Source organism: Brevibacterium casei CIP 102111 (genome assembly GCF_900169275.1).
In the GTDB taxonomy this organism is placed as follows: domain Bacteria; phylum Actinomycetota; class Actinomycetes; order Actinomycetales; family Brevibacteriaceae; genus Brevibacterium; species Brevibacterium casei.
Genome location: NZ_FXZC01000002.1, coordinates 115,344 through 346,029, shown reverse-complemented (window position 1 = coordinate 346,029; position 230,686 = coordinate 115,344). Strand labels below are relative to the sequence as shown.

The following is a 230,686-nucleotide window of genomic DNA, read 5'->3' as shown; positions in this document are numbered from 1 at the left end:
GGACTTCGAGACGATCGAGGACTGCGTGTGGGGGGCGGCGTGGACCATCTTCGCCCCGGTGTCCTGATGCTGTCCCTCACCGGCGAAGGCGACGGAGAGCGTCTCGCCGCGGGCGTGCTCGCCGGTCAGCCAGATCGCGGGGTACTTCATCGTCACCTTCGAGCCGATGTTGCCGTCGACCCATTCCATCGTCGCGCCCTCTTCGGCGATCGCGCGCTTGGTGACGAGGTTGTAGACGTTGTTCGACCAGTTCTGGATCGTCGTGTAGCGGACGCGGGCGTCCTTCTTCGCGATGATCTCGACGACCGCCGAGTGGAGGGAGTCCGTCTTGTAGATCGGGGCCGTGCAGCCTTCGACGTAGTGGACGTAGGAGCCCTCGTCGGCGATGATGAGCGTGCGCTCGAACTGGCCCATGTTCTCCGTGTTGATGCGGAAGTAGGCCTGCAGCGGGATCTCGACGTGGACGCCCTTGGGGACGTAGATGAAGGATCCGCCCGACCACACGGCGGTATTCAGCGCGGAGAACTTGTTGTCGCCGGCCGGGATGACCGAGCCGAAGTACTCCTCGAAGATCTCCGGGTGCTCCTTGAGACCGGTGTCGGTGTCGAGGAAGATCACGCCCTGGCTCTCGAGCTCCTCGTTGATCTTGTGGTAGACGACCTCGGACTCGTACTGCGCGGCGACGCCGGCGACGAGGCGCTGCTTCTCGGCTTCGGGGATGCCGAGGCGGTCGTAGGTGTTCTTGATGTCCTCGGGCAGGTCCTCCCACGACTGGGCCTGGCCCTCGGTGGAGCGGACGAAGTACTTGATATCGGCGAAGTCGATGCCCGAGAGGTCGGCGCCCCAGTTCGGCATCGGCTTCTTCTCGAAGAGCCCCAGCGCCTTGAGGCGGCGCTGGAGCATCCATTCCGGTTCGCCCTTGAGCGTCGAGATGTTGCGCACGACGGCTTCGGAGAGCCCGCGCTCCGCTGCGGCGCCTGCGTCGTTCTCGTCGTGCCAGCCGTACGCGTACTGCCCGAGGTCTTTGAGCTCGGGGTTCGCTTCGATGATCGGATTGCTGGTGTCAGTCATCGTGAACCTCCTTGAGGTCGATCGTTTGCGTGGATGGGTGGCCTGGTGAGTTCCGAGGTCGGGATGTGGGTGGTGCAGACATGGTCGCCGTGCGCCAGTGATGAGAGACGGCGGACGTCGACCCCCAGATACTCCGAGAACATCGCGAGCTCTGCTTCGCAGATCTCGGGGAACTCGGCCGCCACGGATTGGATCGGACAGTGCCCTTGGCACAGCTGCATCGCCTCGAGCGGGGTTCCGGCGGCCACCGGCGTCGCCGAGGCGGCGTAACCCTCCCGAGTCAGTGCTGAGGCCAGCGCGCGGGACCGGGAGGCGACGGAGCGTCCGCCCCGCTTCTCCAGCTCCCCGCCGAGCCGCTCGCGCAGCTTGGCGACGAAGTCGTCGGAGAAGGCGCCCACCGCGTCCGCTCCCATCCGGCCCTGGAAGAACCGGAGGATGTTCACCGCGAGCTCGTCGTAGGAGCGGCTGAGCTCGTCATGTCCGCGGGAGGTGACCACGTAGTGCCTGGCGGGTCGTCCCCGACCTGCCTGCTTTCCGGCGAAGCCGCGGACTTCGATGAGCCCCTCGGCTTCGAGCGCGTCGAGGTGACGACGGATCGCCGCCGGGGTGAGCTCAAGCCCTTTGGCCAGCGCCGAGGCGGTGATGGGTCCGTCGTCGAGCACGGATCGGAAGACCTTCTGCCGGGTCCGGCTGTCGTCCGCGTCGTTCGCACTCATGCTCCACCTCCTTGACTAACACAACACTATTGTTGCGTAAATTGTTTCGTAAAACTAGGTCAGCCTAACTCCCCCGCCCGTTTAGGCAGGACCATTCGACGGGTCGTAGAATGTACGGGTGGTTCAATCGGCTCTCACCATCCGTGGACTCCGCTATGCGTACGGGGCACACCAGGTCGTCGACGGCATCGACCTCGAGGCGAGCGTCGGGTCGGTGCTCGGCGTCCTCGGACCCAACGGTGCGGGCAAGTCGACGACGATCTCGCTCGCGGTGGGCACGAGGCGGCCCGATGCGGGAACCGTCGAGATCTTCGGTCTCGATCCCTACCGGCGCCACGAGGAGACGTCCCAGCTCGCCGGCGTCATGCTCCAGGACGGCGGACTGCCGATGAGCGCGAAGCCGATGGCCGTGCTGCGCCACCTCGCCTCCCTCTACGCCGATCCGCGTCCGCTGAGCGAACTCGCAGGCGTCCTCGGCATCCCGGAGTTCGCCGGGCGGTCGATCCGCCGCCTCTCGGGAGGGCAGAGGCAGCGGGTGGCACTCGCCGCAGCTCTCATCGGCCGTCCCCGCATCGTCTTCCTCGACGAGCCGAGCGCCGGTCTCGACCCGCAGGCCCGGGAGGTCGTCCACGACGTCATCAGGGATCTCGCCGCCTCCGGTGTCGCCGTCGTACTCACCACCCATGACCTCGCCGAGGCGGAGCTGCTTGCCGATGACATCGTCGTCATCGACCGCGGTCGGATCATCGCCCGCGGCGCCCCTGAGGAGCTGCGCAGCTCCTCGGGCGTCGGCCGCCGCCTCGTCATCACCGTCCCCGACGCCCCCGATCCGCTCTCCGAGGCGGGCAGGCACCTGTCCGAGTCGCTCAGCGCCGTCGCCCCGACCACCGTCCAGGGCACCCTCGTCATCGCCTCCGGCAGCCTCGACAGCACCCGCATCGCCGGCCTGTGCGCGGTCATCGCCGAGGCGGGACTGACGATCGGGGACATCGCGATGCAGTCGCAGTCGCTCTCCGACGTCTTCTTCGAACTCACCGGGAGGCCCCTGCGATGAGCACGCTCGAGATCCCCCGCGTCCGGGGCATGCGGGCACGCCGTGTGCTCTCCCAGGCCCGCTTCGAGACGGTCGCGGTGCTGCGCAACGGCGAACAGCTCCTCCTCGCCCTCATCCTTCCGCTCGGCCTGCTCGTCTTCCTCACGACGACCCCGCTGCTCGAGGCGCTCGGCGCGATCCCCGCGGGTGGGGACCGGCTGAGCATCGCCCTGCCGGGCACGCTCGGACTCTGCCTCGCCTCGACGGCGTTCACCGGGCAGGCCATCGCCACGGCCTTCGACCGCCGCTACGGAGTCCTCGCCCAGCTCGCGACGACGCCGCTGGGCACGACGGGCCTCATCCTCGGCAAGCTCGGAGCCGTCATCGTCGTCGTGCTCATCCAGTACGCCCTCGCCTTCGCCATCGCGTGCATGTTCGGCTTCACCGGCCCCGTCCACGTCCTCCCGCTCATCGTCGCCACCGTACTCGGCACGGCCACCCTGCTCGCGCTCGGACTGCTCATGGCCGGGACCCTGCGGGCGGAGGCGACGCTCGGGGCGGCCAACCTCGTGTGGGTGCTCATGGCCGGCGGCGGCGGGCTCGTCCTACCCGGGACCGGGGAATGGGGCACCGTCGTCGGCTACCTGCCCTCCGGGGCGCTCGGCGACGCGCTGCGGGCGAGCGTGGGCGGCGGCTGGGATGTCAAGGCATTGATCGTGCTCCTCGTCTGGGGCATCGTGGGAGCGCTTGCCGCACGCAGGTGGTTCCGTTTCGAATGAGGAGAGAAGTGAACAGGATCCGCATCGCCGCCTGGGCCATGCTCATCGCCCAGGCAGGCATCATCTTCACCGGCGGCATCGTCCGCCTCACCGGTTCGGGCCTCGGCTGCACCGACTGGCCGAAGTGCACCCCGGACTCGTTCGTGGCGACGAAGGCGATGGGCATCCACGGCGCCATCGAATTCGGCAACCGCACCCTCGCGGTTCTTCTCGCCCTCCTCGGCGTGGCCATCCTCGTCCTCCTCTGGAAGCACCGCAAGGCCCGCCCGGACCTCTTCTGGCTCAACATCGGACTCACTGCCATCGTCCCGGTCCAGGCGGTGATGGGCGGGATCACCGTGTGGACGAAGCTCAACCCGTGGGTCGTCGCCGGCCACTTCGTCCCCTCGGCCATCGCCGTCGGCGTCGCCGCCTACTTCGTCCGTCGCACGTACGACACCGGGGTGCGCACGGGTGAGAAGGCGCCGAACCCGCTTCCGGCGCTCGGCTGGATCATCCTCGTCCTCACCGCGGTCATCGTCCTCTTCGGCGTGCTCACCACGGGTGCCGGGCCGCACTCAGGATCGACGATCTCGACCCGCAACGGACTCGACAACGTCTGGGTCACGCGTCTGCACGCCCTGCCCGTGTGGCTGCTCGTCGCCGCGACGATCACGGCACTGCTCTATGCGCGCAGACGGTGGGCCCCGATGGTCGCCCCGCTCGTCGTCCTCCTCGTCGTCGAGATCGCCCAAGGCGTCATCGGCTATGCGCAGTACTTCCTCGGCGTCCCCATCGTCCTCGTGGCATTCCATATGATCGGACTCTCGGCTACGATCGCAGCCAGTGTCGCTGTGCTCGACAGCGCCTACCCGAGGAGAGTCCATGCCGACGCCGATCGTTCCGTGTCTCTGGTTCACTGACCGCGCCGAGGAGGCGATGGAGTTCTACTGCTCCGTCTTCCCGAACTCCCGCATCGTCTCGATCGAACGCTACCCGGACGAGAGCCTCGACGAGCACTTCGCCGGGATGCGCGGCAAGGTCATCACGGGGGTCTTCGAACTCGACGGCAACCGCTTCATCTGCCTCGACGGCGGACCCGCCTTCACCTTCAACGAGGCGATCTCGCTCACCGTCGAATGCGCGGACCAGGCGGAGATCGACCATTACTGGCAGGCGCTCTCGGCCGTCCCGGAGTCCGAGCAGTGCGGCTGGCTCAAGGATCGCTACGGGATCAGCTGGCAGATCGTGCCGAAGAACCTCGACGAGCTGATGACCGGCGACGCACAGGTGCGCGCCCTCATGGGGATGAAGAAGATCGTCATCGCCGACCTCGTCGCGGCCGGCTGAGGCCCATCACCGGAGGCTCACCCCCAGGCAGGGGTGGTCAGCGCGGCCCGCGGCCGGTCACCAGAGACTGGGCAGCAGCGGAGTGACGAACGGGTCGACGGCCACGGCGAGGAAGAGCAGCGAGAGGTACGTGATCGAGCCGTGGAAGACCTTCATCGCCCGCAGTGAGGTGCCGTAGAGGCCCTTCTTCGCCCGGGAGACGAGCGCGTAGCACGACCAGAGGAACCAGGCTCCGGCGAGGACGGCGACCGCGGCGTAGACCGGACCCATCGGGGCGACCGGGATGAGTGCGAGCGAGGTGAGGACCATCGCCCACGTGTAGAGGATCATCTGCCGGCCCACCGAGGTCGGCGGGACCTTCGAGGGCAGCATCGGCACCTCGGCGGCGTCATAGTCCGCTTTGTACTTGATCGCCAGCGGCCAGTAGTGCGGGGGCGTCCAGAAGAAGATGACGAGGAAGAGGATGAGCGGCTCCCACGACAGTCCCCCGGTGACCGCGGACCAGCCGATGAGCACGGGCATGCACCCGGCGGCACCGCCCCACACGATGTTCTGCGTGGTCCGGCGCTTGAGGATGAGTGTGTAGAAGACCGCGTAGAGGAAGATCGCACATGCGGTCAGGCCCGCGGCCATCCAGTTCGTGAAGCCGCCGAGCCAGAAGATCGAGCCGAGGCCGAGGACGACGGCGAAGATGAGCGCAGCCCTGGGTGAGATCTCCCCGGTGACGAGCGGTCGGTGCTTCGTCCGATCCATCTTCGCGTCGATGTCGCGGTCGACGTAGCAGTTGAACACCGACGCCGAGGCGGCCGCTGCGGCCCCGCCGATGAGGGTGTTGAGCACGAGCCAGAGATCCGGCATGCCGCGGGCGGCGAGGAACATCACCGGCGCGGTCGTGACGAGGAGGAGTTCGATGACCCGGGGCTTCGTCAGCGCGATGTAGGCGCCGATGATCGAGCGGGGTCGCTTCGAGTGTCGAGCTTCGTCGATGGTCCTCTGCAGGGGTCGTTCGCTCTGCGTGTCCGGGGTCTGACGAAGTTCACTCACTTGCCCGATTCTACCCTCTGTCGAACGAATTGCCAGTTGGGGTCCGGCGAGTCTCCCTGTCGTCCCGGAGGTCCCCGCGCTCGCGTCGACGACGGCGCACGCCGACGATGACTCCCATGATCAGCGCGGCGGGGAGGAGAACGGCCCACTGGTAGGCGGGCAGGAAGAAGAAGCCGAGTGCGGCGAGGGGATCGTCGAGTGTGAGCATGTCGACATCGACCCAGAGGCCGAACGCACCGGCGAGCACCGTGAAGACCACGCCCGACCACCAGATGAGCCCGGCCGGTCGGGCGAAGACGAGGACGACGAGGACGGCGACGAAGGGACTCGCCCCCGGCAGGACGACGGCGATCCAGCCGAGCACCGCGTCGGAGACGGCTACGGCATCGGACCACTCGGTGCCGAAGGGAGCGATGAACCAGCCGGCGACGACGATCTGCCCGAGCATGAAGAGCACGGGCAGTCCGGTGCCGATGATGCGGGCCGCGAGCGCAGTGCGGGGCCCGGGTCTGCGGGACCTGCGGGTATCGGGGTCGGTGGGGATGAGGTCTCCTTCTCGCCTCGCGGTGCCTCTCGTGCCGCACTGCGCATGTCGTGACCTCCAGGAATATCACAGGGTGGCGCAGGCCTGAGGACCGCGCCGGTGCGCGGTAGAGTTTGAGTGGACGCACCGCCCCGATGTGAAGGATCACTCGACGACATGACAACCCTGTCCTGGACAGACCTCGACTCCCGCGCAGTCGACACCGCCCGCCTCCTCGCCGCCGACGCCGTGCAGAAGGCCGGCAGCGGTCACCCCGGCACCGCGATGAGCCTCGCTCCCGTCGCCTACTACCTCTACCATCACGCGCTCACCCTCGATCCGGCCGATCCGTCGTGGGCCGGACGCGACCGCTTCGTCCTCTCCCTGGGACACAGCTCGCTCACCCAGTACGTCCAGCTCTACCTCGCCGGGTTCGGCCTCGAACTCGATGATCTCAAGGCGCTGCGCACATGGGGTTCGCTCACTCCCGGCCATCCCGAGGTCGGGCACACCCCGGGTGTCGAGATCACCACGGGACCGCTCGGCTCCGGTGTCGCCTCGGCGGTGGGCATGGCCATGGCCGCCCGTCGCGAACGCGGACTCTTCGACCCCGATGCGGCTCCCGGCACCTCGCCGTTCGACCACCAGATCGTCGTCCTCGCCTCAGACGGGGACATGGAGGAGGGCGTCTCCGGTGAGGCCTCGTCGCTGGCCGGCACCCAGGAGCTCTCGAACCTCCTCGTCATCTGGGACGACAACCGCATCTCCATCGAGGACGACACGGCCATCGCCTTCGGCGAGGACACCGCAGCCCGCTACGAGGCCTACGGCTGGCACGTCCAGCACGTCGACTTCACCGCCGGCGGTGAGTACACCGAGGACATCGACGCCCTCCACGCGGCCGTCGAGGCCGCGAAGGCCGATCCTCGCCCGTCCTTCATCCGCCTCTCGACGGTCATCGCGTGGCCGGCCCCGAACGCCCAGAACACTGGGGCCTCCCATGGCTCTGCCCTCGGCGAGGACGAGGTGCGGGCGACCAAGGAGGTCCTCGGCTTCGACCCCGATGAGAAGTTCGCGATCGCCCCCGAAGTGCTCGAGCACACGCGTGCCGCCCGGGAGCGCGGACGCGAGGCACACCTGGCCTGGAATAAGAAGTTCGAAGAGTGGAAGAACGCCAACGCCGAGCGCGCGCAGCTCTTCGAGCGCCTGTCCACCCGCAGCCTGCCCGAGGGCCTCGACGCGGACTTCCCCGTCTTCGACGCCGACGAGAAGGGGATCGCGACCCGCGCCGCCTCCGGCAAGGTCCTCAACGCGATCGCCGCACGGATGCCCGAACTCTGGGGCGGTTCGGCCGACCTCGCCGGATCGAACAACACCCTCATCAAGGACGATCCGAGCTTCCTGCCCGAGCACCGGTCGACCGACACCTTCACCGGCAACCCCTACGGACGCAACATCCACTTCGGCGTCCGCGAGTTCTCCGCCGGGCTCATCGGCAACGGCATCGCCCTCCACGGCGGCACCCGCCCGTACAACGGCACCTTCCTCGTCTTCAGCGACTACCAGCGACCAGCCGTGCGCCTGGCCGCGCTCCAGGAGCTGCCGAACATCTTCGTCTGGACGCACGACTCGATCGGGCTCGGCGAGGACGGGCCGACCCACCAGCCCATCGAGCACCTCTCGGCCCTGCGCGCGATCCCGGGACTCGACGTCGTCCGTCCCGCGGACGCCAACGAGACCTCCGTCGTGTGGCGGAAGATCCTCGAGCGCACCGACGGCCCCACGGGTCTCGTCCTCACCCGCCAGAACGTCCCCGTCCTCGACCGGACGAAGTACGCTCCGGCCTCCGAGGCGGCCCGCGGCGGCTACGTCCTCCACGACACCGCCGACGACCCGCAGGTCGCGATCATCGCCACCGGCTCCGAGGTCCAGCTCGCCCTCGCCGCGGCCGAGGAGCTGCAGAGCAGAGGCATCGCGACCAGGGTCGTCTCGATGCCGAGCCAGGAATGGTTCGACGCCCAGCCCGAGGACTACCGTGAGGCAGTCCTCCCCCGCGCCCTCAAGGCGCGCGTGAGCGTCGAGGCCGCCTCGGCGATGAGCTGGCACCGCTACCTCGGCGATGCCGGCCGCGCCGTGTCCATCGAGCACTTCGGAGCCTCGGCGGACTACCAGACGCTCTACGAGAAGTTCGGCATCACCGCCGACGCGGTCGTCACCGCGGCCGAGGAGTCCATCTCCGCAGCGAAGGGAGAAGCATGAGCGAGAACCTCACCCGCCTGTCCGAATCAGGGGTCTCCGTCTGGCTCGACGACCTGTCACGGACCCGGCTCGAGACCGGTGACCTCCAGGAGCTCGTCGAGACGAAGAACGTCGTCGGAGTGACGACGAACCCGACGATCTTCGCCACCGCGATCGCCGGCTCCGACTCCTACGACGGGGCGCTGCGCGAGCTCGCGGCCGCCGGAGCCGACGCCGAGGAGGCCATCGAGTCCCTGACGACCTCCGACGTCGCCGCTGCGGCCCGTCTGCTCCGCCCCGTCTATGACGCCACGGACGGCGCCGACGGCCGCGTCTCGATCGAGGTCCCTCCCCCGCTCGCCCGTGACACCGCGGGCACGGCGACGGCGGCGAAGATCATGTGGGAGCGCGTGGGCGAGCCCAACGCGATGATCAAGATCCCCGCGACCGAAGAGGGGCTGTCAGCGATCGCCGACACCATCGGTGCGGGCATCAGCGTCAACGTCACCCTCGTCTTCTCGCTCACCCGCTACCGGCACGTCGTCGAGGCCTACCTCCAGGGACTCGAGAAGGCGCGGGCGGCAGGCCACGACCTCTCGACCATCCGGTCGGTCGCCTCGATCTTCGTCTCCCGCGTCGATGCGGAGATCGATGCCCGGCTGGGCAAGCTCGACGATCCCGCCGCCGCGGAGCTCGCGGGCCGGGCGGGCATCGCCAACTGCATCCTCGCCCACGAGATCCACTCCCAGCTCTTCACCTCGGAGCGCTTCCGCGTGCTCGAACTCGCCGGAGCGAGGCCGCAGCGCCTGCTCTGGGCCTCGACCGGGGTGAAGAACCCCGACTACCCGGACACGATGTACGTCACCGGGCTCGTCGCGCCGGACACCGTGAACACGATGCCCGAGGCGACGCTGCGGGCCTTCGACGACCATGGCGAGGTCGGTGCCGCGATCTCCCCCGAGGACTACCGCGCCGCCGACGAGGTCTTCGATCAGCTCGCCCGCCTCGGCATCGACTACGCCGACGTGATGAGGGTGCTCGAGACCGAGGGGCTGGAGAAGTTCGACGTCAGCTGGAGCGAACTCCAGAACACCGTGAAGCGGGCATTGGAGCGCACATGAGAGTCGAGCTGAGCGTCCCCGTCTCCGCGGAGTTCGACGCCGAGATCGCCCGGCTGCTCGCCGATCGCGTGCCCTCGCGCATCGCCGACCGCGACGGGACGGTGTTCACCGACGCCGCCGTCGCCGGTGACCGCCTCGGCTGGGTGGATCTCCCCTCACGCGCCGAGGAGCTGCTCACCGAGATCGAGGAGCTGCGGGAGCGCCTCGCCGGTGCCGGGCTGCGTTCGATCAGCCTCACCGGCATGGGCGGGTCGTCGCTGGCCCCCGAGGTGATGGCCACGGCCGCCGGCGTCGACCTCGAGATCGTCGATTCGACCGATCCCAATCAGGTCGCCGAGGCGATCGGCACCGACCTCGACCACACCGTCCTCGTCATCGCCTCGAAGTCGGGGACGACGATCGAGACCGACGCGATCCGGCGGGCCTTCGCCGCGGCGTTCGAGGCCGTCGGCATCGACCCGGCCTCCCGGTTCATCGCGATCACGGATCCGGGCACCGAACTCGACGCCCTGGCGACCGAGCAGGGTTACCTCGCGACGTTCCACGGCGATCCTTCGGTCGGGGGCCGTTTCAGCGCCCTCTCCCCCTTCGGGCTCGTTCCCGCGGGTCTCGCCGGCGTCGATGTCCGGCAGATCGTCGCCTCCGCGGCCGCGATCTCCTCCGACCTCACCCTCGACAGCGAGGACAATCCGGCGCTGCGCTTCGGCACATGGCTCGGCATCGCCCACGCGCGGGCGACGGAGAAGCTCGTCCTCGCCGACACCTCACCTGCGCTGCGCGGGCTCGGGGCGTGGGTCGAACAGCTTGTCGCGGAGTCGCTCGGCAAGGACGGGCAGGGCATCCTCCCCGTCGTCGTCGACGGTCCCGGCGACATCGGCTTCGCCGACGCCCGTGCCGACGCGGTGCTCTGCACCCTCGGCTCGGATGCCGACTTCGGGGCGCCCTCGGGTTTCAACGCCGTCGTCGACGGCGACCTCGGTGAGCAGTTCCTCTTCTGGGAGTTCGCCACCGCGGTCGCCGGGTACAGCATCGGCGTCGACCCGTTCGACCAGCCCGACGTCGAGGCGGCGAAGGCGTTCGCCCGCGCGGCCCTCGACCAGGGTGCGCAGAATGACGAGTACCCCGTGTTCGCCGACGGCGATGTCGAGGTCTACGGCGACGTCGACGAGGCGACCGACCTCGTCGGCGCCCTGCGCGAGCTCTTCGACAGCGTCGACGAGTACGGCTACATCGGCGTCCAGGCCTACCTCGACCGTCTCGGCGACGCCGGGGCCGCCGATCTGCGCCCGCTCATCTCCCGGCACGCGGGAGTGCAGACGACGTTCGGCTTCGGCCCCCGCTACCTCCACTCGACGGGTCAGTACCACAAGGGCGGGCACCCGAACGGGGTGTTCCTCCAGATCACAGCCGACCCGCGGACGGAGCTGCTGGTACCGGGCCGAGGCTACGGCTTCGCAGAACTCCAGCGCGCCCAGGCGCTGGGGGACGCCGCGGCGCTGCGGGAGCGGGGACGTCCCGTCCTCCGGCTCCACCTCACGGACCGGGCCCGTGGCCTCGACCAGGTGCGGCAGGCGATCACAGCGATCGAGCCGCACCACCACTACGGCGTCGACTGAGCCGAACTCCCCCACCGGGGACGCAGACCCAGCGGAGACGCAGACGACGGCCCTCACCGATCACGGTGAGGGCCGTCGTCGTGACGCTGCTGATCAGCTGGAGAAGCGCGTGATGAGTCCGAGGAGGATGATCGAGGCGCCCCAGACGATCGCCATCAGCGCGGTGAAGCGGTTGAGGTTGCGCTCAGCCACACCGGAGGACCCGAGGGAGGACGACATGCCGCCGCCGAACATGTCGGACATGCCGCCGCCCTTGCCCTTGTGCATGAGGATGAGCAGGGTGAGGAAGATGCTCGTGAGGACGAGCACGCCGATGAGAACGAAGGTGAGGATTTCCACGTCGAGTTCAACCTGTGTTTCTGTCAGAGGATTTGCGGTTCAGTCTACTGGCCGACGGCGGCCTTGCACAAAGCGGCGAAGTCGGGCCCGCTCAGGCTCGCTCCCCCGACGAGGGCACCGTCGACGTCGTCGGAGACGAGGATGTCGGCGACGTTGTCGGTCTTCACGGATCCTCCGTAGAGGATCCGTGTCGATTCGGCGAGGCTGTCGCCGTAGATCTCCCGCAGCCACCCCCGGATGGCCGCAGCCATCTCTGCGGCGTCCTCGGCGGTCGCGGTCTTCCCCGTCCCGATCGCCCACACGGGTTCGTAGGCGATGACGAGTCCGGTCAGGTCCTCGGCGGAGAGTCCGGCCAGCGACTCCTCGAGCTGGGCGAGCGTGAACTCGACGTGTGTGCCGTCCTCCCGCTGGTCGAGGGACTCCCCGACGCAGAGGATGGGCACGAGGTCGTGGCCGAGAGCGGCCTTGACCTTGGCAGCGACGACGTCGTTCGTCTCGTGGTTGTCGGCGCGGCGCTCACTGTGGCCGACGACGACGTAGGTGCAGCCGAGCCGGCTGAGGAACGTCGCGGCGATCTCACCGGTGTGGGCGCCCGGCTCGTGGCGGGAGACGTCCTGGGCGCCGTAGCGCAGCCACAGCTTGTCGCCCTGGACGAGGGTCTGCACGGAGCGGATGTCGGTGAAGGGCGGGATGACGACGACTTCGCACTGCGAGTCGTCGAGCTTCGCGTCCTCGAGAGCCCATGCGAGCTTCTGCACGGTCGAGATCGCCTCGAGGTGGTCGTGGTTCATCTTCCAGTTGCCGGCGAGCAGCAGGGTGCGGTCAGTCATGGTGGTCGGTCCTCACGCGAGAGCGTCGATGCCGGGCAGGGTCTTGCCTTCGAGGTATTCGAGGCTGGCCCCGCCGCCGGTGGAGATGTGGCCGAATTCGTTGTCGGAGAAGCCGAGTGCGCGGACGGCGGCCGCGGAGTCCCCACCGCCGACGACGGTGAGCCGGTCGGCCGGAGCGCCGGGAGCCGAGGCGGTGAGCGCCGCCGCGACGGTCTTCGTGCCCTCGGCGAAGGCCGGGAACTCGAAGACGCCCATGGGACCGTTCCAGAACACGGTCTCCGACTCGGCGATGACCTTCGCGTACGCGGCCGCGGTGTCGGGTCCGATGTCGAGTCCGAGTCCCGAGTCTCCTGCCGGGGTGTCGACGAGGCGGTCGATGGGGCGGACCCAGTGCTCGGCTTCGGGGGCGAAGGATGCGGCCATGACGATGTCCGTGGGCAGCATGATCCGTGCCCCGCCGGCTTCGGCGCGCTCGAGGTAGCCCTTGACGTCGTCGATCTTCTCCTCTTCGACGAGGCTCGACCCGATGTCGTGGCCGAGCGCTGCGAGGAACGTGAAGACCATGCCGCCGCCGATGAGGAGGTTGTCCGCGCGGGCGATGAGGTTGTCGATGACACCGAGCTTGTCGGAGACCTTCGACCCGCCGAGGACGACGGTGAAGGGGCGCGCCGGATCGTTGAGGAGCCGGTCGCTCACCTCAACCTCGGCCTGGACGAGCGATCCCGCGTAGTGCGGGAGGAGCTCGGCGAGTTCGTACACCGACGCCTGCTTGCGGTGGACGACGCCGAAGCCGTCGGAGACGAAGTCGTCGGCGAAGGCGGCGAGCTGCCCGGCGAACTCGCGCCGCTCGGATTCGTCCTTCGACGTCTCCCCCGGGTTGAAGCGGAGGTTCTCCAGCAGAAGCACGTCGCCGTCGCCGAGCTCGGCGACCTTCGCCTTCGCATCCTCACCGACCGTGTCCGAGGCGAAGGCGACGTCGCGGCCGATCGCCTCGGCGAGCTCACCGGCGACCGGGGCGAGCGAGAAGTGCGGGTCGGGTTCGCCCTTGGGGCGCCCGAGGTGGGAGATGACGATCACTCGGGCTCCCGCCTCGGCGAGTGACCTGATCGTCGCGGCGGACGCGAGGATGCGCCCCCTGTCCGTGATCGTCGTCCCGTCCATGGGGACGTTGAGATCGCTGCGGACGAGCACCGTGCGGTGCGCGAAGATCGACGGGTCGGTGAATGTCCTCATTGGGGCCTTTCGCTGAGCAGGTAGCTGACCATGTCCTTGAGCCGGTTCGAGTATCCCCACTCGTTGTCGTACCACGCGACGACCTTGACCTGGTCGCCGAGGACCATCGTCAGCTCCGAGTCGGCGATCGCCGAGGCGGTGGTGCCGACGATGTCGGAGGACACGAGGGCGTCGGTGGTGTAGTCGAGGTAGGGCGAGTCCTCGGCGGCCTTCTCGAGGATCGCGTTGACCTCGTCGCGGGTCACCGGCTTCTTCGGGGTGAACGTGAAGTCGATGATCGACCCGGCGGGCACGGGCACGCGGATCGCGAAGCCGTCGAGCTTGCCCTCGAGGTGGGGCATGACCTTGCCGACGGTGCGGGCGGCGCCCGTCGTCGTCGGCACGATGTTCATCGCCGCCGCACGGGCACGGCGCAGATCCCGGTGGGGTCCGTCGACGAGCTTCTGATCGCCGGTGTAGGCGTGGACGGTGTTGAGGAGTCCGGATTCGACGCCGACGGCGTCGTCGAGGGCCTTGACGACGGTGGCCATGCAGTTCGTCGTGCACGAGGCGTTGGAGACGACTTCGTGCTTCTCCGGATCGTAGGTGTCCTCGTTGACGCCCATGACGAACGTCGCGTCGACGTCCTTGCCGGGGGCGGAGAGGACGACGGTCGTCACCGTCCCGCCGAGGTGGGCCTCGGCCTGATCACGACGGGTGAAGATGCCGGTGGATTCGACGACGAGTTCGACGTCCTTCGACGACCAGTCGATGGCGGCGGGGTCCTTCTCCGAGAAGACGGCGATCTCCCGCCCGTCGACGATGAGAGAGTCCTCCTCGGCCTCCACGGTGTGGTCGAAGCGCGGCCATACGGAGTCGAACTTCAGCAGGTGGGCGAGGGTCTCGGTGTCGGTGAGGTCGTTGATGGCGACGACCTCGAAATCGGCATCGGGTTCGAGGGACAGACGGAAGAGGGCACGACCGATACGGCCGAAGCCGTTGATAGCGATTCGTCTCATGCCCCGATCCTATCGGTCCTCGAGCATGTCGGGAGTGAGACTGGCTTCAGTCCCAGGAATTCCCAATTCTTCGGCTCGCTTGTCGGCCGTCGAGAGCAGGCGGCGGATCCGACCGGCCACTGCGTCCTTCGTCATCGGGGGGTCGGCGAGCTGACCGAGCTCCTCGAGGGAGGCCTGCTTGTGGGTGACACGCAGCTGTCCGGCATAGCGCAGATGCTCGGGAACGTCCTCGCCGAGGATCTCCAGCGCCCGCTCGACACGGGCACCGGCGGCCACGGCGGCACGGGCCGAGCGCCGCAGGTTGGCATCGTCGAAGTTCGCGAGCCGGTTGGCCGTGGCCCGCACCTCCCGGCGCATCCGCCGCTCCTCCCAGACGAGGACGGCGTTGTGGGAGCCCATCCGGGTGAGCAGGGCGGCGATGTCGTCGCCGTCGCGGATGACGACGCGGTCGACTCCGCGCACCTCGCGGGCCTTCGCGCTCAGTCCCAGTCGGCGGGCGGCGCCGACGAGAGCCAGCGCGGCTTCGGGTCCGGGGCAGGTGACCTCGAGGGCCGAGGAGCGGCCGGGCTCGGTGAGCGAGCCGTGGGAGAGGAAGGCCCCCCGCCACGCGGCTTCGGCGTCGGCGACCGAGCCGTTGACGATCGCCGAGGGCAGTCCGCGCACCGGACGGCCGCGGTTGTCGACGAGGCCGGTCTGGCGGGCCAGCGCCCCGCCGTCGCGGGTCACCCGCAGCAGATAGCGGTTGGAGCGGCGCAGTCCCGCGGCGTTGATGACGACGATGTCCGCGAACTGTCCGTAGAGCTCCTTGATCTCGCTGCGCAGGCGCTTGGCGGCCTGCGCGGTGTCGAGCTCTGCCTCGAGCACGATCGAGCCGTTGACGAGGTGGAGAGCGGAGGAGAAGCGGAAGATCGAGGACACTTCGGCCTTCCGAGCCGAGGTGCGGGTGATCTTCACCCTCGCCAGCTCGTCCTTGACCTGAGCGGTCAATGCCATTGTTCGTCCTCCTGCACGGATCCGTCCTACCACTGCTCTTCGACGCCGATCCCGGCGTCGATCAACATGTCACGGTAGCATGCCGCGAGCTTGAGGCTGTCATGTTGGCCTGCCCGCCGGGAGCTGAGCGGATGCACTCGGAGTTTCGCGTCGAACATGTCCCGCGCCCGCTGTTCGAGCTCGGGTTCGATGCCGATCGTCGCTTCGTCGACGAGCACGTAGTCGAGCCTGAGCGACGGGGCGTGACGGTGGAGGGAGACGAGGTGCTCGCCGAGGCTGAGGTCCCGGGTCTCACCGTCGCTGGCCGAGAGGTTGAGGGTGAGCGATTTCACCGCTCGGGAGCGCACGATCGCATCCGAGAGCGAGGGGACGAGAAGGTGCGGCATGACGGAGGTGTACCACGATCCGGGCCCGAGGTTGAGGACGTCGGCCTCGGCGACGGCCTCGACGGTCTCGTAGCGAGCGGGCGGGTCCGCGGGGTCGAGCCGCACGGATTCGACATGGCCGCGGGTCGAGGCGAGCACCGACTGGCCGCGGACGATCTGGAAGGAGCCGGGGAACTGGACGTCGGCCTCGATCGTCAGCGGCACCGACGACATCGGCAGCACCCGGCCGTGGGCGCGCAGGAGCTTGGCCATCCAGTCGAGTCCGGCGACGTGGTCGCCGTGGATCTGCCACAGGGCGGCGATGAGGAGGTTGCCGACGGCATGGCCGTTGAGTTCGCCGTCGGAATCGAAGCGGTGCTGGATGACGTCGCGCCAGGTCCGCCCCCAGTTGCCGTCGTCGCAGAGGGCGGCCAGAGCCATCCGCAGGTCGCCGGGCGGCAGACCCCCGAGCTCGTCGCGCAGGCGTCCCGAGGAGCCGCCGTCGTCGGCGACGGTGACGACGGCGGTGAGCGACTCCGTGAGCAGGCGGAAGGCGCGCAGGGCGGCGTAGAGGCCGTGTCCGCCGCCGAACGAGACGATCTTCGGTCCCTTGTTGATCACCGTCGGGGTGATCTGCGGGAGGTCCTCGGTCTCCATCTCACTCCCTCCCCAGGTCGCGGTGACGCACGGTGACGGGGATGCCGGTGCGCGCGGTGAGGCTCTTGGCGATGCGCTCGCTGATCGCCACCGACCGGTGCTTGCCGCCGGTGCAGCCGATGCCGATGAGCGCGTAGCCGCGGCCCTCGTGGAGGTAGCCCTGGGCGATCGTGTCCAAGGTCGCGGTGTAGCGTTCGATGAACTCCTCGGCGCCGTTCTGGCCGAGGACGAAGTCGGCGACGTCGGAGTCGAGGCCGTTGTGCCCGCGCAGGTGGGGGATCCAGTACGGGTTGGGCAGGAAACGGACGTCGGCGACGTTGTCGGCGTCCTTGGGCAGACCGTATTTGAACCCGAAGCTCATCACCGTCAGACGCAGCGGCGGTGCGTCGTCGGCGCTGAAGCGCTTGCGCACCTCGGAGCCGAGCTGGTGGACGTTGAGGTCGGAGGTGTCGATGATGATGTCGGCACGGTGTTTGAGGGATTCGAGGGCTTCGCGTTCGGCTTCGATGCCGTCGAGCAGGGTGCCTTCGCCCTGGAGCGGGTGAGGCCTGCGGGTCGATTCGAAACGGCGGACGAGGACTTCGTCGGCGGCGTCGAGGAAGAGGATCCGCAGAGACAGTCCCTGGTCGAGGAAGTCGGAGATCGTGTCCTCGACCTCGGCGTACTTCGCCCGGCCCTTCGAGTCGGTGACGATGGCGATCTTCGGCACCGCACCGTCGGCGCGGGCGACGAGCTCGACGAGCGGTCGCATCATCTGCGGGGGAAGGTTGTCGACGACGTACCAGTCGAGGTCCTCAAGGACGTTGGCCACCGTTGTCCGGCCGGCCCCGGACATGCCTGTGACGAGCACGACCTCGATGGGATGCTCGGCACCGTTCGCGTCGCCGTGTGTGCTCATGCGTCCTCCTCGTGTCCGCGGCCTGACTCGACACTACTGTAGAGCACGCGGGTCCGCGCTTGCGGTCGGTGCTCTCAGTCCCTGCCCAGAGGGGGCCTCAGTCCTCGCTCAGCGCCGCGGCGATCTTCTCGGCCAGCGCGGGACCGATTCCCCTGACCTCGCAGAGCTCCTCGACACTCGCGGCGCGGGCCTTCTTCACCGACCCGAAGTGCCCCAGCAGCGCCGTGCGCTTGGCTTCGCCGAGGCCGGGGATGTCGTCGAGGACGGAGCTCGTCATCGCCTTCGCCCGCTTCGAGCGGTGGTAGGTGATGGCGAACCGGTGGGCTTCGTCGCGGAGTCGCTGCATGAGGAAGAGTCCCTCGGAGTTGCGCGGGAGGATGACGGGGAACGGATCGTCGGGCACCCACACCTCCTCGAGGCGTTTGGCGAGTCCGACGACGGAGATGTCGACGATGCCGAGGTCGGACAGCGCCCGGGTGGCGGCGGCGACCTGAGGGCCTGCCCCGTCGACGACGAGGAGGCTCGGCCGGTACCCGAACCGGTCGTCGGGCTCGTCGGAGGCCATCTGCTCGAGGTACCGGCTGAACCGGCGGGAGACGACGTCGTACATCGAGGCCGTGTCGTCGGTCGCCGCCTCCCCGTGGATCGCGAAGTGCCGGTAGTCGCGCTTCTTCGCCAGGCCGTCCTCGAAGACGACGAGGCTCGCGACGACGTTCGAGCCCTGTGTGTGCGAGATGTCGATGCATTCGATGCGCAGCGGTGCCTCGGGCAGGCCGAGGTGGTCCTGGATCTCCTTGAGCGCGGCGCTGCGGGTGGTGAGGTCCGAGGAGCGTTTGAGCTTGTGCTGGACGAGCGCTTCCTTCGCGTTCTTCGTCACGGTCTCGAGCACGGCCTTCTTCTCCCCGCGTTCGGGGACCCGCACGCTCACCTTCGAGCCGCGCTGCCGGCTCAGCCAGCTCTCGAGGGAGTCGAGGTCGGCGGGGATCGTGTCGACGAGGATCTCCTTGGGGATCGCCTCCGCGTCGAGACCCGAGTAAGCCTGCCGGAGGTAGTCGGTGGTGAGCTCGGCCGGGCCGTGGTCATCGGAGCGTTCGATGATCCACCCCCGCTGGCCGCGGATCCGGCCCCCGCGGACATGGAAGACCTGGACGGAGGCTTCGAGCTCCTCGGTGACGAGGGCGAAGACGTCGCAGTCGGCGGAGACCGAGAGGACGACGGCGGACTTGTCGAGGACCTTCTGCAGGGCCGTGAGCTCGTCGCGCAGGCGCGCGGCCTGTTCGTAGTCGAGATCGGCTGCGGCAGCGGCCATCTCCTTCTTCCGCTCGCTGATGAAGCGTCCGGTGCTGCCGGACATGAAGTCGACGACGCCGCGGGCGAGCTCACGGTGGTCCTCGATGCTGATATTGCCCACACACGGGGCTGCGCACTTGTCGATGTAGCCGAGCAGGCAGGGGCGCCCGCTGCGCTCGGCCCGCCGGTAGACGCCGGGAGTGCACGTGCGCATCGGGAAGGCCTTGAGGAGGAGGTCGAGAGTGTCCCTGATCGCCCACACCTGCCCGAAGGGGCCGAAGTAGCGGACCCCCTTGCGCCGCTTGCCCCGGGTGATGAAGGCCCGGGGCACCTCGTCGTTCATCGTGATCGCGAGGTACGGGTAGGACTTGTCGTCGCGGAACATGACGTTGAACCGCGGGTTGAACTCGTTGATCCACGTCCACTCGAGCTGGAGGGCCTCGACCTCGGTGTCGACGACGGTCCATTCCACCGAGGCGGCGGTGTGGACCATCGTCGACGTCCGCGGGTGGAGGGCTGCGGGGTTGGAGAAGTACGAGTTGAGCCGGTTGCGCAGGTTCTTCGCCTTGCCGACGTAGATGACTCGCCGGTCGGGGTCGCGGAACTTGTAGACCCCGGCCGAGGTGGGAATGCTGCCCGTGGCCGGACGATAGCTCGCCGGGTCAGCCATCGAGCATCTCTGCCAGGAAGCGCCCGGTGTGGCTCTTCGGGTTCGCAGCGACCTCCTCCGGGGTGCCCTCGGCGACGACCTGCCCGCCGCCGCGTCCGCCCTCGGGTCCGAGGTCGATGACGTAGTCGGCGTTGGCGATGACGTCGAGGTTGTGTTCGATGACGATGACCGAGTTGCCCTTCTCGACGAGGCCCTGGAGGACGTGGAGGAGCTTCGAGATGTCTTCGAAGTGGAGACCGGTCGTCGGTTCGTCGAGCACGTAGACGGTGCGTCCGCGCGAGCGCTTCTGGAGCTCCGCGGCGAGTTTGACGCGCTGCGCCTCACCGCCGGACAGCGTCGTCGCCGGCTGACCGAGGCGGACGTAGCCGAGTCCGACGTCGACGAGGGTCTTCAGGTGCCGCGAGATCGCGGGGATCGCCGCGAAGAACTCGGCGGCCTCCTCGATGGGCATGTCGAGCACCTCGGCGATCGTCTTGCCCTTGAACGTCACCTCGAGGGTCTCCCGGTTGTACCGGGCGCCCCCGCATACCTCGCAGGGGACGTAGACGTCGGGGAGGAAGTTCATCTCGATCTTGATCGTCCCGTCGCCGCTGCAGTTCTCGCAGCGTCCGCCCTTGACGTTGAAGGAGAAGCGTCCCGGCTGGTAGCCGCGGACCTTCGCCGACTCGGTCTCCGCGAAGAGGCGGCGGATGTGGTCGAAGACGCCGGTGTACGTCGCCGGGTTCGACCGCGGGGTGCGCCCGATCGGCGACTGGTCGACGTGGACGACCTTGTCGAGGTTCTCCAGGCCGGTCACCCGCTTGTGCCGACCGGGCACCCTGGAGGCGCCGTTGAGGACGTTGGCCATCTGCGTGTAGAGGATCTCGTTGACGAGCGTCGACTTGCCGGACCCGGAGACGCCGGTGACGGCGGTGAGCACTCCGAGGGGGACGGAGACGGTGATGTCGCGGAGGTTGTTCTCACTCGCCTTCTCGACGGTGACCATCCGTTCGGGGTCGACCGGGCGGCGCGTCGACGGGATGGCGATCGCCTTCCGTCCGTCGAGGTAGGCCCCGGTGATCGAGCGCTCGGCGTCCTTGAGCCCGGGCACGGGACCGGAGTAGATGACCTCTCCCCCGTGCTCGCCGGCGCCGGGACCGATGTCGACGATCCAGTCGGCGGCGGCGATCGTGTCCTCATCGTGTTCGACGACGATGAGGGTGTTGCCGAGGTCCTTGAGCTTGATGAGCGTGTCGATGAGGCGCCGGTTGTCGCGCTGGTGGAGGCCGATCGAGGGTTCGTCGAGGACGTAGAGGACGCCGACGAGCCCGGACCCGATCTGTGTGGCGAGCCGGATCCGCTGCGCCTCTCCGCCCGAGAGCGTGCCCGCCGCCCGGTTGAGGCTGAGGTATTCGAGACCGACGTCGAGGAGGAAGCCGAGGCGGGCGTTGATCTCCTTCATCACCTGCGCGGCCACGGCGGCGTCGCGGCCGCTGAGTTCGAGACCGGAGAGGAAGTCGGCCGCTTCGTCGAGGGCGAGCTCGGCGACCTCGGCGATCGAGCGGTCCGCGATCTTCACAGCCAGGGCTTCGGGCTTGAGCCGGGTGCCATGGCAGCTCGCGCACGGGATCTCGCGCATGTACGACTCGTAGCGCTCCCTCGACCAGTCGGATTCGGTCTCGTCGTGCTTGCGCTGGATGTACTGGAAGACGCCTTCGAAGCCGGTCGAGTACGTCCGCTCGCGGCCGAACCGGTTCTTGTACTTGACGTGGACCTCGTAGTCCTTGCCGGTGAGGATCGCGGTGCGCTGGGCGGACGTGAGGTCCTTCCACGGAGTCTTCAGGGTGAAGCCGAGTTCGTTCCCGAGCCCGGTGAGCAGACGGTTGAAGTACTTCGTCACCTGCTTGCCGCCCGACCACGGGGCGATCGCGCCCGCGCCGAGGCTGAGGTCCTCGTCCGGGACGACGAGGCTCTCGTCGACCTGGAGGCGGGTGCCGATGCCGTCGCAGGTCGGGCACGCGCCGAACGGCGAGTTGAAGGAGAACGTGCGGGGTTCGATCTCGTCGATCGTCAGGGGGTGCTCGTTCGGGCACGACATGTGCTCGGAGAACGTGCGCGTGACGCCGTCGTCGACGAGGTCGACGTCGATGCGGCCATCGGCGAGGCCGAGCGCCGTCTCGACGGAGTCGGTCAGGCGCGGGCGCATCCCGTCCTTGGCGACGAGGCGGTCGACGACGACGGAGATCGTGTGCTTGTACCTCTTGTCCAGGGTCGGCGGGTCGCTCAGACTGATCTGCTCTCCGTCGACGATCGCGCGGGAGAATCCCTTCGTCTGCAGGTCGGTGAAGAGGTCGACGAACTCCCCCTTGCGCAGGCGCACGACGGGGGCGAGGACGAGGAACTTCGTCCGCTCCGGCAGTTCGAGGAGTTGGTCGACGATCTGCTGCGGGGTCTGCTTCGTGATGACCTCACCGCAGATCGGGCAGTGCGGCACCCCGATGCGGGCCCAGAGCAGGCGGAGGAAGTCATAGACCTCGGTGATCGTGCCCACCGTCGAACGGGGGTTGCGCGAGGTCGACTTCTGGTCGATCGACACGGCCGGGGACAGGCCCTCGATGAAGTCGACGTCGGGCTTGTCCATCTGGCCGAGGAACATCCGGGCGTACGAGGACAGGGACTCGACGTAGCGGCGCTGCCCCTCGGCGAAGATCGTGTCGAAGGCGAGCGAGGACTTCCCCGATCCGGAGAGTCCGGTGAAGACGACCATGGAGTCGCGCGGGAGCGCGATCTCGACGTTCTTGAGGTTGTGCGCGCGGGCACCCTTGACCCACAGCGTGTCGAGATGGGACACGCCGGAGGGAGACTGAGTCGCACTGTTCGTTTTCATCACCCGTCCACTGTATTACTCGGCACTGACACACGTCTGCTCACTGTTGCCGACGTTACCCGCCGGTCCCGACATGGGAGTCGGCGATCTCGCCGACCGCGACGATCCGCAGGACGATGTCGCCGCTGTCGTCGCTGGCGGCCACGTCCACCGAGGCGTCGATGGCCCAATCCCGGTTGCCCTCGGGATCGGAGAGGATCTGACGCACCGCCCAGACAGTCGAACCGGGAACGATGTCGATAAATTCCCGTCCTCGCGCGGTCTGGTCGATGAGCAGGTCTCCGTACTCGTCGTAGAAGTCCTCGATCGCCTCCTCCCAAGCCTGCTTGTCGAACCCGGACTCCGCGTCGAGCCGGCCGAGCTCGTCGTAGTCGGCGCGCTCGGCGAGCAGCACGCGGTGGAAGAGCGCATTGCGGATCTCAGCGGTGAAGGCCTTCGTGTTCTCCGAGAACCGACGCTCGAGGTCGGGCAGCTCCGCGAAGTCGGTCTCGGTCGGGCTGAGACCCTGCAGGGTGCGCCATTCGTCGATGAGCGAGGAGTCGGTGCGCGCCACCGTCTCCCCCAGCCAGCCGATGATCTCCTGCAGCTCCTCGCCGCGACGGTCGGCGGGAACGTTGTGGGTGAGCGCCCGGTAGACGTCGGTGAGGTACCGCAGCAGGCTGCCTTCGGCACGGGCGAGCCCGTAGTAGCCGACGAACTGGGTGAAGCCCATCGCCTGCTCGAGCATGTCGCGCACGATCGACTTCGGTTCGAAGTCGCCGGCCCGCAGCCACGGATGGGTGAGCGCGAAGTGCTCGAAGGCGGGCTCGAGGACGTCCGCGAGCGGCTTCGGGCCCTCGACCTCGTCGAGGATGGCCATCCGCTCGGGATAGTCGAGTCCCTCCGCCTTGAGTTCGGCCAGGGTCTCGCGCTTGATCCGGTCGAGCTGGCCCTTGAGGATCGTGAAGGGAACGGGGATCGTCGATTCGACGAGGGAGACGACGTCGAGCGCCCAGGACTCCGACTCCGGATCGAGAAGGTCGAGACCGGCGAGGACGAATGGGGCCAGCGGCTGGTTGAGGGCGAACTGGGGACCGAGGTCCGCGGTCGGGACGAGTTCGCTCCCCCGCTTCTCGATGAGGCCTGCGTCGATGAGGGAGCGTCCGATGCGCAGCGCCGTGAGCTTGAGGTCGAGGCGGCGTTCACGGCTCTCGTGGGTCGAGTCGATGAATCGGCTGATCGTTGCGACGTCCGAGCCCGGGCGGGCTGTGAGGTTGAGGATCGTCGAATGGTCGATGCGCATGCGCGAGCGCAGCGATTCCGGCTCGGATCCGATGAGCTTGGTCAGGGTCTCCTCGGACCAGCCGACGAACCCGGCCGGGGCGGCCTTCTTCTTGATCTTCTTCCGCTTCTTGTCGGCGTTCGCCGCCTTGGCCTCGGCGCGGAGATTCTCGATGACGTGCTCGGGTGCCTGGGCGACGACGTATCCGCGGGTGTCGAAGCCGGCGCGTCCGGCGCGACCGGCGAGCTGCTGGAACTCGCGCACGCTCAGGCGCCGCATCTTCGACCCGTCGAACTTCGTCAGGCCCGTGAGCAGGACGGTGCGGATGGGGACGTTGATGCCCACGCCGAGGGTGTCGGTTCCGGAGATGACGAGGAGGATGCCCTTGAGGGCGAGTCGTTCGACGAGGCGGCGGTACTTCGGCAGCATTCCCGCGTGGTGGACCCCGACCCCGTGGAGGAGGAGGCGGCGCAGCGTCTGACCGAAGCCCTTGGAGAAGGAGAACCCCTTGATCTCCTCGGCGATGCGCGCCTTCTGGTCCTTCGTCGCGAGGTCGACCGAGAGCAGTCCGGTGGCGAGTTCGATGGCCCCGTTCTGGGAGTAGGAGACGACGTAGACGGGGGCCTTGTCATGGCGGATGAGGGCCCGCAGCGTATCGGAGAGCGGTTCCGTCGAGTATTCGAAGTCGAGCGGCACGGGGCGGGTCGCCGAGGTGATCACCGCGGTATCGCGCCCGGTCGTGTCCGCCATCGTCCGCCGGATCTCGGTGGTGTCGCCGAGGGTCGCGGACATGAGGACGAACTGTGCCTGCGGCAGTTCGAGGAGCGGGATCTGCCAGGCCCAGCCTCGGGTGGGGTCGGCGAAGTAGTGGAACTCGTCCATGACGACCATGCCGACGTCGAGGACGCCGCCTTCGCGCAGCGCCTGGTTCGCGAGGATCTCCGCGGTCGCGCAGATGACCGGGGCGTCGCCGTTGACGGTCGTGTCCCCGGTGATCATGCCGACGTTCTCGGGTCCGAAGGCGTCGACGAGGGCGAAGAACTTCTCGCTCACGAGCGCCTTGAGCGGGGCGGTGTAGTAGGCCCGGATGCCGCGGGTGAACGCGGTGTAGAGCGCGAAGAGGGCGACGAGGGACTTCCCCGAGCCGGTCGGGGTCGCGACGATCGTGTTGTCTCCGGTGAGGACGGCGAGCATCGCATCCTCCTGCGCGGGATAGGGTTCGATCCCGAGCTGCCGACAGTAGTCGGCGAAGGACTCGAAGATCGTGTCCTCATCGGCGAACTCCGCCGGAATGTCCTGCAACCTCGTCACGACTCTGCACAGACCTTTCGCTCTAGACTGATGTCCATCCTATTCACCGACCCCAGGAGTGTGAGATGCCGGTATTCGCCGTCACCTATGTCTACGGCCCCGACACGGAGACGAGGATGGAGCACAGGCCCCGCCACCGGCAGTGGCAGGCCGCGCTCAACGAGGCGGGGACCATCCTCGCCTCGGGTCCCCTCGACGACTCCCCTGTGCCGGGTGGGCTGCTCATCCTCAGTGCGGCCGACGTCGCCGAGGTCGAGGCTCATCTGCGGGATGATCCGTATGCGGAGATCGGAGTCATCGACAGTGTGACGATCCGGCAGTGGACTCCGGTGTTCGGGCCCTTCGCCGAGGCGTGAGCCCAGGCTGCGGCTGCCGGCTTCGGCCTGAGTCCGCCCCCGAACCGACGTGCGCGGGAGGCTCCCGACGGAGCCTCCCGCGCACTGTCTCAGAGCGATCGTACGACCGGGTTCACTTCTCGGTGCCCTGGGAGGCCTCGGATTCCTGCGGGCCCTGATCGCGGAAGGACTTCCCGTCCCGCTTCATCTTGATGATCGAGGCGATCGTCGCCACGGCCATGGCCACGACGATGAACGTCAGCGACAGCCACGTCGGCACCTCGGGCACGACCTTGCCCCACTGCAGCCACGAGACGTCGGTCTCGTGGAGGGCGGTGATGAAGAGCTTGACGCCGATGAACGCGAGGATCGCGGCGATGCCGTAGTGGAGGTAGACGAGCTTGTCGACGAGCCCGCCGAGGAGGAAGTAGAGCTGGCGCAGACCCATGAGGGCGAACACGTTGGCGGCGAAGACGAGGAACGGGACCTGGGTGACGCCGAAGATCGCCGGGATCGAGTCGAGCGCGAACATCACGTCCGTCGAACCGATCGCGAGGAAGACGATGAACATGGGCGTCCAGTACTTCTTCCCGTCGATGTCGACGCGCAGCTTGTTGCCGTGGTACTCGTCGATGATGTTCATCCGCTTGCGGAGGAAGCGGATGAGGAAGTTCTCGCCGTCGCCCTCGTCCTCGCTCGCGAACGCCTGCCGGTAGGCGACGAAGAGGAGGAAGATGCCGAAGATGAAGAAGACCTCGACGAAGGCGCTGATGATCGCCGCGCCGGCGAGGATGAAGAGCCCGCGGAAGATGATGGCGATGATGATGCCCACCATGAGGACTTCCTGCTGGTACTTCCTCGGCACCTGGAAGCTGCCCATGATGATGATGAAGACGAAGAGGTTGTCGATGCTCAGGGAGTACTCGAGCAGCCAGCCGGTGAGGAACTCGCTGCCGTGTTGGGCATCGCCGATCCAGAACAGGGACCCGGCGAAGAGGAGGGCGAGCGAGACGTAGAAGACGACCCACAGGGTCGCCTCCCGCATCGAGGGCACGTGCGGGCGCTTGAAGACGAGGAGCACGTCGAAGATGAGGATCGCGACGATGATGATCCCCGAAGTGATCATGAACCACGGCGGGATGACGGCCCCGCTCGACGCTGCGGTGCTGCCGCCCGCGGCGAGGGTGGAGGACAGGATATCCATGGATGCCTTTCGTGATGACGGAGTGGTGTACCCGTGCCGAAAGTCTCTCCCACGCTAGGACCACACTGAGGTGGCGGCGTGCGCTCCGCGCCCGGACCCTGAAGGCGGATCGTGGTGACGAGCACGGATGGACGGGATACTCCCTTTCGCCAGCCACACCAGTATAGTCACCTTCCCACGGCCTCATGGTCAGGCGTGTCCGACCTCCTTCATCGCCCGCAGCTCCTTCTTGAGATCCGAGAGCTCATCGCGCAGGCGAGCGGCGAGTTCGAACTGGAGTTCGGCGGCGGCGGCGTGCATCTGCGTCGTCAGGGACTCGATGAGCTCAGTGAGGTCCGCAGCCGGCGGGCGCAGCGAGCTGCCGCCGGAGGCGGCCTGACGCTGCTCGTCGCTGAGCGTCGAATTGTAGCCGCGCTTGCCTTTGCCGTAGTCGAACTCCGTGAGCAGCTCACGGGTGTCGGCGTCCTCACGCTGAAGCCGCTCGGTGATGTCGGCGATCTTCTTCACCAGCGGCGCCGGATCGATGCCGTTCTCCTCGTTGTAGGCGATCTGGATCTCCCGCCTGCGGTTCGTCTCGTCGATCGCCTCCTGCATCGAGCGGGTGATCGAGTCGGCGTACATGTGGACCTGGCCGTGGACATTGCGGGCCGCGCGGCCGATCGTCTGGATGAGCGAGGTCGTCGACCGGAGGAAGCCCTCCTTGTCGGCGTCGAGGATCGCGACGAGGGAGACCTCGGGCAGGTCGAGGCCCTCCCGGAGCAGGTTGATGCCGACGAGGACGTCGAACTCCCCGGCCCGCAGCTCGGTGAGCAGCTCGACGCGGCGCAGCGTGTCGACATCCGAGTGGAGGTACTGGACGCGGACCTCGTGGTCGAGGAGGTAGTCGGTGAGGTCCTCGGCCATCTTCTTCGTCAGGGTGGTCACGAGCACCCGCTCGTTGCGCTCGACCCGGGTCCGGATCTCGTCGAGGAGGTCGTCGATCTGGCCCTTCGTCGGCTTGACAACGACCTCGGGGTCGACGAGGCCGGTGGGCCGGATGATCTGCTGGACGGTGCCGGAGGCGCGTTCGAGCTCGAAGTCGCCCGGGGTCGCCGAGAGGTAGACGGTCTGCCCCACGCGTTCGCGGAACTCGTCGAACTTCAGCGGTCGGTTGTCCATCGCGCTCGGCAGCCGGAAGCCGTGTTCGACGAGTGTGCGCTTGCGCGACATGTCGCCTTCATACATGCCGCCGATCTGGGGCACGGTGACATGGGACTCGTCGACGACGAGGAGGAAGTCCTCGGGGAAGTAGTCGAGCAGGCAGTTCGGCGCCGAGCCCGCGGGACGACCGTCGATGTGGCGGGAGTAGTTCTCGATCCCCGAAGTGAAGCCCATCGACTCCATCATCTCGAGGTCGTAGCTCGTGCGCATCTTCAGCCGCTGCGCCTCCAAGAGCTTGTTCTGGGCTTCGAACTCGCTCAGCCGGGACTGGAGCTCGTCCTCGATCTCGCTGATCGCCCGGCCCATCCTGTCCTCACCGGCGACGTAGTGGGAGGCCGGGAAGACATGGATGGTGTCCTCGTCGCGGATGATCTCCCCGGTGAGCGGGTGGAGGGTCTGCAGCGATTCGATCTCGTCGCCGAAGAACTCGATGCGCAGGGCGAGCTCCTCGTACTGCGGGATGATCTCGACGGTGTCGCCCCGGACCCGGAACGTGCCGCGGGTGAAGGCCATGTCGTTGCGCGTGTACTGCATCGAGACGAACCGCTTGAGGAGTTCGTCCCGGTCGCACTCCTGCCCCTTGTGGAGGGTGACCATGCGGTCGACGTACTCCTCGGGGGTGCCGAGACCGTAGATGCACGAGACGGTCGAGACGACGACGACGTCGCGGCGGGTGAGCAGCGAGTTCGTCGCCGAGTGCCGCAGCCGCTCGACCTCGTCGTTGATCGACGAGTCCTTCTCGATGAAGGTGTCGGTCTGCGGGACGTACGCTTCCGGCTGGTAGTAGTCGTAGTAGGAGACGAAGTACTCGACCGCGTTGTTGGGCAGGAGCTGGCGGAACTCGTTGGCCAGCTGGGCGGCGAGGGTCTTGTTCGGCGCCATGATGAGCGTGGGCCGCTGCACCTGTTCGATGAGCCACGCCGTCGTCGCCGACTTGCCGGTGCCGGTGGCGCCGAGGAGGACGATGTCGCGCTCACCGGAGTCGAGGCGCTCGGAGATCTCACGGATCGCGGTGGGCTGGTCGCCCGAGGGCGAGTATTCGGAGACGACCTCGAACGGTGCCACCGTGCGAGTGACGTCGGGTCGGTGCCCGATCGCGGGCAGGGGACGTGATGGGCTCATGGACCCAGCGTAGACCTCGGCCCTGACACGACACTGGGCAGGACCCACCCGACCGGGCCGACGCTGCCCTCACCCGGCGGGACGCACCTCGAGGTCGGCGGGCAGTCCGGGATCGGCGCTGGCCCGCAGGAGCTCGTCGTCGGAGGCCGCCGGGGGGAACCCGAGCGTCGTCAGCCGCGGTGAGAGCGCCTCTGCCGAGCCGGCGTCGGGCACCGCGAGCGCGAGGGCGATCGGCACCCCCGACGAGCCGTCGCCGGTCACGGCGATCGGGAACTCCTCGCCCGTGCCGTGGCGCAGCTTCGCGGCGAGGCGTTCGGCATCGCCCTCGCGCCGCTCAGCCACGACCCCGGCCTCACGCGCCGCGGGACGCCCCGCGGCGAGGTTCGCGGCGAACGGCGCCAACCGCTCTGTCCAGAGACGGTCGACGACCGCCTCGGCAGCGGTGGGGGTGCCGGAGTTGTCGATGAGGACGTCGCACGCGGCCCGCCGCTCCTCGTCGCTCGCCTGCCGGGCGATGCGCGCCTGCGCATCGTCGCGGTCCATCCCCCGGGACGCGACGAGGCGATCGAGCCGGACGTCGGCGGGGACGTCGACGAGGAGGGTGAGGTGGTAGCCGGTCTCCATGTGGTTCTCGACGAGGAGGGGGACGTCGTGGACGACGACCTCGGCGGTCGATGCGGCGAAGCGCTGCGCGGTCCGATCCCGGATGACCGGGTGCATGAGCGCGCCGAGGCGGGCCGTCGACTCGGGATCGGCGAAGGCGACGGCGGCGAGACGGGCCCGGTCGAGTCCGCCGTCGGCGGAGACGATGTCACGGCCGAACGCCTCGGCGAGGGTGTCGACGAGCGGTTCCCCGGGGGCGACGACCTCGCGGGCGATGACGTCGGCGTCGATGATCTCCGCGCCATGGGCGGCGAGCAGCCCGGCCACCGTCGATTTGCCCGCGCCGATCCCTCCGGTCAGTCCGATCCTCAGCATGGGGCCAGCCTATCCCCCGGCGAGGGCGCTGTGGCGGATCAGGAGCCGGACCCGCTCACCCGAAAGACGACGACTCCCTCGTCGGCGAACACGGGCTGTCCGAGATGCGCCGTAAGCAGTGCCTCGAGCTCACCGGTTCCCCCGGTCGCCAGCGGAGCCTCGGGAGCGATGACGACGAAGTCGACGCCCGCATTCCGCAGGGAGGCGATGCCGGCGGCGACGGCGGGGTCGTCGGCTGCGGGCATAGGGGCGCCGGCGAAGATCGTCGGGCGCAGGGCCGTATCGAGTCCGTCCTCGGGGGCGGCGTAGGTGACCGGGGAGTCGGGGCTCGAGCCGATGAAGTACCCGCCGGTCTCCCGGTACCGGAAGTCGGCAACGGACTGCCACACCATCGCCTCATCGGCGTGCGGTTCGGCCCACGCGAGCGGCCGCGGCAGGGTCTTGACGACGGATCCGGCAGGGATCACCTCGGCGATGGAGCTGCGGTAGAACTCGGGGACGTAGACCTCACGGGCGGGCTGGACACCGGGGAGGACGACGATGGCCGCAACGGCGAGCAGGCCGAGCATCGCGATCCCGCGGGGACGGCGGCGGGCCGTCAGCGCCCATTGGAGACCCCAGCCGAGGATCGCGAAGAGCGCGATCGTCGAATGGAGGACGAGGCGCATGGGCAGGACGTTGTTGAGCACGGGGATCGACTCGATGAGGGCGAAGGGACCCGTGGGGACGAGGACGGACCCGCCGAGGAGGACGGGCGATCCCAGCGAGAGGACGAAGACGAGCAGGCCGGTGACCGCGGCGACGCGCACGACAACCGAGCGGCGGGCGAAGGCGAGGACGATGATCGCCGCCGCGAGGAGGGCGGGGATGCCGACGTAGGCGCCGATCTCGGCGCCGTCGATGTCCATGACCCGTGGCAGCGGTGACTCACCCGCGCCGATGAGCGTCGGGGACGCGGGGACGACGGGATCGAGGAGGTCGGTGTTCCACACGCCGTGCGGGCGGATCGCCCCGGACGGGGCGTTGGGACCGGCCATCGTCAGCAGCAGCGGGAGCGCACAGATCAGGGCGATCCCGGCGCCGAGGAGGCCGCCGGCTCCCAGGCGCAGCCAGCCGATGCGGGTGAGCAGGGAACGGCCGCAGAGGACGAGGCCGAGCATGAGGCAGAGGAAGGCGATGAACGTCCCGGCGAGCACCTCGGTGGAGACGTAGAACTGGAAGCCGAGGACGGCGCCGAGCCCGAGCCCGAGCAGCCAGGTGCGGCAGCCGAGCACGCGGGCGTCCCCGGACCGTTCGACCCCGGCGGCGTCGGTCGGCTGGGCGCCCGCGTCCTGGCCGGGTCCCGGCCGCGGTCCGGCGAGGAGGGCGAGGACGAGTGCTGCGACGAGCGGCGGGGCGATCGCGAAGGCGAGGTTGGGGTGTCCGGAGAGCTGCGCGATCGTGTAACTCGAGAACCCGACGCCTGCGGCCGCGGCGAACGCGGGGCCGCGACGGAGGAAGCGGGTGAAGAGCACTGCCGTCGCAAGCGAGTTGAGGACGGGGATGGCGAGGATGAGGACGTTGTAGGCGATGATCGGCCCGGCCACCCAGGTGAGCGGCGCCAGCACGATCGCGATCCCGGTCAGGGAGGTGTTCCACGCGCCGTTGACTCCCCCGCCGAGCGCATTCATCGCGTCGGTGAAGAGGAAGCCCTCCCCGGCGGCGACGGATCCGTCACCGAAGCCGAGGAACCCGGCGAGCACCTCGGCGCCGTGGCCGAGCCACCAGATGAAGAGCGAGGAGTCGTCGTTGCCGGCGGACACCTGGCCGCCCGGGTCGGCGGCGACACCGCCGAACACGCAGATGCTCGCGAGGATGAGGATGAGCGTGTACCACGCCCATGGTCGCAGTCGCGCATATGCAAAGGGCTCCCGGCCTGTCGACCGGGAGCCCTTCACTGCGCTGATGTCAGCTGCCTGCAAGCTTCTCACGCAGAGCTGCGAGTGCTTCGTCGCTGGCGAGCGTGCCCTCGTCGCCCGACTCCTCGGAGGAGAAGGACCCGGTGGCGGGAGCGGCGTCGGAGCCCGAGTCCGCAGCGCCGGCTTCGGCGTCCGCGGCGATGGCCTTCGCGACCTGCTTCTTGTGCTCTTCCCAACGCGCCTGGGCGGCGGCGTACTGCTGCTCCCAGATCTCGCGCTGCGCCTCGAAGCCCTCGATCCACTCGTTGGTCTCGGGGTCGAAGCCTTCGGGGTACTTGTAGTTGCCGTCCTCGTCGTACTCCTGCGGCATGCCGTAGAGAGCCGGGTCGAGGAACTCCTCGGCCTCGGGGTCGACGCCTTCGTTCGCCTGCTTGAGCGAGAGCGAGATGCGGCGACGCTCGAGGTCGATGTCGATGACCTTGACGTAGATGGTCTCGTCGACGGAGACGACCTGCTCGGGCAGGTCGACGTGGCGCACGGCGAGCTCGGAGATGTGGACGAGGCCCTCGATGCCGTCCTCGACGCGGACGAACGCGCCGAACGGAACGAGCTTGGTGACCTTGCCGGGCACGATCTGGCCGATGACGTGGGTGCGCGCGAAGTGCTGCCACGGATCTTCCTGCGTCGCCTTAAGCGAGAGCGAGACGCGCTCACGGTCCATGTCGACGTCGAGGACCTCGACGGTGACCTCGTCACCGACGGTGACGACCTCACCCGGGTGATCGATGTGCTTCCAGGACAGCTCCGAGACGTGCACGAGTCCGTCGACACCACCGAGGTCGACGAAGGCACCGAAGTTGACGATCGAGGACACGACGCCGGGACGGACCTGGCCCTTCTGCAGGGTCTGGAGGAAGTCGTGGCGGACCTCGGACTGGGTCTGCTCGAGCCAGGCGCGGCGCGAGAGGACGACGTTGTTGCGGTTCTTGTCGAGTTCGATGATCTTCGCCTCGACCTGCTGCCCGATGTAGGGGGCGAGGTCGCGGACGCGACGCATCTCGACGAGCGAGGCGGGAAGGAAGCCGCGCAGGCCGATGTCGACGATCAGGCCGCCCTTGACGACCTCGATGACGGTGCCGGTGACGACGCCGTCCTCTTCCTTGATCTTCTCGATGTCGCCCCAGGCGCGCTCGTACTGCGCACGCTTCTTCGACAGCATGAGGCGGCCCTCTTTGTCCTCCTTCTGGAGAACGAGTGCCTCGATGGGGTCCCCGACCTCGACGACTTCGCCGGGATCGACATCGTGCTTGATGGACAGTTCACGCGAAAGGACGACGCCTTCCGTCTTGTATCCGATGTCGACGAGGACCTCGTCGCGGTCGACCTTGACGACGGTGCCTTCGACGATGTCGCCATCGTTGAAGTACTTGATCGTCTCGTCGACGGCGGCAAGGAAGTCCTCAGCGGTTCCGATGTCATTGACAGCGACCTGCTTCGGCTGCACCGATTCCGGCGTGGTGGTGGTCATATAGGTAGGGACTCCGATGGAATTGTGTCCCGGATCCGATACCCTTGGGGTGCTTGCACAGCCTGTGGGAGTCGCATCCGGTCTCGATTACGATTATGGACTCGTATGCATACGCACATACGGTTGTCAATACTAGCATCATTCAGGGCATGAATGCACCCTGGGATCTGCCCCTCGATTCGCGGAGGACTCATGAGCGACGGAAGCTATTCGACCGAGGTCATCAGCGGGGGGTATCTGCCGATCGACGAAGAGGCGTCGGTGCGCGCCAACCGCAGCTATTGGGACAATTCCGCCGAGGAGTACCTCGCCGAGCACGGCAGCTTCCTCGGCGCCTCGGACTTCATGTGGTGTCCCGAAGGAATTCACGAATCGGACGTCCACCTCCTCGGCACAGTCGCCCGGAAGCAGATCCTCGAGGTCGGGTGCGGGGCCGGGCAGTGCTCCCGCTGGCTCGCCGAGGAGGGCGCCATCGCCACGGGCATCGACCTCTCCGCGGGCATGCTCGAGCAGGCCTCGCGCCTGCAGCGGGAGAATCCGCTCAGCCCCGATGCCACTCCCCCGACCTTCGTCCGCGCCGACGCCCGCTCCCTGCCGTTCGCCTCGAACAGCTTCGACATCGCGTTCTCCGCGTACGGTGCCCTGCCCTTCGTCAAGGACGCCGAGGTGGTGCTGGCCGAGGTGGCCCGCGTCGTCCGCCCCGGCGGAAAGTGGGTCTTCTCGACGACGCACCCGATGCGCTGGATGTTCCCCGACGTGCCGGGCGAATCGGGGCTGACCGTCGAGTACTCGTACTTCGACCGGACGCCGTACGTCGAGATCGATGCCGACGGCCAGCCCGTCTACGCCGAGCACCACCGGACGATGGGCGACTGGGTGAGCCTGCTCGTGGGCGCCGGCTTCACGATCGACTCGGTGACCGAGCCCGAGTGGCCGGAGACGAACACGACCGCGTGGGGCGGCTGGTCTCCCCTGCGCGGCGCGCTCATGCCCGGGACTGTGATCTTCGCGACGACGCTGCCCGACGCCTGACGCGCGCGACCCGGTTCTCACTCAAGCCGGAGCGCACATTGCAAGTGTTCCTCCCTTGGCTGAGTGCTGGGCGCCTTGAGCGAGCGCGCTGCTCTCAGTGGGCGGCGGCGTGCCAGGAGATGCCGGTGCCGACGTTGACGTCGAGGGGGACGTCGAGTTCGAAGGCCGAGCCCATCTCCTCAGTGACGATCGCCTTGACCTCGTCCGCCTCCTCGGGGTGGAGGTCGACGATGATCTCGTCGTGGACCTGGAGCAGCATGCGGGAGCGGAAGCCCTCGAGCCGGTCGGCGACCTTGAGCATCGCGATCTTCATGATGTCGGCGGCCGAGCCCTGGATCGGGGCGTTGAGCGCGGCGCGCTCGGCCATCTCGCGGAGCTGCCTTCGGTCGCTGTGGAGTGCGGGCAGGTACCGCCGGCGTCCCATGATCGTCTCCGTGAAGCCCTTGTCTCGGGCCTGCTCGACGATCTCGTCGAGGTAGTCCTTGACCGCCCCGAAGCGCTCGAAGTACTGGGCCATGAGATCCCGGGCCTCCTCGACGCCGATCGCGAGCTGCCGGGAGAGCCCGTACGCGGAGAGCCCGTAGACGAGGCCGTACGACATCGCCTTGACCTTCGAGCGCATCGTCGCGTCCACCTCGTCGATGCCGACGGAGAAGACCTTCGACCCGACGTACGAGTGGAGGTCCTCGCCGTCCTTGAACGCCTGGATGAGCGCGGCATCGCCGGAGAGGTGCGCCATGATGCGCATCTCGATCTGCGAGTAGTCGGCGGTGAGGAGGAGCCCGCCCTCGACGGACGGATCGGCGACGAAGACCTCGCGGATGCGCCGCCCGGACTCGGTGCGCACGGGGATGTTCTGCAGGTTCGGATCGAGCGAGGACAGACGTCCGGTGGCCGCAACCGTCTGCTGATAGGTCGTATGGATCCGCCCGTCCTCGGCGACGGTCTTGCCGAGCCCGACGACGGTCTGCTTGAGCTTCGTCGCATCGCGGTGGGCGAGCAGGTGCTGGAGGAACGGGTGCTCGGTCTTGACGAAGAGCTCGGCCAGCGCATCGGCGTCGGTCGTGTACCCCGTCTTCGTCCGCTTCGTCTTCGGCATGTCGAGTTCGTCGAAGAGGACCGTCTGCAGCTGCTTCGGGGACCCGAGGTTGACCTCGTGGCCGATCGCCTCGTACGCGAGCTCGGCACTCGCCTGCGCCTGCTTCGTGAAGTCCTCGACGAGCGCGGTCAGGCCGTCCTCGTCGATGGCGATGCCGGCCATCTCCATGCCCGCGAGCACCGGGACGAGCGGCAGTTCGATGTCCCGGTAGACCTGGGTCATGTTCGCTTCGTCGATCGCCGTCGCAAGCACGTCATGGACCTCGATGAGCGCTGCCGCGTTGGTTCCGTGGGTGCGTGCGGTCGCGTCGGTGTCGAGGTCGAGGGAGAGCTGGCCGTCCTTCGCCGAGGCGGCGGCGAGTTCGATGCCGGCGCGTTCGGCGGCGATGTCGCGCAGCTCGTAGCTGCGCTGGTCGGGCACGAGAAGGTACGCGGCAAGCGCCGTGTCCCCGGCGACGTCCCCGATGTCGATGCCCACCGATCGCAGGGCCTTGAGCTGGAGCTTCGAGGAGTGGAAGATGAGCGCCGAAGCGCGCAGCGCCTCCCCCAGCGCCGTGAGTTCGTCCTCGCTCGCCTCCCCGAGGTCGACGACCTGGGCGGTGCCGGCTTCGGTGGAGACAGCGAGGAAGCGGACGTCGCCGTGACCGAGCTCGTACGTCGCGTCCGAGTCGAGGGCGAGGACATCCGCCTCGGCGATGGAGTCAAGCAGGATGGGCACGTCGACGGTCGTGACCTCGACCTCACGGGCCGGGGCGACCTCAGCACCGGCCGGGGTCGCAGCGTCCCCGAAGATCGCGGCCAGACGCTTGCCGAGCGCCTGGAACTCGAGCTGGTCGAACAGGCTGCTCAGCTCCGCCGGGTCGCCCTCGCCCCAGGTGAGGTCGGCATAGGCGAGGCCTAAGTCGACGTCGTCGACGAGGCGGTTGAGCCGATAGTTGCGTTCGACGTCGCCGAGGTGGTCGCGCAGCTTCTCGCCGACCTTCCCGCCGATCTCGTCGGCGTGCTCGAGGACGCCGGGGAGGTCGCCGTGGGCGGTCAGCCACTTCGCCGCGGTCTTGTCCCCGACCCCGGGGACGCCGGGGAGGTTGTCGGCCTTCTCCCCCACCAGGGCTGCGAGGCCGCGGTAGTTGGCCGGGGTGACCCCGTACTTCTCCTCGATCGCCTCCGGCGTCATCCGCACGAGGTCGCTCACGCCGCGCTTCGGGTAGAGGATCGTCACGGTGTCGGTGGCGAGCTGGAACGAGTCCTTGTCCCCGGTCATCACCTCGACGCTCGCGCCGGCCTCCCGCCCGAGGCGGGCCATCGTCGCGAGCGCATCGTCGGCCTCATAGCCCTCCTTCGTCACGACGCGGATGCCCATGGCAGTGACGATGTCCTTGATGAGGTCGATCTGCGGGTGGAACTCCGGCGGCGTCTTCGCCCGCCCGGCCTTGTACTCCGCGTACTCCTCGAGGCGGAAGGTCTCGCGTCCGAGGTCGAAGGCGACGGCGACGTGGCTCGGCGCCTCGTCGCGGAGCACATTGATGAGCATCGAGATGAACCCGAAGATCGCGTTCGTCGTCTGGCCGGTGCTCGTCGCGAAGTTCTCCGCCGGGAGGGCGTGGAAGGCCCGGTAGGCAAGGGAGTGACCGTCGATGAGCAGGAGGGATTCGTTAGCGTGACTCACATGCAATAGCCTAGCGTTCATCACGGACATGAAGGAGATCGATGGTGGTTCCGCACGCAAGCCTCACCGAGGACACGACCGAGGCCGAGGCTCTCGGCATGCTCGAGCAGATCAACTCAGGCGGCGCCGGGGGCGGCCTGGCGAACCGGATGGGCATCGAGTTCACCGGCATCGGCTTCGACTGGATGACCGCGACCGTGCCCGTCGAGGGCAACACCCAGCCGATGGGCCTCTTCCACGGCGGCGGTCACGTCGTCCTCGCCGAATCCCTGGCCTCGATGCACTCCTTCCTCACCAGCGGTGGGAAGAACGTCGTCGGCGTCGACCTCAACGCGACTCACCTGCGGGCGACGCGCGGTGGGATCGTCACCGGGCGCGCCGAGGTGCTCCACCGCGGCCGCACCCTCCTCTCCCACGAGGTGCGGATGACCGATGAGGAGGATCGCCTCCTCTCGATCGTGCGGATCACGAACATGGTCCTCGCGTCGAAGGCGTGAGCGTCCAGCAGACCTGAGCGTCAGGGCTCGCCGAGGCGGTGGGGCGGGCATGACTCCCCCGCCGAGGTGGTCCTCCCCCATGCGAAGAGCCCCGTCCCGGAATCCGGGGCGGGGCTCTCGTGTGCGGTCTCGACGCAGCTGTGTGGCAAGCCGGGCGCTCAGTCCTTCTTCGCGCCGATCTGCTTGAGGACGGTCTCGGCGACCTCGCGCATCGTCAGGCGACGGTCCATCGAGGTCTTCTGGATCCAGCGGAAGGCCTCGGGTTCGCTCAGGCCCATCGAGGTCTGGAGGAGGCTCTTGGCGCGTTCGACGAGCTTGCGGGTCTCGAAGCGCTCGGTGAGGTCGGAGATCTCCGATTCGAGCGAGCTGATCTCCGCGTGGCGCGAGAGTGCGATCTCGAGCGCGGGGATGAGGTCGGCGGAGGTGAAGGGCTTGACGACGTAGGCCATGGCACCGGCGTCGCGGGCGCGCTCGACGAGTTCCTTCTGCGAGAACGCGGTGAGGAGGACGACGGGGGCGATGCGGGCCTTGGCGATGCGCTCGGCGGCGGCGATGCCGTCGAGGATCGGCATCTTGATGTCCATGACGACGAGGTCGGGGCGCAGCTCTTCGGCGAGCCGGATGGCGGATTCGCCGTCCGCGGCTTCGCCGACGACGTCGTAGCCGACTTCGCGCAGCATCTCGACGATGTCGAGTCGGATCACGGCCTCGTCTTCGGCCACGACGACGCGGCGGACGGGCACGGATTCATCTGAGGTGGGTTGTTCGCTGTTGGAAAGCACGGCACCAGTCTAGACCAGGCCCGCACCGCCGACCGCAGGATTGCGCTGTGAGGAGAGCCACCAGGGTTCGGGCCCAGGGGGTGTCACCGATTGGGCACTCACGCGCGTGCTGTCGTAGAGTTGTCGATGTCGCGAGCACTGGTCGCGGCGAGCCGGATTGGCGGAATCGGTAGACGCGGCGCACTCAAAATGCGTTGTCGAAAGACGTGTGGGTTCGAGTCCCACATCCGGTACTCATTCCCAGCGCAGCACCCGTGGTGCTGCGCTTTCTGCGTCTCGGGGTGGTTCCGACAGGGGTGCACCGGGGGTGCGCACGAGATTCAGAGAACGGGCGCCTGCCCGGGCGTCGCCCCGCTGGTCCCCGGGTGATCCGGGGCCGGGGGCTCTGAGAGCGGGTGACGGGAGTCGAACCCGCCTCTCGACCTTGGGAAGGTAGCGTTCTACCGATGAACTACACCCGCGTGGCGTACCTCACCGAATCTACACCATGACCCGGCGGTTCGGTCAATCGGCCGCGCCGGGACGGTCATCGCGGGCAGTTCCTCTTGCCGAGGTGATCGCCCCCATCGTCACACGGGCGGCCTCCCGGTCACCGGCTTCGACAGCCTCGGCGAGGGTGCGCAGCATCGTCACGTGGGCACTCAGCGCCTCCGGCGAGGCAGGCACTCCGAGTCCGGCAAGCCGGGCGTGAGCGCACAGCCGTCGCATGGTGTCGGCGACGACGGGCAGGTTCGCGAGTTCGGCGACCTCGACGAGGAAGTCGTCGAAGCCGTCGACGGCGCCTTCGAAGCGTCCGGCCGTGATCTCTCGCTCGGTGCGGATGAGGATGAGGTGGAGGATGTCGGCGTCACCGTGTTCGAGGACCCTCGGCGACTCTCCGGCGACGAGGTCGCCGAGGGCGCCGAGCATGAGGGAGAGTTCGCGCGCCCGCTCGGGGGTGTGGGCGGTGACGATGTTCTGGCGTCGTCGGCCGACCTCGAGCAGGCCTTCGGTGATGAGCTCGCGGAGGACTTCGCGCACCGGGGTGCGGGAGACGGAGAACTCGGCAGCGAGTCCGTTCTCGCTGAGCGCTGCTCCCGCCGCCAGCTCACCGTGGACGATTCTCCGACGCAGTTCCGCGTGGACGCGTGCAGCTGTCGACTGCGTGTCGGTGCGCTCGGGCTTGGTGGGCCGGAATCCTCTCATCGGCTCTCTCCTCTCACATCGAGACTCAGTCGGCTCTTCTCGCCGAGGCGCACGCGGTAGGTCCGCCGCGCACCCGCGGTCGCCGTCCATGGATCCTCCGCGCTTCCGGGGTGGAGCAGGCGCCCGGGATAGCTGCTCGCGCTGAGCCTGAGGGCGAGGCGGTGTCCGGCGCTCACCTCCCACCCCAGAGCAGGAAGGTCGACCGCCGTCGGCTGGCCGATGTCGACGACCGCGACGGCGGCCTCGGCGATGCGGGCGGCTCTGCCATCCGGGGCGACGTCGAACAGTCCGACCATGAGGTGGCCGACGACGTGCGTTCCCTCCTCCGCGACGATATCGAAGTCACCGTCGATGTCGAGGTCGACGCTCACCGTCCCGGAGCCGAGGAGGACGAGGGGCTGCGTCACCGCCGTCGACGCGAAGACGAGGACATCGTCGCGGTCAAGGGAATCGGTGTCATCGCCGCGGTCGAGATTGGGGTGGAAGGGGTTGGCCGCACTCGGAACCGGATCGGACGGATCGTGGACGAACGACCGCACCGGAGGGCGCCCCGCCGGGTCGTCCTCGGCGGATCGTCCGCGGCCGACCGCGCTGCCCGCAGGTTCGAGCCCGTCGACGGTGAGCGTCCACTGTCGCCTGACGACGTCCGGCGGCGGCCACGTCCGGGCGGCGTGGAACCGGTCGTCGCCGATCCGCCACCGCACGGGTGGGATCTCGGTGGCGCTGCGCCGTCGGGAGTCGAGATCGAGTGACTGTCCGAGGTGGCGGTCGAAGAACCCCAGCAGCGGACTCAGGTACTCCTCGAGGAATGCCGGGCTCGGGTCACCGTCAGCCGACGCCGCACCTCCGGGAACGCCGGGATCCCGCGCAGTCCACCCGTGGTCGCGGGCGTCGACGAGGAGGAGCTGCTCCGCGGGTCCCTCGCTCGCCCGTCGCCACGCGTCGATCCCCGCTCCGGCGAGGAAGTCGTCGAGGCCGACGAGGTGGAGGGTGGGAATCCGCCCCTCAGCCTCGATCTCGGGTGCGTCGACCGCTCCCCCGACCCATCTGTCGAGGAGGTGGGGTCGGATCCCGTCGAGCACCTCGGCGGCGATGTCGGCGAGCGGATGGACCGTCCAGTCGATGGTGCCGATGCAGTCGAAGAGTCGTTCGTCGAGGAAGGTCTCGAGCACCCACGCGACAGCCATTTCGAGGCGGAAGACTCCATCGGTGAGCAGCCGTGGGGCATCGGGTGTCGTCACTCGTGGCGCCATCGCCGCCAGAGCCGGATGCCCGCTCGCCGCTGCCGCCCACTGGGTGTATCCGTAGTACGAATCGCCGAACATGCCGATCGGGCCGCTCGCCCAGTCCTGACCGGTGATCCACTCAAGGGTGTCGTACCCGTCGTCGACCTCGTGGACGAAGGGGGCGAGCTCTCCCCCTGATCGGCCCTTGCCGCGGACGTCCTGGACCACGACGACGTAGCCGCGCGCGCAGAGCCATCGCGCCACCGCCGGCATGAAGCACTCGTCCCCTGCTTTGTCATAGGGCAGCCGCGAGAGAAGAACGGGTCCGTGACCAGCCGGCGGCAGATAGACGTCGGTGGCGAGCAGGACCCCGTCGCGCATCCGCACGGCGAGCTGCCGCGCCTGCTCCGGGGGCGTGAACAGGGGCCGCGGAACGACTCGCGCGGATTCCCTCGCCTCTGGGCACATTCTGTCGACCTCCGAGCATTTACATACAGATGAAAGATATGTATACATATTAGAGCACCCGGCGTGATCTGCGCCACAGTGACGAACGGAGAACTCATGTCAGGGACGCGCCCGAATGAGGCAACGACGACCGGAGCGGTCGTCGAGAGCCGGTCGATCGACCACGTGCCGGTCGCGGAACGGCACGGACGGGTCTGGCACCTCGCGCCCGTGTGGATCGCGGGCAACGCGAACCTCGGCACCATCGCCGTCGGCTTCCTCGGCATCGCCGTCGGCGGTGATCTGTGGCCGACGATCGCCGCCACCGTGCTCGGCTCGGCGTTCGGCGCGATCTTCGCAGCCCTCCACTCGACACAGGGACCCCACCTGGGGCTGCCGCAGCTCATCCAGTCTCGGCCCCAGTTCGGCTACACAGGCTCCGCCCTCGTCTTCATCCTCGCCCTCATCAACTATGTCGGGTTCAATGTCTTCTGCTGCGTCCTGGCGGCGCAGAGCCTCGGGGTCGCGCTCGGCATCGGCACCGTACCCGCGGTTCTCCTCATCATCGGAGTAACCCTGACTCTCGCGATCTTCGGCTACACCTGGATCCACGTCATCACCCGGTGGGTGACACTCGCTTTCGTCATCGTCTTCGTCATCGTCACCATCGTCGCCGCACAGACACCTCAGACGGTGACGGCGCAGGCGGAGTTCTCGTGGACGCCGCTGCTCATTCAGTTCGGCATCGCGGCCGGGTACCAGATCAACTGGGCGATCTACGTCTCCGACTACACCCGCTACCTTCCGGCCACGGTGGATCCGAAGGCGATGTTCTGGTGCACCTACCTCGGCATGGCGGTGAGCTCCGCATGGCTGACCTCCCTCGGCGCGCTCCTCGCCGCGAACTTCGGCACACAGGACGCCGTCGCCGGTGTCGCAGCCGCTGGAGACGCGCTCGTCCCCGGGTTCGGACGGATCGCCGTCCTCATCTCCCTCGGCGGCCTCGTGTGTGTGATGACGATGAATACCTACGGGGGCGGACTCACGCTCATCAGTGTCATCGACACGTTCCGCTCCGTACGCCTGACCGCAGGGCTGCGGGTCGCCGCGGTGGTGATCATGGCCTGCGCGGCACTCCTGCTCACGGTCGTCATGCCGGAGGACTACATGCAGGCGATGTCGGTCTACCTCGCCTTCCTCCTCTACCTCTTCGCGCCGTGGACCGCGATCAACCTCGTCGACTACTTCCTCGTCCGCAGGGGACGGTATTCGCTCACCGGGATGTTCGACCGCAGCGGCGTCTACCGCGGATGGAATCGCAGCGGCGTGCTCGCCTACCTCTTGGGCCTGCTCGTCGAGATCCCTCTGATGTCGACGGGGATCTTCACCGGGCCGCTCGCCGCCGGCCTCGGCGGAGCGGACATCGCAGCCTTCGCCGGACTGTCCGTCGCCGGGGTCGCCTACTGGGCGCTCAACCGGGGCCTCGACGTCGACGGCGAGATCGGGAAGGCCGCTGCGACCGGGGATGCGGCGACCGCCCCACTGCGGTGACCGAGCCCGCTGCCGCGCAGTCCGAACGCGGACAGTCATGCGAGACGGCCGCCGGCACGAATGCCGGCGGCCGTCACTGATCTGGCTGGTTCAGCTGCCGATGCTCTCGCGAGCCGGGGCCGACTGCCCTCGGGTCGTGGAGCCGTCGGCGGGAACCGCATCAGCCGCGGCGCGGCCCTCAGCGGTGCCGCCCTCCGCGCCGGCACCCACACTGCCGTCCTCGTCGCTCGCCGTCAGCTCGGTGCCGCCCGCCGCCTCAACAGCGACCGGCACGTAGCCGTCGATGCGCTTGGCGTCGTAGCGGGGCTGATCGAGGATGCCGTGGCGCTTCGCGACGATCGCGGGGATGAGCGCCTGTCCGGAGACGTTGAGCGCGGTGCGGCCCATGTCGACGATCGGTTCGATCGCGAGCAGCAGTCCGACACCCTCGAGCGGCAGCCCGAGCGTCGACAGGGTGAGCGTGAGCATCACCGTCGCACCCGTCGTCCCAGCCGTCGCGGCGGAGCCGATGACGGAGACGAAGACGATGAGCAGGTACTGGATGGGTCCGAGCTCGATGCCGAAGAACTGCGCGACGAAGACCGCGGCGATCGCCGGGTAGATGGCCGCGCAGCCGTCCATCTTCGTCGTCGCGCCGAAGGGCACGGCGAAGGCCGCGTAGCCCTGCGGGACGCCGAAGTTGTCGGTCGCGACCTTCTGGGTCACGGGCATCGTGCCGATCGACGACCGGGAGACGAAGCCGAGCTGGGTGGCCGACCACACGCCGGAGAAGTACTGGCGCACGGAGAGGCCGTTGAGCTTGGCGATCGTCGGGTAGACGATGAGGAAGACGGCGGCGAGACCGATGTAGACGGCGACGACGAACCACAGCAGCGAACCCATCGTCGACCAGCCGTACGAGTTGACGGCGTTGCCGATGAGGCCGAGCGTGCCGATCGGGGCGATCCGCACGATCCACCACACGACCTTCTGGACGACGGCCAGTGCCGCCTCGGCGAACTCGAGGAACGGCTCAGCGGCCTTGCCGACCTTGACGGCGGCGATGCCGAGGGCACCGGAGACGATGATGAGCTGGAGGACGTTGAAGTCGACCTCGGAGACGAGCGCCCCGGTGTCACCGGGCGCCGTCGAGACCTCGAGGCCGAGGAAGTTGACCGGGATGAGTCCGGTGAGGAACCCGATCCAGCTGCCCTCGTGTTCGGGCGCCTGGCCCTGCAGGGAGCTCGCATCGGCGTGGACGCCCGGCTGCATGATGAGGGCGATGAGCAGGCCGATGACGACGGCGATGAAGGCGGTGAGCGCGAACCACAGCAGCGTCGAGACCGCGAGGCGGGCGGCGTTGGTCACCTTCCTCAGGTTGCCGATGCTCGCGATGATCGCGGTGATGATGAGCGGAACCACCGCCGCCTTGAGGAGGGTGACGTACGAGGACCCGATGGTCTCGAGAGTCTGCCCGAGCCAGTTGTCCTGGGCCTCGCTCACCGGTCCCCACGAGCGGGCGACGAGTCCGAGGACGACGCCGGCGACGAGGGCGATCGTCACCTGCACTCCGAAGGACTTCGACCATGCCGGCAGTCTCATATGCTTCCTTTCGACGGCGGTGCCGAGGTGCGCGGATGCCCTCGGCGAAGTACGACTCCTTGCACAACTGTTGAGCAATCTGTCGAATTCCGCAAACTGAGGTGACATGGATGACATTCTGAGACAACGCAGAGGGCCCGGCCGGAGTGTCCTCCGACCGGGCCCTCACCCGCTGCTGGCGACTCAGCTCCTGTCGCCGCCCACGATGGGGATGTCCCGGGTGATCGGCGCCTCCGGGACGACCCCGTATCCGGCGAGGGGATCCTCGTCGCTGTCCGAGTCGTCCGCGTACGCGGCGGCGACACCCTTGGCCGCATCGCCCATCGTGTGGATCCGCAGTGCGTTCGTCGAGCCCGGGATTCCGGGGGGCGAGCCGGCTACGAGGATCGACTGGTCGCCCTCGCGGGCGGTTCCGTCGGCGAGGAGCACCGCGTCGACCTGACGGGCCATCTGGTCGGTGTGACGCACCGACTTCACGAGGTAGGGACGCACACCCCAGGTGAGTGCCAGCTGGTGGCGGACCTGCGCATCGGGGGTGAAGCCGAGGATCGGCCACCGCGGACGCAGCCGCGACATCCGCCGCACCGAGTCACCGGTCTGCGAGAAGGTGCAGAGGAGATCGATGTCGAGCTGCTCAGCGATCCGGACGGCCGCGGCCGTGACGGCCCCGCCCTTCGTGTGCGGGACGGTGCCGAGCGGACGGATCCGATCGAGCCCGTGCTCCTCGGTCGAGGAGATGATCCGGCTCATCGTCCGGATCGCCTCGACCCAGTGCGCGCCCACCGAGGTCTCGCCGGAGAGCATGAGCGCATCGGCACCGTCGAGGACGGCGTTCGCGCAGTCGCTCGCCTCGGCGCGGGTGGGGCGCGAGGCCTCGATCATCGTCTCGAGCATCTGCGTGGCGACGATGACGGGCTTGGCCTGCTGACGGGCGATCTCGACCGCCCGCTTCTGAACGATGGGGACCTGTTCGAGCGGGAGTTCGACGCCGAGGTCGCCGCGGGCGACCATGATCCCGTCGAAGGCGTCGATGACCGCGTCGAGCTGCTCGACGGCCTGCGGCTTCTCGAGCTTCGCGATGACCGGGGCACGGACCCCGACCTCGTCCATGACGGCGTGGACGTCGTCGATGTCCTCGGGGCTGCGGACGAAGGAGAGCGCGACCCAGTCGAAGCCGAGCCCGAGACCCCACTTGAGGTCCTCGATGTCCTTCTCCGACAGCGCCGGAACGGAGACCGGGACGCCGGGGAGGTTGATGCCCTTGTGGTTGGAGATCGGACCGCCGATCTCGACCTCGGTGACGACGTCGGTCTCGGTCACCGCGGTCGCCCGCAGCCGCAGCCGGCCGTCGTCGACGAGAAGGGGATCGCCCACCGAGACGTCGGAGGGCAGGGTTTTCAGCGTCGTGCTTACGACCTCGGATGTCCCGGGGACGTCGCGGCTGGTGATCGTGAACGTCTGCCCGTCCTCGAGGATCTCCTTGCCGTTCTCGAAGGTCCCCACGCGGATCTTGGGACCCTGGAGATCGAGGAGGACGGCGACCGCCCGACCGGTGTCGAGGGCGGCCTGTCGGACCCAGGCGAACTTCTCCTCGTGCTCTTCGCGGCGACCGTGGCTGAGGTTGAACCTCGCGACGTCGACGCCCTCATCGACGAGTGTGCGGATGTCTTCGTAGGAATTCTGATTCGGACCCAGTGTTGCGACTATCTTTGCTCGCCTCATGCATTCCACCCTACCTGCACCGCGATGGACGATCGACCCTCCGCGGGCGGTCGATTCCGCCCGCGGAGGCCGCGCACACCGATGTGCTCGTTCTCAGTCTGTGACACAGATCATTCTAGCCTTTGAAACCGGTGTCGCGGGGACGGACCGGTTCCGGCAACCGCGTCGACCCCGTGAGGAACCGGTCGACCTCGGCGGCCGCGGCCCGCCCCTCGGCGATCGCCCAGACGATGAGCGACTGCCCGCGGCCGGCGTCTCCGGCGACGAAGACACCGGGCGCCGAGGCGGCATAGGAGTCGTCGCGGGCGAAGGCTCCCGTCTCGGCGACGTCGAGCCCGAGCACCTCGGCTTCGGGTCCGGAGAAGCCGAGCGCGAGGAGTACGAGGTCGGCGTCGAGACGATGCTCGGTGCCAGGCGTCGGGATGCGGCGACCGTCGACGAACTGGGTCTCAGCGACCGCGATCCCGTTGACCCGGCCCTCGGCGTCGCCGACGAATCCCGTCGTCGAGGCGAGGTACTTCCGCTCGCCGCCCTCCTCGTGGGAGGTCTGGACCTCGAAGATCCGCGGCACCGTCGGCCACGGGTCCCGTTCGCTGCGTTCGGCCGGCGGCTTCGCCCCGATCGCCAGCGTCGTCACCGAGGCGGCCTTCTGCCGCAGCGCGGTGCCGAGGCAGTCCGCACCGGTGTCGCCGCCGCCGATGATGATGACGTGCTTGCCCTCGGCGTCGATCGGGGTCGGCTCGTCCCCGGCCTGCGCCCGGTTCGAGGGCACAAGGTAGTCCATCGCGAACTCAACGCCGTCGAGCTCACGACCCTCGACGGGCATGTCCCGGGGCACGGTCGCACCCGTGCACACGATGACCGCGTCGAAGCGGGAGCGCAGCTCCTCGAGCGTGAGGTCGACGCCGATCTCGACGCCGGTCTCGAACCAGGTGCCCTCGGCCCGCATCTGGGACAGCCTGCGGTCGATGTGCTGCTTCTCGAGCTTGAAGTCGGGGATCCCGTACCGGAGCAGCCCGCCGAGGCGGTCGTCGCGTTCGTAGACGACGACCGTGTGCCCGGCGCGGGTGAGCTGCTGGGCTGCGGCGAGTCCCGCCGGGCCCGAGCCGATGACGGCGACGGTGTGCCCGGTGATCCGGTCGGGGATCTCGGGCTGGATGAGACCGGCGGCGAAGCCCTGGTCGACGATGCTCACCTCGACCTGCTTGATCGTCACAGCGGGCTGGTTGATGCTGAGCACGCACGCGTTCTCACACGGCGCCGGACACGCCCGGCCGGTGAATTCGGGGAAGTTGTTCGTCGCGTGGAGGAGGTCGACGGCGCGCGGCAGCTCCCCGCGGTACATCGCATCGTTGAACTCCGGGATGAGGTTGCCCAGCGGGCAGCCCTGATGGCAGAACGGCACCCCGCAGTCCATGCAGCGCGAGGCCTGCCGGCGCAGCTGGTCGGGATCGCCCGCCTCGTAGACCTCGCGGTAGTCGAGGAGGCGGATGGGCACCGGGCGGCGCTCGGGCAGCTCGCGGCGGGGAACGGTGAGGAATCCGTGCGGATCAGCCATGGGTGACCTCCAGAATCTTGTGCCAGGCGGCCTCGGAGTCGGGCAGCTCGCCCTCGGCGAGCAGCTCGGATTGGATGTCGCGCACCGCCTGGTAGGCGACGGGAATGATCTTCGTGAACCGCGAGAGGACGTCCTCCCCGCGGCGCAGACCCGCAAGCAGCTCGCCGGCCAGCGGGGAGCCGGTCCATTCGAGGTGCTCGCCGAGGAGGCGCTCGAGGACCTCCATGTCGTCGACGCCGACGCCGGTGAAGCGGAAGACGCCGGCGGCGCGCTCGTCGGGGTTGAGCCGGGCCGGGTTGAAGTCGAGGACGTACGCGGTGCCCCCGGACATGCCGGCGGCGAAGTTGCGTCCGGTGCCGCCGAGAATGACGGCGATCCCTCCGGTCATGTACTCGAGTCCGTGGTCGCCGATGCCCTCGACGACCGCCTCGGCGCCGGAGTTGCGGACCATGAACCGCTCCCCCACCTGGCCGGAGATGAAGAGCTTGCCCGCGGTCGCGCCGTAGCCGATGACGTTGCCGGCGATGACGTTGTGCTCGGGCCGGGTCCGGTTCTCCGGGTCCGGGTGGACGCTCACGGTGCCCCCGGACAGACCCTTGCCGACGTAGTCGTTGGCGTCGCCGGAGAGCTCGATGCTCACGCCCTGCGGGAGGTACGCGCCGAGGGACTGCCCCGCGGTGCCGTGGAGTTCAAGGCGGATCGTGTCCTCGGGCAGTCCCCGCTCCGCCCACGTCTTCGTCACGTGGTGGCCGAGCAGGGTGCCGACGCTGCGGTCGGTGTTGACGACCGAGGCGCTGATCGTCACCGGGGCCTTCGTCGCGATGGCGTCCTCCGCCTGCTCGAGGAAGGTGAGGTCGACTTCGCCTGCGAAGGTGCGGAAGACCTGGCCTGTGCTCTTCCGGTTGACCGACACGTCTCCGGAGAGGTCGCCGGGAACGGTGAGGATCTGGTCGAGGTGGAGGTTGAGCCCCGAGGCCTCGGCCCGCTCCTCATCGATGCGCAGCCGTTCGACGGCTCCGATCGCCTCATCGAGGGACCGGAAGCCGAGCTGGGCGAGGTAGCCGCGGACCTCCTCGGCGATGAACGTGAAGAAGTTGACGACGTGGTCGGCCTGCCCCTGGTAGCGCGATCGCAGGACGGGGTTCTGGGTGGCCACCCCGACCGGGCACGTGTCCTTGTGGCACACGCGCATCATGATGCACCCGGAGACGACGAGGGCCGTCGTCGCGAAGCCGAACTCCTCGGCCCCGAGCAGGGCGGCGATGATGACGTCGCGCCCGGTCTTGAGCTGGCCGTCGACCTGAACGGCGACCTTCTCGCGCAGGCCGTTGAGGATGAGCGTCTGCTGCGCCTCGGCGAGCCCGAGCTCCCACGGGGTCCCGGCATGCTTGAGCGAGTTGAGCGGGCTCGCACCCGTCCCCCCGTCGTGGCCGGAGATGAGGACGACGTCGGCGCCGGCCTTCGCCACGCCGGCGGCGACCGTGCCCACTCCGACGGCGGAGACGAGCTTGACGTGGACCCGGGCGCGGGCGTTGGCCCGGCCGAGGTCGTAGATGAGCTGAGCGAGGTCCTCGATCGAGTAGATGTCGTGGTGCGGGGGCGGGGAGATCAGGCCCACGCCGGGCGTGGCATGGCGGGTCTTCGCGATCCACGGGTAGACCTTCTCGCCGGGCAGCTGTCCGCCCTCGCCGGGCTTTGCGCCCTGCGCCATCTTGATCTGCAGGTCGTCGGCCTCGGTGAGGTAGTGGCTGGTCACCCCGAACCGGCCCGAGGCGACCTGCTTGATCGCCGAGCGGCGCTCGGGGTCGAGGAGCCTCTCGGTGTCCTCGCCGCCCTCGCCGGTGTTCGACTTGCCCCCGATCCGGTTCATCGCGATCGCCAGGGTCTCGTGGGCCTCCTTCGAGATCGAGCCGTAGCTCATCGCTCCGGTGGAGAACCGCTTCATGATCGCCGAGGCGGGTTCGACCTCGGAGATGTCGATCGGTCCGTCGGGGCCGGGGACGAGGTCGAGGAGGCCGCGCAGGGTCATGAGCTCCCGTGACTGGTCGTCGATGGCCTTCGTGTACTCCTCGAAGATGTCGTAGCGCTTCGTCGCCGTCGCGTGCTGGAGCTTGAAGATCGTCTCCGGGTTGAACAGGTGCCCGGGACCCTCACGCCGCCACTGGTACTCCCCGCCGACGCGCAGCGGCCGGTGGGAGGGCCGCGGGTGGTCGTCGCGGTAGGAGTCGGCGTGGCGGGCGCTCGCCTCGGCGGCGATCTCCGTCATGCCCTTGCCCCCGAGCTGGTGCGGGGTCGAGGTGAAGTACCGGTCGATGAACTCCTCGGACAGGCCGATCGCCTCGAAGGTCTGCGCACCGTGGTAGGACTGCACGGTCGAGATGCCCATCTTCGACATGATCTTGAGCAGACCCTTGTTCAGCGCCCCGAGGACGTTGGCCACGGCCGCCTCCTCGCTCACCCCGCGCAGCCGGTCGGCCCGCACGAGCGCCTCGGCGGTCTCCATGACGAGGTACGGGTTGACCGCCGAAGCTCCGAAGCTCACGAGGGTCGCGACATGGTGGACCTCGCGGACGTCACCGGCCTCGACGACGATGCTCACCCGGGTGCGGGTGCGCTGGCGCACGAGATGGTGGTGGAGGGCGGAGGTGAGCAGGAGCGAGGGGATCGGGGCGAGGTCGGCCGTCGAGTCGCGGTCGCTTAAGATGATGAACACGGCGCCGGCCTCGACGGCGGCATCGGCTTCGGCGCACAGCTCCTCGATGCGCCGCTCCATCGCGTCGGGTCCGGCATTGACGGAGAAGAGGCCCGAGAGCGTCACGGTCGGCCGGGGATTGTCCACGCCGAGGTGGGCGCCCTGGACGTGGGCGATCGCCGCGAGCTCGTCGTTGTCGATGACGGGACGCGAGATCATGATGTGCGCCGAGTCCGGGCGCGAGTGCTCGAGCAGGTTGCCCTCCCGGCCGAGGCCCGCGGACATGCTTGTGACGATGTGCTCGCGGATCGAGTCGAGCGGTGGGTTCGTCACCTGCGCGAAGTTCTGGTGGAAGTAGTCGAAGAGGAGTCGGGGCCGGGTGGACAGCCCCGCGATCGCGGTGTCGGTGCCCATCGCGCCCAGCGGTTCGACCCCGGTCTCGGCCATCGGGGAGATGAGCAGGCGCAGCTCCTCCTCGGTGTAGCCGAAGGTCCGCTGACGGCGGCGCACCGAGGACTGCGGATGCCTGACGTGGACGCGGGTGGGGAGGTCCTCGAGCCGCTTCGACGAGTCCGCGACCCAGTCGGCGTACGGGTGCTGGGTGGCGAGCTGGTTCTTGATCTCCGTGTCGGAGATGATCCGCTCGGATTCCGTGTCGACGAGGAACATCCGGCCCGGGGTGAGCCGACCGCGCCCGACGATGTCGTCCTCGGGGAGGTCGACGACGCCGATCTCGCTGGCGAGCACGACCGTGTCCGAGGTCATGACGTAGCGGGCGGGGCGCAGTCCGTTGCGGTCGAGCACGGCACCGGCGATGCGTCCGTCGGTGAAGCCGACGCAGGCGGGTCCGTCCCACGGCTCCATGAGCAGCGAGTGGTACTCGTAGAAGGCCTTGCGGGACTCGCCCATGCCCGGATTGTTCTCCCACGCCTCGGGGATCATCATGAGCATCGCCTGCGGCAGAGGCCGGCCGGCGGCGACCATGAGCTCGAGCACGGCGTTGAACGATGCGGAGTCCGACGCCCCGGGCGGGACGATCGGGAAGAGCCGCTCGAGGCTCGAGTCGGTCTCGGGCACCGGGGAGGCGAGCAGGTCCGAGGCGAGGTGCGATTCACGCGCGCGCATCCAGTTGCGGTTGCCGCGCACGGTGTTGATCTCGCCGTTGTGGGCGATCGTGCCGAAGGGCTGGGCGAGCTGCCACGACGGGAACGTGTTCGTCGAGAACCGCGAGTGGACGAGTGCGATGCGCGAGGTCACCCGCTCATCGTGGAGTTCGGTGTAGTACGGGGCGAGCTGACCGGTCGCGAGCATGCCCTTGTAGGTGATCGTCGCCGGCGACAGCGACGGGAAGTAGATGCCGGCATGGTCGGTCCGCTTGCGCACGATGTAGGCCCGTCGGCGCAGATCGTCGGCATCCCGGGCCGGGTAGCGGGGGTCGATGCCGAAGAAGACGTGACGCATGTGCGGCTGGGTCGCCCGTGCGATGTCGCCGAGGACGGATTCGTCGCGGGGGACGTCGCGGATCGCGAGGACGGTCAGCCCCTCCTCGGCGGCGATGCGGCGCACGAGCGCCTCTTCGTCGGCGAGCGGCTCATGACCGGCGGTCGGGAAGTCCGCGTCGCTCTCGGCCATCGGTCCGCCGGTGAGGTCGCGGCGGTAGTCCTGGGAGAAGAAGCCGATGCCCACGGCGTACTCTCCCGCCTCGGGGAGGGTGATGCCGTCGGCGGCGAGCACCTCGGCGAAGTAGTCGTGCGGGATCTGCAGCGTGATGCCTGCTCCGTCGCCGGTGCCTTCGTCGGAGGCGATGCCTCCGCGGTGTTCGAGCTTGCGCAGCGCGCTCAGGGCCTGTTCGACGACGAGGTGGTCGGCCTCCCCGCGGTACCGGACGATGAGGGCGAGCCCGCAGGCGTCGTGCTCGAGCGCGGGATCGTAGAGTCCGGTGCGGTGCTGCGGGAACTCGGGGGTCGTTGAGGGGTCACGGGACATCGGCTGCCTTCACGGGGTCTAGTCAACTTCCAGCAGACGACGCTGTCTCGAACTGGCTTCATCGCGCCCTCAGAAGGTCGTCCTTCGGGCACAGGTGTGACGTGGTTCTCACGTGTGAGCTTCCAATCTACACCCCGTGACGGCGTGGGCGAAAACGTGAAAGGACCGAAAGGTGGACCAGAACGTCTCAATGACCGGACTTTTCGTCCTCCGTTCCCCGGGATCGCGAGCGGACGTCGGGGATGATCGAGATCGCCGAGGTGACCGCTCCGAAGAACCCGAATCCGGGCTTCTCGTCCTCACCGCGTCCCGTCCTCTGCCTCCGATCGGACCGCGGCGACGGGCTGTCGGCCCGCCTCGGCGAGGCGTCGTCGGCCTGTCCGGGCGTCGGAGCGCTCGGGTGGTCGGATCCGTCGTCCTCGTGCCGACCGTGCTTCGCAAGCGCTCGGGCGCCGGGAACGTAGACCGAGGTCTCGGGCTCCTTGTGCCGGGAGCGGGAGACGAGGAACCAGATGAGTCCGACGGCGAAGACGAGGATCGACGTCCAGATGTTGAGCCGCAGCCCGAGGACGAGTTCGGCATCGTCGATGCGCAGGGCCTCGATCCACACGCGGCCGAGCGTGTAGTAGCAGATGTAGAGCGCGAAGACCTGACCGTGGCCGAGGCGGAACCTGCGGGCGGCGACGATGAGGATGAAGCAGCCGGCGAGGTTCCACAGGGATTCGTAGAGGAACGTCGGCTGGAAGAGGGTGTCGGCGGGCAGCGCGGGGTCGGGCCAGTTGGGATTGAGCTGACCGTCGATGTACTTGTCGATACGCAGACCCCACGGGAGGGTCGTCGGGGACCCGAAGAGCTCCTGGTTGAACCAGTTGCCCCACCGGCCCACGGCCTGGGCGAGGATGAGCCCGGGGGCAGCGGCGTCGAGGAACGGCAGGATCCTGATCCCCTGGTATCGGGCGACCGCCCACGCGGCGAGCATGCCGAGGGCCACGGCACCCCAGATCCCGAGACCGCCGTTCCAGATCTTCAGCGCGTCGAGCGGGTTCCCGTTCGGCCCGAAGTACGGGTCGGGGGTGGAGAAGATGTGGTAGAGGCGTCCGCCGATGATGCCGGCGGGCACCGTGATGATCGCGATGTTCCACAGGTCGTCCTCGTGGCCGCCGCGGGCGCGCCAGCGCCTCGAGGTCAGCCACAGGGCGAGCAGGATGCCCGCGAGGATGCAGAGTGCGTAGGCGTGGATCGTCAGCGGGCCGATCGAGAAGCCGCTCCAGCTCGGGGAGGGGATCTCGGCCACGAGATCGACGTCGCTCATGCGCAGCCCTCCCGGAGTTCGCCGGCAAGTGTGCGCAGGGCGGGGACCCCGCCCTCGTCGAGGGCGCGGATGAGGGCGGAGCCGACGATGACGCCGTCGGCGTAGGCGGCCACCTCGGCTGCCTGCTCGCGGTTCGAGACGCCGAGTCCGACGCATACGTGCGGGGCACCGGCCTCCCGGAGGCGGGCGACGAGGTCGCGGGCATGGTCGTCGACGCTCGAGCGGACTCCGGTCACTCCCATCGTCGAGGCCGCGTAGACGAAGCCGCGGCTGGCGTCGACGATCGTGGCGATGCGCTCGGGCGTCGACGACGGCGCGGCGAGGAAGATCCGGTCGAGGCCGTGGTCGTCGGCCGCGGCCATCCACTCTCCGGCCTCGTCGGGGATGAGGTCGGGGGTGATGATCCCCGCTCCCCCGGCGGCGGCGAGATCACGGGCGAACGCGGAGACTCCGTATTGGAGGACGAGGTTCCAGTAGCTCATGACGACGGCGGTGCCGCCCGCCTCGGCGACGGCGGAGACGGCGGTGAAGACGTCCTTCGTGCGCACGCCGCCCTCCAGTGCCGCCTCGGCGGCCCGTTGGATGACGGGTCCGTCCATCCCGGGGTCGGAGTAGGGCAGGCCGACTTCGACGATGTCGACGCCGGATTCGACGAGAGCGGTCATCGCCTCGATCGATCCCTCGACGGTGGGGAAGCCGACGGGCAGGTAGCCGATGAGGGCGGCGCTGCGCCCCGCCTCGGCGACCGCGTCGAGGGTCTCTCCGGTCGTCGTCATACCTGCACTGCTCCTTCGTCGAAGTAGTCGAACCACGTCGCTGCCGTGGTCATGTCCTTGTCGCCGCGTCCCGAGAGGTTGACGAGGATGATCGCCTCGGGTCCGAGCCGCTCACCCACCCGCATCGCCCCGGCCAGGGCGTGGGCGGATTCGATCGCGGGGATGATGCCCTCGGTGCGGGCGAGCAGCTGGAGGGCGGTCATCGCCTCGTCGTCCATGACCGGTTCGTAGACGACGCGGCCGGTGTCGTGGAGGTGCGAGTGCTCGGGCCCCACCGAGGGATAGTCGAGGCCCGCGGAGACCGAATGCGAGGGTCGGGTCTGACCATCCTCGTCCTGGAGGATGTACGTGGCTGAGCCGTGGAGGACCCCGGGCCGTCCGCCAGAGAACCGGGCGGCGTGGCGGCCGGACTCGATGCCCTCTCCCCCGGCCTCGAAGCCGAAGATGCTCACGTCCTCATCGGGGAGGAAGGCCGCGAAGATGCCCATCGCGTTCGACCCGCCTCCCACACACGCGCACACAGCGTCGGGCAGTCGGCCGACGGTCTCGAGGAGCTGTTCGCGCGCCTCGGTGCCGATGACCTGCTGGAAGGCGCGGACCATGGCGGGGAACGGGTGAGGGCCGGCGACGGTGCCGATGACGTAGTGGGTGCTGCCGACATTGGCGACCCAGTCGCGCATCGCCTCGTTCATCGCGTCCTTGAGGGTGCGCGTGCCGTTGGCGACGGCGTTGACCTTCGCCCCGAGCAGGCGCATGCGGGCGACGTTGAGGGCCTGCCTGCGGGTGTCCTCCTCGCCCATGTAGACCTCGCACTCCATGCCGAGCAGTGCTGCGGCCGTGGCGGTGGCCACCCCGTGCTGACCGGCGCCGGTCTCGGCGATGAGCCGGGACTTGCCCATCCGCTTCGCGAGCAGCGCCTGCCCGATCGCGTTGTTGATCTTGTGGCTGCCGGTGTGGTTGAGGTCTTCGCGCTTGAGGAAGACGCGGGCTCCCCCGCAGTGAGCGGCGAACCGCGTCGCCTCGGTGAGCAGGCTGGGCCGACCGATGTAGCGCAGCTGCAGGTCACGGAGCTCTGCGGTGAACTCCGGATCGACCTGGGACTTCCGCCAGGTCTCCTCGATCTCGTCGAGCGCCGGGATGAGGGCTTCGGGAATGAACCTCCCGCCGAACGCACCGAAGTACGGTCCGGTCTCCGTGGTCTCAGTCATGGCTGTCCTTCGGTTCGTGTGCCTGCGGTCAGGGTCTCAGGCGCGCTGATGCGCGCGGCCCGCTGCGGTGTAGGAGGCCACGGCGGCCTGCGGGTCGCCGTCGCGGACGAGTGCCTCGCCGACGAGCACGGCGTCGGCACCGGCGCGGGCGTAGGCGTCGACGTCGCCGACGCCGGCGACTCCGGACTCGGCGACGAGCGTGCACCCGGCAGGGGCGAGCTCGGCGAGCGGCGCGAACCGGGCCGTGTCGACGCTGAGGTCCTTGAGGTTGCGGGTGTTGACGCCGATGAGCCGGGCCCCGATGTCGATCGCGGTCTCCATCTCAGCGACGCTGTGGGTCTCGACGAGGGCCGTCATGCCCAGGGAGGCCGCGAGGTCGTGGAAGTCGCGCAGCTGCGCCGGGGAGAGAGCGGCGACGATGAGGAGGACGAGGTCGGCCCCGTGGGCACGGGCCTCGTGGAACTGGTACTCGTCGACCATGAAGTCCTTGCGCAGCACCGGCACGTCGACGGCCGCCCGGACGGCGTCGAGGTCGGCGAGGCTGCCGGAGAAGCGACGGCCCTCGGTGAGGACGCTGATCGCCCGGGCTCCGCCGGCGGCGTAGAGGCCGGCGAGAGTGCCGGGGTCCGGGATGTCGGCGAGGTCGCCGCGCGAGGGTGAGCGGCGCTTGACCTCGGCGATGACGCCGAAGTCGGCGTCGAGGTCGAAGGTGCGCACCGGAGCCGCCGCACGGGCGGACTCGACGACCGCGGACAGCGGGACCTCGCGGCGACGCGCCTCGAGGTCCTCGCGGACGCCGACGATGATGTCATCGAGGACGGTCATCGGCGCTTCGGCTTGGTTCCCAGTCCGACGGCGCGCAGGATCATGCCGACGATGAGGCCGACCACGGCGACCCCGCCGCCTGCGTAGACGATCGTCGGGTTGTGGATCGTGAAGCCCACGCAGCCGATCGACAGTCCCACGAGCATGATGATGACACCGGTCCAGCCGGCGACGGAGTTGCCGTGGCCGGGGTCGGCGATGGCGGCGTAGTCGATCGTGGACTTATCGAGATCGGTGGCGCCCGAACGGGCGACGGATTGCGACATGGCGCTCCTTACGCTGACGTGCTCAAGTACTCTCTCATTGTGTCACGTCCGACGGTGTGCTCTGGCATCGACCCGGCACCTGAGATCGGGGTCGGCGCCTCCGGGTCACGTCCGACGCCCCTCACGTCCTCCGCGGCGGATCCTCGTCGTCGCCGCGTTCGACCTCTTCACCGCGGGAGAGCGCATCCCACGTCGCCGCAGAGTCGAAGTCACCGTCCTCGGCCTGCGCCGTGCGGGCGTAGCGGTTCGACCCCGACCATGTGCGCGAGGACACGACGACCCAACCGATGACGACGACGGCGAGGACCGCGCCGATGAGGGCGACGAGCGGCCACGAGGTCGCACCCTCGGCCCCCATCGCGGTGATCGCGGTCATCCCGTAGCCGAGCGCTGCGAGGAGGGCGAAGGTGAGGACGACGATGCGGCCGACCTTCCCGAACATCGCCGAGAGCAGCCCGCACACCGCGATGATCGCCACGCATGCGGTGGCGATCGGCGAGGCCTGGCTCGTCTCCGTCTGGCTGGGCAGCGCGACCCCGGAGGGGCCGAGCGTGTCGCTCGCCGCCCCGGTCTGCCAGGTGGCGAGCGTGATCGCCCAGAGGGCGGCTGCGACGACGAGGATGAGGAGGACTCCGCGGGACTTCGTCATCGTCGACCTCCCGCGGCCGTGGCGGCATCCGCCGAGGAGGCCACCCGGTGGGCGCGTCCGGCCGCGGCTGCCGCGGTGAGGACGGCGGCCGCCTTGTTCTCCGACTCCTCGTATTCGGTCTCGGGCACGGAGTCGGCGACGATGCCGCCGCCGGCGAAGACGCTCATCACTCCGTCGCGGAGGACCCCGGTGCGGATGGCGATCGCGAGGTCGAGGTCGCCGGTGAAGGAGAGGTACCCGACGACTCCCCCGTAGAGTCCGCGCCCGACGACCTCGAGTTCGTCGATGATCTGCAGGGCGCGCGGCTTCGGGGCCCCGGACAGCGTGCCGGCGGGGAAGGTCGCCGTGAGCACGTCGACGGCCCCGTGCCCGTCCTCGAGTTCGCCGCGCACGGTCGAGGAGATGTGCATGATGTGGCTGAACCGTTCGATGTCCATGAACGCGCTCACGTCGATCGTGCCGGCCCGACAGACCTTCGCGAGGTCGTTGCGGGCGAGGTCGACGAGCATGAGGTGCTCGGCGCGCTCCTTCTCATCGGCGAGGAGTTCGCGGGCGAGGCGGTCGTCCTCCTCCGGGCTGGCCCCGCGGGGCCGGGAACCGGCGATGGGGTGGGTGACGACGGTGCCCTGGCGCACCGTGACGAGCGCCTCGGGCGAGGAGCCGATGATGCTCACCGGCTGTCCGTCTGAGTCGTGGAGGTCGAGGAGGTACATGAACGGCGAGGGGTTCGCCCGCCGCAGCATCCGGTAGACCATGAGCGCCTCGGCGTCGCAGTCCGTGTCGAAGCGCTGCCCGAGGACGACCTGGAAGATCTCACCGTCGACGATGTCCTGCTTGGCCCTGCGCACACCGTCGAGGTACGTCTCGCGCGGGGTGCGGGTGCGCACCTGCGGGGTCACCGCTTCCGGCACGCGCACCTCGGCGGGGGCGGGGGCAGTGATGCGGGCGAGCATCGCCTCGATCCGAGCGACCCCGGAGGCGTAGGCGTCGTCGATCCCGGTCTCCGCCCCGTCGACGTTGACGACGTTGGCGACGAGGGTGAGCGTGCCCGAGTAGTGGTCGTAGACGGCGATGTCCCCGGGGATCATCAGCTGCACGGTCGGCAGCCGGTGTTCGTCGGGCTGCGGGTCGCCGAGCTTCTCGACCTCCCGGATGATGTCCCACCCGAAGTAGCCGACGAGGCTCGAGACCATCGGCGGCAGGTCGCTCGACTCGATCCGGAGCAGCTCGAGGGTGGCCGCGACCGCATCGAGGACGCTGCCGGTGCGGGGCACTCCGACGGGAGGGGTGCCCTCCCAGCGGAAGCCCTCGGACGTCGAGACCAGGGTGGCCACGGGCGCGGAGCCGATGAACGAGTAGCGCGCCCACGCACCGGCCTCGGCGGATTCGAAGAGGAACGACCCGGGGGTGCCGTCGGTGAGCTTCCGGTAGAGGCTGAGCGGGGTCTCGGCGTCGGCGAGCACCTCCGCGTGGACGGGCACGAGTCGCGCCGTCGCCCCGGCGGCCCTGAAGCCGGCAAGGTCGGGGCGGATGTCGAGGCCGGACTCAGTCGTCGGGATCGTCACTGATCGTCCTTCCTGTGAAGCAGGTGTCGGTGAGGGTGTGGCATGCGGGTCCGGTCTGGTCGACGACCATGAGCAGCGCGTCGGCGTCGCAGTCGAGGGCGAGCGAGACGAGCGCCTGGGTGTGGCCGGAGGTCTCCCCTTTGACCCAGTGCTCCTGCCGTGAGCGCGACCAGTAGACGGCCCGCCGCTCGGCCAGGGTGCGTTCGATGGCTGTGCGGTCCATCCACGCGAGCATGAGGACGTCCCGTGTCGTCGCCTCCTGGACGACGACGGGGGCGAGCCCGTCGGGTCCGAACGTGATGACCTCCCGCCAGTTCTCCGGGGTCGCGTCGATCTGCCGCCCGCTCATCGGACCTCGAACCCCTCTGCCGCGAGCGCGGCCTTGACCTCGTCGATGTGGAGCGTGCCGTAGTGGAAGACGCTGGCGGCGAGCACGGCGTCGGCTCCGGCCCGCACCGCGGGGGCGAAGTGTTCGACCCTCCCCGCCCCGCCCGAGGCGATGAGCGGCACGCTCACCGCCGCCCGGGCGGCGGAGATGAGTTCGAGGTCGAAGCCCTCACGGGTGCCGTCGGCGTCGATCGAGTTGAGCAGCACCTCGCCGACCCCGCGCTCGGCCGCCTCGCGGATCCACTCGATCGCGTCGCGGCCCGTGCCCTCCCGGCCGCCGCGGATGGTCACTTCGAAGCCCGACGGGGTCTCACCGCCCCGGGTCCGCCGGGCATCGAGGGAGAGGACGAGCACCTGGTTGCCGAAGTGACGGGAGATGTCGCTGATGAGCTGCGGGTCCGCGACCGCCGAGGTGTTGACGGAGACCTTGTCCGCGCCGTCGCGCAGGAGCCGGTCGACGTCGGAGACGCTGCGCACGCCGCCGCCGACGGTGAGCGGGATGAAGACCTCCTCGGCGCACGCGGCGACGATGTCGTGGACGGTCTCACGGTCGCCGCTGCTCGCGGTGACGTCGAGGAACGTGAGCTCGTCGGCACCCGCCTCACCGTAGACGCGGGCGAGTTCGACGGGGTCCCCGGCGTCGCGGAGCTCGGCGAAGCGCACGCCCTTGACGACGCGTCCGGCGTCGACGTCGAGGCACGGGATGACTCTCACGGCAACCATGGTCTTCTCCTAGATCCCCAGTGTCCGGTAGCGCTCCAACCGCCGTGCCCGTCTCCGGGCTGCGGGTTCGCGCATGAGTTCGATGAGTTCGTACTCGAGGGTGTCGCCGACCCGCGCGACGAAGTCGAGGGGTTCGTCGCCGGCATCGGGATGCTCGGCGATGATCCGGTCGACGACGCCGGTCTCGAGGAGCTTGGGCGCGTGGACGCCCTGACTCTGCGCCATCTGCGGGGCGAACTCGGTCGTGCGGTGGACGATCGCCGAGGCGCCCTCGGGTGGGAGCGGGGACAGCCAGCCGTTCTCGGCGCTGAGCACTCTGTCGGCGGGGATGAGCGCGAGCGCGCCCCCGCCCGAGCCCTCGCCGAGGATGAGGGAGACCGTCGGCGCGTCGAGGTTGGCGAGGTCGGCGAGCGAACGGGCGATCTCTCCGGCTATGCCGCCCTCCTCGGCGGACTGGGAGAGCGCGGCACCGGGGGTGTCGATGACGGTGACGAGCGGGAGGTCGAGTTCGGCGGCGAGCTTCATTCCGCGCCTGGCCTCGCGCAGCGCCGCCGGGCCGAGCGGGGCCCGGGAGTCCTGGCGGAAGCGGTCCTGGCCGAGGACGATGCACGGGGCGGACCCGAACTTCGCGAGCGCGAGCAGGAGGCCGGGATCCTTCTCTCCCTGGCCGGTGCCGTTGAGCGGCAGCACGGTGTTCGCCGCGGTCCGCAATAGGTCGCGGACCCCGGGACGATCGCCTCGGCGCGAGCGGGTGATCGCCTGCCACGCGTCGGCGTCCGGGTCGACGGTCTCCGGGCGGGTGTCGGGGTCGGGGACGCGGGCCGGGACCTCTTTGGCGCCCATGAGGACGTCGAGGACGCGGGAGACCGTGGCGTGGATCCGTTCGGGTCCGATGACGGCGTCGATGATCCCGTGCTTGTGGAGGTTCTCCCCGGTCTGGACGTTCTCGGGGAACGGTTCGCCGTAGAGGGCCTCGAACACGCGCGGTCCGAGGAACCCGATGAGGGAACCGGGTTCGGCGACGGTGACATGGCCCATCGACCCCCACGAGGCGAAGACTCCCCCGGTCGTCGGGTGCCGGAGGTAGACGAGGTAGGGCAGGCCGGCCCGGCGGTGGGCGACGACGGCGTTGGTGATCTTGACCATCGAGAGGAACGCGACGGTGCCCTCCTGCATGCGGGTGCCGCCCGAGGCGGGGCCCGCGAGCAGGGGCAGCCCTTCGAGAGTGGCGCGTTCGATGGCGTCGGTGAGCCGTTGGGCGGCGGCGACGCCGATCGACCCGGCGAGGAACCGGAACTCTCCGGCGACGACGGCGACCCGGCGCCCGTTGATCGTCCCCTCACCGGTGATGATCGCCTCGTCGACCCCGGACTTCTCGCGTGCCGCGGCGAGTTCGGCCGCATAGTCGGCCGAGACTCCTCCGGCAGGGGTGACCGGTGGCTCGTCCCAGGAGACAAAGGAACCCTCGTCGAGGACGATGCCGACGAGCTCGGTCGCGTTCAGACGTGCCACGGTCTCACTCCTGCCGGTCGGTGCCGGGCTCCGCCGGTGCGTCGCCGGTCAGCCACGCGGCGATCGCCTCGGCGTCCTCGTCGAGCAGCGGCGGGGCGTCGTGGCTCGTCTTCGTCGTCTCCACCTCGGCGCCGTCGACGGAGTCGAAGAACCGCAGCGGCGGGCCGGGCAGGTCGATGCCGCCGAGGACGGGGTGGTCGACGGAGACCTTGAGGCCCTGGCTGAGCGCCTGCTCCCACTCGTAGACCTCGGGCAGGGTGCGCACGGTGCCGGCCGGGATGCCGGCGGAGCTGAGCCGCTCGAGGAGGTCGGCGGAGTCGAACTCTGAGAAACGGGACTCGATGAGGTCGATGACGGCCTGCCGGTTGGCCACGCGTGCGGCATTGTCGGCCATGCCCGGGGTGGCGGGATCGATGTCGAAGGCCGCGCAGAGCTTCTGCCAGAGGCTCTCGTTGCCCACGGAGATCTGCACGGCGCCGTCGCGCGAGGCGAAGAGTCCGTACGGCGAGAGCGAGGGGTGGTGGTTGCCGCCGGGCAACGGTGTCTCGCCCGCCACCGTGGTCCGGGTGCCCTGGAAGGCGTGGACGCCGACCATGCCGGCGATGAGCGAGGTGCGCACGATCTTGCCCCTGCCGGTGCGTTCGCGCTCGAGCAGGGCTGCGAGCACACCGTAGGAGCCGTAGATCCCGGCGAGGAGGTCGGCGATCGGGACGCCGACGCGCTGCATGTCCTCGGGTCCCGAACCGGTCAGGGACATCAGTCCCGCCTCGCCCTGGGCGATCTGGTCGTATCCGGCGCGGGAGGCTTCGGGACCGTCGTGGCCGAACCCGGTGATGGAGAGGATGATCAGCCGCGGGTTGATCTCCAGGCACTGGGCCGGGGAGAAGCCGAGACGCTCGAGGACGCCGGTGCGGAAGTTCTCGATGAGGACGTCGGCGCGGGCGATGAGTGCGCGCAGGGTCTCCGCTCCGGTCTCGGACTTGAGATCGAGGGCGATCGACTCCTTGTTGCGGTTGCACGAGAGGAAGTAGGTGGCCTGCGGATCGTCGTCGGGACCGACGAAGGGCGGACCCCATGAGCGGGAGTCGTCGCCGCGACCGGGGTTCTCGACCTTGATCACGCGCGCGCCGAGGTCGCCGAGCATCATCCCGGCATGCGGGCCGGCCAGCGCCCGGGAGAGGTCGATGACGGTGCAGCCGCTCAGCGGCCCTGTCTCTGTCGCGGTCATGGCTGGTCCTCCTCGAAGTTCGTCCACTTGGTCACGAGCATACGCAGTCGGGCGACCTCCTCGTGTGCGCGGGGGCCGTCGGCATGCTGGATCGCCATCACCGCGCACGTCGAGCCGTCGGCGAGGTCGAGGATCGGCCACGGGTCGTCGCCGACGCGGGAGAAGGTCACCCCGACGATCTCCGACCACTTCACGTGCCGCGTGCGCACGATGTTGCGCACCGTCAGCCCGGTGCGATCGGGTCGGGCCTGGATGTCGGCGACGCGCAGCAGCGCTCCGCCGAAGAGGATGCCGAGCAGGTTCATCCACACCATGTCGATGAGGTGCCAGGGCCGCCAGTCGACGACGAAGAGGGCGACCGAGAGGACGGCGAAGCCGACGAACAGGGCGATCGCCCCGACGATGCCGATGACCCTCACCTGGCGTGGTCGGAAGGCGGCGAACTCAGATGCGGCAGGCGCCAATGCTCGTCACCAGAATCGCTCGCGCGCCGACCGCGTAGAGGCGGTCCATGACATTGTTGACGTCCTTCGCCTCGACCATGACCCGCACGGCCACCCAGCCGGTCTCCTGCAGCGGGGAGACCGTCGGCGATTCGAGGCCGGGGGTGAGCGCGATCGCCTCGGGGACGAGGCGCTCCTCGATGTTGTAGTCGACGAGGACGTACTGCCGGGCGACCATGACCGATTCGAGGCGGCGGCGGAGCACCTCGACCGAGGAGTCGGCTCCGTCGCGCTGGACGAGGACGGCTTCGGAGTCGAGCAGCGGTTCGCCGAAGGTCTCGAGGCCGGCTGCCCGCAGGGTCGAGCCGGTCTCGACGACGTCGGCGACGGCATCGGCGACCCCGAGTTGGATCGAGACCTCGATGGCTCCGTCGAGCTGCACGGTCGTCGCCTCGATCCCGCGGGCCTTCAGGTCGGACTGGACGAGGTGCGGGAAGCTCGTGGCGATCCGCAGTCCGGCGAGTTCGTCGACGGAGGAGAAGCGTCCGGCCTCTCCGGCGTAGAAGAAGCGGGACGAGCCGAAGCCGAGGCCGACGACCTCCTCGGCGGGGGCCTGGGACTCGAGGAGCAGGTCACGGCCGGTGATGCCGGCGTCGAGGATCCCGGAGCCGACGTAGACGGCGATGTCACGAGGGCGGAGGTAGAAGAACTCGACCCCGTTGGTCTCATCACGGTGGACGAGGGTCTTCGACCCGCGGCGGGTCGAGTATCCGGCTTCGCTGAGCATGTCGGTGGCGGCTTCGGAGAGGATGCCCTTGTTGGGCACGGCTACACGCAGCATGGCGTCCTTTGCGGAGGTGGGACGGGAGGTCACAGGTGGGCGTTGACGTCGTCGAGGCTCACGTCCTTGGCGATCATGAGCACCTGGAGATGGTAGAGCAGCTGTGAGATCTCCCCGGCGAGTTCGTCCTTCGACTCGTACTCCGCGGCCATCCACACCTCGGCGGCCTCCTCGACGACCTTCTTGCCGATCGCATGGACTCCGGCGTCGAGTTCGGCGACGGTCTTCGACCCCGCGGGGCGGTCGAGGGACTTCTGGAGGAGTTCGGCGTAGAGAGAATCGAAGGTCTTCACCCGATCCAGGGTAGACCATAGCCGCCGTCCCGCCCTCGCGGGGTCTCAGGTCCCGGACGACTCCTCGGGGCCGCGGGTGACGTCGGTCGCGCCGAGGTGGGGCGCCGAGATCGTCTGCTTCGAGCGCTTCGCCCAGTCGATGAGTCCGAGGATGACCATGACGAGGAAGATGAGGTAGACGGCGCCGGAGAAGACGAGGCCGCCTGCCACGGCGAGCGGGATGCCGACGAGGTCGACGGCGAGCCAGACGAACCAGAACTCGACGACCGCCCGGCCCTGGGCGTACATCGCGACGAGGGAGCCGATGAAGATGTAGGCGTCGGGGTACGGGTTCCACGACCATCCGCCCACGGAGAGGATCCAGCCGAAGACCGCAGTGCCGATGACGAGGGCCGCGATGATCCCGACCCGCTCCTTCCACGTCGCCCAGCGGACGACGACCTCACCGGAGTTCTCCTGTGACTTCCGCCACTGCGTCCACCCCCAGATCGCCGCGACGATGATGACGACCTGGCGGGAGGCGTTGCCACCGAGCCCGGCGGAGATCGAGGCGGAGAAGAGGAGGATCGAGCCGAGGATCTGCACCGGCCAGGAGAGGATGTTCCGGCGCAGGGCGAGGACGACCGTGGCGAGGGCGCAGATGTTGCCGAAGAGGTCGGAGTACGGCACCGGCTTGCCGAGCAGTTCGAACGCCGGAGTGTTGAGCCAGCTGAGGAATTCCATCGTCGTCTCGGTTCTCTCGTCGGTGCGGTCGCTAGTGGGCGTGGGCGGCGGCGAGCGTCCGCAGCTGTGCGATCGCGGCCGCGGCGTCCTCGGCGCCGTAGACCGCGGAGCCGGCGACGAGGACGTCGGCCCCGGCGTCGACGACGCGCTCGACGGTGGAGGCGGAGACACCGCCGTCGACCTGGAGGCGGATCTCGAGGTTCGCCTCCGAGATCGCCTCCCGGGTGCGGCGGATCTTCGGCAGGCACACGTCGAGGAACTTCTGCCCCCCGAAGCCGGGTTCGACGGTCATGATGAGAATCTGGTCGAACTCGCCGAGGAGGTCGACGTACGGTTCGATCGGGGTCGCCGGTTTGAGCGCGAGGCTCGCCCGCGCTCCGAGGCGGCGCAGCTCCCGGGCCAGGCGCACGGGGGCGGCGGCCGCCTCGGCGTGGAAGGTCACCGAGGCGCACCCGATCTCCGCATAGACGGGGGCATTCCGGTCGGCGTCGTCGATCATGAGGTGCGCGTCGAGCGGGATCGGGCTGATCTCCTGGATCCTCTCGACGACGGGCGGGCCGAACGTGAGGTTGGGCACGAAGTGGTTGTCCATGACGTCGATGTGCGCCATGTCGGCCGTCGCGATCCTCTCCAGCTCCCCGCGGAGGTCGGAGAAGTCGGCGGAGAGGATGCTCGGGTTGATCTCGATCACAGGGGTGCCTTTCGAAGCAGGGCCAGGAACATTCCGTCGGTGTCGTGGACGTGGGGCCAGAGTTGGGCGAAGCCTCCGGAGCCCCGGCCCACCGAGGCGAACGACTCCGCCTCTGCGCCGGTGACCTCGGCGAGGACGGCGGGGGCGTCGAGGACCTCGACCGTCTCACCGCGCGAACGCAGGACGTCGTCGACGACGAGGACGGTCTCGGCGTAGTGGGGCGAGCACGTCGAGTAGGCGACGACGCCGCCGGGGGCGCACGCGTCGAGCGCTGCGGTGAGGATCTCCCGCTGCAGCCCGGCCAGCGCGTTGACGTCCTCGGGGCGGCGCCGATAGCGGGCCTCGGGGCGACGGCGGAGCGCGCCGAGCCCCGTGCAGGGGACGTCGACGAGGACCTTCGCGTACGGTCCCGTCGCGTCCCTGGCGTCGGCGACGGCGACGGTGACGTTCTCCAGCGCCTGCGTGGAGGTCTCGACGAGGGAGACGCGGTGCGGGCTCGAGTCGAAGGCCGCGAGCACCTCACCCTCGGCTCGGGCGGTCGCGGCGAGCAGAGCGGCCTTGCCACCGGGTCCGGCGCAGAGGTCGGCCCACGGACCGTCCGGGGCGCTCACGTGGGCCAGGGCGAGGGCGACGAGCGCCGAGCCCTCGTCCTGGACGCGGGCGCGGCCCTCGGCGATCGCGGGCACGTCGCGGGGAACGGTGTCGTCGAGGTGGACGCCGACGGGTGAGAGCGGGGTCGGGACACCGGGCAGCTCGGCCCGGTCGAGGAGTCCGGGCAGGGCGGTGACGGCGACCTGGGCAGGGGCGTTGTCGGCGGTGAGCAGCGTGTCGATCTCCGCGGCGTCGCGACCGTGGCCCTTGAGCGCCTGGGTGAGCGCGCGGACGACCCATTCGGGGTGGGAGTGCTCGACCGCCCGGCGCCCGGTCTCCGACAGGCCCGCGGAGACCCGCTCGAGCCACGTGTCACGATCGGCTTCGGCGATCCGGCGGAGGACGGCGTTGACGAATCCGGCCGTGCGCGGGGCCGAGCGCTTGACGACCCCGACGGTCTCGGCGACCGCTGCGTGGTCGGGCACGCGCATCGCGAGCACCTGGTGGGCGCCCATCCGCATCGCGGCGAGCGGTTCGGGGTCGATCGCGGACACGGGTCGGCCGGCCGCCTTCTCGATGACGGCGTCGTAGAACTCCTGCCCGCGCAGGGTGCCGTACGTGAGTTCGGTCGCGAAGGCGGCGTCCTGGCCGCTCACGTGCGTGCGTGCGAGCTTCGCGGGCAGGAGCAGGTTCGCGTACGCGTCCTCGGTCGCGACGTCGACGAGCACCTCCCATGCGAGGCGGCGGGGCAGGTTGGGTTTGACGGCCACTCAGGCCTCCTCGGGTTCGGTGTCGATGCGGACCTCGCCGTGCCCGCGCAGGTAGTCGGCGGCGGGCATCCGACCCTTGCCGAAGGGCTGAATCTCGCTCACGCCTGCCCAGCCGTCGCCGGCGCCGAGCACGGCCCCGGTCGTCCCCGCGCGGAGCAGTCCCGCCTCGGGCGGCGCGGTCTCGGCGGGGGCGGGGGTGAGGCCGAAGAGCTTCGTCCGGCGCCCGTCGATCTCGACCCACGGGCCGGGGGCGGGGCTGACCCCGCGGGAGCGGGCGATGACCTCGGCGACGGGACGGCTGAGGTCGAGGCGGGCGTCGGCGGCGGTGATCTTCTCGGCATGGCTCGGCTGCGCCCCGCCGGCGATGAGCTCGGCCTGCGGGGTGAAGGTCGCAGTCCCCGCCGCGAGGTCGTCGACGGCCGCGACGAGTTCGTGCGCGCCCGCCTCGGCGAAGGCGGCCAGCGCCGATGCGGCGTCGGGCTGGTCGAGCGGCAGGGTGCGGGTGCGCAGCACGTCCCCGGTGTCCATGCCCGTGTCGATGCGGAAGACGCTCACCCCGCTCACGGTTTCCCCGGCGATGAGGGCGCGCTGGACGGGTGCGGCCCCGCGGTGGGAGGGCAGGAGGGAGAAGTGGAGGTTGAACCAGCCGAGGCGGGCTGTGGCCAGTGCCGCGGGCCCGGCGATCGCCCCGAAGGCGACGACGGCGACGGCATCGACGTCGAGGGAGCGCAGGCGTGCGATGACCTCCCCGCGGAGGCGGTCGGCCTCGATGACGTCGAGACCGAGCTCGAGCGCGCGGGCCTTGACCGGGGACGGGGTGAGGACGCGCTTGCGGCCGACGGGGGCGTCGGGTCGGGTGAGGACCGCGCGCACCGTGTGCTCGGAGTCGACGAGGGCCTCGAGGGCGGGGACGGCGACGTCAGGGGTGCCGGCGAAGACGATATCCACGGAAGTCGATTCTACGCCGTGCCCGGCGCCTCACAGCGACCGGGGATCGTCGATGCGCACGCGCACCTGCGGCAGCTTCTTCGCCGAGCGTGCGGCGGTGATCTCGGCCAGCCGCGCACCGACGGCCGGGCCGGCAGCGATGGGGTAGGCGGCGACGACCCGCTGACCGTCCTCGTCATCGTCGCGGATGAGCTCCTCGAGGACGTCGACGTCTGCGAGCACGGCGTCGATGTCCGTGCCGGCCCCGGCGAGTTCGACGATGCGCCTATACGGCGGGAAGCCGAGCTCGCGTCGATCGTGCAGGGCCCTCGCCATCGTCACCGCGGGGTCGAACGTCGTCAGTGCCGTACGGATGACCTCATCGGTGTCGCCGAGGTAGACGACTCCCCCATCGGTGCGTGAGCGCACCAGCGACGCCGCCCGCATCCGCCGCCGCACCCCCTCATCGCTTGCGCGCATCCACGGTCCCGGCCACAGGGAGTCGAGCAGGATCCCGGCCGCATACCCGCCGATCGCATAGGGTTCGGCTCCGGTGGTGGCGACGACGACGCGGGGGGCGAAGTCGACGGCGATGGGGATGTCCTCTCCCCCGGATTCGACGATCTCGACACCCGGCAGCGCCCGGCGCAGCTCCTCGACGGTGCGTGTGCGGCCGCGCACGATCGAGCGGACCTCATGGGAGCGGCAGCGGCCGCACGTGAACGTCTCGGAGTGGTAGCCGCACGTCCGGCACGCGAAGGGGCCGACCTCGGACTGGGTGGACAGCGGGGACTCGCAGACGGGACAGCGCGCGGTCTCCTGGCAGCGGGCACACGCGAAGACCGGGTAGTACCCAGCCCGCGGCACCTGGACGAGGACGGGTCCCGCGGTCTCGTCCCCGCGCGGCCGCAGCGCCTGGCGCATGATCTCCCAAGCGCGGCTGGGGATGCGCTGCCACGCATAGGGGTCGCGTTCCTCGTCGGGGACGAGGACGCGCGGTGAGCCCGCTCGGCGCGCGTTCGCCGCAGGGCTGACATCGCTCAGCCATCCGATCTCGACGAGGCGTTCGACCTCGGCGCTGCGATCGAACGCAACGAAGAGGAGACCGGTGTCCTCGAGGTTCGACCGGAGCAGGCACACCTCGCGCGCGTGCGGGTAGGGAGCGTGCTGGTCGAGGTAGCTCTGGTCGGCGTCGTCGGTGCAGATGATGAGGCCGAGGTCGACCATCGGGGCGAAGGCGGCGGCACGCGTGCCGATGAGCAGCCGGGTGCCCCCGAGCAGCCCGGTCAGCCATGCCGTCCACCGCTGCTCAGGCGACTGGTCGGCATGGAGTTCGGTGAACTCGGTGAGCCTCCCGCGATCGATCTCGGCGCGCAGGGCCGCAGACAGCACGGCGATCTCCCGATGGTCGGGGACGAGCCAGAGCACGGACCTGCCCTGCGCGAGCGCCGCCTGGGCCGCTTCGAGTCCCGCCGTGATCCAGCCGAGTCCCGGCAGCCTGCCGGGCGTGAGCGTGAGTGCGAGGCGCGCCCGGTCGGAGCCGGCGGGCGCGGTGCCGTGGTCCTCGTCGCCGCTCTCGGCGACCCACGCGCCGAGGGCGGCGAGCACGCTGTCGGTGCCGGACTCCGGGGCGGTGTCGGCGGTCTCTGTGTCGGCGGCGTCGGTCTCCGTGCCGGCAGCGTCGGTCTCTGTGCGGGCGGCATCCTTACCGGCGGCGGCCTTGTCGGCGGCCTCCGCGCCGACAGGACCCTCCTCGTCGGCGTGCTCGAGTGCGCGCAGCACCGCCTTCTCCGCCCGAGCGTGCCGGGGCGGGATGGCGAGACGCAGCACGTCGGGCAGGGTGCCGGCGTACCGCGTGGCCACGGCTTCGCAGAGTTCGAGGAGGTCGGGCGAAAGCACCGTGATCGGACTCGTCACCCGTTCGATGACGGCGAGCGGTCCGACGTGGTCGCTCGTCGCCGTCCTGGCGAGGACGAATCCGTCGCGCAGCTTCCCGGCGAACTTCACCCGCACCCGCACCCCGGGGCGGACCGCCTCGGCGAGGGAGGCGGGCACCGCGTAGTCGAAGGTCCGTGCGAGATGCGGGACGGGATGGTCGATGAGGACCTGGGCGACGGGATCAGTCTCCGCGACGGGGACCTGGCCGAGCGCGGTGGTGGGGGTGGAGAAGAGGGGTTCGTCCACGAACTCAGTTCGCCGAGACGGCCCGGAGCAGGTCGTCCGCGCGGTCCGTGCGCTCCCACGTGAAGTCGGGCAGCTCGCGGCCGAAGTGACCGTAGGTCGAGGTCTGGGAGTAGATCGGGCGGAGGAGGTCGAGCTCCTGGATGATCATCGCGGGGCGCAGGTCGAAGACCTCGCGGATGGCCCGGGTGATCGCTGCGGGGTCGACCTTCTCGGTGCCGAAGGTCTCCACGTAGAGGCCCATCGGGTCGACCCGCCCGATCGCGTAGGAGACCTGGACCTCGGCGCGGTCGGCGAGTCCTGCGGCGACGATGTTCTTCGCCACCCAGCGCATCGCGTAGGCCGCGGAGCGGTCGACCTTCGAGGGATCCTTGCCGGAGAACGCGCCGCCGCCGTGGCGGGAGAAGCCGCCGTAGGTGTCGACGATGATCTTGCGTCCCGTCAGTCCCGCATCACCCATCGGCCCGCCGGTGACGAAGGGCCCGGCGGGGTTGATGTGGACGTTCTCGCCGCTCCGGTCGAGTCCCGAGGCATCGGCGATGGGGTCGATGACAAGTGCGCGGATGTCGGCCTTGAGCTGTTCCTGGTCGATCCCGGCGGCATGCTGGGTGGAGACGACGATGTTCTCGAGCGAGACGGCGGTGTCGCCGTCGTAGCCGAGGGTGAGCTGGGTCTTCCCGTCGGGGCGGAGGTAGTCGAGCTCACCGGACTTGCGGACCTCGCTGAGCCTCTCGGCCATCCGTGAGGCGAGGTGGATGGGCAGCGGCATGAGGACGTCGGTGGCGTTGTCGGCGTAGCCGAACATCAGCCCCTGGTCGCCGGCGCCGAGGGAGGAGCCGTGGTCGGTCTCGAGCGCCTCGCGGAAGTCGAGCGGGTTGGTCACCCCCGAGTGGATGTCCGTCGACTGGCTGCCGATCGAGACCGAGACGCCGCACGAGTGTCCGTCGAAACCAGTGTCCGAGGAGTCGTAGCCGATGCCGGTGATGAGGCTGCGGACGATCCCGGCAACGTCGGCGTAGGCGTCGGTGTTGACCTCGCCGGCGACGTGGACGAGTCCCGTGGTCACCATCGTCTCGACGGCGACCTTCGCATCGGGATCCTTGCCCAGGAGGTCGTCGAGGACGGCGTCGCTGATCTGGTCGCAGATCTTGTCGGGGTGGCCTTCGGTGACGGATTCGGAGGAGAAGTAGCGCAGTTCGGATGTACTCACGGCGTCGATTCTACTGGGGTGAGGCGTTCGGCGATGACGGCTGTGACCTTTTGCGCAACATCGTCCTTCGTGCCCGCGAGCCTCGCTGCGTCGACGACCTCGTCCCCGTCGGCGGCGAGGACGACGACCTCGGTGACGTCGTGGCCGAAGGCCCGGTCGGCGGAGACGTCGTTGAAGACGAGGAGGTCGGCTCCCTTGCGGCGGAACTTCTCGACCGCGTACTCGTGTGCGGTGTGGGTGGCGTCTCCGGTCTCGGCGGCGAAGCCGACGATGAACTGGCCGGGTCGGCGGGAGGCGACGAGCCCGGCGAGGACGTCGGGGTTCTGGACGAGGTCGATGCGCATGCCCTCGTCGCCGGACTTCTTCAGCTTCGACTCCCCCACCTCGGCGGGACGGTAGTCGGCGACCGCGGCGGCCATGATGATGACGTCGGCGGAGGCCTGCGCGGTCTCCATGGCCTCCTGGAGGTCGAGCGTCGACTCGATGGGGGTGATGGAGATGTCGGCGGGAAGGTCGCTGAGCAGACCCGTGTCGACGTGGGCGGCGACGAGCTCGACCTCCGCACCGGCGGCATGCGCGGCGCGGGCCAGGGCGATGCCCTGCTTGCCCGAGGAGCGGTTGCCGAGGAAGCGGACGGGGTCGAGGGCCTCCCGGGTGCCGCCGGCGCTGACGACGACCCGGCGTCCGGTCAGGGCTCCCCCCTGTGCAGAGGCGCTGGGCTCATCGGATCCGACCGCGGCGAGGGCGAAGGCGACGATGTCCTCCGGTTCGGGCAGACGCCCGGGTCCGGAGTCGGGGCCGGTGAGCCGACCGACGGCGGGCTCGAGGATGTGGACTCCGCGCGAGCGCAGCGTGGCGATGTTCGCGACGGTCGCCGGGTTGAGCCACATCTCCGTGTGCATGGCGGGCGCGACGACGACGGGGGCGGTCGTCGTGAGCACGGTCGCGGTGAGGAGGTCGTCGGCCATTCCGGCGGCGATCTTCGCAATCGTGTTCGCCGTCGCCGGGGCGATGATGACGAGGTCGGCGTCCTGGCCGATGCGGACGTGGTTGACCTGGTCGACGAAGTCGAAGACATCGGTGGTCACCGGCCGGCCCGAGAGCGCCTCGAAGGTCGGGGCGCCGACGAACTCCAGGGCGCTGGGGGTGGGCACGACCGTGACGGTGTGCCCGATCTCTCGGAGGCGCCGGATGACATGGGCGGCCTTGTATGCGGCGATCCCGCCGGCGACTCCGAGGACGACTCTCACTGGTCGCTGAAGTCGATCGCGCCGTCGGTGCTCACGCTCGTCTCCGCGGTCTCCTCGACCGTGACGGGGGCGAAGTCGGATTCGGAGATCTCACGGGAGACGATCTTGCCCTCGTTGATCTCGCGCAGCGAGATCGACAGCGGCTTCTCGTTCGGGCCGGGGGTGACCAGGGGGCCGACGTTCTCGAGCAGACCCTCCTGCAGCTGGGCGTAGTAGGAGTTGATCTGACGCGCTCGCTGGGCCGCGATGGAGACGAGTTCGTACTTCGAGCCGGTGACGGAGAGGAGTTCGTCGATCGGCGGATTGGTGATGCCTTCAGGCTGAGCAGGCAAGGGGTGTCCCATCTAATCGAGTGTGGATATACCCATCAATTGTATGAGTTCTTCGGCCGCAGTGCGAACGCTGTCGTTGACGATGGTGACGTCGAACTCGGATTCGGCGGCGAGTTCGGCCCGCGCCGTGGTCAGGCGCCGCTCCTGCTCCTCGGCGGACTCGGTCCCGCGACCGGTGAGGCGGCACACGAGCTCCTCCCATGTCGGCGGGGCGAGGAAGACGAAGAGGGCGTCGGGCATCTTCGCCTTGACCTGCCTGGCGCCCTGGAGGTCGATCTCGAGGAGCGAGGGCACTCCTGCCTCGAGCCTGCTCCGCACCGGGGCGGCGGGAGTGCCGTAGCGGTGCCGGCCGTGGACGACGGCGTATTCGAGCATCTCGTCGCGGGCGATGAGTCCGTCGAACTCGTCGTCGGAGACGAAGTGATAGTGGACACCGTCGATCTCGCCGGGGCGGCGGGGCCGTGTGGTCGCGGAGACCGAGAACCAGATCTCGGGGTGGTGCTGTCTGATGTAGCTGCTGATGGTGCCTTTTCCGACCGCTGTGGGCCCCGCGAGCACGGTGAGTCGAGTGTTCACAGATCTGAGGTTGTCACACTCAGGAGTATTTCTCCAACAGGGCGTTCTTCTGGTGCACTCCGAGTCCCTTGATGCGACGCGAGGAGGCGATGCCGACCTCCTCCATGGCCGCTTCGGCGCGCCTGTCGCCGACGCCGGGCAGGGAGCGCAGCAGGTCGAGCACGCGCATCTTCGCGAGCGCTTCGTCCTTCCCCGCCTTCTGGAGCACTGCCGCGAGATCCGTCTCTCCGCTCTTGAGCGCCGCCTTCACCTCGGCACGCACCTGTCGAGCCTTGAATGCCTTGTCAAGGGCGGCCGAACGCTGTTGCGGGGTCAATGGTTCGAGTGCCACATTATCTCCTCTGTCACCATGAACGGGCAGGTAGGGAAGTTGCTTCAGTCTAAAACACAAACCCGCATGACCGACACAGCGAGGAGAAGAAAAACCTCAGTCGTCGAGGGTCAGGGACGCGTTGAGCGCCTTCGCCGCCTCGCGCAGACCTGTCGGTCCGGCTGCGAGCACGGCCCGGGAGGCGGCGACGACGATCTGGCGGCGGCGCAGCGCCTCCCGCCCGAAGACGGCGATGAGCTCGTCTCGGCCCGCACCCTGGGCGCCGACGCCGGGAGCGAGGATGGGACCTCCGCAGTCGCTCGGGTCGAAGCCGAGTTCGGCCGCTGCCCGTCCGATCGTCGCACCGACGACGAGGCCGTAGGGTCCCAGCCCCTCCCCCTGCGTCAGCTTCGCATTGGCCTGGGCGACGGCGGCTGCGACGCTGCCGGCCACGGAGTCGCCGAAGCCCTCGACCGGGTGACCCGTCCGGGCGTGCTGGACGCTCGCGCCTTCGGGATTCGAGGTGAGGGCGAGGACGAAGAGGCCCCGGTCGTCGGCTGCCGCGAGGTCGAAGGCGGCGCCGAGCGCGCCGACGCCGAGGTACGGGGAGACCGTGACGGCGTCGGCGGACAGCGGCGAGTCGGGTGCGAGATGGGCCTGGGCGTAGCCGGCCATCGTCGAGCCGATGTCCCCGCGTTTGACGTCGAGGATGGTGATGAGCCCCCGCTCACGGCACGCGGCCAGCGTCTCCTCGAGGGCTGCGACCCCGGCGGAGCCGAAGCGCTCGAAGAACGCCGACTGCGGTTTGACCGCGGCCACGGTGCCGGCGAGCTCGGTGACGGTGCGCAGGGCGAACTCCCTCACCCCGGCTGCGGTCAGGGGCAGCCCCCACGCCTCGAGGAGGTGGTCGTGGGGGTCGATGCCCACGCACACGGGTCCGTGCGCTGCCATCGCCTCCGAGAGCCTCGTGCCGAACATCATGCGCTCCAGTCCTGGAGGCTGCGCACGCCGAAGGTCTTCTCCCGCACCGCGTGGAGCGAGGTGACGGCGGCTGCGAACTCCGCGATCGTCGTGATCAGCGGCACCGAGTTCGCGGTCGCCGCGGCCCGGATCTCATAGCCGTCGGCGCGTTCCTGTCGGCCTGCGGGGACGTTGATGACCATGTCGATCGTGCCCGCGGCGAGGTAGTCGAGCACCGTGCGGTCCTCGGCGTCGGCCTCGAAGTGCTTGTGCACCTGGGAGGTCGCGATCCCGTAGCGGGAGAGGACCGCGGCGGTGCCGGTGGTGGCGACGACGTCGAAGCCCATGTCGACGAGCTCCTTGACCGGCAGCACCATGGCCCGCTTGTCGCGGTCGGCGACGGAGACGAAGACGGTGCCCGAGGTGGGGAGCTTGATCGAGGCCCCGAGCTGTCCCTTCGCGAACGCCGTCGGGAAGTCGTGGTCGATGCCCATGACCTCACCGGTCGAGCGCATCTCGGGTCCGAGCACGGAGTCGACGACCTTGCCCTCGACGGTGCGGAACCGACGGAACGGCAGCACGGCCTCCTTGACGGCGATCGGGTGGTCGAGCGGCAGCGTCGAGCCGTCACCGGTCTCCGGCAGCAGGGTCCCGCGCAGATCGGCGATCGTCCGCCCCACGGCGATGAGCGCGGCGGCCTTCGCCAGCTGCGTCGACGTCGCCTTCGAGACGAACGGGACGGTGCGCGAGGCGCGCGGGTTGGCTTCGATGACGTAGAGGACGTCGGCGGTGATGGCGAACTGGATGTTGAGCAGTCCGCGCACGCTCACGCCTTCGGCGATCGCCCGGGTGGCGGTGCGCACCCGTTCGAGGACGTCCTCGCCGAGAGTGAGCGAGGGCAGCACGCACGCGGAGTCGCCCGAGTGGATGCCGGCCTCCTCGATGTGCTCCATGATGCCGCCGATGAAGATGTCCTCACCGTCGTAGAGGGCATCGACGTCGATCTCGATCGCGTCCTCGAGGAAGCGGTCGACGAGGACGGGCCGGTCGACGGAGACCTCGGTGGCGGTGGCCATGTAGTCGAGCAGCTGGGTGCGGTCGTAGACGATCTGCATGCCGCGCCCGCCGAGGACGTACGAGGGGCGCACGAGCACGGGATAGCCGATCTCCTCGGCGATGACGGCCGCCTCGTGGGCGGTCACCGCGGTGCCGTGCTTGGGGGCGGTGAGACCCGCCCGGGCGAGGACGGCACCGAACTCGCCGCGATCCTCGGCGAGGTCGATCGCCTCGGGCTGCGTGCCGAGCACGGGGACGCCTGCTGCCTTGAGCCGGTCGGCCAGTCCCAGCGGGGTCTGCCCGCCGAGGGTGCAGACGACCCCGAGGACGGGACCGGCGGCGAGTTCGGCGTGGTAGACCTCCATGACGTCCTCGAACGTCAGCGGTTCGAAGTAGAGGCGGTCGGCGGTGTCGTAGTCGGTCGAGACGGTCTCGGGGTTGCAGTTGACCATGACGGTCTCAAAGCCGGCCTCGCCGATGGCCATCGTCGCGTGGACGCACGAGTAGTCGAACTCGATGCCCTGGCCGATCCGGTTCGGACCCGAACCGAGGATGAGCACGGCGGGGCGCTCACGCGGCTCGACCTCGGTCTCCTCGTCGTAGCTCGAGTAGTGGTAGGGCGTGTGGGCCTCGAACTCGCCGGCGCACGTATCGACGGTCTTGAACACGGGCCGGATCCGCAGGGCGTGGCGGACCCCGGTGACGACGTCGGTGCTCAGGCTGCGCAGGTGGGCGATCTGCTCGTCGGAGAAGCCGTGGTTCTTCGCGATCCGCAGCACCTCGGCGTCGAGCTCGTCGGCGCCGGCGATGAACTCGGCGACCTCGTTGATGAGTTCGATCTGGTCGAGGAACCACGGGTCGATCCCGCTCGCCTCGTGGACCTCGGCGTTCGTCAGGCCGGCCGCGAGTCCGCGCTGGACGGCGTGGATGCGGTCTGCGGTGGGGTGGCCGATCGCCTCGAGCAGGGCCTCGCGCACCTCGTCGTCGGAGATGTCCGGCAGGTCCGCCCAGGAGAACGACGAGCCCTTCTGCTCCATCGAGCGCATCGCCTTCTGCAGTGCGGTCGTGAAGTTCCGGCCCAGCGCCATGACCTCGCCGACGGACTTCATGGTCGTCGTCAGGGTCGGGTCGGCGGCGGGGAACTTCTCGAACGTGAAGCGCGGGATCTTGACGACGACGTAGTCGAGGGTGGGTTCGAAGCTCGCCGGGGTGACCTGCGTGATGTCGTTGGGGATCTCGTCGAGGGAGTAGCCGACGGCGAGTTTGGCGGCCATCTTCGCGATCGGGAACCCGGTCGCCTTCGAGGCCAGCGCCGAGGACCGGGAGACGCGCGGGTTCATCTCGATGACGACGATGCGCCCGGTGACGGGATCGACGGCGAACTGGATGTTGCAGCCGCCGGTGTCGACGCCGACGGCGCGGATGACGTCGATGCCGATGTCGCGCATCCGCTGGTATTCGCGGTCGGTCAGGGTCAGCGACGGGGCGACGGTGATCGAATCGCCGGTGTGGACGCCGACCGGGTCGACGTTCTCGATCGAGCACACGACGACGACGTTGTCCTTGTGGTCGCGCATGAGCTCGAGCTCGTACTCCTTCCACCCGAGGATCGACTCCTCGAGGAGGACCTCGGTGGTGATGGAGTCGGAGAGGCCGGCACCGGCGATGCGGCGCAGATCGGTCTCGTCATACGCCATGCCCGATCCGAGTCCGCCCATCGTGAAGGAGGGGCGGACGACGAGGGGGTAGCCGAGCTCCTCGGCGCCGGCGATCGCCTCGTCGAGGGTGTGGCAGATGACGGAGCGGGCCACCTCGGCGCCGCAGTCCTCGACGATCTGCTTGAACTTCTGCCGGTCCTCGCCGCGCTGGATCGCGTCGACGTCGGCGCCGATGAGCTCGACGCCGTACTTCTCCAGCGTGCCCGCCTCGTGGAGGGCGATCGCGGCGTTGAGCGCGGTCTGCCCGCCGAGGGTAGGCAGGATCGCGTCGGGGCGCTCCTTGGCGATGATCGACTCGATGATGTCGGGGTCGATGGGCTCGACGTAGGTGGCGTCGGCGACGTCGGGGTCGGTCATGATCGTCGCGGGGTTGGAGTTGATGAGGATGACGCGCAGGCCCTCTGACCTGAGCACACGGCACGCCTGGGTGCCGGAGTAGTCGAACTCGCAGGCCTGCCCGATGACGATGGGACCGGAGCCGATGACGAGGACGGAGTCGAGATCGTTGCGAAGTGGCATGGGCGGCTCCTTAGGCGCGGGAGGACATGAGGTCGACGAACCGGTCGAACAGGTAGTCCGAGTCGTGGGGTCCCGCGGCGGCCTCGGGATGGAATTGGACGGAGAAGGCGGGGATGTCGAGGCACTGGAGTCCCTCGACGACGTCGTCGTTGAGGCACACGTGCGAGACGACGACACGGCCGAAGTCGGGATCGGCAGGCGCTGTGGTCTCCCCCTCGAGGGGGGCGTCGACGGCGAAGCCGTGGTTCTGCGCGGTGATCTCGACCTTGTCCGTCGTCCGGTCGATGACGGGGACGTTGATGCCGCGGTGGCCGAAGGGCAGCTTGAACGTGCCGAAGCCGAGCGCCCGGCCGAGCAGCTGGTTGCCGAAGCAGATGCCGAAGAAGGGGATCCGAGCCCCCAGCACCTCGCGCAGCAGCGCGACCTGCTCGTCGGCGGTCGCGGGGTCGCCGGGTCCGTTGGAGAAGAAGACGCCGTCGACGCCGAGGGCGCGGATCTCCTCGAACGTCACCGAGGCGGGCACGACGTGGACGTCGATGCCGCGCTCTGCCAGGCGCTGCGGGGTCATCGCCTTGATGCCGAGGTCGACGGCGGCGACGGAGAACTTCGCCTCCCCCACGGCGGGCACGAGTTCGGTCTCGCTCACGCTCACCTCGTCGGCGAGCTGGGAACCGGCCATCGGCGGAGTCGCGAGCACGGTCTCGAGCATCGTCCCTGGGTCCGCCTCGGCGGCGGGACCGGAGAAGATGCCCATGCGCATCGCGCCCTTGTCGCGCAGATGCCGGGTGAGCGCACGGGTGTCGACGTCCTTGATCCCCACGACCCCCGCCTCGGCGAGGTGGGTCTCGAGGTCGCCCTCGGAGCGCCAGTTCGACGAGATCCGGGAGGCGTCGCGGACGACGTAGCCGGACACCCAGATCTGCCGGGACTCGTCATCGGCTGCGTTGATGCCGGTGTTGCCGATGTGCGGAGCCGTCTGGATGACGATCTGCCGGTGGTAGGAGGGGTCGGTCAGGGTCTCCTGGTAGCCGGACATCGCGGTGACGAAGACGGCTTCGCCGACGGTCTCCCCGACGGCTCCGTAGGCGGACCCGGTGAACGTGCGGCCGTCTTCGAGCACGAGGACGGCGGGAGTGGTGGACAGTCTCATGGTGCCTCTACGATCATCTCTCTGATGCGGTTGACGGTGGGCGCGGTGTCGGCGGAGTAGCGGGCGCGGAAGCCGGTGTCGACGAGCGTCTCGCCGAGCCTCCACGTGATGCGCACGATGCCGCCGCGTTCGACGAATTTGCCGATCATCCCCGAGGTGGTGTCGACGGAGACGATGTCGGCGCGCGGGATGAGGAAGTCCTCACGACCAGCGAGGTCGAGGATCACACCCCCGTCGGTGACGACGAGCTCACCGGTGGTGCGGATGCCGAGCCCGTGGATGGCGACCCGCTCGAGCGGGTGTCCCGCGTGCGTGGTCGAGACGTACGAGCCCTCGACGGGATCGGCGATCGGGGTGATGCCGAGGTGGGGCTTGGCGGGCGCGGTGAGCGCCTCCTGACTGCGCTTGCGCCGCGTCCACCCCCATGTGAGGGCGAGGAGGATGAGGAGGAAGATGCCTGCGATGATGAGGACGCTCACGCTTCGGTCCATGATGCTCCTCCCGGGTGGGGTGTGCTCAGCGCACCGTCGGCGAGCACGCGGTGGCCGTAGAAGAAGGTGTCGGTGACCTTCGTGTTCACCTCGACCCCGGCGAAGGGGTTGTTCCGGCCCTTCGTCGCATGCTCGGCCGGGGTGATCGTGTGCGGTGCGGCGGGGTCGATGAGGACGATGTTCGCGCTCGCCCCGGTCTCGAGGCTGCCGTGGCCGGTGGCGCCGGTGATCCTCGCCGGTGCCTGCGACATCACACGGGCGACGTCGCCGAAGTCGAAGTCGTAGTCCTTCATCGCTTCGACGACGACGGCCAGCGCCGTCTCCATCCCGACCATGCCCATGGCCGCCGCGGACCATTCGCTGCATTTGTGCTCGGCGGTGTGCGGGGCGTGGTCGGTGCCGACGACGTCGATCGTCCCATCGGCCAGGGCCTCGCGCAGGGCCTGGACGTCGCGGTCGGTGCGCAGCGGCGGGTTGACCTTGTAGACGGGGTCGAAGGTGCGCACGAGTTCGTCGGTGAGCATGAGGTGGTGAGGGGTGACCTCGGCGGTGACCCGGACCCCGCGCGACTTCGCCCAGCGGATGATGTCGACGCTGCCGGCCGTGGACACGTGGCAGACGTGGAGGCGGGAGCCGACATGTTCGGTGAGGAGGACGTCGCGGGCGATGATCGACTCCTCGGCGACCGCGGGCCAGCCGGGCAGGCCGAGTTCGGCGGAGACGACGCCCTCGTTCATCTGCGCACCCTCGGTGAGCCGGGGCTCCTGGGCGTGCTGGGCGATGACGCCGTCGAAGGTCTTGACGTATTCGAGGGCGCGGCGCATGAGGAGGGGGTCGGAGACGCAGATGCCGTCGTCGGAGAACATCCGCACCCTGGCCTCGGAGCGGGCCATGGCGCCGAGCTCGGCGAGCTGACGGCCCTCCAGCCCGATCGTCACGGCGCCGACGGGCACGACCTCGGTAAAACCGGCGGTCCGGCCCAGCCGGTGGACCTGCTCGACGACGCCGGCGGTGTCGGCGACCGGCGCGGTGTTCGCCATCGCGTGCACGCACGTGAACCCGCCGGCTGCGGCCGACCGGGAGCCGGTGAGGACGGTCTCCGCGTCCTCCTTGCCGGGCTCGCGCAGGTGCGTGTGCATGTCGACGAACCCGGGCAGGGCGATGAGCCCGGTGGCGTCGACGACCTCGTGGTCGTCTCCGAGCAGTTCGGGGTCGACGATCGTGCCCTCGGAGATCGCGATGTCGGCGATTCCGCGGCCGAGGACGTCGGCGCCGGAGATGAGATAGTCAGTCAATGGTCTCCTCCTGACCGGTCAGCAGGCGGTGGAGGACCGCCATGCGCACGCTCACCCCGTTCTCGACCTGGTCGAGGATGAGGGCGCGGGGCGAGTCCGCGGCGGCCGCCGAGATCTCGAACCCGCGGTTCATCGGGCCGGGGTGCATGATGAAGGTGTCGCCGAGGCGCTGCAGTCGCGCTTCGCTCAGGCCCCACAGCCGCGCGTACTCGCGGGCGTTGGGGAAGAACGACTCGTGCATCCGCTCGTGCTGGACGCGGAGCATCATCACCGCGTCGAAGTCGACCGCGCCGATGGCGGAGTCGAGGTCGTAGTGGATCGTCACCGGCCACGTCTCGGCACCCCACGGGAGCAGGGTCGGCGGGGCGACGAGGTGGACGTCGGCGCCGAGGCGGTCGAGGAGGTGGACGTTCGACCGTGCCACCCGGGAGTGGAGGATGTCGCCGACGATGGCGACGCTCGCACCGTCGAGGCCCTTCCCGCGGGGACCCTCGGCGACCGCGCCCGAGGCGGGGACTCCGGCGAGTGCCCGACGGAGGGTGAAGGCGTCGAGGAGGGCCTGGGTGGGGTGTTCGTGGGTGCCGTCCCCGGCATTGACGACGGGGACGTCGATCCAGCCGGTGTCGGCGAGACGCTGCGCGGTTCCGGCAGCCGAGTGGCGGACGACGATCGCATCCGCACCCATCGCGGAGATCGTCTGCACGGTGTCCTGGAGGCTCTCGCCCTTCGAGACCGATGAGCCCTTCGCGGAGAAGTTGAGCACATCGGCCGACAGACGCTTCGCGGCGGCTTCGAAGGAGAGCCGCGTGCGGGTGGAATCCTCGAAGAAGAGGTTGACGACGGTGCGCCCCCGCAGCACGGGCAGCTTCTTCACCTCGCGGGCGCTGAGCTGGGTCATCTCCTCGGCGATGTCGAGGAGACCGATCGCGTCGGCGCGGGAGAGCGAGGAGGTGTCGAGGAGGTGCTTCATCCGCGGCCTCCCGAGATCGTCACCGCGTCCTCGCCGTCGACCTCGGTCAGCGAGACATTCACCCTCTCGCTCGAGGAGGTCGGGAGGTTCTTGCCGACGTGGTCGGCGCGGATCGGCAGGTCGCGGTGGCCCCGGTCGACGAGGACGGCGAGCCGGACCCGTGCGGGCCGGCCGAGGTCGGAGAGTGCGTCGAGGGCGGCCCGGATCGTCCGCCCGGAGAAGAGCACATCGTCGACGAGGACGACGGTGCGTCCGTCGATGCCCGCATCGGGGATGCGGGTGGGCTCCGGGGCGCGGTAGGCGCCCGAACGGAGGTCGTCGCGGTACATCGTGATGTCGAGGCTGCCGACGAGCCGATCCGCGGACTCCGGTCTTCCCGAGATGTCGGCGATGAGTCCGCCGAGGCGGTTCGCCAGGGGCACTCCCCGTCGGGGGATGCCGAGGAGGACGAGGTCGTCCGTGCCCTTGTTCGATTCGATGATCTCGTGGGCGATGCGGGTCGTCGCCCTGCGCACATCGGCGCCGTCGAGCACTGTTCGCTCTGTCATGTCTGCCCTTCTCCGCCTCTCGGGACGGTGGTTAAAGGAGCGTGTCCAGCCCAAGTCTAACCGCTGACCCGGGTGGGGTGATCCGCTGGGTCCGGAGTCCGGACCCAGGGACCTAGGTGAGCGTCGGTTTGACGTCGAGGATGCGCGAGAGCAGCCCCGAGACGAAGCCGGGCGAGTCGTCCGTGGAGAACTGACGGGCCAGGGAGACGGCCTCGTCGATCGCCGCGGCGTCGGGGATGTCGTCGTTGAAGAGGATCTCCCACGTGCCGATCTCGAGCAGGGCCCGGTCGACGGCGGGCATGCGATCGATCGTCCACCCCTGCGCATAGGTGGAGATGATCTCGTCGATCTCCTCCCGGCGTGCCTTGACGCCGTCGACGATCTCGACGGCGTAGGGCTTCATCGGATAGGCGGGGTCGTTCGAGCGCATGGCCACGACCTCGTCGATGTCGAGTCCCCGCTGCCCGGCTTCGAACAGGAGTTCGAGGGCCCGGCGGCGGGCCCGGCTGCGTGCCGACACTTACTTGACGCGGCCGAGGTAGTCACCCGTGCGGGTGTCGACCTTGATCTTCGTGCCCTCTTCGAGGAAGAGGGGGACCTGGATCTCGTATCCGGTCTCGAGGGTGGCCGGCTTCGAGCCGCCGGTCGAGCGGTCGCCCTGGAGGCCGGGCTCGGTGTGGGAGATCGTCAGCTCGACGGAGGCGGGCAGTTCGACCGACAGCGGTGTCCCGTCGTGGAAGGAGACCTGCAGCTCCTGGTTCTCGAGCATGTAGTTCGCGGCGTCGCCGACGAGGCTCGAGGGGATGGTGACCTGGTCGTAGTCCTTCGCGTCCATGAAGACGTAGTCGGATCCGTCGTGGTAGAGGTACTGCATGTCGCGGCGGTCGACGTTGGCGGTCTCGACCTTGGTGCCGGCGTTGAACGTCTTGTCGATGATCTTGCCGGAGATGACGTGCTTGAGCTTCGTGCGGACGAAGGCCGGACCCTTGCCGGGCTTGACGTGCTGGAACTCCAGCACCTGCCACAGCTGGTTGTCGAGGTTGAGCACGAGACCGTTCTTGAGGTCGTTGGTTGTCGCCACTAATCCGTCCTTCTTCACATCATCGTCCCCGTCGACGAGGTCGCTACGGGTGAGGCAGTTTTGCCAATGGACGATTCTATCAAGCCCGCCCAGGGCTCGTGAAACCGCGAGCCGCGGGCGTGCGGGGCCTCACAGGGTCGGACCGAGGAGCTTCCGCGGGGACTCCTCCCCGATCTCCTGGTAGGCGGTGTGGAGGAGTGAGACGTCGGGGATCTCGACGGTGGCGGGCGCGCCGATCTCGGACAGGAGCACCATCCGCAGCATCGAGCCCCGGGTCTTCTTGTCCCGTCTCATCGTCTCGAGCAGCTGCGGCCAGACATCCGACCGGTAGCCGGTGGGCAGACCGAGCTTCGAGAGCAGCTCGCGGTGTTCGTCGACGACCTCGGCGGGCAGGTTCCTCACCATGGCCGCGACCTCGGCGGCGAAGACCATGCCCACGGACACGGCCGCCCCGTGGCGCCACTGGTAGCGCTCCTTGTGCTCGATCGCGTGGGCGAGGGTGTGACCGTAGTTGAGGATCTCACGGCGGCCCGCCTCGGTGAAGTCGCCGGAGACGACCTCGGCCTTGACGGCGATCGCCCGTTCGATGAGCTCCCGGAGGACGGGTCCGTCGACGTCGCCGATCTCCTCGCGGGTGTGGTCGCGGATGAGGTCGAGGATGGCAGGGTCGGCGATGAAGCCTGCCTTGACCACCTCGGCGAGGCCGGTGAAGAGCTCGTTCTCCGGCAGGGTGCGCAGGGTGTCGAGGTCGGCGAGGACACCGGCGGGGGCGTGGAAGGCACCGACGAGGTTCTTGCCCTCGGCCGTGTTGATCCCGGTCTTGCCTCCCACGGCCGCGTCGACCATGCCGAGGACCGTGGTCGGGATGTGGATGACGCGGATGCCGCGCAGCCAGGTGGCGGCGACGAACCCGCCGAGGTCGCTCACCGCTCCCCCGCCGACGGTGACGATGGCATCGGTGCGGGTGAAGTCGGACTGTCCGAGGACCTGCCAGCAGAACGCGGCGACCTGGACGTGCTTGGCCTCCTCGGCGTCGGGGATCTCCGCAACGATCGCGTCGAGTCCGGCGGCGGCGAGGTCGTCGCGGACGGTCTCGCCCGTCGTGCGCAGAGCGCGGGGATGGATGACGAGGACCTTCTCCGCCTGCGGGCCGAGCAGTTCGGGCAGCTGCCCGAGGAGTCCGTGTCCGACGAGCACCGGGTACCGGCCTCCTGCGTCGACGTCGATGGTGGTCACGCTCATGGGTTCTCCTTCGTCTGTTGGTACTTCGCGTACTCCTCGGCGCGCTGCAGGCCGGTGAGGACGTCGACGATCCGGTTGACCACGGTCGACGGCGGCGAGTTCGAGGCCTGGACGCGGAAGGTCGCGACCTGTTCGTAGAGGGGTTCGCGCTCGCTCACGAGCGCGAGCCAGTTCTCGACAGCGGACCCCGACCCGCGCAGCAGCGGCCGGTGCGGGGCGTTGAGTCGGGGGGCGACGGTGTCGACGTCGATGTCGATGTGGACGACCTTGATCGCCGGGTGGAGCAGCTGCGCCCGGGTCCCGGAGTTGAGGATCGCTCCCCCGCCGAGCGAGACGATTCCGGGGCGGTCGAGGAGGCGGCGCAGCGCCTTGCGCACGACTTCCCGTTCGAGTCTTCGGAAGTGGTCCTCGCCGCGGGTGACGAAGATGTCGGCGATGACCCCGTGGCGGTCGACGATGTTCGCGTCGGTGTCGGTCAGCGGCAGCCCCAGACGGTCGGCGAGCAGGCGGCCGATCGTCGACTTCCCTGCGGCTGGGGGTCCGGTGAGCACGATGCGCGAGTGCGCGGCGGGGACCGGCTCCAGGGGTGGGACCGGTTTCGGAAGCGGATGCTCGTTCATCGCCCGATGCGCAGGTTCTCCGGAATGGCGGCGAGGTAGCCCTCCAGGTTCCGCTTCGTCTCGGCCACGGAGTCGCCGCCGAACTTCTCGACGACCGCCTCGGCGAGGACAAGGGCGACCATTGCCTCGGCGACGACGCCGGCGGCGGGGACGGCACAGACATCGGAGCGCTGGTGGTTGGCCTTCGCGGGCTCTCCCGTGGCGACGTCGACGGTCGACAGGGCGCGGGGCACCGTGGCGATGGGCTTCATCGCTGCCCGCACGCGCAGGGGCTCGCCGGTGGACATGCCGCCCTCCGTCCCGCCGGCGCGGTTGGAGGCGCGACGGTAGCCGGAGCCCGCGACGAGGATCTCGTCATGGGCGGCGGAGCCGGGGCGAGCGGCGGTGAGGAAGCCGTCGCCGACCTCGACGCCCTTGATCGCCTGGACGCCCATGAGGGCGCCGGCCAGACGCGAGTCGAGGCGGCGGTCCCAGTGGACGTGGGAGCCGAGTCCCGGCGGGAGGTCGTAGGCGAGGACTTCGACGACGCCGCCGAGGGTGTCCCCGGCCTTCTTCGCCGCGTCGATCTCGGCGACCATCCGGGTGGAGAGGGCGGGGTCGAAGCTGCGGACGGGATCCCCATCGAGGGCGTCGACATCGCTCGCCCGCGGCAGCGCACCGTCCCGGGAGTCCTCGACGCCGCCGATCGCCACGGTGTGGGAGACGAGCGTGATGCCGAGTTCGCCGAGGAACTTCGCGGCCACGGTGCCCAGCGCCACGCGCATCGCCGTCTCGCGGGCCGAGGCGCGTTCGAGGACGGGCCGGGCCTCGTCGAAGCCGTACTTCTGCATGCCGACGATGTCGGCGTGGCCGGGCCGGGGTCGGGTGAGCGGGGCGCTGCGGGCCTGACCCTCGAGCTCGGACTCGTCGATGGGGTCGGCGCTCATCACCGTCTCCCATTTCGGCCATTCGGTGTTGCCGACCTCGATCGCCACCGGGGAGCCGAGGGTCTTCGCATGGCGGACGCCGCCGAGGATGCGCACTTCGTCGGCCTCGAACTTCATGCGGGCGCCACGCCCGTAGCCGAGTCGGCGCCTGGCGAGATTGACGCGGATGTCGTCCCTGGTGATCGGGATGTGGGCGGGCAGCCCCTCAATGATCCCGATCAGTGCTTCGCCGTGGGATTCGCCTGCAGTCAGCCATCTCAACATTCCACCGATTCTATAGAACGAACCTCGCCGAGACCGACCCGACCCACAATCCGGTCAGCATCGCGGGACCGAACGCGATCGTCGTCCGGTGCAGGCTGCCCGCACGCACGCCGGCGACGATCGCCCAGACCCCTGCGACGAGCATGGTGACAACGAGGACGAGAGCGGGCGCCCACGGGGAGATGAGGGCGGAGACGCCGGCGACGACGACGGCGAGCTTGACGTCGCCGAGTCCCATCGTCGGACGGTGCAGGGCACGCCCGAGCAGGTGGAGTCCGCCGAAGAGGAGGAGCCCGCACACGGCTCCGACGAGCCCGAACCACCAGCTCGTCGAGCTGCCGAGACCGATGCCGAGGCCGCAGGCGAGGACGAAGACCCCGATGAGCGGGTACATGATCCGGTCGGGGAGGCGCCGGACGACGAGGTCGGCGACGACGAGGACCGGGGTGGCACCGGCGGTGGTCCCGAGGACGAGGGCCATGAGCACGAGGTCGAGCGTGCTCAGGGAGGGCGGGACGAACTCGGTGCCGCTGCCGGGAGCGATCGCCGTCCAGTCGGGACCCACCGGGACGAGGAACGCGGCCAGTCCGGCGATGACGATGCCGGCGAGGACGAGGAGGACCGGACGGAAGGCGCGCGAGCCGGTGACCGCCTCGGCGTCGGCGGTGTCGGCGAGCCAGCGGGCGGGAGTGCCGACGAGGAGGAGTCCGGTGCCTGCGGCGACGGCCATGCTCAGGCCGAGCAGGACTGCGCTCTCGACCGTCACGGCTCAGTCCCGTTCGGGCAGGGCCGCGTGCATCGATGCGGCGATCGCCTCGACCTGAGCCGGGCTCGGTGGGGTGCCTGCGGCTGCGGTGAGGAAGAGCACGGCCTGGGCGACGGCCTGTTCGACGAGCATCGCGGTGCCCGGCACGGCGGTGTACCCATGGGCGGAGGCCCCGGTGAGGACGGCGGATTCGGCGGCGTAGGCGACGTCGAGGGCGACGCCGCTTCCCGGTTCCCACGTCAGGGTGGGGGCCGCCTCGGCGGGGAGGGTGGAGACGACGACGGCGGAGGACCGGATCGTCTCGAGACCGCCGATCTCGACGGCGAGCCCGAGGCGCGTGCCGAGCTCGGCTGCGGCGACGGCACGGGAGGCGCTGCGGACGAGGAGGTCGACCTCGGTGATGCCGAGGCGCACGAGGGCGAGCAGCGCCGAGCGCGCTGTGGCTCCGGCACCGAGGATCGTCGCCCGGGTCCCGGACCCGGGGCGCAGGCGGATCGCTCCGACGATGCCGTCGACGTCGGTGTTGGCCACGGTCGTCGCGTTCGGGAACCGCACGAGCGTGTTGGCCACACCGGTCGCCTCGGCGGTCTCGTCGAGGTCCCAGCCGCGTTCGCGGGCGAGGGCGACGAGACGCTCCTTGAGCGGCATCGTCAGGGAGAAGCCCGTCTCCGCCGGATGGGCGTCGAGGAAGGCGGCGAGGTCTTCGTCTCCGACCTCGGCGCGACCGTACTCACTGTCCTCGAGTCCGAGAGCCGCGAACGCCGCACGGTGGAGGACCGGGGAGAGCGAATGGGCGATCGGACGCCCGAGCACGGCGGCGCGGACGACCGGGCTCACCCGTCCTGCTCCCGCAGCCATGCCCGGTACTCCTCGACGTTCTTCTGGTGCTCGGCGTAGGTGTCGGCGAACTTCGTCTCACCGGTGTCCGGATTCGTCGCGACGAAGAACTGCCAGCTGCCGTCCGCCGGGTTGAGGGCGGCGTCGACGGCCCCGGCGCTCGGCGAGTTGATCGGTCCGGGCGGCAGGCCCTTCCGCTTGTACGTGTTGTACGGGCTGTCGGAGTTCCGCTCCTCCTTCGTCGTCGTCAGGTCCGCGCGGGCGCCGTGGATGTAGGCGACCGTGGCATCGGACTGAAGGAGCTGACCGGTCTTCGAGTCCTCCGAGATGCGGTTGAGGAAGACCCGGGCGACCTTCTTCCGTGTCTCCTCGTCCCCCGGGGATTCGATCTCGACGAGGCTGGCGAGGGTGAGGATGCGGTTGGCGTCCTTGTTCTCGATGCCCGCGGTCTCGAGCTCGAGCTTCGTCTTCGCGACCATCTCGGAGACGATGTCCTCCGCCGTCTTCGCCTTGTCGAGGTCGTAGGTCGCGGGATAGAGGTAGCCCTCCAAGCTGGGCGCGTCGACGTCGAGGCCGTAGTCCTTCGGAGTCCTGTCGTCGATCGCCTTGTCGACCTCTTCGGCCTTCATCCCCGATTCGATCATCGTCGCTTTGATCTGGTCGATCTTGCGTCCTTCGGCGATCGTGAGCTTCGGGGGTTTGATCGGGTTGATGAACGCGTCGACGGCGGCCTTCGAACTCATCTGCTCACGGAGGATGACCGGTCCCGCCTGGATCGTGAGATCGCGTCTCTCGACCTCCTCGAGGAAGGGCTTGGAGTCCTTGATGACGCCCTCCTCGACGAGCTGGTTGGCCACCGACCGCGCCGAGGCGCCGGGCGGGATCTCGAGCGTGACCTCGGTCGTGCCATTGCCCTCGTAGTCGCCACCCCCGCCGAAGAGGTCGTCGACGACACCGCCGGCGGCGCGGAGGCCGAAGAAGCCGCCGAGGCCGAAGACGAGGACGCAGACGGCGACGATGACGGTGGTGCGACGTTTGCGCATCATCCGCCGGCGCTTCTTCGCTCGGATCTCGGCGCGTGAGAGCCCATCGTCGTCCGAGAACTCACCGGGGAACGGGTTCATTGCTCACTCTCCTGTTCGGGCAGCTGCCGACCGGCGGGCCTGCCCGTGTTGCGTTCGGACTCGAGCGCGTTCTGCAGAATGATGACGGCCGCCTGTGCGTCGACGATCTCGCGGCGCTGCCGTGAGCTCTTGCCCGCAGCCGCGAGCGAGCTGTGTGCCTCGACGGTGGAGAAGCGCTCGTCGACGAGGCGGATCGGCACGTCGGTGTCGATCCGGCGGGCGAAGTCGAGAGCGGCGGCGGCCGCGGCGCGGGCGGAGCCGTCGAGGGACTTCGGATCGCCGACGAGGATCTCGATGGGTTCGTACTCGGCGATGATTTCCCGCAGCTGCCGCAGTGCCGCCGGCTCGTCGGCCCGGCGGATGACGGTGAGCGGGGTCGCGAGGATCCCCTCGGGATCGCACGCCGCGACCCCGATCCGCACCGATCCGATGTCGAGGCCGAGACGTCGGCCGCGCCGCAGTGTCACGTGAGGGCCGCCTTGACCGCGCTGATCGCGGCCGGGATCTGCGTGGTGTCGCTGCCGCCGCCCTGGGCGAGGTCGGGCTTGCCGCCTCCTCCGCCGCCGAGGGTGGAGCTCGCTGCCGACACGAGCTTGCCGGCCTGCGCTCCGGACTCGCGGGCGGCCTCGGTGGTGGCGATGACGACGACGGGCTTGCCGCCGCTCACGCCAATGCCGAGGACGACGGCGGCCCGGTCGCTGACGCGGGCGCGCAGGTCGGTGACGATCGTGCGGACGTCCCCGCCGCTGGAGACCTCGCCGAGGTCGGCGACGACGAAGAGCGTGTTCCCGACGGTCTCGGCGGTCTCGAGGAACCGTCCGGCCTGGGCGAGCAGCTGCTGGGACCGGAGGCGGGAGATCTCCTTCTCCGCGTCCTTGAGCCTGACCATGAGCTCGGAGACCCGGTCGGTGACATCCGTGCCGGGCACCTTGAGCATCTCCGAGAGCGAGGACACGATCGTGCGTTCGGCGGCGAGTGAGCGGAACGCGTCCATCCCCACGGAGGCCTCGATGCGGCGCACTCCGGAGCCGACGGAGGCCTCGGAGAGGACGGAGATCGGTCCCACCTGGGCGGAGGCGCCGACGTGGGTGCCGCCGCAGAGCTCGCGGGAGAACGGTCCGCCGATGTCGACGACACGGACGATGTTCGGGTACTTCTCCCCGAAGAGGGCCATCGCGCCGGAGCGCTTGGCCTCGTCGAAGGGCATGTACTCGGTGCCGACCTCGTAGTTCGAGCGCACGGCGAGGTTGGCGACGTCTTCGATCTCGGCGCGCATCTGCGCGCTCGGCGCCTCCGGGTAGGAGTAGTCGAAGCGCATGTATCCGGGCTGGTTGAGCGAACCGGCCTGGACGGCGTGGGTGCCGAGGATCTCCCGCAGGGCCGCGTGGACGAGGTGGGTGGCCGTATGCGCCTGGGAACCCTGGAAGCGATGCTCGTGGTCGACCTCGGCGAGGACGTCGGCGCCGACGGGGATCTCGCCGTCGATGACCTCGATGCGGTGGGCGGCGAGGCCCTTGACCGGGTTCTGCACGTCGAGGACGCGGGCGGTGAAGCCGTCGCCCTTGATGAGGCCGACGTCGGCCCGCTGGCCACCGGATTCGGCGTAGAACGGGGTGAGGTCGAGGACGAGGTCGCCGGTCTGTCCGGTGGTGAGCACCTCGCGGGCCTCGCCGTCGACGACGATGCCGCGGATCCGGGAATCGGCCTCGAGGTCGTCATAGCCGACGAACTCGCTTCGGCCCTCCTCGAGCAGAGCGGAGTAGGCGGAGAGGTCGGTGTGTCCGCCGCCCTTCTTCGCCTTCGCATCGGCCTTCGCTCGGGTGCGCTGTTCGGCCATGAGCGCGCGGAATCCGGCCTCATCGACGTTGACGCCGTGTTCGGCGGCCATCTCGAGGGTGAGGTCGATGGGGAAGCCGTGGGTGTCGTGGAGGGCGAAGGCGACGTCGCCGGAGATCGTCTTGTCCGAGTCCTCGAGCTTCTCGTACGCGGTCTCGAAGAGCTGGGTGCCGGATTCGAGGGTCCGCAGGAAGGCCTTCTCCTCGGCGTAGGCGATGCGCGAGATCCGGTCGAAATCGGTCTCGAGCTCGGGGTACGAGTGCTTCATCGCGTTCATCGACACGGGCAGCAGCGAGGGCATGACCTCGGTGGTGACGCCGAGGAGGCGCATCGCGCGCACGGCACGGCGGATGAGGCGGCGGAGGATGTAGCCGCGTCCCTCGTTGCCGGGGCGCACGCCGTCGCCGATGATCATCAGGGCCGAGCGGACGTGGTCGGCGACGACGCGCATCTGCACGTCGGAGTGGTGGTCGGCGCCGTACTCACGGCCCGAGAGGCGACTCGCCTCGGCGATGACGGGGAAGACCTCGTCGATCTCGTACATGTTCTCGACGTCCTGGAGGAGGAAGGCGACGCGTTCGAGGCCCATGCCGGTGTCGATGTTCTTCGCGGGCAGCTCGCCGGCGATGTCGAAGTCGACCTTGGAGCGGACCTCGGAGAGTTCGAACTCCATGAAGACGAGGTTCCAGATCTCGATGTAGCGATCCTCATCGGCGATCGGTCCGCCCTCGGCGCCGTAGGCGGGACCGCGGTCGTAGTAGATCTCGGAGCAGTAGCCGCCGGGTCCGGGCTGACCGGTGTGCCAGAAGTTGTCCTCGTTGCCGCGCAGCTGGATCCGCTCACGCGGGATCGAGGTCTCCTCGAGCCAGAGGTCGATGGTCTCGAGGTCGTCCTCGTGGACGGTGGCCCAGAGCAGGTCGGGGTCGAAGCCGAGGCCGCCTTCCTCCGTCGGGGAGGTGAGCAGACCCCACGCGTAGCGGACGGCTTCGCGCTTGAAGTAGTCGCCGAAGGAGAAGTTGCCGTTCATCTGGAAGAACGTGCCGTGACGGGTGGTCTTGCCCACCTCTTCGATGTCGGCGGTGCGCACGCACTTCTGGACGCTCGTGGCGCGGAGGAACGGAGCAGGCTCGCGACCGGTGAGGTACGGGATGAACTGGACCATGCCCGCGATGTTGAAGAGGATCGAGGGATCGGAGCTGATGACCGACGCCGAGGGCACGACCACGTGTCCGTTCGCCTCGAAGTAGTCGAGCCAGCGCTGTTTGATCTCTGCCGTCTTCATCCATGGCCTTTCAGATGGTGCGTCTGCGGTGGGCGCTGCGCGCCCGTTCCAGAATAGTTTAATTGCTCACCAGTTCAGATGGTGGTCGCCTGCGCGTCGGCGCGTGCAGGTGAATGCACGACTGCCCGGAACGCGGGACGTTCCGGGCAGTCGTGAGAGGTGGCTCAGCGCGAGTAGAACTCGACGACGAGCTGCACGTCAGCGGTGATCGGGACCTCTTCGCGCTTGGGGCGGCGCAGCAGGGTGGCCTGCAGGCCCTCAAGGTTGACGTCGAGGTAGCCCGGAACTGCCGGGAGGACGTCGCGGTGTCCGCCGGCGGCGGCGACCTGGAACGGATCCATGTCGGCGCTCTTCGGGTGGACCTGGATCGTCTGGCCTTCCTTGACGCGGAAGGACGGACGGTCGACGCGCTGGCCGTCGACGGTGATGTGGCGGTGGACGACGAACTGGCGCGCCTGGGCGATCGTGCGGGCGAAGCCGGCACGGAGGACGAGGGCGTCGAGACGCATCTCGAGGAGCTCGACGAGGTTCTCACCGGTCAGACCTTCGAGGCGCTTGGCCTCCTTGTAGGTCTTGAGCATCTGGGCCTCGCGGATGCCGTACTGGGCGCGAAGACGCTGCTTCTCCTTGAGGCGGACCGAGTAGTCGCTGTCATTGCGGCGACGGGCGCGGCCGTGCTCGCCCGGGGGGTAGGGGCGGCGCTCGAAGTACTTCTCAGCCTTCGGGGTCAGCGGCAGGCCGAGGGCGCGCGAGAGGCGAGCCATCCGGCGGTTACGTGCTGGTGCTGGCACTGGGTTACCTTTCTTGGGTGCGGGTCGTCCCGGCAGGCATGATGTCCTCGCCCTGATCGGAACCGTTGTTTCCCCGGGTGGGAAAGAGGGATTGAGCGTCGAGAACCGCTCGCACCGACCGCCTTTACATATGAGGCACAACAGCTGACCATCTTAGCTCAGTCGCCGCGTCTCCCGCAACGCGCGGGCCGGGGCCGAACGCCGACGGGCAGCTCTCACTCCCCGCGCAGGAGACGGCGGATCGTCTCGAGGCGCTCCCCGATCGTGCGCTCCATGCCGTTGCCCGTCGGCGTGTAGTACTCCTTGCCGCGCAGCGCTTCGGGCAGGTGCTCCTGTGGTGCCACGCTGTGCGGGAAGTTGTGGGCGTACTTGTAGCCCTTGCCGTGGCCGAGCTGCTTCGCCCCCGGATAGTGGGCGTCCCTGAGATGCGCGGGGACCTCCCCGACGAGGCCGCTCCTGACATCGGCGATCGCCGCGTCGAGGGCCTTGTAGCTCGCGTTCGACTTCGGGGCCATCGCGAGATAGGTGACCGCCTCGGCGAGGGGGATCCGCCCTTCCGGCATGCCGATGTTCTGCACGGCTGTCGAGGCGGCCACGGCGATCGGCAGGGCCTGCGGGTCGGCCATGCCGATGTCCTCGGCCGCGGAGATGACGATCCGACGGGCGATGAAGCGCGGGTCCTCCCCGGCGACGATCATCCGCGCGAGATAGTGCAGCGCGGCGTCGACGTCGGAACCGCGGATCGACTTGATGAACGCGGAGACGACGTCGTAGTGCTGGTCGCCGTTCTTGTCATAGCGCACCACCGCTTCGCTGCTCGCCTCGGAGGCGGCCTCGACGGTGATGCGGATCGGGCTTCCTTCGCCGTCGGCCGACTCGTCGTCGACAACGTCACCGCCACGGCTCTCAGTGCTGACCGCCTTGGCAGCCTCGTCATCCGCACTCTCAGCGTCGTCGGTGACGTCGTCGCCCAAGCCGTCGCCGCGCTCCCCCGCCTGCGCCGCAGCGATGCCGGCGGCGGCCTCGAGGATCGTCAGTGACCGGCGGGCGTCGGCCCCGGCGATGCGGACGATGAAGTCCTTCGCCTCGGCATCGAGCTCGAACTCTCCCGCCAGACCCCGCTCGCTGACCATCGCGCGATCGAGCAGGGTCGAAATATCGTCATCGCCGAGCGGACGCAGCGTGAGCATGAGGGACCGTGAGAGCAGCGGGGAGATGACGGAGAACGACGGGTTCTCCGTCGTCGCCGCGACGAGGACGACGAGGCGGTTCTCCACGGCCGGCAGCAGAGCATCCTGCTGGGCCTTCGAGAACCGGTGGATCTCATCGAGGAAGAGCACGGTCGTGCGCCCGTACATCTCGCGTTCGCGCCGGGCGTTCTCGATGACCTGTCGGACGTCCTTGACTCCGGCGGTGATCGCCGAGAGTTCGACGAAGGTGCGTCCCGGCGCATGGGAGATGACGTGTGCGAGGGTCGTCTTCCCGACCCCGGGCGGACCCCAGAGGATCACCGAGGAGGCCCCCGCCCGGTCTCCCCCGCTCGCCTCGACGAGCTGGTGGAGCGGAGAGCCGGCGAACGTCAGATGCTCCTGGCCGACCACCTCGTCGATGGTGCGCGGACGCATCCGCACGGCCAGGGGGTCGAGTGCCCTGCCTGCGGGCGCACTCGGACCCGGGCCGGGGATCTCCCGGTCCGGGTCGGAGAAGAGGTCGGGACCCTGCGTCACCGCGGCCACCGTCTCACGCCGGCACCGACGTCATCGCGACATCAGTCGTCGGTCTCGGCGTCCGGTTCGAAGTCGACTCCCGCCTCGGCGCGCTGGGCTTCGGTGATCGGGGCCGGAGCCTGGGTGAGCGGATCGTAGCCGCCGCCGGACTTCGGGAACGCGATGACCTCGCGGATCGAGTCGACTCCGGCGAGCAGGGAGACGATGCGGTCCCAGCCGAAGGCGATGCCGCCGTGCGGGGGCGCACCGAACTTGAACGCCTCGAGGAGGAAGCCGAACTTCTCCTCGGCCTCGTCCTCGCCGATGCCCATGATCTCGAACACGCGCTCCTGGACGGCGCGCTGGTGGATGCGGATCGAGCCGCCGCCGATCTCGTTGCCGTTGCACACGATGTCGTAGGCGTAGGCGAGAGCGGCACCCGGGTCGGTCTCGAGGGTCTCGAGGTACTCGGGCTTCGGGGCGGTGAAGGCATGGTGGACGGCCGTCCACTGTCCTTCGCCCACGGCGACGTCGCCGGCGGCCTGCGCATCGGCGGCGGATTCGAAGAGCGGAGCGTCGACGACCCAGACGAAGGCCCAGTCGCCGTCCTTGATCAGGCCCACGCGCTCGGCGATCTCCCGGCGTGCGGCACCGAGGAGTGCGCGGGAGCTGTTCGCGTCTCCGGCGGCGAAGAAGATCGCGTCGCCCGGGTTCGCGCCGGCCGCCTCGACGAGACCGGCCTTCTCCGTCTCGGAGATGTTCTTGGCCACCGGGCCGGTGAGGGTGCCGTCCTCGGCGACGAGGACGTAGGCGAGCCCCTTGGCTCCGCGCTGCTTCGCCCAGTCCTGCCACGCATCGAGCTGGCGCCTCGGCAGCGATCCGCCGCCGGGGTAGACGACCGAGCCGACGTAGTCGGACTGGAAGACGCGGAACGGGGTTTCGGAGAAGAACTCCGTGAGGTTGGTGAGTTCGAGGCCGAAGCGCAGGTCGGGCTTGTCCGAACCAAAGCGCTCCATCGCCTCGTGATAGGTGATGTGCGGGATCGGCGTCTCGATGTCGTAGCCGATGAGCTTCCACAGGGCGACGAGGATCTCCTCGGCGAGGGCGATGATGTCGGCCTGCTCGACGAACGAGGCCTCGATGTCGAGCTGAGTGAACTCGGGCTGACGGTCGGCGCGGAAGTCCTCGTCGCGGTAGCAGCGGGCGATCTGGTAGTAGCGCTCCATGCCGGCGACCTGGAGGAGCTGCTTGAACAGCTGCGGCGACTGCGGCAGCGCGTACCACGACCCCGGCTGCAGGCGTGCGGGGACGAGGAAGTCGCGGGCGCCCTCGGGGGTCGACTTCGTCAGCGTCGGCGTCTCGATCTCGACGAAGCCGTGCTCGTCGAGGACCGTGCGGGCGGCCCGGTTGACCGCCGAACGCAGACGCATCGCGTGCGCGGGACCCGAACGGCGCAGATCGAGGTAGCGGTAGCGCAGACGCGTCTCCTCGCCAACGGTGCCGGAGTCCTCCGCGTGGTCGGAGACCTGGAAAGGAAGGGGTGCCGCCTCGGCGAGGATCTCCACGTTCGTGTCGACGATCTCGATCTCACCGGTGGGCAGGTTGGGGTTCTGGTTGCCCTCGGGGCGCAGGGAGACCGTGCCGGTGACCTTGACGACGGTCTCATTGCGCAGTGCGTGGGCATCGTCCTCGCGGACGACGACCTGGACGATTCCCGAAGCATCCCGCAGATCGATGAAGGCGACACCTCCGTGATCGCGGCGACGATCGACCCACCCGGCGAGGGTGACGGTCTCTCCTGCGTTTGCGGCACGCAGGCTTCCGGATTCGTGGCTTCGCAGCACAGAGGGCTCCTTTACGATGGTCATGCGGGGAGTGCGTCAACCATGATAGTCGCTCGCACGGACATTCCCGCACGCACCGGCGGGCAGCGAGAGGACGCATGGACGGACACGAATCGGACCCGGCCCCCACCTCGGCGCAGGTCGAGGTCGCGGCGGAGACGTTCCGCATGCTCTCCCAGGCCACCCGACTGCGCGTCGTGTGGACCCTGGTCCACCAGGAGCTCGATGTCTCCTCCCTCGCCGAGGCGATCGGTGCGACCGTGCCCGCCGTGAGCCAGCATCTCGCCAAGCTCCGTCTCGCCGGGCTCATCTCCTCCCGCCGGGACGGGCGGAGGATCTTCTACACCGTCGACGACCCGCACGTCGTCTCGATGGTGCGGGAGATGTTCGACCACATCGCCCCCGACGGGTCGCTCGCCCCCGACCCGGAGTGAGGCGGCAGCCCTGAGTGAGTCAGGGACCCCGAGCCGTCAGCCCTGCGTCACCTGCGGCCAGCGGTCCTCGGCGCTCGGCTCCCACGTCTGCGCGTCCGCGGGCGTCTGCTCGCCGGTGCGGATGTCCTTGACCTCGTGACCGGACTCTCCGTCGGTGAACCACACGAAGGGGATCCCCCGGCGCTCGGCGTAGCGGATCTGGCGGCCGAACTTCGCCGCACTCGGTGAGACCTCGCACGGGATGTCGCGGGCGCGCAGGGCGGTGGCGACCGCGTCGGCCTCGGCCCGGCGCTCCTCGTCGGTGACGGCGACGATGACGGCCGACGGGGTTCCGCGGGTCGCTGAGATGCCGGAGTCCTCGCCGAGGACGAACGCCATGAGGCGCGAGACGCCGATCGACATGCCCACACCCGGGTAGGTCTTCTTCCCCACCGTGGCCAGCGAGTCGTAGCGTCCGCCTGAGGCGACGGAGCCGAGCTCCTCGTGTCCGACGAGCTGCGTCTCGTAGACCGCGCCCGTGTAGTAGTCGAGTCCGCGGGCGATCTTCAGCTGCGCGACGAGGACGCCGGGCGCTCGCTCGGCGGCGGCGGTGAGCATCCTCGTCAGGGACTCGAGGCCCTCGTCGAGGAGGGGGTGCTCGACGCCGAGGGCGCGCACCTCATCGGCGAAGTCGGGCGAGTCCGATTCGATCGCGGCCAGAGCGAGGCACAGCTGCTGCTGGCGCTCATCGGCTCCCGCTTCGGCGGCGAGGAGCTTCGCGACCTCCTCGGGTCCGATCTTGTCGTACTTGTCCAGGCACCGGAGCACTGCGGGAATGTAGGTGAGTCCGATGCCGCGGGCGAAGCCCTCGAGGAGGCGGCGGTCGTTGACGACGATGCGCACCGGTGGCACCCCGAGCGGGGCGAGCCGGGCGAACGCGTCGGCGATGATGAGCGGGATCTCGACCTCGACGTGGCCGGGCAGCTCGGCGTCGGCGATGACGTCGACGTCAGCCTGGATGAACTCGCGGTAGCGCCCGGCCTGCGGCCGCTCACCGCGCCACACCGGCTGGATCCGCGCGGCCCGGAACGGGAAGCTCAGCTCGTTCGCGTTCTCGGTGACGAAACGGGCCAGCGGCACAGTGAGGTCGAAGTGGAGGCCGAGCGGATTGCGCTCGGTGCCCTCGGAGTGGAGTCGGGAGACCGCGAAGATCTCCTTGTCGATCTCCCCATCCTTGGCGAGCTGGCTGATCGGTTCGACGGCACGGTGGTGGAGGGCGGAGAAGCCGTGGAGGGCGAAGGTGTGCTCGAGGATGTCGATGATGCGCTTCTCGATGACGCGCTCCGCCGGAAGCCGTTCCGGGAATCCGGACAGACGGGCTGACTTCGCCATGGTTCTCCTTGCTCGTGTGGATGCTGCCCTGGCAGGCAGTGCCGGTGCCTCGCCGAGGCGGCACCTCGGGCGGCTGTGGATCGGATCAGAGGAACGGGTTCGTCCGGAGTTCGTGACCCACTCGCGAACCCGGACCGTGTCCAGGATAGATGGGAACGTCGGGCAGGTCCGCAAAGGCCCGCAGTGTGCTGCCCATCGCCTCGGCGTCGCCGCCGGGCAGGTCGATGCGCCCGATGGCTCCGGCGAAGACGACGTCGCCGGTGAAGACGACCTCCTCACCGTCGGCGCTCACCCGCAGCAGGGTCGACCCTTCGGTGTGGCCGGGGGCGGCGACCGCGGTGACGGTGAGTCCGGCGACGGTGACGGCGGTGCCGTCGGTGAGCGGGACCACCTCGGCGGGGGCCTGCCAATCGGTGAGCAGCGGAGCGATCATCTGTGCGAACGCCGGCCCCAGGGTCTCCCCCGGTGCGGCCATCCGGTAGTGGTCATCGGCGCCGAGGTGGACGGGAACGTCCCAGCGCTCGAGCATTCCCGGCAGCCCGAGGATGTGGTCGGGGTGGCCGTGGGTGAGGAAGATCGCCTGCGGGGTCAGTCCCTCCTCGGCGAGGACCTCGGCGAGGCCGGGAGCGGCGTCGAAGCCGGCATCGACGAGGATGCAGTCGCTGTGCCCCTCGGCGCGCACGGCGTAGCAGTTGACGTCGAGGAATTCGGCACGGGTGGTCAAGACATCCATGGGCAGAGTCTATCCAGACGGTGGCGGATGGTTATGCTGGTGTCACGCAATGATCGAGTGATCGGCGAGACCGCCGGTTCGACCGATGAGGAAACAGGTGAGAGACATGTCGACCCCGACCCCCAAGCCGACTCCCCGCCCGTCGTCGCTGCCCCGCCCGCAGGCGGCTCAGCCGGTGACCGGGACCACCGTCGACCACGACGCCGAGGTGGCGCGCGCGGTCACGCACGGTCGCGCGGACGAGCAGGGGACGGTGTTCGTCATCACCGCCGACGGTGAGCGTGAGGTCGGCCAGTACCCCGACGCGACCGGTGAGGAAGCCGTCGAGTACTTCGCGAAGAAGTACGTCGAGCTCGTCGAGCACGCCGCTCATCTGCGCAACCGACTCTCCGCCGGAGCGCCCGGACGCGAGGTGACGACGGCGGCGACCGCGCTGCGGGACTCGCTCGCCGACGCGAACGTCGTCGGCGACCTCAAGGGTCTCGCCGCGACCCTCGACACGCTCCTCTCCGATGCCAAGGCGACGGAGTCGAAGCAGGCGGCCCGCGCCGAGGCGGCCAAGCTCGAGGCCGCGCAGAAGCGCGAGGAGATCGTCGTCGAAGCCGAGACCCTGGCAGGCAAGGATCCCGAGAAGATCCAGTGGAAGGTCTCCGGTGCCCGTCTGCGGGAGCTCTTCGCCCAGTGGAAGGACATGCAGCGCAGCGGACCGCGCCTGCCGCGGTCGGTCGATCAGGAGCTGTGGGGCCGATTCTCGCAGGCCCGGAACACCTTCGAGCGCAAGCGCAAGGACTTCTTCGCCGAGCTCGACAAGCACAACTCCGAGGGCAAGCGGATCAAGGAGAAGATCGTCGCCGAGGCGGAGTCGCTGTCCGGGTCGACCGATTTCCGCACCGTGTCCCAGAAGTACAAGGACCTGATGACCCAGTGGAAGCGCGCCCCGCGCGCCTCGCGCAAGGACGACGATGCCCTCTGGGCGCGCTTCCGTGCCGCCCAGGACGTCTTCTTCGCCGCCAGGGATGCGGAGAACGCCGCACTCGACGAGGAGTACAAGGGCAACCTCGAGGTCAAGGAAGCGCTGCTGAAGAAGGCGCAGGCGCTGCTGCCGATCACGGATCCGGTGGCAGCGAAGCGTGAGCTCCGGGTCATCCAGGACGAGTGGGAGGAGGCCGGGAAAGTGCCCCGCGCCGATGTCTCCCGGATGGAGAACGGTCTGCGCGAGGTCGAGCGGGCGCTCGCCGACGCCGAGGACGCGGCGTGGAAGCGGAGCAACCCCGAGACCAAGGCCCGCACCTCGGGGGCGCTGAGCCAGCTCGACGAATCGATCGCCGAACTCGAGGCGGCGCTCGAGACCGCGAAGGCCTCAGGCGACGAGAAGTCCGTCGCTGATGCGCAGGCCGCTCTCGACGCCCGGCGTGCGTGGCGCGATCAGCTCGCTCAGACGGCGGCCGAACTCGACTGACGCTCAACAGCTTCTCGTCAGGGCCGGACGGTGAACCGTCCGGCCCTGATTCTTCTCTGTCCACAGGCGCGGACCCGAGTCCGTGGTTGTCCACAGGCCGACGATTCGGTCTTGCCCTCCCAGGGTGAGACGACGATAGTGGCCTCATGGAGGACATCTTCCGACTCCGCGACTACGGCTACGAGCAGCTCACGGAGCTCACCCTCGACGGTCTGCTCGTCCCGCTGACGGAGACGACGTGGGTGCGGTCGGGTGCGGTGCTCGGACCAGAGGATCGCATCAGTGCGCTGGCGGCGCAGATCCCAGCGCGGCTCGTCGTCTCGCACTCGACTGCCTGGTGGGTCCATGTCGGTCTCGGTCGGGCGCCGAGCCCGCTGACCTTCACGACGCATCCGCGCAGGAGGGTGCTCGACCAGGACGGAGCCGTCGTCCACGAACTCAACCTCGGCCGCGGCGACTGGGAGACGATCGCCGGTCTGCCGGTGACGACGCCGATGCGCACGCTCTACGATCTGCTCCTGCCGCACGTCCGCCGTCCGGAGGCGGGTTCGGCCAGGGCGGTGGCCGAGATCATCGACGAGGTGCCGCCCGCGATGCGCACGCGTTTTCGGCTCTACCTCGACGGGGTCTCCCGGCGGCCGTACGCCGCGCAGATGCGGGAGGTCGTCGATCGGCGCGGACACACCTCGACCCCCTGGCCGCGCGCCCCTCAGCCTCCCGAGATGCGGTAGACGTCGAAGACGCCTTCGACCTTCCGAACGGCGGAGAGCACCGTGTCGAGGTGGCTTGCGTCGCTCATCTCGAAGACGAACTTCGACTGAGCGACGCGGGCCTTCGAGGTCGCCACGGAGGCGGAGAGGATGTTGACGTGGGTGTCGGTGAGGACCTTCGTGATGTCCGAGAGCAGTCCCGAGCGGTCGAGGGCTTCGACCTGGATCTGGACGAGGTAGACGCCGCTCGTCTTCTCCCCCCAGGAGACCTCGACCATGCGCTCGGGTTCGCGTTCGAGGGAGACGACGTTGGGACAGTCCACCCGGTGGACGGAGACTCCCGAGCCGCGGGTGACGAAGCCGACGATCTCATCCCCGGGCACCGGGGTGCAGCAGCGGGCGAGTTTGACAAGGACGTCGTCGACGCCCTTGACGACGACGCCGCCCGAGGACGAATGATGGCCCGAGGACTGGCCGGTGCGGTTGCGCGGTGCCGGAGGCAGGACCGCGGCCTCCTCGTCGTCGCCGACTTCCTTGGCGAGCAGGTCGACGACGTGGGCGGCCGAAGTCACCCCGTTGCCGATCGCCGCGTAGAGCGCGGTGACGTCGGGCAGGCGCAGCTCGGTCGAGACGACCTGGAGCGCCTCTTGGCTCATCAGGGCGTTCGCGGAAAGGGAATGGCGGCGCATCGCCCGGGCGAGCTGCTCGCGGCCGTTCTCGATCGCCTCTTCGCGGCGCTCCTTGGAGAACCACTGGCGGATCTTCGACCGGGCGCGCGGGCTCTTGACGAAGCCGAGCCAGTCGCGGCTGGGACCGGCGTTCTCGTCCTTGGAGGTGAAGACCTCGACGGAGTCGCCGTTCTTGAGCTCGGTGTCGAGGGCGACGAGGCGGCCGTTGACCCGGGCGCCCATCGTCTTGTGCCCGACCTCGGTGTGCACGGCGTAGGCGAAGTCGACCGGCGTCGCCCCGGCGGGCAGGCTCATGACGTCGCCCTTGGGCGTGAAGACGTAGACCTCCTTCGAGTTGACCTCGTAGCGGAGGCTGTCGAGGAACTCGTCGGGGTCGCTGACCTCACGCTGCCAGTCGAGGAGCTGCCGCAGCCACGCGGCGTCGTCGACGCCGCCGTCGTCGGAGACCTTGACGGAGCGGGCGGTGTTCGAGGTGATCGCCTTCGACGGGTTGCCGCGGTCCTTGTACTTCCAGTGCGCGGCGACGCCGAACTCGGCTCTGCGGTCCATCTCGTGGGTGCGGATCTGGATCTCGACGGGTTTGCCGTTCGGGCCGATGACCGTCGTGTGCAGGCTCTGGTACATGTTGTACTTCGGCATCGCGATGTAGTCCTTGAACCTGCCGGGAACCGGGTTCCAGCGGGCGTGGACGATGCCGAGGGTGGCGTAGCATTCGCGGACGGTCTCGACGAGGACGCGGACTCCGACGAGGTCGTAGATGTCGGCGAACTCGTGACCGCGCACGACCATCTTCTGGTAGATCGAGTAGTAGTGCTTCGGGCGGCCGGTGATGGCCGCCTCGATGCCGGATTCGGCGAGCTCGGACTGGAGTTCGGACGAGACGGTCGCAAGGTACTTCTCGCGCTCGGGCGCACGGTCGGCGACGAGGCGGACGACCTCGTCGTAGACCTTGGGGTGGAGAACCTGGAACGAGAGGTCTTCGAGCTCCCATTTGATCGTGTTCATGCCCAGCCGGTGCGCCAGCGGGGCGTAGATCTCGAGGGTCTCGCGGGCCTTCTTCGTACTCGAGGCGGCGGGGACGAACTTCCACGTGCGGGCATTGTGGAGGCGGTCGGCAAGTTTGATGACGAGGACGCGGATGTCCTTGGCCATCGCGACGATCATCTTCCGCACGGTCTCCGACTGGGCGGCCTGACCGTAGGTGAGCTTGTCGAGCTTCGTCACCCCGTCGACCATCGCGGCGACCTCGGGGCCGAAGGACTCGGTGAGCTGCTCGAGCGAGTAGTCGGTGTCCTCGACGGTGTCGTGGAGCAGAGCCGCCGCCAGGGTGACGGGGAGCATGCCGATCTCGGCGAGGATCGTCGCCACCGCCACCGGGTGGGTGATGTAGGGGTCCCCGGACTTCCGGGTCTGACCGCGGTGGGCCTCCTCGGCGACCGTGTAGGCACGGACGACGAGGTCGATGTCGGCCTTCGGATGGCTCGCCTGCAGGGCACGGATCATCGGTCCGAGCACCCTGGGGTAGTCGGCGTTGTTCTGTGCCCTGGCCGCCCACCAGGCCAGACGGGAGATGCCGCGCGGACGGCGCGATTCAGCTGATGATGCCATCACATCCCCCTCTCAGCGTCTCAGACCTCGGCGTGGATCACCGGTGGAACGTCCTCGGATCCATTCCGTAAACGCAATTCTCGCACGGCTTCTTCCTGTTCCTTCACCGCGGGTTCGTTCGCTCGCAGAAGCGCGTAGAGGGGGCTGGCGACGAAGAGGGTCGAGGCCGCGGCGACGATCGTGCCGATGAACAGCGACAGGGAGATGTCGACGAGGGTGCCGGCGCCGAGGAGGAACACGCCGATGAAGAGGATCGAGGCGATCGGGAGGACCGAGACGACCGAGGTGTTGATCGAACGCACCGTCGTCTGGTTGACGCCGAGGTTGACGAGCTCGGAGAACTTGAGGTTCCGTTTGTCCTGGAATCTCGTCGTGTTCTCTCTGATCTTGTCGAAGACGACGACCGTGTCGTAGAGCGAGAAGCTCAGGACGGTGAGGAAGCCGATGATCGCCTCGGGTGTGACCTCGAAGCCGGTGACCGAGTAGATGCCCATGGTGATGATCATGACGACGAAGAGGCCGATGATCGCTGCCAGGGACATCTTCCAGGTGCGGAAGTAGAGGGCCATGACGATCATCGCGATGGCGACGAAGATGACGAGGGCTCTGATCATCTTCGACGTCACGTCAGCGCCCCATTGGGGACCGACGAAGGTCGAGGTGACGTCCTCGGCATTGACCGAGTAGCCGGAGGCCAGGGCGTCGCGGACCTCCTGCATCTGGGGGTCGGTGAGCTGGTTCGTCTCGATCCTCACCCCGGTGTCCCCGGTGGGGGTGAGCCGGGGTTCGGAGTCGGGGACGACATCGGTGACGATCGATTCGCCTTTGGCCGCCGAGGTGTCGGTGACGTTGTCGACCTGGAACTGCGACCCGCCGCGGAAGGCGATGCCGAAGTTGAAGCCGGCGACGAGCGGGACGAGGAGGGAGAGGAGGACGAGGACGCCGGCGATGCCGAGCCACAGCTTCGCCTTCCCGACGAACGGGATCGACGACTCGCCGTTGTGGAGGCGGTTGCCCCACGCGAAGAACCGTTTCACTTCTCGTCTCCCGTCTCGTCGTCGGACTGCTGCGCCGCACGCCTGGCGGCCGCCTTGCGTTCGGCGATGGTGCCGCCGCCCGCACTCGGCTCCGTCCGTGAGCGTCGCCGCTTGCCGGAGCGCGCACTCGAGGTCTTCTTCTCGGCGGTCGTGCTCGACTCCGCAGTCACTTCTGTGTCTGCCGCCTCAGTCTCCTCGGCGGCTTCGCTCGACGTCGTGCGGGTGGCGGTCTTCGTCGTGCCGTGCTCCTCGGCGGTCGCCTCGGCACTGGTCGCGGAATCGGAACCGCCCGAGTTCGCAGCGGACTCGCTCTTCGCCTTCGCGCGCCGGCCGGCGATCGTGTCGCTGTCGATTCCGGCTTTGCGGGCGCGCGCCTTCTCCCGGCGCTTGGCTTCGGGAGACTTCTCCGACTCGGGGAGGTCGATGTTGAGCGCTCCGCGGTAGGCGGCGCGTTTGACGCCGAGCAGACGCGGGTCCATGCCCGACATCGGGTGTCCCTGGCCGAAGAACTTCGTTCTCGCGAGCACTTCGAGCATCGGATGGGTGAAGAGGAAGACGACGATGATGTCGACGATCACGGTGAGTCCGAGGGTGAACGCGAATCCGCGCACCGAGCCCACGGCGAGGATGTAGAGGATCACCGCGGCGAGCATGTTCACCGACTTCGACGCCCAGATGGTGCGCTTGGCGCGGTCCCAGCCGACTTCGACAGCCGAGAGGAGGTTGCGGCCGCTGCGCAGCTCGTCCCGCACGCGTTCGAAGTAGACGATGAAGGAGTCCGCTGCCATGCCGATGCCGATGATGATACCGGCGACACCGGCCAGGGAGAGGCGGTAGCCGTATCTCCAGGAGGCGATGAGCAGCAGCAGATAGGTGAGCACACCGACGACGACGAGGCTGGCGACCGTGACGAGGCCGAGCACGCGATACTGCAGGAGCGAGTACACGACGACGAGGATGAGGCCGACGAGGCCGGTGAGCAGGCCGATGTTGAGGTAGTTCGCGCCGAGGGTCGGCGAGATCTGCTCTTCGCTCTGCACCTGGAAGCTGATCGGCAGGGAGCCGTTCTTGAGCTGGTTGGCGAGCGTCTGCGCCTCGTCGAGAGTGAAGTTGCCGGAGATCTCTGCACGGCCGTCGGAGATGACGGCGTTCGAAGTCGGGGCGGAGAGGACGAGGCCGTCGAGGGCGATGGCGAACTGGTTGTACGGCTGCTGCAGGCCCGTGATCGCCGAGGTGATCTGCTTGAAGATCTCACGGCCGGTGTCGTCGAACTCGAGGTTGACGGCGGGCTGGTTGGTCTGGACGCCGTTGGCGCCGGCCGCATAGCCGAAGCTCGCGTCCTTGAGGTGGTCGCCGGAGAGTTCGACGGGTCCGAGCACGTACTTCGCCGAACCGTCCTGGGCACATGCGACTACGGGTTCGTCGGCGGGCTGCTGCTCACCACCGGTCCGGTTCTTCGGGTCCGTGCAGTCGAGTTCCGTGTAGCGCTTGACGATGGCCTCGGTCTGCCATTCCGAGGCGTCCTTCTCCGGGTCGAAGAGGGGACGCGGTGTGGAGTCGGTGACCTTCGTGTCCTCGCCCTGACCTTCGCCGGCCGGGGTCTCGCCACCTGCGGGAGACTCTCCGCCGGCCGGGGTCTCCTCGCCGGAGCCCGAGGCGTCTTTGCCGGCAGGGCCGGGAACGCTGCCGCCGGCGTTCGGGTCGGTCTCAGTTCCGTTGCCGGTCTCAGCGCCGCTGCCGGTGTCGACTCCGGCGCCGGTTCCGGTGCCGGAGTTGACGACGGCTCCGCCGCCGGCCGGCGATTCCTGATTGCCGCCGGTGAGCTCCTCGAGGCGCTTCCGCTCTTCGTCAGAGAGTCCGTCGTCGCCATTGGCGCCGCCGTTCTCGCTGCCCTGCTGCTCCTCATTGATCTGCTCCTGGGAGCGGGGGTCGCCGACGAGTGCGACCCGCCGGAACACGAGCTGCGCCGAGGAGCGGACGAGGTTGCGGGTCTCCTCATCGGGATTGCCGGGCAGGTTGACGACGATGTTCCTGTCGCCCTGGGTGGTGATCTCCGCTTCGGAGACGCCGGTCGAGTCGACTCGCTGGCGGATGATGGCGACCGCCTGATCGAGCTGCTCCTTGCTGATGGTCGTGTCCTCGGAGACCTGGGGCTCCAGGATGATCGAGGTGCCGCCTTCGAGGTCGAGGGCGAGCTTCGGTGTGGTCGTCGCGTCGGACCAGATCACTCCCCCGGCGAGGACGCCGCCGAGGACGAGGGTGACGATCGCCAACCACAGGAACCGCAGACCTGGTCGCGGCTTTTCTTCGATATCGGACACGATTCAGCTTTCGATCGGGTGCGGGTGTCAGTTCTTCTTGTCGTCGGAGTCCGGCGTGCTTCCGGGCTTCTTCGACGAGTCCCCTGCTGTCGAGTCGTCCTCGAGGCCGTCGAGGGCCTTCTTGTCGGTGGTGCCGCCGGTCGTGTCGGCATCGATCGTGTCGGCGGTGTCGGTCTTCCGCGCTTCCTCGGCCCGACGGGCCTCGGCGGTGTTCGCATCGGCGTCGGCCTTGGCGATCGCGTCGATGTCGTCGGCCTGCGCGGTCGTCGCCGCGTCGGCGTCCCCATTGCCCTCGGCGCGCTTGCGCTCGTTCATCGCGTCGAGTTCGGCATCGGTGATCGCCGGGGTCTCAGCGGCGTCGTCAGTGGTGCCGTCGGCGATGGGCGCGACATCGGTCTCGGGGTTCTCGATCTGGCCGATCGCCTGGCGGTGGACCTTGAGGATGGTGCCGGGGCCCGATTCGATGGTGACCTGGTTGTCCTCGTCGTTGATCGAGAGCACGGTGCCGAAGACGCCGAACGTCGTCATCACCTTCGCCCCGGGAACCAGACCGGCCTTGATCTGCTCCGCTCGCGCCTTCTGCTTACGCCGAGAGTTGAACAGGAAGAAAATCAGCAGCGCGGCAAGCGCGAGAGGGATGAGCAAATCCACAGGTATCAACCTTCCATAAGAACGGACCAGTGCACTAGCTTAGTTCGAACTGCGCACTCAAGGCGAACCGGTGGCCCCGGTTCAGAACTCATAGTTTGCTGGGACGTGGAGGCCCAAGTGCCTCCACGCCGCCGAGGTGGCGACGCGTCCGCGCGGAGTGCGGCTGATGAGTCCCTCCCGCACGAGGTAGGGTTCAGAGACCGTCTCGACCGTGTCGGCCTCCTCGCCGACGGAGACCGAGAGGGTGCCGAGGCCGACGGGGCCCCCGCCGAAGCGCCGGCAGAGCACGTCGAGCACGGACCGGTCGAGGCGGTCGAGGCCGAGTTCGTCGACTTCGTACACGGTGAGCGCATTGAGGGCCGCCGCCTCGTCGATGACGCCGGAGCCGCGGACCTGCGCCCAGTCGCGGACGCGCCGGAGCAGGCGGTTGGCGATGCGCGGGGTGCCGCGCGAACGGGTGGAGATCTCCTCGAGACCACGCACCTGAGCATCGATGCCGAGCATGCGGGCCGAGCGTTTGAGCACGGTGAGCAGGTCTGCGCTCGAGTAGAAGTCGAGGTGGCCGGTGAAGCCGAACCGGTCGCGCAGGGGTGCGGGGAGGAGGCCCGAGCGCGTGGTCGCCCCGACGAGGGTGAAGGGCGGAAGGTCGAGCGGGATCGCCGTGGCACCAGGCCCCTTGCCGACGATGACGTCGACGCGGAAGTCCTCCATCGCGACGTAGAGCATCTCCTCGGCGGCCCTGGCCATGCGATGGATCTCGTCGATGAAGAGGACTTCGCCCTCTTCGAGGGAGGAGAGGATGGCGGCGAGGTCGCCGGCGTGCTGGACTGCCGGGCCCGAGGTCACCCGCAGGCTCGCCTGCATCTCATGGGCGATGATCATCGCCAGCGTCGTCTTGCCGAGTCCGGGCGGCCCGGAGAGCAGGACGTGGTCGGGAGTCCTGCTGCGTGCCTTGGCGGCGTCGAGGACGAGGGAGAGCTGTTCGCGGACCTGGGGCTGTCCGATGAAGTCCTGGAGTCCCTTCGGCCGGAGCGCGGCTTCGGCGTCGCGCTCGGCCGCTTCGGCGGTGCCGGAGACGAGGCGGTCCTGCTCGGCCCCGGTGAGTCGCTGGTCGCCGAAGTCCATTTCGTAGGAGTCGGGTTCGCGCGACAGAGATTCTCGTCCGGTCATTTCCTCGCACCCAGGACTTTGAGGGAGGCCTTGAGGAGTGTCGAGGTGCCGGCGTCAGGACCGAGCTCGCTGACGACGTCCTGCACCGCGTCGGCGGCCTGGGGTTCCTTCCACCCGAGGCCGACGAGGGCGTCGACGACCTGCTGGTTGACTCCCCCGAAGGACAGCGCGGGCGCGGAGGCCGTCGCGGCGAACTTCGGCAGCTTGTTCTCGAGTTCGAGGATGATGCGCGAGGCACCCTTCTTCCCGATACCCGGCACGCGGGTGAGCGCAGTCGCATCCTGTCCGGAGATGGCGGCGGCGAGCTCGTCGGGGCCCATGACCGAGAGGATGGCCATAGCCAAGCGCGGACCGATGCCGGAGATGGTGAGGAGGACTTCGAAGGTGTGGTTCTCGTCCTCGGTGCCGAACCCGAAGAGGGTCATCGAATCCTCGCGGACGACGAGTGTGGTGACGAGCTCGATCTCGGCGCCATGGCGAGTCCCCGCGAGGGTGTCCGGTGTCACGTGCACTTTGCGTCCGACTCCATAGGTGAGGACGACGAGGTGGTCAGCTGCGATGCGATGAACCGTACCGCTGAGGAAACTGATCACGGACAGCCTTTCGGGTGGGAACACTTGTACGAATCCAGGTTAACAGGAACCCGTGACCCAACTTATCCGACATGCCCGGGCGGAGTCCGCCGTTCACCCACCGCCACCGAAGCCACCAGCGTCGCTTTCGGGTTCACTCCCGGGCGCCGGCCCACTGCTCCCTGGAGGCTCACCGTCATGTGGAGGCCCACTCGTCCCCGGAGGTTCGTCAAAGAGGGTTTCGGCGGCCTCGCGGGCGATGAAGCGGGAGTGGAGGATCGGTCTGCGTTCGACATCGATCGAGGCGGGCGGAATCCACGCGGGTCTGCCGTCAAAGAGCATGTAGGCATACCAGTCCGATTTGTCGATGAGGTGGTGATGCATTCCGCACGCCAAGGTGAGGTTGTTGAGTTCGGTCTTCCCGCCCATCGCCCAGGGGACGATGTGGTGCGCATCGCACCACCCCGGAGGTGTCTCGCACCCGGGGAACGTGCATCCCTGGTCGCGTGAGGCGAGGATGGCGAGCTGCTTCGCCGTCGCATGCCGATTCTCGGTGGCGAGAGACAGGGATTTCGCCTTGTCGCTCATGAGGTGAAAGAACACCGAGCCGTTGAGTCCCTCGTCGACAGCGAGGTCGATGGGAAACTCCGCTTCGGCTCCGGTGGCCGCTCGGCCCTTCTTCTCCGCAAGGTGCTCGGCCGTCGCGTTGACGACGAGGGCGAACGGTGCGCCCTTGCCCACTCGGTCCATCTCGATCCGGGAGATCATGGTGGCGAACCGTTCGTAGATGAGGTTCTTCACCGATCCCTGAACGTCAGAGGTGTCGACGAAGGCTCCGTCTTCTCGCACGCCCCAACCACGGCTGGTGCCGCAGTCGGTCGCGCCCGGAGTCAGGTCGGTGGGGACGCGCGCATCCGAGACGTCGCCGGAGAGGACGCTGGAAAACAGGTCGACGATCTCCTGGTCGTCGGCACTGTGCGGCTGCCCGGTGATCGGGTCGAGATCGCCGGCACGACCAGCCGGACTGCCGCCGACAAGGCCCTCAGCGCTTGCGGGAACGGCCTCAGCACCACTGGTGCCGTCAGCGCCGCTGGTGCCGTCAGCGCCAGTACCGACAGCGCCGGCACCTGCCGCACCGCTGCCTGCGTCGCCGTTCTCGACAGTTCCGTCTCCGACACTGCCGGTGGTCGCAGGGTCGTCGGCTTTGATCCGCGAGGTCAGCCAGCCCTGGAGGATGCCGCCGGAGATCGGGTCGAGCAGTCCGGACAGGTCCCAGTCGCCGTCTCGTCGCTGGCGAACATTCACCCGATACTTCGAGCGATCATGCGAGTCCGGGGGCTCCTCACCGTCGGGATCGAGACGATCAAGCATCTCGGCGAAGATCCGTTTGAGGTCGGACACCCGCACGCTCGGTGCGCGCGAGACGAGCTTCTCCTCGACCCTGCTGCGCACATCGGAGGAGATCCAGAACGGTACGGCGTCCATGCATTCGCCGATGACCGCTGCCTGACTCGAGGAGAGCCGGCCGGATCGCAGGCCCTCGGCCACGACAGGGTACTTGGGTGGTCGTGACTGGCCGGTGACATCGACTCGGTTCCCGAGGTTCTTGGCCAGTTCCGTGCGCCGGTGAGCTTCTCTGCCACTGAGCTTGAGCTTGTCCTGCACAAGTGACTTGGTGGTCTTCGCGCCGTAGTCCTTGGGAGTGCCGGTCCGTTCGAACACCGAGAGGGTGACGGCGGAGAGCAGGTCGACGATGCGACTGAGTGCTTCGAGGCCCTGCATCACGGTGACAGCCTCGTCGGGTCCCATCGGACGTTGGAAGGTCTGCAGCTGTGTGGCGAGCTCGGTGAGAGCAGTGAGGCTCCCCGTGACCTCCGGCACCGACGACTGCATGTCGGCCCACTGCTCGCTGCTGAGCATCGGGTGCGGGGAGTCGGGAATCGAGGTGTCACGGTGCTCGTCGACGGCAGCCTGGAACGGGTTCGCGATATCGGACACGCACGGCCGATCCACTGCATCCGAGCCCACATCGGTCAGCTTGTCTTCTCCGCTCCGACCGGTCCCTCCCCCTGCGATGCCATCGTCTCGAACGCCGTCGTCCGAGCGATGGGATCCATCCGAGCGCAGGGACCGTTTCGCAGCCGCGCGCTTCGAGGACTGTTTCCCTGTATCGGACCGCGCATCATCGGACCGCACTTCGCGCGACTGACGCCCAGCAGCCCCGCAATCGTCGGAAACGACTCGGCCCTTGTCTGTCTGCGGACGGGGTTCATCGAGCTTGCCGAAATCCTGGGGTGCGACCGGAGCGATCTCACCGAAGCGATCGGCGAGTTCGTGTCCGCCGAGATCCATACCGGCGTCTCTGAGCTGATCGAACAGCGACTGCGGCTGGCTTCCGCCCGCTCGTCCACCCGCGCTGCCGCCCGACGATTCGTCTCGGGTCCACGGGAGCGGCTGTCCGGCCGCGCGCCTTCCTTTTCCGTCGGAGCCTCTGCTCCGACGGCTCGGCGTGCGATCCGGTGTCAGCGTCATGATCTCAGTGATTCGTCCATCAACATCTTCGTTGTGTCGTTGTCCTGATTCTACGCCTATTCACTTCATTGTGTCTATAGTTTCGTTCGAATCTTTCGAAGTTATTTCTACGTGTTTCGCCGATGTTCTAATCGCATAGACGGCACACCGCTGACCTGCACAGACGCGCGGTGTACCACGGTGATTACGTCCTCAGGACACTCTCACCCCGCTGAAGAAGCGCGCCCACAGCCTTCACTTCGCGTCCCCCAGAACCTTCACTTCGCGTCGCGCAGGGCTCTCGCCCACTGCTCCTGGGCCTTCGTCAGCCCACTCCCCTGCCGGCCGCCGCCCTTGCGCTCGGTGAGGTCCTTGTTCGCACCCGGAGTCGACTGCGCGCTCAGCGCCCCTCTCCATGAGTGGCAGATGGCGATCGCCAGTGCGTCGGCGGCATCCGCGGGCTTGGGCGGAGCGTCGAGGCCGAGGATGCGGGTGACCATGTTCGTCACCTGTTTCTTGTCGGCTCGGCCGGAGCCGGTGATCGAGGCCTTGACCTCGGACGGGGTGTGCATCGCCACGGGGATCCCGCGGCGCGCGGCGAGACCCATCGTCAGCCCCGAGACCTGGGCGGTGCCCATGATCGTCGAGACGTCATTGCGCGCGAACACCCGCTCAATCGCCACCACATCGGGACGGTGCACATCGAGCCAGGTGTCGAACGCCTCGGCGAGGCTCCCCAGCCTCAGGTCCACGGAATCCGCGGACGGGGTGCGGACGACGTCGACGGCGACCATGGCGACCCGACGGGCCGACAGGGTGTCGATGACGCCGAGCCCGCACCGCGTGAGGCCGGGGTCCACGCCGAGGATGCGCATCAGGCGTCGAGTTCTGCGAGGACCTCGTCGCTGACGTCGGCGTTCGAGTAGACGTTCTGGACCTCATCGCTGTCCTCGAGGGCATCGATGAGCTTGAACACCTTGGCTGCGGTCGCAGCGTCGAGGCTGACCTTGAGTCCGGGCACGAACGACGCCTCGGCGGAGTCGTAGTCGATGCCTGCGTCGACGAGTGCGGTGCGCACGGCCACGAGGTCGGTCGCCTCGGAGATGACCTCGAAGGTCTCGCCTTCGTCGTTGACCTCTTCGGCCCCGGCTTCAAGGGTCGCTTCGACGATGGCGTCCTCGTCGGTGCCCTCGGCCGGGACGACGATGACGCCCTTGCGGTTGAAGTTGTACGACACCGAGCCGGGGTCGGCCATGGAACCGCCGTTGCGGGTCACGGCGACCCGGACTTCGGAGGCCGCACGGTTGCGGTTGTCGGTGAGGCACTCGATGAGCAGCGCCACGCCGCCGGCCGCGTAGCCTTCGTACATGATCGTCTCGTAGTTGACCGCTTCGCCGTCGAGGCCGCCGCCGCGCTTGACCGCGCGGTTGATGTTATCGGCCGGGACGGAGTTCTTCTTCGCCTTCTGGATCGCGTCGAAAAGGGTCGGGTTGCCATCGGGATCAGGTCCACCGTTGCGTGCGGCAACCTCGATGTTCTTGATCAGCTTGGCAAAGAGCTTGCCGCGCTTGGCATCGATGGCAGCTTTCTTGTGCTTAGTCGTTGCCCATTTGGAATGACCTGACACTGGTGTTCCTTCCTATAGATACAGCCCTACGATTCTATACGCTCGCGACCCTCCGCCCCGAAAGCGCGCCGGAGGACGGGATGAGGGGCACTCCGCCGAGGCGATCGTCGGTCCCAGCCTTCCCCGTTCGTCGGTCCCAGCCTTCCCCCGCCGAGGCTGTTCGTCGTCCCAGCCGACCCCGCCGGTTCTCCCCTGCGACGGTGAGCCGATCCCGGCGGAACCGCCGATCGAGCGGAACCGGCTGCCGAGGCGTCCGCCGGCCGACTGCCCGCAGACAATCAGTCGATGACGAGCGGGACGTCGGGGACGGCTCCCCGGGAGGCGAGCTCCATGAGGCTGAGCAGGTTCCTCGGGTAGATCGTCTCGGTCGTCTCGAGCAGCTCTTCGCGGCTCCACCAGCGGAACTCGAGGAGACTGCGCTTCTCGATGTCCGTCCACACGGCGTCTTCGAGTTCGATGTCCTCGGTCGTCCGGTAGGCGAAGTAGGTCTCGAGCTGCCGCAGCTCCTTCTCCGTGAAGTGGAAGACCTCGTCGCGGATGGCGAGCGGACCGATGAGGTCGCCGGGCTCGCATTCGATGCCTGTCTCCTCGGCGAGTTCCCGCGCCGCCGTCTGCGCCGGGGTCTCGCCCATCTCCGAACCGCCGCCGCACGTCATCCACCACTGGTGGGACGGTGTGAGCAGGTCCTGGGCCCTGATGAGGAGAACCTCGTCGCGCTCATTGAGCAGTACGACCCGCGAAGCTTTACGAGGTTTCATGGTTCTCCAGGAGTTGACGGCGGACAGACGAAATTCTTTGCAGGATAGTGATGCAGCAGGCGATCATCAAGACGCCCAGGGCGACCGTCAGAACGATATCGGGTAGTCCCATTCCGACCAAGCCGGTGACGACGAGTGTGACCAACAACCGATCGGCGCGCTCGGCGATCCCACCCGCGGCGTGGACGCCGAGTCCCTCCGCGCGCGCCCGGACGTAGGAGACGAGCGAACCGGTGACGAGACAGCCGAGGGCGAGCAGCGCGGTGAGCGGGTCGGAGGCGCCGAGGAAGAACCACAGGGCGAGCCCGATGAAGACCGCGGAATCAGCGATCCGGTCGAGCGTCGAGTCGAGGAAGGCCCCCCAGAGGCTGTTGCGCCCGGTCTCCCGGGCCATGATCCCGTCGAGCATGTCGCAGAAGACGAAGACCGTGATGACGATCGTCCCCCAGAGCAGTTGCCCGAGCGGGTAGAACACCAGGGCACCCGCGCACACCCCGATCGTCCCGATGTACGTCACGGCATCGGGTGTCAGTCCCAGGCGCAGGAGGAGCCTCGCCAGGGGACGGAAGAGACGGGTGAATGCCGCGCGGGCAATGGTGTTGAGCATCGGGTCAGCGAACCACCGCGGTCGTCAGGGGACGGTCATCGGTCGCCGACTCCGCCGGTCGCCCGCCGAGGTGGGTGTCCCACCAGTCGATGATCGCGTCGAAGCGCTGCCGCCGATGGCGCGGCTGCCCCGACCGGGAGAGTTCGTGGTTCTCGCCGGGGAAGATGAGCAGCTCGGTCTCCACACCGGCCCGCTGCAGGGCGGCATAGTACTGCTGAGCCTGCTCGAGCGGGCACCGGAAGTCGAGTTCGGAATGCATCACGAGTGCCGGGGTGCGCACCTGACCGGCATGGGCGAGCGGCGACTGCCGTTCGATCGCGGCGGCGTCCCGGCTCGTGTACTCCTCCGAGAAGAAGCGTCCGATGTCCGAGGTGCCGACGAAGCTGCGCGGGTCGAGGTAGCCGCGTTCGACGATCGCGGCTCGGAACCGGTGGTCGGCGGCGATCGTCATCGCGGTGAGGTATCCGCCGTACGATCCGCCCTGCACGCCGAGGCGGTCCCCGTCGAGGTCCGAATCGAGCGCGAGCGCATGCTCGAGGACGGCAAGGACGTCGGCCATCGCCGGCTCCGCCATGTTCCCCTGCACTGCCGTGCCCCATGTGCGGGTGCGTCCGCCTGAACCGCGAGGGTTCGCGTACACGACCGCATACCCCGCCGAGGTGAGCACCTGGGTCTCGTCGAACCATCCGTGCGTGTACTGGGCGAAGGGTCCGCCGTGGATGTTGAGGACGACGGGAAAGGGTCCCTGACCTGTGGGTTTGGCGAGCCATCCGGTGATCGTCCCGCCCTCGCCGTCGACCCGCAGTAGCCGCGGGAGGACGGAGTTCGCCGGTGCCGGGTGCGCGCGCAGCACGCTCGGCCCCGTCTCCCCCGCCGAGGCAGTCGCCCCGGCTGCCTCCGCCGCATCGGCGACGCCGGCGACGGCGAGCCCGGATTCAGCGGAGGACACGGCGGCGACGTCGGAGTCGTACATGTCGTCCTCACCGGCTGCGTGCGCCTCGGCGAGCGTCGAATCGGCATGGGGGTGCTCATCGTCGACGAGGTCGGCGACGGCGTTGGCGTCCATCACCCCGCCCTCGATCGCGCTGTCGCCCGCGATCTCCGTCGCCCCCGCCGTCGGGCTCGGCCCGACGGCGGCGGAGCCGTCGAGGCCGACCCGGATGAGCACGGCGGGACTCTCCGGGGTCACGGCCGTGGCGACGGCGGTTCCCCCGTCGACGGCGAAGCCGGTGACGACGCTGAGCGCATCGGTGAGGAAGCGGAGGTCGTCGAGGCCGACCGCCTCGGCGGACAGATCGATCCTCGCCAGGCGCGTCGCTCCGTCGGTGTCGACGGCGACGACGGCCGACTCCCCGACGACGATGGGAGGCAGGGAGGCGATCGCCACGGTTTCGGGGTCGGTGAGCCGGCGGGTCGTGCCCGTGCTCAGATCATGGACGAAGAGGCCGGGCATCTGACCGACGAAGTCGAGGGCGTCGCGCGTGAGGTCGGCGCCGACGAGGAGGACGCGATCGTCGTCGATCCAACGGTGCAGACTCACGCTCATCCGCGGCAGCTCGAGTGCCTCCGGTCCGTCGGAGCCGAGCAGCCACACCGTCGAGCGCAGGTCGGGTTCTCCCCGGTCAGGAGTGACGTCGGCGATGACGCTCATCCGTGCGCCGCTCGGCGAGAACTGCGGGTCGTGGACATCGGACTCGGGGGTCTGAAGCATCGTCGACAGCGGCACCTCGGCGCTGCCGGTGATGCCCGCCTTGCCGAGGCCCGGCTCGATGAGGTCGACGAGGAAGGCCCGGGCGGGACGATCCCCCACGTACCCGAGCCCGTTGGCGTGATACGCCGCTGAGGTGATCCGACGCGGTGCCTCCTCCTCGGCGGGGATGTCGTCGTCGGTGCCGTAGCGGCCGGATTCGGCGACTCGGGCGACGTAGAGGGCGCGACTGCCGGCGTCGTCGATGTCGAACTCGGTGACGCCGAGGTGGTTGTCCGTGATCCGGTGCGCCGTCGCGAGCGAGGGGCCGGCGAAGAGCTGCGGTCGCTCGGACTTCTCAGCGCTGAGATATCCGGACCAGTGCTCGCCGATGTGCGGGGCCGAGTCACGCCAGCCGTGCGTGATCCGCTGCGAGGACTCCCCACGGAAGGCGAAGAGCTGCGTGAGGTAGGTGTTCGACTCGAGGTCGGGGCGGGTGATCGCGATGATCGTGTCCTCACCGGCGACGACGGGCGTGGCGTATTCGGCGAGCGAATCGAGGTCTTCGGGGTTCATCGGTTCCATTCTCTCGACAGCGCTGCCCGGGCATCGGCGTGCACCTGCGGCAGGGCTTTCGTCTGTGCGACGACGGGCAGGAAGTTCGCGTCTCCGCTCCAGCGCGGGACGACGTGCTGGTGGAGGTGGGCGGCGATCCCGGCACCGGCGACCTCGCCCTGGTTCATGCCGAGGTTGAAGCCGTCGGGCCCGGAGACCGCCCGGATGACGCGCATCGCCTTCTGCGTGAAATGGGCGAGCTCGACCGTCTCCTCCTCGGTGAGCTCCGTATAGTCGGCGACGTGCCGGTAGGGACAGATGAGGAGATGTCCCGGGTTGTACGGGTAGAGGTTGAGCACGGCGTAGACGGACTCACCGCGAGCGACGATGAGCCCTTCCTCGTCGGACTTCTTCGGTGCCGCGCAGAACGGGCATTCGTCGACACCCGAATCCTTCGGCTTGTCCTGGCCGCCGATGTAGACCATCCGGTGCGGTGTCCACAGCCGCTGGAATCCGTCGGGCTCCCCCGGGAAGCCCGAGGCCGACTCGATGTCGGCCAGGTCCATGCCGAGGTCGGGTTCGGTCCGCTTCCCCTCGCCGAGGTGGCCGGACTGACCGTCCTCCGTGGTCATACCTGGGCCTTGGTCTCGATCGCCTCGACGATCCGCTCGATCGCCTCGGCGACGGGCACTCCGTTGTCCTGCTCACCGTCGCGGAAGCGGAAGGAGACCGCACCGGCGTCGCGGTCCTCCCCACCGGCGATGAGGACGAAGGGCACCTTCGACTTCGAGGCGTTGCGGATCTTCTTCGGGAAGCGGTCGTCGCTGTCGTCGACCTCGACGCGCACGCCTGCGGCGCGCAGCTTCTCGGCGACCTCATAGAGGTAGTCGTTGAACTCGTCGGCGACGGGGATGGCGGTGACCTGGACGGGTGAGAGCCAGACCGGGAACGCTCCGGCATAGTGTTCGGTGAGGACACCGAGGAAGCGTTCGATCGAGCCGAACTTCGCCGAGTGGATCATCACCGGCTGCTTGCGGCTGCCATCGGCGGCGACGTATTCGAGTCCGAAGCGCTCTGGCTGGTTGAAGTCGAGCTGGACGGTCGACATCTGCCACGTGCGCCCGATCGCATCCCGGGCCTGGACGGAGATCTTCGGGCCGTAGAACGCGGCTCCGCCGGGATCGGGGACGAGTTCGAGTCCGGACTCGGCAGCGACCTGCTCGAGGGTCGCGGTCGCCTCGGCCCACTGCTCGTCAGAGCCGATGAACTTGTCCTTCTTCTTCCCGTCCTCGTCGCGGGTGGAGAGTTCGAGGTAGAAGTCGTTGAGTCCGAAGTCGCGCAGGAGGCTCAAGACGAAACCGAGGAGGTGGCGGATCTCGGCGGCCGCATCCTCGATCGCGACGTAGGAGTGCGAGTCGTCCTGCGTGAGCGCCCGGACGCGGGTGAGACCGTGGACGACGCCGGAGGGTTCGTCGCGGTAGACGGTGCCGAACTCGAAGAGCCGCAGCGGCAGATCCCGGTAGGAGCGTCCGCGGGAGCGGTAGATGAGGTTGTGCATCGGGCAGTTCATCGCCTTGAGGCGGTAGGGCGTGCCCGCCTTGACGATCTCTCCCTCCTCGTCACGGACCTCGTCGACGAGCATCGACGGGAACATGTTCTCGCCGTAGTAGGGCAGGTGGCCCGAGGTGTAGTAGAGGGTCTCCTTCGAGATGTGCGGAGTCCCGACGTACTCGAAGCCCTCCTCGATGTGGCGGGCGCGGACGTAGTCCTCCATCTCGCGCTTGATGACACCGCCCTTGGGGTGGAAGACGGGCAGACCGGAGCCGAGCTCCTCGGGGAAGGAGAAGAGGTCGAGTTCGGCACCGAGCTTGCGGTGGTCACGGCGTTCGGCCTCGGCGAGGCGGTCCTGGTAGGCCTTGAGGTCGTCCTTCGAGGCCCACGCGGTGCCGTAGACGCGCTGGAGGCTCGCATTCGCCTGGTCGCCGCGCCAGTAGGCGGCAGAGGAGCGGGTGACGGCGAACCCGTTGCCGATGAGCTTCGTGTTCGGCAGGTGGGGGCCGCGGCAGAGGTCCTGCCACACGACCTCGCCCTTGCGGTCGACGTTCTCGTAGACGGTGAGTTCGCCCGCCCCGACCTCGACGGCTGCGGACTCGTCGTCGCCGGCGCCCTTGTCGCTGATGAGTTCGAGCTTGTACGGCTCGTTCGCCATGCGCTCGCGCGCCTCGTCCTCGGTGACGACGACGCGGTTGAAGGTCTGGCCCGACTTGACGATCTGCGCGGCTTTCTTCTGGATGGCCTTGAGGTCATCGGGGGTGAAGGGCTCGGCGACATCGAAGTCGAAGTAGTAGCCGTCGGTGATGTAGGGGCCGATGCCGAGCTTGGCATCGGGGAAGAGCTCCTGCACGGCCTGCGCGGTGACGTGCGCGGTCGAGTGGCGGAGGATGTCGAGACCCTCGGGGGAATCGATGAGGATCGGGGCGATGCTGTCGCCCGGGGCGAGTTCGCGACTGAGGTCGGCCGGCTCCCCATTCAGCCACATCGCCACCACCGCGCGGTCCGTGGAGAAGATCTCCGTCCCGGTCAGACCCTGTCTCCAGGGAATGCTCTCACCCGCGCAGTCGATGCTGTCTGCCACTGAATCTCTCCGATCGTTGTGCTTGTCTCACGTTGCGGCGCCGACACGCTGACGGCTTCTGCGCGCACGCCGCTCTTAGAGTCTAGTACCAAAACGGGTCTGCGAAATCAGTTGGGTGGCAGTCATATGACTGCCACCCAACTGCCCCTGCGCGACTGCGGTGGGGAACGCTCGGACTCGCTCCGGCCCGGTCGTCAGACCTTCTTGAAGTCGAAGGTCGTGCCCTTGCCGAGGTCGTCGAAGAGCAGGAGCTGGAGCTCCATCTGATCGACCTCATCGGCGGGAACGCCGTATGCAAACTCGTAGGTCTTCTCACCGCCGGCGGGGACGGGTTCGGCGAAGGCAAGGATTCCCTGGTACTTGTTGCCGTCGAAGACGTCCGAGTAGGTCGCGCCCGAGCCGTTGGAGGCCGTGACGCTGGTCAGGGACATGTCGATCTCGGAGCTCGAATTGTTCTTGATCGTCATCGTCACGATGGCGATCTCGCCGTTCGTCGACTCCGCGCCGATCGCGGTGTTGCTCGCCGTGCCGGGCGCGACGCTGACTGCAGCCGTGACGTCGGTGCCGATCTCGACTTCTCCGCCCTCGACCGGTGCGGCCTCCGCCGTCTCCTCGGTCGCCGGCGACTCGGCACCGGGATCGGTCGGGTCGATAGGCGCACCGTAGGAGGTGGGTGCCTCCGACATCTCGTCGACGGCCTTGCCGAGCATGCCGATGCCGATGATCGTGGCGATGATGACGATGATCGAGATGAGGATCGAGACGAAGCCGAGGATGAGACCGGTGATGGTCACGCCCTTGTTGCTCGCCAGGCCCTTCTTGATCGCCGAGAGGCCGATGAAGCCGAAGACGACGGCGGCGATGCCGAAGATCAGGCCGATGCCGAAGACGAAGGCGAGGACGACGCCGATGATGCCGCCGATGAGGGCGAGGATGCCCCAGATGTTCTTCGAGGTGCTGCCGCCGGATCCCGAGGAGTAGTTCCCGTAGGAGGCGTTCGGGTTCGCAGGCGTGAACTGGTCTCCCCCGCCGCCGGCTGCAGCGTAGGCCGGCTGCTGGCCGTACTGGTTGGAGTCGTAGCTCTGACCGTAGTTCTGATTCTGGTCGTAGCCCTGGGCGTTCTGGTCATAGCCCTGGCCGTAGTTCTGGTCGTAGCCGCCCTGAGAACCCTGGGCGTTCTGGTCGTAGCTCTGACCGTAGCCCTGACTCTGGCCGTAGCCTCCCTGGGAGCCGCCGTACTGACCGTCCTGACCGTACTGGGACTGAGAGCCGTAGTTCGGAGCCTGGTTGTCCGAGCCGTAGCTCGGCGCCTGGTCACCAGAGCCATAGCTCGGTGCCTGGTCGTCCGAGCCGTATGACTGCGTCGGCTGGTCGGACCCGTACGACGGCGCACGGTCACCCGAATCGTACGAACGGGTCGGCTCGTTCGATCCGTACTGGGGGGCCTGGCTGTTCGAACCGTACTCGCTGCCGTTCTCGTCTGCTGAACGGCTCTGATCGTTCGCGGAATTCTCGCCGGTGTTCTCGTTGTCCGAACGGCGGTTCGGATCGTACGGATTCTGCGGGGTAGACATATGTGCTCCGAGTCCTTGTGTGGGCTGTGCTCTGACTAGCGTACAAGCATAAGAGTAGCCTCAACATGCACTGTGCGTGGCAGAACTGCCACACATGTCGCCTTTTCCGTCGGCGCGTCGTGAACGGCGACAATGCTGCCGCTCAGCCGTCGACCCGGCCGACGAAGGAGAAGGCGCCGCGTGGCTGCCTTCGACCCGGGAGGCGGGTGAGAAGACGCCGGCGCCGAGGGGCTTCAGCTGCTGCACTGCTGGGACCGCGGGGGACCGCGAGAGCGCGGACCCCGAGGAGTTGAGCACTGGCGTGAATGCACGAAACCCCAGGTCAGAGCCTGGGGTTTCTTCTGTGCGCGATACTGGGATCGAACCAGTGACCTCTTCCGTGTCAGGGAAGCGCGCTACCGCTGCGCCAATCGCGCTCTATTCATTTGTTGCACCGGAACCGTGAAGGCCCCTGTGCGCGATACTGGGATCGAACCAGTGACCTCTTCCGTGTGAAGGAAGCGCGCTACCGCTGCGCCAATCGCGCTAACTCACCGACAGACGAGCTGTCGGAGAATCCGAGGTGGCGACGGGATTCGAACCCGTGTATACGGCTTTGCAGGCCGCTGCCTCGCCTCTCGGCCACGCCACCGCCAAGGCAGTGCCATGACGCCTCCGAGCGGATGACGGGACTCGAACCCGCGACCCTCACCTTGGCAAGGTGATGCTCTACCAACTGAGCCACATCCGCGTTTCGCTGCCCGGTTTCCCTGGCAACGAGATATAACTCTATACGCAGCCGGGCACGGACGCAAAATCCAAACGCGGTGATCGTCGTCACAGATCCGAATCAAGCTTTCAGACTCCTCGGGTTGAATGGCTGACGTGGATGAGCGACCCCCTGACAAGCGGCCAGCGGGCTGGCTGTCGCGCCATCACAAGCACGGCCGGCCCTCCTGGCGTCGGTTCCGTCTGGGGTTCCTGCGCTGGCGGATGAGCGTGACCGCGAACCCGCACGCGGCCCGGCTCTACAGGTTCATCGTCGGCGGAGTCGGCTCGCTCATCGTCGTCATCGGGCTCATCCTCGTCCCCCTGCCCGGCCCCGGGTGGCTCATCGTCATCATCGGCCTCTTCGTCATCTCGACCGAGTTCCACTGGGCCAGACACCTGCTCCACTTCGTCCGCGTGCGCGTCGAGGCGTGGACGCACTGGATCATGCGCCAGCCGCTGTGGGTGCGCTGGGCGGTCGGCGCTCTCACCGCGGCCTTCGTCGCCTGCGTCGTCTGGCTGGTGCTGCGCCTCATCGGCATCCCCGACTGGGTGCCCCACTTCGGCGGGGTCTTCGAGGCCCTCGACCTCCGCTGAGGGAGGAATCCAGACACGGCCGTCGAGGTCGTCGACCGGAGGCGTCCGCCCTCGGACCTCCACCCAGCCCGGAATCCAACCAGAAGCGGTCGAAGAACCGAGGAGAATCGACCGATTCGGGCAGAATGCCTCGGTTCTTCGACCACAACTGGAAGTGAGGGAAGGGAGAAGGGACTACTCCGGAGAGGAGAGCGCAGTGAGGCGCGAGAGGCAGCGCATGTACTTCTTCCGGTACCCGCCGGACAGGGACTCCTCGGTGAAGACTCGGTCGAGGCGCTCACCGGAGTTGATGATGCGCACATCCCGGTCGTAGAGGCGGTCGACGAGCGCGACAAAGCGCAGCGCCACGCTCTCATTGTCGATCGTGTGGACGTTCTCCCACACGGCGGCGTCGATGCCGTCGACCATCCTCCCGTACTTCGAAGGATGGACGGTCGCGAGATGCTCGAGCAGAGTGCTGAAGTCATCGCGGGCGACCACTCCGGGCAGCTCGGCGGCAGCCGCATCGAGTTCGGCCGGCGTCAGCGGTTCAGCCGGTGCGGTGAGCCCGCGGTGCCGGTAGTCCTGACCGTCGATCCGGTAGACCTCGAACTGGTCGGCCAGGGCCTGGATCTCCCGGAGGAAGTCCTGAGCGGCGAAGCGACCCTCCCCGAGCGATCCCGGGAGGGTGTTCGAGGTCGCGATGATCTTCACCCCGGCGTCGGTGAGCTCGCGCATGAGCCGGGACATGAGCACCGTATCGCCGGGATCGTCGAGTTCGAACTCATCGACGCACACGAGCTTCATCTGCTTGAGGTCGTCACGGGCCCGGACGAAGCCGAGTGCCCCGACGAGGTTGGTGTACTCGACGAACGTGCCGAAGGTCGCCGGCTTCTCGTTCGCGTGCCACGCCGAGGCGAGAAGGTGGGTCTTGCCGACGCCGTAGCCGCCGTCGAGGTAGACGCCCTTGGGACCGTCCTTGCCCTTGGAGAAGAGCTTTCCGAAGAACCCCTTCGACCGGTCGTCGGCGACGAACTCCTCGAGCTTGGCTCGCGCTTCGGCCTGCGAGGGCTCGTTGGGGTCGGTCCGGTAGCTCGCGAACGACACGTCCTCGAACTGCGGGGGCGGGACGAGTCCGGCGATGAGTTCGTCGGGGGCGACGGTGGGATTGCGCTCGCTCAGCGAGGTGAGGGTCTGCTCGGCATTCACCCGCCCTAGTCTATTGCAGGGCACGTTCGGGCCGGCATGACCCCTGACACACCGGGCGACGGCCCGAGACAGCGACAGGCGGCCCGCGCGCCCGGCCTCAGGTGAAGTCGAAGCCGAGGCGTCCGAGCTGCTTGGGATCGCGCTGCCAGTCCTTGGCGACCTTGACGTGGAGGTCGAGGAAGACCTTCGTGCCGAGCAGCGCCTCGATGCCGCGGCGCGACTCCGAGCCGATCTCCTTGAGCCGCTTCCCGCCCTTGCCGATGATGATCGCCTTCTGACTGGGGCGTTCGACGTAGAGGTTGACGTGGACGTTCCACAGCGGGTTGTCCTCGCTGCGGCCCTCCCGCGGGTACATCTCCTCGACCTGGACGGCCAGCGAGTGCGGCAGTTCGTCGCGGACGCCTTCGAGGGCGGCCTCGCGGACGAGTTCGGCGATCATCACCTCTTCGGGTTCGTCGGTGAGCTCGCCTTCGGGGTAGAGCGGCGGGGACACCGGCAGGTAGCTCGAGAGCACCTGATCGACGGTCTCGACCTGGAAGCCGTCGACGGCGGAGACGGGGATGACGTCGGCGAAGTCGGCGAGTTCGCTCACGGCCAGGAGCGCCTCGGCGACCTTCTCCTGACTCACGGTGTCGACCTTCGTCACGAGCGCGACGATCGGGGTCCGGCCGTCGAGGAGGGCGAGCTGGGAGGCGATGTAGCGGTCGCCGGGTCCGATGGGCTCGTCGGCGGGCAGGCAGAAGCCGATGACGTCGACCTCGCTCAGGGTCGCGACGACGAGGTCGTTGAGCCGGGAGCCGAGCAGGGTCCGGGGCTTATGCAGGCCCGGGGTGTCGACGATGATGAGCTGATGGTCGTCCTCGTGGACGATCCCGCGGATCGTGTGGCGCGTCGTCTGGGGCTTCGCCGAGGTGATCGCCACCTTCTCGCCCACAAGCGCGTTCGTCAGCGTCGACTTGCCCGTGTTCGGGCGGCCGACGAAGCATGCGAAGCCCGCCCGGAAGTCCTCGGGGTAGTCCGTGCGAAAGTCCATCTCAGCTCTCTTCCTCAGGTGTGTCGACCCGTGTCACCGTGACGTGGGCGATGCGGTGGCGGCGGCCTTGGCCTTCGAGCGCGGTGAGGCGCAGACCGGCGATCTCGGCGCTCGAGCCGGCGATGGGCACGCGCCCGATGAGCTTCGTGAGCAGACCGCCGACGCTGGTGACGTCGTCGACGTCGATGCGCACGTCGAAGTACTCGGCGAAGTCGGTGATCGACATCCGCGTGCTCACGAGGTAAGTGCCGTCGTCGGCCTCGACGAGGTCCTCATCGACGGCATCGTATTCGTCGTCGATCTCGCCGACGATCTCCTCGACGATGTCCTCGATCGTCACGAGTCCCGCGGTGCCGCCGTACTCGTCGATGAGGATCGCCAGATGCGTCGACTCGATCTGCATCTGCCGCAGCAGGTCGTCGGCCGGCTTCGTCTCCGGGACGAAGAGGACGCTGCGGGCGAGCGTGTTGACCGGACGCTCGGCGTCCTCCGGATGCTGATGGAGTCGCCGGGCGACGTCCTTGAGGTAGGCGACGCCTTCGATGTCGTCGAGGTCCTCTCCGCTGATTGGGATCCGGGAGAACCCGGAGCGGAGGAAGAGGTTCATCACCTTGTTGAGCGGAGTGCCCGAGGTGACGGTGACGAGGTCGGTGCGCGGGACCATGACCTGCTTCGCCGAGGTCTCCGAGAGCATGAACACCGACTGGATCATGTCGCGTTCGCCGTCCTCGATGATGTCGGACTCGCTCGCCCTCTCGACGAGGTCGCGCAGCTGATCCGAGGTGACGAAGGGTCCGTCCTTGTAGACCTTGTCCGGGGTGAGCAGGTTGCCCAGCCACACGAGGACCTTCGTCAGGGGACGGAGGACGACGAGGAGGAAGGTGACGATCCCGCTCAGTCCCAGGCTCACTCCCAGCGAACGGCGACGCCCGATCGTGCGCGGGGAGACCCCGGCGACGACGAAGACGGCGATCGAGGAGGTGAGCACGGTGAGGACGACCATGAGCGGACCGACCGAGTAGAGCGAGTCGTAGGCCAGCGCGATGAACACGGTCGCGAGCGCCTCGAGGAAGAGGCGGACGAAGATGATGACGTTGATGTTCGTCGGCAGGTCGGCGAGGATCCGCTCGACCCGCACCGCCGAGGCCTTGCCCTCGTCCTTCGCATCCTGGATCGCGTGGTGGGAGACGCTGAGCAGCGCCGCGTCGACGGCCGCCAGCGTCGCCGAGAAGATGAGGCAGAGCAGCGCCGCGAGGAAGAACCAGAGCACGGCTCAGACCTCGGTCGGCGTCGGGATGTCCGTCCGGCCGTCGTAGCGGGCGGCGAAGAACGTCAGCAGCAGGTGGCGCTGGAGGGCGAACATCGCCTCCCGCTCCTCCGGCTCCCCGTGGTCGTAGCCGAGGAGGTGGAGGAATCCGTGGACGGTGAGGAGGAGGATCTCATCCATCGTCGAATGGCCCGCCGCTGCGGCCTGCTTCGCGGCCACGGCCGGGCAGATGATGATGTCGCCCATCTGGCCCTCGGTCGGGGCGTCGGCGCGACCCTGGCTGAGCTGGTCCATCGGGAACGACATGACGTCGGTGGGTCCCTCGAGGTCCATCCACGTGACGTGGAGTTCGGACATCGCCGCCTCGTCGACCATCGTCACCGACAGCTCCGCCCCGGGGTGCATGTGCAGGGCCTCGCCGAGGTATTCGGTCAGCGCCACGACCTCGTCGAGGTCGACCTCGTCCTCGGTCTCGTTGGCGATCTCGGTGTTCACTTCGAGTTCCCCCACAGGTCGTAGGCGTCGACGATCTTCGTCACCAGCGAATGCCGCACGACGTCCTTGCTGCCGAGCTGGCAGAAGGCGAGGTCGTCGATGTCGGCGAGGATCTTCTGGACGACCTTGAGTCCGCTCTTCGTGTTCCCGGGCAGGTCGATCTGCGAGACGTCGCCGGTGACGACCATCCGGGAGCCGAAGCCGAGCCGGGTGAGGAACATCTTCATCTGCTCGCCCGTCGTGTTCTGGGCCTCGTCGAGGACGATGAAGGCGTCATTGAGGGTGCGCCCGCGCATGTAGGCGAGCGGGGCGACCTCGATCGTGCCCGTCTCGATGAGCATCGGGATCGACTCGGGGTCGACCATGTCGTGGAGGGCGTCGTAGAGGGGGCGGACGTACGGGTCGATCTTCTCCCCCAGCGTGCCCGGAAGGAATCCGAGGCGCTCCCCGGCTTCGACGGCCGGGCGGGTGAGGATGATCCGTGAGACGTCCTTGTTCTGGAGGGCGTTGACGGCCATGGCCATCGCCAGATAGGTCTTGCCCGTGCCCGCCGGGCCGATGCCGAAGGTGATCGTGTTGTTCCGGATCGCCTTGACGTAGTCGTGCTGGCCCATCGTCTTCGGGCGGATCGACTTCCCGCGGGTCGAGAGGATGTTCGTGCCCATCACCGCCGAGGCGGCCTTGCCCTCGGAGGAGAACGAGGCGACGCGGTCGATCGTCTCCTCATCGATGCGGTGCCCCGACTGGTGGAGCTTCTTCAGCTCACCGATGACGGTGACGAACGAGCTCACCTGGTCGGGATCGCCGGCGGCCTGGAGCTGGTTGCCGCGCAGGTGGAGGTCGAGTCCGGAGAAGACCCTCTCGAGCGTGCGGAGGTTCGCCTCCCCGGGGCCGAAGAACTCGACGAGGTCGATCGAGTCCGGGATGACGAGGCGGACGGTCTCCGAGGACGCCGAGTCCGCTGCGGTCGATGAATCGGTGGAGGTGTCCAGAATGGTCCTTCGTTCGTAGGTCACTCAGGCGGAGCGTCGCGCGCTCACCCGAGGTGAGGACAGGTCAGCTTCTATCGTAGTCCGGTTCGTCACCAGCGGCCCAGGGAATTCTGCGCGAGGACGAGTCCGGCCGGTCCCGCCGAGGAGGATCGGAGGACGGTGTCGCCGAGGACGACGGTGCGCGCCCCGATCCCCTGCAGGGCCTCGAGCTCGGCCTCGGTGATCCCGCCTTCGGGACCGACGATGAGGACGATGCGCTCTGTGCTGCCCGCATCGAGGTCCCGCAGCTGCGCGGTCAGGCGGGTCGCCGCGGCCTCGTGGAGGACGAAGATCGCCTCCCCACCCGGGTCGGCTGCAGCGGAATCCCCGGTCCCCTCGCCGAGGCGGTGGGCCAGTCCCGTGCCGCGTGCGAGCTCCCCGAGGACGGGGAAGCGCGAGCGCCGCGACTGGAGGGAGGCCGCGGTGAGGAGGTTCTCCCATTTCGCGGCCATCTTCGCTGCCTTCTTCGCCGGCCAGTCGGCGATCGAGCGTTCGGCCGCCCATGGGATGACCTCGTCGACGCCGATCTCGGTGGCCGCCTCGATCGCCTGGAGGTCGCGGTCGCCCTTCGCAAGCGCCTGGACGAGGACGAGCCGAGGTCCGTGGGCGGGAGTCCGGGTGACGTCGGTGACGTCGAGGACGAGTTCGGTCGCCGAAGCGGTGCTCACGGTTCCGCGGGCGCGGACCCCGTGCCCGTCGACGACGTCGATCTCCTCGCCGGGGCCGATCCGGCGCACGCGCACCGCGTGCCCGGCGACGTCCTCACCGAGGGTGAGCGCATGACCGGGGACCGCCTCGGCGGCCTGCGGGCAATGGAAGACCGGGAGGCTCACCGACCGGCGAACTTCTCACGCATGCGAGAGAACATGCCGCGGTTCTCGGTCGTGATCTGCGCGCGCGGTGTCTCCTCGCCGCGGACCGTCGCGAGTCGAGCGAGCAGCTCCCGCTGTTCGTCGTCGAGCCTGTCGGGCGTGGTGACCTCGACGGTGATGAGGAGGTCCCCGCGGGTCTCGGTCCGCAGGCGGGTCGCGCCGAGGCCCGGAAGCCTGACGACCGTGCCCGACTGAGTGCCGGGTTCGATGTCGAGGTCCTGGGTGCCGTCGAAGGTCTCGAACGGGATGCGGGCGCCGAGCGCCGCCGCCGTCATGGGCACCGAGACGGCAGCGCGGAGGTTGTCGCCGTCGCGGCGGAAGACCTCATGGCGGGTGACCATGACCTCGACGAAGAGGTCACCGGCGGGACCGCCGCCGGGCCCGACCTCGCCCTGGGCGGAGAGCTGGATGCGCGTGCCGTCGGAGACTCCGGCGGGGATGCGGATCTTCATCGTCCGCTGCTTGCGCACGCGTCCGTCGCCCTGGCAGTTGAGGCAGGGGTGCGGGATGACGGTTCCGAAGCCGTGGCACTGGTTGCACGTCTGGTTCGTCACCATCTGACCGAGCAGGGTGCGGGTCATCCGCTGGATGCTGCCGGAGCCGTGGCACAGCGAGCACGTCTCGATCGAGGTGCCGTCCTGGGTGCCGGCGCCGCTGCACGTCTCGCACACGACCGCAGTGGTGACGTCGAGGTCGACGGTGCCGCCGAAGGCCGCGGTGCGCAGATCGATGTTGACGCCGACGAGGGCATCCTTGCCGCGCTGGGTGCGCGGGATCGGACCGCCGGCGGAGCCGCCCCCGCCGCCGAAGAAGGTCTCGAAGATGTCGCCGAAGCCGCCGAAGCCGCCGGTCGGGAAGCCCTGACCGTTCTCGCCGCCGCCCATGTCGTAGTTGCGGCGCTTCTGCGGATCGGAGAGGACCTCGTAGGCGAGTGAGATCGACTTGAATTCCTCGTCGTAGCCGGGGTTGACGTCGGGGTGGTACTTCCGGGCCAGCTTGAGGTACGACTTCTTGATCTCAGCCGCCGAAGCGTCCTTGGACACTCCGAGTGTTTCGTAGTGATCGGCCACTGAAACTTCTCTCTCCCTGATGGTGATCGTGGTGTGTGGGACTGTCTGTCAGGTGGGACTGTCTGGGGCGACGGGGTCTACGCCCGTCGGTGAGGCCTCGCCTATCCCCGTTCGAGGGCGGAGGACACGTATTTGGCGACGGCGCGCACGGCCGAGATCGTCGTCGGATAGTCCATGCGGGTCGGACCGAGCACGGCGAGGCGGGCCGAGGATCCTGCCACATGACCATATTCGGCGGCGACGACGGATGTCGAGCTGAAGGACTCGTGAGTGTTCTCACGGCCGATGCGGACACTGATCTCGGCGTGGTCCTCGGCCATCGAGGTGAGCAGCTTGAGGAGGACGACCTGCTCTTCGAAGGCTTCGAGGATCGGGGCCATCTGCTCGCCGAACTCCTTGCCCGAGCGGGCGAGGTTCGCGGTGCCGGCCATGATGATCCGCTCTTCGCGGGTCGCGGCGACAAGATCGATGACGGCGTCGCGGAGGCGGGCGAACGTCGCCTCTCCCCCTGGGACTTCGGCCATGCCCTCGGCAGGGGCGTGATCCGTCTCCGCCGCTCCGGCGGCCTCGCCGAGGTCGATGCGTGAGAGCTTCCGGCCGGCGAACTCGGCGTTGATCCGCTCACGGATGCGGGCGAGATCCTCCTCATCGACCGCCTCGGCGAGGCCGACGATCTTCTGCTCGACCTGGCCCGCGTCGGTGATGAGGACGACGAGGATCCGGCCGGCGGCGAGACCGACGACCTCGATGTGCTTGACCCTGGCCTGCGAGACCATGGGGTACTGGATGAGCGCGACCTGGTGGGTGAGCCCGGCGAGGAGGCGGACCGTGCGGTCGAGCATCCCGTCGAGGTCGGATTCGCTTTCGACGAGCTGGATGATCGCGCGGCGCTCAGCGGCGCTGAGCGGTTTGAACTCGTCGATGCGGTCGACGAACATGCGGTAGCCGAGGTCGGTGGGGATGCGCCCCGCCGAGGTGTGCGGCTGGGCGATGTATCCCTCGGCCTCGAGCTGGGCCATGTCGTTGCGGATCGTCGCGGGCGACACCCCGAGGGTGTGCCGCTGCACGATCGCCTTCGACCCCACGGGTTCGTTCGTGGCCACGAAGTCTTCGACGATCGCACGGAGCACCTGCGCGCGCCTGCTGTCGTTCATCCGACTCCTCCCCGAATTTGGCACTCGAATAGTCCGAGTGCCAATTCTACGCCTCTTCTCCTGTGAATTCACTTTCCGCCGCCCCACCCGCGGGTCAGCGCGGATCGGCCCTGCGCATTCACTACTCTGGTGGGCTGTGAATGCCTTTGATCGCTATGGTTCGGACGTGCTCTCCGGTTCGTCGCCGTCCTCGCACCGGCCCAAGAAGTCCCGCCCCGTCGAGGTCGGCCTCGGCATGGTGCTCGAAGACGCGATGAGCGGTTTCGTCGGCGCCGTCGTCGGTGCCGAGAAGACGACGGGCGGCGTCGTCGTCAAACTCGAGGACCGCCGCGGCGCCGTCCGGTCATTTCCGCTCGGCCCCGGCTTCCTCCTCGAGGGCGAGCCTGTCGACCTTCGCCTGCCCAAGCGCAAGCCGGCTGCCCCCGGTCGTACAGCCTCGGGCTCACGTGCCGTGGTCGGCGCGAAGGCGCGGGTGGCCAGGGGGTCGCGGATCTGGGTCGAGGGCAAGCACGACGCCGAGCTCGTCGAGAAGATCTGGGGCGACGACCTGCGGATCGAAGGCGTCGTCGTCGAACCCCTCGGCGGACTCGACGACGTCGCCGACAAGCTCGCGGAGTTCGGCCCCGACCGGCAGCATCGGGTCGGGATCCTCGCCGACCATCTCGTCTCCGGGACGAAGGAGTCGAAGATCGCCGAGGCGGTCCGCTCCGATCCGCGCTACCGCGACGTCGTCCACATCATCGGCCACCCGTACGTCGACATCTGGCAGGCGGTCAAGCCGCACGTCGTCGGCATCGCCGCATGGCCGACCGTCCCGCGCGGAGAGGACTGGAAGACGGGGATACTACGCCGCATCGGCTGGCCGCACGCCGATCACAAGGACGTCGCCGCCGGATGGGTGCGGATCCTCAGGTCCGTGAGCACGATCGCCGATGTCGAGCCGACGCTCTCCGGCCGGGTCGAGGAGCTCATCGACTTCGTCACCGTCGACTGAGGGGTCTGAGTTCGCTGCGGGGCTGCGTGGACTGAGGTCGCTGCGGTTTCGACTCCGAGGCAGTCGCAGGGCCCGGCTCCGAGGCAGTTGTGACGAACTTGGAACGCCGCTCCCACCCTTCGGCTGGGGCCGCTGGTCTAGGGTGGAAGTGCAGAAGCTTCTCGAAAGGACCCTCATGTCGAACTCCCCGCAGCCTCCGAACGGAGAGGCGAACCAGTCGCGTCCGATGCCGCCGAACTACACTCAGGCGTCCGGGCCCCAGCAGCCCTACAGCCAGCAGCCGCAGCAGAACTACGGTTCGCAGCAGCAGTACGGCTCCCAGCAGAACTCCGGTTCGCAGCAGGGTTACGGCCAGCAGAACTATGGCTCCCAGCAGAACCAGTACGGCAGCCAGCCGCAGAGCTACGGCGGCCAGCAGCAGTACGGTTCCCAGCAGAACTACGGCGGTCAGCAGTACGGCTCGCAGCAGGGCTATGGCCAGCAGTACGGCGGCCAGCAGAACTACGGCGTCCAGCAGTACGGCGTCCAGCCCGCGATGCACGCCAACCCCGCGATGTTCGACTCCGCCAACCTGCCCGAGTCCGCGTACGGTCCGGGCTCCGAACGCTTCTGGAACGCCACCGACTCCGAGCGGACCACCGCCCTGTGGACGAACATCGGGTCGCTCTTCGTCGGCTTCCTCCCGCTCATCATGTTCCTCGTGAAGAAGGACGAGTCGCCCTTCGTCCGCGACTACGCCCGCCAGGGCACGAACGCGTGGATCACGAACATGATCGCCACGTTCGCCGCCTCGATCGTCCTCGGCATCATCGGCACCATCCTCGCGTTCGTGACGATGGGCTTCGGATTCCTCATCGTCTACTTCGCGTTCCTCATCCCGCTCGTCTACGCGGTCATCTACATCATCGCCGCCGTGGCTGCGAACAAGGGCGAGGGCTACAAGTTCCCGCTGACGATCAACTTCATCAAGTGATCAGCTGCGGCCATTGAGCCGCCGACTCTCGGACCCGCCGTCTGCGCATCTGCGCAGGCGGCGGTCCTGTTTCGGCTCACCGTGAGAATCGCCTGTTCCGGCGGTGGACGAACCACGCCGACGAACGCGGGAGGAAGGCGAAGACAAGACTGGCCGTCGCGAAGATCTGAAACCCTGCGGTGAGAACCGGACTGAACGGAGTGAGGACGAAGAGTGAGGCGACGAGAGCGATGAGCGCCACCCATTTGGCGTGACCGCGCCCCACGAGCACTCTCCACGCATAGATGCAGAACGCCGCGATGACCACGAGCCCCACAATGATGCCGAAGGCGACGAGGGCGTCCGCCAGGCCCGTTGAGATGTCGGCAGCGGCGTTGACCGGTTCGACGCCGGTCGTGTCCCCGAGGCCGCGCAGCATCCAGCCGAACGACCTCAGTGTGCGTCCACCGGTGACTGCCATCGAGATGATCGCGAGGACGATGAACAACGGCGCGATGAGCCCGAGGACAGCAGCGGTGCGGATCTCCCACGGCCGACTCGGGCGGCCGTGCCCCTCGCCGGGAAGTCGACTCGAGACCGCATACATGTCCCTGCCGTGACGCCATGCGGTCGTCGAGGCCGCCGCAGTCGTGTGTGCCGCGGCGCGTCCTTTCGCTGCCGCCGCCCGTGAAGCGCTTCCCGCCGCCGCGCGTCCCCGCTTCCAGAGGTCGGACCGTTGCACGGACTCAGCAGCCGTCGCCGCTGCGCCCACGGCATCTCTGCCCAGACGCCTGAGGTCCGCCGTCCCCGACGGCCGCCGGGACGAGTGCCGCCGGGGTCTCGAGCGCGGAGGCGGCCCGGATGCCTGCGGCGGGAGGTAAGACGGAGGCGGTGCTGGCGACTCCGGAACAGGCGGCTGGCCTCCACGCGGATCAACGCCGGGCGGGCGGGAATCAGAACCCCGGTCCGCATTCGCTCCAGGCACAGCAGAGTCCTGTCGGCCGTGTCGGTCATCTTCGGGCTGAGGGTTCGACATCGTCCACCTCGCTTGCTCCGCACCGTCGGGGTTCCACGAAAGGTACACCACATCATCCACGATAGGTGTAGTCAGTCTAGCAGGAGCCCTCCGACGAACGCAGGCCGTTTCCGCACGTCATCGTCGGGCGTCATGGTGGGCGTCACCGTACGTAGTCGGTGAGCACCCTGACCATATGGTCGGCCATGAGCCGGCCCTGGAGCGTCGGGGAGAACCGGCCGTCGGCGACCGCCTCGGCGTCGAGAAGTCCCTGCTTGACGAAGGTGCGGATCGCCGCCTCGCTGCCGAGGCCCAGCGAATCGAGGGGCAGCTCGGAGTCGATGCGGGCGGCGAGCATGATCCGCTCGATCTCGCGCGTCGTCTCCGAGAGCACCTCCCGTCCGATCGCCGGGGAGTGACCGGCGAGGAGCCTGTCCGACCAGGCGCGGGGATGCTTGGCGTTCCAGAACCGGACTCCCCCGACGTGGGAGTGCGCACCCGGGCCGAAGCCCCACCAGTCGGCATTGCGCCAATACGCCATGTTGTGCTCACAGCGGGTGTCCGGGTTCTTCGACCAGTTGCTCACCTCGTACCAGCGCAGACCGGCAGCGGCCATGGCCGCATCGGCGATCTCGTACTTGTCGGCAAGGTCATCCTCATCGGGCATGGGCAGCTGCCCGCGACGAACCATCGCCCCCATCTTCGTGCCCGGCTCGACGATGAGCGAGTACGCGGAGATGTGGTCGACGTCATTGGCCAGCGCCGAGTCGAGGGAGGCACGCCAGTCGTCGATCGACTCCCCCGGTGTGCCGTAGATGAGGTCGAGGCTGAGCTCGAGCCCGGCCTCCTTGACCCAACGCGCGACATCCGGGATCTTCAGCGGATCGTGCGTGCGATCGAGGGTTGCGAGCACGTGCGGGACCGCCGACTGCATGCCCACGGAGATGCGGGTGAAGCCGGCGGCGGCCAGCGTGTCGAGATAGGCGGGACTGAGGGTGTCCGGGTTCGCCTCGGTCGTCACCTCGACATCGGAGGCCAGCCGGTAGCGGGAGCGGATGTCGGAAACGACACCGGCGAGCACCTCGGCGGGGAGGATCGTCGGGGTGCCCCCGCCGAAGAAGATCGTCCCGACCTCACGATTGCCCGCCCCCACCTCAGCGAGGACACGGGTCGAGAGATCGAGCTCCCGGGAGATCATCTCCCGGTAGTCGTCGCGGTTGGCACCCGGTCCGAGTTCGTCGGCGGTGTAGGTGTTGAAGTCGCAGTAGCCGCAGCGCACGCGGCAGTAGGGTACGTGGACGTAGAGGCTCAGCCGCTCACCGTTCCCGGTCCCCGCCGAGGCGGGAAGGGAGCCGTCGAGCGGTGGGGTCTCACCGATCGGCTGTTCCGGCACCTACTTCTTGGCGTCCTTCTTGTCCGGCTCGTCCGAGGACAGGGCCGCGATGAAGGCCTCCTGCGGCACCTCGACGCTGCCGACCATCTTCATCCGCTTCTTGCCCTCCTTCTGCTTCTCGAGCAGCTTGCGCTTGCGGCTGATGTCGCCGCCGTAGCACTTCGAGAGCACGTCCTTGCGGATCGCGCGGATGGTCTCACGGGCGATGATGCGCGAGCCGATGGCGGCCTGGATGGGGACCTCGAACTGCTGGCGCGGGATGAGTCCGCGCAGCTTGCCGGCCATGAGCACCCCGTACGAGTACGCCTTGTCGCGGTGGACGATCGCGGAGAACGCGTCGACCTGATCGCCGTGGAGGAGGATGTCGACCTTGACGAGGTCGGCGCCGTCCATGCCGTCGTCGGCGTAGTCGAGGGAGGCGTAGCCTTTCGTCCGGGACTTGAGCTGGTCGAAGAAATCGAAGACGATCTCGGCAAGCGGCAGGCGGTAGCGGATCTCGACGCGGTCCGAGGACAGGTAGTCCATGCCCTGGAGCTTGCCGCGGCGGTCCTGGCAGAGTTCCATGACCGCGCCGATGCAGTCGCTCGGGGTGAGGATCGTCGCCTTGACCATCGGCTCGCGGACCTCGCGGATCTTGCCGGTCGGGAACTCCGAGGGGTTCGTCACGACGACCTCGGACCGGTCCTCGAGAGTGACGTCGTAGATGACGCTCGGGGCGGTCGAGATGAGGTCGAGGTCGAATTCGCGCTCGAGGCGCTCCCGGACGATCTCGAGGTGGAGGAGGCCCAAGAACCCACACCGGAAGCCGAAGCCGAGCGCCGTCGAGTTCTCCGGTTCGTAGACGAGGGCGGCGTCGTTGAGCTTGAGCTTGTCGAGGGCGTCGCGCAGCGCCGGGTAGTCGGAGCCGTCGATGGGGAAGAGCCCGGAGAAGACCATCGGCTTGGGCTCTTCGTAGCCGGCCAGGGGCTCCTCGGCCGGGGCTGCGGTCGCGGTGACCGTGTCGCCGACCTTCGACTGGCGGACGTCCTTGACACCGGTGATGAGGTAGCCGACCTCGCCGACGCCGAGTCCCTTCGTCGCGATCGGCTCCGGGGAGGACACACCGATCTCGAGGAGTTCGTGAGTCGTGCCCGTCGACATCATCGTCACCTTCTGCCTCGGCGACAGTGCGCCGTCGACGACGCGGACGTAGGTGACGACACCCCGGTAGGTGTCGTAGACGGAGTCGAAGATCATCGCCCGCGCCGGCGCATCGGCGTCGCCGACGGGCGCGGGGATGTCGGTGATGATCCGGTCGAGGACGCCTTCGACGCCCTCACCGGTCTTCCCGGAGACCCGCAGGACGTCGTCGGGGTCGACGCCGATGAGGTTCGCAAGCTCCTCGGCGTACTTGTCCGGCTGCGCGGCCGGCAGGTCGATCTTGTTGAGCACCGGGATGATCGTCAGCTCGTTCTCCATCGCGAGGTAGAGGTTCGCGAGCGTCTGGGCCTCGATGCCCTGCGCGGAGTCGACGAGGAGGAGCGCGCCCTCACAGGCGGCGAGCGACCGGGAGACCTCGTAGCTGAAGTCGACGTGGCCGGGGGTGTCGATCATGTTGAGTGCGTACGGGGTGCCGTCGGTCTCCCACGGCATGCGCACGGCCTGGGATTTGATGGTGATGCCGCGTTCGCGTTCGATGTCCATCCGGTCGAGGTACTGCGCGCGCATGTCGCGCGGCTGGACGACGCCGGTGATCTGGAGCATCCGGTCGGCGAGCGTCGACTTCCCGTGGTCGATGTGGGCGATGATGCAGAAATTGCGGATCAGCTCGGGTGAGGTCGCGGACGGTGTGATCCGCTGGAGTGCTTGTGGCGACACCTGAGGTGACATGAACGCCCTTTCTTCAATTCGTGCGAACCTCCATTGTTCCACGACTCGGCCTCCCGGCCGGAATCCGCGGTCGCCCCACTCACCTGCCCGGTCGCGCTGGTCCGGCGAGGGGAAATCGCTGCGGATATCCCCGCGATCGCGGTCGAGGTCCGCGATGATGGTCTCATGAGCGACTTCACCGTTATGAGCTTCAATCTCCGCTACCCCGCGATGGACGGGCATCCCGTCGCCGAGCGTCTGCCGGTCGCCGCCGAGCTCATCGCCGCCGCCCACCCGCACCTCATCGGCACGCAGGAGGGTGAGCTCGATCAGCTCGAGAAGCTCATCGAGCTGCTGCCCGATGAGTACATCTGGCTCGGCGAGGGGCATTCGGGCGGCAATGCCGGGGAATTCACCGCGATCATCTGCGACTCTTCCCGCTTCGAAGTCGAGACCGTCGACATCAGCTGGCTCTCCGAGACCCCGGAGACCGTCGCCTCCGAATCGTGGGGCGTCTCCCATGCCCGGACCCTGACGACCGTCGACTTCACCGACCTCGAGTCCGGACGCAGGCTGCGCCTGCTCAACACCCACCTCGACCACAAGTCCGAGCGTGCGCGGCTGGAGTCGGCGAAGATCATGGCGGAGACCATCGCCGAGGTGGCCGTCCCCTGTGTCATCACCGGTGACTTCAACGTCGCCACCGGTGCCCCGGTGTATGAGTACTTCACCTCCGAGCTCGGCCTCACCGACACCGCAGTGGCAGCACCCGGGGAGGACATCGGCACCTTCCACCGCTACAAGGGACCGAAGGCCGGGGAACCGCGCATCGACTGGATCCTCACGACGAAGGGACTCGAGACCGTCTCGACCCGCATCGACACGTTCAACGTCGACGGCACCTACCCGTCCGACCATTTCCCCGTCGAGGCGACCCTGCGCTGGGCCGACGACGTCGTCGCCTGAGCGGTCCCTGCGGCCCATCGTCCACTAGGCTGGGCGGCATGAGCTGGAGATCAATCGTCAACCGTGCCGTGCAGATCGGTGTCCGCGAGGGCATGAAATACCTCAGGCAGTCGCAGAGCAGGCGGTCGCAGGACGGCGCCGACGGCAGCCGGGGGGCCGATCGCCGCCCGGGACCCCGTCCGCAGGGGCAGGGGCCGACCGGGAACGCGAGGACCACCTCGACGAGGGATGACCGTCCGGGAACGGGCTACCCGGGTGACTACCGGGGATCGGTCACCGTCGTCTACTCCCCCGATCTCGACGGCGACGCCGATCCCGGCGAGGTCGTGTGGGGGTGGATCCCATTCGAGGAGGATCACACGAAGGGCAAGGACCGCCCGTCGCTCGTCATCGGCAAGGACGGGGCGTGGGTCCTCGTCCTCATGCTCACGAGCAAGGACCACATTCCCGGCGGGATCGGCGAGGTCCGCACGGATGGCAGCGCCCGGTGGATGAATATCGGCAGCGGCGCCTGGGATTCGCAGGGACGCCCCTCGGAGGTCCGCCTCGACCGGATCATCCGCCTCGATCCGCGCAGCATCCGCCGCGAGGGCGCGGTCATGGACCGGTCGGTCTTCGACCTCGTCGCAGCCGAATTCTCCTGACGCGGGGACCGGGTCGGGGATTTCCGCCGGGCGGAGCCAGCCTGTATCATTGTCAACTGTGTCTTCATCATGGCGTGTGTCTCGCCGAGGTCGGGTGAAGATGCCATCCGATGCGATTTCGTCAGAGTGTTTCCCCGCCGAGACGAAGGCTGTCGCGCGGATGCGCCCTCACGACCATGTAGTACTAACACGGAAGAGTGTTGAAATTGGCTAATATCAAGTCCCAGATGAAGCGGATCAAGACCAACGAGAAGGCTCGCCTGCGCAACAAGGCAGTACGTACCGAGGTTCGTGGCCTCGTCCGCAACGTCCGTGAGAGCATCGCTGCCGGCAACAAGGACGAGGCACAGCAGGCTTATGCTGTGGCCGCCCGCAAGCTCGACAAGGCTGTCTCGAAGGGTGTTCTGCACAAGAACAACGCTGCGAACCGCAAGTCGAAGCTCGCCAAGCAGATCAACGCTCTCTGAGTCGCTGACTGAGGTTTGCCTGAAGGGGCCCGATCCGCACTGCGGATCGGGCCCCTTCGTCTGTCCGGGCGGTCCCTTCCGCAGGGCAGCGACTCGGCGCCGGACCTCCCGCGCTCGACTCAGCGCGTGCGGCGAGCTGGCGCACGACTCAGCCGGCGCGTGTGGGCGAGCTGGCACCCGGCTCAGCGGGTGCGGGCGAGGCGGCAGACCTCCGAGACGAAGGTCTCGACGGCGTAGACGGGATCCCGGCCTCCGCCTTTGACCGCTTCGTCGGCCTCGGCGGCGGCGATGAGCGACTGACCGAGCGCGACCTCGTTCCAGCGCCGGACCTCGCGCCGGGCGCGATCGACCTGCCAAGGGGCCATCTTCAGTTCGGCCGCGAGCTCACCGCTCGATCCGGAGAAGCCCTGCACCTTCGCCATGCCGCGGAGCTTCATCGCCACAGCCGCGACGAGCGGGACCGGATCCGATCCCGTCGACAGCGCGTGCCGGAGAAGGCTGAGTGCGCTCTTGGCGTCGCCGGAGACGGCCGCGTCGGCGACCTTGAACCCGGTCGCTTCGACCCGCCCGCCGTAGTAGCGGTCGACGATCTCTGCGGTGATCGTGCCCTCGGTGTCCTCGATGAGCTGGTCGACACCGGCGTTGAGCTCGGCGAGGTCGGAGCCGAGGGCGGCCATGAGCGAGGCCATCCCCGCATCGTCGATCTGACGCTTCGCGGCCTTGAGCTTCGTCTGGGCGAACTTCGCGCGGTCGCTCTCGTTCTTCAGCGCCGCCGCGTCGATGCGGGGGAAGCCGGCGGCATCGAGCTTCTTCACGAGCTTCGCCCCGCGGTTGCCGCCACCGTGGAGGAGAAGGACGACAGCGTCGTCATTGGGTTCGTCGAGGTAGGCGAGGGCGTCCTCGAGGAACGCCTCCGAGCACTTCTCGACGGCGTCGACGACGATGAGCTTCGCGCTGGAGAACAGCGACGGCGAGGCGGCCATCTCGAGCTCCCCGCCCTGGTAGGCGGCGGCATCGAACTCGACCTCTTCGGGTGACTTCTTCCGGGCAGCGGAGACGATGCGGTCCTTGGCCATCCGGATGAGCACGGATTCGCCGCCGGAGATCATCACGACGGGCGCGGGCTTCGCCGAGCTCCACGGGATGAGGGTCTTCTTCGCTGCCATGCTCCCAAGCCTATCGTCCGCCGCGGACACGGCTGACACAGCTCACCACCGTCCGCCGCCGACACCGTTCAGCGGCCGCCGCCGACACGGCTCAGCGGTCGCAGCTGCGTGCGGTGCTGTATCGGCCGCCTGAGTAGAGGGCGATCGTCCCGCACCGGTCGGTGCGCAGCACCGGAATCGGACCGAAGGCGCGCAGGGACTCCTCCGTCGGGTGACCGTAGCGGTTCTCCCCGACGGAGACCGTGCCGAGGCGGGCCCCGGCGGCGCGATAGAACTCCGGGGAGAGGTCTCCTGACCCGTGGTGCGGCGCGATGAGGACGTCGACCGGTCGCAGGCTCTGGGCGAGGACGTACTGCTCCTCCTCGCCGATGTCGCCGGGGATGAGCACGCTCAGCCCGTCGAGGTCGATGCGTAGCACGAGGGAGTTCTCGTTGCGCGCCGCTGTGCCCGACTCGGCGTCCTTGCCGGGCGGGTCCGCAACGGCCGAGGGATCCGGTAACCTCCCAGGACCGCTGTCCAAGTAGGCCGTTGCGCCCGCCGCCGCGGCCGGCGGCCAGAGGACCTCGATGCCGACCCCGCCGACATCGGTGCGACTCCCCCGGGAGAGTCCGATCACCTCGGCGCCGGCGTCCGCGACGATCCGGGCGACCTCCGGACCGTTCGCGACGGTCTCCGAGACCCAGAGCCGACCGATGTCACGCGACCACGTCGTCCCCGCGTACCCGCCGCTGTGGTCGGCGTCGAAATGCGAGATCGCGAGATCGAGCCGGTCGATGCCGGCATCGTCGAGGCAGGCATCGATCGGCACCGGGTCCTTCCCGGCGTCGACGACGAGGCCCGCCCCGTTGCCGAGGTTGATCACGGTCGCCGACCCCTGACCGACATCGCAGACGAGCACGAGCCAATCCCGCGCCGGTCCCCGCGGACTGCCGGCGACGACGGCGGCCGCTCCGAGGGCGATGACGAGGACGATGACGGGGATTCCCCACAGGCGTCTGCGCACGAGTAGGACGATGCCGATCGTCAGCCCGGCGAGGAGGACGAGGGCGACGATCGATCCGAGGGGAGGCTCCGGCCACGACAGGGAAGCGCCGGGCAGGCGGGCGCAGACGCGGGCGACAGCGACGATCCACCACGCAAACAGGGAGCCGAGCCACGCCGTGAGTTCGGCGGCGAAGCCCATGACCGGAACGCCGAGGAGGCTGAGGCCGCCGGTGAGGAGGGAGAGGAACCCGGTGATCGTCGCAGGCAGCACTGCGGGGCTCGCGAGGGCGTTCGCGACGACCGACCACCCTCCGAGGCGCGGGTCGATGGCGACGAGCACGGGCGTGCAGGCCAGCTGCGCGACGAGCGGGACGAGGAGGGCGGTGAGCAGCACGCTCGGGGCGCGCGGCCAGCGCACGTTGAGGCGTCTGAGCAGGATCGGGACGGCGAACATGATCGCGGTCGTCGAGATCACAGAGAGGACGAAGCCCACCGAGGACGCGAGCATCGGCAGACCGGTGAGGAGCAGGCTGACGGTGCCGGCGATGACGGCGACCGGAGAGATCCCACCCCCGCGGAGGAAGACGACAGCGACGGCGATCGCCATCCCCGCCGCTCTGATCGCGCTCGGTTCGACGCCGACGATGAAAACGTAGCCGAGGCACGTGAGCACCCCGACGGTCACCCGCGTGCGCGGTCCGGCACGGCAGGCACCGGCGAGGAGTCCCGCGCCGAGGCTGACGATCGTCACGTTCGTGCCCGAGACGGCGGAGAGGTGCGTGAGGGAGACGATGCGCATGTCCTCGACCATCTGCGCATCCTGCGGGCCCGTGTCGCCGACGACGAGGCCGGGCAGGAGCGCTCCCCCGTCGTGGCCGACGGCCAGGGAGTCCGCTCGGAACCGTTCCCGCAGTTCGGCCCGCCACCGCCACACGCGGTTCGGGGCCCGGATGACGGCCGGCTCCGCTTCGGAGACGCGGATCCGGTCGAGGCGTTCGGTGCGCATGACGACGCGCGAGCCGGCGGCGGGGGTGCCTGGGGCGAGGACTTCGGCGAATCCGCCCGGGGTGATCAGGGTCAGTCGTGACCACCCGGAGGGGCCGGGCGTCGTCGTACCGACGACGATCCCCTCGGTGTCCGTGGGTCCGTCGGGGCCGCGCGCAGCGGCGAGCGTGAGGACCTGGACCGAGGCGAGGCACGCGAAGACGATGAGTCCCACGCCGAGGTGGTGACGCGGCCTCAGGAGCGCGAATCCGACCGCGCCGATCACGACGGCGAACCCGAGCACCCACGGTCCCGGCGCGAGGAGGGCGAGTGCCCACAGCCCCGCCGCGCAGGCGACGAGGCGCACCGATCCCGGCCACAGGGTCGCCGTGGTCCGCGTCCAGTCGACGACGGTGCGACGCAGCCCTGCCCTCGGCTCACCCGACCGTGACAAGGTCCTTGAGGCTTTCGAAGGTCTTCGGCCCGATGCGTTTGACGAGGAGGAGGTCCTCGACGCTGGTGAACGGCGTCGCCTCGCGGTGGGCGATGATCGCCTCGGCGGTGACGGGGCCGACTCCGGGCAGGGTCTGCAGGGTCGTCGAATCCGCCGTGTTGAGGTCGATCTTCGCGCCGGTCCCGCTGCCCGAGGCATCGGCGCCTCCCCCGCTGCCAGGCGAGCCTGAGCCCGACGAGTCGGCGCCCGACCCCGAGCCGTCAGCGCCCGAAGGAGCAGGAGCCGTCGGCGCCGAGGCGGGAGGGTCCTCCCCGACTGCGGGGATCCGGATCTGCTCGCCGTCTGTGACGATGCGGGCGAGGTTGACCGCCTCGGCGTCGGCATCGGCCGTCAGGCCCCCGGCGGCATCGACGGCGTCACGGACGCGTGAACCGCCGGCCAAGGTGACGACGGAGGGATTCTCGACCTCCCCGGTGACGTGGACGACGACCTCGGCCGCGGGGTCGGCCCCGGGTGACGCACCACCCGTCTCACCGGCTGCACCCTGCCCGCCCGGTGCAGCGTCGCCCGCCCCTGGTGCCGGAGCGTCTTTCGCCGCGGGTGCCGGGGCGCTCGGCGCCTGTTCGGTGTCGGCCGGTCGGAGCACCCAGTACGCGAGGACGAGGACGGCGATCGTCGCCACGGCCAGCGCGATGAGAACCGGGAGGCGGACGCGGCGGGGTTCGACGGGCTCCGCGTCGCCGGCGGTGTCGCTCGTGACGACATCGCCGGGCACCAAGCCGCCGCGTTCCGCGCTCGACGTGAGGAGGCCGGCAAACCGGTCGTCAGGGGACACAGCCATGCGCGCACGCTACGGCTCGAACCCGCCACGAGACCAGGACGTCGACAATGCCTGTGGACGGAGGCTGAGCGTCCACAGGCCGTGAGCGCACGAGTGGGGCGAGCGTGCACAGAAAAATGCGCACGAGTGAGGAGTCAGGGCGTCGTCTGGATCGTGATGCCGAGGGCGCCGGGGCCGACATGGGCGGTGATGATCGGTGAGAGGGTGCGGAAGCTCGTCGTCAGCCCCCGCTCGGCGAGCTTCTCGGTGAGAGCGACGACGTCCGCATCATCAGGATGACCGTCGGCCTGCTGGACCTCGATCTCGAGCGGCCGGTCGTCCTCGCTCAGGGATGCGGCCGCCTCGGCGGCGATGAGACTCATCCGCTCGAGCGCCTTCGCGCGCGTGCGCACCCGGGCGATCGGGGTGACGACCCCGCCGGTCAGCCCGAGCACGGGAACGATCTGCAGGGCGCGACCGAGCAGCGAGGACGCGGCGCCGATGCGCCCGCCCCGGCGCAGATGCTCGAGGCTCTGCGGGGCGAAGACCGTCGTCGTCTCTCCGGCGCACCAGTCGGCGACGGTCCCGGCGATCGAGGCGACGTCCTCACCGCGGGCGATCCCTGCCGCGGCCACCTCGACGGCCCCGGCCAGTCCCGCCGAGGTGGTGCGGGAGTCGACGACGTCGATGAGCACGGGCTGGTCGGCCGCTGCGCTCACCGCGGAGTCCCGGGTGCCCGAGAGCTCGCCGGACATCGTGACGACGACGATCGCCTCGGCGCCGTGGTCGATGAGGTCGGAGTAGGCGGCGGCGAACTGGCCGGGGGTGGCCATCGACGTGCTCACCTCGGTGCCGGCGTCCATCTCCCGGCAGAGCACGTCGACGTCGAGGTCGCCGTCGGTGAAGGACTCGCCGCCGATGATCACGGTGAGCGGGACGATGCGGAAGAGCCCGCCGGTGGTCTCGTCGAGCCGGGCGATCTCGTCCTCACGCAGCTGCGCCGTCGAGTCGGTGACGAGACCGATCCTCATGGGCGCCCCAGCGCCCGATACGTCCACCCCGCCGCGCGCCACTGCTGCGGATCGAGGACGTTGCGCCCGTCGACGAGGACCGTGTTCGCCACCAGGCCCGCCACCTGGGCCGGGTCGAGGTCGCGGTACTCGCTCCACTCGGTGAGCAGGAGCACCGCATCGGCCCCCGTGAGCGCCTCGGTGGTGTCTGTGACGAAGTTGAGCTCCGGGAACGCCCGGGAGGCGTTGTCGACAGCCTCGGGATCGGTGACGGTGACGACACCGCCCTGCGTTCCGATGAGACGGGCGACGGCCAGGGCCGGCGAGTCCCGGACATCGTCGCTGTCGGGTTTGAACGCCGCACCGAGGATCGTGATCCTCTTGCCGATGAACGACCCGCCGAGGGCATCGCGGGCGATGTCGACCATCCGCACCCGCCGACGCATGTTGATCGAGTCGATCTCCCTGAGGAACGCCACCGCCTGATCGGCACCGAGCTCACCGGCACGGGCCATGAACGCGCGGATGTCCTTGGGCAGGCACCCGCCGCCGAAGCCGAGACCCGCGTTGAGGAACTTCCGACCGATCCGGTCATCCATCCCGATCGCATCGGCAAGGAGCGTGACATCGGCACCGGAGGTCTCGCAGAGTTCGGCCATCGCGTTGATGAACGAGATCTTCGTGGCAAGGAACGAGTTCGCCGCGGTCTTGACGAGCTCGGCGGTCGCGAAGTCGGCGACCAGGCGCGGAGTGTCGGCTTCGAGCATCGAGGCGTAGACCTCGTCGAGGGCCTCAGTGGCCGTCTCCCCGGCTTGCCCGTCGGCGACACCGTAGACGAGACGGTTCGGGTGGAGCGTGTCCTCGACGGCGTGGCCCTCGCGGAGGAACTCGGGGTTCCACATGAGGACTCCCCCGGCGGGTTCGACGAGTCCGGCGAGGCGACCGGCAGTGCCCACGGGCACCGTAGACTTGCCGACGACGACCGCCCCGGGCTGCAGGTGCGGCAGCAGCGCATCCACAGCCGCATCGACATAGGTGACGTCGGCGGCGAACTCGCCGGGCTTCTGCGGGGTGCCCACGCACACGAAGTGCACGCGCGCCTCGGCGGCATCGGCGATGTCGGTGGTGAAGTCGAGGCTGCCCTTGTCCTGGGCTTCGAGCAACAGGTCGGCGAGGCCGGGTTCGAAGAACGGGGGCCTGCCCTCGCGCAGGGCGCTGACCTTGGCCTCGTCGACATCGACGCCGACGACCTCATGGCCCAGCGACGCCATCGCGGCCGCGTGCACGGCTCCCAGGTACCCACAACCGATGACCGAAACCTTCACCCGCACACTCCCGTTCGAACCGAGCAATTTCACGCACACTATATGTCACCTGCTTGCACGATATCTGGAGGCGGAAACAGTACGCTTGGATTCGTGAAGCGTTTCCTCGATTTCCTCACCAATTCGACGGCAGCGGTGGCACTCGCGGCCATCGTCGTCGTCGGACTCGTCCTCTTCCTCATCCCCCCGCTCCACCCCTTCGCGTGGGTGATCGGCATCGTCGTCTGCCTCGGTGCGGCGGCGGCCCTGCTCATCTTCCACGGCGAATGGCGGAGGGCCCAGTCCCAGATCGATGCCCTGCGCCAGAGTCTGAGCACCGAACGCGGACGCCTCGACGCGGTGGGGCTCACCCCCGTCGACGAGGAGGTCGCCCAGATCCCCGACGAGACGCGGGCGCAGCGCATCCTCACCCTCCTACCCGACGAGGGCGGCCTCGTCCAGTCCCTGCGTCTCGATGCGACCTTCGGCACGCTTGCCGTCGACGAGTTGGCCCCCCTGCACACCTTCCGCGAGGAGTTCGCGAAGTCGAGCTTCGACAATCCCCGCTCGCACACCGCGTTCATGAACCTCTACCGCGCCGCCGAGGCGCTGTCGATCTGGGTGAACGAGGAGACGCGGACGCTCAGCGACGACGACGCGAAGCGCGAGATCCGCCCCGGTGACACCCGCGAGGGCGGCTGGCGCGAGTACACCGAGGCCCGCAGCCGCGGCGAGAGCCTCGGGGACCGCTTCGTCTCCGCCCGCTGGGAGTTCAAGCAGACCGCGCTCGAACTCGGCCTCGTCGCCTGAACCCAAGGCAGACGCACAGAGACCCCGACCGGATGGTCGGGGTCTCGTCGTTCGCTCACTGATCCTCGGGACGATCGCCGTCCCTCAGTGCCGGATCCACCAGTCGTCGGTCGGGGTGACCGGGGTGCGGCGCTTGTGCTCGGTCGCGCGGTAGCGTTCGATGATCGTTGTCGCGACCGCATCGTCGACCTCCCGGCCCTCGAGGAAGTCGTCGATCTGCTCGTAGGTGAGCCCGAGAGACGACTCATCGGTCTGACCCGGCGCCTCGTCGAGAAGGTCGGCCGTCGGGGTCTTCGTCGTCAGGTGCTCAGGCGCGCCGAGGTGGCGCAGCAGGGCCCGGCCCTGCCGTTTGCTCAGCCCGGAGAGCGGGATGACGTCGGCGGCACCGTCGCCGAACTTCGTGAAGAAACCGGTGACCGCCTCGGCGGCATGATCGGTGCCGACGACGAGGAGCCGCTTCTCCCCGGCGATCTCGAACTGAGCCGTCATCCGCATCCGCGCCTTGACGTTGCCCTTGCCGAAGTCGGAGATCGCCTCCCCCATCGCCGCACGGTACTCCTCGGCGGCGGCGTCGGTGGCGGCGCCGATGTTGAAGACGACCTCGTGGTCGGCATCGATGAACTTCAGCGCGTCCTGCGCATCGGACTCATCGGCTTGGACGCGGTACGGCAGGCGCACCGCCCAGAACTCGGCGTCGGCACCGCGCCGGCGCAGGTCCTCGACCGCGAGCTGGCACAGCCGACCGGCCAGGGTCGAGTCCTGGCCTCCGCTGATGCCGAGGACGAGGCCGCGCACTCCCGTGGTCAGCACGTAGTCGACGAGGAAGTCGACCCGCTTCTTCACTTCGGTCGCCGGGTCGATCTCCGGGCGCACGCCGAGGGTGCTGCGGATCTCGTCCTGGACGGCGTCGTGTGTGCTCATGAAGGTCTGAGCCCTTCCTGGTCAGAGGCCTGGACTCAGGCCTCGGGGACGATGTTGACGAGCTTCGGCGCCTTGACGATGACCTTGCGCACGCCGGCTCCGCCGAGCGCCCGCTGGACGTTCGACGACTCGAGAGCGAGCGCCTCGAGGTCGGCCTCGGAGATGTCGGGGGCGACGTCGAGACGGGCCCGGACCTTCCCCTTGACCTGGACGACCGCGGTGACGGTGTCGGCGACGAGGTAGGCGGGGTCCGCCTCCGGGAAGTCGACGTAGGTGATCGAGGACTCGTGGCCGAGCCGCGACCACAGCTCTTCGGCCAGGTGCGGGGCGAAGGGAGAGAGCATGATCGCCAACGGCTCGAGGACGTCGGCCGTGGCGGCACCCTGCTTCGTCAGGTGGTTCGTGAGCACGATGAGCTTCGAGATCGCCGTGTTGAACCGCAGATGGTCCATGTCGTCGCGGACTCCGGCGATGACCTGGTGGGCGACCTTGAGGGTCTCCGGGTCGGCGGTGCCCTCGGCGATCACGGACTCTCCGGTCGTCTCGTCGACGAAGAGGCGCCACACCCGCTGGAGGAAGCGCTGGGCGCCGACGACGGCGCGGGTCTCCCACGGACGGTCCTGCTCGATGGGACCCATCGACATCTCGTAGACGCGGAACGTGTCGGCGCCGTAGGCGTCGTACATCTCGTCGGGCATGACCGAGTTCTTCAGGGACTTGCCGATCTTGCCGTACTCACGGTTGACCTGCTCGCCCTGGTACCAGAACGTCAGCTCGCCGTCGTCGCCGGCCCGCTCCTCCACCTCGGCGGCGGGGACGTAGACGCCGCGGGAGTCCGTGTAGGCATACGCCTGGATGTAGCCCTGGTTGACGAGCCGGTGGAAGGGCTCCGAGGACGTGAGGTAGCCGAGGTCGTGGAGGACCTTGTGCCAGAAGCGGGCGTAGAGGAGGTGGAGCACGGCATGCTCCTGACCGCCGACGTAGAGGTCGGCGCCGCCGCGCGGCTTCGCGTCCCGCGGCCCCAGCCAGTACTCCTCGTTGACGGGGTCGACGACGGCCGAGGAGTTGTGCGGGTCGGCGTAGCGCAGCTGGTACCACGAGGAGCCGGCCCAGTTGGGCATCGTGTTCGTCTCCCGGAAGTACGTCCGCGGACCGTCGCCGAGGTCGAGTTCGACCTCGACCCAGTCGCGGTTGCGGCCGAGCGCCGGCTCCGGCTGGGAGTCGGCGTCGTCGGGGGCGAAGGTGCGCGGGGCGAAGTTGTCGACCTCGGGCAGCTCGACGGGCAGCATCTCGTCGGGCAGGGCGATCGGGGTCCCCGTCTCGTCGTAGACGATGGGGAACGGCTCACCCCAGTAGCGTTGCCGGGAGAACAGCCAGTCCCGCAGGCGGTACTGCGTCGACTCCTCGGCCAGGCCCTTCTCCGCCAGCCACGCGGTGACCCTCGCCTTCGCCTCGTCGACGGCGAGCCCGTTGACGTCGACCTCGGCGTTGGCGGAGTTGATCATCACTCCGGGGCCCGTGTACGGGGTGTCCTCGTCGTGGTCGGCAGGCGGCTGGACCGTCCGGACGTAGGGCAGACCGAACTCCTTCGCGAACTCCCAGTCGCGGGCATCCTCGGCGGGCACAGCCATGATCGCGCCGGTGCCGTAGCCCATGAGGACGTAGTCGGCGACGAAGATCGGGATCTGCTGCCCGGTGGCCGGGTTCTCGGCGTATGACCCGGTGAAGATGCCGGTCTTCTCCCGGCTCTGCTGCCGGTCGGCGTCGGTCTTGGCCGCCGCTGCCCGCTGGTAGGCGGCGATCGCCTCGGCGGGGCTGGCCGCTCCGCCACGCCACTGCTCGGGGGTCTGCGGATCCCACTCTGCTGCGGTCAGCTCGGCGACCTGCGGATGCTCGGGGCTGAGCACGAGGTAGGTGGCGCCGAAGAGCGTGTCCGGTCGGGTCGTGTAGACCTCGACGGAGGACTCGGAGCCGGTCAGCGGCAGGCGCAGCAGGGCGCCCTTCGAGCGGCCGATCCAGTTGACCTGCATCCGGTGGACCGCGCTCGGCCAGTCGAGGGCGTCGAGGTCGTCGATGAGACGGTCCGCATAGGCGGTGATGCGCATGTTCCACTGGCGCAGAGTGCGCGTGTAGACGGGGAAGTTCCCGCGTTCGGACAGCCCGTCGGCGGTGACCTCCTCGTTCGCGAGCACGGTGCCCAGGCCCGGAGCCCAGTTGACCGGGGACTCCGAGACATAGGCGAGCCGGAAGTCCTGGAGGACGGTCTCCTGCTCGGCGTGGCTGAGCTCCTGCCACGGACGGCCGTCGGGGGTGGGGCGCTGACCGGTGGCGAACTGCTCGATGAGCGTGGAGATCGGCCGGGCTGCACCCGTGCCGTCCTCGCCGGGGGTCTGCGCTTCGGGGTCGTACCACGAGTTGAAGATCTGGAGGAAGATCCACTGCGTCCACTTGACGAAGTCGTCGTCGGTCGTCGCGAAGCTGCGGCGCTCGTCGTGGGCGAGGCCGAGCCGGCGCAGCTGTGCCTTCATGTTCGCCATGTTCGCGTCCGTCGTGATCCGCGGATGCTGCCCGGTCTGGACCGCGTAGAGGTCCGCGGGCAGGCCGAAGGCGTCGTAGGACAGCGCGTGCATGACATTGCGCCCGCGCATGCGCTGGTAGCGGCCGTAGACGTCGGTGCCGAGGTAGCCCAGGGGATGTCCGACGTGGAGTCCCGCGCCCGAGGGGTAGGGGAACATGTCCATGATGTAGAGGGATTCCCGCTCGCCGAGGTCGGACGGCGGTCCGTACGCGGACGCTGAGGAGGCGTCGAGGTCCTGGCTGAGGTCACCGGTCGGGTTGGGCGTGTGGAACGTGCCCGCCTGCTCCCATGTGCGCTGCCAAGTCGACTCGATCTTCTCCGCCAGCTCCGCGTCGTAGCGGAAGCCGGTCTCCTCAGGGTTCGTCGTCATTACCAACCTTCACCAGACTTCACGTTTGATCCATCGTAGCCTGAGCGTTCGGCCCTCTCATGTGGCTAGACTGCAGATGAGACCTCGCAGGACGGAAAAGGTGAGCGATTTCACTACTGAACGATCGCACACTAAGCTTACTGGGCAGTCACCCATGTCCCGAAGGAGTACACATGAGCCCATCGACAATGCCCCAGTCATCCACTCCGGTCGTCGGGTTCGACGTGGACACGACGTCCTCGACGACCGATGTCCTCCTCTCCCGCCTGGAGTCCCACCCCGACCACGGCGCCCTCGCGAAGTTCTCCGACGGGGAGTGGGTCGAGGTGACGACCGCGGACTTCGTCGCGCAGGTGCGTGCGGCCGCCAAGGGGCTCATCGCCTCGGGCGTCGGGTTCGAGGACAAGGTCGCGATCTTCGGCCCCACTTCCTTCGACTGGACTCTCAGTGACTACGCCGTGTGGTTCGCCGGGGCGATCTCCGTGCCCTTCTACGACACGTCCTCTCAGGACCAGCTCGCTTGGATGCTCGAGAACGCCGAGGTCACCAGCGGCCTCGTCGCGACCCGGGAACACGCTGAGCGGGTCCGCGATGCCGCGGCGATCGCCGGTCTGCCCGCCCCGCGCCTGTGGATCTGGGACGAAGGCGCGTTCCTCGACCTCGCCGCCGCCGGCGAGAGCGTGAGCGACGCCGATCTCGAGGCCCGGCGAGCGCAGGTCGGCAGCGAGTCGATCGCGACGATCATCTTCACCTCGGGCACCACCGGACGCCCGAAGGGCTGTGTGCTCACCCATGCGAACTTCGTCCAGACCGCGCAGGCCGCCGAGCAGCAGATCCCCGAGGTGACCGGAGAGGACGGCCGCTGCCTCCTCTTCCTCCCCCAGGCCCATGTCTTCGCCCGGTTCATCGAGGTCCTCTGCGTGTCCACGGGCGCCCTGCTCGCCCATCAGTCCGATCTCACGAAGCTCACCGACGCCCTCGGCAGCTTCAAGCCGACGTTCATCCTCGGCGTCCCCCGGGTCTTCGAGAAGGTCTTCAACTCGGCGCTGGCGAAGGCGCAGGCCGGGGGGAAGGAGAAGATCTTCCGGCGTGCGGAGAAGGTCGCCGTCGCCTATTCGAAGGCCCAGGACGCCGGCAGGGTCCCGGCCTCGCTCAGGCTCCAGCACGCCCTCTTCGACAAGCTCGTCTACAGCAAGCTTCGCGAGATCATGGGCAACAACGTCAAATGGGCGGTCTCGGGCGGCGGACCGCTGGGCACCCACCTCGGCCACTTCTACCGCGGCATCGGCCTCATCGTCCTCGAGGGCTACGGCCTGACCGAGACGACGGCGCCGATCACGGTCAACATCGTCAAGAAGTCGAAGATCGGCACGGTCGGCGTGCCCCTGCCCGGCGCCACCGTCGCCATCGCCCCCGACGGCGAGGTGCTCGCCAAGGGCGTCCCGGTCTTCCGTGAGTACTGGAAGAACCCCGAGGCCACGGCCAAGGAGTTCCACGACGGCTGGTTCGCCACCGGTGACCTCGGCTCCCTCGACGAGGACGGCTACCTGAGCATCGTCGGACGCAAGAAGGAGCTCATCGTCACCTCGAGCGGGAAGAACATCGCGCCGGCTCCGCTCGAGGACGCCCTGCGCCGCCACCCGATCATCGGCCAGCCCGTGCTCGTCGGCGACAACCGGAAGTTCATCACCGCGCTCATCTTCCTCGACCCCGAGATGCTGCCGACGTGGCTGAAGAACCACGGCCTTCCCGAGATGACACTCGAGGAGGCCGCGGAGGACGACACCGTGCGGCAGACGATCGAGGCGGCCGTCGAGCGTGTCAACCGCACAGTCTCCCGCGCCGAGGGGATCAAGAAGTTCCGCATCGTCCCCGTCGAGCTCAGCGAGGCCAACGGCTACCTCTCGGCCAAGCAGTCGGTCAAACGCCACATGCTCGGCAAGGACTTCGCCGACGAGATCGAGGCCCTCTATGCGGAGTGAGTAGTATAGATTTCAACCACCGTGTCGGCCGCGGCCGTCGGGACGCCGTCAGGCGACCGCGGCCAACAGGGGGTCCACCATCGCCAGAGAGGAGATCCCATGTCGAACGACACCGCCGCCTACGTCAACGTCGGCGAGGAGTACAACCGGGACACGAACTACATCGAGGACCGCATCCTCGATGATCCCGACGCCCGCTGGCCCGTCGAACCCGGTCGCTATCGGCTCATCGCCGCCCGTGCGTGTCCGTGGGCGAACCGCACCGTCATCGTCCGCCGCCTCCTCGGCCTCGAGGACGTCATCTCGCTCGGCATGCCCGGGCCCACCCACGACCAACGGTCGTGGACCTTCGACCTCGATCCCGGCGGCGTCGATCCGGTGCTCGGCATCGAGCGCCTCCAGCAGGCGTTCTTCACCCGGTTCCCCGACTATCCGCGGGGGATCACCGTGCCGGCGATCGTCGACATCCCCACCGGCGCCGTGGTGACGAACGACTTCCCTCAGATCACCGAGGACTTCGCGACGCAGTGGCGCTCCTACCACCGGGAGGGTGCGCCCGATCTCTGGCCCGAGGAGTCTCGGGACGAGATGGAGTCGCTCATGAAGCTCATCTACACGGAGATCAACAACGGCGTCTACCGCTGCGGATTCGCCGGGTCCCAGGAAGCCTACGACAAGGCCTTCGATCGCCTCTTCACCGCGCTCGACACGATCGAGGAGCGGCTGGCGACCCGCCGGTTCCTCATGGGCGAATCGATCACCGAGGCGGACGTCCGGCTCTTCACGACGCTCGCACGCTTCGACCCGGTCTACTACGGGCACTTCAAGACCAACCGCACGGCGCTGCGCGACTTCCCCAACCTGTGGGGGTACGCCCGTGACCTCTATCAGACGCCCGGGTTCGGCGACACGATCGACTTCACGCAGATCAAACAGCACTACTACATCGTCCACAAGGACATCAATCCCACCGGCGTCGTTCCCGACGGACCGGATCTCTCCGGCTGGCTCACCCCGCATGGTCGTGAGGAGCTCGGTGGCCGTCCGTTCGGCGACGGCACGCCGCCGGGACCCGTGGCCGCCGGCGAGGAGGTTCCCGTCGAGCACACCGCCGCCGCCTGGGTGAGCTGAGACCCTGATGGCGTGACTCGCCGAGGCGATCGCCGATGGAGGCCTGGACCCGCGGGGTTCAGGCCTCCGTCGTCTCCGCTCGGCTGCGGCGACGGCGACTGCGGACCTTGAGGACGATCCAGACGACGACGGCGATGACGACGACAGCGATGACGAGTGTCTGGAAGTACCCGGCGTAGGTCTCGACGATCGACCAGTTCTCGCCGAGGAGGAAGCCCGCGACGATGAGGACGGTGTTCCAGATCGTGCTGCCGGCGGCGGTGAGGAGGATGAACTTGACCATGGGCATCGCACGCATGCCCGCTGGAATCGAGATGAGCGAGCGGAAGATGGGGATCATCCGCCCGAAGAAGACGGCCTTGTCGCCGTGACGGTCGAACCACGAGACCGTCTTGTGCACGTCGGCGACGTCGACGAGCGGCATCTTCACCGCGACCCGCACGATGCGGTCGAGACCGATCCACCGGCCGATCGCGTAGAGCAGGACGGCCCCGACGACCGAGCCGATCGTCGCGAAGACGATCGCCAGGACCAGGCTGAGCTGACCGCGGCTGGCGGTGAAGCCGGCCAAGGGCAGGACGAGCTCGCTGGGAATCGGGGGGAAGATGTTGTCGAGGAAGACAAGGAACCCGACGCCGATGGGACCGAGGGTCTCCATGATGCGCACTGTCCAGGCGGAGAAGCCGCTGAGGTTCTCCGCGGCGCCGGAGGCGACGGTGTCCATGAGCAGTCCGGGCGCGGCGAGAGCGGCGGTGTGCGACATGCGCAACAGTCTAGGCAACGGCCTTGTCTGCCGCTCACAGAGCGCTCCCAGCGGTTAGTGTGGGAGCAGACACCGCACCGAACGAGCACTCAGTGACATGAAGGAGCACTCAGTGACACCAGCGAAGATCCTGGCCTCACGCAGTCCGGTCGCCGAAGCCGGACACCACGCCATCACCCAGCCCGGGCCCGCACATCTCATCCGCGCAGTGCAGCGCTTCATCCAGCGGCTCGGCAACCAGTTCGGGGCGGCGATCACTTACTTCCTCGTCCTCGCCATCGTCCCCATCGCGATGTTCACCTTCGCCGGGCTCGGTTTCGTCCTCGACGTCCTTCGGCCCGACCTCGTTCCCGTCATCACCGAGCAGATCGAGGCCTTCTCCCCCGGCAACTCAGCGATGACCGACCAGCTCGAGGGCTTCCTCAACGACTGGCAGGCAGTCGGCATCTTCGGTATCCTCGCGGGGCTCTACACCGGGCAGGGATTCATCGGCAACCTCGGAGCGGCAGTGCGCGCTCAGCTCCACGACGACTTCGACGACGAGGTCAACCAGCCGTTCGTCAAGAAGTTCGTCGGCAACACCGTGACCCTCCTCGGGCTCATCGTCGGTCTGCTGCTCACCGTCGCCCTCACGGTCGTCGGCACCGGCCTGCGGTCGTTCATCACCGACCTCTTCAACCTCTCCGGCTGGATGTCCGGGCTTCTCGTCGCCGTGCCGATGCTCATCACGTTCGGGGCGTCGTGGCTGATCTTCATGTTCCTCTTCACGATGCTGCCCGAACATCCGGTGGACAAGCAGGCGAAGGTGCGGGGCTCGCTCATCGGAGCGGTCTGCTTCGTCATCCTCCTCAACCTCGCCACCGTCCTCGTCGACCTCTTCTCCGCGGGCAAGGCCGCGGGTGTGTTCGGGTCGATCATCGCGATCATGCTCACGCTCAACATCTTCGCCCGCATCATCCTCTTCGTCGCCGCCTGGATCGGCACCGCGCAGGCTCCGCGGCCGAAGGAGGACGACACCGCTGATCACGGGTTCATCGAACCGAAGCTCCAGGCGCAGACTCTCGGTGCTCTCATGGCCGGTGCCGGGATCGTCGCGCTCACCCTGCTCGGCTTCAAGCGCTTCGACGAGAGGCGGTCGGAGAGCGCATCGGCGACACGGTAGAATGGAGCGGGAACTAGTCAATTGAATAAAGGGGACTCGACCTTTGACTGAAGCAACCACAGCTCGTCTCGACGAGTGGGCGAAGAAGCAGACTGCGGCTGAAGACCTCATCCCGCTCGTCGGCCGCCTCTACCGCAACAACGACGTGCTCCTCACCCTCTTCGGGCGTTCGCTGCAGGGCAAGTCCGTGACCGGCATGATCAAGGCTCACCGCTATGCCCGTCACTTCCTCGGCGAGGAGCTCGACATCGAGACCACGCTCGAGGTCGTCCGCGCTCTCGCCGACCTCGACCTCGGCCCTGCCCGGATCGATCTCGGTCGCCTCATCGTCAAGCTCAACGAGCAGTCGGCCTCGACCGCCGATTTCCTCGCCGCTGAGCTCGACCAGGTCATCGGTGCGCAGTCCTCCGACGATGAGGGCGTCCGCGACGTCGTCCTCTACGGCTTCGGACGCATCGGGCGTCTGCTCGCCCGCATCCTCATCGACCGCGCCGGCGGTACCGGGATGCGTCTGCGTGCGATCGTCGTCCGCCGCGGCGGGGAGAACGACATCGTCAAGCGAGCCTCGCTGCTGCGCCGCGACTCCGTGCACGGAAAGTTCGACGGCAGCATCGTCGTCGATGAGGAGAACAACACGATCCTCGCCAACGGCACCCTCATCCAGGTCATCTACTCCGATGACCCCTCCCAGGTCGACTACACCGCGTACGGCATCAATGACGCGATCATCGTCGACAACACCGGCAAGTGGCGCGATGAGGAGGGTCTGTCGAAGCATCTGCAGAGCAAGGGCGCATCGAAGGTCCTGCTCACCGCTCCGGGCAAGGGCGACATCAAGAACATCGTCTTCGGCGTCAACGACTCCGATATCACCGACGCGGACACGATCCTCTCCGCCGCGTCGTGCACGACGAACGCGATCACCCCGGTGCTCAAGGCGCTCAACGACCGCTTCGGTGTGCGCAACGGCCACGTCGAGACGGTCCACTCGTTCACGAACGACCAGAACCTCATCGACAACTTCCACAAGGGCTCGCGTCGCGGCCGTGCCGCCGGCCTCAACATGGTGCTCACGGAGACCGGTGCGGCGAAGGCTGTCGCGAAGGCTCTGCCCGAGCTCAAGGGGAAGCTCTCGGGCAACGCGATCCGCGTGCCCACCCCGAACGTGTCGATGGCGATCCTCAACCTCAACCTCGAGACGCCGACGACCGTCGACGAGCTCAACGCGTTCCTCCGTGAGACGTCGATGAACTCGCCGCTGCGCAACCAGGTCGACTACGTCGCCTCCCCCGAGCTCGTCTCGACCGACCTCGTCGGCTCGAAGCGTGCGGGTGTCGTCGACGGTCTCGCCACGATCGTCGACGAGGACCGCGTCGTCGTCTACGTCTGGTACGACAACGAGTTCGGCTACAGCTGCCAGGTCATCCGCTGCGTGGCGGAGATGGCCGATGTCGACACCCCGGCCTTCCCCGTCGTGGAGCAGGCCGAGGCCGTCGTCGAGACCGAGCCCGAGGTCGCCCCGGTCTGATCCGCTTGGTCGGTCCGGACTGAGTCCGGTACTCCGAAGAGGCGCCCACGTTGTGAACGTGGGCGCCTCTGTCGTCCGTCTTCGTCGGCGACGGCTGTCCGGATCTTCCTGATCGCCGCCGAGGTGGTCAGGCCCTGCCCTCGCCTCGGCGCTCCCGCTCGAGGGCGTCGTGGAGCCAGATCGGGGTGAACGTGGCGAAGCGCCGGGAGAGTTCGTCGTCGCCGTCGAGGATGAGTGCGAACCTGTCATCGGCAGTCGAGAGCTCGTGCGCCCAGATCGGGCCGAGGCAGGCGAGGAGCAGGCAGGCGAGGACGACGGCGGCACCGAGGATCGGCGTCTGCGGCCACAGGAGGATCCCGAGGAGCACGCCGAGGACGGCGAAGCCGATCGCGATCGCCATGCCGCCGGAGCGGGTCCGCGGGACACGGGGCGTCGCCGGTCGTCTCGCCGCCACCGAATCGAGCGGGTCCCGACCGAGCCTGGTCCACGCGACGATCGCACCGAGGGCGCAGACGATGCCGATCATGATGAGGCTGAAGGCGGAGAAGAGGAGCACGGCATCGATCCTCTCCCCCTGTGCCTGCAGTGCGGCGCCGAGCCCGGCGACGAGCATGGCGACGGCGAGGACGAGCATGCTCAGCAGCCGCGCACGCCTGATCGCCGTGAGCTCGGCGAGAACCCGGGCGAGATAGCTGCGTTCGGCGTCGCCGTCGATCGTGCTCATCGGACGAACCCTGCCTTCTTGTCGACGGTGTGGGGAAACGGAGTGCCCTGCCGGTGGAGGGCGAAGAGCTCGAGGAACTGATCCTCCAACCGCTGGCGCCACCCGTGGGTGTCTCCGGACATGTGCGGGCTGATGACGACGTTCTCGCACTCCCACAGCGGGTGGTCGGCCGGCAGCGGTTCGACGTCGACGACATCGAGGGCGGCACCGGCGATCGATCCCGCAGCGAGGGCGTCGACGAGGGCGGCGGTGTCGACGGTCGCGCCGCGGCCGACGTTGACGAAGAATGCGTGGGGATCCATCGCTGTGAACACGGAGGCGTCGAAGAGGCGCTCGGTGCGTTCGGTGAGCGGGGCGATGTCGATGATCCAGTCGAAGCCGGACACGTGGGCGGCGAGCTCGCCCGAATCGATGATCGTGCCGAAGTCGGGGTCACCGCCTCGCGCGTGACTGCCGGCTCCGACGACCTCGACGTCGAGCGCGCGGAGCACGTGCGCGATCTCGCGTCCGATCGCCCCGGTCCCGACCACGAGCGCCCGCGTGCCTGAGAGGTCGGAGGTCGACTGGCGGTTCCACGCCTGACGACGCTGGTCGGCGAGGACGGCCGCCAGCGACTTCGCGTGGAGGAGCAGGAAGCCGAGGACGAACTCGGCGATCGGCCGGTCGAAGACGCCGCGGGCGTTCGTGACGACGACGTCGGAGTCGATCAGGTCGTCGAAGAGCAGCGAGTCGACTCCGGCGGCGGCCACGTGGACCCAGGCGAGGTCGTCGGCACGGTGGAACTGTCCGGCCAGCGCCGTGGAGAAGAAGTCCCAGAGCAGGAGCACATCGGTGCCCGGCAGAGCGTCGCCGAGCTCATCGGCACTGGCGGCGACGCGGACCTCGACGTCCTCGAGGTCCCCGAGGTCACGCAGGCGGTCGGGAACCCCGTCCTGGGGTGTCGTGAGAATCGTCAGTGTCGTCATCCGCGGAAGCTTTCGTGATCGTCGGCAGACTCAGACTATCCGATGCCGGGGTCGCTGCGGCAACCTCGGCGCCCTCAGGGACGAGGACGTGCTCACGGCTCGTCGTGTCCTTCTTCAGCGTCTTCGCCAACGGCGTGTTCGGCAGGAAGAGGAGAATGACGAAGCCGGCGAAGGCAAGCGGAGCCACCCAGAGGAAGAGGGGCACGAGTGCGTCGTTGTACGAGGTGATGATGAGGGTGTGCAGGGGTTCGGGCATCTGGGAGACGATCTGCGGGGTCAGACCCGTCGAGGAGACCTGAGGCGGCTGCGCGTCCGGTGAGGCGGCGGCGAGGTCGGTCATCCCGGCCTTGATGTTCTCAAGCAGACGCTGGGTGAACACCGAGCCGATGAACGCCATGCCCAGGGTCGCTCCGACCTGGCGGAAGTAGTTGTTCGCAGCCGTCGCGGTGCCGACCATCTCGACGGGGAAGGCATTCTGGACGACGAGCACGAGGATCTGCATGCTCAGGCCGAGGCCGAGGCCGAGGAGCGCGAGGCCGACCATCGGCTCCCACGCGGGGCTGTCGGCCTTGAGCGTCGAGAGGAGGACGAGGGAGGCACCGATGAGGAGGATGCCGATGAGCGGGTAGCGCTTGTACCTTCCGGTCCGTGCGACGACGAAGCCGATGAGGGTCGAGGAGAGGAGCATCGTGCCCATCATCGGGACCATCATCAGTCCGGCCACGGTCGCGTCGATGCCGTGGACCATCTGCAGGTAGGTCGGCATGTAGGAGAGAACGCCGAACATGCTCACACCGATGAAGAGGCCGGCGATCGTCGAGAGCAGGAAGTCGCGGTTGACGAAGAGTCTCAGCGGGATGACCGGCTCGCTCACCTTGGATTCGACGATGACGAAGGCGACGGTCGCGAGGGCACCGACGACGATGAGTCCGTTGATCTGCCAGGAGCCCCACTCGTAGTCGTGGCCGCCCCACGCGGAGACGAGGACGATGCAGGAGGTGACGATCGAGATGAGGGCCATGCCACCGACGTCGATCTTCGGGCGGGGGCCGTGCGTGTGTTTGGGGATCTTGAGGAAGACCGCTGCGGCGATGAGCGCGACGGCTCCGAGCGGGAAGTTGATCGCGAACGCCCAGCGCCAGCCGGGCCCTTCGGTGAGCCACCCGCCGATGAGGGGGCCGGCGACCGAGGAGACGGCGAATGCGGAGCCCATGATGCCCATGTACTTCCCGCGCTCGCGGGCCGGCACCACAGAGGCGATGATCGACTGCGAGAGGATCATCATTCCGCCGCCGCCGATGCCCTGGAGGACACGGCCGAGGATGAGCGTCGACATCTCGTTCGCGACGAGGGCGAAGACCGATCCGGCGAGGAAGCAGCAGATCGCGAACATGAACAGCGGCTTGCGGCCAAAGAGGTCGCCGACCTTGCCGTAGATGGGCATCATGATCGTCGAGGCGAGCATGAAGGCCGTCGACACCCAGAGCATCTGGTCGACTCCGTCGAGTTCGCCGACGATCGTCGGCAGCGCCGTGGCGAGCACGGTCTGGTTGAGGGAGAACATGAACATCGCGATCATCAGTCCCACGAAGAGGAGGATGATCGCCGAGGTGGTCATCGGCTGCGTGTCGTTGCTGTGGTTGCCCGGTGAGGTCGTCATGTCCCCGGTCCTCAGGTCGTTGTTGCTTCTCATCTCAGCTTTCATCTCAGTCGCTCGAGCACCTTGAGGAAGAGCCCCAAGGAGTCGTCGTAGACGTTCTTCGTGCCGTCGGGGTCGGCGGCGAGGTCGGGCGTGCGCTTGACCACCCGCGCAGCGTGCTGGAGCGGGACCATGCACAGTTGGGTGAGCATCCGCGCGCTGCGCCAGGCGGAGTCCTCGGACGAGAACTCCTGGCCGAGGTGCTTGAGCCGTGCGAGCACGTGCTCGGAGACGAGTTCCTCGAGCGCCTCGACCTGTTCGAACCGCTTGGTCACGAGCTCCGGATACGCGGCGAAGAGCTGCCGCCTGCGCACCGAGAGCCGCGGGTCCGTGCCGACGAGGAGCGCTTCGCGCACGAAGTTCGCCGTGTCCTCGGCCAGGGACTCGATGCCGGTGTCGGATTCGACATAGTCGCGCACCAGCTGGGTGTCGATGGTCGAGACGTCGAGGCCGACGATCGCGTCCTCCTTCGTCTGGAAGTAGTTGAAGAAGGTCCGCGGAGACACCCCCGCGTCGGCGGCGATCATCGCCACCGTCACCGAGTCGAGTCCCTCGTCGAGGACACGGGTGATCGCCGCTTCGTGGAGCGCGGTGCGGGTCGCTCGCGCCTTCTTCGTCCGCAGCGATTCGTGGTCAGTCATGCCCTCAATTTTGCACCATCTGCAACTTTTCATCAACTGCAAAATTGCAACTGTGCAGTATTTCACGCCCGAACGCCGACGGGACGTTCAGGATTCGAGGATTCGGGAGTTCGCGGGCGGCCGCGAACGCGCGCTGGGTCGCTGCTCGAGTGAGCGATCGCGGGGTCGGGCGATCGCGGGTGACGGCGCTGCGGAGTCCTCCGCGGGATGTCGGAGCCTGGTGACAGAGTCCGAGTCAGGCCATGAGTTCGCGCAGGCGCACCCGGTGCTGCTCAAGCACCTGGAGCTGGCGCAGCAGCGCGGTCTGCGCCTCGGCGTCCGTGGCGGACTGTCGCTGGAGGCGCGAGTGGAGTTCCTTCGCGATCCTCTCGAGGTCATAGTCGAAGAGCTTCGCGACGATGCCCTGGGCGAACTTCTCGGCGCCCATTCCCTCGGACACGGGCAGCGGGGTGACGAGGAGCTGGGCGATGCCGGGCTTGAGGTCCTCATCGCTGGCGTCCATGACGGTCTCCACCCACCGCCCGGGGTCGGCGGCTCCCGCGCGCAGTCCTCCCGCCGCGCTGAGCACGGCTTGGACCCGGCGGTACCCGGGATGCTCGAATGCGTGGGCAGAGAGCGAGTCGAAGAGCTTCGCGTTGACGAACTCCGGATGCTGGAGAGCGACCATGAGCGCGCCCTTCTCCGTCTTCAGGCGCGTCGGGGTGATCGGGGCGGAGAGGTTGGAGACGTCGGGGCGCTCGTCGTAGACGTATTCGATGCCGTCCTCGCCCGGCGCCCCCGGCCGACCACCGCCGCCCGCGGAATCCCCCGGACCGCCGGCCCCGTTCGCACCGGAAGCGCTGCTCGGACCCGGACGGCCGGCGGTCCGAGCGTTCTCGGATCCCGACTGCCGACCCCGGTCCGATGCGGAGGCACGCGGGTGTCGGCGGGCGGTCTTCACGGCAGCCTCCACCTCGGCGATGTCGACGCCGATGCGACCGGCGACGAAACGGTGGTAGTGGCTGAGGCTGTTTCGGTCGCGGATCCCGGCAAGCACCTCGGCGCTGGCCCGGACGGCGGCGATGCGGCCCTCGACGGTGTCGAGGTCGTACTGGGCGATCGCGGTGGTGATGACGAACTCGAAGAGGGGTCTGCGGCCCTCGATGAGCTCTCGGATCGCGGCATCGCCCTTCTCCAGGCGCAGGTCGTTGGGGTCGAGGCCCGAGGGTTCGACGGCGACGAAGGTCTGCGCGGTGAACTCGGATTCGAACTCGAAGGCCTTGAGCGCCGCCTTCTGCCCGGCCTCGTCGCCATCGAAGGTGAAGACGACCTGCGCGCTCGGATCGTCGCCGATGAGGCGGCGGACGATCTTGACATGTTCGGCGCCGAAGGCCGTGCCGCACGTCGCGACGGCCTGGGTGACGCCGGCGAGATGGGCGGCCATGACATCGGTGTAGCCCTCGACGATGACGACGCGTTTGGTCTTCGCGATGTCGCGCTTGGCGAGGTCGAGGCCGTAGAGGACCTGGTTCTTGTGGTAGAGCGCGGTCTCCGGGGTGTTGAGGTACTTCGGGCCCTGATCGTCGTCGAAGAGCCGCCTCGCCCCGAAGCCGATCGTCCGACCCGTCATGTCCTTGATCGGCCACATCACCCGCCCGCGGAACCGGTCGTAGATGCCCCGGCTGCCTTCGCTCGCGAGCCCGGCCGCGAGGATCTCCTCATCGCTGAAGCCGGCCCGGCGCAGGTGGGAGGTGAGCGCATCCCAGGACTTCGGGGCGAAGCCGATGCCGAAGTGGGCGTTCTCCCCGGGAGGGAAGCCCTTCTCGGCGAGGAAGTCGCGGGCGATCTGCCCGGCGTCCTCACCCAGAGCGGTGGCGAAGAAGCGCTCGGCGACCTCGTGCATCTCGAGCAGGCGCTGCCGTCTGCTCGCCTGCTCCCGGTCGGGGCCCTTGCCGTCCTCGTAGCGCAGGTGCATCCCGATCCGCCCGGCGAGCATCTCGACGGCCTCGACGAAGCTGAGCTGTTCGACCTTCTGGAGGAAGGTGAAGACGTCCCCGGATTCCCCGCAGCCGAAGCAGTGGTACATCCCGACCTGAGGGCGGACGGTGAACGAGGGAGTCTTCTCGTCGTGGAAGGGGCACAGGCCTTTGAGCGAGCCGATGCCCGCGGTCTTGAGCGTGACGAACTCGCCGACGACCTCGTCGAGGCGCGTGCGCGAGCGCAGCTCGTCGATGTCCTCGCGCTTGATGAGTCCGGCCATGGTCTAGAGACGATCCCCCGCCCCGGCTTGGATCCGGTGGTAGAGCGTCCACGCCGAATGGTCGGTCAGGGACGCGATCTGGTCGGCGATGACGCGCAGTCGGGCCGCATCGTCGGCGGCCTCCGCATGGTCGGCGGCGAACATCGGATCGAGCCCTCTCGGGTGCGCGTCATACCATTCGGCGAGCGTGGTGATGACGGTGTCCTGGATGTCGTGGAGGCGCAGCCGGTCCTCCGCGACCATGACCGTGAGCGTGGCCATCCCCTTGAGCACGGCGATCTCCACGGCCGTGGACTCGGGGACGACGAGGGAGGCCTGGTAGCGGTTGAGCGGCTCCCACCCGTACTCCTCGCGGGTCGCGGCCTCCGCGGCGCCGACGAAGCGGCCGATGAGCTGGCTCGTCATGTGCTTGAGGGCGGCCTGGGCGCGGCGGGAGCCGTCGAATTCGGTCTCCGGCCAGTACGCGGCGGCCTGGAGGCGGGTGAGCGCCTTGTCCATCTCCGCATCGTCGGTCTCGGGCAGGTACCACTGCCGGGTGATCGCGAAGAGCTCCGCGCGTCGGGTGTCATCGGTGAACTCGTTCAGGCGCAGGTGCCCGGCGACGACCGCGTCCTCGACGTCGTGGACCGAGTAGGAGATGTCGTCGGCGAGATCCATGACCTGGGCCTCGAGGCAGCGGCGACCGTTGACGACACCGGCCCGGTAGAAGTCGAAGACGGCGATGTCGTCGTCGTAGACGCCGAACTTCCGCACTCCCGAATCGCGTCGCCCGGCCGAGGCCTCGGCCCGCGGCCACGGGTACTTCGTCAGGGCGTCGAGGCTGGCCCGGGTGAGGTTGAGCCCGGCGGGTCGGCCATCGGGGGCAAGCACCTTGGGTTCGATGCGGGTGACGAGGCGCAGGGTCTGCGCGTTGCCTTCGAAGCCGCCGATGTCGGCGCACAGCCGGTCGAGGATCGTCTCCCCGTGGTGGCCGAAGGGCGGGTGCCCGAGGTCGTGGCTCAGGCATGCGGTGTCGACGATGTCGGGATCGCAGCCGAGGTAGCGGGCGAGTTCGCGGCCGACCTGCGCGACTTCGAGGGAGTGGGTGAGCCGGGTGCGGACGAAGTCGTCGGTGCCGGGCGAGACGACCTGCGTCTTCGCGCCGAGGCGGCGCAGCCCCGAGGAGTGGAGCACACGGGCGCGGTCGCGCTGGAAGGCCGAACGGCGCGGGTTCTTCGCCGGTTCGATGACCCAGCGCTCCTCGTCGCGGGCGGTGTAGTCCGCGACGTGCCCGGAGGCCTGGGCGATGCGTGCGGAGGTCTCGGTCGGCACGCTCAGCCTCCCGAGATGTCGAGTTCGGCTTCGGCGAGCAGCGCGGTGCCGCTGGCGTCGAAGACGCGGGAGTCAAGCCAGCCCTCGGGCAGGTGGGGGCGCTTGGGGCGGGTCGTGCGTCCGCGCGAGCCCTCGGCGGCCTCCCCCGGGTAGGGGGCGTCGTCGAGTTCGGCGAGGAGGGCGTCGAGTTCGGCCAGGGATGAGACCATCGCGAGTCGGCTGCGCAGATCGCCGCCGACGGGGTAGCCCTTGAAGTACCACGCGATGTGCTTGCGCAGGTCGCGGACTCCGTAGAACTCCTCGCCGTAGTAGTCGACGAGGTATTCGCCGTGGAGGCGGACGGCACGGGCCACCTCGGCGAGTCCGGGGCGGTGGCGCTCATCGCTGCCGTTCAGTGCGTTCGCGAGGTCCCCGAAGAGCCACGGCCGTCCCTGACAGCCGCGGCCGATGACGACGCCGTCGCAGCCGGTGCGCGCCATCATCTCCAGCGCGTCCTCGGCGGAGAAGATGTCGCCGTTGCCGAGCACCGGAACGCTGTCGCCGAGGTGGTCCTTGAGCCGGGCGATCGACTCCCAGTCCGCGGTCCCGGAGTAGAGGTCGGCGGTCGTGCGCCCGTGGAGGGCGATCGCCGCGACCCCGGCGTTGCGGGCGGTCTCCCCCGCGTCGAGGTAGGTGTGATGGTCGGCGTCGATGCCCTTGCGCATCTTCACCGTCAGCGGGATCCCGCCGCGGTCGGCTTCGCGCACCGCGGTGGTGACGATCGCGGTGAAGAGGTCCTGCTTCCACGGCAGGGCCGAGCCGCCGCCCTTCCGGGTGACCTTGGGCACCGGGCAGCCGAAGTTGAGGTCGATGTGGTCGGCGCGGTCCTCCTCGACGAGCATGCGCACGGCCTGCCCGATCGTCACCGGGTCGACGCCGTAGAGCTGGACCGAGCGCGGGGTCTCATACGGTTCGTGGTGGATGATGCGCATGCTCTTGGGGCTGCGTTCGACGAGCGCGCGTGAGGTGACCATCTCGGTGACGTAGAGTCCGGCACCGTATTCGCGGCAGAGCCGGCGGAACGCGGTGTTCGTGATCCCGGCCATGGGGGCGAGCACGACCGGGGAGGACAGCTCGATGGGGCCGATGCGCAGAGGCGCGACGGCCGGGGACGTGGATTCGCTCATGACACTCACCCGTCCATTATCCCAAAGGCAGGCAAATCGGACACCGCCCGGTCCGTTCCCTTACTCACAGTCGTCGACTGGTCGCCCTCAGCGGGTGCCTCCCGCAGTTCGCGAACGTCCCATTCGGTGACCGCACCCAGTTCCTCGCCGAGGCGGTCGTCGTGGGTGACGAGCAGCATCGCTCCCCCGAATCCCTCGAGCGCCGAGGCGAGCGCCCGCTGGGAGGCGACGTCGAGGTTGTTGCCGGGTTCGTCGAGGAGGAGCAGCTGCGGGGCGGGGTCGGCGAGCAGGGCGGCGGCGAGCGCGACGCGGAAGCGCTCCCCTCCCGAGAGCGTCCCGCACAGCTGCTCGGTGCGCCCGGCACGCAGACCCATCGCCGCGAGCACCTCGTGGACGCGATGCTTCTCCAGTCCCGGGTTCGGGTCCCGGACGGCATCCATGACGCTCGAGTGCTCGGGCAGCCGGTACTGCTGGTCGAGGTGGGCGATGGGCACGTGGACGGCTGTGCTCAGCCCGGGGAAGAGCTCGACGACCGGAGCGCTCGCCGACCCACCGCGCAGGGCGGCGAGCAGGCTCGACTTTCCGGCGCCGTTGGGTCCGGTCAGGCGGATCCGCTCCGCTCCGACGATCGTCCACGGACGCTCGAGCCCTGCGCTGTCGATCTCGAGCACCCGTTTGCCGGCATGGACCTCGGTCTCGGGCAGGTGGAGGGTGATCGACGGGTCGCGGCGGAGGGCGTCCTTCGCCCTCTGCACGTCCGCTTCGGCTCGGGCTTCGTCGGCGGCTTTGTCTCCGCGACGTTTGGCTGCCGACTTCTGGGCGAAGTCGCTCAGTCCGTTCATGACGATCTTCGGCCGCCGCTTGTTCGCCGTGTCCGTGGCCGCCTTCCGGTCGGCGCGCGCCAGCGTCGTCTCGAGCTCGATGCGCTGGCGCTTCTCGATCGTCAGCGTCTTCTTCGCATCGGTGAGCCGAGACCGCTTGGCCTCCTCCTCGGCGGCGACCAACTCCTCGTAGGCGCTGTAGCCGCCGCCGTAGACACGCAGTTCGTCAGTCATCTCGACGATCGCGTCCATCGTCTCGAGCAGGTCTCGGTCGTGGGAGATGATGAGGCTCGGTCCGCTCCGCCGGTCGAGGAGCTCGCCGAGGAGTCAGCGCCCTGCGGCATCGAGGTTGTTGCTCGGCTCGTCGAGGATGAGCCATGCGGATCCGGCGAGAGCCGCACGGGCGAGGCCGATGCGCATGGCCTCCCCACCGGAGAAGGTCCGCAGCCGGCGGTCGAGGTCACGGGACTCGAGACGCAGCCCCACCTCGGCGAGGGCGGACAGGGCCCGCTCTTCGATGTCCCAGTCGTCGCCGATGACGGCGAAGTCCTCGTCCTCCCCGTGCCCGGCGAGGGTGCGGTGGAGGGCTGAGCGGACGGTTCCGATGCCGAGGACGGTCTCGACGGGGACATCGGTGTGCGGGAGCAGCTGGTCGATGTGGACGGCGCCTGCGGAGCCGATGACGGTGCCCGTCGTCTGGGTGAGCTCGCCGGTGAGGATACGGGCGAGGGTGGACTTTCCGATCCCGTTGTCACCGACGAGGCCGACACGTCCGGTCGGGATGGTCGCGGTGAGGGAGTCGAGGATCTCGGTGTCGTAGCCGAGGCGGTAGCCGAGTCCGGAGATGGATATGGCAGCAGTCATCTGTGACCTCATTTCGTGCACACGTGTGTGGTGCGGGGCCGTTTCGCCCGCGGGTGCGGAAATGAGTGGTCACTTCACTGGGGGTGGCTGCCTTCCGACGGGAATGGGACCCGTCAAGGATGCCCGAGTCCGGTGGGGCCCGTCAAGGGCGGACCGCCTCGGCGGGGGCGGTCTCAGACGATGATGAGGATGAGTTCGGCCGGACGGTCGCTGGGGTTGGCGACCTGGTGCGGGACGTCGCCGGGGGCCTGCGCGCAGTCGCCGGCGCGGAGCACGGTGCGACGGTCGATCGTGACGATCTCGACGATCCCGGCGAGCACGTAGAAGGTCTCCCGGGATCCGGAGCGGTGGGCGGCGATGGCGGAGGTCTCGCTGCGCGGATCGAGGGTGTAGTGGATGACCTCCATGTTCTCCATCGGGGAGGGGAGGTCGCGGCGGTGCGTGCCCGGACCGTAGCTCGTGAGCGCGAGGATGGCTTCGCTGGGGGTGATGACGACCTCGGGTTCGGCGAGCAGTTCGCCGACGTCGACGCCGAGGGCGCGCGAGAGGCCCATGGCATTCGAGACGGAGGTGTCCTGTTCGCCGCGCTCGATCTTCGACAGGGCGGCGCGGGAGATCCCGGCGCGGGCGGCGAGCTCGTTGAGCGTGAGGTTGCTGTGCCGCCGGCGGGACCGCACCCGCGCGCCGAACACCCGCGCTCCCGTGTCCTCTGACTTCGCCATGATCCCATCCTAGTGTATTCTCAGATAGTAGATTTCGATCCATGAAGAGCGAAAATGCCCGGTGTCCTTGCGCTCTCCCCTCTTGCCCTCGTGATAGTCCTCCTCGCCGTCCGGGTTCCGACATGGATCTCGGCGGCGGCAGGACTCCTCGGGTCGATCGTCTGTGCGCTTCTCGCATTCCCCACACCGCTTGCCGTCTTCGCCGCCGCCGGCACGGACTACTTCCCGCTCGTCGTCGAAGTCGCCCTCATCCTCCTCTTCGGCATGATGCTCGCCTCGATCCTCGAGGCCAGCGGTGCCATGCGCGCACTCTCCGGCTGGGTCGAGGCGACCGTGCCGAGTCGGTCGATCGGCGTCGCCCTCGTCGTCTTCGGGATCGTCCCCTTCGCCGAGTCCGTCACCGGCTTCGGCATCGGTGTGACGATCGGCGTGCCGGTGCTGCGCCACCTCGGCTGCTCGATCCGCCATTCCGCGCTCTTCGGCCTCCTCGGGCTCGTCGCCGTCCCCTGGGGTGCGCTCGGCCCGGGCACGACCGTCGCTGCCGCGCTCGCCGACCTCGACGTCGACGCCCTCGGCCTGACCACGGCCTGGATCAATGCGATCCCCATCGCCGTCGTCCTCGTCGCAATCATCGCCCTCGCCCGCCCGAGGCCCCTCAGCGCCCTGGGCATGGCAGCCGCCGCCGGGCTGCTCTGGGCCGGCATCCTGGCTTCGAACGCCCTGCTCGGCATGGCCCCGGCCGGCATCGTCGGCTCGCTCCTCGTCATCGCCGGCATCGGCCTGCCCCTGTCGGTCCGCAGCCGCTTCGCCGGGATGGACCGCTCGCTCGGGCGTGCGGTGCTGCCGTATGCGACACTCACGGTCGGCATCCTCATCGCCCGGGAGCTCTACGCGCTCGCTCCGTCGCCCCTCACCGACATCGTCTCCTCTCCCCCGTTCTGGCTCGCGGTCGCCTGCCTCGTCGCCGTCCTCGTCGCCCGGGGCCGGGGGCGAGCGCGCGGGGCGAGCGCCGGGCCGGCGGACACCCCGGGTCCCGGTCCGGCGAACACCCCGGGTCCCGGACCGACGGACGCCGAGGCCGGCGAAACGGCGGACGCAGGCGACTCCGGCACCGACCCTGACCCAGCTGTCGCCTCGGCGAAGGAACTCCTGCGCCCGGTCGCGGCGTCCGCGGTCCGCGCATGGGTCCCCATCGGGGCGGCGACGGCGGCGTTCATGGTCATGGGCTGGGTGATGACGACGAGCGGGATGAGCGACGCGATCGGCGCACTCGTCCCCGCCGGCCTCCTCCTCGTCACTCCGTGGCTGACCACGGTCGGGGCGGTCCTCACCGGGTCGAACACGGGCAGCAACGCGATGTTCTCGGGCACCCTCGCCTCGGCGGCCGACGCGGCAGGGGCCCCGGCGATGACGGTCGTCGCCGCCGGAAATGTCGCAGGCTCCTTCGCCGCCCTGGCCGCGCCCCCGCGCGTCGCGATGTCCGTCCAGCTCTCCGGCGGCACCGGCGCGGATCCCCGCGACGGCTCGTGGGTGCTCGGCCGCGCGGCGCTCATCGTCGCGATCAACGCACTCGCCGTCGGCCTCTGGCTGCAGTTCCTCGGCTGACTTCCTTCGACGACATCACGCCGCGTCACAGTTCGCCCCCGCAGGCGCACGCCCTACCCCCAGCGCCACCTCCACCCCGCAACCGCACGTCCTCCCCGTGACAACACCCCATCGTCGTCGGTTCACAGACAACCCTCCACTCGGCACGTCATCCCCGCAGCGACGAAACCTCCCCGTGCACGCGTAGGAAACACCGCTCCGGGTGCCGGGTGCGCGCATCCCCGCCGAGGCGGTCGTCCCGTCCGCGCAACCCGCACCAACCGCGTCGCAGTCCGCGTCCGCCGCCACCTCCGCAACCGCAGCCGCATTCACCGCCTGCTGAAACCGCGCCGCGCACCGGCACCGACATGTTCGGGCCGAGGCCCCACGCCGATGATGCGCCCGGGCACGTGGGCGAGCGCGGGGAATCGGGCGACGAGGCGCAGCGGCAGGGGCGGACGCGAGGCTGGGCGATCGCCGAGGAGCACCGGCTGGATGCGCAGCTGGACCCACTGGATGAGCGTCGCCGGCCAGGCGCGCCGCCTCTGCACTCGGCGCAGCTGCCTCGCCGTCGGTGTGCCCGCGCGGAGATTCGGCCCGAGGATTCGCGCCGCGGCGACCGCGTCCTGGATGGCGAGGTTGATGCCGACTCCACCGGCCGGCGACATCGCATGCGCGGCGTCTCCGATGCACAGCAGGCCGGGTGCGTGCCAGCGTCGCAGGCGCTCCAGTCTCACCCGCAGGAGCCTGACGTCGTCGAGACCCACGTGCTCCATCCGTCCGCTCAGCTGCGGGGCGATCCGGGCGACCCGCGCCCGCAGTGCGGTGAGCGCCGCCGCCGACGGCACCCAGGTGCCTGCCGGGATCGCATTGGCGACCTGGAAGTACTCGCCTCGGTCGATGGCGAGGAGAAGACCGGCACCAGCCTGCACGAAGGGAAGGGACTCACCACTGGCCTTCGGCACGCGGAACCAGAGCACGTCCATCGCCGTCGCCAGCCGCTGGGGGTGCAGTCCCGCTGCGTCCCTCACGGTCGAATCCCGACCGTCCGCCGCGATGACGAGGCGTGCCTGCAGGGTCTCCTCCCCCGTCGACGATCGCGTGCGGACACCGACGATCCGCTCTCCCGCCCGGACGACGTCGATGACCTCGGTGCTGCGCAGCAGCGTAAACGTCGGCTCGCGCAAGGCGGCGCGGGCGATGAGATCGAGGAACTCCCACTGCGGCATGAAGCTGATCACCCGACGCCGGGTCGGCAACCGCGAGAAGTCAGCGAGCACGAACTCCTCCTCGTTCCACCGCAACGTCACGCGAGGCATGTCCTCGTGCGGCAGGGTGAGGAACTCGTCGAGGAGGCCGAGCTCGGCCAACAGGTCCTGGGTTGAGGGATGGATGGTGTCGCCGCGGAAGTCGCGGAGGAAGTCATCGTGCTTCTCCACCACTGTCACCCTCACCCCGAGACGGGCGAGCACGAGCCCGCAGACGAGGCCGGCGGGACCGCCGCCGACCACGATGCAGTCCGTGTCCGCCGCCGCGCCGAGTCGCCGCGAATCGTCGCCGGTGACCGTCTGATCCTGTTCGTTCCACTGTGCCTTCATGGCCTCAGACTGCTCCCAGGGCATGGGACAATGCCACCATGGTCAATAAACGACCGGGTCGACCCTCGGGGACGTCGGACGCCCGGCAGAGACTCGTCGCCGCGGCTCAGCGTCTGCTTGCCGGCGGACATCCGGCGACGATCACCGCTCGGCAGATCGCGGCGGAGGCAGGCCTGAGCCACTCGCTGGTCAATTATCACTTCGGCTCGAAGGACGAACTCCTCATCGTCGCCCTCGCCCTCACCGTCGCCCCGCATCATGTCGTTGCCGCGGCGACCGAGCACGGCACCCTCGACGTCCGGGCACTGGCCGAGGGCATCGTCGCAGTCTGGGATCACCCCGTCCACGGCCCCCGCCTCGTGGCGTTCGCCAGGGAGCTCGCCGATGACGGTTCGCGGGCTCAGCTGCTCAGCCGCTATCTCGAGCGGACCGTCTTCGGCGCCCTCGCCGAGGCGGTCGGACGTACCGCAGCCCGTCGGCTCGCCGTCGTCATCGTCGGCACGATCTTCACCCGCTACGTCCTCGCGCTGCCGATGATGGCGACCCTGTCCCCCGCCGAGGTGGTTCGACAGATCGTCGCCCTCGCCGGTCCGATGCCGGCTCAGAGCCGGATGAGTTCGCGCGGGAAGTCCGTGAAGGTGTCGACACCGGAGTCGGTGACGAGGATCGACTCGGAGAGTTCATAGCCGTAGCCGTTCATCCACATCCCGCAGATGAGGTGGAAGGTCATGCCCGCCTCGAGGATCTGGTCGTCCTCCGTCCGGATCGAGATCGTCCGCTCACCCCAGTCGGGCGGGTATCCGATACCGATCGAATAGCCGAGCCGGCTCGGTTTCTCCAGACCGGCCCGGGCGAGCACCCGATTCCACGTCCGGGCGAGCTCGGCGGTCGGAACGCCTGGGGCGGCGACGTCGAGCACGGCCGCGAGCGCCTCGGCGACGACCCCCTCGAGGCGGACGAGCTCCTGCTTCGGACGCCCCACCACGGCAGTGCGCGCCAAGGGAACATGGTAGCGGCGGTGGACCCCGGCGAGTTCGATGCTCACCGACTCATCTGCGGCGAAGGTCCGATCCGTCCAGCTCAGGTGCGGAGTGTCAGCGCTCTCACCGGTGGGCATGAGCGGGACGATCGCCGGATAATCACCCCACGACGGCCCGCTCCCCCGCGCCTGCGCGGCGGAGATCGCGGCGGCGACCTCGTGCTGGCCGACCCCCTGCCCGACCGTGCCGAGGGCCGCGTCCATCGCCGCGCTCGTCACTTCGGCGGCCCGGTGCATGAGGGCGAGCTCGTCAGCGGACTTGATCGCCCGGATCCAGTTGACGAGCTCGAACGAGTCGACGAGACGCCACTCGGGCACACCGTTGACGAGCGCCCGGAAGGCGCGCGGGGAGAAGAAGTGCGAATCCATCTCGACCCCGACCGGCGAGGACGAGGCCCGGGCGACCTCCCACCGCTGACGGAGTGCGAAGGCGACCCAGTCGAAGGGGTGGATGTGCGGGCGCTGAACGTAGCGCTCGGGGTAGCCGACGATGTCTTCGGGCGGCAGCCACGAGGTGTGGGAGGCCCCGCGGGCGTCCATGTCGCGCAGGAAGAGCGTGAGCGGACCCGAGGAGGGGACGAAGAGCATCTGCGGGGTGTAGAACGACCACGCGTTGTAGCCGGTGAGGTAGTAGATGTTGGCCGGGTCGGTGACGATGAGCGCCGAGAGTCCCTGATCGCTCATCCGTCCGCGCACCGCCGCGATCCGGGCGAGGTACTCCTCTGGGGAGAACCCGAGGTTCTGCGCCCCGATCGTGTCGACCTCTCCCGGTGTCGGCTGCGGGCGCGAGCGCACCGCCTGCCCCGCACCGCCCTGCTCGGATCCCGGCCGCATTCCCTGGACGTCGGGACGGTCCGCCTCGCCGCCGGTGAACAGCTCGCCTTCATTCATGCCCTCAGTGTGGTGATCGCGCTCACACGGTGTCAATGACGGTCCGCGAGCGTGTCGACGGGCGCCGCCCGCACCTCGGATCGACACGCACTGACGGATACAGAATGAAATTTCAACACAATCAACTGAATTCGCACAGTGGACTACGCATTCCGACTGATTCAATGGTAGATTGATCTGAGACTCACATCACGGAGGTGAAGAATGGCCCACTCGCTGCCGAGCGGAAGCAGTCACCGCCTGGGCAACCTCGACGAGAAGTCCAAGGCGATCATCGTCGAACTCCAGCATGACGGACGCAAGTCCTACTCTGCCATCGGGAAGTCCGTCGGACTCTCCGAGGCGGCCGTGCGACAGAGGGTGTCGAGGCTCATCGACTCCGGCGTGATGGAGATCGTGGCCGTGACCGACCCGCTCAGTCTCGGCTTCGCCCGACAGGCCATGGTGGGAGTGAAGGTCCGCGGAGACATCTCGAAGGTCGCCGACAGGCTGCACGGGTACGACGAGATCGACTACCTCGTCGTCACCGCGGGGTCGTTCGACCTCCTTGTGGAGATCGTCTGCGAATCGGACCGACACCTCATCGATTTCGTCAACAGGGAGCTCCGGTCGATCGACGCGGTCGTCGACACAGAGCTCTTCATGTACCTCTCACTCGAAAAGCAAAAATACAATTGGGGGACACGATGACAGACAATGTCACCAGAGCCGGCACTCCGTATCAGGAAGCCGTGCGCAACAACGTGTGGATGCATATGGCTCCGCACCAGGCCCTGTTCAACGGCGGACAGGCACCGATCATCACCCGCGGCGAAGGCCACTACATCTTCGACGATCAGGGCAAGCGCTACATCGACGGCCTCGCCGGTCTCTTCACCGTCCAGGTCGGACACGGTCGCGAGGAGATCGCGAAGGCGATGTACGACCAGACCATGAAGCTGCCCTTCATGCCGCTGTGGTCCTTCGCCCACCCGCAGGCCATCGAGCTCTCCGAGCGCCTCGCCTCCTACGCCCCCGGCGATCTCAACCGCGTCTTCCTCACCTCCGGCGGCGGCGACTCCGTCGAGTCCGCGATGAAGCTTGCCAAGAACTACTTCAAGCTCACCGGCAAGCCCGGCAAGCACAAGATCATCTCCCGTGCCACCGCCTACCACGGCACCCCGCACGGCGCCCTGTCCGTGACCTCCCTGCCGGGCCTGCGCGAGCAGTTCGCCCCGCTCGTCCCCGGTGCCCACAAGGTCCCGAACACGAACTTCTACCGCGCACCCGAACCGTACGCGCACGATGAGAAGGCCTTCGGCCGCTGGGCCGCCGACCGCATCGCCGAGGCGATCGAGTTCGAGGGTGCCGACTCCGTCGCCGCCGTCTTCCTCGAGCCCGTGCAGAACTCCGGCGGCTGCTTCCCGCCGCCTCCCGGATACTTCGAGCGCGTGCGCGAGATCTGCGACGAGAACGATGTCCTCCTCGTCTCCGATGAGACGATCTGCGCCTACGGTCGCATCGGCGACATGTTCGCGTGCAACGACTTCGGCTACGTCCCCGACATCATCACCAGCGCCAAGGGCATCACCTCGGGCTATGCTCCGCTCGGTGCGATGATCGCCTCGGACCGCCTCTTCGAGCCCTTCGGTCCTGGCGGCGACGCGACGTACTACCACGGCTACACCTTCGGCGGTCACCCCGTCGCCTGTGCCGCCGCGATGGCGAACTTCGACGTCTTCGAGAACGAGAAGCTCAACGACCACGTGCACGAGAACGCCGGCGCGTTCAAGTTCACGCTCGAGAAGCTCAAGGACCTCCCGATCGTCGGCGACGTCCGCGGTGAGGGCTTCTTCTACGGCATCGAACTCGTCAAGGACAAGGACACGAAGGAGTCCTTCACCGAAGAGGAGTCGGAGCGGATCCTCAAGAACTTCGTCTCGGCGAAGATGTACGAGAACGGCCTCTACTGCCGTGCCGACGACCGTGGCGACCCGGTCATCCAGCTCTCGCCCCCGCTGACCGTCGGTCAGAAGGAGTTCGACGAGATGGAGCAGATCATCCGCGGCGTCCTCCAGGAAGCCTGGACGATGTTCTGATCGTCACTCGCACGACGACGGCCTCGGCACCTTTCACAAGGTGCCGAGGCCGTCGTCGTCGGTGCCGGGGGCAGGGCCGCTGTCAGGTTCTCGCCCCGCCGAGGCGGTCGCACGGCTGCGGCGGACCCGCCGTGCCGTGCGACCGTGGAACTCAGGCCCCGCCGAGGTGGTCGGCGAGGTAGGACTCGACCTGATCGAGGCTCACGCGCTCCTGGCTCATGTCGTCGCGCTTGCGGATCGTCACCGCACCGTCGTCGAGGGAGTCGAAGTCGTACGTGATGCACAGCGGGGTGCCGATCTCGTCCTGGCGGCGGTAGCGGCGACCGATCGCTCCGGCGTCGTCGAAGTCGATGTTCCAGCGACTGCGCAGGCGAGCGGCCAGAGCCTTCGCCTCGGGAGTGAGCTTCTCGTTGCGGCTGAGCGGAAGCACAGCCGCCTTCACCGGAGCGAGGCGCGGATCGAGCTTGAGCACGATGCGGGTGTCGGTGCCGCCCTTGGTGTTCGGCGCCTCGTCCTCGGTGTAGGCGTCGATGAGGAAGGCCATCATCGACCGGGTGAGGCCGAACGCGGGCTCGATGACGTAGGGCGTGTAGCGGTCGCCGCTGGCCTGGTCGAAGTACTGCAGCTTCGCCCCCGACGCCTCGGTGTGGGTGCTCAGGTCGTAGTCGGTGCGGTTGGCCACGCCCATAAGCTCACCCCACTCCGAGCCCTGGAAGCCGAAGCGGTACTCGATGTCGATGGTGCCTGCCGAGTAGTGGGCGCGCTCGTCCTCGGGGACGTCGAAGCGGCGCATGTTCTCTTCGCTCAGGCCCAGGCCGAGGAACCAGTTCCAGCAGTCCTCGACCCATTCGTCGAAGAGGGCTGGAGCGTCGTCGGGGTGGACGAAGTACTCGAGCTCCATCTGCTCGAACTCACGGGTGCGGAAGATGAAGTTGCCGGGCGTGATCTCGTTGCGGAAGGACTTGCCGATCTGCCCGATTCCGAACGGCGGCTTCTTCCTTGATGCGGTGAGCACATTGTTGAAGTTGACGAAGATGCCCTGCGCGGTCTCCGGGCGCAGGTAGTGCAGTCCGGCCTCGGACTCGACGGGGCCGAGGAACGTCTTGACGAGTCCGGAGAACTGCTGCGGCTCGGTCCACTGGCCGCGGGTGCCGCAGTCGGGGCACACGACGTCGGCCATCCCGTTCTCCGGAGCCTTTCCGTGCTTGGCCTCATAGGCCTCGATGAGGTGGTCCTCGCGGTGACGGTGATGGCAGCGGAGGCATTCGACGAGCGGGTCGACGAAGGTCTCGACGTGACCGGAGGCTTCCCACACGCGCTTGGGCAGGATGATCGACGAGTCGAGGCCGACGACGTCCTCGCGTCCGCGGACGAAGGTCTGCCACCACTGGGACTTGATGTTGTCCTTGAGTTCGACGCCGAGCGGGCCGTAGTCCCACGCCGAGCGGGAACCACCGTAGATCTCCCCTGCCTGGAAGACGAATCCTCTGCGCTTGGCCAGGGCGATGACGGCATCGAGCTTGGACTGTGCCACGGTTGACTCTCCTTGGTATCCGTTGCCGCCACGGCCGGCTGCCGTGGCGCACAGACTCCAGCCTATCGGGTCACGGCCGCCTCCAGGTGAAGCGCGGCAGGCGATGGAACTCACACCTCTTACGCAGGGTCGGGGCCGCCTCGGCGAGGATCGGCACGGTAGACTGGTGCCACACCCAAACCTTTCTCCGTACCGATGACTGTGCCCGCGCGCAGTCGGAAGGAAGCGTACGGTTCCGGCCCGGATTGCCAGTCATGATCGCACAAGCGGCCGCAGGGTAGATCGCCACTACAGTCATCTGCGATCAAGTGTGTGCCGACGTGAGAGAGAACCACTCATGACCGAAGAATCCACTCAGGAGACCACGCCGACGTTCGCCGAGCTCGGCCTCCATCCCGAGGTCCTGCGCGCCGTCGAAGCCCTCGGCTACGAATCGCCGTCCCCGATCCAGGCCGCGACGATCCCTGCGCTCGTCGCCGGTCGCGACGTCATCGGACTCGCGCAGACGGGTACGGGCAAGACCGCGGCGTTCGCCCTGCCGATCCTCTCCCACCTCGCCGAGGCGGGGCGGGCATCGGACGGACCGTTCGCTCTCGTGCTCACCCCCACCCGTGAGCTCGCGCTCCAGGTCGCCGAGGCGTTCACCTCGTATGCGACGAATCTCGACGACTTCTCCGTGCTCCCCATCTACGGCGGCCAGTCCTACGGTCCGCAGCTCGCCGGCCTCAAGCGCGGTGCGCAGGTCGTCGTCGGCACCCCCGGTCGCGTCATCGACCACCTCAAGCGGGGCTCGCTCAAGCTCGAGAACCTCCAGCACCTCGTCCTCGACGAGGCCGACGAGATGCTCAAGATGGGCTTCGCCGAGGACATCGAGGAGATCTTCAACGCCACCGGCGACTCGCGTCAGGTCGCTCTGTTCTCGGCCACGATGCCGACCTCGATCCACCGCCTCACCGGCAAGTACCTCAACGATCCCGAAGAGGTTCGGGTCGCGGCGAAGTCGCAGACCGGGTCGAACATCCGGCAGCGCTACCTCATGGTCCAGCACTCCCACAAGCTCGACGCGCTCACCCGCATCCTCGAGGTCGAGGAGTACGACGGCATCATCATGTTCGTCCGCACCAAGCAGGCCACCGAGGAGCTCGCGGAGAAGCTGCGGGCGCGTGGCTTCAAGGCCTCGGCGATCAACGGCGACATCCCGCAGCAGGCCCGTGAGCGCACGGTCGAGATGCTGCGCGAGGGCAAGATCGACATTCTCGTCGCCACCGACGTCGCCGCACGCGGTCTCGACGTCGAGCGCATCTCGCTCGTCGTCAACTACGACATCCCGCACGACACGGAGTCCTACGTCCACCGCATCGGCCGCACCGGCCGCGCGGGACGCTCCGGTGAGGCGATCCTCTTCATCACCCCGCGTGAGCAGCGCCTGCTCGGCTCGATCGAGCGCGCGACGAAGCAGAAGGTCGAACCGCTCACTCTGCCCAGCGTCGAGGAGCTGACGAACACGCGCGTGGAGAAGTTCACCAAGCGCATCGACGACGCGCTCGCGACGACGGAGCTGAGCGAGCTCGCCACCGTCATCGAGCAGTACGAGCTCAGCCGCAACGTCCCCGCCACGGACATCGCCGCGGCACTGGCGTCGATGGTCCTCGAGTCGAACTCCCTCAAGGCGGAGCCGATGCCCGAGCCGACCCGCGGCAAGCAGGGCCGCGACCGTGACGGCAAGCGCGGCGGTCGCAGCCGCGAGGGCATGGTCACCTACCGTCTGGCCGTCGGCCGCAACGAGCGGGTGCAGCCCGGTTCGATCGTCGGAGCGATTGCGAACGAGGGCGGCATCACCTCGAAGCAGATCGGGCACATCGACATCCGCTCGAACCACACCCTCGTCGACCTGCCCGAGGATCTCGATCCGGGTGTGCTCAAGAAGCTCGCACACACGGAGATCCAGGGCCGCCCGATCGACATCCGTCCCGACTCCGGTCGTCCGGGGCGCCCGTTCAAGAAGCGCAACTTCGACAAGCAGCCCGGCGACAACCGCAACTTCCGCGGCGACCGCCGAGGCGGCGGGAAGAAGTTCGGCGGCCGCGACCGGGACCGCTCGCGCGACCGGTACTGATCTCGCGTCAGTAGCCGGCGCTCTCAGCGTGAGGGTCGGCGCCCGGTACTGAGCCGGCACACAGCCAGAAGGGGCCCGCAGCATTCGTGCTGTGGGCCCCTTCAGCGTGTGTATCGGGGACTTCCGGGCCCGCTGCGGTGTTGATCGCCCGCTCATCATCTCGCGGACCCGCGCGCTATGCGGAACGGCCTCTTCTGCTGAAGTTCCGCCCTGGACGGGGGCCGCCTCAGCAGAGAGAGCACTCTCCCGATGTCCACGTTTCGACTCTGAGTCACTTTTCGCTCGATCGGTCGGGGCATGAACCGACTGTTCGGGCGGAAAGTGACTCACACCGGCGACGGTCGGGCGCAAAACGATCGTCCTGGCGAAAAGTGACTCAGCCTGCGGTCTCCCCCGGCCGGTCGACGGCCCCGCCGAAGCGCCGGTCGCGGCGCGCGTACTCCTCGATCGCCGCCCACAGCGTGCGCCGGTCGACGTCGGGCCAGAGCACGTCCTGGAAGACCATCTCCGCATATGCGGACTGCCAGAGGAGGAAGTTCGACGTCCGCTGCTCGCCCGAGGACCGGAGGAAGAGGTCGACGTCGGGCACCTGCGGCGCGTAGAGGCGAGAGCGGATCGTCTTCTCGCTCACCTTCCCGGGCTTGAGCTTTCCCGCGGCCACCTCGGCGGTGATCGCGTTGACGGCGTCGACGATCTCCGACCGACCGCCGTAGTTGACGCAGAACTGCAGGGTCAGACCTGTGTTGTGCTTGGTCATCTCGGCCGCGGTCTCGAGTTCATCGATGACCGAGCGCCACAGGCGACCTCGCCTGCCGGCCCAGACGATGCGCACCCCGAGCGCGTTGAGCTCGTCCCGGCGGCGGCGGATGACGTCGCGGTTGAACCCCATGAGGAAGCGGACCTCCTCGGGTGAGCGCTTCCAGTTCTCCGTCGAGAACGCGTACGCCGACAGATAGTCGACGCCGATCTCGATCGCCCCGTGGATGACGTCGAGCAGGGACGCCTCTCCCGCCTTGTGGCCCTCAGTGCGCGGAAGTCCGCGTTCGTTGGCCCAGCGCCCGTTGCCGTCCATGACGACAGCGACGTGGGAGGGCACGAACTTCGGGTCGAGGCGCGGGGGTCTCGCCCCGCTCGGATGGGCGGGAGGGGCAGGATAGGTCACGTGCGCTCCAGGACAGACAGTGATCGGATGTTGCGTTCGAGGTGCCACGACACCCAGTCCGAGACGAGCTTGGAGCCGTCGATCTGGTCGTGGAGGTCCGAGGACTCGGCACTCTCCCAGTCGCCGGTGAGCAGGGCGGCGAGGTGGTCGAGCGCGTCGGTGTCGGGCAGGGCGGCCCCGCTCGGACGGCAAGCCGAGCACACGGCGCCGCCGAGCGCGGCCGAGAACGCCCGGTGCGGTCCCGGCGCCCCGCATTGGGCGCAGTCGAGCAGACTCGGCGCCCATCCGGCGACCGACATCGCCCGCAGCAGGTACGCGTCGAGGGCCAGCCTCGGCGGGTGCTCGCCCTTGCACAGGGAGCGGATCGCGGAGACGAGGAGGAGGAACTGGGCCCGGGAGACGGGTTCGGCCTCGGTGATGCTGCGGGCAGTCTCCGCCATCACCGAGGCGGCCGAATAGGCGTCGAAGTCCGCGCCGATGCCGCGGGCGAAGGGTTCGATGAGCTCGACCTGGGTGACGATGTCGAGGTTGCGTCCGATGTGGCACTGGACGTCGACGAGCATGAACGGCTCGAGGCGGGAGCCGAACCGCGACTTCGTGCGCCGGACCCCCTTCGCGACGGCACGGACGAGTCCGTGGCTGCGGGTGAGGACGGTGACGATGCGGTCCGCTTCGCCGAGCTTGTGGCCCGCGAGGACGATGCCTTCATCACGATAGCTGTGCACCGATCCATTATCGCAGAGCGCGGCAGGGAATGCCCCGCCGCGCCCTGTGAGTGTCGCCGGTCGGCTCACTCCTCGCGGTCGCGCACCGCCCGGTTGACCGCGGAGATGACCGCCTTGAGGGAGGCCTTCGTGATGTTCGGGTGGAGGCCCGCACCCCAGCGCACGCGGTCGTCGATCGCGAGTTCGACGTAGGCCGCGGCCGTCGTGTCCGCTCCTGATCCGATCGCGTGCTCCGTGTAGTCCTGGAGGCGCATGTCGAGGTCGAAGTTGTCGTTGAGCACGCGCACGAGGGCGTCGATCGGGCCCTTGCCCCGGCCTTCGTACGTCCGCTCCTGGCCGTCGACGATGAGGTCGACCTCGATCCGCTCGGAGGAGGTCGTGTCGTCGACGGCCCCGGACTCGGTGCGCAGCCCCACGATCTGGAAGCGGCCCCAGGTCTGGTCGGGGTTGTCGCTGGGCAGGTACTCGTGGTTGAAGATGCGCCGGATCTCCTCGGCGGTGAGCTCGCCTCCGGCCTCAGTGTGCTGCTGGACGGCCTTGGAGAACTCGACCTGCATCCGGCGCGGCAGATCGAGACCGTACTCGCTCTTGAGCAGGTAGGTCACGCCGCCTTTTCCCGACTGCGAGTTCACGCGGATGATCGCCTCGTACGAGCGGCCGAGATCCTTCGGGTCGACGGGCAGGTAGGGCATGTCCCATTCCATGAGGTCGACAGGGACCCCGTCGGCCTTCGCATTGCGCTCGCGGTCGGCGAAGGCCTTGTTGATCGCATCCTGGTGCGAGCCGGAGAACGAGGTGAAGACGAGGTCGCCGCCGTAGGGGTGACGTTCGTGGACGCCGATCTGGTTGCATTCGGTGACCGTGTGGATGACCTCGTCGATATCGGAGAAGTCGAGTTCGGGGTCGACGCCCTGCGTGTAGAGGTTGAGCGCGACGGTGACGAGGTCGAGGTTGCCGGTCCGCTCCCCGTTGCCGAACAGGCAGCCTTCGATCCGATCAGCGCCCGCCATGATGCCGAGCTCGGCCGCAGCGACCCCGGTCCCGCGGTCGTTGTGCGGGTGGAGGGAGACGGCCACCTCGTCGCGGTAGGGCATGTTCCGGCAGAACCATTCGATCTGGTCGGCGTATGTGTTCGGGGTGCCGCGTTCGACGGTGGCGGGCAGGTTGACGACGGTCTCGCGTCCGGCGGCGGGCTGCCACATGTCGAGGACGGAGCCGACGATGTCGAGGGCGAACTCGGGTTCGGTGTCGACGAAGATCTCCGGCGAGTACTGGTAGCCGAAGTCCGCGTCGCCGAGCAGCGTCTCGGCGTGCTTCATCACCGCCTGGGTCCCCTGCAGGGCGATGTCGCGGGTCTGGTCGAAGCCGTCGCCGTCGAAGCCGAAGACGACCTTGCGGAAGACCGGGGCGGTCGCGTTGTAGAGGTGGACGGTGGGCATCTTCGCCCCGACGAGCGATTCGACGGTGCGTTCGATGAGGTCCTCGCGCGCCTGGGTGAGGACGGAGATCCGCACGTCGTCGGGGATCGCATCATCGTCGATGATCGAGCGGACGAAGTCGAAGTCGACCTGACTCGCCGCGGGGAACCCGACCTCGATCTCCTTGAACCCGAGTTTGACGAGGAGATCGAACATCCTCCGCTTGCGATCGGGGGTCATCGGGTCGATGAGCGCCTGGTTGCCGTCGCGCAGGTCGGTGCTCAGCCAGCGCGGGGCCTTCCGGATGACCTGGTCGGGCCAGGTGCGGTCGCGCATGTCGAGCGCGATCCGGTCCTGGAACGACTTGTACTTCTGGTACGGCATGGGGGTCGGCTGCTGCAGATTCATCATTCCTCGTCATCTCTCGTCGTGCGGATCAGCATGGAGGACTCCGCGACGAGGGCGCTGTCCGTTCAGGACTCGTCGCGGCACGGAAGGAGGATGAACCTGTGAGCCACGCCTCCACGGTAGACCGCCGACCCGCCGGGGCGAGCGCACTGTCCACATCTCAAGACACTTGGCTCGTGATCCGACTCCGTCCTCTGCCGCCGAGGCGGTCGACGGTCCCCGGGACCACCGCAGTCCCCGACGCCGCCGGGGCGGCCCTCAGTCCCCGAGGAAGTCGACCGAGGCTCGGCGAACCGTGAAGCCGACGCCGGTGGAGTCGGATGTGCACGTCATGCCGTCCTCGGCGGACGTGCACGTCATCCCCGAGGCCGAGATCGACTCTCCGTATCCGAGGACGCGCGCCGGCCCCGCGTTCTCCGGGGCCTCAACGCACGAGAACCCTGCGCCTTCGCCGTTGGCGACGACGACCGAGCCCCAGTTCTCCATCTGGCAGTCCTCGGGCCGCTCCGGAGGCGTGTAGTCGAAGGAGCTGATGACACAGCGAGCCCGCTCGGAGTCGATCGTGCACTCGATGTTGCCCGACGGCGAGGCGAAGGTCTCGACCGCGGCCGGAGGGCTCGACGTCTCAGGTCCCTCGGTCGGTTCGAGACTCGGGGCGGGGCTCGGACTCACCGGCGCAGAGGCGACGTCGTCCCTGCTCTGCATCGAGTCCCAGACGATGTAGCCGACGATGCCGAGGGCGAGGACGAGAGCGATGGCCGCGAGGACCCACAGCCACGCCGGCACGCGCTTCGTCTCCGGCTCGCGCCGGTAGGGTCCCCCCGGACCGCTGCCGCCGCCGGCCCCGCCACCGGGACCCGTCGGACCCCCCGGACCGTAGCCGTCACCGCCGTAGCCGGCGGCGTACCCGGCACCTGCCGGAGGGACGGGAGTGCCGCCGCCCTGACCCTGCGACCCGTACCCTGCCCGACCCGGAGCGGCTGCCGCGCCGGAGGCCGCTGCCATGCCGGGGGCCGCGGCGCCGAAGCCCTCGCCGCCGCGACCCGGACCTTCAGCGCCCCCGTTGTGCGGGGTTCCCTGCGGGTTCCACTGCCGGGGCGCCGAGGCGGCCTGCGCCTCGGCGATGTCGGATGCACTCGCCTTCCTCGGGGACGGTCCGGACTCCTCGGACTCCGGTCCCCCGGATCCTGCGCCCTCGGCGGCGAGCTGACGGAGTTCATCGAGGCTGAGGACCTCCGTGGCCTCAGTGCCGTCGGCGGAGACCATCGACCGCAGCCGTTGGATCTCCTCGGCCGACAGCGCCTGCGTCGATCCGTCGGCGTCGGCGGGCCTGTCCTGGCCGATGAAGAGCTGCGTGGTGATCGAATCCGGAGTCTCCTCGGCCGGTTTCCGGCGCCCGGGGCGCGGAGGATGGTTCGGCACGGGTGGAATGCTCATGGGAGCCATTTTCTCACAGACACGCACCCCGCCCGGGTCGCGCCCGTGAGAGGATGGCGTCATGGTCAGTGCTCGCACCCGCCTGTGCGCGGGCGTCGTCGGGCTCGCATTCGTGCTCTCCTCGTGCGGGCCCGCCGAGGAGTCCCCCGACACCGACCGGGGTCTCGCGGCTCCCGCTCAGCAGATGCGGACCGGCGACTTCGCCGTCCCCGCCCAGCTCGACCCCGGCGGTCAGGAGTCCGCCTCGGCGGCAGGACCGACGGTCCCGGGGCTCGGCCCTGAGACCTCGGCGCAGATCCCGGCCGGCACGACCCAGGTCATCGTCGTCAGCAGCCCCGACGCCGCCTCGGACAGCGGTGAGCTCGCCTTCTACGAGCGCACGGACGAGACGTGGACGAAGCGGAAGACCTTCCCCACCCACAACGGATCCAACGGCTGGCTCGCCGACCGCCGGGAAGGGGACAAGACGACCCCGAGCGGTGTCTTCACCCTCACCGATGCGGGCGGATACCGGAAGGACCCGGGAACGAAGCTGGCCTACACGCGCGATGCCGGACTGCCCGCCTCGGCGACCGTCGCCTACGGGGAGGAGTACTCCCGCGTGTTCGACTACATCATCGCCATCGACTACAACCGCAAGCGCGGCACTCCGCCGACTGACCGGACGCGGCCCCTGGGCAAGGAGAAGGGCGGCGGCATCTGGCTCCACCTCGATCACGACTCGGGCACGAACGGGTGCGTCACCCTCAAGGAGAAGGACCTCCTGTGGATCATGCGGACGATCGACCCGGAGGCGGACCCGCGCATCGCCATGGGTCCCGTGAGCGAACTGAGGGAATGATGCGCCGGATCACCATCGCCCTCGTCCAGACGATCAACGGCGCCTACGCCCACGACGGCTGGTCGACGGGGGTCTCGACGCCGACGGATTTTCGCTACTTCGTCGGACTGCGCAGGCGGGCGGGAGCGATCATCATCGACCGCCGTACCGCGCTCAACCCCCGGCTGCCGATGATCAACGCCCCCGGCAAAGCCCTCGAACACACCCCCGTCCACGTCCTCACGGAGTCCGACCCCGCTGAGCTCGCCCGGCAGCTCGCCGATCGGGGACTCGACTACCGTGCCGTGGGCTTCACCCCGAACTCCCTCGCCGAGGTGGTCGCCGGGCTCGCGTCGGACAGCGACGAGATCGTGTGCGAATCCGGGCCCAACCTCGCCTATCGGATCCTCGAGCACTATCCGCACACGGAGCTGCATCTGAGCATCTCGTCGCGCTATCTCCGGGACGGTCTCACCCACTTCTCGGGGCTCGAGGCCGACATCCCCCTGCGCGTGCGTGGGATCGAGCAGCTCGACGATCAGGTCGTCATCCGCTATGCGAAGGCGAAGCCCCCTCCTCAGTGAGCAGGGCGTCGGACGGGGCGAGGTGGGTGATGACCTCGTCCGTGCCTGCGGTGAGGATGCGCTCGGCGGCGCCGACGACGACGTCGATGCCGATCGTCTCGACCCCGCCCTCGGTGTCGTTGCGCTCATCACCGTGGAGCGGAGCGAGGATGGTGAGCTCCCGGAACCGCACGGACGGGGACTCGGCGTCGGCGACGCGGATGAGCATCTGCTGGGCGGCCCCGAAGACGCTGATCGCCCCCGAGCCCACGCAGGCCTCGATGCTCGCGACGCCGTTGAACGCAAGGTGGATGTCCACCCCGAGGTCTGCCGCGACTGCGCACGCGGAGAAGTGCGCCCGCAGGTACGAGTCGAAGTCGGCGTCGAAGGCGTCGATGCCGCGGCCGAGCATCGGCCCGTCGACGTACCAGCCGCCGACCGCAGCGATCTGCGCGTCGATGCTCAGTCCCACCTCGGCGAGCGCCTCGGCGACGGCGTGCGGTCGCTCGACCCAGTCGGGGACGACGAGTGGGATGAAGTCCACCGAGGCGGTCGGCGGAGTGCGGACGACGCCGACGATGTCATGGTCGCCGGACAGGCGTCGGGCCAGGCGGGAGCCCACCCAGCCGGAGGCGCCGAAGAGAAGGATGCGCATCAGCCCAGTCTAGGGGGCGGGCTCGCCGGCGGACCCTGCCTCGCCTCTGACAGGATGCTCACCCGGCGAAGACCTTGACGCCCTCGCTCGCCGTGTACGTCATGTACCCCTTCTCGAAGTTCTGTCGGGTCTTGCCGTTCGAGGTGTACTCGCCGCTCGTCGGCAGGCCGAGGCTGCTGCGTTCCCAGCCGAGCGACTTCCACTTGCCGAGGAAACCGCCGCTGAGCGGCTGGCCCTTCGTCGTCGACGAGTACGTGATGATGCCGCCCGCGAAGTTCTGGTAGACCGCGTTCGAGCGGTACTTGAAGGTCACTTCGTCGCTCGTGGGGAACCCGAGCCTGCCCTTCTCGTAGCCGATCGCGCCGTACGCGGTCCTGATTCCGCCCTTGTTGAGGTGCGCCCCGGTCGCGCTCGACCAGTAGACCGTGCCCTTCGTGAAGTGCTGGTAGGCGCCGTCGGGATTCGACAGCGACCTCTCGGTGCCCGTCGGCTCCCCGGTCTGCGCCCGATGCGCACGGTAGTACACGCCGATCGCCCCCTTGGTGACGTAGCCGAGCGAGGACTGGAGGTTCGCCGCCGCGGTGCGGATCGACCCGAGCCGGTTGTAGAACGCCGTGCCCGGGCAGTCCGTATAGCTCGTGTCCCGGTGGCCGGAGACGGTCTTGAGCGTGACCGACTTCCCCTCCGGATACTTCGAGGTGCTCCCGCCGCCGGAGGTGAGCGTCATCGACCCTGTCGGTGAGAACGCGAACATGTTCGCCTTCCACGCGACGACCCGTTCGACGGCGCGCTGGGCGGCCGAGCTCGGGGCCGATCCGCTGTACGTCCCGAGGACGGCCACCCCGATCGTCCCCGAGTTGAAGCCCGAGGCGTGTGCCCCGGTGATCGCCTTGTCGATGCTGCCGGCACGGCCTTCGTAGATCGTGCCGAACCGGTCGACGAGGAAGTTGTAGCCGATGTCGCACCAGCCCCGGGACTGCGTGTGGAACGTGAGGTAGCCGCGGATGATGCCCGGTGCCTGGGCCTGCGTGTACGAATTCGACCCGGCCGTGTGGTGGAGGAAGACGCCCTTCGCGCTCGACGTCTGGTCCGACTGGCAGCGCACGAGGCTCTCATCCGCGCCCCACTCCTTGCGGGTGACGATGTTCGCCTTGAGTCCTTGGTCGTAGATCTGCGGGGACAGTCCCTGTGTCGGGTCCGGGGCCGGCGGCGGGTCGATCGCCTCATCCGCAACGGTGACCGGGGTCGAGACCGTCGTGATCTCGAGGTCCGTGGTCGCGGCCGAACCGTCGACGCTGCGCACCTCGACTCTCGAGGAGTCGAGGACGGGCACGGCCTCGGACTCACCGGAGACCGCTGCCGCCTGCTGCGCCTCGGCCGAGCCGTCGTCCGGCCCGCCTTCGTCCTCGACGCGAAGCTCCTCCCAGTCCGACCATGTCCCGGACTGCTTGTAGCGGATCTCGAGGCCCGGGTCGTCGCCGTTCCACGTCGCACCGAGGATGGTCACCTCGTCGGCGTCGAGGTCGATGCCCGTGACAGCGCCGGCACGGGCCGAATGCGTGGCGATCGCGGTGTCGCCGAGGTTCTTCGTCGCCGGTGGGTCCGAGGCGGCGCCTGAGCCGGAGCCGGAATCGGTCGCCGGTGGATCCGTCGGTTCGGAGCTCTCGGTGGGATCGGCGGCGAGCGCGGTCGTGCCGAGGGAGGCGGTGAGGGCGAGTGCAGTGGCGGCGGAGATGGTCAGTGACAGCGCTCGTGTGCGCATGATGCTTCCTCGCAGGTCGGTGACATCTGCGATGCTACCCGAGCTGTGAGCAGCTTGTGAAGAACCTCACTGTGCCGGGGGTCCCGCCGAGGCGCACCTCTGGCCTGGAACGATGACGGTAGTCTTGAGGCCTCCGACCGATCGCCGAAGGACCCCGATGACCTCTGACCGCGAGCTCACGCGGCTCGAACTCCTCCTCGATCGCTTCGCCAACCGCTGGCTGACCCGGGTGCCCACCGGAGTCCGGGAGTTCCTCGTCTTCGGGATCAAGCAGGCGTGGGCGTGCCTGTTCGGGGCGCTCATGCTCGCGGCCATCGTCGCCACCGCGTGGTGGTATCCCGACGGGGCGGCGCTCGACCGCAACGACCTCCTCGTCATCATCGCCGTGCTCATCCAGATCGGCATGCTCGCCTTCCGCCTCGAGACGGGTCGGGAGTTCCTCGTCATCGTCGTCTTCCACATCGTCGGCACGGGGATGGAGATCTTCAAGACCGCCGTCGGGTCGTGGAACTACGCCCCCGGCGGCGTCCTCCACATCGGCGCGGTCCCCCTGTTCACGGGATTCATGTACGCCGCCGTCGGGTCCTACATCGTCCGCGTCTACCGCCTCTTCGACCTCCGCTTCAGCCATTACCCGCCGAGGTGGATCACCGCGATCATCGCCGCTGCCATCTACCTCAACTTCTTCACCCACCATTGGCTGCCCGACATCCGTCTCGTCCTCGTCGCGGCCACGGTCATCGTCTACTTCCGCTGCACGATGCACTTCCGCGTCCACACCCGCACCCTGCGCATGCCGATCCTCCTCGCCTTCGTCCTCGTCGCCTTCTTCATCTGGATCGCGGAGAACATCGGCACGGCCGCGGGAGCCTGGCTCTACCCGTCCCAGGCCGGCGGCTGGGAGCTCGTGCCCGTGACGAAGCTCGTCGCGTGGTTCCTGCTCATGATGATCTCCGTCGTCCTCGTCACCTTCGTCTACCCGCCGCGGCCCCCGGAGGACCCGTCGGCCGGCGTCGATCCCGCCCGTTCCCGCCGGTGAGCACCTATACTCTGAGGTGACGCCGTCGAAGGAGACCCATGGCTGCCGCGGATGCTGACGTGCCGAGCCCGCTGGAATCCGCCATGCGCCCGCCCGACGGGACCCACCTGTCCCTGAGCAAGAAGGCCGTCCTCCGCGTCGTCGCGGCCCTCGTCGTCCTCCTTCTCATCGCCGTCCTCCTCGGCATCGGCGTCGTCCGCCGCTCCTTCCCCACCACCGACGGAACGCTGAGCATCCCCGGCCTCGACTCCCAGGTCGTCGTCACCCGCGATGCCTCCGGCATCCCCCGCATCGAAGCGGACACGGCCCGCGACCTCTTCCTCGCCCAGGGGTTCGTCCACGCCCAGGACCGGTTCTGGGAGATGGACTTCCGTCGGCATGTCACCGCGGGCCGGCTCTCCGAGCTCTTCGGCGCCTCCCAGTACCGCACGGACGCGTTCATCCGCACGCTGGGCTGGCGGAGGGTCGCCGAGGAGGAGGTCGCCCGCCTCGACGCGACGACGCTCTCCTACTACCAGGCCTACGCCGACGGGGTCAACGCCTACCTCGCCGACCGCTCCCCCACCGAGGTGTCCCTCGAGTACGGCATCCTCGGCCTCCAGACGGGGCCGGTGACGATTGAGGAGTGGACGCCGGCCGACAGCGTCGCCTGGCTCAAGGCGATGGCATGGGACCTGCGCTCGAACCTCGAGGACGAGATCGATCGCGCGATCTCCGCGGGGTCCCTCGACGAGTCGCAGATGGCCGACATCTACCCCGACTACCCCTATGACGACCGCCCGACGATCGTCGGCGGCACCCCGGAGGCCGAGCCGGCAGCAGAACCGGGAACCGCCTCGGCGGACCCTTCGACACCGGGAACCGCCTCGGCGGGGGACGACCCGAACGCCGGAGGCACCGTCACCGGCCCTCGGTCGGAGGACGCCCTGCCGGGCGACCTCACCGAACTCGACGAGCAGATCCGCAGGCTCCCGGCGCTGCTGGGGATGAGCAGCCACGACCTCGGGTCGAACTCGTGGGTCGTCTCCGGGGAGCTCACGGCCACCGGGGCCCCGCTGCTGGCCAACGACCCGCACCTGTCGCCGGCGATGCCCTCGGTCTGGTATCAGGTGGGTCTGCGCTGTCGCACGGTCTCCCCCGCATGCCCCTTCGACGTCTCCGGTTTCTCCTTCTCCGGCATGCCCGGGGTCGTCATCGGCCACAACCAGTCCATCGCGTGGGGGATGACGAACCTCGGCCCCGACGTCACCGACCTCGTCGTCGAGAAGATCCGGGACGCCGACGTCCTCTCCGACGCAGGCGATGAGAGGGTCGAGACCCGGCAGGAGACGATCGAGATCGCCAAGGAGGAGCCGCGGACGATGACGGTGTGGGAGACGAAGCACGGACCGATCGTCTCCGACCTCGACAAGACCTACCGTCGCGTCCTCGACACGACGACCGGGGAGAAGTCTGCCACGGAGGGATTGGGCGGAGTGCGCTACCGCCTCGCCCTCGAATGGACGGCCCTGCAGCCCGGGCGCACGGCCACGGCGATCTTCGCGCTCAACAGGGCGACGAACTGGGAGGAGTTCCGTGACGCCGCCGAGCTTTTCGACGTCCCCTCCCAGAACCTCGTCTACGCCGACACCGAGGGCAACATCGGCTACCAGGCGCCCGGGAAGATCCCCCGCCGCGGCACGGCCGACGGAATGATGCCCCGCCAGGGCTGGGAGTCGGCCCAGGACTGGCAGGGGTGGATCGGCTTCGATGAGCTGCCGTCCCTGTTCAACCCCGAACGCGGCTGGATCGTCACCGCGAACAACCCCGTCACGCGTCCCGGGCAGTCCGTGCGGCTGTCCGGCGACTTCGACAGAGGCGACCGGGCCGAGCGGATCACCGATCTGCTCACCGAGGCGATCGCCGCCGGTCCCGTCACCGCTGACGACTTCTCCCGCATCCAGGGCGACGACCTCAATCCCATGGCCGACACGCTCCTGCCCCGCATCCTCGCCGTCGACGCCCAGGGAGATGCCGACATCGAGGCGGGTCAGGAGCTGCTGCGGACGTGGGACGGACGCGACGCGGCGAACAGCGTCGGTGCGGCGTACTTCAACGTCGTCGTCTCCACCGTCCTCGACGAGGTGTTCGCCCCGAAGCTGCCCAAAGGGGTGCGCCCGAGCGGCGGCAGCCACTGGTACCTCGTCATCGACAACCTCCTCACCCAACCCGACTCCCCGTGGTGGCAGGAGGGCGAGGTCGAGAACCGCGACGAGGCCCTCGCCCGGGCGCTCGGCTCCGCGTGGAACCGGACGGAGGACCTCCTCGGTCCGGAGCCGGTGACATGGCGGTGGGGCACCCTGCACGAGCTGACGATCCGCAACGCGAGCCTCGGCGAATCCGGGATCACCGCGGTCGAGCGGCTCTTCAACCGCGGACCCTACGAGGTCTCGGGCGGCTCGGGAGTCGTCAATGCCACCGGCTGGGACGCCTCCGAGGGCTTCGCGACGAATTGGGTGCCGTCGATGCGCCAGATCATCGACCTCGCCGATTTCGACGACTCCCGCTGGATCAACCTCACCGGTGCCTCGGGGCACGCGTTCCATCCGAACTATGCCGACCAGACCGAGGACTGGGCGGCGAATCGGACCCGCCCGTGGGCGTATTCGCCGCAGGCCGTGCGTGAGAGCACCGTCGACACGCTCGTCCTCACGCCGTGATCGGGTGGATCCGTGATCCCGCGCCGAGGCGGGGCTCAGGCGTGCACTCGCGCCTCAGTCGTGCGGGAGCACCTTCGTCTCGAGGAAGTTCGCGACATCGTCCTCCCAGCGGACGGGGTCGATGTTCCATTCCTTCGTGTGTCGGGCCCTCTCATAGGCCGGCATCGTCACGAGGTCGCGCCGGACGGAGGCGAGCGCATGGGACGGTGAGGAGGGGACGAACTCGTCGTCGTCGGAGTGGATGAGGAGCACGGGAACATCGAGTTCCGCCGCCCGCGTCACCCAGTCCATCCGGCTGAGGTCGAGGGGCGTCTCGAGCCCGGTGATCGGGCGCGCCCACGGCTGGGTGATCATCTCGAGTGTGAGCTTCGCGACCGGGGTGGGCAGCATGTTCTTCCGTGCCTGCCCGTCGAGGACGTTGATCCAGTCGACGACGGGCCCGTCGAGGACGAGGGCGGCGACGTGCTCGCGGTTGCGTCCGCGGGAGGCGGCCTGGAAGGCGATCGCCCCTCCCATCGACCAGCCGAAGAGGACGACGTTGCGCGCGCCGTGCGCGAGGGCATAGTCGATCGCGGCGTCGACGTCGATCCATTCGGTGTCGCCGAGGCCGTAGCGGGACGAGGACTCGACTCGCACCTCGGCGTCGTTGCGGTAGGACATGGCGATCGCCGGGACGCCGAGAGTATTGAGGACGGGGGCGGCACGCAGGCCCTCGGCGCGGGTGCTCGCCCGGCCGTGGATGAGGATCGCCCAGGTGTCCGAGGGCTCGGGGTGATCGGTGGGCAGGTACCACGCGGGCAGAACTCCGGCGTCGGATTCGAGTTCGATGTCCTCGAACTTCACGCCCGCTGCCAGCGGGTCGGGGTAGACCACGCCGGTCCACCGACCGTGGCGGGCCCGGCGGATGTCGCCCTTGGTCACGGAGAGGATCTCCCGGGACACCGTCTGGGACCTGGGGTCGTATTCGACGATGTCGCCGATGACGGCATGACCGGCGCCCTGGCTGAAGTAGAGACCGTACGTGCCCGGGACCGTCGTCTCCTCATCGGCGGGCAGGTGGATGCGCATGTTCGGTGAGAAGCCGTCGATGTGGAGGATGTCGAGCTCTTCGGGTGCGTTCTCGGGAACGACGATGCGGCGGGCGAAGTACGCGGCGAGTCCCGACGACGCCACCGAGATCACGGCGCCGACACCGGCACCGACGCCGACGGCGGCGAGCAGCAGACGCGTCGGGAACTGTGAGTCGCGGACCATGTGAACCTCCTGATCTCATTCTCTCCCACGGAATGAGATCTCTCCAAACGCTGTTGAGCTGGTGGGAGGGTCTGTCAGGACCACCCTGCGGCTGGGATGATGGATGCGACCAGTCCCGCACGAGAGAGACCGGAGGTCATGATGAGTGAGACGAACGCCCGCACCGCAGCAGACGGCGAGGAGGTCCGCTGGCAGGACGTGCTCAGCCCCGAGGAGTTCGCCGTCCTCCGGCAGGGCGGCACGGAGAGGCCCTTCACCGGCGAATACGTCGACACGACGACGGCGGGGATGTACCAGTGTCGGGCGTGCGGCGCCGACCTCTTCCCCTCAGACACGAAGTTCGCCTCCCACTGCGGCTGGCCGTCCTTCTACGCCCCGCTCGCCGAGGACCGCGTCCGCTACATCCGCGACACGTCGATGGGCATGGAGCGCATCGAGGTCCGCTGCGCGAACTGCGACTCGCACCTCGGCCACGTCTTCGAGGGTGAGGGATACGACACCCCGACCGACCAGCGCTACTGCATCAACTCGATCTCGCTGCGGCTCAACGAGGACGCCTGAATGTCCGATCTCGTGCTCAAGCGCTTCGCGGAGCTGACGACGACCGAGCTCTACGGCATCCTCCAGCTGCGCTCGCAGGTCTTCGTCGTCGAACAGGACTGCGTGTTCCTCGATCTCGACGGCGTCGACACCCTCGAGGGCACGCTGCATGCGTTCTTCCCGGGACAGGGGCGGACGATGGCCGATACGCACGGTGCGGAGCTCGGGAAGAGCCTCATGCCGCTCGCCTACGCGCGGGTGCTCCCACCCGACTTCGCCGACGGTCCGGCGGCGGAACCCGGGGCGCGCAGCATCGGCCGCGTCGTCACCGACCCGGCCGTCCGCGGCGGAGGCTGGGGCAGGCGGCTCGTCGCCGACCTCGTCGAGGCCTTCCCCGGCGAGCCGCTCACCCTCAACGCCCAGTCGCACCTCGAGCGCTTCTACTCAGGTTTCGGCTTCTCCCCCAACGGTCCCCGCTTCGACGAGGACGGGATCGAGCACACGCCGATGTCGCGCCCGGCCTCCGCACTCGTCGGCGATGCCGCCGGGACGCTGTGATTCCGACCGCGTCGGCGTCCCCGCCTGTCACCGGGGCAGCGTTCGTCACCCGGCGGCCTTCTCCTCGGCGGCGTTCGAGGCGTCGACGGCGGCGATGAGGTCGGTCATCGTCGCGTGGAGCGCGCGCAGACCGGCTTCGTCCATGCCGAGCTTCTCCATCATCGCCGGGGGGATCGCCTCCGCCTCCGTGCGCAGCGCGGCCCCGGTCGGCGTGAGGTCGACCTCGACGATGCGCTCGTCGGCGGCGCTGCGGGTGCGGGTGACGTAGTCGAGGGCCTCGAGGCGTTTGACGAGCGGCGACACGGTCGCCGGTTCGAGCCGGAGCATCTCCGCGATCCGGCGCACCGGCAGGCGTCCGTGCTGCCAGAGCGCGAGCATGACGAGGTACTGCGGATGGGTGAGGTGGAGCGGGTCGAGCACCGAGCGGTACGCGCCGATGACGCTGCGCGAAGCCACCGCGAGGGCGAAGCAGATCTGGCTTTCGAGATCGAGTGGGTCATGGTCGGTCATCGTGTTGTTCCCCCAATTAGTTAGTGCACTAACATTAAGTGTACTATTGAAATGTCGGAGCGTCCGTGCACACCGGGATCCACCCGGTCGGAGAGCCCGAGGAGGACTGCCCCCATGACTGAGAACCACGATCCCCAGCGCCGCGTGAAGTGGCTCAACCAATTCTTCCGCAGGATCGTCGGCCCCGCCCAGGTCGACGGCACACGCCCCGGAGGCTACTTCGAAGACGCGAACCGCAGCACCGAACAGCTTGAGGCGCTCGGACTCGAGATGCGCACGGATGCCGCCGGACACTCCTACGTCGTCAGGCGCGAATCGCCTGGCGAGTGAGAGCGTACTGATCTGAAGCGCAGCAGCGAACCGAAGGGGGCCGACGCCATGATGGCGTCGGCCCCCTCGTCGTCTCTGCCGTCGGCGGCCGGCGGGTCCGCCGCCGTGGGTCGATGCCACGGCGGCGGAGCGCTCAGCGCCAGTCGGAGATGATGTCGACGAGCTCGCGGCGCGGGCCCGTGTAGAACGGGATCTCCTCCCGCACGTGCAGGCGGGCCTGCGTGTTGCGCAGATCGCGCATGAGGTCGACGATGCGGTGGAGCTCCTCGGCCTCGAAGGCGAGCAGCCATTCGTAGTCGCCGAGGGCGAACGCGGAGATCGTGTTCGCCTTGATGTCCTTGTACGGGGCGGCGGCGATGCCGTGGTCGCGCAGCATCGTCGAGCGCTCCTCCGGGTCGAGGACGTACCAGTCGTAGGAGCGGACGAACGGGTACACGCAGATGTAGGAGCCGGGCTCGTCGTCGGTGAGCAGCGCAGGCAGGTGAGCCTTGTTGAACTCGGCGGGGCGGTGGAGGCCGACGACCGACCACACGGGTTCGAGGACTCCCCCGAGCAGGGTCCTGCGGATCGCGGAGTACGCGGCCTGGACGAGTTCGATCGTCGGCGCGTGGTACCAGAACATCACGTCGGCGTCGGCGCGCAGGGCGGAGACGTCATAGATGCCGCGGACGACGAGACCCTTCTCCCGCAGCGGGGCGAGCGCCTCGTCGAGTTCCGTGGCGAGCTCGGCGCGGTCGGCGTCGCCGAGTTCGGCGGCAGCGGCGAAGACCGAGTACGCGATGTAGCGGGTCTCCTGGTTGGCGCGTTCGATCTGCTCCTCGGTGGGCTGAGTGTAGTCGCTCATTGCTTCTCCTTCGTCTCATCTGGACTGTCAGTGGTCATCAGTCGGTCCGCGACGGCGTGGGCACGTCCGATGCAGGCGGGGATGCCCACACCCGAGTAGGCGGATCCGACGAGTTCGAGTCCCTCGATGCCCGCGATCTCCTCATCGAGGTCGTCGACGGCGTCAAGGTGGCCGGGCACGTACTGCGGCAGCGCCCGGTCCCACCGTCTGACCTCGGCGGTGAGGATCCGGTCGCCGCTGCGTCCGGTGATGGCCTGCCAGTCGGCGAAGGCGCGGTCAGTGAGCTCGGCGTCGTCGAGGTCCTGCCAGGTGCCGGGCGCGTCGCCGAAGCGTCCCACGCTCATCCGCACGAGCGCGGTGCCGGCGGGGATCCGTCGCCGCATCCACGGCCATTTGTTCGACGCGAACGTCGAGGCTTTGATGAAGGCGTCCGCGGTGGGTGGGACAAGGAACCCGGACCCCTCGAGATCGTCGTCGCCGAGGTCGACGAGGGCGAGGACGAGCGCGGTCGAGGCGTAGGGCACGGCCGCCAGCGTCGTCGCGGGACCCGGGGCCGCCTCGGCGAGGAGATCGGCGGTGACATAGGCGGGGGTGGCGAGGATGACCGTGTCGGACTCGATCGCGCCGTCGGGGGTCGCGACGCTCCAGCCGCTCCCGGCCCGGCTCAGGCCGGTCACCGGGGAGCCGGTGCGGATCTCTCCTCCGGCTGCAGTGATCGCCTCGGCGAGGGCGGGGATGAGGGCTCCGATGCCTCCGGGGAGGCTGAGGAAGACGGGTGCGGGTTCTCCGCCGGGATCGGTGTGTGCGGTCTCTGCGCGGGCGACGAGCAGGGTGGCCGCCCGGTCGAGGACGGAGGTTCCGTCGAGGGCGGCGGGGAGGAGGGCCGGGACGGTCGCGGCGAGCGAGAGGTCGCGGCAGCGCCCGGCGTAGACGCCGGCGAGGAGGGGGTCGACGAGCGTGTCGACGAGGTCGTCGCCGAGGCGGGCGGCGAGGAACTCCCCCACCGAGGTGTCCGTGCCCGCGATCGGGGCCGTGACCTCCTCGGCGGCCACCCTCGCGGTCGCCTCGGGCCCGAGCAGATCTGCCACGGTGTCCGGGTCGGCGGGCACGCCCATGATCGTCTCGCGCGGGATCGGCCGCAGCCCTCCTCGACTGAGCACCTGCGAACCGTGCTCCCGCGAGGGGTGGACCGGGTCGAGTCCGAGTTCGGCGATGAGCTCGCGCGTCTCGGGGCGGCGGTGGAGGCTCGCCTCGGCGCCGAGATCGATCCCCTCAGCCACCGTTCCCGACAGGGTCGTCGAGTCGAGGCAGCCGCCGAGGTGGTCGGTCGCCTCGAGCACGATGACCTCGTGCTCGGACGCGAGGCGGTGAGCGGCGGCAAGCCCGGAGATCCCGCCGCCGACGATCGTGATCCGGCTCATCGGGTCGCCGCCGCCTCCCCGAGGATCTCCGCGGACACCCGATGGACCTCAGCGACGACGCGGCCCGGCACCTCGGGGTCGGTGTCGGGCAGGACACCGTGACCGAGGTTGAAGACGAAGCCGGCGTCGTGGCTGAGCCCGGCGCGGACGATCTCACCGATGCGCGGGGCCAGCGCCTCCCACGGGGCGAAGAGCAGCGCCGGGTCGAGGTTGCCCTGGAGGGCCTGCCCGGGCTGGATGCGGGTGGCGGCGTCGGTGAGTGCGACGCGGAAGTCGACGCCCATCGCGGTCGACCCGGCCCGGGACATCGAACCGAGCAGCTCCCCGGTCTGGACGCCGAAGTGGATGCTCGGCACGTCATGGCCGGCGAGTGCGTCGAAGACCGCGGTCGAGTGCTCGAGGACGTGGTCGTCGTAGTCGCGGCGGTTGAGGTAGCCGGCCCACGAGTCGAAGAGCTGGAACGCCGACGCGCCGGCGGAGAGCTGCACATCGATGAACGTCGCGGAGATGCGCGCGAGCTTGGACAGGAGGAGGGAGAAGGTCTCGGGGTCGGCGACCATGAGCGACTTCGTCTTCTCGTGGTTCTTGCTCGGTCCGCCTTCGATGAGGTAGCTCGCCAGGGTGAACGGGGCCCCGGCGAAGCCGATGAGCGGGGTGTCGGAGCCGAGCTCGGCGGTGATGCGCCCGACCGATTCGGCGATGTCGGGAATCTGGTCGGGTTCGAGCTCGGGCAGGGCCTCGACGTCGGCGCGGGTGCGGATCGGTGCGGCGAGGACCGGTCCGCGGCCGCCGACGATCTCGACCTCGACACCGGCCGCCTGGAGGGGGACGACGATGTCGGAGAAGAAGATCGCGGCGTCGACTCCGTGACGGCGCACGGGCTGGAGGGTGATCTCGGTGACGAGTTCGGGGTCCCGGCAGGAGTCGAGCATCGAGGTGCCCTCGCGCAGTCTGCGGTACTCGGGCAGGGAGCGACCGGCCTGCCTCATGAACCAGACGGGGGTGTGATCGATCGGCTCTCCCTGCAGAGCAGGCAGCAAAGTTGAAGTCATGAGCCCATCCTCCCATTCCAGAGGCCCTGCCGCCCAACCGCGCACGGTTTCAAGACGCTGCGTCTTGCGCCCGGATCAGCTGCGGGACCCGGACCTTGAGCGGGCAGGTTCCGTCGGTGGGAAGCGATTCTCTCGGGCCGCCTCGGCGTGGATGATTCCGCACCGGTGCACGCTGTTCTATCGTGTCGAGTGTGGTCAACACCTCGCCTCTCAACCGCATACCGGCGGAGTTCAGCGCCGTGACGTCGGTGCTCCGTGAAGCCCGGGACACGAACAACGTCTCGATCTCGGAGATCCCGGCTCCCGCGAAGCTCGCGCCCTACTCCTATGCCCTCGGTGCCGAGGTCACGGCCGACGAGAACTTCATCGCCGCCAGCGGTGAGTCGATCGAGGAGCTCGCGACCGGACGCATCGTCGTCCTCTTCGACCCCGAGGCCCCCGAGGAGTGGGAGGGCTCGTTCCGGATCGTCTCCTACATCCGGGCCGAACTCGAACACGAGCTCGGCAACGAGACGATGCTCGGCCACGTCGCCTGGTCGTGGCTCGAGGATGCCCTCGAGGCCAATGACTGCGAACTCGTCGCAGCCGGCGGGACGACGACCCGAGTGCTCTCGGAGAGCTTCGGGACGCTGGCGACGAGACCGGCGACGATAGACTTGGAGCTGCGCGCCTCGTGGACGCCGATCATCACCGAACCGGAGATGATCGGCGATCATCTCGAGGCCTGGATCGATCTGCTGTGCACCGTCGCGGGTCTCCCGCCCCTGCCTGAAGGAGTATCAGCCCTGCCCGGGCGACGTCGATGACTACCGAACCACCGCTTCTCTCCGTGCCCGAACACGGCGTCCCACCCGTCGTCGACACCTCAGAGGCTTTCGCCGAGGTGCGCGCCGGTCTCGCCGCAGGCTCCGGTCCCATCGCGATCGACGCCGAACGCGCCTCGGGCATCCGCTACGGTCAGCGCGCCTTCCTCGTCCAGCTGCGCCGCGCCGGTGCGGGCACCGTCCTCCTCGACTCCGAGGAGCTCGGGGACCTGTCGGCGCTCAACGCAGCCCTCAGCGGCGGCGAGTGGGTCATCCACTCCGTCACCCAGGACCTGCCGTGCCTGCAGGATCGCGGCATGGTCCCCACTGCGCTCTTCGACACCGAACTCGCCGCCCGACTCCTCGGGTGGGAGAAGTTCGGCCTCGCCGCGGTCGCCGAACGCACGCTCGGCGTCCGTCTGGCCAAGGAGCATTCGGCCGTCGACTGGTCGACCCGTCCCCTGCCGGAGGAGTGGCTCAACTACGCCGCCCTCGACGTCGAGGTGCTCCTGCCGATCCGCGACGCCCTTGCCGCAGAGCTCGTCGCGGCCGGCAAGTGGGAGTTCGCGGAGCAGGAGTTCGCCCACCTCCTCGACTTCCGTCCGAAGGTCCATGCGGAGCCGTGGCGACGAACGAGCGGGCTCGCGAAGCTCACCTCGCGCGCCGAGCTCGCGAAGGTCCGCGAACTGTGGCTGACCAGGGACGCGATGGCCTCCGAGGTCGACATCGCACCCTCGAAGGTGCTGCGCGACCGTGAGCTCATCGACATGGCGCGGTCGCGGGCCCGCTCGAGCGATGACCTGCTCGGACGCTGGTCCCGGCTCTCCCGTGCCGACGCGGCGAGGCTCTTCCGGGCCCTGCGCAGGGCCGCTCGCCTCACTCCCGACGAACTGCCTCCCAAACGTGAGCCGAGCCGACTCCCCCGGTCCCCATTCAGCCACACGGAGATCAAGGAGCGCACCGCCGCGCTCAAGGCCGCAGTCGCCGAGGTGGCCGAGGAGCACACGATTCCCCACGATGTCCTCCTCCAGCCCGCTCTCGTCAAGTCGCTCGCCGCCTCCGGGCGCGAGGACGTCGAGGCCTTCCTCACCGAGCACGGGGGCAGGCCGTGGCAGGTCGCACTCACGGCCCCGCCGCTCTCAGCGGCGCTCGATGAGCTTCCTCGCGCATGAGCGAGCACGGTGAGGGAGCGCCCTGGCCGGGTGCAGCCGGTCAGAGTGCGGCCCGGCTCATCCGCCCACCCGAGCTCATCCTCATGGTCGGCCTCGCCGGTGCCGGGAAGTCGACCCGCGCCGCAGAGCTCGCCGCCTCGCTGCCTGCCGTCCGGCTCTCCCCCGACGAATGGATGCGCCCGCTCTTCGGCGACCCCGATCCGGACGGTCAGCGGCCGGTCCTCGAGGGCAGGCTCATCGCCACCGCGCTCGAGATCCTCCGCGCCGGCACCTCGGTGATCCTCGACTTCGGACTCTGGAGGAAGCAGGAGCGCGTCGCCCTGAGCTGGCTCGCTGCCCGAGTCGGAGCGGTGGCACGCACAGAGTATCTCCCGATCAGCAGGGAGATGCAGGCCGAACGGATCGCCGAGCGCCACCGCCGGTCCCCGGAGACGGAATGGCCCGTCACCCAGGCCGAACTCGATGAGTGGCGGGAGATGCTCGATGAGCCGGATTCCGCCGAGGCGGTCGGCGACTTCGGGGCCCGCGCCGCCGAGGACTGGAGCGGGTGGATCGCCGAGAAGTGGCCGACGGCGTTCGCCGAGACCTGAGGCTCTGGTCTGAGGCTCTGGTCTGAGGCTCAGACGGCGCGGCGGCTACCGTGTTCGGCCCGTCCCCGCACGTCCGCGGGCAGGGCGTTGACGATCTCGGAGACCATCGTCGGCACGTCGAGGCCGATGTACTCGAGGATCTCGTCGCGGGTGCCCTGCGGGAGGAACTCGTCGGGGGCGCCGAGTTCGACGACGCCGATGCGGGAGTCGGCGGCCCGCAGGTCGCTGCGGATGCGCGAACCGATGCCGCCGAGGCGGACCCCGTCCTCGATGACGGCGACGAGGCTGTGCTCGCTCGCGAACTCGATGACGCTGTCGGGCACCGGCAGGACCCACCTCGGGTCGACGATCGTCGCGGACAGACCCTGGGCGGCCAGCGCCTCGGCGACCTCCTGGGCCCGGGCGGCGAACGGTCCGACGGAGACGATGAGGACGTCCTTAGCCTGACCGGCAGGTATCTCGCGGATGACGTCGACGCCGTCGGCGGTGCGCGTGAGAGCGGGCACGTCCGCGCCGACGCTGCCGCGCGGGAAGCGGATGACGGTAGGGGCGTCGGAGATCGCGACCGCTTCGCGCAGCTCCTCGGTCAGGCGTGCCCCGTCGCGTGGGGCGGCGAGCTTGAGGCCGGGGACGATGCGCAGCATCGCCATGTCCCAGACGCCGTGGTGGCTGGCCCCGTCGGGGCCGGTGATGCCGGCGCGGTCGAGGACGAAGGTCACACCCTGCCCGTGGAGGGCGACGTCCATGAGGATCTGGTCGAAGGCCCTGTTGAGGAAGGTCGCGTAGATGCACACGATCGGATGGAGTCCGCCGTAGGCGAGGCCGGCGGCTGAGGCGACGGCGTGCTGTTCGGCGATGCCGACGTCGAAGACGCGCTCGGGGTAGGCCTCGGCGAACTTCGCGAGCCCCACGGGCAGGAGCATCGCTGCGGTGACGGCGACGACGTCGTCGCGGTCGCGGGCGATCTCGAGCACCTCGTCGCCGAAGACCGAGGTCCACGACGCCTGCTTCGACGGGGTCGAACGGCCGGTGACCGGGTCGATGACGCCGACGGAGTGGAACTGGTCGGCGTCGTCGTTGACGGCAGGGTCGTAGCCCTGGCCCTTCTGGGTGATCATGTGGACGATGACGGGTCCGCCCTCGTACTGCTTGGCCCGGGCCAGAGCCTTCTCGACGCTCTCGAGGTCGTGGCCGTCGACAGGGCCGAGGTATTTGATGCCGAGTTCGTCGAACATGCCGGTCTGCTCGGCGCTGACCATGTCCTTGAGCCCCTTCTTCACCCCGTGGATCGCGCTGTACGCGGCACGGCCGGGGGCACCGGACTGCCGGAGCGTCGACTTGCCCCACGAGAGGAGCTTCTCGTAGCCGGAGGTCGTCCGCAGCTCGTCGAGGTGGGCGGCGAACCCGCCGACGGTCGGGGCGTAGGAGCGGCCGTTGTCATTGACGACGATGACGAGTTTGCGCGGCGGGGTCGAGGTGTCGGCGGCGATGGTGTTGAGCGCCTCCCAGGCCATGCCGCCGGTGAGCGCACCGTCGCCGATGACGGCGACGACATGACGGTCGCTCTCGCCCTTGAGCTGGTGGGCCTTGGCGATGCCGTCGGCCCACGACAGGGACGCCGAGGCGTGGGAGTTCTCGATGACGTCATGGTCGCTTTCGGCCCGGCTGGGGTAGCCGGAGAGTCCGTGACGTTGGCGCAGAGTGCCGAACTCGGCCATCCGCCCGGTGAGCAGCTTGTGGACGTAGGTCTGGTGGCCGACGTCGAAGAGGATCGTGTCGTGTGGGGAGTCGAAGACCCGGTGCAGCCCCATCGTCAGCTCGACCACGCCGAGGTTGGGGCCGAGATGCCCGCCCGTGCCCGCGACCGTCGTGACGAGGTAGTCGCGGATCTCCTTCGCGAGCACTTCGCACTCGGCCGAGTCGAGTCCGCGCAGGTCCTCAGGCGACTCGATCGACTCAAGGAATGTCATGCGGCCTCGCTTCTCGGATGGGACGGCGATCGACGATCGGTCGATCGCGATGGTGCAGGTGGTACCACTCGGAACATTTTAGCGCGTCGGCTACACGCAACCCAGCTTGCCTCGAAGATTCGTGTCGCCGGTCACGCTCGGCACGTCGCCCACGGGGTACGTCTCCCCGTGCCTTGAACCCATGCCCGCACCTCGGCGAAGTCTCCCACCCCGCACCCAACACCCTTGGCCGCGCTCCGCACCCGACACTGCACACCACACCGTCAGCCGCACAACGCACCTGTGGCACGACAACCTCGGCGGAGCTCCGCATCCCGCACCCGGAGCGCGAAAAACAACCGTTGCAGAGGTTGTGTGTGCGGCTGAGGGTGCGGGGTCCGCAGGAGCCCCACCTCGCCGAGGCGGTCCCCCGCACCCGAAACCCACACCACACCGTCAGCCGCACAACGCACCTCTGGCACGACAACCTCGGCGAAGCTCCGCACAACGCACCCGGAGCGCGAAAAACAACCGGTGCACGGGTTGTGTGTGCGGCTGAGGGTGCGGGGTGCGCAGGAACCCCACCTCGCCGAGGCGGTCGACCCGGGCCGTCCCCGCCGAGGCGGACGCACGCACCCCATCCCGCCGAGGCGGCCGAACGCGAACGTCCCCCGCCCCGACCCCATGAGGGCCGGAACGGGGGACGTCGTCCGAGCGGATCAGGCAGTCGCGAGCTGACGGAGCACGTACTGGAGGATGCCGCCGTTGCGGTAGTAGTCGGCCTCACCCGGGGTGTCGATGCGCACCACGGCGTCGAAGTCGACGGTCGTGCCGTCGTCCTTGGTCGCTGAGACCTTGACGGTCTTCGGGGTCGTGCCCTCGTTGAGCTCGGTGACACCGGTGATCGAGAAGGTCTCGGTGCCGTCGAGTCCGAGCGACTCGGCCGATTCGCCGACGGGGAACTGCAGCGGCAGGACGCCCATGCCGATGAGGTTCGAACGGTGGATGCGCTCGAAGCTCTCAGCGATGACCGCGCGGACGCCGAGCAGCTTCGTGCCCTTGGCCGCCCAGTCGCGCGAGGATCCCGAACCGTACTCCTTGCCGCCGAGGACGACGAGCGGGATGCCCGCGGCCTGGTAGTTCACGGACGCGTCGTAGATCGTCGTCTGCGGCGCACCCTCCTGCGTGAAGTCGCGGGTGAACCCGCCCTGGACTCCGTCGAGGAGCTGATTGGCCAGACGGATGTTCGCGAACGTGCCGCGGATCATCACCTCGTGGTTGCCGCGACGCGAACCGTAGGAGTTGAAGTCCTTGCGCTCGACGCCGTGCTCGACGAGGTACTTGCCGGCCGGGGTGTCGGCCTTGAAGGAGCCCGCGGGCGAGATGTGGTCGGTCGTCACCGAGTCGCCGAGCTTCGCGAGCACGCGGGCGCCCTCGATGTCGGTGACCGGGACGGTCTCGAGCGTCATGCCGTCGAAGTAGTTCGGCTTGCGCACGTAGGTCGAGTTCTCGTCCCACTCGAAGATCGCGCCTTCGGGGGTCTGCAGCGCCTGCCAGCGCTCGTCACCGTCGAAGATCCGACCGTACTCGGTGTCGAACATGTCGGTGGAGATCGAGGAGTCGATGACCGACTGGACCTCCTCAGGCGAGGGCCAGAGGTCCTTGAGGTAGACGTCGACGCCTTCGGAGTCCTTGCCCAGCGGCTGGTTCTCGAAGTCGAAGTCCATCGTTCCCGCCAGCGCGTAGGCGATGACCAGCGGAGGCGAGGCGAGGTAGTTCATCTTCACGTCGGGGCTGATGCGGCCCTCGAAGTTGCGGTTGCCCGAGAGCACTGCGGTCACGGCGAGGTCGTTGTCCTGGATGGACTCGGAGATCTCGGCGTCGAGGGGACCCGAGTTGCCGATGCAGGTCGTGCAGCCGTAGCCGACGACGAAAAAGTTGAGCGCCTCGAGATCCTCGATGAGCCCGGCCTTCGTGTAGTAGTCGGTGACGACCTTCGACCCCGGTGCGATCGAGGTCTTCACCCACGGCTTCGAGTTGAGTCCGCGCTTGCGCGCGTTGCGGGCGAGCAGACCTGCGGCGAGCATGACAGAGGGGTTCGAGGTGTTCGTGCACGAGGTGATCGAGGCGATCGCCACGGCGCCGTTGGCCAGCTCGAAGTTCCGTCCGTCACCGGTCGACACGGGTGCCGACTTCGACTCCTCGCCGGGAGCGGCGTAGTTGTGGATGTCCTTGGCGAACTGGCTCTTGGCATCGGAGAGCTCGATGCGGTCCTGCGGACGCTTCGGTCCCGAGATCGAGGGCACGACCGTGGAGAGGTCGAGCTCGAGGTACTCGGAGTAGGCGACCTCGTTCGCCGGATCGTGCCACAGCCCCTGGGTCTTCGCGTAGTCCTCGACGAGCTGGATCTGCTCGGGCGAGCGGCCCGTGAGCTTGAGGTAGTCGATGGTGACGTCGTCGATCGGGAAGATCGCGGCGGTCGAGCCGAACTCTGGGCTCATGTTGCCGATCGTCGCACGGTTGGCCAGCGGCACCGAGGCCACGCCCTCACCGTAGAACTCGACGAACTTGCCGACGACGCCGTGCTGGCGGAGCATGTCGGTGATCGTGAGGACGACGTCGGTGGCGGTCACGCCCGAGGGGATCTCCCCGGTGAGCTTGAAGCCGACGACGCGCGGGATGAGCATCGAGACGGGCTGGCCGAGCATCGCGGCCTCGGCCTCGATGCCGCCCACACCCCAGCCGAGGACGCCGAGGCCGTTGACCATCGTCGTGTGCGAGTCGGTGCCGACGAGCGTGTCGGGGTAGGCGCGGAGCACTCCGTCGACCTCACGCGGCATGACGACGCGGGCGAGGTATTCGATGTTGACCTGGTGGACGATGCCCATGCCGGGAGGCACGACCTTGAAGTCGTCGAACGCGGTCTGGCCCCAGCGGAGGAACTGGTAGCGCTCGCCGTTGCGCTCGTACTCGATGTCCATGTTGCGCTCGATCGCGTCGGCCGTGCCGAAGGCGTCGATCTGGACGGAGTGGTCGATGACGAGCTCGGCCGGGGCGAGCGGGTTGACCTTGTCCGGATCGCCGCCGAGCTCCGCGACCTTCTCACGCATCGTGGCGAGGTCGACGATGCAGGGCACGCCGGTGAAGTCCTGCATGACCACACGGGCCGGGGTGAACTGGATCTCCGTGCTCGGGTCGGCGCTGGGATCCCAGTTCGCGAGGGCCTTGATGTGCTCCTCGGTGATGTTGGCACCGTCTTCGGTGCGCAGCAGGTTCTCCAGCAGCACCTTGAGGCTGAAGGGAAGCTTCTCCGCCCCGGGGACCGCGTCGAGGCGATAGATCTCGTAGTCCGTATCGCCCACGGTCAGGGTGCTCTTCGATTCGAACGTATCGACGTTGCTCATCGTGATTCTCCTGTTTCATTCGACACTCATCCAAGAAACCGGGCCAGGCCCTGCGCGCGCACCGATTTACGCGACACAATTGTTTCCAAAAGTATCTTGACGTCAAGATAAATTCTAGCGCATTCCCCTGCCGATGACCACCTCGGCGAGTCGCCATTCGGACAGGGCAGGCTCGGGTTTTCCTCCCCACCTCGTCCGGTTCGCACCACGGCGCCGGCGGCCCGCCCGGTCCTAGTCTGGAGCGAGAACACAGCACTGTCCGCTCCGTCGACGGACCCCTGAATGAGGAGAGACCATGGATCCGTTCACCCTCGGCGCCGGCTTCGGCTTCGGCGCCCTGCTCGTCGGCATCATCTTCGCCGTCGTCTGCCAGACCGTCGCCAAGGAGAAGGGGCGCTCGGGCGGCTGGTGGGGCCTGTGGGGATTCCTCACGACGTTCCTCGCCCTCATCGTCCTCGTCCTCCTCCCCCGCAGGTCCGGCGTCCACTGAGTCAGTCCCTCGCCGAGGCGGCCGTCCGGTCCTGCCGAACCGTCCGTGAGGCGCTCCCGTCCCCCCGCCGAGGTGCCGGCTCAGCGGCGGAGGACCGTGACCGTCTCGATGTGTGCGGTGAGCGGGAAGAGGTCGAAGCCCTCGAGGCTCTCGATCGCGTACCCGCCGGCAGTGAGGGCGGCGAGGTCGCGGGCGAGCGTGCCCGCATCGCAGGAGACGTAGACGATCGAGTCCGGACCCGACTCGACGAGGCGGTCGGTCACAGCCTTCCCCGCTCCCGCGCGGGGCGGGTCGAGGATGACGACGTCCGAGTCAGGCAGTGCGGCTGTGTCGACCCGTCCGGCGACGAACTCGGCGTCGAGACCGGCGGCATTGGTCCGCGCGTGCTCGATCGCCGGTCCCACTCCTTCGACGCCGTAGAGGCGCGCGCCCGTGGCCGCGGCCGCGCCGATGCCGAGCAGCCCGACCCCGCAGTAGAGGTCGACGATCTCACGGGCGTCGTCGGGCAGGGCTGCGACGACGCGGTCGCTGAGCAGCGCTGCCGCCTGCTCGTGGACCTGCCAGAAGCCGTCGGCGGAGACCGTGAAGTCGCGACCAGCCACGGTCTCCGTGAGGGTCTCAGTGCCCCGGTGAACCTGCAGAGGCCCAGTGGGCTCCCCCGCCGCAGAGCCCCCGTGGGAGCGGTGCGCACTGCCGCGGTGCCGGCCGCGGGCGCGGCGATCGTGTCCGCGGCGTGCCGTCTGCCGCGGCGGCGCTGCCGGTCCGGTGAGCAGCGACCAGTCCTCGGGCAGGGCCTCGGCGAAGTCGCGCAGCGCCGTGTCCTCGACCGCCCCGCGGACGATGACGGCACCGGTCTGCCCCGTCGCGGCGAACTCGACGCGCTCGGCACCGGGCAGGCGCACGGTGCCGAGGTCCACCTCGGCGATGGAGGTCACGGCGAGCGGCGCGCGACCCACGGCGACGACGTCGTGGCTGCGGGACCTGACCATGCCGAGCTCGCCGTGCCGGTCGACGGCGAGCTGAACACGGGTGCGCCAGTCCGTGCCCGTCGTCTCCCCGGGTGCGGCGGACACGGTGTCCTCCCGGTCGAGTCCCCCGAGGCGCCGCAGCTGGTCGGTGACGATCTCCGCTTTGAGGTCACGGCTGTGGGCGAGGTCGACGTGGGCGAACTCCATGCCCCCGAACAGACCGCCGGCGCCCCGGTCGTCGGGACCGGCCGCCTCGGCGAGGTAAGCGGTCCGACGGTCGGGGACGCGATGCTCGGAGGCCTCGAGGACCTCGGTGACCTCGGCACGGAGCACCTTCCCCGGTCCCGGCACGGTGCGGGCCCGGACGAGCTCGCCGGGCAGGGCCCCGGAGACGAAGACGACGCGGCCGTCGTCGCGGGCGACGAACGAGCCGCCGGCGGCGGGACCCTCGATGCGCAGGACGAGGTCCTCGCCGTTGGGGTGTGCGGAGGCGGGGGTGTGGGGGCTCACGATCTCAGGCCTGTCCGTAGAGGGGAAGTTCGGCGTCGGGACCGTCGCCGCGATGCTGACGCGAATAGGAGCGCAGCCGCCACGGGACGGAGACGACGACGACATTGGGGACGAGGAGGAGTCTCGTGCGCAGTTTGAGGGCGACCTGGTTGTGGAGGATGTGCTCCCACCAGCGGCCGACGATGTACTGCGGGATGTAGACGATGACGAGGTCGCGCGGGGAGCGCCTGCGGATCGCGAGCACATGGGCGAGCAGGGGGCGGACGAGCTCACGGTAGGGCGAGGCGAGCACCGTCAGAGGCACCGGCAGCTCCATCTCGTTCCACCGTCGCTGCAGCCTCTCCGCGGCCTCCTCGTCGACGGCGACGGTGACGGCCTCGAGCTGGCTCGACCGGGTCACCCGGGCGTAGGCGAGTGCCCGCAGGGTGGGCTTGTTGATGTCGTTGACGACGACGATCGCGTGCGTGTTCGACGGGATCGTGCGCGAGTCGACCTCGGCGTCGGGGGCGAGTTCGCTCGCCACCCGTGAGTAGTGGCGGTGGATGGCGCCCATGACGAGGTAGAGCACGGCCATTGCGGCCACGGCGATCCAGGCGCCGGCGAGGAACTTCGAGACGATGACGACGATGAGCACGCCGGCGGCGATGACGCAGCCGACCCCGTTGATGAGCCGGTTGATGCGCATCCGCATCCGCGCCTTCGGGTCGATGACCAGGCGCAGGCGCTTGTTCCAGTGGAGCACCATGCCGAGCTGCCCGACGACGAAGCTCGCGAACACGCCGACGAGGTAGAGCTGGATGAGCGTCGTCGCCGAGGCGTTCGTCGCCACCACGAGGATGATCGCTGCGACGGCGAGGAGGAGGATGCCGTTGGAGAAGGTGAGCCGGTCGCCCTTGCTCGCGAGCTGGCGGGGCAGGAAGGCGTCCCTGGCCAGCCGCGATGCCAGTCCGGGGAAGCCCTCGACGGCGGTGTTCGCGGCGACGATGAGGACGAGCGCGGCGACGAGGACGACGATGTAGAACATGATCGGGGTGTCGGCGAAGATCGTGTGCGCGAGCTGGCCGAGGACCGGTTCCTGTTCGTACTCGGCCGAGACGGGACTGCCGTCGGCGCGGACGAGATAGAGGTGCGGATCGTCGACGTACTTCACCCCGGTCACCGAGGCGAGGTACGTCAGCCCCGTGAGCATGATCGCGGCGAGGAACCCGGAGAGGACGAGGGTGTTGCCGGCGTTCTTCCCGCGCGGCTTCGCGAACGCGGGAACCGCGGTGGCCACGGTCTGGACGCCGGCGAGCGCCACCGAACCCGAGGAGAAGGCGCGGAGCACGATGAGGACCGTCGCGAGCCCCAGGCTCGCCTGGTCGGCCAGCTCGTCGTGGACGATCGTGTAGTCCGCCGTCTCCGCCTGCGGGACGTCGCCTTGGGCGACCATGAGCAGGCCGACGATCATCGTGAGGAAGACGGCGCCGAGGAAGAGGTAGGTGGGGATCGCCAGCAGCACGGGCCGGGCCCGTGATCCGCGGAGGCCGAGGAGGGAGATGACGACGATGCCGACGATCGCCACCGGCACCCGGTAGGGCGCGAGCAGAGGGAAGGCCGTGGTGATGTAGGCGGCGAAGACCGTCATCGACACCGCGAGCGTGAGCACGTAGTCGACGAGGAGGGCGGCGGCGACGATGAGACCGGCCTTGGGGCCGAGGTTCTTCGACGCGACCTCGTAGTCGCCGCCGCCTGACGGGTAGGCGCGGACGTTGAGCCGGTAGCAGGCGACGATGACGAGGATGACGGCGCCGACGGCGACGCCGATCCACGGGGCCACGGTGATCGAGACGAGCGTCGTCAGTGAGAGGGCGAGGAGGATCTCGTCGGGGGCGTACGCGACCGAGGAGAGCATGTCCGAGGCGAAGACAGGCATGGCGATGCGCTTCTTGAGCGCGGGTGCGCGCCTGTCCTCACTGCGGAACGGCCGTCCAACGAGTAGTCTTTTGACGGCATCAGAAAAACTGCTGGCCACGAGCACCAATGGTAGAGCACGTGCCGAGAAGGGATACCATGCACTTCGTCATCATGGGCTGCGGCCGAGTCGGGGCAACGCTGGCCAAAGCACTCGATGCGAATGGCCACTCGGTTGCCGTCGTCGATCGTGACCCCGACGCCTTCCTCAAGCTCGGACCCGACTTCAAGGGTGCGACGATCACCGGCCTCGGATTCGACCGGGAGACCCTCACCCAGGCCCGCACCGCCGACGCGTTCGCCTTCGCCGCCGTCTCGAGCGGAGACAATTCCAACATCCTCGCCGCGCGTGTCGCCCGGGAGACCTTCGGCGTCCCGAACGTCGCCGCCCGGATCTACGACCCCGACCGCGCGCAGGTCTTCGAACGCCTCGGCATCCCCACGGTTCCCACGGTGCGCTGGACGGCGGAGCAGGTGATGCGCAAACTCGTCCCGCAGGGCTCGATCACCGAGTTCCGGGAGCCCTCAGGCAACCTCGTCCTCGCCGAGGTCCACCTCGACCCCGGGTGGGTGGCCAGACCCATCGCGGAGATCGAGGAGGCCACCGGCGCGCGGGTCGCCTACGTCACCCGACTCTCCGAGGGCATCGTCGCCACCGACGAACTGCTCATCCAGGACGGCGACCTCGTCCACCTCATGTGTCCGGTCGGTCGCCTCAGCGAGATCGAGCGCATCCTCGACAAGCCCGTGACCGCCAGGGAGGAAGAAGAATGAGAGTCGTCATCGCCGGCGCCGGATCCGTCGGCCGCTCCGTGGCCAGGGAGCTGCTCGACAAGCACCACTCCGTCCTCCTCATCGATCAGAGCAAGGAGGCGCTCGGGCACGAGAAGATCCCCGGCGCCGAATGGCTGCTCTCCGATGCGTGCGAGCTCTCCGGTCTCGGCGAGGCCCACCTCGAGGAGGCCGACGTCGTCGTCGCCGCGACCGGTGACGACAAGACCAACCTCGTCCTCTCCCTGCTTGCGAAGACGGAGTTCGGGGTGCCCAGGACGGTGTCCCGGGTGAACAACCCGAAGAACGAATGGCTCTTCGACGACAACTGGGGCGTCGATGTCGCCGTGTCGACGCCGAGGCTGATGACCGCGCTCGTCGAGGAGGCCGTCGAGGTCGGCGGCCTCGTCCATCTCATGAGCTTCGAACGGGGGCAGGCGGGGCTCATGGAGTTCACCGTCAACGAGACCTCGGAACTCGTCGCCTCCAGGATCGGGAACATCAGCTTCCCCGTCGACACGGTCCTCGTCGCGATCATCCGCAACGCACGGGCGTTCGCGCCGAGCCCGGACGACGTCATCGAGGCAGGAGACGAACTCTTCTTCCTCTCCTCCCCCGATCAGCAGGGGGCGCTGCTCAGCCTGCTCCAGGCCACAGCGAAGTGAGCGGACGCGAGCGCTGAGCACCCGTCGGAGGGTGCTCAGTCGTCGCGGGAGGCGACGAGCTCGTAGACGGGGTTGTGGGCGCGCAGGAGACCGTCGCGGTCGCAGAAGCGGCCTTCGAGGACGATGAGCGCACCGGGCCTGATGCCGCTGATCTCCCGGCGGCCGAGGAACTGTGCCTCGACTTCGCCGGTGCCGTCGGAGACGGTGATCGTCAGCCGCGGATTGTCACTGTTCGTCGACCGGGTCAGGGAGCTGACGACGCCGGCCACGCGCACCGTCGACCGGGACGGGACGGTGTCGATGCACGAGACGCCGGGGATCCGGCTGGCCAGCCGCAGGTCCTCGCGCGCGTCGTCGTCGCGAGACCCGAAGCCGTGGCTGAGGCGGGAGATGAGTCCGCGCATGGGATCAGCGGACCTCGGTGATCTCGGGTCCGCGGGCGAACGGGTTGATGTCCTCGGTCTCGTCCGTCTCCTCCTCGGCGGCCTCGACCTCGGGGGCGGTGAGCACGATGAGCTCTCGGGGAGCCATCGCCTCCTGCCCGCGGTCGACGACGACGCCGCGGACGAGGGCGCTGAGCTCGGCCCTCACCTCGGTGTCGGTGACGGCCTTGCCGGAGAACACGGCGCGGATGAACCAGCGGGGGCCGTCGATGCCGGCGAAGCGCATCGCGCGCCTGCTCGGGCGCCCGTCTTCGGACTTCGCGGGAACCTCGACGGCGAGCTCACGACCGAGGCCGGTGTGGAGTTCGGTGCACTCGCCGCCCTGCGCTTCGACGCTCGTCGCGAGCTGGCGGCGCACGGTGTTCCACAGGCCTTCGGAGCGCGGGGTCGCGAATGCCTGGAGCTGCACACCGCCGCCGTCGTGGATGAGGGTGACGGCGAGCACGCGCTCGGTCTCGTCGTCGGTGTCGAGTCGGATCTGCATGCCGTCGACGACGGGGACCTTGAGCGCCCCGAGGTCGAGGCGGTTGAGCTCGGGGTAGTCCTCGGCCGCGTCGAAAGGACCCTTCTCGGAGCGGTCGAAGGGAGCGGACTTCTCGAGCATCGCATCCTCGTCGAGGTCCTCGGTCTCCGCCTCCGTCTCGACGACGTCGTCGGAGGCGGATTCGTCGGAGGTGGACTCGTCGGAGGCATCCGCCTCGGCGTCCACGGCTGAGTCGGTCTCGTCCCGGTCGACGACCTCGGTGTCCGGGGTCTCGTCAGTCTCCGGTGACGACTTCTTGGAGAAACGTGAAAACAGTCCCATGATCCTTCACTCCACTGTATTGCCGAGGCCGGTGACGACTCCGCCGGTGGAGCCGAATCCGCCGGCGCCGCGGTCGCTGTCGTCGAGGCTGTCGACGACGCGGAAGTCGGCCTGCCGGACCTCTTGGATGATGAGCTGGGCGATGCGGTCTCCGCGGGAGATCCGCATCGGCACCTTCGGGTCGAGGTTGATGAGCGGCACCTTCACCTCACCGCGGTACCCGGAGTCGATCGTCCCGGGTGCGTTGACCACGGTCACCCCGTGCCGGCTCGAGAGTCCCGAGCGGGGATGGACGAAACCGGCGTGGCCGGCGGGGAGCGCGATCGCGATGCCCGTGGGCACCACTCTGCGCTCGAAGGGTTCGAGGGTGAAGTCGATCGCCGAGCACAGATCCGCGCCGGCGTCGGACGCGTGTGCGTAGGTCGGCGGGGCCATTCCCTCGTCGACGAGCGTGATGTCGATCTGCAAGCCTTCTGTCACAAGGAAGCACTCTAGTCCTCCAGGCTGAGCGCTTCAAAAACGTCCGCTGTGGGACAATGGAGGACATGGCTCAGACTCATACCGAACCGCACGTCGCCTTTCGGGAGAAGGTGCGCCCCTCGCCAGCGATGTGGGTGCTCTCCGCGATCGGCGCGGGCTCGACGGCGCTCATGGTCCTCCCCGTGTGGGCGCTCGGCGCCTTCGTCCTGCCCGTGATCACCTTCGCACTCCTCGCCCTGTGGCTGCGTTCGCTGACCGTGACGATCATCGTCACCGACCAGAGGCTCTACGTCGGTGAAGCCCACATCGAACGGATCTTCATCTCCCGCGCCGAGGCGCTCGACGAGACCGCGACCGGCACCGCCCGCGGCGTCGGACTCGACGCGCGCGCCTTCCTCGTCACCCGCCCGTGGGTGAAGACCGCGGTGCGCGTCGACATCGACGACGCGGCCGACCCCACACCGTACTGGCTCGTCTCGACGCGCCGACCCCGCGAGCTCGCCGCCGCACTCAACGGCTGAGCCCGCCCGGCAGAGCCGCACGGCACGGCTGTGCCGCACGGCACGGCAGAGCCCGCCCGGCTCGGCTGCGTCGCGGGAAAACGAAAACGCGCCCCGAATGGGGGCGCGTTGACGACGTCGACGAGGTGAGGCTCAGCCTGCGCAGTCCGTGCAGATGAGGATTCCGCCCTCATCGCTGGCCAGCTGCGAGCGGTGACGGACGAGGAAGCACTCCATGCACGTGAATTCGTCGTTCTGCTTCGGAAGCACGCGGACGGAGAGCTCTTCGTTCGACAGGTCGGCACCCGGGAGCTCGAACCCTTCGGCGGCCGCCGTCTCGTCCTCGTCGATCTTGCTCGCCTGGGCCTGCGAGCGTTGCGCCTTGAGCTGCTCGATCGAGTCGCTCTTGATTTCGTCGTCGTGCTTGCGAGGTGCGTCGTAATCGGTTGCCATATGGCCTCATCGCTCTCTGTCGGGTGTGCTGAAATGGAGTTTCAGCCCCTGTCGCCTATCGTGTCCCCAGCATTGTGCACTGCATGGCACCCATTGGCAAGAGCAGATGATAACCTGTCACGGTGATTCTCGTCACCTTATGACGCTCACACATACGACTCTCGAAAAGCTCTGTCAGAATGCAGAGGACGATGCCGTGCGCGTGCGCCGGATTTCGACGAGCACCGAACACACGTCGGCGATGACTCCGCTCATCCCCGACCGACTATTCCCGGAAGGACGGATGCACGATGAGTGAATTCGCAGAGCAGCTGGACAGCAGGATCGACGATGTCCGTCACCGCTTGCAGGATGCCCGATCAGCCGGAGACGACTACCTCGTCGAGAACCTCATCGACGACCTCGAGAACCTCCTCGAACTCGCCGACCGCAACGACGTCGACACCGGGCCCATCGTCGAGGTCATCAAGGCCGAGACCGGTGCGCTGCCGGTGATCCCGGAGCCTGAAGAGCAGAGCTGAGTCCCACCACCGAGGCGGTGGAACGACGGAAGGCGGGTGCCCGAGGGCACCCGCCTTCCTGCGTACGCGCTGTCCGTGCGCATGCTCTGTCGAGCGCGAAACCGCGCTCGCTCAAGCCCGCCGTCACTTTTCGGACGTTCCTCGCCTCGCAAAGCGACGGCCGGCGTGAATGAGAGAGATCTCACCCGGCAGCAGGCGCCCAGTTCGGCAGCGTGGGCTTGTCGGCGCGGCCGCGGCAGCACGCGATGCTGCACGCGCCGCTGCCGGGGGACAGCGGCGTCGTGCCCGGCAGCGCGGGCGTCTCGACGGACTCCCCGCGCAGCTGTGCGAGCCGCTCCTCGACGAGGTCGACGAGCCCGGAGACGAAGCGCGGGTGGGTACCGACGGTGGCGACGCGGGTGAACGCGAGCCCGAGGTCGGCGGCCGTCTCCTTCGCCTCGGTGTCGAGGTCGAAGGCGACCTCCATGTGGTCGGAGATGAACCCGATGGGCACGAGGACGACGCCGGTGACGCCCTCCGCGGCGAGTTCGGTCATCCGGTCGTTGACGTCGGGCTCGAGCCACGGCATCGAAGGCGGTCCCGACCGCGAGCAGTAGACGAGTTCGGCGGGCAGGCGCTGACCGGCCTCGAGCCCGTCGAGCAGCCACGCCATGAGCTCTTCGTGCTCAGCCCGGTAGCCGACGGTCTCGACCTCCGAGGCGGCCTGCATGACGTCGGGGATCGAATGCGTGACGAAGAGGATGCGGTGCCGCTGCGGGTCGAGCTCCCCGACCTGTCCGGCGAAGTCGGTCAGCCCCTCCCCGAGGAGCTCGGCGCAGGCCTCGGCGTAGCCGGGGTGGTTGTAGAACTGGCGGATCTTGTCGAAGCTCACCTCGACGCCCTCCGCGGCCAGCGTATCCACGGTGCCGGCGAAGTCCTCGCGGTACTGGCGGCACGAGGAGTAGGAGGAGTACGCCGAGGTGTCGATCGCGAGGAAGCGGCTGCGACCGGCCTTCGCCTCGTCGCGGGCGACGTCGGTGAGGTAGGGCGTCCAGTTCCGGTTGCCCCACACGATGGGAAGGTCGAGGTGACGGCGCCCGATCTCGTCCCGCAGCGCCGCGAGCAGCGCCTTGTTCTGGTCGTTGATCGGGGACTTCCCCCCGAATCCGTAGTAGTGCTCCCCCACCTCCTCGAGCCTCTCCTCGGGGATGCCGCGGCCTGCGGTGACGTTCTTGAGGAAGGGAACCACCTCCTCGGGAGCTTCCGGTCCGCCGAAGGACATGAGGACGATGGTGTCGATGGGAGCTGTCGTATTCACGACTGCGATTTTACAGGCTGCAGTCCTCCGCCGCCCGCTGTCCGCACCCTGAGCGGATCCGACTCACGAGGGCGCCGGATTTCGCGACTCGCGCGGAAATCTGCGGGCTTCGAGGGCTCGGACGTGACACGATGCAGGGTGAGAAGCGATGACAAGGAGCGAAGGCGAATGCGTGAACTGATCTTGCACGGGGTCGACGCCGACGGCACACATCTGCTCCTCGGCGATGACTCCGGGGCGCAGTACAGACTGGCACTCGACGAGTCGCTCTATGCGGCTGTGCGCAAGGACAGGGCCGTGGTGCGCTCCGATGCGCCCGTGCGCCCCCGCGACATCCAGGCGATGATCCGCGGCGGCATGAGCGCCGAGGAGGTCATCTCCGCCACCGGCGCCGATCCCGACCAGGTCCGCACCTACGAACGCCCGGCGCTCGCCGAACGCGCGCACATGGCGCACACCGCGAGCCGGCATCCCATCTACTCCGACCACGATCCCAACGGCGATCCGACTCCCCTCATCGAGCTCGCCCAGACCCGCCTGGCGATGCGCGACGTCGACATCGAGACGATGGACTGGGACGCCTGGAAGCAGCAGGACGGCAACTGGTACGTCGAGCTCAGCTTCACCGCCGCCGACCGCAAGCGGACCGCCGGATGGAACTACTACCGGGGTTCGCTCACCGCCCTCGACGACGAGGCGAAGTGGCTCGCCGACTCCGGACCCACCGACACCGGACCGATCCCCGGCTACAGCTCGAACGGGGAGCGTCGCCGCACCACCGAGGAGATCGAGACTCCCCCCGCCGAGGCGGAGGTGGCCTCACGCTCCCAGGAGCGTCCGTCCACACTGAGCGACCATCAGGTCGAGACGGGTCGGATCCTGGAGAACCTCCGCCGTCGCCGGACCCGGCATGACGACGACGAGGAGCCTCGGGGCCGTCTGCGCGCGGTGACCGAGGATCCCGAGACCCATCCGCAGGGCGCTCACACCGCCCCCGGTCGTCCCGCCGACGCCACCGATGACGAGGTCCTCGCGTTCGAGTCCCGCTCCCCCGCCGAGGCGGATCACGTCTCCGGCGAGGACGAGCAGGAGCCGACCCAGGAGGTCGGGACCTTCGACGACGACAATCAGCTCTCCCTGCTCAACGAGCCCGGTGTCAGCGACGGCGTGGCCTCCCCCAAGGAGTCCGAGTCCAAGGAGTCCGAGTCGCGGGCGAAGAAGAAGAGCAGCCGCGCCTCGATCCCCAGCTGGGACGAGATCATGTTCGGATCGAAGCGGGACTGACCTCCGTCCCCAGCTGCTCCACCCGGTCGCCCGCGGCCACCAGGCTGTGATCATGGGTGACCATGATGACCGTGTGATCGCTCAGGCTGGTACGCAGGTCGTCGATGAGGCGGTGCGCGGTTCCCTCGTCGAGGTGGGCCGTCGGTTCGTCGAGGACGATGACCTCGGCCCCGGTGAGCAGGGTGCGGGCGATCGCCAGCCGCTGCCGCTCGCCGCCGGAGATCTCTCCACCGTGGTCACCGACCCACCGGTCGAGACCGGCCGGGGTCGCCCAATGCCCGAGGCCTGCCGCACGCAGGGCTGAGAACATCGCCTCATCGTCGGGGACCCGTCGCGAGGCCAGGGCGAGGTTGCCGCGCACCGTCGACCTGAAGACGTGCGCCTCCTGCGGACACCACGCGATGCGCCCGGCGAGCTCCTCGGGACCGAGGGCGAGGACATCGATGCGCCCGCCGTCCCCCTCTTCGGCCGAGTAGGTGCCCGACCAGGGGTCGAGGAAGCGCAGGAGCACGCTCACAGTCGTCGTCTTCCCGCTGCCGCTCTCCCCGCACACGACGGTCCACGCGGTGGCATCTGCCGTGAGAGCGAGGTCCTCGAGCACGGGCACGCCGTCCCAGCCCACCGAGACGTCGGCGAGCTCGAGCTCGGTCAGGGGCGCACGATCCGGCTCCCAGGCCTCGGACTCTGTCCGGGCCGCCTCGGCGGGGTGGGCCTCGGTCTCCTCGGACTCGGCCGGATCCGCCTCGGCGAGCTCGGACTCAGCGGCGGCGGTGACGGGCGGGAGCCGGTCGAGGGCGATGCCGAGAGCGGGCATCTGCCGCCACGCCCCCAGGGCGGAGGCGAAGACGTCGGCGAGGCCGAAGGTGCTGAGGACGACGACGGCGAGGATCTCCGTGGGAGCGCCCGAGGTCAGTGCGATGACGATCGCCGCGAGCACGGTCGAGGCCTCGATCCACAGTTGAGCGGCGCCGAGGTGGCGCGCCGACCTCTTCTGCGCGGACTCGAGGTCGTCCTCGGCCTCGGCGAGTCGGTCGAGCACCGCGTCCTCGGCGCCGTTGGCGCGCAGGTCGGCCTTCGCACCGAGGGCACGGGTGAGGAGCGAGAGGACCATGGCCCGACCGACGTGGATGCGGTTCGCGAGCACGCCCTCGGCCCGGACGAAGACGAGTGGGACGACGATGACGTTGATGATGCCGAGGACGACGATGACGGGCACGGAGGCCGGGTCGAGGATCGCTGCGGCGATGATCACGGCGGTGACGACGAGGGCTGTGACGACGGGCGGGAAGAGCGTGCGGGGCACGAGGTCGCGGACTTCGTCGGCGTCGGCGACCATCGTCGCCAGCGCCGTGTCCGAGGAGAGCATCTTCCGGTCGCTCATCCCGGCCTGTGTGAAGTGCGTCCACAGCACCGAGCGCAGCCGTCCGAGCGCACCGAAGACCGCCGAGTGGAGGTGGAGCCGGCTCACGTAGAGCAGGACGGAGCGGCACAGACCGAAGAAGCGCACGCCGACGATCGCGACGAGCAGCGTCATGATCGGAGGACCGTACGAGGCCTCGACGATGAGCCACGCGGAGACGGCGGTGAGCGAGATCGCCGCGAGGCTCGCCGCGCACGCGGTGAGCAGGGCGATGGCCATGGTGCCGGTGAACAGCGGCAGGGTCGCCCGCAGCGTCCTCCAGCGGGCGCGGAGGGTGCCGGGTCCTCCGTGGGTCCGCGACGACGCGTCGATCCGAGCCTGCGCGCTGCGCTGTGCCGTGCGCTCGGTGTCGGTCGCAGGCCCCGCCGGGCCGGCACCCGAGGGAGGCGGGCTCGCGACATCCGCTGTCGTTCCGGTGTTCGGGCCGGCGGTGTGCGATGAGGCGGTCTTCGCTGCCCCCGAGGCGCTCGGGACTCCCGTGCGCCCCCTGTCCCCATCGGTCGCCGGTGCCGTCTCCGCCCGGCCGAGGACCGGGGTGATCGTGTCCGTGGCGAGGGCGAGGACCCGCGGGTCATGGCTGGCGAGGACGACCCGGGTGTGCTTGGCCGCCTCGGCGATCATGGCGATGATGATCTCCGCATTGTCGTCGTCGAGGTGGGCGGTGGGTTCGTCGAGGACGAGCAGATCGGCGTCCTCCCGCATCCGGGCGCGGAGGCGGACGAGGGCGAGCCGGCGCAGCTGACCGGGACTGAGCGCCGCCGTCGCCTGGTCGCCGTCGACAGGCAGCCCCGCCTCTCGCAGGGCAGCGGTCGCGTCGTCGTCTGAGAGCCCGAAGGTTGCAAGCTCCTCGCCGACGGTCGCGCCGAAGGTCCGCGGGCTCTGCGGGACGAGGGCGGCCCGCTGGGAGGCGATCGTCGTCTCCGCACCTTCGGGCAGGCTGCCCGTGAGCGCTGAGAGCACCGTCGTCTTCCCCGCCCCCGAGGGACCGAGCACGGCAGTGATCCCGGGTTCCGTCGGCATCGTGTCCGCCCAGGTGATCGTCGTGCCGTCGGCGTAGACGGCCCGGTGGTCGCCTCCCGTCGCCGAGGCGCCGGCGCGGTCGCCGGGGACGGCGTCCTCCCTCGTGCGGTCGGGGTCGTCGAGCAGGGTGTGGGCACGCTCGAAGGCGTCCCGACCGTTCTCACTGGCGTGGAAGCCGGCCCCGAGGGCCCGCAGCGGCATGAAGCACTCGGGGGCCAGCAGCAGGGCGAGGAGTCCGTCACTGAGCTCCATCGACCCGGACACGAGTCGGACGCCGATGACGACGGCGACGAGGGCGACGGAGATCGTCGCGATGAGTTCGAGGGCGAGGCTGGAGAGGAAGGCGACGCGCAGAGTCGTCAGACTCGCCGCATGGTAGTCGTCGCTGAGACGTCGCAGGGTGCGCGCGTGCTCCCGGGAGCGGCCGAGGCCGATGAGGACGGGCAGTCCCTCGGCGAGCTCAGCGAGGTGGTCCGAGAGCTGTTCGAGGGCGCGGATGCTCTGCTTCGTCGTCTCCTCGGTGTAGCGGCCGATGAGGATCATGAAGAACGGCACGAGCGGGAGGCAGAGGACGATGATGATCGCCGAGAGCACATCGGCGAAGACGATCCGCACGAGGAGGACGGCCGGGACGATCGCGGCCTGCGCGAGGGCGGGGACGACGGTGGTGAAGTAGTCGTCGAGGTCGTCGATGCCGCGGGTGACGGTGACCGCGGCCTTCGCGCGCGGCTGGCCGGGGCGGCGCAGCAGAGTCCCGAGGATCCGGGAGCGCAGCCCTCGCTTGGCAGCGGCGGACTGCGCGGTTCCCAGGCTGTGGTCGGCCCACAGGCTCGCCCCGCGCAGGGCCGCCCCGAGCACGCCGAGGACGACCCAGAGCGGGACGGGCCCGAGGTCGAGGATCGTGCGCACGAGCGCCTCGGCGATGAAGACGATGCCGACCGCGCGGACGGCGGCCGAGGTGAGAGCGAGGACGAGGGACCTCCTGCCCCCGGGCAGGGACAGGAGGATCCCGAGCGGTGAGCTCACGAGCGGATCGCCGCCGGCACCCGGTGGGCGTCGGGGATGTGCGATTCGGCGATCCGGTTGAGGAAGTGCCGGTAGCTGTAGATCTGGTAGCCGATGACGATCGGCAGGAAGATCGCGGTGACGATGAGCATGACGCCGAGGGTGTAGTCCGACGACGAGGCAGTGCCCACGGTCAGCGAGAACGCCGGATCGAGCGTCGAGGGCAGGACGTTCGGGTAGACGCCGGTGAAGACGGCGGCCATGCCCGCGAGGAGGAAGAGCCCATGGAGGAAGAACGCCTTCTTCTCCGCCCCCGCGCGGATCGCAACGTATGCTGCGATGATCGCGACGACGGCGATGCCGACGGGCACGACGAGCCACGTGCGGTTGAGAATCGCGAGGACGAACCAGATGAGCATCGGCACGGAGCACACGAGCATCGACTTCGTCGCCCAGCGCCGGGCCTTCGCCCGCAGTTCGCCTTCGGTCTTGAGCGTGAGGAAGAGGAGGCCGTGGACGAAGCAGAAGGTCACCCCGGCGAGACCGCCGAGGACGGCAGGCCAGCCGAACCACGCGAAGGCTCCGCCGACGAGGTCGCCGTTCTCATTGAGCGGCAGACCCGTCGTCGTGGTCACGAGGAGGGCGCCGATGAGGAAGGCGGTGACCGTCGAGCCGATCGCCATCGCCCAGGTCCAGAACGTCAGCCACCGCTGGGTGTGGCCCTTGCCGCGGTACTCGATGGCCACGGCACGGAAGATCAGCCCGAGCAGGCAGAGCGTGAGCGGGATGTAGAGGGCGCTGAAGAGCGAGGCGTACCAGTGCGGGAACGCCGCGAACATCGCCCCGCCGGCGGTGATCAGCCACACCTCGTTGCCGTCCCAGACGGGACCGATCGAATTGAGCAGGACGCGCTTGCCGCGCTCGTCCTTGGTGAAGATCGGCATGAGCATGCCGACGCCGAGATCGAACCCGTCGAGGAAGAGGTATCCGATCCACAGGACTGCGATGAGGACGAACCAGATCGTCGCAAGAATCTCCATCGGTCTTCTCCTCCTCAGTAGGCGAACGACAGAACGTCGTCGTCTTTGCCGGTGATGGTCGGTCTGTGATTGGACTCGGCGAGTTCGGGCATCGCCGAGGCGACCCCTCCCCTGATGTACTTCGTGAGCAGTTTGAGCTCGACGACCATCAGCCCGCCGTAGACGAGGGTGAGGCTGATCAGCGAGAACAGCAGCATCGCCGGTGTCACCTGGGGCGAGAGCGCGGCCTGGGTGAACATGTACACCCCGTCGAGCTGCGCCGGGTTCGGAGCGACGACGAAGGGCTGACGGCCCATCTCGGTGAAGATCCACCCGGCCGAGTTCGCGATGAACGGCGCGGCGATCGCCAGCAGCGCCCCGCGCATCAGCCAGGTCGAGGTCGGCACCGTCCCCTTGCGGGTGAGCCACAGTCCGACGACGCAGACACCGGCGGCGATGATGCCGAAGCCGATCATGGCGCGGAAGCCCCAGTACGTGACGATCATGATGGGCTGGTAGTTGATCGGTTCGCCCGCATGCTCGCCGTAGCGCGGATCGTCGGGGATCGTCGTGCCGTAGCGCTCCTGGTACTCCGGCAGCAGCGTCGTGACACCGCGGACGGGAGTCTCGAAGTCGCCGTTGGCGAGGAACGAGAGCAGACCCGGGATCTCGAGGACGTTCTGGACCTCGGAGCACTTGTTCGAGGCGGGGTCGCCGATCGTGAGCACAGAGAACTCGGTGCCGTCGTGGCAGGCGCCCTCGGCCGAGGCCATCTTCATCGGCTGCTGCTCGAACATGAGCTTGGCCTGGATGTCGCCGGTGATCGAGACGCCGGCGAAGGCGATGATGCCGGTGATCGCTCCGATCCGCAGAGAGGTGATCCACACCTTGTAGTCGATCTTGTCGCGTCCGGGAACGTCCGCAGCGCTGCCGACGATGACCTTGCCGTCGGCTCCGACGGAGTCGATGCCGTCCTTGCGCCGACGGTAGAGGTGGTACCACGAGATGCCGACGAGGAAGCTGCCGCCGACGGCGAGGGCGCCGAAGAGGGTGTGGGTGTAGGCCGCGATCGCGGTGTTGTTGCCGAGCACCGCCCAGACATCGGTCATCACGGGCTTGCCGTCGACGAGTTCGACGCCGACGGGGTGCTGCATCCACGAGTTCGCGACGATGATGAAGAACGCTGAGATCCACGAGCCGATGACCGCGCACCACAGCGCGGTCAGGTGGAGCCAGCGCGGCAGTCGTCCCCAACCGAAGATCCACATGCCGAGGAACGTCGATTCGAGGAAGAAGGCGAGCAGAGCCTCCATCGCCAGCGGGGCACCGAAGACGTCGCCGACGAAGCGGGAGTATTCGCTCCAGGCCATGCCGAACTGGAATTCCTGGACGAGACCGGTGGCCACGCCCATGATGAAGTTGATGAGGAAGAGCTTGCCGAAGAACTTCGTCGCCCGCAGGTAGACCTCGTTGCCCGTGCGGTGGTAGATGGTCTGGAGGATCGCGACGAGCATGCCGAGCCCGAGGGTGAGCGGAACCATCCAGAAGTGGTAGACCGTGGTGATGCCGAACTGCCAACGGCCGATGAGCACCGGATCCAGTTCCATGGGCTTCTCCAATCCTGTCGTCGAGGGAATCTTTCTACAACACGTAGAATTCTACGCCCGGTAGAAGTCGGTTGGACAACGTCTCACAGTGCGACTCATCACGTCCCAGAAACCGCATCGGCGTCGCGGCAGATTCCGCGGCACCAGGTCGAACCCACCGCGCACAGAGGCCGGCCTCACATGGAATTCGACATTGCGTAGAGGTAGAATGAGCGGACAAGGCGAATGGACTTCTCGAAGGACAAGGGAATCGTGGGAACACTGGGCGAACTCGAACGCAGCGTCATGGACGCCATCTGGGTCCACGACGACGGACTGAGCGCAGCCGAGCTGCGCGACGCCCTCGCTGATCGGGATCTCGCGCTGACGACGATCCACACCGTTCTCACCCGGCTCGAGAAGAAGGGTTTCGTCACCCGCGACCGCAGCGTCCGCCCGCATCGCTACATCGCGGTGTCGACGCGAGAGGACCACGTCGCCGAACTCATGACCGAGGTGCTCTCCCAGGCCCCGGATCGCCAGGCTGTCCTCGCCCGCTTCCTCGGCACCGTGACCGAGGCCGACGAGAACACCCTGCGCAACCTGCTCGGACGCAACCACTCCTCGCGTTCCTGACGGCCGGCCGAGTTCCACCATGATCCTCGTGGGATGCCTTCTGGCGATCCTCGCATTCCTGCTGGCGTGGCCCGTGCCTGCGCTGCTGCGGCGATTCCGCAGCGATCCGATCTCCGAGGTCATCCTCTGGCAGGCGGTCGGCCTCTCCGGCGGCCTCTCCCTCATCGGAGCGGCACTCGCCTTCGCCGTCGACCCTGCGGCCACCAGCCTGCCCCACGGCCTCTGGGATCTCGTGCGCGGCGAATCCCACGCGAAGCTCTCGCTCTTCGCGTGGACGTTCCTCATCATCGCGCTCGTGCTGATCGGGCGCCTCCTCGGCTGCCTGGCGCTGACGTTCTACTCAGCGCGGAGGACTCGACTGCGTCATGCCGAGATATTACACCTGCTCAGCGAACCATCCCAGAACTATCCCGACACGCGCATCATCTCCTCCGACGAGGCCGTGGCGTACTGCCTTCCGCAGGGCCCGCGCAAGGGCACAGCCGTGCTCTCAACAGGGCTCCTTGAGGTCCTCAGCGAAGACGAGCGCTCAGCGGTCATCGCCCACGAGAAGGCGCACCTCGATTTTCGTCACGATATCCTTGTCATTCCCTTCGCGGCCTGGCACCGGGCGCTGCCGTTCTTCTCGGCCACCGCGATCGGACTGAATTCGGTCAACCGGCTCATCGAGTTCATGGCCGACGACCAGGCCCGCGAGCGCATCGATCCTGCCGTGCTCGCCCGAGCCGTGTCGGCGGCGGCCCGCATCAGTCCCGAGCATCGGGAGGAGCTGAGCGCCGAGCGCATCGAGCGGCTCTGCCAACCCCGGCACCCGGCCCGGGCGATGGTGCGGCTGGTCTCGTGTCTGGCTGCCGCCGGTCTGCTGCTCATCCCGACGGTGCTCCTCTTCGTCCCCGTCCCCGCCCTCACCTGAGATCCGGGTCGGCTCCCCCGACGAGCCGACCGCGCCAGCCGCTCAGCTGTCGATGCGTTCGGCGTCGAGGATCGCGGCGCCAGAGACGATGAACTCCTTGCGGGGGCCCACCGACGAGCCCATGAGGAGTTCGAAGGTCCGCTCCGCCGCCTCGGCGTCGGCCATCGTCACCCGCCGCAGGGTGCGGTCGGCGGGGTCCATGGTCGTCTCCGCGAGCTGGTCGGCGTCCATCTCTCCGAGGCCCTTGTACCGCTGGATCGGCTCCTTGTACGTCTTCTTCGACTTGTCGAGCTTCTTGAGCAGCGCGTGAAGTTCGGCCTCGGAATACGTGTAGACGATCTCGTTGGGGGTGCCGCGCTTCGTGACGATCTCCACCCGGTGCAGCGGCGGAACGGCGGCGAAGACCCGACCCTCCTCGACGAGCGGCTTCATGTACCGGAAGAAGAGCGTGAGCAGCAGCGTCCTGATGTGGGCGCCGTCGACGTCAGCATCGGTCATGATGATGACCCGACCGTACCGAGCCGATTCGAGGTCGAAGCTGCGGCCCGAGCCGGCCCCGATGACCTGGATGAGTGCGGCGCACTCGACGTTGGCGAGCATGTCGGACAGCGACGCCTTCTGAACGTTGAGGATCTTGCCGCGGATCGGGAAGAGCGCCTGGTAGTCGGAGTTGCGGGCGGCCTTCGCCGTGCCCATCGCCGAGTCGCCCTCGACGATGAAGAGCTCGGTGGTCTCGACTCCGCTGTCGCGGCAGTCGTAGAGCTTCGCCGGCAGCGATGAGGCCTCGAGCGCGGTCTTGCGGCGCTGGTTCTCCTTGTGGGTGCGCGCGGAGATCCGCGACTTGAGCTCGGCGACGACCTTCTCCATGAGGACAGCGGCCTGCTGCTTCTCCGCACGCTTCGTCGAGGAGAGCACGGCTCCGAGCTGGGCTTCGACGGTCTTCGCGACGATCTGGCGGACCGCGGCGGTGCCGAGGACCTCCTTCGTCTGCCCCTCGAACTGGGGTTCGGCGAGCTGGACGGTGACGACGGCGGTGAGTCCGGCGAGGACGTCATCCTTCTCCAGCCTGTCCTTGCCGAGCTTGAGCTTGCGGGCGTTGGCCTCGACCGCTTTGCGCATCGCCTTGAGCGTGGCCTGTTCGAAGCCGGCGAGGTGGGTGCCGCCGTGGGGAGTGGCGACGACGTTGACGAAGCTCTTGATCTTCGTGTCGTAGCCGGTTCCCCAGCGCAGCGCCACGTCGACGCCGACCTCACGTTCGACCTCCTTCGACACGAGGTGGCCGGAGGAGTCGAGGACCGGCACGGTCTCCTTGAACGATCCCGTCGACTGCATCCGCCACGTGTCGGTGATCGGGGGGTCGATCGAGAGGTGGTCGACGAATTCGGTGATCCCGCCGTCGAAGCGGAAGTCCTCGACGCGTTCGGTGATGACCTCACCGGTCTCATCACGGGCGACACCCCGGCGGTCGACGATCGTGAGCTCGAGGCCGGGGACGAGGAACGCCGTCTGGCGGGCGCGTTCGACGAGGTGCTGGTAGTCGAACTGGGCGCTGCCGAGGAAGATCTGCGGATCGGCCCAGTAGTGGACCTTCGTGCCGGTGACCCCGCGCTTGGCCTTGCCGACGATCTCGAGGCCGGTCGCCTCGTGGAACTCCTCGAAGGGGCTGTCCGGGCTCGGCGCGCCCCCCGAGTCGTCGAAACGGCCGGGGACGCCTCGGCGGAACGACATCTTGTGGACCTTCGACCCGCGGGTGACCTCGACGTCGAGACGCGAGGACAGGGCGTTGACGACGGAGGCGCCGACGCCGTGGAGTCCGCCGGAGGCGGCGTAGGAGGAGCCGCCGAACTTGCCGCCGGCGTGGAGTTTGGTCATGACGACCTCGACCCCGGTCAGTCCCGTCTTCGGTTCGATGTCGACGGGAATGCCGCGACCGTGGTCGGTCACCGCGACGGAGCCGTCGGGTTCGAGCTCGATGAGGATGGACGAACCGAACCCGCCGAGGGCTTCGTCGACGGCGTTGTCGATGATCTCCCACAGGCAGTGCATGAGCCCTCTGGAGTCGGTCGTTCCGATGTACATGCCCGGTCGCTTCCGCACGGCCTCGAGGCCGGACAGCACGGACAGATGGCGGGCGCCGTAGCTTTCCTCTTCCACACTCTTCCTCTCGTTCGATTGAATTCTAATCGTCCGACTCCCGGGCGGCGGGCTGCGAGGGCACCGTGTCGGCTCCGAATCCTGGGACAATGGACTCATGACAGCTCTGCGCCGCACCTCGCATCCGCCCCGCGGCACGCTCGCCTGGGCGAGCACCCTCGTCGCGGCGGCGATGCTCACCGGCTGCGCGCAGGGACCCTCTCCCGCCGCCGACCCGACCTCGGTCGCTCCGGAGTCGTTGGCCACATCCGCCTCGGCGACAGGGACCCCATCGGAGGGCGACCTCACGGGGCGGACCATCGCGCTCGACCCCGGGCACAACGGCGGCAATGCCGCGAACCCCGATGAGATCGCGCGGCGGGTCCCCGACGGTCGCGGCGGGACGAAGGCGTGCAACACGACGGGCACCGCCACCGACGACGGATACGCGGAATCCGCATTCGCGTGGGCAGTGGCCCAGCTGCTCGCCGACGACCTCGAGGCCAAGGGGGCGAGAGTGATCATGAGCCGTGAGAACGATGACGGGGTCGGTCCGTGCGTCGACGAGCGCGGCACCTTCGCCGACGATGCCGACGCCCTCGTGAGCATCCATGCCAACGGCAGCGAGTCGACGAGGACGAAGGGCTACCACGTCATCGTCGCCGATCCGGGGACGAGTCCCGAACTCGAGGAGCAGTCGAGCGCGCTCGCGTTGTCCGTGAGCACGGCGATGGCCGAGTCGTTCACCCCGAATCAGGCCTACGGAGAGGATGCGATCAGTCCGCGCCCCGACCTCGCCGGGCTCAACAACGCCTCGGTGCCCGCGGTCATCGTCGAATGCGGGGAGATGCGCAACCCCGACGAGGCCGAGGTGATGGAATCCGAGGACGGGCGGCGGCGCTACGCCGAGGCGATCGCTGCGGGCATCGTCGACTGGCTCTGAGTCCCCCGTCCGCCGCGCAGGGACCCCTGGTGACGCGACGACGTCGGGCACGGCACCAGAAAGTGCCGTGCCCGACGTCGTCGCAGCTGTGACCGCGATCAGTCCAGGTAGTCGCGCAGGACCTGCGAGCGCGACGGATGGCGCAGCTTCGCCATCGTCTTCGATTCGATCTGGCGGATCCGCTCACGGGTGACCCCGTAGACCTTGCCGATCTCGTCGAGGGTCTTCGGCTGCCCGTCGTTGAGGCCGAAGCGCATCGAGACGACGCCGGCCTCACGCTCGGAGAGCGTGTCGAGGACCGAGTGGAGCTGCTCCTGGAGCAGGGTGAAGCTCACGGAGTCCGAGGGCACGACGGCCTCTGAGTCCTCGATGAGGTCACCGAACTCGGAGTCGCCGTCCTCGCCGAGGGGCGTGTGCAGGGAGATCGGCTCGCGGCCGTACTTCTGCACTTCGACGACGCGCTCGGGCGTCATGTCGAGCTCCTTCGCGAGCTCTTCGGGGCTCGGTTCGCGGCCGAGGTCCTGGAGCATCTGGCGCTGGACGCGGGCGAGCTTGTTGATGACCTCGACCATGTGGACCGGAATGCGGATCGTGCGCGCCTGGTCGGCCATGGCGCGGGTGATCGCCTGCCGGATCCACCACGTCGCGTACGTCGAGAACTTGAAGCCCTTCGTGTAGTCGAACTTCTCCACGGCGCGGATGAGACCGAGGTTGCCCTCCTGGATGAGGTCGAGGAAGAGCATGCCGCGGCCCGTGTAGCGCTTGGCGAGGGAGACGACGAGACGGAGGTTCGCTTCGAGGAGGTGGTTCTTCGCGATCCGCCCGTCGTGGATGATCCACTTGTAGTCCATCGTCAGGCGCGGGTCGCTCACCTCGCCCTCCTCGAGGAGGTGCTCGGCGTACATTCCGGCCTCGATGCGCTTGGCGAGGTCGACCTCCTCAGCGGCGTTGAGCAGCGCGACCTTGCCGATCTGCTTGAGGTAGTCCTTGACCGGGTCGGCGGTCGCACCGGCGGAGACGACCTGCTGGGCAGGGGCGTCGTCCTCGTCGGCGTCGGAGACGATGAAGCCGCCGGCCTCGGTGACCGCGGCGTTCTTCTCCTTCTCCTCGGAGTTCTTCGTCTCCGTCGACTCGGAGGGGCTGAGCTCGGTGGCGAGCGCATCCGCGGTCGGCTCGACCTCGTCGGTCGACTCGAGGTCCGCGTCGGACTTCTTCTTCGTGGTCGTCTCTTCGCTCGGCTCAGTGGACTTCTTCGCGGCCGTCGTCTTCTTCGCCGTTGCGGTCTTCTTCGCGGCGGTCTTCTTCGCCGGTGCCTTCTTCGTCGCCTCGGTCGTCGCCGAATCGGTGTCGTCGGCGGGGGCCTTCTCCGCCGCCTTCTTGGCCGTGGTCCTCTTCGCCGTCGTCGACTTCGCGGTCGTCTTCTTCTCGGCCGTCGACTTCTTCGCCGCCGTCGTCTTCGCTCGCGTGGTCGTCGACGTCTTCGTCGCCTTCTTCCCCTTCGCCGCTGTGGTCGTGGAGCCGCCCGTGGACGCCGTCGCGGACGTGGCCTCGGACTCCTCAGTCACCGTTTTCCTGTCGACTGTCGGCACGTGTACACCTTTCGCGAGCGTTCATACTTCCCGATTGCACCAGGACACTACTAAGACCCTTGTCAAGAGGGCGCAGAGTTCGTGCCCGCGGGGACGATCGCAGAACTGTCCCACTATGCAATGACAGGGTCAACGCACAATCCTCGCACGTTATTCCGTGTCCTGTCCATTCCGCGGCCGGTTCCTGCCGGCGCGGCGTCCCGCCGCGTCAGAGGTCTCGTGCTCCCCGCGGTTCGGGCATGAGCCACTGCGGGAGGAACCCCTGACCGATCGCCGAGACGAGGAGCTCGGCCAGCGAATGGTGCGGGTCGTGGTCGAGCGCGGCGAACGCGTACTGCTCGGCCAGGGTCGATCCGCCGAGCGACCAGTGGAACCACGCGATCACTCCGTAGGCGGTCGCGAGCGTCTCGGGACCGGACCAGTGGACGTACGCCTCGCACAGGTCGATGGCGAGCAGGATGTCGCGGGGCTGCGGGGCGCGCGCGGACAGGCCGATCATCTGCTCGGCGGCCAGCCGCGAGGCCCCGGCGCGGCGGGCCGCGCGGGCGAGCTCGGCCGGGGCGAGGCGGCACATCCGCTTGGGGAGGAAGTCGGGGTGGTCGAAGCTGAGGATCATCTCGAGCGCATCCCTGGACCACTTCTCCGCGAGCAGACGGTCGAAGGCGCAGACCACGTCGGGAGT

At 68.6% G+C, this 230,686-nt stretch carries 196 protein-coding genes and 6 tRNA genes (2 of these 202 only partly in view); 51 read left to right on the top strand and 151 right to left on the bottom strand.

Annotated features, from left to right (window positions below; genetic code table 11):
• Together sufB and BC102111_RS05170 are read right to left on the bottom strand one after the other, a co-directional pair.
• Positions 1-1,071 carry the 5' portion of a Fe-S cluster assembly protein SufB gene (gene sufB / locus BC102111_RS05175; RefSeq protein WP_009377226.1) on the bottom strand. Its footprint begins 360 nt before the window's first position, so the window shows 1,071 of its 1,431 coding nt (coding positions 1-1,071); the start codon lies at positions 1,069-1,071; its stop codon lies off the left edge, out of view.
• Positions 1,068-1,787, bottom strand: a complete 720-nt coding sequence (locus BC102111_RS05170) for a helix-turn-helix transcriptional regulator (RefSeq protein WP_009377224.1) — start codon at positions 1,785-1,787, stop codon at positions 1,068-1,070. Before BC102111_RS05170 ends, sufB begins: the two co-directional genes overlap by 4 nt.
• Positions 1,788-1,905: 118 nt before the next feature.
• Between BC102111_RS05170 and BC102111_RS05165 the strand changes: the two genes are divergently transcribed.
• The 4 genes from BC102111_RS05165 to BC102111_RS05150 are packed head-to-tail and all read left to right on the top strand — an operon-like array spanning position 1,906 to position 4,928.
• The gene (locus BC102111_RS05165) at positions 1,906-2,841 is read left to right on the top strand and encodes an ABC transporter ATP-binding protein (protein WP_009377222.1); all 936 of its coding nucleotides are present in this window, start codon (positions 1,906-1,908) and stop codon (positions 2,839-2,841) included.
• On the top strand, positions 2,838-3,599 hold the full coding sequence (locus tag BC102111_RS05160; RefSeq protein ID WP_009377220.1) for an ABC transporter permease: 762 nt from the start codon (positions 2,838-2,840) through the stop codon (positions 3,597-3,599). Before BC102111_RS05165 ends, BC102111_RS05160 begins: the two co-directional genes overlap by 4 nt.
• Before the next feature lie 8 nt (positions 3,600-3,607).
• Positions 3,608-4,501, top strand: a complete 894-nt coding sequence (locus BC102111_RS05155; RefSeq protein ID WP_009377218.1) for a COX15/CtaA family protein — start codon at positions 3,608-3,610, stop codon at positions 4,499-4,501.
• Positions 4,464-4,928: a VOC family protein gene (locus BC102111_RS05150; protein ID WP_009377217.1), complete on the top strand. Its 465-nt coding sequence runs from the start codon at positions 4,464-4,466 to the stop codon at positions 4,926-4,928. The genes BC102111_RS05155 and BC102111_RS05150 overlap by 38 nt, the downstream gene beginning before the upstream one ends.
• Positions 4,929-4,985: 57 nt before the next feature.
• Here BC102111_RS05150 and BC102111_RS05145 read toward each other — a convergent pair whose 3' ends face one another.
• Positions 4,986-5,972 (bottom strand): heme o synthase, encoded by a 987-nt coding sequence (locus tag BC102111_RS05145; protein WP_009377215.1) that lies wholly within the window; start codon positions 5,970-5,972, stop codon positions 4,986-4,988.
• 10 nt (positions 5,973-5,982) lie between these two features.
• The gene (locus BC102111_RS05140; protein ID WP_009377213.1) at positions 5,983-6,429 is read right to left on the bottom strand and encodes a hypothetical protein; all 447 of its coding nucleotides are present in this window, start codon (positions 6,427-6,429) and stop codon (positions 5,983-5,985) included.
• A gap of 243 nt (positions 6,430-6,672) precedes the next feature.
• Here BC102111_RS05140 and tkt point away from each other — a divergent pair, with 243 nt between their 5' ends.
• The 3 genes from tkt to BC102111_RS05125 are packed head-to-tail and all read left to right on the top strand — an operon-like array spanning position 6,673 to position 11,470.
• A complete protein-coding gene (gene tkt, locus BC102111_RS05135) occupies positions 6,673-8,754 on the top strand; it encodes a transketolase (protein WP_009377211.1) in 2,082 nt (693 codons plus the stop codon).
• Positions 8,751-9,854, top strand: coding sequence for a transaldolase (gene tal / locus BC102111_RS05130; RefSeq protein ID WP_063250273.1), 1,104 nt, complete (start codon positions 8,751-8,753; stop codon positions 9,852-9,854). The genes tkt and tal overlap by 4 nt, the downstream gene beginning before the upstream one ends.
• Complete coding sequence (locus BC102111_RS05125) at positions 9,851-11,470, top strand: phosphoglucose isomerase-related protein (protein ID WP_009377209.1); 1,620 nt, start codon at positions 9,851-9,853, stop codon at positions 11,468-11,470. Before tal ends, BC102111_RS05125 begins: the two co-directional genes overlap by 4 nt.
• A gap of 93 nt (positions 11,471-11,563) precedes the next feature.
• Here the strand turns inward: BC102111_RS05125 and secG are convergent, their stop codons facing one another.
• The 10 genes from secG to BC102111_RS05075 form a co-directional block, all read right to left on the bottom strand.
• Entirely contained in the window at positions 11,564-11,809 is a 246-nt protein-coding gene (gene secG / locus BC102111_RS05120) for a preprotein translocase subunit SecG (RefSeq protein ID WP_009377208.1), read from the bottom strand.
• 44 nt (positions 11,810-11,853) lie between these two features.
• Positions 11,854-12,639, bottom strand: a complete 786-nt coding sequence (gene tpiA / locus BC102111_RS05115) for a triose-phosphate isomerase (protein WP_063250272.1) — start codon at positions 12,637-12,639, stop codon at positions 11,854-11,856.
• Between the two features lie 12 nt (positions 12,640-12,651).
• On the bottom strand, positions 12,652-13,872 hold the full coding sequence (locus BC102111_RS05110) for a phosphoglycerate kinase (RefSeq protein ID WP_009377206.1): 1,221 nt from the start codon (positions 13,870-13,872) through the stop codon (positions 12,652-12,654).
• On the bottom strand, positions 13,869-14,870 hold the full coding sequence (gene gap / locus BC102111_RS05105; RefSeq protein WP_009377205.1) for a type I glyceraldehyde-3-phosphate dehydrogenase: 1,002 nt from the start codon (positions 14,868-14,870) through the stop codon (positions 13,869-13,871). The genes BC102111_RS05110 and gap overlap by 4 nt, the downstream gene beginning before the upstream one ends.
• A 9-nt stretch (positions 14,871-14,879) precedes the next feature.
• The gene (gene whiA / locus BC102111_RS05100) at positions 14,880-15,863 is read right to left on the bottom strand and encodes a DNA-binding protein WhiA (protein ID WP_009377204.1); all 984 of its coding nucleotides are present in this window, start codon (positions 15,861-15,863) and stop codon (positions 14,880-14,882) included.
• A 26-nt stretch (positions 15,864-15,889) separates the two neighbouring features.
• On the bottom strand, positions 15,890-16,885 hold the full coding sequence (locus BC102111_RS05095; RefSeq protein WP_009377203.1) for a gluconeogenesis factor YvcK family protein: 996 nt from the start codon (positions 16,883-16,885) through the stop codon (positions 15,890-15,892).
• 1 nt (position 16,886) lies between these two features.
• On the bottom strand, positions 16,887-17,783 hold the full coding sequence (gene rapZ, locus BC102111_RS05090) for an RNase adapter RapZ (RefSeq protein WP_009377202.1): 897 nt from the start codon (positions 17,781-17,783) through the stop codon (positions 16,887-16,889).
• A 97-nt stretch (positions 17,784-17,880) separates the two neighbouring features.
• Positions 17,881-19,743, bottom strand: a complete 1,863-nt coding sequence (gene uvrC / locus BC102111_RS05085; RefSeq protein ID WP_063250271.1) for an excinuclease ABC subunit UvrC — start codon at positions 19,741-19,743, stop codon at positions 17,881-17,883.
• Positions 19,736-22,609 (bottom strand): excinuclease ABC subunit UvrA, encoded by a 2,874-nt coding sequence (gene uvrA, locus BC102111_RS05080; RefSeq protein ID WP_063250270.1) that lies wholly within the window; start codon positions 22,607-22,609, stop codon positions 19,736-19,738. Before uvrA ends, uvrC begins: the two co-directional genes overlap by 8 nt.
• A 55-nt stretch (positions 22,610-22,664) precedes the next feature.
• A complete protein-coding gene (locus BC102111_RS05075) occupies positions 22,665-25,181 on the bottom strand; it encodes a DEAD/DEAH box helicase (protein ID WP_167560906.1) in 2,517 nt (838 codons plus the stop codon).
• Positions 25,182-25,246: 65 nt separating this feature from the next.
• Here BC102111_RS05075 and BC102111_RS05070 point away from each other — a divergent pair, with 65 nt between their 5' ends.
• Positions 25,247-25,537: a YciI family protein gene (locus tag BC102111_RS05070; RefSeq protein ID WP_009377198.1), complete on the top strand. Its 291-nt coding sequence runs from the start codon at positions 25,247-25,249 to the stop codon at positions 25,535-25,537.
• A 112-nt stretch (positions 25,538-25,649) separates the two neighbouring features.
• Here BC102111_RS05070 and BC102111_RS05065 read toward each other — a convergent pair whose 3' ends face one another.
• The 5 genes from BC102111_RS05065 to rpsA form a co-directional block, all read right to left on the bottom strand.
• Positions 25,650-26,720, bottom strand: coding sequence for a TerC/Alx family metal homeostasis membrane protein (locus tag BC102111_RS05065; protein WP_009377197.1), 1,071 nt, complete (start codon positions 26,718-26,720; stop codon positions 25,650-25,652).
• A gap of 189 nt (positions 26,721-26,909) precedes the next feature.
• Positions 26,910-29,042 carry an excinuclease ABC subunit UvrB gene (uvrB, locus tag BC102111_RS05060; protein WP_009377196.1) on the bottom strand — a complete coding sequence of 711 codons (2,133 nt, stop codon included), beginning with the start codon at positions 29,040-29,042 and terminating at the stop codon, positions 26,910-26,912.
• A gap of 69 nt (positions 29,043-29,111) precedes the next feature.
• Positions 29,112-30,020 carry a dephospho-CoA kinase gene (gene coaE, locus BC102111_RS05055; RefSeq protein ID WP_009377195.1) on the bottom strand — a complete coding sequence of 303 codons (909 nt, stop codon included), beginning with the start codon at positions 30,018-30,020 and terminating at the stop codon, positions 29,112-29,114.
• A gap of 38 nt (positions 30,021-30,058) precedes the next feature.
• Complete coding sequence (locus BC102111_RS05050) at positions 30,059-31,990, bottom strand: hypothetical protein (RefSeq protein WP_146001396.1); 1,932 nt, start codon at positions 31,988-31,990, stop codon at positions 30,059-30,061.
• Entirely contained in the window at positions 31,968-33,446 is a 1,479-nt protein-coding gene (gene rpsA / locus BC102111_RS05045) for a 30S ribosomal protein S1 (protein ID WP_009377192.1), read from the bottom strand. Before rpsA ends, BC102111_RS05050 begins: the two co-directional genes overlap by 23 nt.
• A 192-nt stretch (positions 33,447-33,638) precedes the next feature.
• On the opposite strand from rpsA, the gene BC102111_RS05040 reads away from it, so the two are divergent.
• On the top strand, positions 33,639-34,478 hold the full coding sequence (locus BC102111_RS05040; RefSeq protein WP_009377191.1) for a class I SAM-dependent methyltransferase: 840 nt from the start codon (positions 33,639-33,641) through the stop codon (positions 34,476-34,478).
• Positions 34,479-34,572: 94 nt separating this feature from the next.
• Here BC102111_RS05040 and polA read toward each other — a convergent pair whose 3' ends face one another.
• Entirely contained in the window at positions 34,573-37,242 is a 2,670-nt protein-coding gene (polA, locus tag BC102111_RS05035) for a DNA polymerase I (RefSeq protein WP_095375533.1), read from the bottom strand.
• A 41-nt stretch (positions 37,243-37,283) separates the two neighbouring features.
• Here polA and BC102111_RS05030 point away from each other — a divergent pair, with 41 nt between their 5' ends.
• A complete protein-coding gene (locus tag BC102111_RS05030) occupies positions 37,284-37,739 on the top strand; it encodes a PaaI family thioesterase (RefSeq protein WP_009377189.1) in 456 nt (151 codons plus the stop codon).
• A gap of 158 nt (positions 37,740-37,897) precedes the next feature.
• Here BC102111_RS05030 and BC102111_RS05025 read toward each other — a convergent pair whose 3' ends face one another.
• Entirely contained in the window at positions 37,898-38,521 is a 624-nt protein-coding gene (locus BC102111_RS05025) for an ANTAR domain-containing response regulator (protein WP_051995515.1), read from the bottom strand.
• 151 nt (positions 38,522-38,672) lie between these two features.
• Here BC102111_RS05025 and BC102111_RS05020 point away from each other — a divergent pair.
• Positions 38,673-38,754: transfer RNA gene (locus BC102111_RS05020), tRNA-Leu, on the top strand.
• A 157-nt stretch (positions 38,755-38,911) separates the two neighbouring features.
• Here the strand turns inward: BC102111_RS05020 and BC102111_RS05015 are convergent.
• The 3 genes from BC102111_RS05015 to BC102111_RS05005 form a co-directional block, all read right to left on the bottom strand.
• A tRNA-Gly gene (locus BC102111_RS05015) sits at positions 38,912-38,982 on the bottom strand.
• Positions 38,983-39,025: 43 nt separating this feature from the next.
• A complete protein-coding gene (locus BC102111_RS05010) occupies positions 39,026-39,706 on the bottom strand; it encodes a GntR family transcriptional regulator (protein ID WP_180960577.1) in 681 nt (226 codons plus the stop codon).
• Entirely contained in the window at positions 39,703-41,400 is a 1,698-nt protein-coding gene (locus BC102111_RS05005; protein WP_180960576.1) for a CocE/NonD family hydrolase, read from the bottom strand. The genes BC102111_RS05010 and BC102111_RS05005 overlap by 4 nt, the downstream gene beginning before the upstream one ends.
• A gap of 96 nt (positions 41,401-41,496) precedes the next feature.
• Here BC102111_RS05005 and BC102111_RS05000 point away from each other — a divergent pair, with 96 nt between their 5' ends.
• On the top strand, positions 41,497-42,930 hold the full coding sequence (locus BC102111_RS05000; protein WP_101623743.1) for a purine-cytosine permease family protein: 1,434 nt from the start codon (positions 41,497-41,499) through the stop codon (positions 42,928-42,930).
• A gap of 90 nt (positions 42,931-43,020) precedes the next feature.
• Here BC102111_RS05000 and BC102111_RS04995 read toward each other — a convergent pair whose 3' ends face one another.
• The 48 genes from BC102111_RS04995 to aspS form a co-directional block, all read right to left on the bottom strand.
• Positions 43,021-44,511 carry a dicarboxylate/amino acid:cation symporter gene (locus BC102111_RS04995; RefSeq protein ID WP_101623742.1) on the bottom strand — a complete coding sequence of 497 codons (1,491 nt, stop codon included), beginning with the start codon at positions 44,509-44,511 and terminating at the stop codon, positions 43,021-43,023.
• A 183-nt stretch (positions 44,512-44,694) separates the two neighbouring features.
• The gene (gene pyk, locus BC102111_RS04990; protein WP_009377186.1) at positions 44,695-46,233 is read right to left on the bottom strand and encodes a pyruvate kinase; all 1,539 of its coding nucleotides are present in this window, start codon (positions 46,231-46,233) and stop codon (positions 44,695-44,697) included.
• Positions 46,234-46,348: 115 nt separating this feature from the next.
• On the bottom strand, positions 46,349-47,791 hold the full coding sequence (locus tag BC102111_RS04985; protein WP_101623741.1) for a glutamate synthase subunit beta: 1,443 nt from the start codon (positions 47,789-47,791) through the stop codon (positions 46,349-46,351).
• On the bottom strand, positions 47,784-52,469 hold the full coding sequence (gltB, locus tag BC102111_RS04980) for a glutamate synthase large subunit (protein WP_009377184.1): 4,686 nt from the start codon (positions 52,467-52,469) through the stop codon (positions 47,784-47,786). Before gltB ends, BC102111_RS04985 begins: the two co-directional genes overlap by 8 nt.
• Before the next feature lie 187 nt (positions 52,470-52,656).
• The gene (gene lgt, locus BC102111_RS04975) at positions 52,657-53,781 is read right to left on the bottom strand and encodes a prolipoprotein diacylglyceryl transferase (RefSeq protein ID WP_063250259.1); all 1,125 of its coding nucleotides are present in this window, start codon (positions 53,779-53,781) and stop codon (positions 52,657-52,659) included.
• Positions 53,778-54,557, bottom strand: a complete 780-nt coding sequence (trpA, locus tag BC102111_RS04970; protein WP_009377182.1) for a tryptophan synthase subunit alpha — start codon at positions 54,555-54,557, stop codon at positions 53,778-53,780. The genes lgt and trpA overlap by 4 nt, the downstream gene beginning before the upstream one ends.
• Positions 54,554-55,765: a tryptophan synthase subunit beta gene (trpB, locus tag BC102111_RS04965; RefSeq protein ID WP_101623740.1), complete on the bottom strand. Its 1,212-nt coding sequence runs from the start codon at positions 55,763-55,765 to the stop codon at positions 54,554-54,556. The genes trpA and trpB overlap by 4 nt, the downstream gene beginning before the upstream one ends.
• A 36-nt stretch (positions 55,766-55,801) precedes the next feature.
• Complete coding sequence (gene trpC / locus BC102111_RS04960) at positions 55,802-56,590, bottom strand: indole-3-glycerol phosphate synthase TrpC (protein ID WP_009377180.1); 789 nt, start codon at positions 56,588-56,590, stop codon at positions 55,802-55,804.
• Positions 56,587-56,856 carry an HGxxPAAW family protein gene (locus BC102111_RS04955; protein ID WP_009377179.1) on the bottom strand — a complete coding sequence of 90 codons (270 nt, stop codon included), beginning with the start codon at positions 56,854-56,856 and terminating at the stop codon, positions 56,587-56,589. The genes trpC and BC102111_RS04955 overlap by 4 nt, the downstream gene beginning before the upstream one ends.
• A 121-nt stretch (positions 56,857-56,977) precedes the next feature.
• Positions 56,978-57,505, bottom strand: a complete 528-nt coding sequence (locus tag BC102111_RS04950; RefSeq protein WP_009377178.1) for a Trp biosynthesis-associated membrane protein — start codon at positions 57,503-57,505, stop codon at positions 56,978-56,980.
• A complete protein-coding gene (gene trpE / locus BC102111_RS04945) occupies positions 57,502-59,070 on the bottom strand; it encodes an anthranilate synthase component I (RefSeq protein WP_101623739.1) in 1,569 nt (522 codons plus the stop codon). Before trpE ends, BC102111_RS04950 begins: the two co-directional genes overlap by 4 nt.
• Positions 59,051-59,419, bottom strand: coding sequence for a phosphoribosyl-AMP cyclohydrolase (gene hisI, locus BC102111_RS04940; RefSeq protein ID WP_009377176.1), 369 nt, complete (start codon positions 59,417-59,419; stop codon positions 59,051-59,053). Before hisI ends, trpE begins: the two co-directional genes overlap by 20 nt.
• The gene (hisF, locus tag BC102111_RS04935; RefSeq protein ID WP_095375528.1) at positions 59,416-60,180 is read right to left on the bottom strand and encodes an imidazole glycerol phosphate synthase subunit HisF; all 765 of its coding nucleotides are present in this window, start codon (positions 60,178-60,180) and stop codon (positions 59,416-59,418) included. Before hisF ends, hisI begins: the two co-directional genes overlap by 4 nt.
• Positions 60,181-60,189: 9 nt before the next feature.
• Positions 60,190-61,692 (bottom strand): carboxyl transferase domain-containing protein, encoded by a 1,503-nt coding sequence (locus BC102111_RS04930; RefSeq protein ID WP_009377174.1) that lies wholly within the window; start codon positions 61,690-61,692, stop codon positions 60,190-60,192.
• Between the two features lie 4 nt (positions 61,693-61,696).
• A complete protein-coding gene (locus BC102111_RS04925) occupies positions 61,697-62,920 on the bottom strand; it encodes a CaiB/BaiF CoA transferase family protein (RefSeq protein ID WP_009377173.1) in 1,224 nt (407 codons plus the stop codon).
• Entirely contained in the window at positions 62,917-63,339 is a 423-nt protein-coding gene (locus BC102111_RS04920) for a PH domain-containing protein (protein ID WP_223289875.1), read from the bottom strand. Before BC102111_RS04920 ends, BC102111_RS04925 begins: the two co-directional genes overlap by 4 nt.
• Before the next feature lie 25 nt (positions 63,340-63,364).
• Positions 63,365-64,204 (bottom strand): ATP phosphoribosyltransferase, encoded by an 840-nt coding sequence (hisG, locus tag BC102111_RS04915; protein WP_009377171.1) that lies wholly within the window; start codon positions 64,202-64,204, stop codon positions 63,365-63,367.
• A gap of 29 nt (positions 64,205-64,233) precedes the next feature.
• Entirely contained in the window at positions 64,234-64,497 is a 264-nt protein-coding gene (locus BC102111_RS04910; protein ID WP_063250254.1) for a phosphoribosyl-ATP diphosphatase, read from the bottom strand.
• A gap of 45 nt (positions 64,498-64,542) precedes the next feature.
• Positions 64,543-65,220 carry a nicotinamide mononucleotide transporter family protein gene (locus BC102111_RS04905; protein ID WP_009377169.1) on the bottom strand — a complete coding sequence of 226 codons (678 nt, stop codon included), beginning with the start codon at positions 65,218-65,220 and terminating at the stop codon, positions 64,543-64,545.
• A 31-nt stretch (positions 65,221-65,251) separates the two neighbouring features.
• Entirely contained in the window at positions 65,252-65,911 is a 660-nt protein-coding gene (rpe, locus tag BC102111_RS04900; RefSeq protein ID WP_009377168.1) for a ribulose-phosphate 3-epimerase, read from the bottom strand.
• Entirely contained in the window at positions 65,908-67,272 is a 1,365-nt protein-coding gene (locus BC102111_RS04895) for an RsmB/NOP family class I SAM-dependent RNA methyltransferase (protein WP_009377167.1), read from the bottom strand. Before BC102111_RS04895 ends, rpe begins: the two co-directional genes overlap by 4 nt.
• Complete coding sequence (locus BC102111_RS04890) at positions 67,273-68,220, bottom strand: methionyl-tRNA formyltransferase (RefSeq protein ID WP_009377166.1); 948 nt, start codon at positions 68,218-68,220, stop codon at positions 67,273-67,275. It lies immediately after the preceding gene.
• A 30-nt stretch (positions 68,221-68,250) separates the two neighbouring features.
• Positions 68,251-70,383 carry a primosomal protein N' family DNA-binding protein gene (locus BC102111_RS04885; RefSeq protein WP_009377165.1) on the bottom strand — a complete coding sequence of 711 codons (2,133 nt, stop codon included), beginning with the start codon at positions 70,381-70,383 and terminating at the stop codon, positions 68,251-68,253.
• A gap of 4 nt (positions 70,384-70,387) precedes the next feature.
• Positions 70,388-71,590, bottom strand: a complete 1,203-nt coding sequence (gene metK / locus BC102111_RS04880) for a methionine adenosyltransferase (protein ID WP_009377164.1) — start codon at positions 71,588-71,590, stop codon at positions 70,388-70,390.
• Positions 71,587-72,840 (bottom strand): bifunctional phosphopantothenoylcysteine decarboxylase/phosphopantothenate--cysteine ligase CoaBC, encoded by a 1,254-nt coding sequence (coaBC, locus tag BC102111_RS04875; RefSeq protein ID WP_009377163.1) that lies wholly within the window; start codon positions 72,838-72,840, stop codon positions 71,587-71,589. Before coaBC ends, metK begins: the two co-directional genes overlap by 4 nt.
• On the bottom strand, positions 72,837-73,184 hold the full coding sequence (gene rpoZ / locus BC102111_RS04870; protein WP_095375526.1) for a DNA-directed RNA polymerase subunit omega: 348 nt from the start codon (positions 73,182-73,184) through the stop codon (positions 72,837-72,839). Before rpoZ ends, coaBC begins: the two co-directional genes overlap by 4 nt.
• Positions 73,185-73,748 carry a guanylate kinase gene (gmk, locus tag BC102111_RS04865; RefSeq protein WP_009377161.1) on the bottom strand — a complete coding sequence of 188 codons (564 nt, stop codon included), beginning with the start codon at positions 73,746-73,748 and terminating at the stop codon, positions 73,185-73,187.
• Between the two features lie 19 nt (positions 73,749-73,767).
• Positions 73,768-74,079, bottom strand: coding sequence for an integration host factor, actinobacterial type (mihF, locus tag BC102111_RS04860; protein WP_040341490.1), 312 nt, complete (start codon positions 74,077-74,079; stop codon positions 73,768-73,770).
• A 96-nt stretch (positions 74,080-74,175) separates the two neighbouring features.
• On the bottom strand, positions 74,176-75,039 hold the full coding sequence (gene pyrF / locus BC102111_RS04855; protein WP_095375525.1) for an orotidine-5'-phosphate decarboxylase: 864 nt from the start codon (positions 75,037-75,039) through the stop codon (positions 74,176-74,178).
• Entirely contained in the window at positions 75,036-78,311 is a 3,276-nt protein-coding gene (gene carB / locus BC102111_RS04850; RefSeq protein ID WP_095375524.1) for a carbamoyl-phosphate synthase large subunit, read from the bottom strand. The genes pyrF and carB overlap by 4 nt, the downstream gene beginning before the upstream one ends.
• Before the next feature lie 10 nt (positions 78,312-78,321).
• Positions 78,322-79,461, bottom strand: coding sequence for a glutamine-hydrolyzing carbamoyl-phosphate synthase small subunit (carA, locus tag BC102111_RS04845; RefSeq protein ID WP_095375523.1), 1,140 nt, complete (start codon positions 79,459-79,461; stop codon positions 78,322-78,324).
• On the bottom strand, positions 79,458-79,952 hold the full coding sequence (locus tag BC102111_RS04840) for a PH-like domain-containing protein (protein ID WP_101623738.1): 495 nt from the start codon (positions 79,950-79,952) through the stop codon (positions 79,458-79,460). The genes carA and BC102111_RS04840 overlap by 4 nt, the downstream gene beginning before the upstream one ends.
• Positions 79,937-81,247, bottom strand: coding sequence for a dihydroorotase (locus BC102111_RS04835; protein WP_095375521.1), 1,311 nt, complete (start codon positions 81,245-81,247; stop codon positions 79,937-79,939). Before BC102111_RS04835 ends, BC102111_RS04840 begins: the two co-directional genes overlap by 16 nt.
• Positions 81,240-82,217 carry an aspartate carbamoyltransferase catalytic subunit gene (locus tag BC102111_RS04830; protein ID WP_009377154.1) on the bottom strand — a complete coding sequence of 326 codons (978 nt, stop codon included), beginning with the start codon at positions 82,215-82,217 and terminating at the stop codon, positions 81,240-81,242. Before BC102111_RS04830 ends, BC102111_RS04835 begins: the two co-directional genes overlap by 8 nt.
• The gene (gene pyrR, locus BC102111_RS04825; RefSeq protein ID WP_009377153.1) at positions 82,214-82,765 is read right to left on the bottom strand and encodes a bifunctional pyr operon transcriptional regulator/uracil phosphoribosyltransferase PyrR; all 552 of its coding nucleotides are present in this window, start codon (positions 82,763-82,765) and stop codon (positions 82,214-82,216) included. Before pyrR ends, BC102111_RS04830 begins: the two co-directional genes overlap by 4 nt.
• Before the next feature lie 112 nt (positions 82,766-82,877).
• A complete protein-coding gene (gene nusB, locus BC102111_RS04820; RefSeq protein WP_009377152.1) occupies positions 82,878-83,285 on the bottom strand; it encodes a transcription antitermination factor NusB in 408 nt (135 codons plus the stop codon).
• Entirely contained in the window at positions 83,286-83,846 is a 561-nt protein-coding gene (gene efp, locus BC102111_RS04815; protein ID WP_009377151.1) for an elongation factor P, read from the bottom strand. It lies immediately after the preceding gene.
• A 129-nt stretch (positions 83,847-83,975) separates the two neighbouring features.
• On the bottom strand, positions 83,976-85,088 hold the full coding sequence (gene aroB / locus BC102111_RS04810; RefSeq protein ID WP_063250253.1) for a 3-dehydroquinate synthase: 1,113 nt from the start codon (positions 85,086-85,088) through the stop codon (positions 83,976-83,978).
• Positions 85,085-85,708 (bottom strand): shikimate kinase, encoded by a 624-nt coding sequence (locus BC102111_RS04805; RefSeq protein WP_009377149.1) that lies wholly within the window; start codon positions 85,706-85,708, stop codon positions 85,085-85,087. The genes aroB and BC102111_RS04805 overlap by 4 nt, the downstream gene beginning before the upstream one ends.
• Complete coding sequence (gene aroC, locus BC102111_RS04800; protein ID WP_063250252.1) at positions 85,705-86,898, bottom strand: chorismate synthase; 1,194 nt, start codon at positions 86,896-86,898, stop codon at positions 85,705-85,707. The genes BC102111_RS04805 and aroC overlap by 4 nt, the downstream gene beginning before the upstream one ends.
• 10 nt (positions 86,899-86,908) lie before the next feature.
• Positions 86,909-87,664, bottom strand: a complete 756-nt coding sequence (locus tag BC102111_RS04795) for a prepilin peptidase (protein WP_095375519.1) — start codon at positions 87,662-87,664, stop codon at positions 86,909-86,911.
• A 3-nt stretch (positions 87,665-87,667) separates the two neighbouring features.
• Entirely contained in the window at positions 87,668-88,522 is an 855-nt protein-coding gene (locus tag BC102111_RS04790; RefSeq protein ID WP_095375518.1) for a shikimate dehydrogenase family protein, read from the bottom strand.
• On the bottom strand, positions 88,498-89,625 hold the full coding sequence (gene mltG / locus BC102111_RS04785; protein WP_101623737.1) for an endolytic transglycosylase MltG: 1,128 nt from the start codon (positions 89,623-89,625) through the stop codon (positions 88,498-88,500). Before mltG ends, BC102111_RS04790 begins: the two co-directional genes overlap by 25 nt.
• On the bottom strand, positions 89,622-90,092 hold the full coding sequence (ruvX, locus tag BC102111_RS04780) for a Holliday junction resolvase RuvX (protein WP_095375517.1): 471 nt from the start codon (positions 90,090-90,092) through the stop codon (positions 89,622-89,624). The genes mltG and ruvX overlap by 4 nt, the downstream gene beginning before the upstream one ends.
• On the bottom strand, positions 90,089-92,743 hold the full coding sequence (alaS, locus tag BC102111_RS04775; protein WP_095375516.1) for an alanine--tRNA ligase: 2,655 nt from the start codon (positions 92,741-92,743) through the stop codon (positions 90,089-90,091). The genes ruvX and alaS overlap by 4 nt, the downstream gene beginning before the upstream one ends.
• 164 nt (positions 92,744-92,907) lie before the next feature.
• Positions 92,908-93,507 carry a 30S ribosomal protein S4 gene (gene rpsD, locus BC102111_RS04770; RefSeq protein WP_009377142.1) on the bottom strand — a complete coding sequence of 200 codons (600 nt, stop codon included), beginning with the start codon at positions 93,505-93,507 and terminating at the stop codon, positions 92,908-92,910.
• Positions 93,508-93,749: 242 nt separating this feature from the next.
• The gene (locus BC102111_RS04765) at positions 93,750-95,261 is read right to left on the bottom strand and encodes a replication-associated recombination protein A (protein WP_180960575.1); all 1,512 of its coding nucleotides are present in this window, start codon (positions 95,259-95,261) and stop codon (positions 93,750-93,752) included.
• Positions 95,262-95,302: 41 nt separating this feature from the next.
• Positions 95,303-97,084 carry an aspartate--tRNA ligase gene (gene aspS / locus BC102111_RS04760; RefSeq protein WP_101623735.1) on the bottom strand — a complete coding sequence of 594 codons (1,782 nt, stop codon included), beginning with the start codon at positions 97,082-97,084 and terminating at the stop codon, positions 95,303-95,305.
• A 98-nt stretch (positions 97,085-97,182) separates the two neighbouring features.
• Between aspS and BC102111_RS04755 the strand changes: the two genes are divergently transcribed.
• A complete protein-coding gene (locus BC102111_RS04755; RefSeq protein WP_009377139.1) occupies positions 97,183-97,518 on the top strand; it encodes an ArsR/SmtB family transcription factor in 336 nt (111 codons plus the stop codon).
• 36 nt (positions 97,519-97,554) lie between these two features.
• Here the strand turns inward: BC102111_RS04755 and hisS are convergent, their stop codons facing one another.
• Complete coding sequence (hisS, locus tag BC102111_RS04750) at positions 97,555-98,889, bottom strand: histidine--tRNA ligase (RefSeq protein WP_101623734.1); 1,335 nt, start codon at positions 98,887-98,889, stop codon at positions 97,555-97,557.
• An 85-nt stretch (positions 98,890-98,974) separates the two neighbouring features.
• The gene (locus BC102111_RS04745) at positions 98,975-99,622 is read right to left on the bottom strand and encodes an MBL fold metallo-hydrolase (protein ID WP_101623733.1); all 648 of its coding nucleotides are present in this window, start codon (positions 99,620-99,622) and stop codon (positions 98,975-98,977) included.
• A 106-nt stretch (positions 99,623-99,728) separates the two neighbouring features.
• Here BC102111_RS04745 and BC102111_RS04740 point away from each other — a divergent pair, with 106 nt between their 5' ends.
• Both BC102111_RS04740 and BC102111_RS04735 read left to right on the top strand, forming a co-directional pair.
• Positions 99,729-101,081, top strand: a complete 1,353-nt coding sequence (locus tag BC102111_RS04740; RefSeq protein WP_009377136.1) for a DUF349 domain-containing protein — start codon at positions 99,729-99,731, stop codon at positions 101,079-101,081.
• A 146-nt stretch (positions 101,082-101,227) separates the two neighbouring features.
• Complete coding sequence (locus BC102111_RS04735; protein ID WP_009377135.1) at positions 101,228-101,812, top strand: hypothetical protein; 585 nt, start codon at positions 101,228-101,230, stop codon at positions 101,810-101,812.
• Here the strand turns inward: BC102111_RS04735 and BC102111_RS04730 are convergent.
• From BC102111_RS04730 to BC102111_RS17715, 7 genes are all read right to left on the bottom strand, one after another.
• Positions 101,791-104,088 (bottom strand): RelA/SpoT family protein, encoded by a 2,298-nt coding sequence (locus BC102111_RS04730; RefSeq protein ID WP_095375515.1) that lies wholly within the window; start codon positions 104,086-104,088, stop codon positions 101,791-101,793. The two genes, BC102111_RS04735 and BC102111_RS04730, sit on opposite strands and share 22 nt — an antisense overlap.
• A gap of 20 nt (positions 104,089-104,108) precedes the next feature.
• Entirely contained in the window at positions 104,109-105,125 is a 1,017-nt protein-coding gene (secF, locus tag BC102111_RS04725; RefSeq protein ID WP_009377133.1) for a protein translocase subunit SecF, read from the bottom strand.
• Positions 105,122-107,446 carry a protein translocase subunit SecD gene (gene secD / locus BC102111_RS04720; RefSeq protein WP_232252585.1) on the bottom strand — a complete coding sequence of 775 codons (2,325 nt, stop codon included), beginning with the start codon at positions 107,444-107,446 and terminating at the stop codon, positions 105,122-105,124. The genes secF and secD overlap by 4 nt, the downstream gene beginning before the upstream one ends.
• Positions 107,447-107,473: 27 nt before the next feature.
• Complete coding sequence (yajC, locus tag BC102111_RS04715) at positions 107,474-108,097, bottom strand: preprotein translocase subunit YajC (RefSeq protein WP_232252586.1); 624 nt, start codon at positions 108,095-108,097, stop codon at positions 107,474-107,476.
• Between the two features lie 81 nt (positions 108,098-108,178).
• A complete protein-coding gene (gene ruvB, locus BC102111_RS04710; RefSeq protein WP_101623730.1) occupies positions 108,179-109,222 on the bottom strand; it encodes a Holliday junction branch migration DNA helicase RuvB in 1,044 nt (347 codons plus the stop codon).
• Between the two features lie 41 nt (positions 109,223-109,263).
• Complete coding sequence (ruvA, locus tag BC102111_RS04705; RefSeq protein ID WP_101623729.1) at positions 109,264-109,860, bottom strand: Holliday junction branch migration protein RuvA; 597 nt, start codon at positions 109,858-109,860, stop codon at positions 109,264-109,266.
• Between the two features lie 93 nt (positions 109,861-109,953).
• Positions 109,954-111,837, bottom strand: coding sequence for an HNH endonuclease signature motif containing protein (locus tag BC102111_RS17715; protein ID WP_180960574.1), 1,884 nt, complete (start codon positions 111,835-111,837; stop codon positions 109,954-109,956).
• On the opposite strand from BC102111_RS17715, the gene BC102111_RS17710 reads away from it, so the two are divergent.
• Positions 111,793-112,419 (top strand): hypothetical protein, encoded by a 627-nt coding sequence (locus BC102111_RS17710; protein WP_176472421.1) that lies wholly within the window; start codon positions 111,793-111,795, stop codon positions 112,417-112,419. The two genes, BC102111_RS17715 and BC102111_RS17710, sit on opposite strands and share 45 nt — an antisense overlap.
• Before the next feature lie 209 nt (positions 112,420-112,628).
• On the opposite strand, the gene ruvC is transcribed toward BC102111_RS17710, so the two are convergent.
• From ruvC to BC102111_RS04640, 12 genes are all read right to left on the bottom strand, one after another.
• Positions 112,629-113,225: a crossover junction endodeoxyribonuclease RuvC gene (ruvC, locus tag BC102111_RS04695; RefSeq protein WP_009377127.1), complete on the bottom strand. Its 597-nt coding sequence runs from the start codon at positions 113,223-113,225 to the stop codon at positions 112,629-112,631.
• The gene (locus BC102111_RS04690) at positions 113,225-113,977 is read right to left on the bottom strand and encodes a YebC/PmpR family DNA-binding transcriptional regulator (protein WP_095375512.1); all 753 of its coding nucleotides are present in this window, start codon (positions 113,975-113,977) and stop codon (positions 113,225-113,227) included. The genes ruvC and BC102111_RS04690 overlap by 1 nt, the downstream gene beginning before the upstream one ends.
• 278 nt (positions 113,978-114,255) lie before the next feature.
• The gene (locus BC102111_RS04685; RefSeq protein ID WP_040341488.1) at positions 114,256-114,735 is read right to left on the bottom strand and encodes an NUDIX hydrolase; all 480 of its coding nucleotides are present in this window, start codon (positions 114,733-114,735) and stop codon (positions 114,256-114,258) included.
• A complete protein-coding gene (pgsA, locus tag BC102111_RS04680; RefSeq protein WP_009377124.1) occupies positions 114,722-115,342 on the bottom strand; it encodes a phosphatidylinositol phosphate synthase in 621 nt (206 codons plus the stop codon). The genes BC102111_RS04685 and pgsA overlap by 14 nt, the downstream gene beginning before the upstream one ends.
• Before the next feature lie 4 nt (positions 115,343-115,346).
• A complete protein-coding gene (locus BC102111_RS04675) occupies positions 115,347-117,605 on the bottom strand; it encodes an alpha/beta hydrolase family protein (protein ID WP_101623728.1) in 2,259 nt (752 codons plus the stop codon).
• Positions 117,602-118,216: an HIT family protein gene (locus tag BC102111_RS04670; RefSeq protein ID WP_101623727.1), complete on the bottom strand. Its 615-nt coding sequence runs from the start codon at positions 118,214-118,216 to the stop codon at positions 117,602-117,604. Before BC102111_RS04670 ends, BC102111_RS04675 begins: the two co-directional genes overlap by 4 nt.
• The gene (thrS, locus tag BC102111_RS04665) at positions 118,213-120,219 is read right to left on the bottom strand and encodes a threonine--tRNA ligase (protein ID WP_009377121.1); all 2,007 of its coding nucleotides are present in this window, start codon (positions 120,217-120,219) and stop codon (positions 118,213-118,215) included. Before thrS ends, BC102111_RS04670 begins: the two co-directional genes overlap by 4 nt.
• Before the next feature lie 194 nt (positions 120,220-120,413).
• Positions 120,414-121,793: a DUF4190 domain-containing protein gene (locus tag BC102111_RS04660; RefSeq protein ID WP_101623726.1), complete on the bottom strand. Its 1,380-nt coding sequence runs from the start codon at positions 121,791-121,793 to the stop codon at positions 120,414-120,416.
• A gap of 344 nt (positions 121,794-122,137) precedes the next feature.
• Positions 122,138-122,209, bottom strand: a tRNA-Val gene (locus BC102111_RS04655).
• A 38-nt stretch (positions 122,210-122,247) separates the two neighbouring features.
• Positions 122,248-122,319, bottom strand: a tRNA-Val gene (locus tag BC102111_RS04650).
• A gap of 34 nt (positions 122,320-122,353) precedes the next feature.
• A tRNA-Cys gene (locus BC102111_RS04645) sits at positions 122,354-122,424 on the bottom strand.
• 26 nt (positions 122,425-122,450) lie between these two features.
• Positions 122,451-122,523: transfer RNA gene (locus BC102111_RS04640), tRNA-Gly, on the bottom strand.
• A 134-nt stretch (positions 122,524-122,657) separates the two neighbouring features.
• Between BC102111_RS04640 and BC102111_RS04635 the strand changes: the two genes are divergently transcribed.
• Complete coding sequence (locus BC102111_RS04635) at positions 122,658-123,137, top strand: PGPGW domain-containing protein (protein ID WP_223289878.1); 480 nt, start codon at positions 122,658-122,660, stop codon at positions 123,135-123,137.
• A 174-nt stretch (positions 123,138-123,311) separates the two neighbouring features.
• On the opposite strand, the gene zapE is transcribed toward BC102111_RS04635, so the two are convergent.
• The 8 genes from zapE to hrcA form a co-directional block, all read right to left on the bottom strand.
• Positions 123,312-124,325, bottom strand: coding sequence for a cell division protein ZapE (gene zapE, locus BC102111_RS04630; RefSeq protein ID WP_009377118.1), 1,014 nt, complete (start codon positions 124,323-124,325; stop codon positions 123,312-123,314).
• Between the two features lie 97 nt (positions 124,326-124,422).
• Positions 124,423-125,358 (bottom strand): GTPase Era, encoded by a 936-nt coding sequence (era, locus tag BC102111_RS04625; protein ID WP_101623725.1) that lies wholly within the window; start codon positions 125,356-125,358, stop codon positions 124,423-124,425.
• Position 125,359: 1 nt separating this feature from the next.
• A complete protein-coding gene (locus tag BC102111_RS04620) occupies positions 125,360-126,628 on the bottom strand; it encodes a hemolysin family protein (RefSeq protein ID WP_009377116.1) in 1,269 nt (422 codons plus the stop codon).
• 3 nt (positions 126,629-126,631) lie between these two features.
• Positions 126,632-127,120: an rRNA maturation RNase YbeY gene (gene ybeY / locus BC102111_RS04615; RefSeq protein ID WP_009377115.1), complete on the bottom strand. Its 489-nt coding sequence runs from the start codon at positions 127,118-127,120 to the stop codon at positions 126,632-126,634.
• Positions 127,117-128,136, bottom strand: coding sequence for a PhoH family protein (locus BC102111_RS04610; protein WP_101623724.1), 1,020 nt, complete (start codon positions 128,134-128,136; stop codon positions 127,117-127,119). The genes ybeY and BC102111_RS04610 overlap by 4 nt, the downstream gene beginning before the upstream one ends.
• A gap of 65 nt (positions 128,137-128,201) precedes the next feature.
• A complete protein-coding gene (locus tag BC102111_RS04605; RefSeq protein ID WP_101623723.1) occupies positions 128,202-128,984 on the bottom strand; it encodes a 16S rRNA (uracil(1498)-N(3))-methyltransferase in 783 nt (260 codons plus the stop codon).
• A complete protein-coding gene (gene dnaJ, locus BC102111_RS04600) occupies positions 128,981-130,093 on the bottom strand; it encodes a molecular chaperone DnaJ (RefSeq protein ID WP_009377112.1) in 1,113 nt (370 codons plus the stop codon). Before dnaJ ends, BC102111_RS04605 begins: the two co-directional genes overlap by 4 nt.
• Positions 130,094-130,194: 101 nt before the next feature.
• Positions 130,195-131,247, bottom strand: a complete 1,053-nt coding sequence (gene hrcA / locus BC102111_RS04595; RefSeq protein ID WP_101623722.1) for a heat-inducible transcriptional repressor HrcA — start codon at positions 131,245-131,247, stop codon at positions 130,195-130,197.
• A gap of 136 nt (positions 131,248-131,383) precedes the next feature.
• On the opposite strand from hrcA, the gene BC102111_RS04590 reads away from it, so the two are divergent.
• Entirely contained in the window at positions 131,384-132,241 is an 858-nt protein-coding gene (locus BC102111_RS04590) for a DUF3097 domain-containing protein (protein WP_040341487.1), read from the top strand.
• A 175-nt stretch (positions 132,242-132,416) separates the two neighbouring features.
• The gene (locus tag BC102111_RS04585; RefSeq protein WP_101623721.1) at positions 132,417-133,214 is read left to right on the top strand and encodes a DUF4870 domain-containing protein; all 798 of its coding nucleotides are present in this window, start codon (positions 132,417-132,419) and stop codon (positions 133,212-133,214) included.
• A gap of 76 nt (positions 133,215-133,290) precedes the next feature.
• On the opposite strand, the gene BC102111_RS04580 is transcribed toward BC102111_RS04585, so the two are convergent.
• The 3 genes from BC102111_RS04580 to lepA all read right to left on the bottom strand — a co-directional run bounded on the left by BC102111_RS04580 (position 133,291) and on the right by lepA (position 137,470).
• The gene (locus tag BC102111_RS04580) at positions 133,291-133,800 is read right to left on the bottom strand and encodes a hypothetical protein (protein ID WP_101623720.1); all 510 of its coding nucleotides are present in this window, start codon (positions 133,798-133,800) and stop codon (positions 133,291-133,293) included.
• A 571-nt stretch (positions 133,801-134,371) separates the two neighbouring features.
• The gene (gene hemW / locus BC102111_RS04575; protein WP_101623719.1) at positions 134,372-135,601 is read right to left on the bottom strand and encodes a radical SAM family heme chaperone HemW; all 1,230 of its coding nucleotides are present in this window, start codon (positions 135,599-135,601) and stop codon (positions 134,372-134,374) included.
• A complete protein-coding gene (gene lepA / locus BC102111_RS04570) occupies positions 135,602-137,470 on the bottom strand; it encodes a translation elongation factor 4 (RefSeq protein WP_101623718.1) in 1,869 nt (622 codons plus the stop codon).
• 165 nt (positions 137,471-137,635) lie between these two features.
• Between lepA and BC102111_RS04565 the strand changes: the two genes are divergently transcribed.
• From BC102111_RS04565 to rpsT, 3 genes are all read left to right on the top strand, one after another.
• A complete protein-coding gene (locus BC102111_RS04565) occupies positions 137,636-138,415 on the top strand; it encodes an endonuclease/exonuclease/phosphatase family protein (RefSeq protein ID WP_101623893.1) in 780 nt (259 codons plus the stop codon).
• Positions 138,416-138,453: 38 nt separating this feature from the next.
• Positions 138,454-139,059 carry a type II toxin-antitoxin system PemK/MazF family toxin gene (locus BC102111_RS04560; RefSeq protein ID WP_101623717.1) on the top strand — a complete coding sequence of 202 codons (606 nt, stop codon included), beginning with the start codon at positions 138,454-138,456 and terminating at the stop codon, positions 139,057-139,059.
• Positions 139,060-139,265: 206 nt separating this feature from the next.
• Complete coding sequence (rpsT, locus tag BC102111_RS04555; protein ID WP_009377103.1) at positions 139,266-139,526, top strand: 30S ribosomal protein S20; 261 nt, start codon at positions 139,266-139,268, stop codon at positions 139,524-139,526.
• 182 nt (positions 139,527-139,708) lie between these two features.
• On the opposite strand, the gene holA is transcribed toward rpsT, so the two are convergent.
• The 5 genes from holA to BC102111_RS04530 form a co-directional block, all read right to left on the bottom strand.
• Positions 139,709-140,692, bottom strand: a complete 984-nt coding sequence (gene holA / locus BC102111_RS04550; RefSeq protein WP_101623716.1) for a DNA polymerase III subunit delta — start codon at positions 140,690-140,692, stop codon at positions 139,709-139,711.
• Between the two features lie 91 nt (positions 140,693-140,783).
• Entirely contained in the window at positions 140,784-143,114 is a 2,331-nt protein-coding gene (locus BC102111_RS04545; protein WP_101623715.1) for a ComEC/Rec2 family competence protein, read from the bottom strand.
• Positions 143,098-143,955: a ComEA family DNA-binding protein gene (locus BC102111_RS04540; protein ID WP_101623714.1), complete on the bottom strand. Its 858-nt coding sequence runs from the start codon at positions 143,953-143,955 to the stop codon at positions 143,098-143,100. The genes BC102111_RS04545 and BC102111_RS04540 overlap by 17 nt, the downstream gene beginning before the upstream one ends.
• Before the next feature lie 134 nt (positions 143,956-144,089).
• Entirely contained in the window at positions 144,090-144,965 is an 876-nt protein-coding gene (locus BC102111_RS04535) for a DegV family protein (RefSeq protein ID WP_101623713.1), read from the bottom strand.
• Positions 144,962-146,269, bottom strand: coding sequence for a UDP-glucose dehydrogenase family protein (locus BC102111_RS04530; protein WP_095375497.1), 1,308 nt, complete (start codon positions 146,267-146,269; stop codon positions 144,962-144,964). Before BC102111_RS04530 ends, BC102111_RS04535 begins: the two co-directional genes overlap by 4 nt.
• Positions 146,270-146,362: 93 nt before the next feature.
• On the opposite strand from BC102111_RS04530, the gene BC102111_RS04525 reads away from it, so the two are divergent.
• A complete protein-coding gene (locus BC102111_RS04525) occupies positions 146,363-147,058 on the top strand; it encodes a hypothetical protein (protein ID WP_095375496.1) in 696 nt (231 codons plus the stop codon).
• An 84-nt stretch (positions 147,059-147,142) separates the two neighbouring features.
• Here BC102111_RS04525 and nadE read toward each other — a convergent pair whose 3' ends face one another.
• Together nadE and leuS are read right to left on the bottom strand one after the other, a co-directional pair.
• Positions 147,143-147,979 (bottom strand): NAD(+) synthase, encoded by an 837-nt coding sequence (nadE, locus tag BC102111_RS04520; RefSeq protein ID WP_095375495.1) that lies wholly within the window; start codon positions 147,977-147,979, stop codon positions 147,143-147,145.
• Between the two features lie 35 nt (positions 147,980-148,014).
• Positions 148,015-150,927: a leucine--tRNA ligase gene (leuS, locus tag BC102111_RS04515; protein WP_095375494.1), complete on the bottom strand. Its 2,913-nt coding sequence runs from the start codon at positions 150,925-150,927 to the stop codon at positions 148,015-148,017.
• 173 nt (positions 150,928-151,100) lie between these two features.
• On the opposite strand from leuS, the gene BC102111_RS04510 reads away from it, so the two are divergent.
• Entirely contained in the window at positions 151,101-152,909 is a 1,809-nt protein-coding gene (locus BC102111_RS04510; RefSeq protein WP_100227417.1) for an AMP-dependent synthetase/ligase, read from the top strand.
• Between the two features lie 99 nt (positions 152,910-153,008).
• Positions 153,009-154,040: a glutathione S-transferase family protein gene (locus BC102111_RS04505; RefSeq protein WP_095375493.1), complete on the top strand. Its 1,032-nt coding sequence runs from the start codon at positions 153,009-153,011 to the stop codon at positions 154,038-154,040.
• Positions 154,041-154,098: 58 nt separating this feature from the next.
• Here the strand turns inward: BC102111_RS04505 and BC102111_RS04500 are convergent, their stop codons facing one another.
• Complete coding sequence (locus BC102111_RS04500) at positions 154,099-154,803, bottom strand: DedA family protein (RefSeq protein ID WP_095375492.1); 705 nt, start codon at positions 154,801-154,803, stop codon at positions 154,099-154,101.
• Positions 154,804-154,915: 112 nt separating this feature from the next.
• On the opposite strand from BC102111_RS04500, the gene BC102111_RS04495 reads away from it, so the two are divergent.
• Together BC102111_RS04495 and BC102111_RS04490 are read left to right on the top strand one after the other, a co-directional pair.
• Positions 154,916-155,965 carry a YhjD/YihY/BrkB family envelope integrity protein gene (locus BC102111_RS04495; RefSeq protein ID WP_095375616.1) on the top strand — a complete coding sequence of 350 codons (1,050 nt, stop codon included), beginning with the start codon at positions 154,916-154,918 and terminating at the stop codon, positions 155,963-155,965.
• Positions 155,966-156,008: 43 nt separating this feature from the next.
• Positions 156,009-157,493, top strand: a complete 1,485-nt coding sequence (locus tag BC102111_RS04490; RefSeq protein WP_063250142.1) for a glyceraldehyde-3-phosphate dehydrogenase — start codon at positions 156,009-156,011, stop codon at positions 157,491-157,493.
• A 127-nt stretch (positions 157,494-157,620) separates the two neighbouring features.
• Here BC102111_RS04490 and BC102111_RS04485 read toward each other — a convergent pair whose 3' ends face one another.
• The 10 genes from BC102111_RS04485 to BC102111_RS04445 form a co-directional block, all read right to left on the bottom strand.
• A complete protein-coding gene (locus BC102111_RS04485) occupies positions 157,621-158,217 on the bottom strand; it encodes a hypothetical protein (protein WP_009377089.1) in 597 nt (198 codons plus the stop codon).
• Positions 158,214-159,182 (bottom strand): D-2-hydroxyacid dehydrogenase, encoded by a 969-nt coding sequence (locus BC102111_RS04480; protein ID WP_176472420.1) that lies wholly within the window; start codon positions 159,180-159,182, stop codon positions 158,214-158,216. Before BC102111_RS04480 ends, BC102111_RS04485 begins: the two co-directional genes overlap by 4 nt.
• The gene (locus BC102111_RS04475; RefSeq protein WP_095375491.1) at positions 159,124-160,875 is read right to left on the bottom strand and encodes an MDR family MFS transporter; all 1,752 of its coding nucleotides are present in this window, start codon (positions 160,873-160,875) and stop codon (positions 159,124-159,126) included. The genes BC102111_RS04480 and BC102111_RS04475 overlap by 59 nt, the downstream gene beginning before the upstream one ends.
• An 8-nt stretch (positions 160,876-160,883) precedes the next feature.
• Complete coding sequence (locus BC102111_RS04470; protein WP_095375490.1) at positions 160,884-161,522, bottom strand: TetR/AcrR family transcriptional regulator; 639 nt, start codon at positions 161,520-161,522, stop codon at positions 160,884-160,886.
• A gap of 235 nt (positions 161,523-161,757) precedes the next feature.
• Positions 161,758-163,761 (bottom strand): DNA primase, encoded by a 2,004-nt coding sequence (gene dnaG, locus BC102111_RS04465; protein WP_095375489.1) that lies wholly within the window; start codon positions 163,759-163,761, stop codon positions 161,758-161,760.
• A 3-nt stretch (positions 163,762-163,764) separates the two neighbouring features.
• Positions 163,765-165,072, bottom strand: coding sequence for a deoxyguanosinetriphosphate triphosphohydrolase (locus BC102111_RS04460; RefSeq protein WP_373270476.1), 1,308 nt, complete (start codon positions 165,070-165,072; stop codon positions 163,765-163,767).
• 2 nt (positions 165,073-165,074) lie between these two features.
• Complete coding sequence (gene dusB, locus BC102111_RS04455) at positions 165,075-166,238, bottom strand: tRNA dihydrouridine synthase DusB (RefSeq protein ID WP_063250146.1); 1,164 nt, start codon at positions 166,236-166,238, stop codon at positions 165,075-165,077.
• Positions 166,239-166,243: 5 nt separating this feature from the next.
• Positions 166,244-167,293, bottom strand: a complete 1,050-nt coding sequence (locus tag BC102111_RS17975; protein ID WP_232252588.1) for an ATP-binding cassette domain-containing protein — start codon at positions 167,291-167,293, stop codon at positions 166,244-166,246.
• A gap of 93 nt (positions 167,294-167,386) precedes the next feature.
• Positions 167,387-167,923 carry an ATP-binding cassette domain-containing protein gene (locus BC102111_RS17970; RefSeq protein WP_232252589.1) on the bottom strand — a complete coding sequence of 179 codons (537 nt, stop codon included), beginning with the start codon at positions 167,921-167,923 and terminating at the stop codon, positions 167,387-167,389.
• Between the two features lie 173 nt (positions 167,924-168,096).
• Positions 168,097-168,645 carry a helix-turn-helix domain-containing protein gene (locus BC102111_RS04445; RefSeq protein ID WP_009377081.1) on the bottom strand — a complete coding sequence of 183 codons (549 nt, stop codon included), beginning with the start codon at positions 168,643-168,645 and terminating at the stop codon, positions 168,097-168,099.
• Positions 168,646-168,699: 54 nt separating this feature from the next.
• On the opposite strand from BC102111_RS04445, the gene BC102111_RS04440 reads away from it, so the two are divergent.
• Positions 168,700-170,250 carry an L-lactate permease gene (locus BC102111_RS04440; protein ID WP_101623712.1) on the top strand — a complete coding sequence of 517 codons (1,551 nt, stop codon included), beginning with the start codon at positions 168,700-168,702 and terminating at the stop codon, positions 170,248-170,250.
• A gap of 308 nt (positions 170,251-170,558) precedes the next feature.
• Here the strand turns inward: BC102111_RS04440 and BC102111_RS04435 are convergent, their stop codons facing one another.
• Positions 170,559-171,827, bottom strand: coding sequence for an FAD-dependent oxidoreductase (locus BC102111_RS04435; protein WP_101623892.1), 1,269 nt, complete (start codon positions 171,825-171,827; stop codon positions 170,559-170,561).
• A gap of 38 nt (positions 171,828-171,865) precedes the next feature.
• On the opposite strand from BC102111_RS04435, the gene BC102111_RS04430 reads away from it, so the two are divergent.
• A complete protein-coding gene (locus tag BC102111_RS04430) occupies positions 171,866-172,513 on the top strand; it encodes a TetR/AcrR family transcriptional regulator (protein ID WP_101623711.1) in 648 nt (215 codons plus the stop codon).
• Here BC102111_RS04430 and BC102111_RS04425 read toward each other — a convergent pair.
• On the bottom strand, positions 172,429-173,757 hold the full coding sequence (locus BC102111_RS04425; RefSeq protein WP_101623710.1) for a M24 family metallopeptidase: 1,329 nt from the start codon (positions 173,755-173,757) through the stop codon (positions 172,429-172,431). The genes BC102111_RS04430 and BC102111_RS04425 overlap by 85 nt on opposite strands.
• 204 nt (positions 173,758-173,961) lie before the next feature.
• Here BC102111_RS04425 and BC102111_RS04420 point away from each other — a divergent pair, with 204 nt between their 5' ends.
• Both BC102111_RS04420 and BC102111_RS04415 read left to right on the top strand, forming a co-directional pair.
• Entirely contained in the window at positions 173,962-174,447 is a 486-nt protein-coding gene (locus tag BC102111_RS04420; protein ID WP_095375486.1) for an Lrp/AsnC family transcriptional regulator, read from the top strand.
• Positions 174,444-175,835, top strand: a complete 1,392-nt coding sequence (locus tag BC102111_RS04415; protein WP_051995511.1) for an aspartate aminotransferase family protein — start codon at positions 174,444-174,446, stop codon at positions 175,833-175,835. Before BC102111_RS04420 ends, BC102111_RS04415 begins: the two co-directional genes overlap by 4 nt.
• Positions 175,836-175,986: 151 nt before the next feature.
• Here the strand turns inward: BC102111_RS04415 and BC102111_RS04410 are convergent, their stop codons facing one another.
• Positions 175,987-177,369 (bottom strand): glycine--tRNA ligase, encoded by a 1,383-nt coding sequence (locus tag BC102111_RS04410; RefSeq protein WP_101623709.1) that lies wholly within the window; start codon positions 177,367-177,369, stop codon positions 175,987-175,989.
• A gap of 337 nt (positions 177,370-177,706) precedes the next feature.
• Between BC102111_RS04410 and BC102111_RS04405 the strand changes: the two genes are divergently transcribed.
• Complete coding sequence (locus tag BC102111_RS04405) at positions 177,707-179,485, top strand: DEAD/DEAH box helicase (RefSeq protein WP_009377065.1); 1,779 nt, start codon at positions 177,707-177,709, stop codon at positions 179,483-179,485.
• Positions 179,486-179,861: 376 nt separating this feature from the next.
• Here the strand turns inward: BC102111_RS04405 and BC102111_RS04400 are convergent, their stop codons facing one another.
• The 4 genes from BC102111_RS04400 to BC102111_RS04385 form a co-directional block, all read right to left on the bottom strand.
• A complete protein-coding gene (locus tag BC102111_RS04400) occupies positions 179,862-180,647 on the bottom strand; it encodes an isoprenyl transferase (protein ID WP_101623708.1) in 786 nt (261 codons plus the stop codon).
• The gene (gene recO, locus BC102111_RS04395) at positions 180,644-181,372 is read right to left on the bottom strand and encodes a DNA repair protein RecO (protein ID WP_101623707.1); all 729 of its coding nucleotides are present in this window, start codon (positions 181,370-181,372) and stop codon (positions 180,644-180,646) included. Before recO ends, BC102111_RS04400 begins: the two co-directional genes overlap by 4 nt.
• 65 nt (positions 181,373-181,437) lie before the next feature.
• Positions 181,438-183,201: a 2-isopropylmalate synthase gene (gene leuA / locus BC102111_RS04390; RefSeq protein ID WP_009377062.1), complete on the bottom strand. Its 1,764-nt coding sequence runs from the start codon at positions 183,199-183,201 to the stop codon at positions 181,438-181,440.
• Between the two features lie 255 nt (positions 183,202-183,456).
• The gene (locus BC102111_RS04385) at positions 183,457-184,635 is read right to left on the bottom strand and encodes a DUF6636 domain-containing protein (protein ID WP_146001394.1); all 1,179 of its coding nucleotides are present in this window, start codon (positions 184,633-184,635) and stop codon (positions 183,457-183,459) included.
• A 61-nt stretch (positions 184,636-184,696) separates the two neighbouring features.
• Between BC102111_RS04385 and BC102111_RS04380 the strand changes: the two genes are divergently transcribed.
• Positions 184,697-185,476, top strand: coding sequence for a L,D-transpeptidase family protein (locus tag BC102111_RS04380; RefSeq protein ID WP_101623705.1), 780 nt, complete (start codon positions 184,697-184,699; stop codon positions 185,474-185,476).
• The gene (locus BC102111_RS04375) at positions 185,476-186,039 is read left to right on the top strand and encodes a dihydrofolate reductase family protein (protein ID WP_101623704.1); all 564 of its coding nucleotides are present in this window, start codon (positions 185,476-185,478) and stop codon (positions 186,037-186,039) included. The genes BC102111_RS04380 and BC102111_RS04375 overlap by 1 nt, the downstream gene beginning before the upstream one ends.
• Here the strand turns inward: BC102111_RS04375 and BC102111_RS04370 are convergent.
• The gene (locus BC102111_RS04370) at positions 186,002-186,673 is read right to left on the bottom strand and encodes a hypothetical protein (protein ID WP_101623703.1); all 672 of its coding nucleotides are present in this window, start codon (positions 186,671-186,673) and stop codon (positions 186,002-186,004) included. The two genes, BC102111_RS04375 and BC102111_RS04370, sit on opposite strands and share 38 nt — an antisense overlap.
• 58 nt (positions 186,674-186,731) lie before the next feature.
• Positions 186,732-188,435: an N-acetylmuramoyl-L-alanine amidase gene (locus BC102111_RS04365; protein WP_101623702.1), complete on the bottom strand. Its 1,704-nt coding sequence runs from the start codon at positions 188,433-188,435 to the stop codon at positions 186,732-186,734.
• 157 nt (positions 188,436-188,592) lie between these two features.
• Here BC102111_RS04365 and BC102111_RS04360 point away from each other — a divergent pair, with 157 nt between their 5' ends.
• A complete protein-coding gene (locus tag BC102111_RS04360; RefSeq protein ID WP_009377045.1) occupies positions 188,593-189,474 on the top strand; it encodes a DUF817 domain-containing protein in 882 nt (293 codons plus the stop codon).
• A gap of 38 nt (positions 189,475-189,512) precedes the next feature.
• Positions 189,513-192,173 carry a penicillin acylase family protein gene (locus BC102111_RS04355; RefSeq protein WP_063250157.1) on the top strand — a complete coding sequence of 887 codons (2,661 nt, stop codon included), beginning with the start codon at positions 189,513-189,515 and terminating at the stop codon, positions 192,171-192,173.
• Between the two features lie 54 nt (positions 192,174-192,227).
• Here BC102111_RS04355 and BC102111_RS04350 read toward each other — a convergent pair whose 3' ends face one another.
• The gene (locus tag BC102111_RS04350; RefSeq protein ID WP_063250158.1) at positions 192,228-193,427 is read right to left on the bottom strand and encodes an alpha/beta hydrolase family protein; all 1,200 of its coding nucleotides are present in this window, start codon (positions 193,425-193,427) and stop codon (positions 192,228-192,230) included.
• A 141-nt stretch (positions 193,428-193,568) separates the two neighbouring features.
• On the opposite strand from BC102111_RS04350, the gene msrB reads away from it, so the two are divergent.
• Both msrB and BC102111_RS04340 read left to right on the top strand, forming a co-directional pair.
• The gene (gene msrB, locus BC102111_RS04345; protein ID WP_063250188.1) at positions 193,569-193,988 is read left to right on the top strand and encodes a peptide-methionine (R)-S-oxide reductase MsrB; all 420 of its coding nucleotides are present in this window, start codon (positions 193,569-193,571) and stop codon (positions 193,986-193,988) included.
• Complete coding sequence (locus tag BC102111_RS04340) at positions 193,989-194,525, top strand: GNAT family N-acetyltransferase (protein ID WP_009377037.1); 537 nt, start codon at positions 193,989-193,991, stop codon at positions 194,523-194,525.
• A 45-nt stretch (positions 194,526-194,570) separates the two neighbouring features.
• On the opposite strand, the gene BC102111_RS04335 is transcribed toward BC102111_RS04340, so the two are convergent.
• Entirely contained in the window at positions 194,571-195,035 is a 465-nt protein-coding gene (locus BC102111_RS04335) for a MarR family winged helix-turn-helix transcriptional regulator (RefSeq protein WP_009377035.1), read from the bottom strand.
• Between the two features lie 114 nt (positions 195,036-195,149).
• Here BC102111_RS04335 and BC102111_RS04330 point away from each other — a divergent pair, with 114 nt between their 5' ends.
• Positions 195,150-195,365, top strand: a complete 216-nt coding sequence (locus tag BC102111_RS04330; RefSeq protein ID WP_009377033.1) for a hypothetical protein — start codon at positions 195,150-195,152, stop codon at positions 195,363-195,365.
• A gap of 133 nt (positions 195,366-195,498) precedes the next feature.
• On the opposite strand, the gene hemQ is transcribed toward BC102111_RS04330, so the two are convergent.
• From hemQ to hemE, 3 genes are read right to left on the bottom strand one after another with little or no spacing between them, the layout of a single operon-like run.
• Positions 195,499-196,209: a hydrogen peroxide-dependent heme synthase gene (gene hemQ / locus BC102111_RS04325; protein WP_009377031.1), complete on the bottom strand. Its 711-nt coding sequence runs from the start codon at positions 196,207-196,209 to the stop codon at positions 195,499-195,501.
• Positions 196,206-197,630 (bottom strand): protoporphyrinogen oxidase, encoded by a 1,425-nt coding sequence (gene hemG, locus BC102111_RS04320; protein ID WP_101623701.1) that lies wholly within the window; start codon positions 197,628-197,630, stop codon positions 196,206-196,208. The genes hemQ and hemG overlap by 4 nt, the downstream gene beginning before the upstream one ends.
• Positions 197,627-198,682 (bottom strand): uroporphyrinogen decarboxylase, encoded by a 1,056-nt coding sequence (gene hemE, locus BC102111_RS04315; protein ID WP_101623700.1) that lies wholly within the window; start codon positions 198,680-198,682, stop codon positions 197,627-197,629. Before hemE ends, hemG begins: the two co-directional genes overlap by 4 nt.
• A 191-nt stretch (positions 198,683-198,873) precedes the next feature.
• Between hemE and BC102111_RS04310 the strand changes: the two genes are divergently transcribed.
• The 3 genes from BC102111_RS04310 to BC102111_RS04300 are packed head-to-tail and all read left to right on the top strand — an operon-like array spanning position 198,874 to position 201,247.
• The gene (locus BC102111_RS04310; protein WP_063250189.1) at positions 198,874-199,488 is read left to right on the top strand and encodes a DUF3000 domain-containing protein; all 615 of its coding nucleotides are present in this window, start codon (positions 198,874-198,876) and stop codon (positions 199,486-199,488) included.
• A complete protein-coding gene (locus tag BC102111_RS04305; RefSeq protein WP_063250161.1) occupies positions 199,485-200,657 on the top strand; it encodes an HRDC domain-containing protein in 1,173 nt (390 codons plus the stop codon). Before BC102111_RS04310 ends, BC102111_RS04305 begins: the two co-directional genes overlap by 4 nt.
• Positions 200,654-201,247: a P-loop nucleotide/nucleoside kinase family protein gene (locus tag BC102111_RS04300; protein WP_009377021.1), complete on the top strand. Its 594-nt coding sequence runs from the start codon at positions 200,654-200,656 to the stop codon at positions 201,245-201,247. Before BC102111_RS04305 ends, BC102111_RS04300 begins: the two co-directional genes overlap by 4 nt.
• A gap of 29 nt (positions 201,248-201,276) precedes the next feature.
• Here BC102111_RS04300 and dxs read toward each other — a convergent pair whose 3' ends face one another.
• Both dxs and acnA read right to left on the bottom strand, forming a co-directional pair.
• On the bottom strand, positions 201,277-203,217 hold the full coding sequence (gene dxs, locus BC102111_RS04295; RefSeq protein ID WP_063250162.1) for a 1-deoxy-D-xylulose-5-phosphate synthase: 1,941 nt from the start codon (positions 203,215-203,217) through the stop codon (positions 201,277-201,279).
• A 698-nt stretch (positions 203,218-203,915) separates the two neighbouring features.
• A complete protein-coding gene (acnA, locus tag BC102111_RS04290; protein ID WP_063250163.1) occupies positions 203,916-206,600 on the bottom strand; it encodes an aconitate hydratase AcnA in 2,685 nt (894 codons plus the stop codon).
• A 295-nt stretch (positions 206,601-206,895) separates the two neighbouring features.
• On the opposite strand from acnA, the gene BC102111_RS04285 reads away from it, so the two are divergent.
• Entirely contained in the window at positions 206,896-207,090 is a 195-nt protein-coding gene (locus BC102111_RS04285) for a hypothetical protein (RefSeq protein WP_009377015.1), read from the top strand.
• An 80-nt stretch (positions 207,091-207,170) separates the two neighbouring features.
• Here BC102111_RS04285 and BC102111_RS04280 read toward each other — a convergent pair whose 3' ends face one another.
• Both BC102111_RS04280 and BC102111_RS04275 read right to left on the bottom strand, forming a co-directional pair.
• Positions 207,171-208,568: a class I SAM-dependent RNA methyltransferase gene (locus tag BC102111_RS04280; protein ID WP_009377012.1), complete on the bottom strand. Its 1,398-nt coding sequence runs from the start codon at positions 208,566-208,568 to the stop codon at positions 207,171-207,173.
• A 4-nt stretch (positions 208,569-208,572) separates the two neighbouring features.
• The gene (locus BC102111_RS04275) at positions 208,573-210,483 is read right to left on the bottom strand and encodes an APC family permease (RefSeq protein WP_101623699.1); all 1,911 of its coding nucleotides are present in this window, start codon (positions 210,481-210,483) and stop codon (positions 208,573-208,575) included.
• 137 nt (positions 210,484-210,620) lie between these two features.
• On the opposite strand from BC102111_RS04275, the gene BC102111_RS04270 reads away from it, so the two are divergent.
• Positions 210,621-211,295 (top strand): potassium channel family protein, encoded by a 675-nt coding sequence (locus BC102111_RS04270; protein ID WP_009377008.1) that lies wholly within the window; start codon positions 210,621-210,623, stop codon positions 211,293-211,295.
• Complete coding sequence (locus BC102111_RS04265; RefSeq protein WP_009377006.1) at positions 211,292-211,957, top strand: potassium channel family protein; 666 nt, start codon at positions 211,292-211,294, stop codon at positions 211,955-211,957. Before BC102111_RS04270 ends, BC102111_RS04265 begins: the two co-directional genes overlap by 4 nt.
• Positions 211,958-211,992: 35 nt before the next feature.
• Here BC102111_RS04265 and BC102111_RS04260 read toward each other — a convergent pair whose 3' ends face one another.
• Genes BC102111_RS04260 through dut form a run of 3 tightly spaced genes read right to left on the bottom strand, consistent with a single transcriptional unit; the run spans position 211,993 to position 213,685 of the window.
• Positions 211,993-212,361 (bottom strand): OB-fold nucleic acid binding domain-containing protein, encoded by a 369-nt coding sequence (locus BC102111_RS04260; protein WP_009377004.1) that lies wholly within the window; start codon positions 212,359-212,361, stop codon positions 211,993-211,995.
• 4 nt (positions 212,362-212,365) lie between these two features.
• Positions 212,366-213,205 (bottom strand): DUF3710 domain-containing protein, encoded by an 840-nt coding sequence (locus BC102111_RS04255; protein WP_009377000.1) that lies wholly within the window; start codon positions 213,203-213,205, stop codon positions 212,366-212,368.
• Between the two features lie 6 nt (positions 213,206-213,211).
• Positions 213,212-213,685: a dUTP diphosphatase gene (gene dut / locus BC102111_RS04250; RefSeq protein WP_009376998.1), complete on the bottom strand. Its 474-nt coding sequence runs from the start codon at positions 213,683-213,685 to the stop codon at positions 213,212-213,214.
• A gap of 65 nt (positions 213,686-213,750) precedes the next feature.
• On the opposite strand from dut, the gene BC102111_RS04245 reads away from it, so the two are divergent.
• A complete protein-coding gene (locus tag BC102111_RS04245; RefSeq protein ID WP_040341470.1) occupies positions 213,751-214,206 on the top strand; it encodes a DUF3093 domain-containing protein in 456 nt (151 codons plus the stop codon).
• A 132-nt stretch (positions 214,207-214,338) separates the two neighbouring features.
• Here BC102111_RS04245 and BC102111_RS04240 read toward each other — a convergent pair whose 3' ends face one another.
• Positions 214,339-214,638 (bottom strand): DUF4193 domain-containing protein, encoded by a 300-nt coding sequence (locus BC102111_RS04240; protein ID WP_009376994.1) that lies wholly within the window; start codon positions 214,636-214,638, stop codon positions 214,339-214,341.
• Between the two features lie 290 nt (positions 214,639-214,928).
• On the opposite strand from BC102111_RS04240, the gene BC102111_RS04235 reads away from it, so the two are divergent.
• Positions 214,929-215,159 carry a hypothetical protein gene (locus tag BC102111_RS04235; RefSeq protein WP_009376992.1) on the top strand — a complete coding sequence of 77 codons (231 nt, stop codon included), beginning with the start codon at positions 214,929-214,931 and terminating at the stop codon, positions 215,157-215,159.
• A gap of 181 nt (positions 215,160-215,340) precedes the next feature.
• Here the strand turns inward: BC102111_RS04235 and BC102111_RS04230 are convergent, their stop codons facing one another.
• On the bottom strand, positions 215,341-216,456 hold the full coding sequence (locus BC102111_RS04230; RefSeq protein WP_009376990.1) for a ferrochelatase: 1,116 nt from the start codon (positions 216,454-216,456) through the stop codon (positions 215,341-215,343).
• 168 nt (positions 216,457-216,624) lie between these two features.
• Here BC102111_RS04230 and sepH point away from each other — a divergent pair, with 168 nt between their 5' ends.
• Positions 216,625-217,740, top strand: a complete 1,116-nt coding sequence (gene sepH, locus BC102111_RS04225; RefSeq protein ID WP_101623698.1) for a septation protein SepH — start codon at positions 216,625-216,627, stop codon at positions 217,738-217,740.
• Here the strand turns inward: sepH and cydC are convergent.
• From cydC to BC102111_RS04210, 3 genes are read right to left on the bottom strand one after another with little or no spacing between them, the layout of a single operon-like run.
• On the bottom strand, positions 217,715-221,206 hold the full coding sequence (cydC, locus tag BC102111_RS04220; protein WP_101623697.1) for a thiol reductant ABC exporter subunit CydC: 3,492 nt from the start codon (positions 221,204-221,206) through the stop codon (positions 217,715-217,717). The genes sepH and cydC overlap by 26 nt on opposite strands.
• A complete protein-coding gene (gene cydB, locus BC102111_RS04215) occupies positions 221,203-222,225 on the bottom strand; it encodes a cytochrome d ubiquinol oxidase subunit II (protein WP_009376984.1) in 1,023 nt (340 codons plus the stop codon). Before cydB ends, cydC begins: the two co-directional genes overlap by 4 nt.
• A 14-nt stretch (positions 222,226-222,239) precedes the next feature.
• A complete protein-coding gene (locus BC102111_RS04210; protein ID WP_101623696.1) occupies positions 222,240-223,811 on the bottom strand; it encodes a cytochrome ubiquinol oxidase subunit I in 1,572 nt (523 codons plus the stop codon).
• A 252-nt stretch (positions 223,812-224,063) separates the two neighbouring features.
• Between BC102111_RS04210 and BC102111_RS04205 the strand changes: the two genes are divergently transcribed.
• Together BC102111_RS04205 and BC102111_RS04200 are read left to right on the top strand one after the other, a co-directional pair.
• Positions 224,064-224,426, top strand: coding sequence for a BlaI/MecI/CopY family transcriptional regulator (locus BC102111_RS04205; RefSeq protein ID WP_040341501.1), 363 nt, complete (start codon positions 224,064-224,066; stop codon positions 224,424-224,426).
• Positions 224,427-224,445: 19 nt separating this feature from the next.
• On the top strand, positions 224,446-225,339 hold the full coding sequence (locus BC102111_RS04200) for a M56 family metallopeptidase (protein ID WP_101623695.1): 894 nt from the start codon (positions 224,446-224,448) through the stop codon (positions 225,337-225,339).
• A gap of 42 nt (positions 225,340-225,381) precedes the next feature.
• On the opposite strand, the gene BC102111_RS04195 is transcribed toward BC102111_RS04200, so the two are convergent.
• Positions 225,382-227,493 (bottom strand): DNA gyrase/topoisomerase IV subunit B, encoded by a 2,112-nt coding sequence (locus tag BC102111_RS04195; protein WP_101623694.1) that lies wholly within the window; start codon positions 227,491-227,493, stop codon positions 225,382-225,384.
• A 97-nt stretch (positions 227,494-227,590) separates the two neighbouring features.
• On the opposite strand from BC102111_RS04195, the gene BC102111_RS04190 reads away from it, so the two are divergent.
• A complete protein-coding gene (locus tag BC102111_RS04190) occupies positions 227,591-228,415 on the top strand; it encodes an N-acetylmuramoyl-L-alanine amidase family protein (RefSeq protein ID WP_101623693.1) in 825 nt (274 codons plus the stop codon).
• Positions 228,416-228,513: 98 nt separating this feature from the next.
• On the opposite strand, the gene BC102111_RS04185 is transcribed toward BC102111_RS04190, so the two are convergent.
• Positions 228,514-230,004, bottom strand: coding sequence for an RNA polymerase sigma factor (locus BC102111_RS04185; RefSeq protein WP_373270475.1), 1,491 nt, complete (start codon positions 230,002-230,004; stop codon positions 228,514-228,516).
• Between the two features lie 208 nt (positions 230,005-230,212).
• Positions 230,213-230,686, bottom strand: the 3' portion of a protein-coding gene (locus tag BC102111_RS04180) for a DUF4192 family protein (protein WP_180960573.1). It continues 810 nt past the right edge of the window; only the last 474 of its 1,284 coding nucleotides appear in the window; its start codon lies beyond the right edge, outside the window; the stop codon is at positions 230,213-230,215.

Excerpts from the sequence above, each read along its gene's own strand:
- BC102111_RS04675 (WP_101623728.1), bottom strand. The coding sequence starts at position 117,605 with ATGAACCCCGAAGACCTCGATTCGCTCGCCGAATACGCCACGCCCGTC.
- BC102111_RS04840 (WP_101623738.1), bottom strand. The coding sequence starts at position 79,952 with ATGGACCGAAGCGTGAGCGTCCTCATCATCGCAGGCATCTTCCTCCTC.
- BC102111_RS04270 (WP_009377008.1), top strand. The coding sequence starts at position 210,621 with ATGCACTTCGTCATCATGGGCTGCGGCCGAGTCGGGGCAACGCTGGCC.
- BC102111_RS04735 (WP_009377135.1), top strand. The coding sequence starts at position 101,228 with ATGGAGGACATCTTCCGACTCCGCGACTACGGCTACGAGCAGCTCACG.
- rpoZ (WP_095375526.1), bottom strand. The coding sequence starts at position 73,184 with ATGGGACACCCCTTGCCTGCTCAGCCTGAAGGCATCACCAATCCGCCG.
- pyrR (WP_009377153.1), bottom strand. The coding sequence starts at position 82,765 with ATGACAGAGCGAACAGTGCTCGACGGCGCCGATGTGCGCAGGGCGACG.
- BC102111_RS17970 (WP_232252589.1), bottom strand. The coding sequence starts at position 167,923 with ATGACTGCTGCCATATCCATCTCCGGACTCGGCTACCGCCTCGGCTAC.
- BC102111_RS04260 (WP_009377004.1), bottom strand. The coding sequence starts at position 212,361 with ATGCGCGGACTCATCTCCCGCCTCAGCCACGGCTTCGGGTCTCGCGAC.
- BC102111_RS04925 (WP_009377173.1), bottom strand. The coding sequence starts at position 62,920 with ATGACCGCGACAGAGACAGGGCCGCTGAGCGGCTGCACCGTCATCGAC.
- hemQ (WP_009377031.1), bottom strand. The coding sequence starts at position 196,209 with ATGAGCGACTACACTCAGCCCACCGAGGAGCAGATCGAACGCGCCAAC.
- trpC (WP_009377180.1), bottom strand. The coding sequence starts at position 56,590 with ATGACCGTCCTCGATGACATCATCGTCGGCGTCCGCGAGGACCTCGAG.
- tal (WP_063250273.1), top strand. The coding sequence starts at position 8,751 with ATGAGCGAGAACCTCACCCGCCTGTCCGAATCAGGGGTCTCCGTCTGG.
- ruvC (WP_009377127.1), bottom strand. The coding sequence starts at position 113,225 with ATGCGCATCCTCGGCGTGGACCCCGGCCTCACGCGGTGCGGGCTCGGC.
- BC102111_RS04830 (WP_009377154.1), bottom strand. The coding sequence starts at position 82,217 with ATGAAGCACCTCCTCGACACCTCCTCGCTCTCCCGCGCCGACGCGATC.
- sepH (WP_101623698.1), top strand. The coding sequence starts at position 216,625 with ATGCGTGAACTGATCTTGCACGGGGTCGACGCCGACGGCACACATCTG.
- hrcA (WP_101623722.1), bottom strand. The coding sequence starts at position 131,247 with ATGAACGACAGCAGGCGCGCGCAGGTGCTCCGTGCGATCGTCGAAGAC.
- BC102111_RS04330 (WP_009377033.1), top strand. The coding sequence starts at position 195,150 with ATGACTGAGAACCACGATCCCCAGCGCCGCGTGAAGTGGCTCAACCAA.
- cydB (WP_009376984.1), bottom strand. The coding sequence starts at position 222,225 with ATGGAGATTCTTGCGACGATCTGGTTCGTCCTCATCGCAGTCCTGTGG.
- BC102111_RS04430 (WP_101623711.1), top strand. The coding sequence starts at position 171,866 with ATGGTCAATAAACGACCGGGTCGACCCTCGGGGACGTCGGACGCCCGG.
- hisG (WP_009377171.1), bottom strand. The coding sequence starts at position 64,204 with ATGCTGCGTGTAGCCGTGCCCAACAAGGGCATCCTCTCCGAAGCCGCC.
- hisI (WP_009377176.1), bottom strand. The coding sequence starts at position 59,419 with ATGAGCGGGCGGCAGATCGACGCGACCCCGGAGAACTGGCGGGAGGTC.
- BC102111_RS04540 (WP_101623714.1), bottom strand. The coding sequence starts at position 143,955 with ATGGCTGTGTCCCCTGACGACCGGTTTGCCGGCCTCCTCACGTCGAGC.
- BC102111_RS04985 (WP_101623741.1), bottom strand. The coding sequence starts at position 47,791 with ATGGCTGATCCGCACGGATTCCTCACCGTTCCCCGCCGCGAGCTGCCC.
- hemE (WP_101623700.1), bottom strand. The coding sequence starts at position 198,682 with ATGACTTCAACTTTGCTGCCTGCTCTGCAGGGAGAGCCGATCGATCAC.
- coaE (WP_009377195.1), bottom strand. The coding sequence starts at position 30,020 with ATGCTGAGGATCGGACTGACCGGAGGGATCGGCGCGGGCAAATCGACG.
- BC102111_RS04360 (WP_009377045.1), top strand. The coding sequence starts at position 188,593 with ATGACCTCTGACCGCGAGCTCACGCGGCTCGAACTCCTCCTCGATCGC.
- leuS (WP_095375494.1), bottom strand. The coding sequence starts at position 150,927 with ATGACGACGAACCCTGAGGAGACCGGCTTCCGCTACGACGCGGAGCTG.
- BC102111_RS04745 (WP_101623733.1), bottom strand. The coding sequence starts at position 99,622 with ATGGATGTCTTGACCACCCGTGCCGAATTCCTCGACGTCAACTGCTAC.
- carA (WP_095375523.1), bottom strand. The coding sequence starts at position 79,461 with ATGAGACTGTCCACCACTCCCGCCGTCCTCGTGCTCGAAGACGGCCGC.
- BC102111_RS04755 (WP_009377139.1), top strand. The coding sequence starts at position 97,183 with ATGGACGGACACGAATCGGACCCGGCCCCCACCTCGGCGCAGGTCGAG.
- BC102111_RS04235 (WP_009376992.1), top strand. The coding sequence starts at position 214,929 with ATGAGTGAATTCGCAGAGCAGCTGGACAGCAGGATCGACGATGTCCGT.
- BC102111_RS04265 (WP_009377006.1), top strand. The coding sequence starts at position 211,292 with ATGAGAGTCGTCATCGCCGGCGCCGGATCCGTCGGCCGCTCCGTGGCC.
- BC102111_RS04190 (WP_101623693.1), top strand. The coding sequence starts at position 227,591 with ATGACAGCTCTGCGCCGCACCTCGCATCCGCCCCGCGGCACGCTCGCC.
- BC102111_RS04660 (WP_101623726.1), bottom strand. The coding sequence starts at position 121,793 with ATGTCTACCCCGCAGAATCCGTACGATCCGAACCGCCGTTCGGACAAC.
- rpsA (WP_009377192.1), bottom strand. The coding sequence starts at position 33,446 with ATGACCACCACCACGCCGGAATCGGTGCAGCCGAAGCAGGTCGCTGTC.
- BC102111_RS17975 (WP_232252588.1), bottom strand. The coding sequence starts at position 167,293 with ATGACTGACGAACTGCGTGTCTACGGCGGCGGCTACAGCGCCTACGAG.
- BC102111_RS04790 (WP_095375518.1), bottom strand. The coding sequence starts at position 88,522 with ATGGCTGCGGGAGCAGGACGGGTGAGCCCGGTCGTCCGCGCCGCCGTG.
- BC102111_RS05070 (WP_009377198.1), top strand. The coding sequence starts at position 25,247 with ATGCCGGTATTCGCCGTCACCTATGTCTACGGCCCCGACACGGAGACG.
- BC102111_RS04445 (WP_009377081.1), bottom strand. The coding sequence starts at position 168,645 with ATGGCGAAGTCAGAGGACACGGGAGCGCGGGTGTTCGGCGCGCGGGTG.
- gap (WP_009377205.1), bottom strand. The coding sequence starts at position 14,870 with ATGAGACGAATCGCTATCAACGGCTTCGGCCGTATCGGTCGTGCCCTC.
- acnA (WP_063250163.1), bottom strand. The coding sequence starts at position 206,600 with ATGAGCAACGTCGATACGTTCGAATCGAAGAGCACCCTGACCGTGGGC.
- aroB (WP_063250253.1), bottom strand. The coding sequence starts at position 85,088 with ATGAGCGTGACCACCATCGACGTCGACGCAGGAGGCCGGTACCCGGTG.
- BC102111_RS04905 (WP_009377169.1), bottom strand. The coding sequence starts at position 65,220 with ATGGAATTCCTCAGCTGGCTCAACACTCCGGCGTTCGAACTGCTCGGC.
- msrB (WP_063250188.1), top strand. The coding sequence starts at position 193,569 with ATGAGTGAGACGAACGCCCGCACCGCAGCAGACGGCGAGGAGGTCCGC.
- BC102111_RS04355 (WP_063250157.1), top strand. The coding sequence starts at position 189,513 with ATGGCTGCCGCGGATGCTGACGTGCCGAGCCCGCTGGAATCCGCCATG.
- BC102111_RS05170 (WP_009377224.1), bottom strand. The coding sequence starts at position 1,787 with ATGAGTGCGAACGACGCGGACGACAGCCGGACCCGGCAGAAGGTCTTC.
- holA (WP_101623716.1), bottom strand. The coding sequence starts at position 140,692 with ATGGCAGCGAAGAAGACCCTCATCCCGTGGAGCTCGGCGAAGCCCGCG.
- BC102111_RS04565 (WP_101623893.1), top strand. The coding sequence starts at position 137,636 with ATGAGCGACTTCACCGTTATGAGCTTCAATCTCCGCTACCCCGCGATG.
- tkt (WP_009377211.1), top strand. The coding sequence starts at position 6,673 with ATGACAACCCTGTCCTGGACAGACCTCGACTCCCGCGCAGTCGACACC.
- BC102111_RS04385 (WP_146001394.1), bottom strand. The coding sequence starts at position 184,635 with ATGAGCATTCCACCCGTGCCGAACCATCCTCCGCGCCCCGGGCGCCGG.
- hemG (WP_101623701.1), bottom strand. The coding sequence starts at position 197,630 with ATGAGCCGGATCACGATCGTCGGCGGCGGGATCTCCGGGCTTGCCGCC.
- hisF (WP_095375528.1), bottom strand. The coding sequence starts at position 60,180 with ATGGTTGCCGTGAGAGTCATCCCGTGCCTCGACGTCGACGCCGGACGC.
- pyrF (WP_095375525.1), bottom strand. The coding sequence starts at position 75,039 with ATGATGTTCGGCACGAGGCTCTCGGAGGCGATGGCAGCGCACGGACCC.
- BC102111_RS04200 (WP_101623695.1), top strand. The coding sequence starts at position 224,446 with ATGATCCTCGTGGGATGCCTTCTGGCGATCCTCGCATTCCTGCTGGCG.
- BC102111_RS04435 (WP_101623892.1), bottom strand. The coding sequence starts at position 171,827 with ATGAAGGCACAGTGGAACGAACAGGATCAGACGGTCACCGGCGACGAT.
- uvrC (WP_063250271.1), bottom strand. The coding sequence starts at position 19,743 with ATGGCTGACCCGGCGAGCTATCGTCCGGCCACGGGCAGCATTCCCACC.
- leuA (WP_009377062.1), bottom strand. The coding sequence starts at position 183,201 with ATGATGAATCTGCAGCAGCCGACCCCCATGCCGTACCAGAAGTACAAG.
- BC102111_RS04585 (WP_101623721.1), top strand. The coding sequence starts at position 132,417 with ATGTCGAACTCCCCGCAGCCTCCGAACGGAGAGGCGAACCAGTCGCGT.
- pyk (WP_009377186.1), bottom strand. The coding sequence starts at position 46,233 with ATGAGGCGAGCAAAGATAGTCGCAACACTGGGTCCGAATCAGAATTCC.
- BC102111_RS04510 (WP_100227417.1), top strand. The coding sequence starts at position 151,101 with ATGAGCCCATCGACAATGCCCCAGTCATCCACTCCGGTCGTCGGGTTC.
- BC102111_RS04480 (WP_176472420.1), bottom strand. The coding sequence starts at position 159,182 with ATGACGACACTGACGATTCTCACGACACCCCAGGACGGGGTTCCCGAC.
- alaS (WP_095375516.1), bottom strand. The coding sequence starts at position 92,743 with ATGAAGACGGCAGAGATCAAACAGCGCTGGCTCGACTACTTCGAGGCG.
- BC102111_RS05095 (WP_009377203.1), bottom strand. The coding sequence starts at position 16,885 with ATGGAGACCGAGGACCTCCCGCAGATCACCCCGACGGTGATCAACAAG.
- nadE (WP_095375495.1), bottom strand. The coding sequence starts at position 147,979 with ATGAGCACACACGACGCCGTCCAGGACGAGATCCGCAGCACCCTCGGC.
- tpiA (WP_063250272.1), bottom strand. The coding sequence starts at position 12,639 with ATGACTGACCGCACCCTGCTGCTCGCCGGCAACTGGAAGATGAACCAC.
- BC102111_RS04440 (WP_101623712.1), top strand. The coding sequence starts at position 168,700 with ATGCCCGGTGTCCTTGCGCTCTCCCCTCTTGCCCTCGTGATAGTCCTC.
- BC102111_RS04380 (WP_101623705.1), top strand. The coding sequence starts at position 184,697 with ATGGTCAGTGCTCGCACCCGCCTGTGCGCGGGCGTCGTCGGGCTCGCA.
- BC102111_RS04425 (WP_101623710.1), bottom strand. The coding sequence starts at position 173,757 with ATGAATGAAGGCGAGCTGTTCACCGGCGGCGAGGCGGACCGTCCCGAC.
- BC102111_RS04405 (WP_009377065.1), top strand. The coding sequence starts at position 177,707 with ATGACCGAAGAATCCACTCAGGAGACCACGCCGACGTTCGCCGAGCTC.
- BC102111_RS05065 (WP_009377197.1), bottom strand. The coding sequence starts at position 26,720 with ATGGATATCCTGTCCTCCACCCTCGCCGCGGGCGGCAGCACCGCAGCG.
- BC102111_RS04245 (WP_040341470.1), top strand. The coding sequence starts at position 213,751 with ATGGCTCAGACTCATACCGAACCGCACGTCGCCTTTCGGGAGAAGGTG.
- trpA (WP_009377182.1), bottom strand. The coding sequence starts at position 54,557 with ATGACGACGACCGGAGAGACCCTCGACGCGGTCGCCGAGGCGGGGCGC.
- BC102111_RS04285 (WP_009377015.1), top strand. The coding sequence starts at position 206,896 with ATGGATCCGTTCACCCTCGGCGCCGGCTTCGGCTTCGGCGCCCTGCTC.
- BC102111_RS04475 (WP_095375491.1), bottom strand. The coding sequence starts at position 160,875 with ATGAGAAGCAACAACGACCTGAGGACCGGGGACATGACGACCTCACCG.
- rpsD (WP_009377142.1), bottom strand. The coding sequence starts at position 93,507 with ATGGCTCGCCTCTCGCGCGCCCTCGGCCTGCCGCTGACCCCGAAGGCT.
- pgsA (WP_009377124.1), bottom strand. The coding sequence starts at position 115,342 with ATGCTCAACACCATTGCCCGCGCGGCATTCACCCGTCTCTTCCGTCCC.
- BC102111_RS04955 (WP_009377179.1), bottom strand. The coding sequence starts at position 56,856 with ATGTCGCAATCCGTCGCCCGTTCGGGCGCCACCGATCTCGATAAGTCC.
- dxs (WP_063250162.1), bottom strand. The coding sequence starts at position 203,217 with ATGACATTCCTTGAGTCGATCGAGTCGCCTGAGGACCTGCGCGGACTC.
- BC102111_RS04805 (WP_009377149.1), bottom strand. The coding sequence starts at position 85,708 with ATGAACGAGCATCCGCTTCCGAAACCGGTCCCACCCCTGGAGCCGGTC.
- BC102111_RS04370 (WP_101623703.1), bottom strand. The coding sequence starts at position 186,673 with ATGCGCATCCTTCTCTTCGGCGCCTCCGGCTGGGTGGGCTCCCGCCTG.
- BC102111_RS04740 (WP_009377136.1), top strand. The coding sequence starts at position 99,729 with ATGTCGACCCCGACCCCCAAGCCGACTCCCCGCCCGTCGTCGCTGCCC.
- BC102111_RS04300 (WP_009377021.1), top strand. The coding sequence starts at position 200,654 with ATGAGCGAGCACGGTGAGGGAGCGCCCTGGCCGGGTGCAGCCGGTCAG.
- BC102111_RS04350 (WP_063250158.1), bottom strand. The coding sequence starts at position 193,427 with ATGGTCCGCGACTCACAGTTCCCGACGCGTCTGCTGCTCGCCGCCGTC.
- rapZ (WP_009377202.1), bottom strand. The coding sequence starts at position 17,783 with ATGAGCACACACGGCGACGCGAACGGTGCCGAGCATCCCATCGAGGTC.
- BC102111_RS05125 (WP_009377209.1), top strand. The coding sequence starts at position 9,851 with ATGAGAGTCGAGCTGAGCGTCCCCGTCTCCGCGGAGTTCGACGCCGAG.
- BC102111_RS04560 (WP_101623717.1), top strand. The coding sequence starts at position 138,454 with ATGAGCTGGAGATCAATCGTCAACCGTGCCGTGCAGATCGGTGTCCGC.
- BC102111_RS04415 (WP_051995511.1), top strand. The coding sequence starts at position 174,444 with ATGACAGACAATGTCACCAGAGCCGGCACTCCGTATCAGGAAGCCGTG.
- BC102111_RS04335 (WP_009377035.1), bottom strand. The coding sequence starts at position 195,035 with ATGACCGACCATGACCCACTCGATCTCGAAAGCCAGATCTGCTTCGCC.
- BC102111_RS05110 (WP_009377206.1), bottom strand. The coding sequence starts at position 13,872 with ATGAGGACATTCACCGACCCGTCGATCTTCGCGCACCGCACGGTGCTC.
- BC102111_RS04275 (WP_101623699.1), bottom strand. The coding sequence starts at position 210,483 with ATGCCTGTCTTCGCCTCGGACATGCTCTCCTCGGTCGCGTACGCCCCC.
- BC102111_RS05005 (WP_180960576.1), bottom strand. The coding sequence starts at position 41,400 with ATGTGCCCAGAGGCGAGGGAATCCGCGCGAGTCGTTCCGCGGCCCCTG.
- BC102111_RS04995 (WP_101623742.1), bottom strand. The coding sequence starts at position 44,511 with ATGAGACTGCCGGCATGGTCGAAGTCCTTCGGAGTGCAGGTGACGATC.
- BC102111_RS04340 (WP_009377037.1), top strand. The coding sequence starts at position 193,989 with ATGTCCGATCTCGTGCTCAAGCGCTTCGCGGAGCTGACGACGACCGAG.
- whiA (WP_009377204.1), bottom strand. The coding sequence starts at position 15,863 with ATGGCATTGACCGCTCAGGTCAAGGACGAGCTGGCGAGGGTGAAGATC.
- BC102111_RS05040 (WP_009377191.1), top strand. The coding sequence starts at position 33,639 with ATGAGCGACGGAAGCTATTCGACCGAGGTCATCAGCGGGGGGTATCTG.
- ruvB (WP_101623730.1), bottom strand. The coding sequence starts at position 109,222 with ATGGACTTCGGCGACCAGCGACTCACCGGGGCCGAGCAGGACCGCCTC.
- BC102111_RS04580 (WP_101623720.1), bottom strand. The coding sequence starts at position 133,800 with ATGTATGCGGTCTCGAGTCGACTTCCCGGCGAGGGGCACGGCCGCCCG.
- BC102111_RS04950 (WP_009377178.1), bottom strand. The coding sequence starts at position 57,505 with ATGACGAAGTCCCGCGGAGTCCTCCTCATCCTCGTCGTCGCAGCCGCC.
- BC102111_RS05160 (WP_009377220.1), top strand. The coding sequence starts at position 2,838 with ATGAGCACGCTCGAGATCCCCCGCGTCCGGGGCATGCGGGCACGCCGT.
- uvrB (WP_009377196.1), bottom strand. The coding sequence starts at position 29,042 with ATGAGCCCATCACGTCCCCTGCCCGCGATCGGGCACCGACCCGACGTC.
- gltB (WP_009377184.1), bottom strand. The coding sequence starts at position 52,469 with ATGTCCCGTGACCCCTCAACGACCCCCGAGTTCCCGCAGCACCGCACC.
- BC102111_RS04305 (WP_063250161.1), top strand. The coding sequence starts at position 199,485 with ATGACTACCGAACCACCGCTTCTCTCCGTGCCCGAACACGGCGTCCCA.
- lgt (WP_063250259.1), bottom strand. The coding sequence starts at position 53,781 with ATGAGCGACGTCGATCTCGTGGCCGAGATCCCCTCCCCGAGCTGGAGC.
- BC102111_RS04365 (WP_101623702.1), bottom strand. The coding sequence starts at position 188,435 with ATGCGCACACGAGCGCTGTCACTGACCATCTCCGCCGCCACTGCACTC.
- hisS (WP_101623734.1), bottom strand. The coding sequence starts at position 98,889 with ATGGCGAAGTCAGCCCGTCTGTCCGGATTCCCGGAACGGCTTCCGGCG.
- BC102111_RS04670 (WP_101623727.1), bottom strand. The coding sequence starts at position 118,216 with ATGACCACGGAGGACGGTCAGTCCGGCCACCTCGGCGAGGGGAAGCGG.
- BC102111_RS05000 (WP_101623743.1), top strand. The coding sequence starts at position 41,497 with ATGTCAGGGACGCGCCCGAATGAGGCAACGACGACCGGAGCGGTCGTC.
- BC102111_RS05010 (WP_180960577.1), bottom strand. The coding sequence starts at position 39,706 with ATGAGAGGATTCCGGCCCACCAAGCCCGAGCGCACCGACACGCAGTCG.
- aroC (WP_063250252.1), bottom strand. The coding sequence starts at position 86,898 with ATGTTGAGATGGCTGACTGCAGGCGAATCCCACGGCGAAGCACTGATC.
- carB (WP_095375524.1), bottom strand. The coding sequence starts at position 78,311 with ATGCCACTTCGCAACGATCTCGACTCCGTCCTCGTCATCGGCTCCGGT.
- dusB (WP_063250146.1), bottom strand. The coding sequence starts at position 166,238 with ATGAGCGAATCCACGTCCCCGGCCGTCGCGCCTCTGCGCATCGGCCCC.
- mltG (WP_101623737.1), bottom strand. The coding sequence starts at position 89,625 with ATGAACCCGTTCCCCGGTGAGTTCTCGGACGACGATGGGCTCTCACGC.
- BC102111_RS04255 (WP_009377000.1), bottom strand. The coding sequence starts at position 213,205 with ATGGGACTGTTTTCACGTTTCTCCAAGAAGTCGTCACCGGAGACTGAC.
- BC102111_RS05030 (WP_009377189.1), top strand. The coding sequence starts at position 37,284 with ATGGTGGTTCCGCACGCAAGCCTCACCGAGGACACGACCGAGGCCGAG.
- BC102111_RS04730 (WP_095375515.1), bottom strand. The coding sequence starts at position 104,088 with ATGGCATCATCAGCTGAATCGCGCCGTCCGCGCGGCATCTCCCGTCTG.
- BC102111_RS04240 (WP_009376994.1), bottom strand. The coding sequence starts at position 214,638 with ATGGCAACCGATTACGACGCACCTCGCAAGCACGACGACGAAATCAAG.
- uvrA (WP_063250270.1), bottom strand. The coding sequence starts at position 22,609 with ATGAAAACGAACAGTGCGACTCAGTCTCCCTCCGGCGTGTCCCATCTC.
- trpB (WP_101623740.1), bottom strand. The coding sequence starts at position 55,765 with ATGACTGAGACCACGGAGACCGGACCGTACTTCGGTGCGTTCGGCGGG.
- BC102111_RS04685 (WP_040341488.1), bottom strand. The coding sequence starts at position 114,735 with ATGAAACCTCGTAAAGCTTCGCGGGTCGTACTGCTCAATGAGCGCGAC.
- era (WP_101623725.1), bottom strand. The coding sequence starts at position 125,358 with ATGGACTTTCGCACGGACTACCCCGAGGACTTCCGGGCGGGCTTCGCA.
- BC102111_RS05150 (WP_009377217.1), top strand. The coding sequence starts at position 4,464 with ATGCCGACGCCGATCGTTCCGTGTCTCTGGTTCACTGACCGCGCCGAG.
- BC102111_RS04470 (WP_095375490.1), bottom strand. The coding sequence starts at position 161,522 with ATGACTGACCACGAATCGCTGCGGACGAAGAAGGCGCGAGCGACCCGC.
- dnaG (WP_095375489.1), bottom strand. The coding sequence starts at position 163,761 with ATGGCCGGACTCATCAAGCGCGAGGACATCGACGAGCTGCGCTCGCGC.
- BC102111_RS04375 (WP_101623704.1), top strand. The coding sequence starts at position 185,476 with ATGCGCCGGATCACCATCGCCCTCGTCCAGACGATCAACGGCGCCTAC.
- BC102111_RS04210 (WP_101623696.1), bottom strand. The coding sequence starts at position 223,811 with ATGGAACTGGATCCGGTGCTCATCGGCCGTTGGCAGTTCGGCATCACC.
- BC102111_RS04505 (WP_095375493.1), top strand. The coding sequence starts at position 153,009 with ATGTCGAACGACACCGCCGCCTACGTCAACGTCGGCGAGGAGTACAAC.
- lepA (WP_101623718.1), bottom strand. The coding sequence starts at position 137,470 with ATGTCACCTCAGGTGTCGCCACAAGCACTCCAGCGGATCACACCGTCC.
- BC102111_RS04485 (WP_009377089.1), bottom strand. The coding sequence starts at position 158,217 with ATGAGCACGATCGACGGCGACGCCGAACGCAGCTATCTCGCCCGGGTT.
- BC102111_RS04500 (WP_095375492.1), bottom strand. The coding sequence starts at position 154,803 with ATGTCGCACACCGCCGCTCTCGCCGCGCCCGGACTGCTCATGGACACC.
- BC102111_RS04535 (WP_101623713.1), bottom strand. The coding sequence starts at position 144,965 with ATGAGGATCGGTCTCGTCACCGACTCGACGGCGCAGCTGCGTGAGGAC.
- BC102111_RS04420 (WP_095375486.1), top strand. The coding sequence starts at position 173,962 with ATGGCCCACTCGCTGCCGAGCGGAAGCAGTCACCGCCTGGGCAACCTC.